206 protein-coding genes, 1 tRNA gene and 1 pseudogene (2 of these 208 only partly in view) are annotated in these 230,686 nt (G+C 38.5%); 136 read left to right on the forward strand and 72 right to left on the reverse strand.

The features are described from left to right. Nucleotides 1–247, forward strand: the end of a protein-coding gene (gene tyrA / locus AC27E9_RS03340; protein WP_487127237.1) for a bifunctional chorismate mutase/prephenate dehydrogenase. It extends 896 nt beyond the left edge of the window; only the last 247 of its 1,143 coding nucleotides appear in the window; the start codon falls outside the window, past its left edge; the stop codon is at nt 245–247. Nucleotides 248–273: 26 nt separating this feature from the next. Further along, nucleotides 274–750 (forward strand): thioredoxin family protein, encoded by a 477-nt coding sequence (locus AC27E9_RS03345; protein WP_487127239.1) that lies wholly within the window; start codon nt 274–276, stop codon nt 748–750. A gap of 88 nt (nt 751–838) precedes the next feature. Here AC27E9_RS03345 and AC27E9_RS03350 read toward each other — a convergent pair whose 3' ends face one another. From AC27E9_RS03350 to AC27E9_RS03370, 5 genes are all read right to left on the reverse strand, one after another. After that, nucleotides 839–1,513 (reverse strand): TSCPD domain-containing protein, encoded by a 675-nt coding sequence (locus AC27E9_RS03350; protein WP_487127241.1) that lies wholly within the window; start codon nt 1,511–1,513, stop codon nt 839–841. A gap of 54 nt (nt 1,514–1,567) precedes the next feature. After that, nucleotides 1,568–3,757, reverse strand: a complete 2,190-nt coding sequence (locus AC27E9_RS03355) for an adenosylcobalamin-dependent ribonucleoside-diphosphate reductase (RefSeq protein ID WP_487127243.1) — start codon at nt 3,755–3,757, stop codon at nt 1,568–1,570. Nucleotides 3,758–4,125: 368 nt separating this feature from the next. After that, nucleotides 4,126–5,646 carry a methyl-accepting chemotaxis protein gene (locus AC27E9_RS03360; RefSeq protein WP_487127245.1) on the reverse strand — a complete coding sequence of 507 codons (1,521 nt, stop codon included), beginning with the start codon at nt 5,644–5,646 and terminating at the stop codon, nt 4,126–4,128. A 90-nt stretch (nt 5,647–5,736) separates the two neighbouring features. After that, nucleotides 5,737–6,333 carry a hypothetical protein gene (locus AC27E9_RS03365; RefSeq protein ID WP_487127247.1) on the reverse strand — a complete coding sequence of 199 codons (597 nt, stop codon included), beginning with the start codon at nt 6,331–6,333 and terminating at the stop codon, nt 5,737–5,739. A gap of 88 nt (nt 6,334–6,421) precedes the next feature. Next, complete coding sequence (locus AC27E9_RS03370; RefSeq protein ID WP_487127249.1) at nt 6,422–7,171, reverse strand: AsmA family protein; 750 nt, start codon at nt 7,169–7,171, stop codon at nt 6,422–6,424. Between the two features lie 224 nt (nt 7,172–7,395). Here AC27E9_RS03370 and AC27E9_RS03375 point away from each other — a divergent pair, with 224 nt between their 5' ends. The 4 genes from AC27E9_RS03375 (at nt 7,396) to AC27E9_RS03390 (ending at nt 12,862) form a co-directional block, all read left to right on the forward strand. Beyond that, on the forward strand, nt 7,396–8,448 hold the full coding sequence (locus AC27E9_RS03375) for an efflux RND transporter periplasmic adaptor subunit (RefSeq protein ID WP_487127250.1): 1,053 nt from the start codon (nt 7,396–7,398) through the stop codon (nt 8,446–8,448). A 2-nt stretch (nt 8,449–8,450) separates the two neighbouring features. Next, the gene (locus AC27E9_RS03380; protein ID WP_487127252.1) at nt 8,451–11,549 is read left to right on the forward strand and encodes an efflux RND transporter permease subunit; all 3,099 of its coding nucleotides are present in this window, start codon (nt 8,451–8,453) and stop codon (nt 11,547–11,549) included. 324 nt (nt 11,550–11,873) lie between these two features. After that, nucleotides 11,874–12,275, forward strand: coding sequence for a hypothetical protein (locus AC27E9_RS03385; RefSeq protein WP_487127254.1), 402 nt, complete (start codon nt 11,874–11,876; stop codon nt 12,273–12,275). A gap of 131 nt (nt 12,276–12,406) precedes the next feature. After that, nucleotides 12,407–12,862 carry a hypothetical protein gene (locus tag AC27E9_RS03390; RefSeq protein WP_487127256.1) on the forward strand — a complete coding sequence of 152 codons (456 nt, stop codon included), beginning with the start codon at nt 12,407–12,409 and terminating at the stop codon, nt 12,860–12,862. Between the two features lie 86 nt (nt 12,863–12,948). Here AC27E9_RS03390 and pheA read toward each other — a convergent pair. The 3 genes and pseudogenes from pheA to AC27E9_RS03405 all read right to left on the reverse strand — a co-directional run. Continuing rightward, a pseudogene (gene pheA, locus AC27E9_RS03395) lies at nt 12,949–14,121 on the reverse strand (prephenate dehydratase); the annotation flags it as partial. 326 nt (nt 14,122–14,447) lie between these two features. Next, nucleotides 14,448–14,831, reverse strand: a complete 384-nt coding sequence (locus AC27E9_RS03400) for an MAPEG family protein (RefSeq protein ID WP_487127258.1) — start codon at nt 14,829–14,831, stop codon at nt 14,448–14,450. Between the two features lie 28 nt (nt 14,832–14,859). Beyond that, complete coding sequence (locus tag AC27E9_RS03405) at nt 14,860–17,295, reverse strand: penicillin acylase family protein (RefSeq protein ID WP_487127260.1); 2,436 nt, start codon at nt 17,293–17,295, stop codon at nt 14,860–14,862. A 187-nt stretch (nt 17,296–17,482) separates the two neighbouring features. Here AC27E9_RS03405 and AC27E9_RS03410 point away from each other — a divergent pair, with 187 nt between their 5' ends. The 8 genes from AC27E9_RS03410 to msrQ all read left to right on the forward strand — a co-directional run bounded on the left by AC27E9_RS03410 (nt 17,483) and on the right by msrQ (nt 25,057). Beyond that, on the forward strand, nt 17,483–18,772 hold the full coding sequence (locus AC27E9_RS03410; RefSeq protein WP_487127262.1) for an aminotransferase class V-fold PLP-dependent enzyme: 1,290 nt from the start codon (nt 17,483–17,485) through the stop codon (nt 18,770–18,772). Between the two features lie 22 nt (nt 18,773–18,794). Continuing rightward, a complete protein-coding gene (locus AC27E9_RS03415) occupies nt 18,795–19,394 on the forward strand; it encodes a nucleotidyltransferase family protein (RefSeq protein WP_487127264.1) in 600 nt (199 codons plus the stop codon). A 73-nt stretch (nt 19,395–19,467) separates the two neighbouring features. Next, the gene (locus tag AC27E9_RS03420) at nt 19,468–19,938 is read left to right on the forward strand and encodes a (2Fe-2S)-binding protein (RefSeq protein ID WP_487127266.1); all 471 of its coding nucleotides are present in this window, start codon (nt 19,468–19,470) and stop codon (nt 19,936–19,938) included. Between the two features lie 2 nt (nt 19,939–19,940). Then, on the forward strand, nt 19,941–22,196 hold the full coding sequence (locus tag AC27E9_RS03425; RefSeq protein WP_487127267.1) for a xanthine dehydrogenase family protein molybdopterin-binding subunit: 2,256 nt from the start codon (nt 19,941–19,943) through the stop codon (nt 22,194–22,196). Nucleotides 22,197–22,362: 166 nt separating this feature from the next. Continuing rightward, on the forward strand, nt 22,363–22,911 hold the full coding sequence (locus AC27E9_RS03430; protein ID WP_487127268.1) for a DUF2058 domain-containing protein: 549 nt from the start codon (nt 22,363–22,365) through the stop codon (nt 22,909–22,911). A gap of 43 nt (nt 22,912–22,954) precedes the next feature. Further along, a complete protein-coding gene (locus AC27E9_RS03435; protein ID WP_487127270.1) occupies nt 22,955–23,317 on the forward strand; it encodes a glutaredoxin family protein in 363 nt (120 codons plus the stop codon). 97 nt (nt 23,318–23,414) lie between these two features. Continuing rightward, entirely contained in the window at nt 23,415–24,419 is a 1,005-nt protein-coding gene (gene msrP, locus AC27E9_RS03440) for a protein-methionine-sulfoxide reductase catalytic subunit MsrP (protein ID WP_487127272.1), read from the forward strand. Next, a complete protein-coding gene (gene msrQ, locus AC27E9_RS03445) occupies nt 24,419–25,057 on the forward strand; it encodes a protein-methionine-sulfoxide reductase heme-binding subunit MsrQ (protein WP_487127274.1) in 639 nt (212 codons plus the stop codon). The genes msrP and msrQ overlap by 1 nt, the downstream gene beginning before the upstream one ends. A gap of 94 nt (nt 25,058–25,151) precedes the next feature. Here msrQ and AC27E9_RS03450 read toward each other — a convergent pair whose 3' ends face one another. After that, the gene (locus AC27E9_RS03450) at nt 25,152–25,433 is read right to left on the reverse strand and encodes a peptidylprolyl isomerase (protein ID WP_487127276.1); all 282 of its coding nucleotides are present in this window, start codon (nt 25,431–25,433) and stop codon (nt 25,152–25,154) included. A 257-nt stretch (nt 25,434–25,690) separates the two neighbouring features. Between AC27E9_RS03450 and AC27E9_RS03455 the strand changes: the two genes are divergently transcribed. From AC27E9_RS03455 to AC27E9_RS03465, 3 genes are read left to right on the forward strand one after another with little or no spacing between them, the layout of a single operon-like run. Further along, nucleotides 25,691–26,242 carry an RNA polymerase sigma factor gene (locus tag AC27E9_RS03455; RefSeq protein ID WP_487127277.1) on the forward strand — a complete coding sequence of 184 codons (552 nt, stop codon included), beginning with the start codon at nt 25,691–25,693 and terminating at the stop codon, nt 26,240–26,242. After that, nucleotides 26,232–26,930 carry a hypothetical protein gene (locus AC27E9_RS03460; RefSeq protein ID WP_487127279.1) on the forward strand — a complete coding sequence of 233 codons (699 nt, stop codon included), beginning with the start codon at nt 26,232–26,234 and terminating at the stop codon, nt 26,928–26,930. The genes AC27E9_RS03455 and AC27E9_RS03460 overlap by 11 nt, the downstream gene beginning before the upstream one ends. A gap of 3 nt (nt 26,931–26,933) precedes the next feature. Continuing rightward, complete coding sequence (locus AC27E9_RS03465) at nt 26,934–27,878, forward strand: hypothetical protein (RefSeq protein ID WP_487127281.1); 945 nt, start codon at nt 26,934–26,936, stop codon at nt 27,876–27,878. An 81-nt stretch (nt 27,879–27,959) separates the two neighbouring features. Here AC27E9_RS03465 and AC27E9_RS03470 read toward each other — a convergent pair whose 3' ends face one another. From AC27E9_RS03470 to AC27E9_RS03490, 5 genes are all read right to left on the reverse strand, one after another. After that, nucleotides 27,960–28,451 (reverse strand): hypothetical protein, encoded by a 492-nt coding sequence (locus tag AC27E9_RS03470; RefSeq protein WP_487127283.1) that lies wholly within the window; start codon nt 28,449–28,451, stop codon nt 27,960–27,962. A 374-nt stretch (nt 28,452–28,825) separates the two neighbouring features. Further along, complete coding sequence (locus AC27E9_RS03475) at nt 28,826–31,012, reverse strand: malate synthase G (RefSeq protein WP_487127285.1); 2,187 nt, start codon at nt 31,010–31,012, stop codon at nt 28,826–28,828. Nucleotides 31,013–31,391: 379 nt separating this feature from the next. Continuing rightward, entirely contained in the window at nt 31,392–32,102 is a 711-nt protein-coding gene (locus tag AC27E9_RS03480) for an LrgB family protein (protein ID WP_487127287.1), read from the reverse strand. A gap of 14 nt (nt 32,103–32,116) precedes the next feature. Then, complete coding sequence (locus tag AC27E9_RS03485) at nt 32,117–32,485, reverse strand: CidA/LrgA family protein (protein ID WP_487127289.1); 369 nt, start codon at nt 32,483–32,485, stop codon at nt 32,117–32,119. 19 nt (nt 32,486–32,504) lie between these two features. Beyond that, a complete protein-coding gene (locus AC27E9_RS03490; protein WP_487127291.1) occupies nt 32,505–33,443 on the reverse strand; it encodes a LysR family transcriptional regulator in 939 nt (312 codons plus the stop codon). Nucleotides 33,444–33,784: 341 nt separating this feature from the next. On the opposite strand from AC27E9_RS03490, the gene AC27E9_RS03495 reads away from it, so the two are divergent. Further along, nucleotides 33,785–35,380, forward strand: a complete 1,596-nt coding sequence (locus AC27E9_RS03495; RefSeq protein WP_487127293.1) for an isocitrate lyase — start codon at nt 33,785–33,787, stop codon at nt 35,378–35,380. Nucleotides 35,381–35,543: 163 nt separating this feature from the next. On the opposite strand, the gene AC27E9_RS03500 is transcribed toward AC27E9_RS03495, so the two are convergent. From AC27E9_RS03500 to AC27E9_RS03550, 11 genes are all read right to left on the reverse strand, one after another. Next, nucleotides 35,544–36,983, reverse strand: a complete 1,440-nt coding sequence (locus AC27E9_RS03500) for a PepSY-associated TM helix domain-containing protein (RefSeq protein ID WP_487127295.1) — start codon at nt 36,981–36,983, stop codon at nt 35,544–35,546. Between the two features lie 16 nt (nt 36,984–36,999). Further along, complete coding sequence (locus tag AC27E9_RS03505; RefSeq protein WP_487127297.1) at nt 37,000–37,569, reverse strand: hypothetical protein; 570 nt, start codon at nt 37,567–37,569, stop codon at nt 37,000–37,002. A gap of 7 nt (nt 37,570–37,576) precedes the next feature. Continuing rightward, nucleotides 37,577–39,712 carry a TonB-dependent siderophore receptor gene (locus tag AC27E9_RS03510; protein ID WP_487127299.1) on the reverse strand — a complete coding sequence of 712 codons (2,136 nt, stop codon included), beginning with the start codon at nt 39,710–39,712 and terminating at the stop codon, nt 37,577–37,579. A gap of 276 nt (nt 39,713–39,988) precedes the next feature. Next, a complete protein-coding gene (locus AC27E9_RS03515) occupies nt 39,989–40,747 on the reverse strand; it encodes a DUF481 domain-containing protein (RefSeq protein ID WP_487127301.1) in 759 nt (252 codons plus the stop codon). Further along, nucleotides 40,737–41,567, reverse strand: a complete 831-nt coding sequence (locus tag AC27E9_RS03520; RefSeq protein ID WP_487127303.1) for a mechanosensitive ion channel domain-containing protein — start codon at nt 41,565–41,567, stop codon at nt 40,737–40,739. Before AC27E9_RS03520 ends, AC27E9_RS03515 begins: the two co-directional genes overlap by 11 nt. Before the next feature lie 165 nt (nt 41,568–41,732). Then, a complete protein-coding gene (fba, locus tag AC27E9_RS03525) occupies nt 41,733–42,797 on the reverse strand; it encodes a class II fructose-bisphosphate aldolase (RefSeq protein ID WP_487127305.1) in 1,065 nt (354 codons plus the stop codon). 421 nt (nt 42,798–43,218) lie between these two features. After that, on the reverse strand, nt 43,219–44,397 hold the full coding sequence (locus AC27E9_RS03530; RefSeq protein ID WP_487127307.1) for a phosphoglycerate kinase: 1,179 nt from the start codon (nt 44,395–44,397) through the stop codon (nt 43,219–43,221). Nucleotides 44,398–44,476: 79 nt separating this feature from the next. Beyond that, nucleotides 44,477–45,490: an erythrose-4-phosphate dehydrogenase gene (gene epd, locus AC27E9_RS03535; protein WP_487127309.1), complete on the reverse strand. Its 1,014-nt coding sequence runs from the start codon at nt 45,488–45,490 to the stop codon at nt 44,477–44,479. Between the two features lie 132 nt (nt 45,491–45,622). Next, entirely contained in the window at nt 45,623–47,608 is a 1,986-nt protein-coding gene (gene tkt / locus AC27E9_RS03540) for a transketolase (RefSeq protein ID WP_487127311.1), read from the reverse strand. A 552-nt stretch (nt 47,609–48,160) separates the two neighbouring features. Then, a tRNA-Arg gene (locus AC27E9_RS03545) sits at nt 48,161–48,236 on the reverse strand. A gap of 95 nt (nt 48,237–48,331) precedes the next feature. Next, the gene (locus tag AC27E9_RS03550) at nt 48,332–49,474 is read right to left on the reverse strand and encodes a flagella assembly protein FlgT (RefSeq protein ID WP_487127313.1); all 1,143 of its coding nucleotides are present in this window, start codon (nt 49,472–49,474) and stop codon (nt 48,332–48,334) included. Nucleotides 49,475–49,688: 214 nt separating this feature from the next. On the opposite strand from AC27E9_RS03550, the gene AC27E9_RS03555 reads away from it, so the two are divergent. Then, nucleotides 49,689–50,336: a FlgO family outer membrane protein gene (locus tag AC27E9_RS03555; protein ID WP_487127315.1), complete on the forward strand. Its 648-nt coding sequence runs from the start codon at nt 49,689–49,691 to the stop codon at nt 50,334–50,336. A 27-nt stretch (nt 50,337–50,363) separates the two neighbouring features. Continuing rightward, nucleotides 50,364–50,828: an LPP20 family lipoprotein gene (locus AC27E9_RS03560; protein WP_487127317.1), complete on the forward strand. Its 465-nt coding sequence runs from the start codon at nt 50,364–50,366 to the stop codon at nt 50,826–50,828. A 112-nt stretch (nt 50,829–50,940) separates the two neighbouring features. Here the strand turns inward: AC27E9_RS03560 and AC27E9_RS03565 are convergent, their stop codons facing one another. The 3 genes from AC27E9_RS03565 to flgA form a co-directional block, all read right to left on the reverse strand. Continuing rightward, on the reverse strand, nt 50,941–51,372 hold the full coding sequence (locus AC27E9_RS03565) for a flagella synthesis protein FlgN (protein WP_487127319.1): 432 nt from the start codon (nt 51,370–51,372) through the stop codon (nt 50,941–50,943). 24 nt (nt 51,373–51,396) lie between these two features. Continuing rightward, on the reverse strand, nt 51,397–51,711 hold the full coding sequence (gene flgM, locus AC27E9_RS03570) for a flagellar biosynthesis anti-sigma factor FlgM (protein WP_487127321.1): 315 nt from the start codon (nt 51,709–51,711) through the stop codon (nt 51,397–51,399). Between the two features lie 73 nt (nt 51,712–51,784). Then, the gene (gene flgA / locus AC27E9_RS03575) at nt 51,785–52,477 is read right to left on the reverse strand and encodes a flagellar basal body P-ring formation chaperone FlgA (protein WP_487127323.1); all 693 of its coding nucleotides are present in this window, start codon (nt 52,475–52,477) and stop codon (nt 51,785–51,787) included. 177 nt (nt 52,478–52,654) lie between these two features. Between flgA and AC27E9_RS03580 the strand changes: the two genes are divergently transcribed. From AC27E9_RS03580 to AC27E9_RS03665, 18 genes are all read left to right on the forward strand, one after another. Next, on the forward strand, nt 52,655–53,593 hold the full coding sequence (locus tag AC27E9_RS03580) for a chemotaxis protein (protein WP_487127325.1): 939 nt from the start codon (nt 52,655–52,657) through the stop codon (nt 53,591–53,593). Nucleotides 53,594–53,630: 37 nt separating this feature from the next. Continuing rightward, nucleotides 53,631–54,461 carry a CheR family methyltransferase gene (locus AC27E9_RS03585; protein ID WP_487127327.1) on the forward strand — a complete coding sequence of 277 codons (831 nt, stop codon included), beginning with the start codon at nt 53,631–53,633 and terminating at the stop codon, nt 54,459–54,461. Nucleotides 54,462–54,521: 60 nt separating this feature from the next. Further along, complete coding sequence (flgB, locus tag AC27E9_RS03590; protein WP_487127329.1) at nt 54,522–54,920, forward strand: flagellar basal body rod protein FlgB; 399 nt, start codon at nt 54,522–54,524, stop codon at nt 54,918–54,920. Nucleotides 54,921–54,922: 2 nt separating this feature from the next. After that, nucleotides 54,923–55,342 (forward strand): flagellar basal body rod protein FlgC, encoded by a 420-nt coding sequence (gene flgC / locus AC27E9_RS03595; RefSeq protein WP_487079004.1) that lies wholly within the window; start codon nt 54,923–54,925, stop codon nt 55,340–55,342. A gap of 19 nt (nt 55,343–55,361) precedes the next feature. Then, a complete protein-coding gene (locus AC27E9_RS03600) occupies nt 55,362–56,051 on the forward strand; it encodes a flagellar hook assembly protein FlgD (protein ID WP_487127331.1) in 690 nt (229 codons plus the stop codon). Between the two features lie 29 nt (nt 56,052–56,080). After that, the gene (locus tag AC27E9_RS03605) at nt 56,081–57,598 is read left to right on the forward strand and encodes a flagellar hook protein FlgE (protein ID WP_487127333.1); all 1,518 of its coding nucleotides are present in this window, start codon (nt 56,081–56,083) and stop codon (nt 57,596–57,598) included. 161 nt (nt 57,599–57,759) lie between these two features. Continuing rightward, nucleotides 57,760–58,503, forward strand: a complete 744-nt coding sequence (flgF, locus tag AC27E9_RS03610) for a flagellar basal-body rod protein FlgF (protein WP_487127334.1) — start codon at nt 57,760–57,762, stop codon at nt 58,501–58,503. A 22-nt stretch (nt 58,504–58,525) separates the two neighbouring features. Further along, nucleotides 58,526–59,314, forward strand: coding sequence for a flagellar basal-body rod protein FlgG (gene flgG, locus AC27E9_RS03615; RefSeq protein ID WP_487079008.1), 789 nt, complete (start codon nt 58,526–58,528; stop codon nt 59,312–59,314). 17 nt (nt 59,315–59,331) lie between these two features. Then, nucleotides 59,332–60,039 carry a flagellar basal body L-ring protein FlgH gene (flgH, locus tag AC27E9_RS03620; RefSeq protein WP_487128277.1) on the forward strand — a complete coding sequence of 236 codons (708 nt, stop codon included), beginning with the start codon at nt 59,332–59,334 and terminating at the stop codon, nt 60,037–60,039. 11 nt (nt 60,040–60,050) lie between these two features. Next, a complete protein-coding gene (locus tag AC27E9_RS03625; RefSeq protein WP_487128279.1) occupies nt 60,051–61,145 on the forward strand; it encodes a flagellar basal body P-ring protein FlgI in 1,095 nt (364 codons plus the stop codon). Nucleotides 61,146–61,174: 29 nt separating this feature from the next. Further along, nucleotides 61,175–62,167, forward strand: a complete 993-nt coding sequence (gene flgJ, locus AC27E9_RS03630; protein WP_487127336.1) for a flagellar assembly peptidoglycan hydrolase FlgJ — start codon at nt 61,175–61,177, stop codon at nt 62,165–62,167. A gap of 53 nt (nt 62,168–62,220) precedes the next feature. Next, nucleotides 62,221–64,227, forward strand: coding sequence for a flagellar hook-associated protein FlgK (gene flgK, locus AC27E9_RS03635; RefSeq protein WP_487127338.1), 2,007 nt, complete (start codon nt 62,221–62,223; stop codon nt 64,225–64,227). Between the two features lie 8 nt (nt 64,228–64,235). After that, nucleotides 64,236–65,441 (forward strand): flagellar hook-associated protein FlgL, encoded by a 1,206-nt coding sequence (gene flgL / locus AC27E9_RS03640; RefSeq protein ID WP_487127340.1) that lies wholly within the window; start codon nt 64,236–64,238, stop codon nt 65,439–65,441. Nucleotides 65,442–65,727: 286 nt separating this feature from the next. Next, nucleotides 65,728–66,906: a flagellin gene (locus tag AC27E9_RS03645; protein ID WP_487127342.1), complete on the forward strand. Its 1,179-nt coding sequence runs from the start codon at nt 65,728–65,730 to the stop codon at nt 66,904–66,906. A 383-nt stretch (nt 66,907–67,289) separates the two neighbouring features. Next, a complete protein-coding gene (locus AC27E9_RS03650) occupies nt 67,290–68,465 on the forward strand; it encodes a flagellin (RefSeq protein WP_487127344.1) in 1,176 nt (391 codons plus the stop codon). 125 nt (nt 68,466–68,590) lie between these two features. Next, a complete protein-coding gene (locus AC27E9_RS03655; protein WP_487127346.1) occupies nt 68,591–69,019 on the forward strand; it encodes a flagellar protein FlaG in 429 nt (142 codons plus the stop codon). Nucleotides 69,020–69,080: 61 nt separating this feature from the next. Further along, entirely contained in the window at nt 69,081–70,493 is a 1,413-nt protein-coding gene (gene fliD, locus AC27E9_RS03660) for a flagellar filament capping protein FliD (RefSeq protein ID WP_487127348.1), read from the forward strand. Between the two features lie 157 nt (nt 70,494–70,650). Further along, a complete protein-coding gene (locus tag AC27E9_RS03665) occupies nt 70,651–72,675 on the forward strand; it encodes a motility associated factor glycosyltransferase family protein (RefSeq protein WP_487127350.1) in 2,025 nt (674 codons plus the stop codon). 119 nt (nt 72,676–72,794) lie between these two features. On the opposite strand, the gene AC27E9_RS03670 is transcribed toward AC27E9_RS03665, so the two are convergent. The 13 genes from AC27E9_RS03670 to AC27E9_RS03730 form a co-directional block, all read right to left on the reverse strand. Further along, nucleotides 72,795–73,358, reverse strand: coding sequence for a GNAT family N-acetyltransferase (locus AC27E9_RS03670; protein ID WP_487127352.1), 564 nt, complete (start codon nt 73,356–73,358; stop codon nt 72,795–72,797). A gap of 28 nt (nt 73,359–73,386) precedes the next feature. After that, nucleotides 73,387–74,061 carry a PIG-L deacetylase family protein gene (locus AC27E9_RS03675; RefSeq protein WP_487127354.1) on the reverse strand — a complete coding sequence of 225 codons (675 nt, stop codon included), beginning with the start codon at nt 74,059–74,061 and terminating at the stop codon, nt 73,387–73,389. After that, a complete protein-coding gene (gene pseI, locus AC27E9_RS03680) occupies nt 74,054–75,112 on the reverse strand; it encodes a pseudaminic acid synthase (RefSeq protein WP_487127356.1) in 1,059 nt (352 codons plus the stop codon). The genes AC27E9_RS03675 and pseI overlap by 8 nt, the downstream gene beginning before the upstream one ends. Beyond that, nucleotides 75,109–75,813 carry a formyl transferase gene (locus tag AC27E9_RS03685; protein ID WP_487127358.1) on the reverse strand — a complete coding sequence of 235 codons (705 nt, stop codon included), beginning with the start codon at nt 75,811–75,813 and terminating at the stop codon, nt 75,109–75,111. Before AC27E9_RS03685 ends, pseI begins: the two co-directional genes overlap by 4 nt. Next, a complete protein-coding gene (pseG, locus tag AC27E9_RS03690) occupies nt 75,813–77,411 on the reverse strand; it encodes a UDP-2,4-diacetamido-2,4,6-trideoxy-beta-L-altropyranose hydrolase (RefSeq protein WP_487127360.1) in 1,599 nt (532 codons plus the stop codon). Before pseG ends, AC27E9_RS03685 begins: the two co-directional genes overlap by 1 nt. After that, nucleotides 77,411–78,700, reverse strand: coding sequence for an aminotransferase class III-fold pyridoxal phosphate-dependent enzyme (locus tag AC27E9_RS03695; protein ID WP_487127362.1), 1,290 nt, complete (start codon nt 78,698–78,700; stop codon nt 77,411–77,413). Before AC27E9_RS03695 ends, pseG begins: the two co-directional genes overlap by 1 nt. Next, the gene (locus AC27E9_RS03700; protein ID WP_487127365.1) at nt 78,693–79,460 is read right to left on the reverse strand and encodes a cytidylyltransferase domain-containing protein; all 768 of its coding nucleotides are present in this window, start codon (nt 79,458–79,460) and stop codon (nt 78,693–78,695) included. The genes AC27E9_RS03695 and AC27E9_RS03700 overlap by 8 nt, the downstream gene beginning before the upstream one ends. A 44-nt stretch (nt 79,461–79,504) precedes the next feature. Then, a complete protein-coding gene (locus AC27E9_RS03705; RefSeq protein ID WP_487127367.1) occupies nt 79,505–80,383 on the reverse strand; it encodes an aldo/keto reductase in 879 nt (292 codons plus the stop codon). A 7-nt stretch (nt 80,384–80,390) separates the two neighbouring features. Continuing rightward, nucleotides 80,391–81,545: a UDP-4-amino-4,6-dideoxy-N-acetyl-beta-L-altrosamine transaminase gene (gene pseC, locus AC27E9_RS03710; RefSeq protein WP_487127369.1), complete on the reverse strand. Its 1,155-nt coding sequence runs from the start codon at nt 81,543–81,545 to the stop codon at nt 80,391–80,393. Beyond that, nucleotides 81,542–82,543, reverse strand: coding sequence for a UDP-N-acetylglucosamine 4,6-dehydratase (inverting) (gene pseB, locus AC27E9_RS03715; RefSeq protein ID WP_487127371.1), 1,002 nt, complete (start codon nt 82,541–82,543; stop codon nt 81,542–81,544). The genes pseC and pseB overlap by 4 nt, the downstream gene beginning before the upstream one ends. Nucleotides 82,544–82,591: 48 nt before the next feature. Further along, nucleotides 82,592–82,900: a flagellar protein FliT gene (locus AC27E9_RS03720; RefSeq protein WP_487127373.1), complete on the reverse strand. Its 309-nt coding sequence runs from the start codon at nt 82,898–82,900 to the stop codon at nt 82,592–82,594. A 9-nt stretch (nt 82,901–82,909) separates the two neighbouring features. After that, a complete protein-coding gene (gene fliS / locus AC27E9_RS03725) occupies nt 82,910–83,308 on the reverse strand; it encodes a flagellar export chaperone FliS (protein WP_487127375.1) in 399 nt (132 codons plus the stop codon). A 64-nt stretch (nt 83,309–83,372) separates the two neighbouring features. Next, nucleotides 83,373–83,657 carry a hypothetical protein gene (locus AC27E9_RS03730; protein WP_487127377.1) on the reverse strand — a complete coding sequence of 95 codons (285 nt, stop codon included), beginning with the start codon at nt 83,655–83,657 and terminating at the stop codon, nt 83,373–83,375. A 350-nt stretch (nt 83,658–84,007) separates the two neighbouring features. Between AC27E9_RS03730 and AC27E9_RS03735 the strand changes: the two genes are divergently transcribed. From AC27E9_RS03735 to AC27E9_RS03895, 33 genes are all read left to right on the forward strand, one after another. After that, nucleotides 84,008–85,480, forward strand: coding sequence for a sigma-54 interaction domain-containing protein (locus AC27E9_RS03735; RefSeq protein WP_487127379.1), 1,473 nt, complete (start codon nt 84,008–84,010; stop codon nt 85,478–85,480). Between the two features lie 213 nt (nt 85,481–85,693). Further along, the gene (locus AC27E9_RS03740) at nt 85,694–86,890 is read left to right on the forward strand and encodes a sensor histidine kinase (protein WP_487127381.1); all 1,197 of its coding nucleotides are present in this window, start codon (nt 85,694–85,696) and stop codon (nt 86,888–86,890) included. Then, entirely contained in the window at nt 86,890–88,230 is a 1,341-nt protein-coding gene (locus AC27E9_RS03745; protein ID WP_487127383.1) for a sigma-54-dependent transcriptional regulator, read from the forward strand. The genes AC27E9_RS03740 and AC27E9_RS03745 overlap by 1 nt, the downstream gene beginning before the upstream one ends. A 419-nt stretch (nt 88,231–88,649) precedes the next feature. Further along, nucleotides 88,650–88,991, forward strand: a complete 342-nt coding sequence (fliE, locus tag AC27E9_RS03750; protein WP_487127385.1) for a flagellar hook-basal body complex protein FliE — start codon at nt 88,650–88,652, stop codon at nt 88,989–88,991. 54 nt (nt 88,992–89,045) lie between these two features. Continuing rightward, nucleotides 89,046–90,776 carry a flagellar basal-body MS-ring/collar protein FliF gene (gene fliF / locus AC27E9_RS03755; RefSeq protein WP_487127387.1) on the forward strand — a complete coding sequence of 577 codons (1,731 nt, stop codon included), beginning with the start codon at nt 89,046–89,048 and terminating at the stop codon, nt 90,774–90,776. Next, nucleotides 90,769–91,824 (forward strand): flagellar motor switch protein FliG, encoded by a 1,056-nt coding sequence (fliG, locus tag AC27E9_RS03760; protein ID WP_487127389.1) that lies wholly within the window; start codon nt 90,769–90,771, stop codon nt 91,822–91,824. Before fliF ends, fliG begins: the two co-directional genes overlap by 8 nt. A gap of 38 nt (nt 91,825–91,862) precedes the next feature. After that, nucleotides 91,863–92,648, forward strand: a complete 786-nt coding sequence (gene fliH / locus AC27E9_RS03765; RefSeq protein ID WP_487127391.1) for a flagellar assembly protein FliH — start codon at nt 91,863–91,865, stop codon at nt 92,646–92,648. 29 nt (nt 92,649–92,677) lie between these two features. Beyond that, nucleotides 92,678–94,042: a flagellar protein export ATPase FliI gene (gene fliI, locus AC27E9_RS03770; RefSeq protein ID WP_487127393.1), complete on the forward strand. Its 1,365-nt coding sequence runs from the start codon at nt 92,678–92,680 to the stop codon at nt 94,040–94,042. A gap of 19 nt (nt 94,043–94,061) precedes the next feature. Beyond that, entirely contained in the window at nt 94,062–94,496 is a 435-nt protein-coding gene (fliJ, locus tag AC27E9_RS03775; RefSeq protein WP_487127395.1) for a flagellar export protein FliJ, read from the forward strand. Between the two features lie 141 nt (nt 94,497–94,637). Beyond that, entirely contained in the window at nt 94,638–96,788 is a 2,151-nt protein-coding gene (locus AC27E9_RS03780) for a flagellar hook-length control protein FliK (protein WP_487127397.1), read from the forward strand. Between the two features lie 79 nt (nt 96,789–96,867). Next, complete coding sequence (fliL, locus tag AC27E9_RS03785) at nt 96,868–97,410, forward strand: flagellar basal body-associated protein FliL (RefSeq protein WP_487127399.1); 543 nt, start codon at nt 96,868–96,870, stop codon at nt 97,408–97,410. 38 nt (nt 97,411–97,448) lie between these two features. Beyond that, nucleotides 97,449–98,510: a flagellar motor switch protein FliM gene (fliM, locus tag AC27E9_RS03790; RefSeq protein ID WP_487127401.1), complete on the forward strand. Its 1,062-nt coding sequence runs from the start codon at nt 97,449–97,451 to the stop codon at nt 98,508–98,510. 115 nt (nt 98,511–98,625) lie between these two features. After that, nucleotides 98,626–99,018 carry a flagellar motor switch protein FliN gene (fliN, locus tag AC27E9_RS03795; RefSeq protein WP_487127403.1) on the forward strand — a complete coding sequence of 131 codons (393 nt, stop codon included), beginning with the start codon at nt 98,626–98,628 and terminating at the stop codon, nt 99,016–99,018. 7 nt (nt 99,019–99,025) lie between these two features. Next, on the forward strand, nt 99,026–99,481 hold the full coding sequence (gene fliO, locus AC27E9_RS03800) for a flagellar biosynthetic protein FliO (protein WP_487127405.1): 456 nt from the start codon (nt 99,026–99,028) through the stop codon (nt 99,479–99,481). 85 nt (nt 99,482–99,566) lie between these two features. Next, a complete protein-coding gene (fliP, locus tag AC27E9_RS03805) occupies nt 99,567–100,268 on the forward strand; it encodes a flagellar type III secretion system pore protein FliP (protein WP_487128281.1) in 702 nt (233 codons plus the stop codon). Then, a complete protein-coding gene (fliQ, locus tag AC27E9_RS03810) occupies nt 100,268–100,537 on the forward strand; it encodes a flagellar biosynthesis protein FliQ (protein WP_487127407.1) in 270 nt (89 codons plus the stop codon). The genes fliP and fliQ overlap by 1 nt, the downstream gene beginning before the upstream one ends. Before the next feature lies 1 nt (nt 100,538). Further along, nucleotides 100,539–101,324: a flagellar biosynthetic protein FliR gene (gene fliR, locus AC27E9_RS03815; RefSeq protein ID WP_487127409.1), complete on the forward strand. Its 786-nt coding sequence runs from the start codon at nt 100,539–100,541 to the stop codon at nt 101,322–101,324. Next, complete coding sequence (gene flhB / locus AC27E9_RS03820; protein WP_487127411.1) at nt 101,324–102,454, forward strand: flagellar biosynthesis protein FlhB; 1,131 nt, start codon at nt 101,324–101,326, stop codon at nt 102,452–102,454. The genes fliR and flhB overlap by 1 nt, the downstream gene beginning before the upstream one ends. 115 nt (nt 102,455–102,569) lie before the next feature. After that, on the forward strand, nt 102,570–104,672 hold the full coding sequence (flhA, locus tag AC27E9_RS03825) for a flagellar biosynthesis protein FlhA (RefSeq protein ID WP_487127413.1): 2,103 nt from the start codon (nt 102,570–102,572) through the stop codon (nt 104,670–104,672). Nucleotides 104,673–104,716: 44 nt separating this feature from the next. Beyond that, the gene (gene flhF / locus AC27E9_RS03830; protein ID WP_487127415.1) at nt 104,717–106,291 is read left to right on the forward strand and encodes a flagellar biosynthesis GTPase FlhF; all 1,575 of its coding nucleotides are present in this window, start codon (nt 104,717–104,719) and stop codon (nt 106,289–106,291) included. A 44-nt stretch (nt 106,292–106,335) separates the two neighbouring features. Further along, nucleotides 106,336–107,178 carry a MinD/ParA family protein gene (locus AC27E9_RS03835; RefSeq protein WP_487127417.1) on the forward strand — a complete coding sequence of 281 codons (843 nt, stop codon included), beginning with the start codon at nt 106,336–106,338 and terminating at the stop codon, nt 107,176–107,178. Between the two features lie 22 nt (nt 107,179–107,200). Beyond that, nucleotides 107,201–107,914 (forward strand): RNA polymerase sigma factor FliA, encoded by a 714-nt coding sequence (locus AC27E9_RS03840; RefSeq protein ID WP_487127419.1) that lies wholly within the window; start codon nt 107,201–107,203, stop codon nt 107,912–107,914. A gap of 50 nt (nt 107,915–107,964) precedes the next feature. Beyond that, nucleotides 107,965–108,348, forward strand: a complete 384-nt coding sequence (cheY, locus tag AC27E9_RS03845) for a chemotaxis response regulator CheY (protein WP_487079895.1) — start codon at nt 107,965–107,967, stop codon at nt 108,346–108,348. Nucleotides 108,349–108,377: 29 nt separating this feature from the next. Further along, a complete protein-coding gene (locus AC27E9_RS03850; protein ID WP_487127421.1) occupies nt 108,378–109,121 on the forward strand; it encodes a protein phosphatase CheZ in 744 nt (247 codons plus the stop codon). A gap of 13 nt (nt 109,122–109,134) precedes the next feature. Beyond that, nucleotides 109,135–111,270 carry a chemotaxis protein CheA gene (locus AC27E9_RS03855; protein WP_487127423.1) on the forward strand — a complete coding sequence of 712 codons (2,136 nt, stop codon included), beginning with the start codon at nt 109,135–109,137 and terminating at the stop codon, nt 111,268–111,270. A 45-nt stretch (nt 111,271–111,315) separates the two neighbouring features. Continuing rightward, nucleotides 111,316–112,440: a protein-glutamate methylesterase/protein-glutamine glutaminase gene (locus tag AC27E9_RS03860; RefSeq protein WP_487127425.1), complete on the forward strand. Its 1,125-nt coding sequence runs from the start codon at nt 111,316–111,318 to the stop codon at nt 112,438–112,440. Then, nucleotides 112,433–113,179, forward strand: a complete 747-nt coding sequence (locus tag AC27E9_RS03865; RefSeq protein WP_487127427.1) for a flagellar motor protein — start codon at nt 112,433–112,435, stop codon at nt 113,177–113,179. Before AC27E9_RS03860 ends, AC27E9_RS03865 begins: the two co-directional genes overlap by 8 nt. Next, on the forward strand, nt 113,176–114,165 hold the full coding sequence (locus AC27E9_RS03870) for a flagellar motor protein MotB (protein ID WP_487127429.1): 990 nt from the start codon (nt 113,176–113,178) through the stop codon (nt 114,163–114,165). The genes AC27E9_RS03865 and AC27E9_RS03870 overlap by 4 nt, the downstream gene beginning before the upstream one ends. Before the next feature lie 12 nt (nt 114,166–114,177). Then, on the forward strand, nt 114,178–114,954 hold the full coding sequence (locus tag AC27E9_RS03875) for a ParA family protein (protein ID WP_487127431.1): 777 nt from the start codon (nt 114,178–114,180) through the stop codon (nt 114,952–114,954). Between the two features lie 4 nt (nt 114,955–114,958). Further along, a complete protein-coding gene (locus AC27E9_RS03880) occupies nt 114,959–115,792 on the forward strand; it encodes a chemotaxis protein CheW (protein WP_487127433.1) in 834 nt (277 codons plus the stop codon). A gap of 85 nt (nt 115,793–115,877) precedes the next feature. Continuing rightward, nucleotides 115,878–116,366, forward strand: a complete 489-nt coding sequence (locus AC27E9_RS03885; protein WP_487127435.1) for a chemotaxis protein CheW — start codon at nt 115,878–115,880, stop codon at nt 116,364–116,366. 60 nt (nt 116,367–116,426) lie between these two features. Then, the gene (locus AC27E9_RS03890; protein WP_487127437.1) at nt 116,427–116,897 is read left to right on the forward strand and encodes a DUF2802 domain-containing protein; all 471 of its coding nucleotides are present in this window, start codon (nt 116,427–116,429) and stop codon (nt 116,895–116,897) included. Between the two features lie 289 nt (nt 116,898–117,186). Beyond that, nucleotides 117,187–117,984 carry an MlaA family lipoprotein gene (locus AC27E9_RS03895; protein WP_487127439.1) on the forward strand — a complete coding sequence of 266 codons (798 nt, stop codon included), beginning with the start codon at nt 117,187–117,189 and terminating at the stop codon, nt 117,982–117,984. A gap of 47 nt (nt 117,985–118,031) precedes the next feature. Here the strand turns inward: AC27E9_RS03895 and AC27E9_RS03900 are convergent, their stop codons facing one another. Next, the gene (locus AC27E9_RS03900; RefSeq protein ID WP_487127441.1) at nt 118,032–118,340 is read right to left on the reverse strand and encodes a DUF6170 family protein; all 309 of its coding nucleotides are present in this window, start codon (nt 118,338–118,340) and stop codon (nt 118,032–118,034) included. Nucleotides 118,341–118,635: 295 nt separating this feature from the next. Between AC27E9_RS03900 and ribH the strand changes: the two genes are divergently transcribed. From ribH to AC27E9_RS03920, 4 genes are read left to right on the forward strand one after another with little or no spacing between them, the layout of a single operon-like run. Continuing rightward, nucleotides 118,636–119,100, forward strand: coding sequence for a 6,7-dimethyl-8-ribityllumazine synthase (ribH, locus tag AC27E9_RS03905; protein ID WP_487127443.1), 465 nt, complete (start codon nt 118,636–118,638; stop codon nt 119,098–119,100). Nucleotides 119,101–119,112: 12 nt separating this feature from the next. Then, nucleotides 119,113–119,529, forward strand: a complete 417-nt coding sequence (gene nusB, locus AC27E9_RS03910; protein ID WP_487127445.1) for a transcription antitermination factor NusB — start codon at nt 119,113–119,115, stop codon at nt 119,527–119,529. Nucleotides 119,530–119,548: 19 nt separating this feature from the next. Then, the gene (gene thiL, locus AC27E9_RS03915; protein WP_487127447.1) at nt 119,549–120,520 is read left to right on the forward strand and encodes a thiamine-phosphate kinase; all 972 of its coding nucleotides are present in this window, start codon (nt 119,549–119,551) and stop codon (nt 120,518–120,520) included. 3 nt (nt 120,521–120,523) lie between these two features. Then, nucleotides 120,524–120,994 (forward strand): phosphatidylglycerophosphatase A family protein, encoded by a 471-nt coding sequence (locus AC27E9_RS03920; RefSeq protein WP_487127449.1) that lies wholly within the window; start codon nt 120,524–120,526, stop codon nt 120,992–120,994. Nucleotides 120,995–121,139: 145 nt separating this feature from the next. Here AC27E9_RS03920 and serA read toward each other — a convergent pair whose 3' ends face one another. The 4 genes from serA to AC27E9_RS03940 form a co-directional block, all read right to left on the reverse strand. Beyond that, nucleotides 121,140–122,369: a phosphoglycerate dehydrogenase gene (serA, locus tag AC27E9_RS03925; protein WP_487127451.1), complete on the reverse strand. Its 1,230-nt coding sequence runs from the start codon at nt 122,367–122,369 to the stop codon at nt 121,140–121,142. Between the two features lie 93 nt (nt 122,370–122,462). After that, a complete protein-coding gene (rpiA, locus tag AC27E9_RS03930) occupies nt 122,463–123,119 on the reverse strand; it encodes a ribose-5-phosphate isomerase RpiA (protein ID WP_487127453.1) in 657 nt (218 codons plus the stop codon). Between the two features lie 174 nt (nt 123,120–123,293). Next, nucleotides 123,294–123,923 carry a 5-formyltetrahydrofolate cyclo-ligase gene (locus AC27E9_RS03935; protein WP_487127454.1) on the reverse strand — a complete coding sequence of 210 codons (630 nt, stop codon included), beginning with the start codon at nt 123,921–123,923 and terminating at the stop codon, nt 123,294–123,296. A 190-nt stretch (nt 123,924–124,113) separates the two neighbouring features. Continuing rightward, nucleotides 124,114–125,556, reverse strand: a complete 1,443-nt coding sequence (locus AC27E9_RS03940) for a peptide MFS transporter (RefSeq protein ID WP_487127456.1) — start codon at nt 125,554–125,556, stop codon at nt 124,114–124,116. 368 nt (nt 125,557–125,924) lie between these two features. Between AC27E9_RS03940 and AC27E9_RS03945 the strand changes: the two genes are divergently transcribed. The 39 genes from AC27E9_RS03945 (at nt 125,925) to galE (ending at nt 171,070) form a co-directional block, all read left to right on the forward strand. Next, entirely contained in the window at nt 125,925–128,639 is a 2,715-nt protein-coding gene (locus AC27E9_RS03945; RefSeq protein WP_487127458.1) for an SLBB domain-containing protein, read from the forward strand. 55 nt (nt 128,640–128,694) lie between these two features. Further along, nucleotides 128,695–129,975, forward strand: a complete 1,281-nt coding sequence (tviB, locus tag AC27E9_RS03950; protein WP_487127460.1) for a Vi polysaccharide biosynthesis UDP-N-acetylglucosamine C-6 dehydrogenase TviB — start codon at nt 128,695–128,697, stop codon at nt 129,973–129,975. 46 nt (nt 129,976–130,021) lie between these two features. After that, nucleotides 130,022–131,071 carry an NAD-dependent epimerase/dehydratase family protein gene (locus tag AC27E9_RS03955; RefSeq protein WP_487127462.1) on the forward strand — a complete coding sequence of 350 codons (1,050 nt, stop codon included), beginning with the start codon at nt 130,022–130,024 and terminating at the stop codon, nt 131,069–131,071. A gap of 119 nt (nt 131,072–131,190) precedes the next feature. Continuing rightward, nucleotides 131,191–132,282 carry a Wzz/FepE/Etk N-terminal domain-containing protein gene (locus tag AC27E9_RS03960; RefSeq protein WP_487127464.1) on the forward strand — a complete coding sequence of 364 codons (1,092 nt, stop codon included), beginning with the start codon at nt 131,191–131,193 and terminating at the stop codon, nt 132,280–132,282. A gap of 12 nt (nt 132,283–132,294) precedes the next feature. Continuing rightward, complete coding sequence (gene wecA / locus AC27E9_RS03965; RefSeq protein WP_487127466.1) at nt 132,295–133,350, forward strand: UDP-N-acetylglucosamine--undecaprenyl-phosphate N-acetylglucosaminephosphotransferase; 1,056 nt, start codon at nt 132,295–132,297, stop codon at nt 133,348–133,350. Nucleotides 133,351–133,560: 210 nt separating this feature from the next. Beyond that, a complete protein-coding gene (gene gspG / locus AC27E9_RS03970) occupies nt 133,561–133,965 on the forward strand; it encodes a type II secretion system major pseudopilin GspG (RefSeq protein WP_487127467.1) in 405 nt (134 codons plus the stop codon). Further along, the gene (locus tag AC27E9_RS03975) at nt 133,965–135,626 is read left to right on the forward strand and encodes a GspE/PulE family protein (RefSeq protein WP_487127469.1); all 1,662 of its coding nucleotides are present in this window, start codon (nt 133,965–133,967) and stop codon (nt 135,624–135,626) included. The genes gspG and AC27E9_RS03975 overlap by 1 nt, the downstream gene beginning before the upstream one ends. Continuing rightward, nucleotides 135,626–136,828 (forward strand): type II secretion system F family protein, encoded by a 1,203-nt coding sequence (locus AC27E9_RS03980; RefSeq protein WP_487127471.1) that lies wholly within the window; start codon nt 135,626–135,628, stop codon nt 136,826–136,828. The genes AC27E9_RS03975 and AC27E9_RS03980 overlap by 1 nt, the downstream gene beginning before the upstream one ends. 1 nt (nt 136,829) lies before the next feature. After that, the gene (locus tag AC27E9_RS03985; RefSeq protein WP_487127472.1) at nt 136,830–137,255 is read left to right on the forward strand and encodes a pilus assembly FimT family protein; all 426 of its coding nucleotides are present in this window, start codon (nt 136,830–136,832) and stop codon (nt 137,253–137,255) included. A gap of 1 nt (nt 137,256) precedes the next feature. Further along, on the forward strand, nt 137,257–137,697 hold the full coding sequence (locus tag AC27E9_RS03990) for a type IV pilus modification PilV family protein (protein ID WP_487127474.1): 441 nt from the start codon (nt 137,257–137,259) through the stop codon (nt 137,695–137,697). Then, nucleotides 137,694–138,383 (forward strand): prepilin-type N-terminal cleavage/methylation domain-containing protein, encoded by a 690-nt coding sequence (locus AC27E9_RS03995; protein ID WP_487127476.1) that lies wholly within the window; start codon nt 137,694–137,696, stop codon nt 138,381–138,383. The genes AC27E9_RS03990 and AC27E9_RS03995 overlap by 4 nt, the downstream gene beginning before the upstream one ends. A gap of 5 nt (nt 138,384–138,388) precedes the next feature. Next, on the forward strand, nt 138,389–139,300 hold the full coding sequence (locus AC27E9_RS04000) for a hypothetical protein (RefSeq protein ID WP_487127478.1): 912 nt from the start codon (nt 138,389–138,391) through the stop codon (nt 139,298–139,300). A gap of 94 nt (nt 139,301–139,394) precedes the next feature. Next, nucleotides 139,395–140,645, forward strand: a complete 1,251-nt coding sequence (locus AC27E9_RS04005) for a hypothetical protein (RefSeq protein WP_487127480.1) — start codon at nt 139,395–139,397, stop codon at nt 140,643–140,645. A 7-nt stretch (nt 140,646–140,652) separates the two neighbouring features. Continuing rightward, a complete protein-coding gene (locus tag AC27E9_RS04010) occupies nt 140,653–141,222 on the forward strand; it encodes a hypothetical protein (RefSeq protein WP_487127482.1) in 570 nt (189 codons plus the stop codon). Further along, entirely contained in the window at nt 141,223–141,783 is a 561-nt protein-coding gene (locus AC27E9_RS04015; protein ID WP_487127484.1) for a hypothetical protein, read from the forward strand. Nucleotides 141,784–141,791: 8 nt separating this feature from the next. Next, nucleotides 141,792–143,867, forward strand: coding sequence for a secretin N-terminal domain-containing protein (locus AC27E9_RS04020; protein WP_487127486.1), 2,076 nt, complete (start codon nt 141,792–141,794; stop codon nt 143,865–143,867). 386 nt (nt 143,868–144,253) lie between these two features. Beyond that, entirely contained in the window at nt 144,254–145,576 is a 1,323-nt protein-coding gene (locus AC27E9_RS04025) for a hypothetical protein (RefSeq protein WP_487127488.1), read from the forward strand. A 213-nt stretch (nt 145,577–145,789) separates the two neighbouring features. After that, nucleotides 145,790–147,085 carry a flippase gene (locus AC27E9_RS04030; protein ID WP_487127489.1) on the forward strand — a complete coding sequence of 432 codons (1,296 nt, stop codon included), beginning with the start codon at nt 145,790–145,792 and terminating at the stop codon, nt 147,083–147,085. 11 nt (nt 147,086–147,096) lie between these two features. After that, nucleotides 147,097–148,173 carry a nitroreductase family protein gene (locus AC27E9_RS04035; protein ID WP_487127491.1) on the forward strand — a complete coding sequence of 359 codons (1,077 nt, stop codon included), beginning with the start codon at nt 147,097–147,099 and terminating at the stop codon, nt 148,171–148,173. Next, nucleotides 148,170–149,333, forward strand: a complete 1,164-nt coding sequence (locus tag AC27E9_RS04040) for a polysaccharide pyruvyl transferase family protein (RefSeq protein WP_487127493.1) — start codon at nt 148,170–148,172, stop codon at nt 149,331–149,333. The genes AC27E9_RS04035 and AC27E9_RS04040 overlap by 4 nt, the downstream gene beginning before the upstream one ends. Before the next feature lie 9 nt (nt 149,334–149,342). Further along, entirely contained in the window at nt 149,343–150,530 is a 1,188-nt protein-coding gene (locus tag AC27E9_RS04045; protein ID WP_487127495.1) for a glycosyltransferase family 4 protein, read from the forward strand. Between the two features lie 4 nt (nt 150,531–150,534). Next, the gene (locus AC27E9_RS04050; protein ID WP_487127497.1) at nt 150,535–151,770 is read left to right on the forward strand and encodes an O-antigen ligase family protein; all 1,236 of its coding nucleotides are present in this window, start codon (nt 150,535–150,537) and stop codon (nt 151,768–151,770) included. Beyond that, nucleotides 151,763–152,440: an acyltransferase gene (locus AC27E9_RS04055; RefSeq protein WP_487127499.1), complete on the forward strand. Its 678-nt coding sequence runs from the start codon at nt 151,763–151,765 to the stop codon at nt 152,438–152,440. Before AC27E9_RS04050 ends, AC27E9_RS04055 begins: the two co-directional genes overlap by 8 nt. Before the next feature lies 1 nt (nt 152,441). Next, complete coding sequence (locus tag AC27E9_RS04060) at nt 152,442–153,554, forward strand: glycosyltransferase (RefSeq protein ID WP_487127501.1); 1,113 nt, start codon at nt 152,442–152,444, stop codon at nt 153,552–153,554. 40 nt (nt 153,555–153,594) lie between these two features. After that, complete coding sequence (locus tag AC27E9_RS04065) at nt 153,595–155,457, forward strand: acyltransferase family protein (RefSeq protein WP_487127503.1); 1,863 nt, start codon at nt 153,595–153,597, stop codon at nt 155,455–155,457. Between the two features lie 38 nt (nt 155,458–155,495). Next, a complete protein-coding gene (locus tag AC27E9_RS04070; RefSeq protein WP_487127505.1) occupies nt 155,496–156,533 on the forward strand; it encodes a DUF1972 domain-containing protein in 1,038 nt (345 codons plus the stop codon). Nucleotides 156,534–156,550: 17 nt separating this feature from the next. Next, nucleotides 156,551–157,429 carry a glucose-1-phosphate thymidylyltransferase RfbA gene (gene rfbA / locus AC27E9_RS04075; protein WP_487127507.1) on the forward strand — a complete coding sequence of 293 codons (879 nt, stop codon included), beginning with the start codon at nt 156,551–156,553 and terminating at the stop codon, nt 157,427–157,429. After that, nucleotides 157,429–157,977: a dTDP-4-dehydrorhamnose 3,5-epimerase gene (gene rfbC, locus AC27E9_RS04080; RefSeq protein ID WP_487127509.1), complete on the forward strand. Its 549-nt coding sequence runs from the start codon at nt 157,429–157,431 to the stop codon at nt 157,975–157,977. Before rfbA ends, rfbC begins: the two co-directional genes overlap by 1 nt. A 17-nt stretch (nt 157,978–157,994) precedes the next feature. Beyond that, complete coding sequence (rfbD, locus tag AC27E9_RS04085; protein ID WP_487127511.1) at nt 157,995–158,876, forward strand: dTDP-4-dehydrorhamnose reductase; 882 nt, start codon at nt 157,995–157,997, stop codon at nt 158,874–158,876. Nucleotides 158,877–158,899: 23 nt separating this feature from the next. Next, the gene (gene rfbB / locus AC27E9_RS04090) at nt 158,900–160,000 is read left to right on the forward strand and encodes a dTDP-glucose 4,6-dehydratase (RefSeq protein WP_487127513.1); all 1,101 of its coding nucleotides are present in this window, start codon (nt 158,900–158,902) and stop codon (nt 159,998–160,000) included. A gap of 171 nt (nt 160,001–160,171) precedes the next feature. Beyond that, nucleotides 160,172–161,338 carry a nucleotide sugar dehydrogenase gene (locus AC27E9_RS04095; RefSeq protein WP_487127515.1) on the forward strand — a complete coding sequence of 389 codons (1,167 nt, stop codon included), beginning with the start codon at nt 160,172–160,174 and terminating at the stop codon, nt 161,336–161,338. Nucleotides 161,339–161,373: 35 nt separating this feature from the next. Further along, on the forward strand, nt 161,374–162,279 hold the full coding sequence (gene galU / locus AC27E9_RS04100) for a UTP--glucose-1-phosphate uridylyltransferase GalU (protein WP_487127517.1): 906 nt from the start codon (nt 161,374–161,376) through the stop codon (nt 162,277–162,279). 45 nt (nt 162,280–162,324) lie between these two features. Beyond that, nucleotides 162,325–163,977 (forward strand): glucose-6-phosphate isomerase, encoded by a 1,653-nt coding sequence (gene pgi, locus AC27E9_RS04105; protein WP_487127519.1) that lies wholly within the window; start codon nt 162,325–162,327, stop codon nt 163,975–163,977. A gap of 129 nt (nt 163,978–164,106) precedes the next feature. Next, nucleotides 164,107–165,006 (forward strand): sulfate adenylyltransferase subunit CysD, encoded by a 900-nt coding sequence (cysD, locus tag AC27E9_RS04110; RefSeq protein ID WP_487127521.1) that lies wholly within the window; start codon nt 164,107–164,109, stop codon nt 165,004–165,006. 82 nt (nt 165,007–165,088) lie between these two features. Beyond that, complete coding sequence (cysN, locus tag AC27E9_RS04115; RefSeq protein WP_487127523.1) at nt 165,089–166,498, forward strand: sulfate adenylyltransferase subunit CysN; 1,410 nt, start codon at nt 165,089–165,091, stop codon at nt 166,496–166,498. A 46-nt stretch (nt 166,499–166,544) separates the two neighbouring features. Next, complete coding sequence (locus tag AC27E9_RS04120) at nt 166,545–168,272, forward strand: SLC13 family permease (RefSeq protein WP_487127525.1); 1,728 nt, start codon at nt 166,545–166,547, stop codon at nt 168,270–168,272. Between the two features lie 135 nt (nt 168,273–168,407). After that, a complete protein-coding gene (cysC, locus tag AC27E9_RS04125) occupies nt 168,408–169,007 on the forward strand; it encodes an adenylyl-sulfate kinase (protein ID WP_487127527.1) in 600 nt (199 codons plus the stop codon). 33 nt (nt 169,008–169,040) lie between these two features. Beyond that, nucleotides 169,041–169,997: a DHH family phosphoesterase gene (locus AC27E9_RS04130; protein ID WP_487127529.1), complete on the forward strand. Its 957-nt coding sequence runs from the start codon at nt 169,041–169,043 to the stop codon at nt 169,995–169,997. A 62-nt stretch (nt 169,998–170,059) separates the two neighbouring features. Then, a complete protein-coding gene (gene galE / locus AC27E9_RS04135; protein ID WP_487127531.1) occupies nt 170,060–171,070 on the forward strand; it encodes a UDP-glucose 4-epimerase GalE in 1,011 nt (336 codons plus the stop codon). Between the two features lie 86 nt (nt 171,071–171,156). Here galE and AC27E9_RS04140 read toward each other — a convergent pair whose 3' ends face one another. Continuing rightward, nucleotides 171,157–172,380: an EAL and HDOD domain-containing protein gene (locus AC27E9_RS04140; RefSeq protein ID WP_487127533.1), complete on the reverse strand. Its 1,224-nt coding sequence runs from the start codon at nt 172,378–172,380 to the stop codon at nt 171,157–171,159. A gap of 234 nt (nt 172,381–172,614) precedes the next feature. Between AC27E9_RS04140 and putP the strand changes: the two genes are divergently transcribed. Then, nucleotides 172,615–174,099: a sodium/proline symporter PutP gene (gene putP, locus AC27E9_RS04145; protein WP_487127535.1), complete on the forward strand. Its 1,485-nt coding sequence runs from the start codon at nt 172,615–172,617 to the stop codon at nt 174,097–174,099. Nucleotides 174,100–174,472: 373 nt separating this feature from the next. On the opposite strand, the gene AC27E9_RS04150 is transcribed toward putP, so the two are convergent. From AC27E9_RS04150 to AC27E9_RS04185, 8 genes are all read right to left on the reverse strand, one after another. Continuing rightward, a complete protein-coding gene (locus AC27E9_RS04150) occupies nt 174,473–175,186 on the reverse strand; it encodes a DUF3379 family protein (protein ID WP_487127537.1) in 714 nt (237 codons plus the stop codon). After that, nucleotides 175,179–175,745 carry a sigma-70 family RNA polymerase sigma factor gene (locus tag AC27E9_RS04155; RefSeq protein ID WP_487079899.1) on the reverse strand — a complete coding sequence of 189 codons (567 nt, stop codon included), beginning with the start codon at nt 175,743–175,745 and terminating at the stop codon, nt 175,179–175,181. Before AC27E9_RS04155 ends, AC27E9_RS04150 begins: the two co-directional genes overlap by 8 nt. Nucleotides 175,746–175,924: 179 nt before the next feature. Then, nucleotides 175,925–177,598, reverse strand: a complete 1,674-nt coding sequence (locus AC27E9_RS04160; protein WP_487127539.1) for a BatD family protein — start codon at nt 177,596–177,598, stop codon at nt 175,925–175,927. Further along, the gene (locus tag AC27E9_RS04165) at nt 177,592–179,475 is read right to left on the reverse strand and encodes a vWA domain-containing protein (protein WP_487127541.1); all 1,884 of its coding nucleotides are present in this window, start codon (nt 179,473–179,475) and stop codon (nt 177,592–177,594) included. Before AC27E9_RS04165 ends, AC27E9_RS04160 begins: the two co-directional genes overlap by 7 nt. A gap of 1 nt (nt 179,476) precedes the next feature. Continuing rightward, nucleotides 179,477–180,496, reverse strand: coding sequence for a vWA domain-containing protein (locus tag AC27E9_RS04170; protein ID WP_487127543.1), 1,020 nt, complete (start codon nt 180,494–180,496; stop codon nt 179,477–179,479). Beyond that, nucleotides 180,493–181,056: a DUF4381 domain-containing protein gene (locus AC27E9_RS04175; RefSeq protein ID WP_487127545.1), complete on the reverse strand. Its 564-nt coding sequence runs from the start codon at nt 181,054–181,056 to the stop codon at nt 180,493–180,495. Before AC27E9_RS04175 ends, AC27E9_RS04170 begins: the two co-directional genes overlap by 4 nt. Next, entirely contained in the window at nt 181,044–182,048 is a 1,005-nt protein-coding gene (locus AC27E9_RS04180; RefSeq protein ID WP_487127547.1) for a DUF58 domain-containing protein, read from the reverse strand. The genes AC27E9_RS04175 and AC27E9_RS04180 overlap by 13 nt, the downstream gene beginning before the upstream one ends. Nucleotides 182,049–182,060: 12 nt before the next feature. Next, nucleotides 182,061–183,017 (reverse strand): AAA family ATPase, encoded by a 957-nt coding sequence (locus tag AC27E9_RS04185; protein ID WP_487127549.1) that lies wholly within the window; start codon nt 183,015–183,017, stop codon nt 182,061–182,063. A gap of 251 nt (nt 183,018–183,268) precedes the next feature. Between AC27E9_RS04185 and fadI the strand changes: the two genes are divergently transcribed. The 3 genes from fadI (at nt 183,269) to AC27E9_RS04200 (ending at nt 187,179) form a co-directional block, all read left to right on the forward strand. Continuing rightward, nucleotides 183,269–184,576 (forward strand): acetyl-CoA C-acyltransferase FadI, encoded by a 1,308-nt coding sequence (gene fadI / locus AC27E9_RS04190; RefSeq protein WP_487127551.1) that lies wholly within the window; start codon nt 183,269–183,271, stop codon nt 184,574–184,576. Then, a complete protein-coding gene (gene fadJ, locus AC27E9_RS04195; protein ID WP_487127553.1) occupies nt 184,576–186,720 on the forward strand; it encodes a fatty acid oxidation complex subunit alpha FadJ in 2,145 nt (714 codons plus the stop codon). Before fadI ends, fadJ begins: the two co-directional genes overlap by 1 nt. Before the next feature lie 255 nt (nt 186,721–186,975). Further along, a complete protein-coding gene (locus AC27E9_RS04200) occupies nt 186,976–187,179 on the forward strand; it encodes a hypothetical protein (protein WP_487127555.1) in 204 nt (67 codons plus the stop codon). A gap of 231 nt (nt 187,180–187,410) precedes the next feature. Here the strand turns inward: AC27E9_RS04200 and AC27E9_RS04205 are convergent, their stop codons facing one another. The 3 genes from AC27E9_RS04205 to AC27E9_RS04215 all read right to left on the reverse strand — a co-directional run bounded on the left by AC27E9_RS04205 (nt 187,411) and on the right by AC27E9_RS04215 (nt 195,418). Beyond that, the gene (locus AC27E9_RS04205; RefSeq protein WP_487127557.1) at nt 187,411–187,719 is read right to left on the reverse strand and encodes a hypothetical protein; all 309 of its coding nucleotides are present in this window, start codon (nt 187,717–187,719) and stop codon (nt 187,411–187,413) included. Between the two features lie 142 nt (nt 187,720–187,861). Beyond that, nucleotides 187,862–192,430, reverse strand: a complete 4,569-nt coding sequence (locus tag AC27E9_RS04210; protein WP_487127559.1) for an EAL domain-containing protein — start codon at nt 192,428–192,430, stop codon at nt 187,862–187,864. Nucleotides 192,431–192,622: 192 nt separating this feature from the next. Further along, on the reverse strand, nt 192,623–195,418 hold the full coding sequence (locus AC27E9_RS04215) for an insulinase family protein (protein ID WP_487127561.1): 2,796 nt from the start codon (nt 195,416–195,418) through the stop codon (nt 192,623–192,625). Nucleotides 195,419–195,604: 186 nt separating this feature from the next. On the opposite strand from AC27E9_RS04215, the gene sixA reads away from it, so the two are divergent. After that, nucleotides 195,605–196,084: a phosphohistidine phosphatase SixA gene (gene sixA / locus AC27E9_RS04220; RefSeq protein WP_487127563.1), complete on the forward strand. Its 480-nt coding sequence runs from the start codon at nt 195,605–195,607 to the stop codon at nt 196,082–196,084. Between the two features lie 21 nt (nt 196,085–196,105). Here the strand turns inward: sixA and smrB are convergent, their stop codons facing one another. Beyond that, on the reverse strand, nt 196,106–196,648 hold the full coding sequence (gene smrB / locus AC27E9_RS04225) for an endonuclease SmrB (RefSeq protein WP_487127565.1): 543 nt from the start codon (nt 196,646–196,648) through the stop codon (nt 196,106–196,108). Nucleotides 196,649–196,742: 94 nt separating this feature from the next. Between smrB and prmB the strand changes: the two genes are divergently transcribed. The 3 genes from prmB to AC27E9_RS04240 are packed head-to-tail and all read left to right on the forward strand — an operon-like array spanning nt 196,743 to nt 200,021. Next, nucleotides 196,743–197,675, forward strand: coding sequence for a 50S ribosomal protein L3 N(5)-glutamine methyltransferase (gene prmB / locus AC27E9_RS04230; RefSeq protein WP_487127567.1), 933 nt, complete (start codon nt 196,743–196,745; stop codon nt 197,673–197,675). A 58-nt stretch (nt 197,676–197,733) separates the two neighbouring features. Continuing rightward, on the forward strand, nt 197,734–198,825 hold the full coding sequence (gene aroC / locus AC27E9_RS04235) for a chorismate synthase (RefSeq protein WP_487127569.1): 1,092 nt from the start codon (nt 197,734–197,736) through the stop codon (nt 198,823–198,825). A gap of 23 nt (nt 198,826–198,848) precedes the next feature. Then, a complete protein-coding gene (locus AC27E9_RS04240; protein ID WP_487127570.1) occupies nt 198,849–200,021 on the forward strand; it encodes an MFS transporter in 1,173 nt (390 codons plus the stop codon). 170 nt (nt 200,022–200,191) lie between these two features. Here the strand turns inward: AC27E9_RS04240 and lipA are convergent, their stop codons facing one another. From lipA to leuS, 13 genes are all read right to left on the reverse strand, one after another. Next, nucleotides 200,192–201,160 carry a lipoyl synthase gene (gene lipA, locus AC27E9_RS04245; protein WP_487127572.1) on the reverse strand — a complete coding sequence of 323 codons (969 nt, stop codon included), beginning with the start codon at nt 201,158–201,160 and terminating at the stop codon, nt 200,192–200,194. Continuing rightward, the gene (gene lipB, locus AC27E9_RS04250; protein ID WP_487128283.1) at nt 201,150–201,812 is read right to left on the reverse strand and encodes a lipoyl(octanoyl) transferase LipB; all 663 of its coding nucleotides are present in this window, start codon (nt 201,810–201,812) and stop codon (nt 201,150–201,152) included. The genes lipA and lipB overlap by 11 nt, the downstream gene beginning before the upstream one ends. A 72-nt stretch (nt 201,813–201,884) precedes the next feature. Beyond that, on the reverse strand, nt 201,885–202,148 hold the full coding sequence (ybeD, locus tag AC27E9_RS04255; RefSeq protein ID WP_487127573.1) for a DUF493 family protein YbeD: 264 nt from the start codon (nt 202,146–202,148) through the stop codon (nt 201,885–201,887). A gap of 347 nt (nt 202,149–202,495) precedes the next feature. Next, a complete protein-coding gene (locus tag AC27E9_RS04260) occupies nt 202,496–203,683 on the reverse strand; it encodes a serine hydrolase (protein WP_487127575.1) in 1,188 nt (395 codons plus the stop codon). A gap of 198 nt (nt 203,684–203,881) precedes the next feature. Further along, entirely contained in the window at nt 203,882–204,853 is a 972-nt protein-coding gene (locus tag AC27E9_RS04265; protein WP_487127577.1) for a septal ring lytic transglycosylase RlpA family protein, read from the reverse strand. 22 nt (nt 204,854–204,875) lie between these two features. Continuing rightward, nucleotides 204,876–205,991: a rod shape-determining protein RodA gene (gene rodA, locus AC27E9_RS04270; protein WP_487127578.1), complete on the reverse strand. Its 1,116-nt coding sequence runs from the start codon at nt 205,989–205,991 to the stop codon at nt 204,876–204,878. Further along, entirely contained in the window at nt 205,991–207,982 is a 1,992-nt protein-coding gene (gene mrdA, locus AC27E9_RS04275; RefSeq protein ID WP_487127579.1) for a penicillin-binding protein 2, read from the reverse strand. Before mrdA ends, rodA begins: the two co-directional genes overlap by 1 nt. Nucleotides 207,983–207,985: 3 nt before the next feature. Next, nucleotides 207,986–208,456 carry a 23S rRNA (pseudouridine(1915)-N(3))-methyltransferase RlmH gene (rlmH, locus tag AC27E9_RS04280; RefSeq protein ID WP_487127581.1) on the reverse strand — a complete coding sequence of 157 codons (471 nt, stop codon included), beginning with the start codon at nt 208,454–208,456 and terminating at the stop codon, nt 207,986–207,988. Nucleotides 208,457–208,467: 11 nt separating this feature from the next. Beyond that, complete coding sequence (rsfS, locus tag AC27E9_RS04285; RefSeq protein WP_487127583.1) at nt 208,468–208,785, reverse strand: ribosome silencing factor; 318 nt, start codon at nt 208,783–208,785, stop codon at nt 208,468–208,470. Between the two features lie 145 nt (nt 208,786–208,930). Continuing rightward, nucleotides 208,931–209,590, reverse strand: coding sequence for a nicotinate-nucleotide adenylyltransferase (nadD, locus tag AC27E9_RS04290; RefSeq protein WP_487127584.1), 660 nt, complete (start codon nt 209,588–209,590; stop codon nt 208,931–208,933). After that, entirely contained in the window at nt 209,577–210,620 is a 1,044-nt protein-coding gene (holA, locus tag AC27E9_RS04295; RefSeq protein WP_487127586.1) for a DNA polymerase III subunit delta, read from the reverse strand. The genes nadD and holA overlap by 14 nt, the downstream gene beginning before the upstream one ends. Nucleotides 210,621–210,654: 34 nt before the next feature. Next, a complete protein-coding gene (locus AC27E9_RS04300; protein ID WP_487127588.1) occupies nt 210,655–211,161 on the reverse strand; it encodes an LPS-assembly lipoprotein LptE in 507 nt (168 codons plus the stop codon). A 131-nt stretch (nt 211,162–211,292) separates the two neighbouring features. Continuing rightward, a complete protein-coding gene (gene leuS, locus AC27E9_RS04305; protein ID WP_487127590.1) occupies nt 211,293–213,884 on the reverse strand; it encodes a leucine--tRNA ligase in 2,592 nt (863 codons plus the stop codon). 288 nt (nt 213,885–214,172) lie between these two features. Between leuS and AC27E9_RS04310 the strand changes: the two genes are divergently transcribed. The 14 genes from AC27E9_RS04310 to AC27E9_RS04375 all read left to right on the forward strand — a co-directional run. Beyond that, nucleotides 214,173–214,658 (forward strand): zinc ribbon-containing protein, encoded by a 486-nt coding sequence (locus AC27E9_RS04310; protein WP_487127592.1) that lies wholly within the window; start codon nt 214,173–214,175, stop codon nt 214,656–214,658. 120 nt (nt 214,659–214,778) lie between these two features. Then, nucleotides 214,779–217,169, forward strand: a complete 2,391-nt coding sequence (locus AC27E9_RS04315; RefSeq protein ID WP_487127594.1) for an AAA family ATPase — start codon at nt 214,779–214,781, stop codon at nt 217,167–217,169. A gap of 607 nt (nt 217,170–217,776) precedes the next feature. Next, complete coding sequence (ndhC, locus tag AC27E9_RS04320) at nt 217,777–218,259, forward strand: NADH-quinone oxidoreductase subunit A (RefSeq protein ID WP_487127596.1); 483 nt, start codon at nt 217,777–217,779, stop codon at nt 218,257–218,259. A 38-nt stretch (nt 218,260–218,297) separates the two neighbouring features. Continuing rightward, on the forward strand, nt 218,298–218,897 hold the full coding sequence (locus tag AC27E9_RS04325; RefSeq protein WP_487128284.1) for a NuoB/complex I 20 kDa subunit family protein: 600 nt from the start codon (nt 218,298–218,300) through the stop codon (nt 218,895–218,897). A 108-nt stretch (nt 218,898–219,005) separates the two neighbouring features. Next, a complete protein-coding gene (gene nuoC, locus AC27E9_RS04330) occupies nt 219,006–220,763 on the forward strand; it encodes an NADH-quinone oxidoreductase subunit C/D (protein WP_487128286.1) in 1,758 nt (585 codons plus the stop codon). A 76-nt stretch (nt 220,764–220,839) separates the two neighbouring features. After that, on the forward strand, nt 220,840–221,361 hold the full coding sequence (gene nuoE / locus AC27E9_RS04335; RefSeq protein WP_487127598.1) for an NADH-quinone oxidoreductase subunit NuoE: 522 nt from the start codon (nt 220,840–220,842) through the stop codon (nt 221,359–221,361). Then, a complete protein-coding gene (gene nuoF / locus AC27E9_RS04340; RefSeq protein WP_487127600.1) occupies nt 221,358–222,743 on the forward strand; it encodes an NADH-quinone oxidoreductase subunit NuoF in 1,386 nt (461 codons plus the stop codon). The genes nuoE and nuoF overlap by 4 nt, the downstream gene beginning before the upstream one ends. Nucleotide 222,744: 1 nt before the next feature. Then, complete coding sequence (gene nuoG / locus AC27E9_RS04345) at nt 222,745–225,783, forward strand: NADH-quinone oxidoreductase subunit NuoG (RefSeq protein ID WP_487127602.1); 3,039 nt, start codon at nt 222,745–222,747, stop codon at nt 225,781–225,783. After that, nucleotides 225,776–226,747 carry an NADH-quinone oxidoreductase subunit NuoH gene (nuoH, locus tag AC27E9_RS04350; RefSeq protein WP_487127604.1) on the forward strand — a complete coding sequence of 324 codons (972 nt, stop codon included), beginning with the start codon at nt 225,776–225,778 and terminating at the stop codon, nt 226,745–226,747. Before nuoG ends, nuoH begins: the two co-directional genes overlap by 8 nt. A 50-nt stretch (nt 226,748–226,797) precedes the next feature. Further along, nucleotides 226,798–227,292, forward strand: a complete 495-nt coding sequence (gene nuoI / locus AC27E9_RS04355) for an NADH-quinone oxidoreductase subunit NuoI (protein WP_487128288.1) — start codon at nt 226,798–226,800, stop codon at nt 227,290–227,292. Then, the gene (gene nuoJ / locus AC27E9_RS04360) at nt 227,289–227,816 is read left to right on the forward strand and encodes an NADH-quinone oxidoreductase subunit J (RefSeq protein ID WP_487127606.1); all 528 of its coding nucleotides are present in this window, start codon (nt 227,289–227,291) and stop codon (nt 227,814–227,816) included. Before nuoI ends, nuoJ begins: the two co-directional genes overlap by 4 nt. Next, nucleotides 227,813–228,121, forward strand: coding sequence for an NADH-quinone oxidoreductase subunit NuoK (gene nuoK / locus AC27E9_RS04365; protein ID WP_487127607.1), 309 nt, complete (start codon nt 227,813–227,815; stop codon nt 228,119–228,121). The genes nuoJ and nuoK overlap by 4 nt, the downstream gene beginning before the upstream one ends. Before the next feature lie 5 nt (nt 228,122–228,126). After that, nucleotides 228,127–230,010 carry an NADH-quinone oxidoreductase subunit L gene (nuoL, locus tag AC27E9_RS04370; protein WP_487127608.1) on the forward strand — a complete coding sequence of 628 codons (1,884 nt, stop codon included), beginning with the start codon at nt 228,127–228,129 and terminating at the stop codon, nt 230,008–230,010. Beyond that, nucleotides 230,007–230,686, forward strand: the start of a protein-coding gene (locus tag AC27E9_RS04375; protein ID WP_487127609.1) for a complex I subunit 4 family protein. 751 nt of this gene lie beyond the right edge of the window; only the first 680 of its 1,431 coding nucleotides appear in the window; its start codon is at nt 230,007–230,009; its stop codon lies beyond the right edge, outside the window. The genes nuoL and AC27E9_RS04375 overlap by 4 nt, the downstream gene beginning before the upstream one ends.

The raw sequence follows: 230,686 nt of genomic DNA on the forward strand, positions 1-230,686 counted from the left end.
TCGCTTATTTGCACAAGATCCTGTGCTTTACACTGATATAATTTTTGCCAATCAAGACAATATTGCTATGATGAAACGCTTCGCATATCGATTTTTAGAATTATTAGAAGACGTACAGCTAAATGATAAAGATGCTTTTACTACTATGTTTTCGCAAGTTGCTGACTGGTTTGGCGATTACGCTGATATTTTCTTGCAAGAAAGTAAGGCAATGTTGATAAAAGCGGATCAACTTAAAAAGCATTAATAGCTAAAATAATAACAAGGAATGAAATGAGAACATTTGCGGTAATTTTATTGAGTATGATTATTCTTGCAACCGTGTCGGCTTGCGCTAATAGCCATGTTGAAAAAGCATCTATGCTGTCTGGTGAAGTGAACCAACAGCAAGTATTAACTAAGCATAAATCATTTAAAAATAGTTATCAGGCGTTTAACGTATCTGAAGGTGATATGGCTGCCGTCAATGCTTGGCCGGATGATTTACATATTGATGTTTATTTTGGCACTTGGTGCCACGATAGCCAGCGAGAAGTACCACGATTTTTGAAACTTATTGCTGAAAATACCCAACTTTCAACTCGATTAATTGCTCTTGATTATGAAAAGTCAGAGCCAAATGGCTCAGCAAAAAGTCATGCTATTAAATACACGCCAACATTTGTTGTTTACCTAAATAACAAGGAAATTGGTCGCATAGTAGAAAGGCCAAAAGTTTCAATCGCGGCTGACATTTCTGCAATGCTTTAACGTTTTAATACGGCAATAAATTAAAAAATCGCACATTGTTTCACTTTGTGCGATTTTTTGTTTTTATCAACTGTAATTTAGGTGGTTATTAACCACATTTAGAGTCACCGCAATTAAGGCACGTTGAACAACCATCTAATAGCACTACCGATTTTTGATGACACTTTTTACAACTACTTGCGATGGCGGGAAAGTTAAGATGATGATTTTCTTCTTCTGTTGCCGCTGCTTGTTGTTTCTGCTTTAGATAAGCTTGCTGATGGGTATCAATTTCACTTTTAGGTAGCATATCTAGTGTTTTTAAGTGTGTTTCTATCACGTGGCCTATATCGGCAACAACTGAAGGCATAAATATTCCGGTCCCACGTTGGTAATAACCACCTTTTGGGTCAAATACGGCTTTTAGTTCTTCAACCAGAAATGTACAGTCGCCACCTTTGCGAAATACTGCGGAAATAACACGAGTTAGCGCTACTATCCATGAGTAAAACTCCATATTCTTCGAATTTACGAAAACTTCAAAAGGGCGCCTAACTTCCTCTGCGGTACCTTGATTCAATAAAATGTCATTGACGGTAATATATAAGGCGTGATCTGATACTGGCGGTTTGATTTTATAAGTTGAGCCAACAAGCATTTCCGGACGTTGAGTTTTCTCGGTTAAATTGACTGTTGCCTTTACTTCATTGTCAGCATTATTTAAAACTTCAGGGCTCTCAATTTTTACTTTGGCTGCGGTAATATTTTGGTTAATTTCTTTCATGTTTTTTCCAATATTGTTATTGCTTTGCTATTTGCATTACTAGAATGTTCTCTACTAAAGTTTGCCGTAGTAGCCCTCTTTTAGTGCGTCATGTAAGTTGGCGGCGGTATGTACTTCACCGTCGTATTGAATTTCTTCATTTCCTTTGGCGGTGATGATTGTGCCATCCGCAAGCGTGAACTCGTATTCCACCTTTTCTAAATCGGTTTCTTTTACTAACACACCTTGGTGAACTTCAGGGTTAAAACGAAATGTTGTACAACCTTTTAAGCCTTTGTCGTAAGCATAAAGGTAAATGTTTTTGAAATTCTCATAGTCAAAGTCTGTTGGAATATTGATGGTTTTTGATATGGATGAATCTATCCAGTATTGAGCTGCTGCCTGAATATCAACATGCTCTTCAGGACTAATGGTATCGCTTACCGTAAAGTAGGTTGGAAGCTTATTTTCACCTTCAATTGCATAGGCCTCAGCTTCGGGGTTAATTGCTTGGCGAAACGCTAATAATTCATAGCTCGAAACCGCAACCGATTCTTTGGATTTTTTACCTTCTCGAATAATATTGCGATGATATTCATGGGCAAAACTTGGCTCAATACCATTAGAAACATTGTTGCCTAAACTTAAGGCTAGTGTGCCAGTTGGCGCAATTGAAGTGTGATGGGTAAACCTTGCACCTACTTTAGCTAATTGCTCAACTAATTCTGGTTGCTCTTGGGCAACTCTTTGCATATAGCGGCTATATTTAGCGTGTAATACTGAGCCTTTAATGCTGTCGCCAACCTTAATGCCATCATTTATCATTTCCGGACGTTTGTTTAGCATAGCTTGGTCAACAATAAAGCTTTGTTGTAAAATTGGCGCAGGGCCTTTTTCTTTCGCTAAATTTAACGCTTCTTGCCAACCAGTAATTGCCAGTACTTTTGATACTTCTTCAGTAAATGCGACAGCTTCAGGGCTATTGTAAGGCATTTTTAACATGGTAAGTGCAGAGCCTAGGCCTAGATAGCCCATGCCGTGTCGGCGTTTGTTTTGAATTTCTAATCGTTGTTCTTCAAGTGGTAGGCCGTTAATTTCAACCACGTTATCTAACATGCGTGTAAAGACTTTTGTGACTTCTCTAAATTTCTCCCAATCAAAGCTTGCTTGCTGAGAAAATGGTTGCTGCACGAATTTAACTAAGTTGATCGAGCCTAAAAGACAGGCGCCGTGAGGTGGTAATATTTGCTCGCCGCAAGGGTTACTAGCGCGTAGCTGCTCACAAAACCAGTTGTTATTCATGTCATTGGCATGATCAATCAATAAAAATCCAGGCTCGGCATAATCAAAAGTATTACTCATGATCATATCCCAGAGCCTTTGCGCCGGAATTGTGCTGTAAATTTTGCAGGCAATTTGACCTTGTTTATTTAAAATATAATCATGGCTTTTAATAAATTCATCCGAATAGTGATTACTTTTAAATAGCACTATATTGCTATCGTTTAGGTCTATGCTGTCTGACTTGACCTCTTTTTGCGTCAATGGGAAATTTAATGGCCATTCCTGATCATTTTTCACTGCGTTAATAAAGTCATCACTGATCAATAACGATAAGTTGAATTGACGTAATCGCCCGTCTTCACGCTTTGCTAAAATAAATTCTTTAACATCAGGGTGGGAAATATCAAACACCCCCATTTGTGCACCACGTCGACCACCAGCAGAGCTAACGGTAAAGCACATTTTGTCGTAGATATCCATAAACGACATAGGACCTGAAGTCGTTGCCCCTGCGCCAGCAACGTAAGCGCCACTGGGTCTTAGTGTTGAAAACTCATAACCGATACCACAGCCGGCTTTTAGTGTTAATCCCGCTTGATGGACACGGCTTAAAATACCTGTCATAGAGTCTTCAATTGTGCCTGATACGGTACAATTAATGGTTGATGTTGCAGGTTTGAACTTTTCAGCACCCGCATTTGAAATAATACGCCCTGCGGGATACGCACCAGATTCCATCGCCCAAATAAATTTCTTTTGCCACTGTTTTTGATCTTTGCTTTCTATCGCCGCTAAGGCTTTTGCAACGCGAGCAAAGGTGTCGGTAACATTCTTTTCTTGGTTGTTGCCATGCTTGTCTTTAAGGCGATATTTTTTATCCCAAATGTCGAAAGATGCAGCTTGCAGCGGAAGGTGGTCAGTAGTTGGATTCTGATTATTATATACGGTAGTGCTTTTTAATTTTATTGTTGACTCGGTCATGACAGTTTTTTAGTTATCGTTAGTAAAGAAGTGTAACGATGATATAAAAATTGCTGAACCTTACAATAGTGTAACGCCTATATTGTGACTCAGGTCAAAATTAAACACAATATGTTGTGTTTTTGTGTTTTCTCTATTGAAAGTGATATTAATCAATTATGTGCCAAATTCAATAGCTGGTTACGTATTTGGTAGCAGTACAAGGTTACTTTTATCGTTTTTTGGTTGGAACTAGTGCTTAAATATTGTTGTTATGATGTAGATTATTGCACTGGTTAGATTCTTTTTCGGGTGAAAAATTAATATTTAGCGGTGGAAAGAAAAGGCTGACTTTTATTGCTATGATGAAAAACCAGCCATTTTCGCTATTATTTTTTCGGTGGTACAAAAGTACTGGCAACATTACTAATGTCGTTGACACTAGCAGATAAATTGCTCATTTCTTCTGTGACTAAGTCAGTTTGTGCCCAGGTTTTTTCAATTGCTTGATGCACTTCTTCAACGTGTTCATTAATCGTAACCGACGTAACGCTTTGTTGCTCTGTAGCCGTTGCGATTTGATTGGCAACATCAGTGACTTTTTGCACTCGGTCAACAACATCGGCAATTTTACCATTGGAGCTTTCAGCTATATCAACGCAAAGCTGTGCTTCGTCTTTGTTTTTTAGCATCAGCGCAACCCATTGCTCTATGGTTTCTAGCATCACAGATAAGCGTTGATGAATTTTTTCTGCAGAATCTTGTGTTCGAGATGATAAATTACGAACTTCGTCAGCAACTACAGCAAAGCCTCGGCCATGCTCTCCGGCACGGGCGGCTTCAATCGCCGCGTTTAAAGCTAATAAGTTAGTTTGGTCGGCAATTGACTGTATTTCTTCCATTAGGCCACTGACGTTATTAGCAGACTGTGTCAGGCTATCGGCAGAAGACGATGCTTGATCAATATCATTTGCCAGTGCTTTAATTTTATCTGTGGTTGAAAATATTCCTTGTTGCGCTTGTTCACACTGAGAAAATGTTTCATCTAAGTCGCCAGCAGCAGTCACGACATTAGCAGAAATCTCAGTCGTAGTGGTTTGCATTTCGCGCATTGCATGACTGAGCTGCTCAACAGCGCTTTGCTGACTGGTTAGGTTTTCTCGTGTATTGCTGATTCCTTCATTAACGTTTGCCATTACGGCATTGATAGGTTTTGCGGTATCTAATGTCCGTTCGATAATGGCACGTAATTTTGCTTTTAACATGGCGAAATTAAAATCAAATATACTGGCTGTGCCGCCACCAAAGTATACTTTGCGGGACTGTGAATCAAACATAGATTGCATGCGTTGTGCACGCATGGCTGTAGGTATGATGTCTTGCCAAAATACTAGCACTGGCGTTGCAGCACATATGGCTGCAAAAATAGAATGATAGAGGCCAAAGCGAGTAAAAATAAAGTACTGGGCAATTGCACTTATTGTTAACAAAAAGGCAAATTTTTGGTTTTTTGAAATTTCTATATTTGCCCAAGTTTTGTTTTCGCGAATAGCGCCATAAATATTACTTGCTCGAGCAACAAGATCAGGTTTAGCTATGGTGGCAATTGATTGGAAGCCGATAATTTTTTCATTTTGGTACTGAGGAGTTATAAAGGCATCAAGCCATACCGCTTGGTTATTACTATTTTTAAATTGAATTAGCCCTTGCCATGAGAAGCCTTTTGCAAGCGTTTGATTAATTTCCTCAATAATATTTTTTGGCATATCTTGATGGAAGTAATGTTGCTGACGGCAATTATTGATATCAGTTTGCTCAATTCCTATAGCGTCGGCATAAGCGTCATTAATATAACTAAAATTTCCTTGGGTATCGGTAATACTAATAAGTTGTTGAATGGACGAAGCCATGTTTTTCCTCGACTTTACTAAAAGGGCTTAGAGAAACCTGCCAAGTTTGCCCGTAACTAACACTGGCAGGAAAGTTTTGTATAGTTTTACCTAGAACTTTACGGCAATTCCCACAGATATCGCACTGTCTATCCAGAGTGAGTCTTCAAATTTGGCACTACAAATTTCTTGCTGACAAAATATAGCATCATCTTCATCAATTAAACTGGCGTAAGCACGCAGTTCAGTTACTAGCGCTATATTATCGGAAAATTCATAACGAGTGCCAAAAGAAATACTCGCGGATGGATATAATTCTTCTCCACCATGCTCAGCATCAAAGTAGCCACCACCAAGTCCCAGGCTCATAGTGGTGACGTAATTTTCTTGACGAAACAGCGCAACACCGTTGAAGTGTGCATAAGTAATATCTAAAGATGACTTGAGCGCGTTCTCGCCGGTAAAATCATGACTAACTCGGTTGAGTAAAACTTGCCCTTGGCCATTAATATCGGCTTGCCATGCCAGCCCTATGGCAATATTGCTACCAGAGTCCACGCTAATATCAGTATTGTCAGAGGCAATAAGATCTGAGCCATACATTTGACCCGCCATAACACTAATTTCAAACTCACTTGCGGTGACAGCATTAGCAACAAACAAACCACAAACGAGCGTAACAGGTTTTAATAAAGTATTTGAATTCATTACAGGGGCCTTAAGTTTATTATTTTTTTATAGCCTCAGCTTAACCAAAAAAGGTCTCAGCTGAGGACAATAAAGCGAACCTTGGCTATTAACCGAATAATTCAGTTAATTTTTTCTTCGCTTTTTCTTTTAACTTGTCTTTTGCATCGTCAGTTAGCTTTTTCTTTTGAGTTGCTTTTGCTTGCTTCCAAATATTTGATAATGCTTGTTTTACTATTTCACTACCTAATTGACTAGCAGGTAAACCGGCTTCACCGCCAACATTACTCAAAGTAATGTCTGGTAGTGTCGCACTATGTTCTTTATTGCCAAAAGCGCTTAAGTCTAATGATAAAGACGTGCCAGCTAAAACAATTTTGCTCACTTTAATTTTTGGTTCTTCGGTACTTGATGCTGGCGCTGATTCTTTATCGACGGTTTGTGCTTCACCTTTAGGGGTATTGCGTTCTATCGCGTCTAATATCTCTTGAATATTTGAACCACCAGTTTGGGTCATCTGTACAAAAGCTTGTGGTGATTTAATGACAATCGCGTCAATTACAATTGGCGATGAGGTTAAGCTTTCAAGGTTGATATCTAAAGTCACTTCACCTAATGAAAAGGCGTTAGGTTGGCTGTATGTTTTTGGATTTGCTAGATTGATACCTAAAATACTACCAGCACCGCTAGTAAGTTTAATATCAACCGCTTTAACTGTAACAGCTTGTTCAGTTACTTGAGTACCAACTGTTTCAATTTGATTTTTAATAAAATCATTCAGTGAGCCGCCAGCTAGAAACCAAAGGGCACCACCACTTAGCAGCAATAAAACAACAATAATTGAGGCAATAATTTTCACGAGTTCCGTCCTTAAAATGTAAAAAATGATGCAATACCGAATTGAAGGTATTTGTCATTTGGTATGTGTATATCTAAATTATATCTTATTAATCACAAAGTTAATTATTTTTCTAATTTGCGACCAAAGCGGCAAATCCTAAGCTAAGCTGTATCGAGCTGTTTCACTATCTAAGATATAGTAATAGCATTGAAATTTTTCGCAAATTTAGAGAGTTTTTATTTATGTCTTCTGCTTTTAGTCGCCGTTTACCTTTATTGTTATTGGTTAGTGTTTTGCTTGCACTTGTTGTGTATTTGCAGTGGCCTGAATCGGTAACTGCTAAAGCAAAGCACCAACGCGTTGTGTCAGTAAAAACAGCGGTTATTGCCCAAGCAGCATTTAAAGATTCTGTTGAAGCGATTGGTACGGCACGAGCAAATGAGCAGGTATTAATCACGAGTAAATATTCTGACTTGGTTGATGATATTTCTTTCCAAGATGGCGATATTGTCAAAAAAGGCGATATTTTAGTGCGGTTAAACAGCCGAGAGGAAGCAGCGAAAGTTAAGGAGTTAGAAGCAAATTTGGCAGAATCAGTCGCGCAGCTAAATCGTTTTCAAGACCTTTTCACAAAAAAAGCGACGTCAAAATCAATTGTTGACCAGCAAGAAGCAAAAACAAAAGCTATTTCAGCACAGTTACTTAGCGCAAAAATTAAATTAAATGATTTAACCATTAAAGCGCCTTTCTCAGGCATGTTAGGTTTTCGTGAAATTAGCATAGGTGCGTTAATTGATGTTGGGGATGTTATTACCAGCTTAGATGATTTAAATACCATTAAAGTAGATTTTTCTATTCCTGAACGCTACTTAACAACTGTCTCGGTTGGCCAGCCAATCGAAGCAACTAATATCGCTTATAACGAGCAAGTATTTCTTGGCAAAGTAACCTCAATAGATTCTCGCATTGATAGTGTTACCCGTACGTTAAAAGTACGAGCAGAAATCCCAAATAGTGACCATAAATTACGTGCTGGTATGTTATTAAATATTCAAATAATTCGTAATGTTGAGCAAATATTGCAAGTGCCGGAAAGTGCTGTGATACCGATTGAAGATGATCACTTTGTTTTTGTTGTTGAAGCAGGAAAAGCTCTGAAAAAGCAACTTACTATTGGTCGCCGCCATCACGGTTTTGTTGAAGTGCTTGGCGGGCTTGGCTCAGGGACAGAAGTGGTTATTGAAGGTGCTTTGAAATTACGTGATGGTAGCTCTGTAAATGTGTTGGAGAAGTAAGCGTGATTCTATCTGATATTTCTGTCAAACGTCCGGTATTTGCTACCGTTATAAATTTACTGTTGATCACTTTCGGTATAGTTGCTTTTATGACTTTGCCACTGCGGGAATACCCTGATATTGACCCGCCTGTAGTTAGTATTAATACCTCTTATCCTGGCGCTTCCGCAGCTATTGTCGAAAGTAAAATTACTCAATTATTAGAAGATCGTATCAGTGGTATTGAAGGTGTTAAGTCAATCAATTCGAATAGCCGAGTGGGACGTTCTAATATTTCTATTGAGTTTGAGCTCGATCGTGATATTGACTCCGCAACTAATGATGTTCGTGACCGTATTTCACGGGCGTTAAATAATTTACCAGAACAAGCTGATCCGCCAGAAGTATTTAAAGCCAATGATGATGAAAGTGCCATTGTTTGGTTTGTTCTGCAAAGCGATACCATGTCAACTTTGCAGTTAACCGATTATGCCGAACGTTATATTGTTGATCGCTTTTCGGTAGTAGATGGGGTTGCTCGTGTTCGTGTTGGCGGTGGTAGAACATATGCCATGAAAGTTTTACTTAACCGTAAAGCGATGGCTGCTCGTGGAGTTACAGTAAGCGATATTGAACAAACCTTGCGCGCAGAAAATGTCGAATTACCTGCCGGTAAAGTTGAGTCAATAGATCGTGATTTTTCTATCCGTGTTGAGCGTAGTTATTTAACCGAAGATGACTTTGCCACTATGGTGATTGCGCGTAACGATGATAAATCACTCGTATATCTAGGTGATGTTGCTAAAGTCGCCATGACCGCAGAAGATGAAGAAAACATGTTCCGAGGTAATGGTAAGAATATGGTTGGCTTGGGGATTATTAAACAATCCAAAGCCAATACCCTTGAGGTGGTAAAAGCTGCGCGTAAGGAAATGATGTCAATACGTGGTGGTTTACCGCTTGGTACCACAATAACAAATAGTTATGACTCCTCCGTTTTCATTCAAGGTTCAATTGACGAAGTATATAACACGCTGGGTATTGCCATGATCATGGTGGTGTTGGTGATCTTTTTATTTTTAGGCAATGTCAGCGCGACATTAATTCCAGCTGTTACCGTGCCTGTAGCACTTGTCGGTTCTATGATGGTGTTATCATGGCTAGGTTTTTCAATTAATTTATTAACCTTGTTAGCTTTAGTGCTGGCAATTGGTTTAGTAGTCGATGACGCCATCGTGGTTTTAGAAAATATTTATCGACGGATAGAGAATGGCCAAACGCCACTTATGGCAGCGTATGAAGGTGGCCGAGAAGTGGCCTTTGCGGTTATTGCAACCACTTTAGTTTTAGTGGCGGTATTTGTACCATTAATTTTCTTATCGGGTAATGTTGGCCGATTGTTTACTGAGTTTGCTATCGCGATAGCTGCAGCAGTGGTTTTCTCAAGTATCACCGCATTGTCACTGACGCCAATGATGTGTTCAAAAATGTTAAAGCACCGTGAGCGGAGCTCTTCTTTTGGCCAAATGTTGGATAAAGGTTTTGCTAAACTAGAAGCGGCTTATGCACGGTCGCTGAAAACTAGTATTCATCAACCACTGATGATCTTTGCGGTGGTTATTTTATCTTTATTTGCTGTTTATAGTTTGTTTACGCAGTTGCCGTCTGAGTACACACCTAAAGAAGATCGTGGGAATTTCTTTGTGATGATGCGAGGTGCTGAAGGTGCAAGTTATGAAAATAATGTTAAAAACATGCAGCAAATTGAAGAGAAATTGCTAACACATCAACGCAGCGGTGAGCTTGATAGAGTAATCGTCAGGGTGCCCGGTTTTGGTGGTTCAGGTGGAATTGCCATTGTTGGCATGCCGGCGTGGGATGAACGCGTTACAAATACCTTTGATTTTATTAGAAAAATGAATGGGGAATTATCACAAGTTACTGATGTTCGTGCATTTGCCATGATGCGACGAGGTTTAAGTGGCGGCGGCTCTGTCTCGCCAGTTGCCTTTGTTTTACAGGGGAATACTTATGAAGAATTAGCGAAGTGGCGTGATATTATTATTGCTAAAGCGCAAGAAAACCCTAACTTACATAGTATTGATAGCGACTATAAAGAAACCTACCCACAGTTATTAGTAAAAATTGATCATGACCGAGCTTTTGATTTAGGTGTTACTGTCGGTGATATCGGTAGGACATTAGAAACAATGTTAGGCCAACGTCGGGTAACCAACTTTGTTGAACGCGGTGAAGAATATTATGTTGTTGTACGGGGTGAAAAAGCTGACTTTTCTAATCCGACCGACATTGATAATATTTTTGTGCGCTCAGATATTAGTGACGATTTAGTGCCGTTATCAAATTTGATCACTATTGAAGAGAATGCTACTTCTTCACAGCTTAACCGTTTTAATCGTCTACGAAGCGTTACTATTAGCGCTAATCTTGCGGCTGGTTACCCACTTGGTGATGCGCTTGATTACCTTAATAAAGCCGTTGCGGAACACTTACCGCAGGAAGCTCAAGTGGCGTATAAAGGGCAGTCTCAGTTGTTACAAGAGTCTGGTAATTCAATAGCCTTTATTTTTGCGCTAGCGTTAGTGATCACCTATCTTGTGTTGTCGGCGCAATTTGAAAGCTTTATTCACCCGTTTGTTATTATGTTAACAGTACCTTTAGCCCTGGTTGGTGCTTTGGCTGGGCTGCAGCTAATGGGTATGAGTTTAAATATTTACAGCCAAATTGGTATTGTTATGCTGATTGGCTTAGCGGCTAAAAATGGTATTTTAATTGTGGAGTTTGCTAATCAATTGCGTGATAAAGGAATCGCATTTGAGGAAGCATTAGTATCGGCAGCAACTCAGCGTTTAAGGCCGATTGTTATGACAACATTTACCACGGTCACTAGTGCTATACCGCTTGTTTTAGCTGTTGGCCCAGGTGCTGAAAGCCGTATGGTAATCGGTGTAGTAATTTTTGCAGGGGTTTCCCTCGCAAGTATATTCACCTTATTTGTTGTACCTGGTGCCTATTACTGGCTATGTCGTAATACCGGTTCGCCACAGGCAATCGCTCAAGAAATAGAGCAACAACAAGCAATTGTCAGTAAGGAAGAATAGCTGAGAGAGTACGATACATAATTCATAAAGTTATACTCTATTTGAAGATTAAACCCATACAAGCGTTAGTTTATATGGGTTTTTATCTATTTAAATATAATTAAATTGTTTTTTACTAAAACCACAAGGTGTTTACTTGTAAGTCATTGTTTATAAATTACAGTTTATTTTTAATTTACGTAAGCAATAATCCTATTTAACCCGTAATGACATCACTAGTATTATTATTAATTCACTTTTAGCTCAAAAAAAGAACGTATTGATTAAAAAGTGAGCTTGATATATAAAGGAGAAAAATAATAATAATAAAATTGGAGAATGGGTGTGTTTGAGGTTAACAAGAAGTTATGGTCTTTTAATTTTGGTTGCTTGATTGCGGGTTCCTTGGTTTGGTTAGTTCATTTAGGGAATATTGCTCCTGTTCCAAGTATGCTTCATCCTCATACAGATTTTATTCTTGATTACTATCCTGGTTCTATCACCGCAATTAGTGCTTTTTTAGTTAGCTTATTTTTACTGATATTCATGCATAAAGCCTTTAAGTTGTGCGCTAGTGATCATACTTTTTGGCTATTGTTGCCAACATTATGCTTTATTACGCTAACACTATTGATTGCTCAGTTTATGTTATCGTCAATTATGTTTGCAGCCATTCCAAGTTTATTTGTTTTGACGTTTAGTGCCGCTATTTTCCGTGCCAAACGTCGCAAGCAGTTAACTCTTTAATATCAGCCACTCAATTATTAAGAAAAATTAGAGAATAAATCAGAATAATGATCTGAAATAAGGTGCTTTGCGGTGTAATTTGTTCTACTTGTGACATAAAGCATTTTTATTTTAATCGGGCTTGAAATTATATGAATAAGTACGCAAAAATTTTATTACTAGCATTAGCATGCTTCTTTCTATTTGTTGGTGTTAAAAGCTCAATAGAAACTAAACCTTATGCTGAGTTAACTGACTTACAAGCTTTTAATGGTGTTATCCATCAACTGCATTGCCCTTATAAAGGTGCGGCGGCATTATCGTTAAAAGAATCAAAGTTAACCTTCAATCTGAGTGTTAGTTTTCGCGCAGACTATTGCACTGAAAGCACATCTCAGCCTTTACTAGGTAAAAACGTACAATTGATCGCACGTCAAGCTAACGGTGATTTTTATCAAGTGTATGAACTTAAAACCGCTAGCGAAGTCATTTTATCCCCAGAAGATATTGAGGCGGAACAAGGTAGCTCAACCTTAGGGATGTTTTTCCTAGCGTTACTAATAGTAGCCTTTGTTGTTTATAAAAGCCGTAAGAAGAAGGTAAGTTAATTGCTTTAGGTTTTGTCGATAATAGAGAAAAGGGCTGTTAATCAGCCCTTTTTATAGCCACTAACTATATTTGATTTATTCTAATCTAAGGCGCTACTAGGAACATTTGTTGGGCTAATATGCTCAATAGGGTAGCAGCCTAAAACTTTAATGAAGTTAGTTTGTTCTGTAATTTGGCTAATAGCTTCTTGTAATGCTAAATGCTTTAAATTTGCTTCAACATCAATATAAAACATTTCTTCCCACGGACGTCCTTGAATCGGTCGAGATTCAAGCTTACACATGTTAATACCTTTATTTTTCAATACCACCAAGCACTCAACCAATGCGCCAGGTTTTTGTCCTGTCGCAATAACTAAAGTTGTTTTAGCGGGAATTTGTTCAGCAACATCAACAGGTTTACGAGCAACTAGAATAAAACGACTGTGGTTCTCACTTTGATTGGCAATAGATTTTTCTAAAGCGTGCAATTGATATAAGTTGCCACCTTCTTCACTACCTATTACTGCAACGCTGTCGTCTTGTAATTCATATACTTTTGCCATGGCATCAGCAGTGCTTTCACAATATTCAATACGAATATCATTTTGTTTATCAAGGAAGTTACTGCATTGTGCAAAAGGTTGGCCGTGAGCATAAATGGTTTTAATTTTATTAAGTTGGGTATTAACCGCTGTTAATAAACAGTGCTCTATAGGCTGGGTAATTTCACCAACAATGGATAAGTTGGTGTGCTGTAATACGTCATACACTTCGTTGATACTACCAGAGCTGGTATTCTCAATAGGCAGCATTCCATAGTCAACACTGCCTGATTCCACTTGCTGCATAATTTCCGCAAAACTTTGACAGCCATTTTCGATGATTTTTTCCGCTCGGCGAGAAAAGTAACGATGGCTTGCTAAATAGCTATACGAACCTTTGTCACCAAGGAATGCAACGCTGACAGCTGGTTCTTGCATGTTAGGATTTGCTAATGTTTGTAAGTAGGCTTGCTGGTTTAATACTGAGTCTTCAATAATGGTTTGAAAAACACTAGTAACATAATGCGCATCTAAACCTAGCTCTTTTCCTTGGGTGATCAAGCGAATGAGTAGTTCTTGCTCGCGTTGCTGGTCACGTACAGGGCGTATTTGATGTGCTTTGCTTTTGGCAACATTTAAGGTTAGGGCACGGCGCTGCGCAAATAAGCTTAATAGTTGCTGATCGAGCTGGGTAATTTTTTCACGTATTTGATTTAAGTCTAATGCTTCGTTCACCGCGTTTTCCTACTATATTGTTATGAGTTGAATCATTGCAAAAATTGCATTTTCGTCTAGTGCTTATTTATTTTATTTATTGCTAGTACTAGAACTAAAAAAACCTCCCAAGGGAGGTTTTTATTAAATGCCAAAACCTAAAACGCACTCAGAGTACTGAGAGAAAAAATGCGAAAAAGAAAGAAGTAGGTTTTATATTTTGCATAGCTTTACTTTAGCCATCCTCAAGCAAGACTTCAACCGTTTCTTTATAGCTATTTTGTTAAAGGCATTAAAACTTGCTATTAGGGCTGCTAAGCGAATATTCACTCGTGGTTCAATGGTTTTTAGATACACTGGTAAATAATCGTAAATGAGCTGATAGTACCAACTGCCCAAATAAGTGAACGCACGGTACTAATATTCAGCAAATAAGTAATATTATAAAGAACACGTGCAACAACGTGAGTAATGGCTAACTGTTCAATGAAAGTACCTGTGTTGTGAGTTGCAATGGCCAACAAAATCGCGGGTGCAAATACGGCTAATGACTCAAAAGCATTTTGATGAGCAGCTAAAGCTCGAGCACCAAAACCTGTTAATTCAGCTTGTTGAGCACGAGGGTGATTGTTGTTATAACCATTCAATTTATGCATCGCGATAGCGACTGGTATTTTTGCTATGAAAGGTAAAAGTGCCGCAATAAATAGGCAAATAATCAAAGTTGTCATTGTTGTTCCTGTGTTTTAATTTACGCAGTTAATAACTGAGTAATGTTAGTTTGTATTTTACTGGACCAGGCAAAAAGCTTGAAGCTTCGCCTTTAACCCAGTTTTCGTGACCTGCACCATAATAAGGGCTCCAAGGATGGCCAGATTGACTCGTTGGCATATGAAATATGCCGCGCTCTTCATGCCCAGGTGATACCACCATACGTTCCGATGCGCCAAAAGACTTTCCTTGTACTCTTGGCATATAACTATCGCCAGCTAATTCTACTTCCGGCATATCCAACCAGTGACCAATAAAAGGCACTGCGCGGCTTAGCGGGTGTTGAATTTTACTGATATTTTGCTTACCCCAAGTTGCATCGGCAAGTGAGGTCGATTCGGTCATTTCATTAAGTGTTAATTCAAGTGTTTCTTCAAATAGTGCAGACCAAGAGTCATGGCCACGCCACAGAAAGTTTTCTGGTTGCTGGTTAACTAATTGCCACAACGGTGTTTCTATTTGGTGACGTATGGTGTGGAAGCTGTAGTTTTCATCTAAATTGGTCATGTTTTCATTAAAAATATCGAACAATTGATCTCGTAGATTTAATCGAAAATTGCGTACCAAGCGATAAGCAACAGAGTCAGTGCTTGCGTACAGGTGCTCTGTAGTTAATATATTTCTTGCCTCTTGCCAATCGTTGCGTTCGGCAATAACGTCTTGAGTTAAGACTTTAGTTAGCAAAAAGTCTTGCCAACGCAGCAAAAAATTTGCTTTGTCGTCTAATGCAATATCGAGCAAGGCTTGTTCATCAAATGAGCCTCTAGCGTTTAGGTTTGTTTTGATTTGTGAAGACCGAGCCCCTAGCGCATAACCACCATTGCCAACTTTTGCTAACATTTCACCGCCAATAACTCGTGAGTTTGCGGTCCATAAACGTGAATTTTCTGGGTTTATGACTTTAGGATATTCATTTGCAGGTAATAATCCTTGCCATTTGTGCTCACCATTTGCCCATGATGTTGGAATTTCCCCGAATGCTTTACTGCGCTTAGGTATTGGCCCCATGATGGTCCAACCAATATTGCCTTGCTTGTCACCAACCATTAAATTTTGCGCAGGCATTCCAGCACGTGCTGCAATAGTAAAAGCTTGTTGAACGCTGTCGGCTGTTTCGAGCTCAGTCATCGCCATATTAACGGCTTGCTTGTCGTGAGCGATCCATCGATAAACGAGTAATTGCCCTTGGGCATTTTCACCTATTACTGGGCCCCAAATTGTGTCTGTTACTGTGATATCGACTGAATCTTGTCCTTTTACCGCAATCACTTGTTTATGCTTGATAAAAGGCTGATATCCATTAGGGGTTAAATATTGGCTGTTATCCCCATTGGTTTCTAAGACGATAACGTCACTCCAGTCACCGTAGCTATTAGTGAACCCCCACGCAATATGGCCATTACTACCAACAATAATATTTGGCGTTCCTGGCAATGTTGCACCAGTAACTTTGACGGCTTTATTTTGTTTTGACAGATATTCAAAAGAAGCGCGAAACCACGTATTAGGTACACGAATGCCTAGATGCATATCGTTTGCGACAATAGCACTACCAGTGGCACTAATCGCACCGCCAACGGCCCAATTATTTGAACCTGGAAACTCTTCACTTTGTGCTGATTTTTCTCGGTGTAAAATATCAGGCAGTACATTGATACTATTTGTCATCAGCTGCTTGGTCTTTGCTAATGCAGCTAGTTTTTCACCGGCTGCGGCTGGCCAAGGTGCTTGAGGTAATGGTGATGCTGAATACTGGCTGCCGTCAATAGCGGCATCCCATTGGCTTCCTTTAGGGTTTAAAAAGTTAAATACTTCTGGGCTAAGTACAGAATGTAATAATCCTAATGTTCTTTCTCGCTTACCGTCTTGATACTGTAAATCGATATACATACTTAACACGGTTAAAATCGTATCTTCTTCTTTCCATTCAACAGGGGCTTGCTGAAGTAATAAATACTCAAATGGTGGTGCTTTTAAATATTTTAAACCTTGATTAACGCCACGAGTGTAGGCTTTAAGTAGGGCAAAATCCGATTTAGGTAATTGCTTAATAATAGCGGTGGCACGCTCACGAAAGCGATGGCGACGAATATCACTGTCGTAGTCTATAGCCGCTTCACCAAATAAACTTGCTAGTTCACCGGCAGAATTTCGACGTAGTAAATCCATTTGAAAAAAACGCTCTTGGGCATGTATAAAGCCCGTCGCAACTGCAGTATCTAAACGGTTTTTCGCTTTTATTGTGACGATACCGTTTTTATCACGTTCGACAATTGCACTAGCGGATAAGCCAAATATTGTTTGCTTACCCTCTAACTTAGGTAAGGCACTGTCGACTTGGCTATAGATCCATGTCGCTACGGTTGCAATAATAAAAATTAAAACAAAAATAAGGCCAACGATAATATTTTTAGAATGTTTCATTTGGAGTTAGTAAGCGACAATATGGATAAACTAGAGTACCTGAAAATTCTCTTACTTTGAATGGAGAATTTATATTAAGTGACTTACTTAGCTATTAATTTTTATTTACATTTCAATCGTTGCGGTTTTATTTTCTGCTTGCTAATTTTGCTTAATAGTCTGCTGAATTTGTTGCATATTGATGTCTATGATCAGTCCGTGGAAACATGATTTTCCAATATTTTCGATAAATGCCCATCCAAACTTATGCTACTTAGATAGCGCTGCGACATGTTTAACACCTAAACATGTCGCTGAAGCTATTTATTATTATCAATGTTTTTCCCATGCTAATAGTCATAAAAGCCTTTATCAGCTTAGTGCTAATGCAACTGAGCTTGTTGAGCAAGCAAGAGAAAAGGTTGCCAATTTTGTTGGTGCAGGTATTGATGAAAGTGTAGTTTTTACTGCCAGTAGCACCGAGTCGATAAACTTAGTCGCTGCAAGTTTTGTACAAGCTAGGTTAAACAAGCACAGTAATATTATTATTGGTGCGGCAGAGCACCATGCCAACTTATTGCCTTGGCAAGCTTTGTGTCAACGTGTTGGTGCAAATTTACGCGTTGCCCCTATTACCTCTCAAGGGCAGATAGATGTTACAGCTCTAGCAAAGCTGATTGATAGTGATACGGTTTTAATTGCAGTAAACCATGTTTCTAATGTGTTAGGTGTTGTGAATCCAATAAAAAGCATTAGCGCCATTGCTCATCAAAAAAATGTGCCAGTACTCGTTGATGGCGCACAGGGGGTTCGTTATGGGCCAGTGAATTTTACCGACTTAGATTGTGATTTTTATTTATTTTCTGCACACAAAATTTATGGTGCTACTGGCTGTGGAGTGTTGGTTGGCAAGAATAAATACCTTGAACAAATGTCACCATTTCAATTAGGGGCAGGAATTGTTAAGTCGGTTAATTACGCCGAAACCATATACACTAATGGTGCTTTAAAGTTTGAACCTGGTTCACATAATGTCGCCGGTATTGTTGGTTTAGTTGAAGCGATTGACTATTTAAATGACATTACTTGGTCGGAAGTAACCGCACATATTGATGCCTTAAGTGCTTATTTATTTGATCAGCTGCATGACTTGCCTTATATCAAACCATTGATATTTTTGCCGAGTAATGACTTTGTTAGTAATAATGTATCTGATGTTGTGCAATGCCCGTCAATATTTAGCTTTACCATGTCAGATATTTCTTGTCATGACATTGCCAGCTTTTTAGATGATAGTGAAATAGCCGTGCGTGCTGGTCGGCAGTGTGCAGAGCCGCTGCACCAAAAGTTAAATATTCCCGCCAGTTTAAGAGTATCATTAGGCTTGTATAATGGTTTTGAGGATATTGACCGTTTCATTGCGGGTATTAAAAGTTTGCAGCAATTATTTCGAGAACCACAAATATTTGATGGTGATAGCGAACAAAACATAGATTAATAATATGACCTTAGCTGATAATTTGGCAATTATAGTCCTAGCGGCAGGGCAGTCGTCACGCCTTGGGCAAATGAAACAATTATTGCCTATTAACAACAAAAGTTTGGTGGCTACCCAGCTAGAGAAGGCATTAGCCGTATCAAATAATGTGTATTGTGTTTTGGGGTATCAGGCTGAGCAGCTGCAACGATGTATTGACCATTTACCAATCACGACTATTATTAATAGCGATTGGGAAAGTGGTATGGCATCGTCAATCGCTGCAGGTGTAAAAGAACTAAATACTGATATTAACGCGGTAATGATCGTCTTAGTTGATCAGTGGCAAATAGCGTCAACGGACTTTACTAAGCTCAAAACTAATTGGTTAAATAACCCTGACGCGATTATTGTTTCACAAAACAATAGCGGCCAATTAAAAGCGAGTATTGGTCCACCAGTGATTTTTCCTGCTCGTTATTTTTCAGAATTATGTCAATTAACTGGGCAACAAGGGGCGAAACCGCTATTAAAGAAATATAAGGGGTATTTGTTACCGGTGACAATGGCCCATGCTTTTGCGGATATTGATACACCTGAGCAATTATCAGCAATGAACAAAGTTATTAATAATCAAAAATAAAATAATAAGATAAAGCGAGTAGGTCAAAATAATTAGTGAAGACCCATCAGCAAATTCAAAAGGAAACAACAGTATGATCACGTTAAACATAAACGGTAAAAGTCATCAGTTTAATGATGATGGTGATATGCCATTATTGTGGGCACTGCGAGATGTTTTAAAATATACCGGTACTAAGTATGGCTGCGGTAAAGGTTTATGTGGTGCATGTACTGTTCACGTTGATGGCCAGCCTATTCGTTCATGTGTCACACCTGTTTCCGCCATTGGCAAACAAAAGGTGACGACAATTGAAGGGTTATCAGAGCATGCAGACCACCCTGTTCAGCAGGCGTGGCAAAGTTTGAATGTTCCGCAATGTGGTTATTGTCAATCGGGTCAAATTATGTCGGCTGTGGCACTACTTGAGCGAAATTCAGCGCCTAACGATAAAGATATAGAGCTGGCGATGAGTGGTAATATTTGTCGTTGTGGAACCTACCAGCGTATTAAACAAGCAATACATCTAGCTGCTGATCTAGCAACAGAAGTGAAAGGGAGCTAAGCATGAAACATATTAAAAATGTTAGCCGTCGCAGCTTTTTAAAAAAGCTTGGCATTAGCTCAACGGCATTAGTTTTAGGTGTACAGCTACCGTCGATGTTAACTATTCCTAAAGCTTTGGCCGGTGTTACTGGCTCTGATAAATTCTCACCTAATGTTTATGTGCAAATAGGTGCCGACAATATTGTTAGTATTGTTGTTCATCGCTCGGAAATGGGCCAAGGAATTCGGACCAGTATTCCAATGATAGTTGCTGATGAACTAGGTGCAGATTGGCAGCAAATTGACATTGTTCAGGGCTTAGGGGATAAAAAGTACGGTAGTCAAAACACTGACGGCTCACGCTCGGTACGACGTTTTTACCAACCCTTACGAGAAGCGGGCGCCTCTGCACGCATGATGTTGCAACAAGCTGCGGCTGAAAAATGGCAAGTCGATGTAAGTGAAACCAGAGCCGATAATAATTTTATTATTCATGATAAGTCAGGGCAAAAATTGTCATTTGGCAGTTTGGTGAAAGCAGCTAGTGCTTTGACGGTTCCAGAAGCTTCAACGTTAATATTAAAGCCTAGTAAAGATTTCAAGTTTATCGGCAAGTCAGACGTTGCTTTAGTTGACGGTAAAAAAATAGCAACGGGCGCAACCACATTTGGCTTTGATGTTGAGCTTGATAATATGCGTTATGCCGTTATTGCTCGTCCGCCAGTTTTGGCTGCAAAGGTAAAATCATTTGATGAAAAGGCTGCCAAAGCTATCGGCGGTGTTATTGATGTGGTGCAAATGCCTGAATTAGAAGAGCCTGCTGTATTTAAACCATTAGGCGGTGTTGCCGTTATTGCCACTAATACTTGGGCGGCCATTAAAGGTCGTGAAGCATTGAATATTCAATGGCATGAAAGTGAGCATCAGAACTACACGAGTGAAACTTACAAACAAGCATTAGCAAAAAGTTGTGATAATCCGGCTAAAGTCCTTCGAAGTAAAGGTGATACCAGTCAAGCTTTAGCTGAGGCTAAAAAAGTGATTAAAGCCTCTTACTATGTGCCTGAGCTTATTCATGTACCGATGGAACCACCAGCTGCTACAGCTCATTATCACGATGGTATTTTTGACATATGGGCTTGTACACAAACACCTCAATCTTCTCAGGGTACGGTGGCACAAATTACCGGTGTTACCGCTGAAAACATAAATATAAATGTTACTTTATTAGGTGGCGGTTTTGGTCGTAAATCTAAGCCTGACTTTGTTGCCGAAGCGGCAATTTTGGCGAAACAGTTAAATATACCTGTTAAAGTTCTGTGGACTCGTGAAGATGAAATCCAAAATGGTTATTATCATGCAGTAAGTTATCAAAAGCTTACTGCGGGTATTGATAATAACGGGCGCATTAGTGCGTGGCAGCATCATGTCGCAGAGCCTCCTATTGGTGCTACCTTTAGTAAAGGTGCAGATTTGATAGGCTCTGAAGCAGATCTTGGTTTAATTGATATGCCGTTTGAAATTGCTAATGTAAGTTGTGCAGCCGGCAAAGCACCTGCGCATACTCGTATTGGCTGGATGCGTTCAGTAACGAATATTAACCATGCGTTTGCGACAGGGTCATTTGTTGATGAATTAGCGCGTGCCAAGGGTGTCGACAGTAAAGAGCATTTAATATCGTTAATTGGCGCGGATAGAAAAATAGATTTTGCGGAAGAAAATGCAAAATATGGTAACTATGGTGAAACTTTAGAGAAGTTTCCGGTTGATACCGCACGTATGAAAGCTGTCATTAATAAAGCCAGTAATATGGCTGATTGGGGCAGAAAATTACCGAAAGGTCATGGCTTAGGTATCGCTATGCATCGTAGTTTTGTTAGTTATGTTGCTTGTGTGGTTGAAGTTTCTGAAGACAGTGACGGTAAAATAAAAGTGCATGATGTTTGGATGGCGGTTGACTGTGGTTTAGCGGTTAACCCTGAAAGGATTCGTTCCCAAATGGAAGGAGCGGCAATTTTCGCCTTGTCGTTAACATTTTATAGTGAGCTAACAGCGAAAAATGGTGTTATTGAGCAAAATAATTTTGATGGCTATCAAGTTGCGCGCTTTGCCGATGCACCAATGACTCATGTCGAAATCATTAAGAGTGATGCCGCTCCAGGCGGCGTTGGCGAGCCAGGAGTGCCACCAATAGCGCCAGCTATTTGTAATGCAATATTTGATGCCACAGGTAAGCGATATAGAGAATTACCGTTGAAGCAATACAATATAGTATAAATACTTACGTAAATTTAATTTAAAAAGCAGCTATTTATACTGCTTTTTTATTGAAGATAAATAAGCAGTTATTGTCTTTTAAAGCCAAGATACGATGAAGGCTGTAATATTTTCATCGAACTGATAAAATACGCTCATTATCGATAGCATGACCATAGGAAAATAAATGGCCTCGTTACAAGATCAATTGTTAAAAGCGGGTTTAACAACTAAGCAAAAAACTCGACAAGCTAATAGTGATAAACGCAAAAAAAACAAACAAAAGCGCAGCGGCGTTGCCGTTGATGCAAGTATGCAAGAGCAAGTGAAAACTGAGCTTGAACTGGCTAAGCAAGAAAAGCTTGCCCGTGATACAGCGTTAAACAATGAGAAGAAAGCAGCCTTAGCAGCAAAAGAACAGCAATTGCGAATTAGTCAAATATTGCAACATCATCAAATTACGGGTGTTAATGGTGAAGCTGAATATAACTATACGTTTAATAATAAAATTAAAAAATTATTTGTTGATGATATTACTCATAAAGCGTTAGTAAATGGCCGTTTAGCTTTGTGTGGTATTGAAGATAAAAGTTATATCGTTACCGCGGAAACCGCTGAAAAAGTTGCTAGTTTAGATGCCGAGGTTATTTTAGTACAGAATACTAAAGTAGAGGAAGCAAGCGATGAAGATGACCCATATGCAGAGTTCCAAATTCCAGATGATCTAATGTGGTAATTGCACCGTATTTTAACCTATTGATAAGTGAGTAGACCGTTATATGTTTTTAATCCGTTGGCCAATAGGCCGTTTAATTTTATTGCTAAATTTCGTATTTTCACCGCGTTCACCTAAGCGTGATATACAGCTACAAAAAGAAGTTGATGCTAGTACCGCTCATTTAAGTTTGTATCAATTGCCTGCGTGCCCATTTTGCGTAAAAACACGCCGTGCGATGAAACGTTTTGGTTTGAATATTGAACTACGTAATATCAATCAAAATGAAACTTACCGTGATGAACTTATTCGCGAGGGCGGTAAAAGAACAGTACCATGCCTAAAAATTGTAAATGAAGATCAATCAGTTACTTGGATGTATGAATCTAGTGATATCATAAACTACTTAGAAAAATTCGCTCGCTGAACCTAACCCCTTTTAAATTTTTATATTTAATTAAGAATTTTTTTAGCGCTAATTAGGTCTATTTATCGGTAGGTATTTAGGCCAATTAGAGGTAAATATGTTAATTAAAACAATAAAAAGCTCCGATATATCAGAACAACAAGTTACAGACGAAAACCTTTATCACTCTCGTCGTAGTGTTCTAAAGCAACTTGGTTTCCTTGGTGCGGGTAGCTTATTGGTCCAATCTGCGAACGCAGCTCCATTAGATTTCTTTAGTAGTAAAAAAGATGTTGTATTTCAACAACGAGCATTAAACTTTCAAAAGGCCAGTGAATCTAGCGAAATTTTAACGCCAGAAGCTAAAGTCACTTCTCATAACAACTTTTACGAATTTGGCACAGCTAAAGGCGATCCAGTTGAGAATGCACAAGAATTCAAAGTTAACCCTTGGCAATTAAAGATTTCTGGTGAAGTAGATAAACCTTATACACTAGATTATGACGACTTATTTAGTAGTTTTCCGCTTGAAGAAAGAATTTATCGTTTACGTTGTGTAGAAGCTTGGTCGATGGTTATACCTTGGATTGGTTTTCCATTAGCAGAGTTAATTAAGAAAGCTGCGCCAAATTCTAGAGCAAAATATGTAGCCTTTGAAACCTTATATGATCCCGAGCAAATGCCAGGACAGAAAAGCCGCCGTATTGGAGGTGGTATCAAATATCCGTATGTTGAAGGCTTACGAATTGATGAAGCTATGAATCCGTTAACATTGATGAGCGTAGGTTTATACGGAAAAACACTACCAGCACAAAATGGTGCGCCGATTCGCTTAGTCGTTCCATGGAAATATGGTTTTAAAAGTATTAAATCTATTGTTGGTATTAAGTTAGTCGAGAAACAACCACCAACAACTTGGAACATACTTGCTGCACGTGAATATGGCTTTTATGCCAATGTAAATCCAGCTGTTGACCATCCGCGGTGGAGTCAAGCAAGTGAAAGGCGCTTAACCACAGGCGGGTTGTTAGCTCGTAATCGTATTGCTACTTTACCATTTAATGGCTATGGCGAAGAAGTTGCTGAAATGTATAAAGGTATGGACTTGAGGAAATACTATTAATGAGTGCAACCGTTGTGAACAATATCACGTTTAAACAGGTATTTTTAAGCAATAGGGTACTTTTGCTAAAAATAGTAATTCACTTGATGTCGTTTTTGCCGTTATTTGCACTCTATTTTTTGGCCTTTAGTGACCAACTTGGCGCAGATCCAGTAAAAGAAGTGATTCACTTTACCGGTATTGGTGCATTTAACTTGTTGTTAATTTCACTGCTCTTAACACCTATAGCAAAAAACTATCGACAAGGTTATTTGCTGCAAACTCGACGATTACTTGGTTTATATAGTTTTACTTATGCATTAATGCATTTATTGAGTTTTCTAGCTTTTGAAGTGCAATTTGATTTCGCTTTATTTTTAGGTGAAATTATTGAGCGACCTTATATCACCGTTGGTATGGCAGCGTTGATTATTTTATTGTCATTGGCTGTAACATCATTAAATACTATAAAACGTAAAATGGGTAAAAGCTGGCAGAAATTACATAATTGGGTGTATGTGGCAAGTTTATTAATAGCTTTACACTTTTTATGGTCAGTAAAGTCGGAAATTATTGAACCGGGAATTTATATTATTATAACTGTATTTTTATTGAATTTACGTCGCGATAAGATTAAACGTTGGTTTAAAAATAAATAGTTAGTTTGATAAAATGAAAAAGCGAAAGTAGATTACTTTCGCTTTTTTATATTTAATTTATCTGTAAGTTTATAGTTGCGTTTAATGTTGGTGATTATTCGCTGCGTGCAGTTACTTCAACTAAGTGAAAACCAAATTGGGTTTTTACAGGGCCTTGCACTTTATTTAATTCTGCACTAAAAACCACTTCATCAAACTCTTGCACCATTTGGCCACGACCAAATGAACCCAATGCGCCACCTTGCATTTTTGACGGGCAATTTGAGTGTTCTTTAGCAATCGAAGTAAACTCTTCTCCTGCCTCTATTTTTTGTTTTAATGTTAGACATTGCTCTTCAGTATCTACCAATATATGACGTGCTGACGCTCTTAACATTTTAATTCCTATTTTAATTATTGTTATTGGTGCACTCGGACTGTAACTTATTTGTTATGAAAAATAAAATAGTTAACATGTTAAAAGCTTTCTAATTGAATAATAAGGCTTTTAATGAATTTAAGGCGATATACTGTAGTGATTGTTATCTAAATAATTAGATGGAAAATAATTTAATTATTTTCAAACTATTTTAAAACTAATAGCTACCTTACTTATAAGAAAGCGAGTTAATTCAATAAAAACAGGGACAATACGTGTTTGAACGAAGCGATGAAACGCTAGTAAAGCAGGCGCTAAAAGGAAAAAAGTCAGCCTGGGTAACGCTAGTGAAGCGCTACGAAAAGAACTTGTATAACTATACCTTGCGCATGGTCAGTAACCCTGACGATGCTATGGACTTAATGCAGGATGTTTTTGTCGCGGTATTTCGTAACTTACCATCATTTAGAGGTGATAGCCCATTTAAGGGCTGGATGTTTAAAATTGCCCATTATCGCTGTATTGAGTTTTATCGTAGGAAAAAGCCAACACAGTCGTTAGATGACATACCTGAGCAAGAGGAGCAAGCGGATGATATATGCCCTGAAGCTAATATGTACAATGGGCAACAAGCCAATATGTTGCACGGCGCTATGCAATTATTGCCTGTTAACCAAAAGTTAGTTGTTGAATTAAAATTTTTCCAGCATTGCACTTTTGATGATATAGCTGAGCAATTAGGGATTTCGGTAAATACCGCAAAGTCACGCCTGTACAGCGCCTTAGATAAATTAAAAGGACACTTGGAGATAGAGTATGTCAAATAAAGAAGAGTTAGAGCAAGAATTTGCTAACTGGCTTGACGGCAAGCCAGGTGATCACAATGTCGATGAAAACACTTTATGGCAACAACGACAAAACACCGCACACTTTATAAATCATCAAGTAGAGGTGACGCCGGATGTAGAAGTGCCAAACTGGGATCGAACTAGCAGTTTTCATAGCAATAAAGTGTCTTTTTGGCAATGGCGAGGTTTACCAGCGCTGTCGATGGCATTTTCGGTAATGGCTATTGCCTTAGTGTTATTTAGAGTTGAGTTAGTTTTGCAGGATGGTGGTGTTTTACTGAGTTTTGCAGGTAATAATTCCCAACTAGAGCAGCGAAAAGTCGCAGCTCTAGTTGATGAGAAGTTGCAAGGTTTTGCACAAGAACAGCAAGTGGTATTAGCCAACTATGCTGCAGACATTAAGGTACAGCAGCAAGATAATAACTTACAACTTGCCAGTTATATTATGGGGGCATCGCGACAAGAGCGAAAAGAAGATATAAGTGATTTTATTCAATATATTAACGCTCAGCGCAAAGACGAATTACTGGATCAAAAAATTAAATATCAGCAACTTGAGCAAGCGATTAATTACAACAACGCGTCTCAACGTAAAAATATCAACGGTTTTGGTATGAATCAAAAAGATCACAATACCACACCAGCTAATTGGATTTCTGAGGAGTAAGGCATGAAAAATTTAAGTAAGTTATCGACAGCATTGGTTTTACCGTGTTTATTTATGAATGGCGTGTGCTTTGCAGCGGATAATGACGCTGATGAGTACCAACGTATGTATAAGCAACTTTCGATCATGAGTGACATTATCAAGTCATCAGTGTCGGATAAGTCATCACGTCAAGGCACAAAAATTAATAGTATTCAAAGTACATATTTACGGGGCCAAGGGGTTATTTTTACTATTAGTGCAGCAGCTAATAATCGCCAATGGGGCAACTATAATTTCAATTTTTCTATGCCTGAAATGCCGATTATGCCCGTTGCGCCGATTGCGCCATCAGTGAATGAAGACTTTGAAGAAAATTATGATATCAATATTAATGAAACAGTGACACAAGCTTTGGAAACTGCTGCCGTGGGGTATGAAAGAGTCGTAGAAGTGTTTGAAAGAAATCGAGAACAAACGCGAGAGTTGCGCGAAGAACAGCGTGATTTAGCGTACAAGCTACGTGATTTAGAGCGTGAAAAAAGAGACTTAAATTACCAGCTTGCTCGTGCCAATGAGCAACATACAAAAGAACTAAAGCAGGATTTAGCTAAGCTGGCACAAAAAGAAGAAAAGTTACGTGCTAGCAAACGTAAGCTAGCACAACGTAGTGATAAAGTGGCTGCAGAACAAAAGGCTCAGCAAGCAACAAGAGCAAAAGAGCGTGTTGATTACTATCAGCAATTAACTGCTAGCTTAACTGAAACTCTATGCTTATATGGTAATGGTTTAAGAGCACTGCCAAACAGTGAACATGTTAGCGTTATTTTAAAGTCAGCTGGAGATAAGTCTGGTCGTCGATATAAAGATAGTATTTTAGTGTTTAGCAAAAAGGATATTACAAGTTGCTCGGCAGATAAAATTAACGCAGCAAGTTTAATGAAGAAAGGACAAGCCTATCAGTTCTAATTTCGATAAGTTATGAAGACATAGATTTATTAACACAAAAAAAGCCGCAATAGCGGCTTTTTTTGTAAGCTAACTAATTAGCTACTTTTTACTGGCAATGCAGTTTCCGATATTACTGCTTAAGTTTATTTTTCTTTTTTGACTTTTCTGGCTCGAGTTTTCTTTGCTAGCCATAGCTTCAGTAGAGGAAAAATCAAAAATAGCGAGAATTTGCTGTAATTTATCGTTGAATTTAGCAGCGAATTCAAAAATTACATTCTTTTTTTCAAATCGATCAGGTGTTACATGAGCAAAGTCAGCTACTTGAATGCCTCGCATTGGCTTACGCGAATTTTTTGATAATGATGGTAATGCGAAACTATTACTTTCGGCAAAAACTTCACTAGTAATGCTTGGGTAAGTGTAGCTGTAGCTAATCGTATTCGCTATTGATTGCTGGCTAAGTGAATTTGTAGCGCTAGCATATTGCTGTGCGTTATTTTTCACTTCCGGCGCAGCTTGTGACAGTGAACCACATAGTCCTGTGATAACAAAAATAGAGCTAACTAAGCCGATTTTAGTTGGTCTGTTCATTTTGCATTCCTCATCAAATATCTATCCTAGATCTTTCCTTGATGTGATCATTGTACCATTGTGTTACAAATCAATATAGATTGGAATTTATCTTTACGCGACTGTAATAAGGTAAAACGTCTAATTTTTCCGATAAACAACAAGAATATAGTTTTTATCCTACGCTAATTGTTGAGATTACTCCTTGTTTATAAATCACTCTGGTTGTTTTATAATTGTACAGCTCTCATTAATATGAGTTCGATAATCGATAATAAATTTCATTTTTTAAATATATTTTTACAAACTAACTATTCTGAAAATGTTAATTTGTTCTTCAACAAGAAAAGATCAGCATGCTAACGGCTGATCTTTGTTGATAACACATTGCAAAGTTAAGGCTGTGAGGCTTTAAATAATAACCGATTTTTATGAAGTAAAGGTTCGGTATAGCCATTAGGCTGCTGATGACCTTGAAAAACTAACGATAGAGCGGTTTGAAAAGCAATGTTGTTTTCAAAATTATCTGCCATAGCGTGATAATTAGGATCTAATTGGTTTTGTTGATCAACTACTTTAGCCATTTTTTTCAAACTTGCTAGCACTTGTTCTTGAGTGCATATATTGTGTTGTAGCCAGTTAGCCATATGTTGACTAGAAATTCGCAACGTTGCTCTGTCTTCCATTAAGCCGACATTATTAATATCCGGTACTTTTGAACAGCCAACCCCCTGATCAATCCAACGTACAACATAACCTAGAATACCTTGAGCATTGTTATCTAGCTCTGCTGTTATTTCGCTTTCACTCCATTGGCTGTTCTCTGCAAGCGGAATAGTGAGAATATCATCAACATTGGCAGGAGTACGGTTTATTAACTCCTGCTGTAAAGTAAACACATCAACATTATGATAATGCAATGCATGTAAAGTTGCCGCTGTTGGTGATGGCACCCAAGCAGTATTTGCACCAGCTTCTACATGATTAATTTTAGTTGCTAACATATTAGCCATTTGATCTGGTACTGGCCACATGCCTTTGCCTATTTGTGCTTTGCCACTAAAACCACAAGCCAAACCTACATCAACATTGTTGTCTTCGTAGGCTGATATCCATTTGGTTAATTTAATATCGGCCTTTCTCGCCATTGCTCCGGCTGCCATCGATGTGTGAATTTCATCACCAGTTCTATCTAAAAAGCCTGTATTAATAAACACCACACGTTCTTTTGCCGCATGTACGCACGCTTTTAAGTTAATACTAGTGCGACGTTCTTCGTCCATTATTCCCATTTTTAATGTGTTTCTAGGTAATAACAATAAGTCTTCAACTGCATTGAACAGCTCATTGGCAAATGCAACCTCTTCAGGCCCATGCATTTTAGGCTTTACAATGTAAACTGAGCCAGTTTCACTATTTTTGAGCGGCGAATTTGACGAACCGTTTTGACGAATATCATGTAACGCGATTAACGAGGTAATAACTGCGTCCATGATCCCCTCTGGAATTTCTTGGCCGTTACTATCGAGAATAGCGTTGTTAGTCATTAAATGTCCGACGTTGCGAACAAACATTACACTTCGACTTTTTACCGTCATACTTTCGCCGTTAAGCGCTTTAAAATCTTTGTCTTGTTGCATCTTACGAGTGACCGTTTTACCAGACTTTTCAAATGTTTCTGACAAAGTTCCAGTGTTTAGTCCCAGCCAATTCTGATAAGCGAGTAATTTGTCATCAGCATCAACAGCAGCAATTGAATCTTCACAATCCATTATGGTAGTTAGTGCCGATTCCAGCTTAATGTCACTAATTCCGGCATTGTCTGTTTTGGCAATTGAGCTATCGCGGTTAAACTCAATAGTAAACAATAAGCCATGGTGCTTGAACAGCAGCTCAATTGGCGACTCTGCTGCACCGTTATAACCTTGCAGTAGAGCAGGAGTAGTTAATTGACTTTGCTGACCACCGTTTAAGGTAACAAGTAAAGTATTGTTAATAATTTGATAGTTTGTTGCATCGCGGTGCGAGCCATTAGCAAGTGGCAATGTTTGATCTAAAAATTCTCTGCCAAAGCTGACAACTTTTGCGCCTCGTGCGGGATTATAATGAGCGGATCTTTCTGCTCCACCATCTTCACTAATAACGTCTGAACCGTATAAGGCATCATACAAACTACCCCAGCGGGCATTTACAGCATTTAAGGCAAAGCGTGCGTTCATTACCGGTACTACAAGTTGAGGTCCAGCCATCGTAGCTAATTCACCATCTACTTGTGATGTTGAAATGGTAAAGTCAGCTACGTCAGGTACTAAATAACCAATATTTTTGAGAAAGCTCTTATAGTCTGCAAAGTTAAAGCTTTCGCCTTGATGTGTTTGATGATATTCACTAATTTTTTCTTGCAGGTTTTGACGCTTTACTAATAAAGCTTTGTTTTTCGGAGTTAAGTCAGTGACGAGTTTTGCAAAACCTTGCCAGAAGTTTTCAGAAACTATGTTAGTGCCTGGTAATACACGAGTTTCAATAAAGTCATATAAGTTTTTAGCAACCTGCATATTGGCAGTTGAGATTCTTGTCGTCATAAAGCACCTGTTTGAAAGTATTAAAGAAAGTTTTCTTGCCTTTAATCGAATTGAATACTAATAGCTGCAATGTAAAAAGATTGTCGTCTCGATGCAATAGCGAGGCAGGCGAGTTATGCGCGATTATTTTTTAAACTCAATGCATATAAATTATTGTTTATTTTAAGTTGTTGATAATTAATGTTTTATATTGCAGTGTTAACAGTGATTAATAGTTTTATTCATCATATTGTTTATTGTTATGCTTGGTATTCATAAGGTGAATTTTAAGAAGGGGTTACAAAGTGAAGTAAAAAGTGAAACATGACGAGTAGTACTATTAAATTAATAAAAAACTGTACTGCTTTTGAATGATAAAAGAGCTACTTAAGTAAATAATCTAAACTAATAGCGCCAAAAATGAAATGATGAATGGACTGATAATCGCGGTGATCACTGCTGAAACAATCAATGCCAATGAGCTAAATGCGGCGTGTTCATAACTTATATTGCTGATAGTTGTGGTGCCTATGGCGTGGCTTGCCGAACCAATGGCCAATCCTTGCGCTTTTGGTGAGGTTACTTTGATAAAAATTAACCATTTAGGGCCAATGATAGCGCCAAAAAAGCCGGCTAGAATAATCGCAAAAGCCGTAATAGCGACGTTGCCATTTAGTTGCTCAACAATTGCAATAGCAATAGGTGTCGTAACTGACTTTAGTGACAGTGCAACAGCAATGGAGTAGTCCGCAACAAGCAACATAGTGATTAAAAAGCTGCTAACAATGGCGAATAACGTACCAAGAAATAATACTAAAACGATACTTTTCCACTGCTTTTTTACTTTTTCTAAATGTTGATATAGCGGAAAACCAAGGGCAACAACAGCAGGTTCGAGTAGGGCATTGAGTCCCCATGTGCTGTTAAAATACTGATTAAAAGCAATGCCTTGCCAAATTAATATAGCAATGGTTGCTACAATGGTTACCAGCATAGGCTGTAACCAAATGGCGTCCAACTTATTTTGTAGCACAGCAGCTAATTGATAGACACTGATCGTTGCTGAAATTGCTAGTACGGAGTAAAGTAGTTGGCTAAGTGAAACGTCCATGAAAATACTAATTGCTACTCCTTAGAGTTTTCATATTGCTGGTATAAAAAGCCTACCGCACTAAGCAGTAGAAAAGTGGTTGAAAATGTGATGAGTATAATCGCAATGCCGTGTTGTTTTACTAAATCTAAATGGTTGATTATGCCAACTCCAGCAGGTACAAAACATATTCCCATATGTTTGATAGACCAAACAACACTACTTTTGATCCTTTCCGCATTAAACACCCTAAAATGCAGTGCAAGCGTAAAAATAATTAAGCCATAAAGGCTACTCGGTAGCAATGGGAGAAGATAAGCTGTAGCACGCCCGAGCAGAACACAAATAAGTAGTGCTAAAGCGCTATATAATGCATTAATAATATTGTTTTTTAGCAGTGTCATTGCCGATAATATCTAGTTGCTATTGACCAGCATTCGCTGCTTCAATTACTAACTGACGGAACCAAATATGACTAGCATCATGATGTAGCAATGGGCTCCAAATCATTTTAAGTTCAATGTCTGGAATATCAAATGGTGGTTTCAATATGGTGAAGTTACTATCTGTTTTATGAATTAGCGCGGCACGAGTTGGCAAAGTAGCAACAAGTTCATCTTCAAAAGCTAATTGCATTGCTACGTGGTAATTACGGGTAAATACTTTTATGTCACGTTTTTTCCCTAGCCTTGCGAGAGCTTCATCAACCCAGCCAAGCTTTTGAACATCTTTTGGGTCCATACCAACACCAACACCAAAGCCAGTTTTAGATACCCAAACATGCTTAGCTGATAAGTAAGTGTTGAGATTAAACTTTGATACCACAGGGTTGTCTGCACTTAATAAACAGGAAAATGAATCACGCCAAATGGTTTTTTGATGGAAGGATTGTGGCAGTTCATCAAAACGGTTGATCGCCATATCAATTTTACCCGCTTCAACATCATGGAAGGTAACATCACTAGGGGTCATGATATCAATAGTCACATTTGGTGCTATTTGATTAATGCGCTTTAGCAATTTAGGTAACAGTGTTGAGGCTGCGTAATCACTGGCCATAATACGAAAAACACGTTGGCTATGTTGCTCATTAAATTCTTCTTCACCTTGCAAGGCTTCTTCTAATTCTAAAAGAATTTTTCTAATGGCAGGCGCTAAGGCTCTGGCTCGTTCTGTTGGCACCATACCGTCAGAAGTACGCACTAATATTGGGTCGTTAAATAGTGTTCTTAATCGCTTTAAGCCATTACTCATTGCCGGCTGTGTGATGTTTAACTGGCTTGCTGCACGAGTAACATTTTTTTCTCGAAGTAAAACATCGAGGTAAATAAGTAAATTCAAATCGATTTTTGAGATATTCATATCATTAATAATTTAAAACAAAAACATAACCTAAATATATGTCATGACTTATCTTGATAAGCAAGTAAATTTCGCAAAACCAGCAAAAAAATCACTGGCTTGATTTCGTGAGATATAAAAGTAGGAGGCTTCTATCTGTTTGAGTTTATTGTATTAATTGGTTTATTGATATAGAGCTAATACACCAATATTTTTCGTGTGAATGATGGTGATAATTAATATATATTTCATAAATGTTTTTGCCTCGGAGTAGTATTTATGTAGTTCGATGTGACAGCTTACAGTGCTCGTTACATTACCAACTTAAAACAAGAGTCAGTGAAGACTACGGAGAAGGTGTTATGTCTAATTATCAAAGTGCAATTGAAGCAGTTAAAGCAATAAAAGAACAAGCTGGTAGCTCTTGGGATGCCATTAATCCTGAGTCAGTTGCTCGAATGAGAGCCCAAAATAAATTTAAAACGGGCTTAGATATCGCTCAATATACTGCTGATATTATGCGTTCAGATATGGAGGCTTATGATGCCGATAACACTAAATATACGCAGTCGTTGGGTTGCTGGCATGGTTTTGTTGGACAACAAAAACTGATCTCTATTAAGAAGCATTTTGGCAGCACAAAACGTAGGTATTTATATTTATCAGGGTGGATGGTAGCGGCACTTCGTAGTGAATTTGGACCATTACCTGATCAGTCGATGCATGAAAAAACTAGCGTTGCTTCATTAGTAGAAGAGTTGTATACCTTCCTTCGTCAAGCCGATGCTCGTGAATTAGGTGGTTTATTCAGAGCGTTAGATAAGGCCAATGAATTAGGAGATTCAGCAGCCGTTGCTGATATTCAATCGCAAATTGATAATTATGAAACACATGTCGTGCCAATCATTGCCGATATCGATGCCGGGTTTGGTAACGCAGAAGCAACATATTTAATGGCTAAGCAGATGATTGAAGCAGGTGCTTGTGCGTTGCAAATTGAAAACCAAGTTGCAGATGAAAAACAATGTGGACACCAAGACGGCAAGGTAACAGTACCTCATGCAGACTTTCATGCAAAAATTCGAGCATTACGCCATGCCTTTTTAGAATTAGGCATTGATAACGGTATTATTGTCGCGCGTACTGATTCAGAGGGAGCGGGTCTAACCAAAGAAATTGCAGTAGTAAAAGAACCAGGTGATCAAGGTGACCAATATAATTCTTTCTTAGATGTTGAAGAAATTGATGTTGCCGATATGGCTGAAGGTGATGTTTGTTTAAACCGTAATGGTAAACTTGTTCGTCCTAAGCGCTTACCTTCTGGCTTGTATCAATTCCGCACTGGTACAGGCGAAGAGCGTTGTGTTTTTGATAGTATTGAAGCGATTAAAGCGGGTGCAGATTTACTGTGGATTGAAACCGCGACACCAAATGTTGCTGATATTACAGCAATGATGAATGACGTACGAAAAGTAATACCAAATGCTAAGCTTGTTTATAACAACAGTCCTTCTTTTAACTGGACCCTTAATTTCCGTCAACAAGCCTATGACGCAATGGTTACAGCTGGTGAAGATGTTTCTGGTTATGTTCGTGAAGACCTAATGAATGTTGATTATGATGACTCTGAATTATCAGCTCGTGCAGATGATAAAATCCGTAGCTTCCAAGTTGACACATCACGCGAAGCGGGCATTTTCCACCATTTAATTACATTGCCAACTTACCATACAACGGCATTATCTGTTGATAATTTAGCGAAAGAATATTTTGGTGATGCTGCAATGTTAGGTTATGTAGAAGGTGTACAACGTAAAGAAATTCGTCAAGGTATTGCCTGTGTTAAGCATCAAAATATGTCGGGCTCAGATATTGGTGATGACCATAAGGAATATTTTGCCGGCGAAAATGCTTTAAAGGCCGGTGGAGCTAAAAATACTTCTAACCAATTTAGTTAATAACAAATGTTAGCGAGTACTTTAATCTATGTCAGTATTCACCATGAATGTTAAGTATATGGTTAGCAAGCACAATGAGCTAACGTAACGAGAAAACCCAACCGAAGCAAAAGCGCTGTTTTACACAGCGCTTTTTTATGACTATTAATACTGTGAATTAACTTTAGTTTATAATTTTTCTCTGTTCATTCTTCAATTGACGGCTGTGTAATATCATTAACGCAACGTAAAGTAATAGGCAGATATTGATGGTAGTAATTGCAGGAATTAATATTAGCTTACCGTAATTAATACCATAAACGACTAGCGTAATTAGCAATACTCCTACAGTGCAAATAACTAAACTGTAGCGAATTTTACTGACATTTTTTAGCAGCCCTGCAACCAACAGGCTAGCAACTAAAACGAACCAAAAACTTTGGTGTGCTGAAACATCAAATAATATACTAGTCATTAAAGATGCAGAAAGGGCGAACGGTGTTCCGTAAACAAAGCTGCTCCAAAGGTAATTAATATTATCAACTTTTCCTCGTTTATTTAGCCAAATATTAATACCAGAGACACTGATATAAGTTAACGCTAGACCCAGTACCAAATAAACAATTTTGACTGCTAAATTACCGAAATGGCCGAAGTGTAAACGATAAACAGAATAAACAGCTTGTCGACCGGTAGGGCCATTAGCCATACCTTGCTGGCCAATGTATTCACCATCAGCATGAAATTGATATATTTCTGAATAAATAAGTCGTTGTGGCAGTGTCGCCGCTATTTCAACAAATTGCTTGCTTGTTGTGATATTTTGCACAACGACATAAATAGGTGTTGCTTGGCTGTCAGCAATGGCTAAATTAGCAAAGCTGCGTTCAATATCTAGCGCTGGAGCATCAGTTATGACTGGCTCTGCTCCGTAAATATCGGCAATTAACGCATCTCTATCATTGTCATAAAAGGCACTCGCTGCAATCAGTATAAGAATTGATACTAAACCAAAAAACGCACCGGTAATTGCTATCATGGCATGAAAAGGTAAGCCCCAAACAGACAGTCTATTGTGTAGATCAATTTGCTGCTTTTGACCTGTGCCGCCCCAATTTAAGGTGAATGCGTCTTTAAATATTCTACTATGGGTAAGCACCCCGGAAATGACTAAATGGGCAAGTAAAATACCAAAGAAACTCACAACAATTAAACCAAAAGTTTCTGGTAAGTGCAGCTGTATATGTAGCTCTTGTAGCATTTCTGTCCATGGCTTTTTAATGACACTACCTAAGCTACCGTCTTGATTTAACCACCATTCTTGTTTACCGTCAGATAAGTGTGCACGTGGCACTTCTGTTGTAGGCAGAACAACATATACAGACTTTTCTGGTGTTATAACTTGTGTTAAGTATTCTTGGTAGGCCTGTGTGATGCTTGCGGGTGATAAATTATTATATTCGGCGGCATCAGGTTGTTCCCAGCGTTCAAATTCGGGATAAAACACAGCTAAGCTACCTGTTAAACAAATTAGGTACATTATGGCACCAACAGCTAAGCCCACAGCTGAGTGGGCATCGAACATTTTCTTAACAATAATTTTTTTTATATTTAATTTTTTCATGATCATCAATTCACTGCTAAAGCGTGAATATGCCTCCCGCCATTAGCACACATGCAATTGACATAAATATTGAAGTTCGCAGTAGTTTAGTCGTGGTAGATAACCAAATACTTGCTAGTGCCCAAAAAACAGGAAATGCTAATGCTGAAACTGCAAGCTGTGTGGCGAGCGAATCAATAAAAAATCGGGCTAAGGTCATGGTTGCCAGTACGCCGGTCAAACCACAGAGAAAAAATAACGCTAAGCTGTAGTAAAGTAGTTTTACTTTTTTCTTGCGGCTCCATGGCAAGCTAGGAGCATTGTTGCGAAGTGGTAGTAATTGCTTTGGTGTTGATTTTCTTGTTAGTAATATTAATAACCAAGCATGAAAACTTAACATACAAAGAAAGTATATACTGCCAAATTCAGCACCAGATAATTTAATGCAAAGTGTCCAAGAGCCCATAAGTATCAATAAAGAAGCACACAACTGCCACTTGTTTGACTTTGGTTGGCGCCAGTTTCGCCATAGCAAAAAAAAGCCGGCACTGCATAGAAGCAGTGCCGCAAATTCGCCAATAAAAGGAAGGAGCGATAAATCGGTCATTAACTTGTTAGAAGTTATAGCTTACGCGACCAACAATTGTACGCTCTTCACCTGGGAAACAATCACCACGGCCAAGACAAGTTGCATAGTATGTTTTGTCGGTTAAATTACGAATGTTAACAGCGAAGTCCCACTGGTTAATTTCGTAGCCAATCATTAAATCGGTTAATGTATAAGATGGTGTACGGTATGTATCTGTACCGTCGTAACTTTCACCTGAATAACGCAGGCCTACGCCTGACTTAAAGCCTTCGAAATTACCGCTTGGTTCATAGCTTAACCAAGCTGATGCCTGTTTTTCTGGCACACTATCAAGCTTGTAACCGTCGGCACTTTCGGTATCGAGTTTTGAGGCGTTTAATTCAAGTCTGAAATCTCCAAAAGCTGTTAAACTTTCAAATTCAATGCCGCTAATTTTGGCTTTACCACTTTGTTGTTGAAACTCTTGCGGATTACTATTGGGATCAGATAAGTTCGTTTGTTCGATATCAAACCAGGCTAAGGTGTAGAAGCCTTCAAATGCTGTTGGTACATACTTGATACCAAGCTCTATTTGTTCGCCGCGTTGCGGTTTAAGTAATTTACCTTGGCCATTATCACCAATCACGGGCTCAAACGACTCAGCATAGTTGATGTAAGGTGATACACCATTTTCAAATTTATAAATTACACCAGCACTTAAACTAACTTCAGAATCGGACTGGCTATCTCCTGAGGTTTCACTTTCACTGTCGTCGAAACGTGCTCCTAAGGTGATCGACCATAAGTCGATATCTATTTGGTCACTAATATAAAAACCAAGGTCCTTTGAATTAGTTTCAGGATTCTCTGTGTAATACGGTGCTAAAAGTGCGTCTACGTCAACATCAACATATTGAGGGTTGAAAACATTTACCCATAATGAATCACCAAACGTATTATCAGGTAAGCCTGTAGTAAAATCTAAACCAGGTGCATATGCATAATAACCAGCGCTATCAGTTGTTACATCTTGATATTGTGCGCCAAACAACACCTTGTGCTCTAAATCACCAGTATTAAACTCACCTAATAAGCGTATATCTATAACTTTTTGCTCAGACGTCGCGTCGTTTCGGTAAAATGTACGAGGCACAGTGCCGTCTTTATATAAACTTCCATCGGGGTTATAAATGTAGCGATTGCCGCCTGGTAAGAATGTACTCCAAGCTTGCTGATAATCAGCGCTTGCATCGGTATAGCGGGCATTAGCAGAAAGTTGCCAATAATCATTAATATCATGGCTCGCCATTAATGTAACAGCAAGCGTTTCGGCGTCATACTTGTTGAACCCCGGAAAACCTAAATAACTATCACTGGCTATTTTTTTGCCATTTGGAGCTGGTAATAAAGTACCTTGAAGTGGCAAAAATTGCGCGCCAGTGTCACTTTCCGTATCGGTGTAATTTACGAGCATTGTTACTTCTGTTTCATCACTTGCTAACCAAGTAATAGAAGGGGCAAGTACGCGACTTTTGTCTTCAACATGGTTTACTTGGGTATCACTATCTCGCACAACCGATACTAAACGATAGAGCCAGTTTTCATTACTCCCTATGGTGCCAGTAGAGTCAATTGCTAATTGCTTTCTGTTGAAGTTCCCTGCTTCTACCACAACTTGGTGAGCCGCTTCTGATTTTGGTGTTTTACTTACTACGTTAACTAAACCTCCTGGTGATCCTTTACCGTAAAGTACAGATGCTGGGCCCTTTAATATCTCGACTTGTTCCAAAGTAAAAATATCTGGTCGAGTATTGTTGTAGTTACCAAATAATGACTGCAAACTATCCTGATACTGAGGAACATTTAAACCACGTACTTTAATCCAATCGCCACGGGTTGCGAAACCGTATGTTTGTCCTGCTACGCCAGCAGAATAGGTAAAAGTGTCATCAAGTGTTAGCGCACCCTTATCAATAATTTGCGAAAGATCTTCAATACTAACCGAACGTGCAACATCCATTATCGGTGTATCAGACTTTGTCGCAGAGTAATGACTCAGCTTGCCATAAACTTCTATTCTTTCAATATTATCTTCACTCGTTGGTTCATTGGCAAAGGTCGATGCGGTACTAAGAGTAGATAAAATAGCTAGCGCAAGCGGAGTACGATAAAAGTTAAACACTGTGGGGTCCTTTAATGCTTTATTTTTTACAAATGATAATAGTTATCATTATTGATCGCATTATTGGTTCATGCAACCATTTTGTAACTTTTTGTATAGATAACAGCAACAAAGGTTTAGAAGTGAAGTAAACGAGCAAATTTATGGTGTGAGAACCTGTTTTAAGCACTGATGTTTAGAGGTGTTAAGATGAATTTGGGGAATTTAAAATAAGAAAAAGCCAGCACTAGAATAGTGCTGGCTTTTGGCAGAGTGTAAGCTGAATGACGATTATATTTAGAAGCTATAAACTAAAGTCATGGCTGTTTCTGTGTTGGTATTCTCTTTATCGTCTTCAACTTCAGTGTTGTAATCAACAACGAAGCTAAACTTAAGCTGTAACGTTTCAATTAACTTAGTGGTAATTGATGATTCTGCTTTATAAGTGCTGTTTTCACCGCTTTTAGGTGAATATTTTGCAACTAATGATTGCTTAAATTCCACATGCTCATTGATTTGACGCTTATACAAAGCTTGTGCTTGAATAATAAAAGCATTTTTAGTTTCGCCGCCTGGGCGTAATACATCACGCTTATAACCCGGACCAATATCTGCGTCTAATGTTGCATTTGCATCTTCAAACCATCGGCGACCCCAACCAGCAGAGATTGAACTTTGATTTTCAAAACCACCAAAACGATTATCTTCATATGAAGCGTTACCATAAATATAGTTAGGGCTCTTATCATCTAAGGTGTAATTCGTTTGACCAACAATAGTCCATTTCTGATCACTAGTTTCTAAGTTGTCAGTCTCTTCATCTTCAGTTTTCTTAACTAACATATCAAACTGAAGTGTCGACTTCCAAGCATCTAACTCATGGCCTAAATCAAAACCAGCTTTAATATCAGTACTTTTAGTGTCGCCAGTTTTAAAAAGCATGCCTAATTCAGCCGAAGCAGTATAAGGAGATTTTTCTTCCGCTGGTTTGGCATCTTCAGCAACTGTTGCGAATGAAACGCAACATAATACGGCTGATATTAACTTATGACTCATTGTTTTCCTCTTTATTCATATGAACAGATAATTGTGGGAATGGGATTTCGATTCCTTCGTTGTCCAATTCAGTTTTAATTTTTTCTAATAAATCGAAGTAGGTTGGCCAGTAATCTGCTGACTTCACCCAAGGTCTTACGACGAAATTAACGCTGCAGTCAGCAAGTTCTGACACGCCAACAGTCACGGCTTGATCTTTTAAAACGCGCTCATCAGCACTTACCAGGTCAAGTAAAATCGCTTTCGTTTTTGCAAGGTCGGCATCATAACCCACCCCAATAACCAAATCTATTCTTCTTGTTGGTTTCGTTGAATAATTTGTGATGGTACCACTAGTGATAGAGCCATTTGGAATAATAACGGTTTTATTATCGCCAGTTCTAAGTTGGGTTGAGAATATTAAAATTTCTTCAACAATACCCGCGACACCAGATACTTCAATAAAATCGCCTGATTTAAATGGTTTAAATACGATTAACAACACACCTGACGCAAAGTTAGATAATGAACCTTGCAGAGCTAAACCAATGGCTAAGCCGGCAGCACCAACAATGGCAACAAGAGATGATGTGTTAAAGCCTAAGTGAGATACGGCTGCAACAATAACAATAAAGAACAGCATGCCGTAAAGTAGGCTGCTAATAAACGAAATAATGGCGTCGTCCATACCTTTATGGCGCATTACTTTTACAACGCCGCCACGAATCAAGTTCGCAACAAACTTACCAATAAATATAATGGCTAAGGCCACTAGTAAGTTTACCGCAAAATCTAAAAGCATTGTTTGGTTATCTACAAACCAGTTTTGAATAGTTTCCATTGTTTTCCCTAGGCAATGATATAAAGGGCAAATTATAAAGAAGAGCTATGGAAATATCATTAAATTGTTAATTAATTAACCGAATTATTAACAAATGTGTCCAAAATTAATATTAGGGAAATAAAAAAGGCAGCCTTAGCTGCCTTTTTAGTGTCTATCTAATGCTTACTTGATAAGTGCGTCAAGTTTGCCAGTTGAGTACTGCATGAACATATTATCTAATGAAATAGGCTTAATATGAGATGCTTGTCCAACTGTACCAAATGCTTCATAGCGAGCTTTACAAATATCATACATTGCTTGCGTTGATGCCTTAAGGAATTTACGTGGGTCAAACTCACTTGGATTTTCCGCTAAGAAACGACGAACAGCACCTGTTGACGCTAAGCGTAAATCAGTGTCTATATTAACTTTACGAACACCATTTTTAATACCTTCTTGAATTTGTTCTACAGGTACACCGTAAGTTTCAGGAATTTTTCCGCCAAATTCATTAATTACTGCTAACCAATCTTGAGGTACAGAAGATGAGCCGTGCATAACTAAATGCGTGTTCGGAATACGGTTATGAATCGCTTTGATGCGATCTATCGCTAAAATATCGCCAGTAGGTGGGCGTGTAAACTTATATGCGCCATGTGAAGTACCACAAGCAATGGCTAAGGCATCTACTTGTGTTTTTTGAACAAAGTCAGCTGCTTCTTCTGGATCTGTTAGCATTTGCTCCATCGTAAGCTTGCCTTCAGCGCCAATACCGTCTTCTTCACCTGCTTCACCAGTTTCAAGTGAACCTAAACAACCTAGTTCACCTTCTACCGATACACCACATGCGTGCGCCATATCAACAGTGCGACGAGTAACATCAACATTGTATTCGTAACTTGAAGGTGTTTTGCCGTCATCCATTAATGAGCCGTCCATCATCACAGAAGAAAATCCAAGCTGAATCGACCGCTGACAAACACTCGGTGAAGTGCCGTGATCTTGGTGCATAACTACTGGAATGTGTGGAAATTCTTCAATTGCAGCTAAAATTAGGTGGCGTAAAAAAGGTGCGCCAGCGTATGCTCTAGCACCGGCAGAGCCTTGTAAAATTACTGGACTGTTAGTGTCGTTAGCGGCAAGCATGATAGCTCTAACTTGTTCTAAATTGTTAACGTTAAAGGCTGGAATACCGTAACCATTTTCCGCGGCATGATCTAACATTTGGCGCATAGAAACTAAAGCCATGAACTAACTCCTGTGATTGTAAATAGTAAGCAAATAGGGTTTTAATAAGTTTCATTGTGAAACTTAGCACTTTCGTATCGTAATTATATCAGATGGTTTTAACTATTTGCACTAGAAAAAGAACTTCAATCTTACTGAAAAATATAAAATTTTAGCTAGTTACTTTGTTTGTTTTTAAATTACGGAATTTTCAGTTCTTTTGTCGGTTTTTAATTGGCTTGAACTTGCTTTTTTTTGTAATTTTACTACGAAACTTTCCAATTGGTTGGGAATATTTTTCTCAAATGCTTGTTGAGTTTTTCGCGAGCCTTTCTATTTCACAATAAAAAAACGCCGACAATACTAAAAAGTTTTGTCAGCGTTAATATTAAGAGTTTGTTAGCAACTTAGCGGCAATACCTGTTGCTGTTAATTTTAAAAGCTAGGCTTTAGCGCGTGCTTCTAAAATTTCTACTGCCGGCAATTTTTTGCCTTCTAAAAATTCAAGGAATGCCCCACCACCAGTTGAAATATAAGAAACTTTATCGGCAATGTTATATTTATCAACAGCTGCCAATGTATCTCCGCCACCAGCTATAGAGAAAGCACTGCTGTTGGCAATAGCATTGGCAATGACTTCCGTACCTTTACCAAATTGGTCGAACTCAAATACGCCAACAGGGCCATTCCAAACAATGGTACCTGCATTGGCAATTATATCAGCAAGTGCTGCCGCGCTATCAGGACCAATATCGAAGATCATATCAGCGTCTGCTACGTCGTTAACATTTTTCAATGTTGCTACAGCAGTTTCTGAAAATTCTTGACCAACAATAACATCGCTCGGTACTGGGATTGAACCGTTGTTGTCAGCAGCTTGCTGTGTTAAGCGCTTTGCTTCTGCAACTAAGTCCGCTTCATATAATGATTTGCCAACATTGTGGTCATCAGCCGCAATAAACGTATTGGCAATGCCACCGCCAACAACAAGTTGGTCAACAATGCCTGCGAGTGAATCAAGTACGGTTAGCTTTGTTGATACTTTTGAACCGCCAACAATTGCAACTAATGGACGAGCTGGGTTATCAAGTGCTTTTGAAAGTGCCGCTAATTCGCCTGCTAACAACGGGCCTGCACAGGCTGTTGCAGCGTATTTTGCTACACCGTGAGTACTTGCTTGTGCACGGTGAGCTGTGCCAAATGCATCCATAACAAAAACATCACATAAGGCAGCTAGCTTTTGTGAAAGGGCGTCATCATTTTTCTTTTCGCCAACGTTAAAACGAATGTTTTCGAAAATAACCAGTTCACCAGCTTTAGCATCAACGCCATCAAGATAATCTTTTACTAATCGAACTGGAGCATTTAATGCGGCAGCTAAATAGTCGGCAACGGGTTGCAATGAAAACTCTTCATTATATTCACCTTCAGTCGGACGGCCTAAATGTGACATGACCATAACTTTAGCGCCAGCTTCTAGAGCAAGTTTTAGTGTAGGTAATGCTGCTCGTAAGCGAGCATCTGATGTGATTTTGCCATCTTTAACGGGGACATTTAAATCTTCACGAATTAATACACGTTGGTTTGCTAGTGTTAAATCGGTCATTTTAATTACAGACATGCTTAGTTCCTGTGGGTAAAAGTTTAACTGTTAGGTAAATTTTTCAATTTTATTGCTTAATAACTATAAATTAATTTCGTTAGTTTGCTTGAGACATGGCAAAAGCAGTATCTAGCATACGGTTTGCGAAGCCCCATTCGTTGTCACACCAAATCAGTAGTTTGACTAAACGTTTATGGCTAACACGAGTTTGGTTGCCGTCAACAATACAAGAGTGTGGATCATGATTAAAGTCAATCGAAACTAAAGGCTCGGTGGTGTAGCCTAGAATGCCTGCTAAACCATTATTCTGTGCGGCTAAAATAGCTTGATTTATATCACTGATATTGACATCACTAGATAATGTTAGACTCAAATCCATTGCTGTTACGTTGATAGTGGGCACTCGCACCGCTATAGCTTCAAAACGTCCAGCAAACTTTGGTAAAATGCGCTCAATACCCGCCGCGAGCTTTGTATCAACTGGAATTATTGATTGGCTTGCTGCCCGTGTACGGCGTAAATCAGGGTGGTAGGCATCAATAACTTGTTGATCATGCATGGAAGAATGTATGGTGGTAATCGCACCACTTTCTACACCAAATGCTTTATCTAATACTTGAATAACCGGCACTACACAGTTTGTTGTGCATGAGCCATTCGAGACCACTTTTTCAGCCGCTGTTAATTGCTGATGGTTAATACCGTAAATAATAGTCGCGTCTAAGTCGTGGCCACCTGGGTGAGAGAATAAGACTTTTTTTGCTCCTTGCTTAAGGTGCAATTGGCCATCGGCTTGGCTACCAAATTTGCCGGTACAATCAAGTACTAGGTCAATGTTTAATGCTTGCCAAGGTAGGTTATTAATATCAGTTTCATGACTAAGTGCTATTTCATCACCGGCAATAAATAATTTATTGCCGGTTTGTTCGACTGCAAACGAAAAGCGGCCATGGGTTGAGTCATATTTTAATAAATGGGCAATGCCTTCAGGCTCTGCAAGTTCATTAATAGCGACTAACGTAAAGTCTTGAGTTCTGGCGTTTTCGTATAGCGCCCTAACGACATTTCGTCCTATTCTGCCGAAGCCATTTATTGCTATCTTAATTGACATTATTATTTAATCTTATAGAAGGTATTTAGGCTATTTCATTGATAACAAATTTCATTTTGAAAATTGGTTGTCAATGAAATAGCCAGTTAAGTATTTCTTAACTGGCTATTAATAAGGCTTACATCAACGTTATTAACTTAAACTGTTAACAGTATTAACTACGTTTTCAACAGTAAAACCAAAATGTTCAAACAATGCATTGCCTGGTGCTGATTCACCAAATGTTGTCATACCAACGACTTTACCGCCAAAACCAACATACTTATACCAGAAGTCAGTATGAGCTGCTTCAATGGCAACACGTTTAGTTACAGCGCTTGGTAATACTGACTCTTTATATTGTGCATCTTGGCTATCAAAAATATTGGTAGATGGCATCGAAACCACACGAACATTATCACCTAGTGTTTCTGCAGCTTTTAATGCCAATGAAACTTCAGAGCCTGTAGCAATTAGAATAACCTCAGGTGTGCCTACGCTATCTTTAAGTACATAACCACCTTTAGCAATATCGGCAACTTGCTCAGCGTTACGCGCTAGTGCTGGTAATCCTTGGCGAGAGAAGATTAATGATGTTGGCGCATTTTGGCGTTCAACAGCATTTTTCCAAGCTACTGCTGATTCAGTGCCATCAGCCGGACGCCAAGTCACCATATTTGGTGTGGTACGCAAGTTTGTTAATTGCTCAATTGGTTGGTGAGTTGGCCCATCTTCACCCTGGCCAATAGAGTCATGGGTGTAAACAAAAATGTTTTGAATACCCATTAAAGCAGACATACGTACAGCATTACGTGCGTATTCCATAAACATCATAAATGTTGCACCGTAGTTAATAAAACCACCGTGTAATGAAATACCGTTCATAATGCCGCTCATACCAAATTCACGTACACCGTAGAAGATGTAGTTACCGGCTGCGTCGTCTTGAATACCTTTTGAACCTGACCAAAGTGTTAAGTTTGAACCTGCTAAGTCAGCTGAACCACCCATTAGCTCAGGTAATACTTTACCGAAAACTTCAATGGTGTTTTGTGATGCTTTACGAGAAGCAACATTTTCAGCTTTTTCTTGGCATTCTAAAATGTAAGCGTTTGCCTTTTCTTCGAATTCTGCTGGTAAGTCACCGTTAATTACACGACGTTCGTATTCTGCAGCTAGTGCTGGATGTGCTGCTTGGTATGCGGCAAATTTTTCATTCCAACTTACTTGCGCTGAGTTACCTTTATCTTTTTGATCCCAATCTGCATATACGTCAGCTGGAATATCAAATGCCGGGTGTGGCCAGTTTAAGAATTCACGTGCTGCTGCAATTTCTTCATCACCTAATGGTGCACCGTGACAATCATGGGTACCTGATTTGTTCGGAGAGCCAAAACCAATAACGGTTTTACAACAAATCATAGTTGGTTTATCAGTAACTGCTTTTGCCGCTTCAATAGCTGCGGCAACCGCTGCACTGTCGTGGCCATCAACATCGCTTATCACGTGCCAACCATAGGCCTCGAAGCGAGCAGGGGTGTTGTCAGTAAACCAACCTTCAACTTCACCATCAATTGAAATGCCATTGTCATCCCAAAAGGCGATTAATTTACCTAAACCTAAAGTACCAGCTAATGAACAAGCCTCATGTGAGATGCCTTCCATTAAACAACCGTCACCTAAAAATACATAAGTGTTGTGATCAACAATGTTGTGACCTTCGCGGTTGAATTGCGCAGCTAAGGTTTTTTCAGCAATAGCCATACCTACAGCATTAGAAACACCAGCACCTAATGGGCCTGTTGTTGTTTCTACACCTGGAGTATAACCATATTCTGGATGCCCTGGTGTTTTTGAATGTAACTGACGGAAGTTTTGTAATTCATTAATCGGTAAATCATAACCGGTTAAATGCAAAAGTGAGTATATTAGCATTGAACCATGACCGTTTGATAAAATAAAACGATCGCGATCTGCCCAGTTAGGATCTGTTGGGTTGTGCTTTAAGAAATCACGCCATAAAACTTCAGCGATATCTGCCATGCCCATTGGGGCTCCAGGGTGTCCTGATTTGGCTTTTTGCACGGCATCCATGCTTAAAACTCGAATTGCATTGGCCAATTGTTGACGCGACGGCATAATTACTCCAGTAAGTGTAAAATTTGAAAGGATGAAATTTGCGCTTATTTTCGCCTAGAGTGCCCCTTGACTGCAAATCTTATTAGCCTTTTTCTATGATTTTTTTTCTCTTAGTTATATTTGTTGGTAGCGGTAAACCTTGTGTTGATCGTATCTTAATGTCCGTTTTGAACATTACCTTTAGTTTATGACTAGTAATGCTTTGAAAATTATAAACTAAGTTGTTGATCTAAAGATTAAGATCCTATAGTGTAGCTTGGTTGTATGTACAAATAAGAATAAAAAGATATAACCTGAAACAGGATTGAAAAATGAACAGGTCGTCGTCAAGAGGAGTTAAGCTGACTACGGTAATATTTGCAGTAGTAATATTAGCTGTATCGGCTGTGTTGAGTAGTAGCTCAGCTGCAGATGACAAGGACGTTGTATTAGAACAAAAGAAAGGCGAGTTAGTAAACTAATTTGTCTGTTAAATATAAACCTCGCAATTGCGGGGTTTTTTTATGTCTTTGAAAGTTATAAATAGGCAAATGATCTTTGTTAACGATCTTATGGCGTCCCCACCAGGACTCGAACCTGGAGCAGCGGCTTAGGAGGCCGCAGTTTTATCCAGTTAAACTATGAGGACATAAGTTTGAGTAATCCCAATATATCAGCAACTTAATTCAAGTTATATAAATGGCTAATATATGTAATTACAATAATTTTACAGATTTTCTTTTACTAGTAGCGGACAGCTAAATCATTGATTTGTATATTGTCGATAATGTGCTGCTCAGTTGTTGTTGCGCGAGCACTATCGTTAGACACTTCATTTACGGTCACTTTATACGGGCTTACATTAAAGCCTGGGTATGATTTTTTATCATCGCTGATAAAGTTTTGAAAATGTAGCAGTGAAAACTCATCACCTACTTGCACACCATGCCTTTTCCCTAAGTTAAAGGTAATATTGTTGCCGACAACGTTTACTATCCTTCCTTGTGTCGGTTGGCACATCATATTTTCATCAATATCTGTCACCATATCTTCAAGAGTTTGGCTAATTCGCATGCCATATTCACTTTGCCAAAAGTTCTGACTGGAAACATCAATTTGCTGGCGCTTGTTAAATTGCCAAGGCGCTGAGCTTTGGTATTGCTTATCTAAAACTCGTTCGCCAGTGGTACCGTCATGAATATAAATCGCAATATTAAATTGGCGCTGATACACATCGTCTTGCCAAAATTGCCATGAATTATCTTCATCGTTTGCCATGGAAATATCTTGAATTTCAGAAAATAAAATATATTGGCTATTGGTCATACTGGCTAATGACATCGACAGATTTTTTAATTGTTCCATCGCTAAACTTTGATTAAGGCGGGAAAACTCTGTTTTTGTGTTTAACGCAAGTTTTGTATCGAGATAAATGCCATTTTTTTTAATTTTATTAGCAAGCTGGTTCACTATCGTTTTATCTAATTGATAAATATTGCCAATATTGGCTTGTTCTCTATGTAGTAAGTTACTGCGTGTTAGTAGCATAGATTTTTTATAGTCAGCAGCAAAACACTTCTTTTCTTGAGGGAAAATATCTGCGCGAATTTTTACCGTAACGAGATCATCCGTATAGTTTTCACTGATCAATTCAAAAGAGTTAACACTGCCACTGGCACGAATGCTAATTTCGTCTTGAGTAAGTAGACCATTTACTACCTGTTGAACACTAGAGACTGAAGCCCCAGCAACCAATAATGCTTTCTTTAGGGCGTTTTGCATCGCTCTATTTTTCGCCGACTTACTATCGTCATTTTTTATTGTGGCGACACCTTGTGATTCATACCACTGCGCAGCACTCGTATTACTATATAAAGTAAGGCTCATTACTATTACACTAAGTTTTAACAAGCTAAGTTTACATATTCTCTGGCAAATGGCATTTAACTGCATAGTTGTCTCATTTCAACAAGGGTCGGTAATTAGGCTTAAATATGCATGTTTTGTGCCTAATTAAAATGTTATAAAAATTGGCGCGATTTGTGCTTTAGTATTAATACGAATATTAATATGAATTTATGCATTAATTGAGGATAGCTCAATGAAGAATTGGCTGCTAGCAATACTAATACCCGCACTTGCGTCCTGCTCTATGGTGAGTGAAAAAGACGACTTTTATCGCTCTTCGTATCATGACAAACAAGAAATTGACAGTTTTGAACTGCCACGTCATGCCATAAATGATGTTGTTAAAGGTCTTGCTTATCAAATGCTTGAAAGCAGTTCTTTTGTTAATCCGAAAACGCCAATTGCTATTGCTTCGTTTGTTGATTTGAAAAACTTAGAGTCAACGAATTGGTTAGGTAATCAGCTTTCAGAAAGCTTTGTCCATGAAATGCAGCGCCATGGCTTAGTGGTTATCGATTTTAAAACAACAGGCCATATTCGAGTAACAGCTGATGGTGATTATGTATTTAGCCGCGATTGGAAAGAGTTGCCTGAACGCCAGATAATTGACTATGTTGTGACAGGCACCATGATGCAACAAGAAGAAGGTATTTTGGTGAATGCTCGAATGATAGGTATGCAATCACGCGTTGTGGTGGCTACCGCGCAATCGTTTATTCCTTCTTGGGTGGTAGGTGATGACTTTAATCGAAATGAAAATGTCAAAATGAAAGACGGTATGATCATTCGAGACAGTGCAATGTTAGTTGAAGATGCCCGCGCTGTGGCGATTCAGCAATAGTTTTAGCTAATAGAATCAAGGCATAATATGAATACTTTATTGAAACGCAGTGTTATTTTATTTGGCTTATTTGTACTAACTGCCTGTACATCTTTTTATGATAAACATGTTGAGTGGCAAACAGTAAAACCAGAAAGTTTCCCTGTATTAACGGCGATAGGGCAGGCACCAATTAGTCTACAAAAGTCAAAACATAAAACTCAGAAAATGCTAATGGCAATTAATGCTTCAAAAATTGCTGCTTATGCTGAGTTGGCTGAACAAGTTTATGGGCAAACAGTTGATGGTAAAACAACCATGTCGAACTTGATTGTTGATAATCAAAAATTAAGAACATCGGTACAAGGTATCATTCGCGGTGCAAAAGTTGTTAAAAGCTACCCAGTTGGTGATACGTATACCACAGAACTAAGCTTAGACTTTAAAGATGTTTATGAAATATATGCGGCATCGTCTAATAGAAAAGAAATTAAAGATATTTCATATTACTAAGGCTAAATTTAGTTTAGCAATAAAGGAAACCAGCAGTGGCTGGTTTTTTTGTGCTTAATAATAGGTGAAAGTTAAGCAGAAATGCTTGAAGCAGAAGGCGCCTTTAATTTATTTACGCTTTGATACCTAGACTGCTTAAACCGCCAGAGGTTTTGCCTTTGTTATCATAGGTCATAGATGACTTATTATGATTTTCTAGTAATGAGGTTCTCATGCGTTCAACCGATAATTGTGATTGATGAATGATCAAACCATTGACTTGGTTTTGTTTTTTACAACGCAGCAAAGTGTTTTCTATTTCAGCAAGTTCTTGACTAAAGTTACCGGCTAACTTCTCTTGTTTAAACTCAAAACTTTGACCAATGGCATTGTCAATTTCTTGAATGGCAACAAGTAAGTTATTTTTTTCTGAAGTAATTGCGATTAAAGCGTCTGGATTCTGTTGCTGTAAAATATCTTTTTCTGTCGTTAATAACGCCTCTAATTGCGTCAATTGCGATAATTGTTGAGAAACCAATTGTTGCGGCGTTATTTTATCAGACACTTTCTACTCCGGTGAGGTTAGCCGTTAGCCTAGATCGAACTCAAAGTTGGCAATACTTGCGGCAAGCTTTTCAGGATTAACTTTATAATCCCCTGACGCTATCGCACTTTTTAATTCGTCGATTTTCTTTTGATTTACAACAGGTGAGTCACCTGCTTTTTTCTGTAATTCACTCAACTGCTTTGCCTGCGGTGTAATGGATACTGAATCACGTGGCGCTAATTTAGCTTGTTGTGATGCATTTGCGCTTTCGGTGACTTGTTGTTTAGTCTGAACTTGCTGATCAAGTTTTTGCTTTACTTGATTAGCATTGTTCAAGTTATTGATATTTATCGCCATTATTAAATCCTACTTACAACAGTAATTGGTTTCTAACTTTTTATCGGCAAAGCAATGGAAAACTTAAGCATTATTATAAATTAATTACCACTTGGTTAATAGCGTTAACTTGCCCACGCACCGTGCGACCAGACTTAGTATTTTTTACTGAAATAATGTCGCCTAAACTGCCATCTCGTAAGGCGGTTCCTGAAGACTTTATTTCAAAGCCTGCTGATTTCGCAATAATATTCACCGGTTGCCCTTTACAAACAAAACAAGTGTTTTTACTGGTGATAGCGCTGCCTTTGGATAGGTTTCTTTTGGTGCGAGCGCCGATCACAACTTTAGTATCATCAAGTACTACACCTCTTATTTTTGCACTGTCTTTAAGAATAACTTCAATGTTTGAATTATCAAGTAAAGTGCCTTTAGTAACTCGTACTTTGGTTACTAAAACAGGGACTATAGTTTGAATTTTAACTGGAACGTATAAATGCCATGGCTTCTCATCAGCGCAAACAATTTTAACATTTACATTCCTACCATTATGTTTTTCAGGTATATTTGCCGTTAATGGCGATAGACAAGCTTGTAAATTAATTCTCGGATCTATTGGTGATACATCGATAAGCAGTTTTCCTTGGGCAGGAGCCTTTATTTGCTCTTGTACTTGCGATTTAATGAAGTTGTTTAAATAATCACGATCAAAGACCATGGCATTACTGCTAGTCAGTAACGTGAAGTAAATAACGGTAATTTTTACTAATATCTTTAATTTACTCATAATTTTTTTGATCTGGCTGCTAGGGAATTAACAATACTCGTCTATGCTTTACTAAATAGAACTTAGTTCGATTAGCGTCAATAAATTTACGCAATCGTTTAAAAGGTATTTAAACGTTAATACTATCAAGAATTATGCCTTTGTTATATTTTCAATGGCACTTCCTAAGAGGTTTTTATGGCAGGTATATTAGACTCGGTAAATCAGCGCACACAATTGGTAGGTCAAAACCGACTGGAGTTGTTGCTATTTAAGCTAATTGGTAGACAACGATTTGGTATTAACGTATTTAAAGTGCGAGAAGTTATGCCTTGTCCTAGGCTGACATTATTACCCAAGCAAGATAAGTTTATTAAGGGGGTTGCTCATATTCGTGGCCAGACGATTTCAGTTATCGATTTAAGTAAAGCAACCGGTGGTCCTGAAATTGTTCAAACTGATGATAGTTTTGTCATTATTGCTGAGTATAACCGCAGTGTGCAGGGCTTTTTGGTAAGCGGTGTTGAGCGAATTGTTACCTTAAGTTGGAAAGATATTATGCCACCGCCAGAAGGTACAGGTAAATCGAGTTATCTAACGGCAGTAACTGAAATTGATAAAGAGATGGTTTCAATTTTAGATGTTGAAAAAATCTTAAATGAAATAAGCCCGATTTCTACTGAGCTTAGCGAAGGTGTTGCTGATGAAACTGTCGGTGAAGAAGTGGGTGACAGAGTGATTATGATTGCTGATGACTCAACCGTTGCTCGTAACCAAGTAAAAAGAGCATTAGAGCCTTTGGGTTTGAATATGTTGTTAGCCAAAAACGGCCAAGATGCCTTAACACAGTTAGAAGCAATTGCCGAAGAATGTAATACCACAATTACTGAAAAGGTAGCTTTGTTAATCTCAGATATTGAAATGCCTGAAATGGATGGCTATACCTTGACGGCAGAAATTAAACAAAATGAACGTATGAGAGATGTACCTGTTATTCTTCATACTTCATTAAGTGGTGTTTTTAATAATGCCATGGTTGAGAAAGTCGGCGCGGAAGATTTTATTCCCAAGTTTCACCCAGATGAGTTAGCAACGGCTGTGAAAAAATGGTTAAAACATGACGAAATTTCTTCGTAATTTTTTTGTACTAAATAATATAAGTGGATAATAGCTAGTGCCAACTAAGCAACTCGATGATAAAAGTTATCAACAGTTTAGAACATTTCTAGAACAGCAATGCGGTATTGTCTTGGGCGCGAGTAAGCAATACCTTGTGAAAAGTCGGTTAGCCCCATTAATGGCAAAGTTTGAAGTTGAATCTTTGTCAGATCTGGTTGCGCAAACGTTGAATCCGGTTAAGCGGCAATTAAGGGCCGCAGTTATAGATGCAATGACCACCAATGAAACCTTGTGGTTTCGTGATGAATATCCGTTTGAATTACTAAAGAAAAAGTTATTGCCTGAATTTAAGGGACAGCGTACGCCACTAAAAATTTGGTCAGCAGCTAGTTCTTCAGGGCAAGAGCCATATTCGATTGCAATGGCTATATATGAATATCAACAGAGTAACCCGGGGGCATTCCCTGGTGGCGTTCAAATAATTGGCACTGATATTTCAAACACTATGTTAGAGCACTGTAAATATGCCCATTACGATGGTTTAGCGCTTTCAAGAGGTCTATCGCCTGAGCGCAAGCGTCAATTTTTTGAAAATGGCGACAATGGCATGCTTAAAGTGAAAAGTGTGATTAAAAATATGGTGAGTTTTCGTCAATTGAACTTACTAAATAGTTATAGCTTAATGGGGCGTTTTGACTTAGTTTTTTGCCGCAATGTCTTGATTTACTTCTCTCCTGAGTTGAAAACACAAATTATTTCTCAAATTCACGGCACGTTAAATAATAACGGTTACTTATTTTTAGGTGCTTCTGAGTCTTTATCTGGTATTAGCCAGAGCTTCAACATGAATCGATGCAATCCCGGCATTGTTTATCAGAAAAGATAATCTTATTTAACACTGGCATAAATATTGTATAGATACCTTCATTAATTTGGAGGTATTTTTATGGCTATTAGTTTTGAAAAAGCGTTCGGTATTCATCCGCAAGGTTTACAGGTTCGTGCGCAGCGCGCTGAACTTATTGCGAGTAATATTGCTAATGCTGACACACCTGGTTATAAAGCCAAAGGCATGGATTTCAAAGCCGCGTTAGCCCAAGCCTCCTCAAAACAACAAACCGGTATGACTCGTACCAACGAAAAACATTTTGATGTTCGCATGGAACTCAACAATGGCGTTGGTTACCGAGTACCTGACCAACCTGATACTGGAGATGGTAATACCGTTGATGTGCAAGTGGAACGAAACTTGTATCTAGAAAACTCTATGGAATATCAAGCAAGCCTGCAATTTCTTAATGGCAAGATAAAAGGCCTGAGAAAAGCAATCACTGGAGGGCAGTAATTATGAGCCTATTTAATGTATTTTCTATTTCTGGCACAGGTATGAGCGCACAGTCTGTGCGTTTAAATACCACTGCCAGTAATATTGCTAACGCCGACAGTGTTAGTAGTAGTGTCGATGAAACTTATCGTGCACGCCACCCAGTTTTTGCCGCTGAGATGCAAAAAGCTGCCGCCGGTCAAAATGAGTCGGTTGGTGTGCAGGTACTAGGTGTTGTTGAAAGTAATAAACCTTTGAATGTTGAATATGCACCAGATCATCCAATGGCAGATGGTGAAGGCTATATTTATAAGCCTAATGTTAATGTTATTGAAGAAATGACTAACATGATTTCAGCCTCTCGTTCATATCAAACCAATGTGCAATTAGCTGAATCAGCAAAAAACATGCTGAATAAAACACTAACACTTGGTCAACGCTAAGTTTATATAGGAATTTAAAATGGAAACTGTATCTGGTTCTAGCCCATTAGACAATATTCGTTGGCAACAAGAAAATTCTACGCCAGAGGCGGATGAAAATCGCGGCATGTTAACGCAAGAAGACTTTTTTGCATTATTAACACAAGAGCTATCTCATCAAGATCCGACAAAGCCAGTGGAGAATAACGAAATGATCTCGCAGATGACAGCATTCTCCACAACTGATGGTGTGTCTAATCTAAATGATCAATTTACTAACTTTGCTGCATCAATGTCGTCAAGCCAAGCATTGCAGGCTTCATCTTTAGTCGGTCGCAGTGTATTGGTTGACGATAATGTTTTTGGTATGGAAGAAGGTGAAGAAGTTAAAGGCAAATTAATTACCGATAAGCCAGCAACTAATGTCAATATTTATGTTGAAAATGTTGCTGGTGAAATTATTCAAACCGTGCCGGTTGGCAGTGTTAAAGCTGGAGAATCTAACTTTACTTGGGACGGTATGGGTTCTGATGGTGAACCTGCGCCGGAAGGTGCATATCGCTTCCGTGTTGCTGGTTTGGTTGACGGTGAAGCAAATGAATTACAAGCCATGACTTATCGAAAAGTCGATAGCGTTACTTTAGCAGGTGCAGGTGGCAATATATTACTAAATCTAAATGGTGGCAGTTCGATGAAGCTATCGGATGTTGTAGAAGTAACACAAGGTTAAATTAACAGAATTTTTTACGAGGTGAATTTATGTCATTCAATATCGCATTAAGCGGATTAAACGCTGCTCAGAAAGACTTGGATGTTACATCCAATAACATTGCAAACGTAAACACTACGGGCTTTAAGGAGTCTCGCGCTGAGTTTGTCGATGTTTACGCCGCTTCTCTTTTGTCATCGGGCAAAACTAAAGTAGGCGATGGTGTGTTAACCGCCGATGTCGCTCAACAGTTTTCACAAGGTAGTATTCAGTTTACTAACAACGCATTAGACTTAGCTATTACGGGTAACGGATTTTTTGCCACAGTACCAGAACTCGGCAGCTTAGAGACCTCATATACGCGTGCTGGTCAGTTTAAACTTAATGATAGTAACTTTGTGGTTAATTCTGCTGGTGAACACCTTTTAGGCTATGATGTAAATGCGGATGGTAGTTCTAGAGGGGTGACTCTCTCTACAGCGAGCCCGATTCGAATACCAACAGCTTCAGGCGCACCGCAGCAAACTTCAGAAGTTGATATGCGTATGAATTTACCTGCTGGTGCCACTTATATTTCTGACTCTCCAGGTAATTTTGATCCTGAAAATGATACAACTTATGAACAATCCACAGCAGTGACAATATTTGATTCACTCGGTGATAGCCATGTTATGACCTATTACTTTGTCAAAGATAACCCGGAAACAGCACCAAATCAGTGGATGATCTTTGCTTCTATCGACGGAAAGATGATTGATTTGGACGATGACCCCGTTGTTCAAGCTGCCGCTGATGCTCTAGTGGTTACCGAAACAGCAGCAGCAACAGCGGCTCAAGCAGCCTATGATGCTATAGCATCACCAACAGCTGCTGATTTAGCGACATTGAATGCGGCAAAAACAGCACTTTCAAATGCTATCGCAGCAACAACGCCTCAAGGGGGAACTGTATCAGGACCATTATCACCAGGAGGAGCCAAAGGAGCTCGACTAGTTTTTAATTCCTCTGGCGATTTTATTAGTCAATCACCTTCATTGGCCAATGGCGGTATACGTACTGTTGCATTTACAGATCATTTACCAAATGGTGCCGATCCGACGCAAAATGTTGCCATAGACTTTAACTTGGATTCATTAGCACCGAACCCAAATGAACCAACACAATTTGCGTCCAATTTCGAAACAACCTCATTACAGCAAAATGGTTTAGCTGTTGGTCGACTAACGGGCATCGATATTGGAGTGGATGGTTTAGTGCGAGCAACATACAGTAATGGTACATCAGAACCTCTTTCTCGTATCGTCATGGTCAACTTTGCTAATGAACAAGGGTTAACACAAGTCGGTAATACTGGCTGGAAAGAGAGTATAAGTTCAGGTGAAGCTTTGGCTGGTGAAGGCGGCTCTGGTACTTTTGGTACTATTAACTCATCTGCACTAGAGCAATCAAATGTTAACTTAACATCAGAGCTTATTGATTTGATTTCAGCGCAACGAAATTTCCAAGCAAACTCACGAGCATTGGAAGTTGATAATCAGCTAAACCAAACGATACTGCAAATTCGATAATCTATTATTCTCTAATCAAAATATTAAAAGCCAGGTTGTGTAATGTTACCTGGCTTTTCTTTTTTCGTCACAATCCTTTCGTTAACTACTTCCCTTTTCATAGCTTGGCATTTTAATTGCATTATCCTGAATAATTGAAATTAGTTTGAGTGGAATTCATTATGGATAAGATGCTGTACATTGCCATGAGTGGCGCGAAGCAAAACATGCATGCCTTATCGGTAACTGCCAATAATCTCGCTAACGCCAAAACAACTGGCTTCAAGGCTGATTTAGCCAATGCCCGAGCAATGCAAGCTTTTGGTGAAGGCATGCCGACTCGTGTGTTTTCTATGACTGAACGTTCAGGCCAAAACTTTGACAGTGGTGCCTTCCTTACAACTGGTCGTGATCTTGACCTTGCTATTCAAGGCCAAGGTTGGATGGCGGTGCAAACTAAAGATGGTAGTGAGGCGTATACTCGTAATGGTCAACTAAAACTAAATGAGAATGGTGCCTTAGAAACATCAGGTGGAGATTTAGTCATTGGTGAAAATGGCCCTATTTTCTTGCCGTTACCAGTAAATAACATAGATATTTCCAGTGACGGAACCATTATGGTTCAGCCAGAAGGTGCTCCTAGTTCGGTGCAAGAAGAAGTTGGCCGTATTAAGTTTGTTAATCCTGATAACCGTTTTATTGAAAAAGGTAATGACGGTTTGTTTCGTCGTAAAGATGGCAATAATGAGCCGGCTGATGTCACAGTAAAAGTCGCAAGTGGCGCTATCGAATCTAGTAACGTAAATCCTATTGGTGAAATGACCGATATGATCGCACTGCAACGTCAATTTGAAATGCAGTTAAAAATGATGAAAACCGCAGAGGAAGTCGATAACAGTGCTTCTTCATTATTACGGGCATTCTAATTAAATTTTCTCGAGGTGATGTATGAACCCAGCATTATGGATCAGTAAAACAGGCTTAGATGCTCAAACAAAAGAAATTGCGGTTATTTCAAATAACTTGGCTAATGCCAGTACCGTAGGCTTTAAAAAAAGTAGAGCTGTTTTTGAAGATTTACTTTACCAAAATATCAACCAACCAGGTGGTCGCTCAGCACAAGATACAGAAATGCCATCAGGCTTAATGTTAGGTGCCGGTACTAAGGTTGTTGCCACACAAAAAATTCATACCCAAGGGGATATGCTTAATACTGACAATGCCCTTGATTTGATGATTCAAGGCGAAGGCATGTTCGAGATTCTGATGCCAGATGGCTCTTCAGCTTATTCTCGTAACGGTCAATTCACTATGGATGAAGAAGGCAGCATAGTAACTCCGGGCGCGGGCTATTTATTACAACCACAAATTACCGTTCCAGAAGATGCCTTGAGCATTATTGTCTCGCAAGATGGTGAAGTATCCGTAACCTTGCAAGGTCAAGCTGAACCTGCTGTTGTGGGGCAAATCAATACTGTCAACTTTGTAAACCCAACGGGCTTAGAGCCAATTGGGCAAAACTTATATGTAGAAACTGCGGTAAGTGGCGCGCCACAAGAGGGAGTTCCGGGATTAGCGGGTTTTGGCATGATAGTACAAGGAGCCTTAGAAACATCCAATGTAAATACCACCGAGGAACTCGTTAACTTGATTGAGAGCCAACGTGTATATGAAATGAATTCAAAAGTAATTTCAGCTGTTGACCAAATGCTTAGCTACATTAATCAGCAGTTATAAGGTTTAGGGAGCGGATGATGAAAAAACAAAATGCTTCGTTAAAAACAAGATGCCTAAGTGCAGGTGTTATTGCTTTGTTGATGAGTGCTTGTGCCAGTGTTGAGCAAGCAAAAACATTACCTGATGATCCTAATTTTGCGCCAATTCTGCCGGAAATGAATGATGAACCATTAGTACCTACGGGGTCATTATTTAAAGTTAATTACGTTAATAATATTTATTCTGATTCAAAAGCGCATCGAGTTGGCGATATTATTTCCGTTATTTTAAGCGAAAGTACGCAAGCGCAAAAAAATGCCAAAACTGAACTTTCCAAAGAAAATAGTGCCACGTTAAATCCAATTACTGGCTTTGGTGGAACTCCGGTCAATATCAAAAATAAATCAATACAGTTTGGTTACGCTCAAGGATCTGATTTTACAGGCGATTCAAAAGCAGATCAGGGTAATAGTTTATCTGGTAATATTTCTGTTCATGTATTAAGAGTACTTCCTAACGGTAATTTAATGATCCGTGGTGAAAAATGGATGACCTTAAATAATGGTGATGAATATATTCGCCTAACTGGCATTATTCGCTCACAAGACATCAGTTCAAGCAATACCATTACCTCGAGCAAGGTCGCGAATGCGCGTATTCAATATGCTGGTACTGGCGCGTTTGCTGACGCTCAAGAACAGGGTTGGTTATCAAAATTTTTCAGTAGTTCATGGTGGCCTTTATAAAGGAAAGTATGATGAAAAAATTAATATTTAGCCTATGTTGTTTGACATTATTAGCAATAAGTCCTGAGTCAAACGCACAACGAATTAAAGATTTAGCTGATGTTGCGGGTGTTCGAAGTAACCAGCTAATTGGTTATGGTTTAGTGGTTGGTTTACCCGGTACAGGTGAGCAAAGCCCGTTTACGGAGCAGAGCTTTAAAACCATGCTGAGTAATTTTGGTATTACTATGCCAACTAACTTAAAGCCAAAAATTAAAAACGTTGCCGCAGTGGCTGTACATGCGGAATTACCCGCTTTTTCTAAACCTGGGCAAAAAATTGATATTACGGTTTCTTCTATGGGCAGTGCGCAAAGTTTACGTGGTGGTACATTGTTACAAACTATATTAATGGGCTTAGATGGCAATGCCTATGCCGTTGCACAAGGTAGCCTAGTGGTCAGCGGTTTAGGTGCTGAAGGTTTAGATGGCTCAAAAGTTATTGCAAATACACCTACAGTAGGCCGAATTGCCAACGGTGCTATGGTTGAACGGGAAGTAATATCGCCATTTACATCTGGCGACCATATTACTTTTAATTTACACCGAGCAGACTTCACTACTGCTAAACGTTTATCAGATACCATCAATAATTTAATTGCTGGCTCTGCACGTGCGGTTGATGCTACGTCGGTAAAAGTTACTGCGCCTAGAGATGCCGCTGACAGGGTTAGTTTTTTAGCGACTTTAGAAAACCTTGAGTTTGAACCAGGCTCGCCATCGGCAAAAATTATTGTTAACTCACGCACTGGTACTATTGTTATTGGCGCCGATGTACGTTTATTGCCGGCGGCAATTACTCATGGCGGCATAACAGTGACGATTAATGAAATTGAAAATGTTTCTCAACCGAATGCTTTTGCTGAAGGTGAAACTGTTGCAACCACACAGTCAATTATCGATGTAAACCAAGACGATTCTCGGATGTTTGTTTTTGATCCAGGTGTTACGCTTGATGCATTAGTTCGTGCTATTAACCAAGTGGGAGCAGGTCCAGGTGATGTTATGGCAATTTTAGAAGCTTTAGATCAAGCAGGTGCACTGCGAGGAGACTTAGTCATCATTTGATATTGATTGAATAATGACTGGTATTAAAAATGACAACACGTATTGCTGACGCACAAAACTTCTTAGACATTAATGGCCTAAACTCGATTCGACAAGATGCGAAAACTGGTGATAAGGCGAGTAAAGAAGCTGCACTAGAGCAGGCTGCTAAACAGTTCGAAGCGATTTTTATGCAAATGCTAATGAAAAGCATGCGTAAAGCGCAAGAAGTTCTGGAGTCAGACAGCCCATTTAACTCTGAGTCAACTAAGTTTTATCGTGATATGCACGATCAGCAAATGTCATTGGAAATGTCGAATAACGGTTCATTAGGGCTATCTGAACTTATTGTTCGTCAACTCGGTGGAGACAGTGAAAATTACAAGCCTCATACCATTTTACGTTCAGACGGAAACTTAGATAGTCGCGGCAGTGTCCGGGTAACCCAAGGTTCTTTATTAACTAATAGAAATACTGTCAACGATCCGGCAACGGCTCAAGATCAAAGAGAGGATCGTCAAACAAATGGCTCTGATCTGGTAAAAATGGTTAGTCAACTACAAAGTCCAACATTTGAAAAGCCACAAGACTTTGTTAGTGCATTAACGGCAGATGCAAAACGTGTACAAAATAAAATTAATGTACCTTTTGAAGTTGTTATTGCTCAAGCCGCATTAGAAACCGGATGGGGTCAGAAGATTATTAAAACTGAAACTGGTAAAAGTTCTAATAACTTATTCAACATTAAGGCTGATAGTCGTTGGGCTGGCGAGAAAACACATAAAGAAACTTTAGAGTTTGAAAATGGCGCTATGGTGAAAAAGCGTGAGCCATTTAGGGTGTATGAGTCGATTGGGCAAAGTGTTAATGATTACTTAAATTTACTTACTGGCAGTGAGCGCTATCAAGGAGCATTAGAAAAATCTGAAAATGTGGAACAATTTCTGCATAACCTACAAAGTGCTGGTTATGCTACCGACCCAAATTACGCGAAAAAGATAATGGGAACACTTCGGACAGTAACTGGCTTATTAAATAAATAAGTTTAACCCAAAGTTTCACTACTGAAACCAAGGTTACTGTAGGAGTTTAGGTCATGTCGATTAATCTGTATCAAACTGGTGTTAGTGGTTTACTGTCCGCGCAACAACAGTTAGCTACGACAGGGCACAATATTGCTAATGTAAATACAGAAGGATATACCCGCCAACGCGCTGAACAAAATGCCGCTATTGGCAACGTAAACGGTGGTAACTACATTGGCTCGGGTACTTATGTGCAAGACATTACCCGTATCTATGATCAATTCTCCTACAAAGAACAACTATTAAATAAAAGTAATTTAGGTAATGCCAGCTCGATTAGTTTAGATCTTAATCAACTTAACCAGATTATGTCATTTTCTGGTGAAGCAATCGGTGGCTCTATAGATAGGCTATATCAAGCGGTAAATGGTATTGCTGATAATCCTAATGATATTGGTTTACGTAACATTGCCTTGAGTCAGGCAAGCGTTTTGGCAAACGATTTTAATAGTGTTAACGACAATTTAGATCAGCTGGAAAAATCGACAAATGGTGAAATCGAACAAATTGCCAGTAAGATTTCACAAATTTCAGTTGAATTGGCAAAAATGAATGATCAAATTCTACACAATAAAGACTTAACTTTAAGTGGTCAGCCTAACGATCTACTTGATAAGCGTGATCAACTGATCACTGAATTAGGGCAGTATACTTCAGTTAATACACTTCAAGATAGTAACGGTGTTATGACTGTCATGATTGGTAGCGGCACGACTTTAGTAGCCGGTATAACACCACTCACGGTTGGTGTGGAGGCAGGTAACCCTGATCCAATGCAAACGCAATTAAAGTTGGTTGGTCCAAATAGCACCGTTACATTAAACGGGGAAAAATTAGGCGGGGAAATTGCGGCTAAGTTCGAATATCGTGACGAACATCTCACAAAAGCCCGCAGTGAAATAAATCGTTTAGCGATGGCAGTATCGGAAACTTTAAATCAAGCGCAGTCGCAAGGATTAGATTTAAACGGTAAACAAGGCGCTAACATGTTTACTGATATTAATAGCACGCAACTGCAAAACTCACGAGTACTACCTTCGTCAAAAAACGCTGGCACAGTGCAGGCAGGTGTTGCAATCACTGATGTTTCATTAGTGCCAAGTAATGAGTTTACTGTTAAATATGATGGCACAGATTATATCATGACCAATGAGCTTGATGGTAGTGAGACAACCTTGGTGGAGTCTCCTGTTGGCTCAGGTGTATTCCCAACTACATTTGGTTTTGACTTTACCGTTAATACAGGCACTCCAAGTGCTGACGATACATTCAAAATTCGCCCAACTGAAAACAGCGCAGCATTAATGAGCGTGACCCTCTCTGACCCTAAAGGTATAGCAGCAAGTTCGGCAATTGAAGTCGCTACCGATGACAATAATGTCAGTACTGGTACAGTAAATATTACTAATATATTAGATCCCGAACTTGCTAGATCATTTACCAACGGCACCAATGCAAATTTAACGGTTGATGTTTATGAAAGTGCGCCGGGTACTTTTGACTATCGTATTTATGATGCGGCTAATCCGCCACCGGCACCAACTTTAGCTACTGGCAGTTTTGCCGCTGGCGCAACAGCCCTTATTGATATGCCACCAGCATCGACGCCACCGGCTTTTCAAATTGAAATTGGTGGAACTCCTACCGGTCAAGGAGCACTTGCTCGTGAGAAGTTTGCCATTTCTGATGCTTTCGGTTCAGGTAACGGTAGTAATGCTGCATTTATGGCTTCAACACAAGAGCAAAAAATTCTTGGTGGGGGTAAACAAACCTTTAGCCAAGCACTGGCCAATACAACTGCTGAAGTTGGCTCAAATGCGAATTCAGCGGAAGTTGTCGCTGATACTGCGCAGTCATTGTTTACGCAGGCATTTAACCGTAATCAATCTAAATCAGGAGTTAACCTCGATGAAGAAGCGGCTAATATGCTGAAGTATCAACAAGCTTACCAAGCATCATCACAAATCATTTCAGTGGCAAATACCATATTTGATACGCTGTTATCAGTGGCTAGATAGGATTTATTATGCGCATTTCTACAGCACAGTTTTATATTCAGAATGGTTTGCAGATGTCTAATCAGCAGGCTGGTGTTAATGAACAAGTTAATTATATATCAAGTGGTAAGCGGGTAATAACGGCTAAAGATGATGCCGTAGCTTATGGCACATTAGCGGGTTATAAGAATGACCTCGCTAATATTGAAAAATACCAACGTAATATTACCCAAGCGGAAAACCACAACAGTTTAATTGATACCTCATTAGCTAATGCTGAAGGTATTATGAATGAATTGAAAGATTTAATGCTACAAGCTAATAATGGTGTTTATTCAGATGATGACTTGAAGTCTATTGCGCAGCAAGCCAGACACAGTTTAGAGCAAGTGTTAGATATTGCTAATGGTCAAAATGAAACAGGAGGTTATGTATTTTCCGGTTATCAGGTTGATGACGCACCGTTTGTTTTACAGGCGGATAACTCGGTAAATTATCGTGGAGATAATGGCGTACGAGAGCTGCAAATAGGTAAGAATGTTACAATTGCTACCAATCAAAGTGGTGAAGAAGTTTTTCAGAAAGTTCCAAATGCCATTGGTGACTTCTCGCCAACATATAATACCAACACTTCAGGTATTGCCGTTGAAAGCGCCGTAATAGCAGACCCGAGTGTATACAACAGTGCGGTAAACCCACCGGACTTTACTTTTAACTTTACTACTGCGACAGATCTTAGTATTACCGATGGTGCTGGAAATGTAACTAACATTACCGGTTATGTGCCAGGGCAAACCATTGCCTTCAATGGTATTGAGGTAAAATTGAGCGGCAACCCATTGCCGGGCGATAACTTTTCTTTGACGCCTGATCAGGAAGTCAGTGTGTTTGAAACCATGAAGTCGGCAATTGATTGGATTGAAAATAAATCCAGTGCAGGAGAAGATCCGCAAGTACAGGTTGATTTTAACCAAACACTTGAACAGTTAAGTGATGCCATGAATCACCTAACTTCACGTCGCGCGCAATCGGGCATTAATCTGCAAGTTATTGAGCGTCAAAAAAGTAACCATTTGGACTCTGAGTTGCATTTAGAGTCGTCTCGTTCGTCAATTGAAGATTTAGACTTTGCCAAAGCGATCTCAACCTATGAGCAATCAAAGGTCGCGTTACAGGCTGCCCAGCAAACATTTACCCAAGTTCAGGGGTTAAATTTATTTAATTATATTCGTTGATGTTTTTGGCGCACATTTTGCTTTGCTCTAGATGCGTTAAAAAAGTACCACCAGAGGAGACCCTTAAAATTTATGAGGGCTGGTGAAAATAAAGCTCCATTTTAATCGAGCTACTTTAAACAGAACAGAGGCTTCAGTTAGCTATCTTTAATGGAAAGAAAGTCACTTAAAGTAATTAACTAATAGCGAGCTTCTAATAACAAAGCGTTAACGTCCGGTTTATGGACAACGCTACAACAACACATAAACAGGCGTTAACACCAGTTAACACATTAGGAGTTTTATTATGGCTTTGTCAGTAAATACCAATATATCTTCGTTAAATGCTCAACGTAATTTAACTAAATCAGGCGATGGGCTTGCGACATCAATGCAACGTTTATCATCCGGTATGCGTATCAATAGTGCAAAAGATGATGCTGCGGGTTTGCAAATATCTAATCGATTAACTTCGCAAATATCGGGTTTAGGTGTTGCTCAACGTAATGCTAATGATGGTATTTCAATGGCGCAAACCGCTGAAGGTGCGATGCAAGAATCAACGAATATTTTACAACGTATGCGTGAATTGTCGTTGCAATCTGCTAATGGTTCAAACTCTTCAGAAGACCGCGCAGCACTGCAAAAAGAAGTTGCGGCATTGCAAACTGAATTAACTCGTATAGCTGAAACAACATCATTTGGTGGTCAAAACCTTCTTGACGGTACTTTTGGCACTAAGGCCTTCCAGGTAGGGGCTAATTCAGGTGAAACGATTTCGGTTGGCTTAAAGGACATTAGTGCCGATGAGCTAGGAACTACATCTCGAAATGCAATATCTGCAGGTGAGGTTACGGCGGCTCAACTTTCTACTGCTGAAATTGGCAATGGTGGCACCATGTCGATTTCATACGTTACCAGTACAGGAGCGAACCCGAAAACGATTGAAGTAGATATGAGTGCAGTTACTGCAACAGGTGCCACAACTGATATGGATTCAATGGACTCTGCATTAAATGCCGCGCTAAATGGTATCGGTGTTTCAGCTCACGGTGGTGTGCTTTCAGGCTCAATGGTAACTTCAACGGCAGCCCTGACAATAAACTTAACTGATACTTCAGGCACTGCAACAACGGGTACAGCGGGTGCTTCTGTTACAGCTGCAGCTATAACACATGTCGAAGACATAAATATTGCGGATCAAATTGGTTCTGGTGTTGCTGTCGAAATTATAGATAATGCATTAGCCGAAATTAGTGATAGCCGAGCAAACTTAGGTGCTATTCAAAATAGATTTAGCCACACAATAAATAACCTAGCAAATGTTGAAGAGAACGTATCTGCCTCGCGTAGCCGTATTCAAGATACCGACTTTGCTAATGAAACTGCAATGATGACGAAAAATCAGATATTGCAACAAGCAGGCACTTCAATCTTGTCTCAAGCTAACCAAGTCCCTCAAGCTGCATTAAGCTTGTTAGGTTAACGTTTAAAGAGAAGTTCATTAAAGGTTAATTACAAGTATCAAAAAGCTGAATAATTTATTATTCGGCTTTTTTGTTATCCTCACATTGCATTTATTCTAGGAAATGATTAAGTCGTTTAGATATTTCTATCACAGAGCGTTAGGTCTGCTTTCCTCGATGAAAAATGCCTGCCTGGCCATTGGTTAATGGTCTAAGTTTACTCTCCATTTTCAAAGCATAGTTCACCTTGTTTTATTTATTATTAATAAATATTCAAAAAAAGATTAAAGTTAATTTTTATGCTGCCGTTAATGTGTGTAGAACGGGGACTTGATGCATTACTGATAGTTCCAAATTTAATAACTAATTAGCGCTTCATATATTTGTAAGCAGGAGTTTTATTATGGCTTTATCAGTAAATACCAATATCTCATCATTAAATGCTCAACGTAACTTAACGAAATCAGGTGATGGACTTGCTACATCAATGCAACGTTTATCGTCTGGTATGCGTATCAATAGTGCAAAAGATGATGCGGCAGGCTTACAAATTTCAGACCGTTTAACTTCACAAATAAATGGTTTAGGTGTTGCTCAACGTAATGCTAATGATGGTATTTCAATGGCACAAACTGCTGAAGGTGCAATGCAAGAGTCTACTAATATTTTGCAGCGTATGCGTGAATTATCATTACAATCAGCTAACGGCTCAAACTCTTCAGAAGACCGTGAAGCACTGCAAAAAGAAGTATCTCAACTTCAAACTGAATTAACTCGAATTGCTGAAACAACGTCATTCGGTGGTCAGAACTTATTAGATGGTAGTTTCGGAACTAAAGCCTTCCAAGTAGGTTCAGATTCAGGTGAAACTATTTCTGTAGGTTTAAAAGATATCAGCGCTGACAAAATTGGTGATACTGATACACATGCAATTAGTGCTGGTGAAGTTACAGCTGCACAGCTTTCAACTGCAGAGATTGGTAATGGCGGAACAATGTCTATTTCTTATTTATCTAGTACCGGTGCTACAGCACAAGTCATTGAAGTTGATTTGAGTGCTGTGACTGCAACTGGTGCTACAACAGACATGGATACTATGGACTCTGCATTAAATGCAGCGCTTAATGGTTTAGGCGTTTCATCACACGGTGGCGTACTTTCGGGTTCTATGGTTAGCTCAACAGCGGCCTTGACAATTAACTTGACTGATACTGCTGGTGCAGCAACAACCGGTACAGCTGGTGCTTCAGTAACTGCTGCTGCAACTAACCAGGTTGATGATATTGATATTAGTTCTTCAATCGGCTCAAGCGCAGCGGTAAGAACAATTGATAACGCTTTAGCTGAAATTAACGAAAGTCGAGCTAACTTAGGTGCGATTCAAAATAGATTTGGTCATACAATTAATAACTTAGCGAACGTTGAAGAGAATGTATCAGCGTCACGAAGCCGAATTCAAGATACAGATTTTGCTGCTGAAACGGCCATGATGACTAAGAACCAAATCTTACAACAAGCAGGTACTTCAATTCTTGCTCAGTCTAATCAATTACCTCAAGCAGCTTTAAGCTTAATTTAGTCAAAATTAGGTAATCGATTAATATCGATAAGCAATAAAGGGAGGGGTGGTAGCACGCTTTCCTTTTTTGCGTTTAAATTAGACTTAAATTTTTATTTAATTTTAAATTAATTAAGGGGTCGATCATGAGTGTTGAATTAACAACAGTAGCAATAGATACCTTGCCTGCAAAACAGTTAAACAGTCAGGCGAATAATGATCAACAAACGATAAATAAGTCTGCGCAAGTCAATGCAGATAATAAGTTAGTTGAAGCTAAAGAAAGTGTAGATATTGAAGGTCTCAATAATCTAAGAAAAAATGAAACTCAAGACGAAAGTAGAGAAATGTCGAGGCCTCAGCTTGAAAAAGTGGCTGAACAATTGCATGAGTTTATCGGGCAAATGAATCGCGGATTAGAGTTTTCTGTTGATAAGGACTCTGGGCGTGATGTGATTAAGGTATTAGACAAAACTTCTGGAGAGCTGATTAAGCAATATCCTACAGAAGAAGTACTATCTTTAGTGGCAAAACTTTCTGAAGCGACAGGAAATTTTGTTGACTCTAAGGTCTAGTTGCACTTAAATCAAAGTTAGAGAAGCATCGATTCTTATTTCAAAGTAACTGAGTATTATTATGATAACATTTCAAGGGCTAGGCTCTGGTGTACAAGTGGGCGAAATTGTTGACGCGATAGTTAACGCGGAAAAAGTGCCATTTGAATCACGTATGAATCAGCAAGCTGCATTGATTAATGCCGATATCTCGGCAGTAGGCTCGCTCAAGTCTGCTCTAGAAAAAGTACAAGAATCTATTTCCGATTTAGCTGATATTGATAAATACCAGCAACGCTCGACGAGTGAAGACGATGAGTTTATATCCTTAGAATCAAGTAAAGATGCAAGTGTCGGCTCTTACTCCGTTAAAGTTGACGCTCTCGCTGCTTCGCACAAATTGCTTTCTACAGGCATAGACAGTGAAGAAGCTGTTGGCGAAGGTACTCTCAGCATAAGCTCAGGAACCAACAGTTTCGATGTAGCTGTTTCAGATTCCGCGACATTAAGTAATATTCGCGATGCTATAAATGATGCAGAAGATAATGACTCAGTAGTCGCAACTATTATTACTGACGACAATGGTCAACACTTAGTATTGAGTAGCAAAGAAACGGGTACAGACAACGAAATAAAAATAGTTGTAGATGATGCTGACACAAATGACTTAGACACTTCAGGATTATCTCGATTAGCTTATGATCCTGATATTGCCTCACCTACTTACGCCGTAAATTTGACTGAAGTTAACGCTGCGGCCGACGCGCAAATCACGATAGATGGCACTTTAGTGGTAACAAATAGTACAAATGAATTTAAAAATGTCATTGATGGGATAGATATCACTGCGAAGAAAGCGCAAGGTGTAGATGATGACCAGAGTCAAGTGAAAGTCAGTGAAGATAATAGCAGTATTAAAGAGATGCTTGATACATTTGTTACTGCTTACAACGAACTTGTCGACTTAAACGAGAACTATAGTAAGGTTGGTGACGGTAATAGTGGTATTTTATCAGGGGATTCTTTATTACGAGGTGTAATGTCCAAATTACGTAATGAATTGAGTTCAAACTTTACATATGGCACTGATGGTGAGGCTTCGTTAGCAACACTTGGGATAGAGACAGATCGTTACGGTAAATTGAGTCTTGATAGTGATAAATTAAATGATGAAATTACAGACAACGTTAATAATGTACAGCAATTTTTTGTTGGCACTGACAGTGACTCTGGCTTTGCTGGTCAGGTTGATGACTTGCTAAATTTTTACACAGAATCTGATGGTATAATTCAAGGACGCCTAGATAGTAAAGATACTCAGTTAAGCCGAATTGACGATGATAGAGCTAATTTTTCCAGAAAAATGGATGCACTTGAAGCTAGATTATCTGCTCAATACAATAGCATGGACTTGTTAGTTAACAATTTAAATGCAACAAGCAGTTATCTTAGCGCGCAATTAAACAATATGCCTGGAGTGGTTAGGCAGTCATAATTTTATCTCTGGCGCATTTATTGCTTTATACTTAGTGTATGTTTTATTATTTTGATAAAGGCGCCAAAAATATACCGTAACTAAGTCAATGTTATAGCCTCTAGAAAACTCTTCTAAACAGCGCTTTTCTTATTTTCTTTTATTCCTTGGAGCAATAATGTCTGATACCGCACCTTTTAGCCTAGAAAAAATGATTTTATCGGCGACCCTTCAAGCTAATCTAGATACCTTAAAGGTATATGTTCCAGCGCTTTATCAGCAATTTAAAAATTATATTCCCCAAAATACTTGGGTTGTTATCGATGATAATGGTAACCCCAATTTATTTAACAATGATAAATGTGTATATGAAAAAGGTGCGCGAGAATTTTGCCGTGAACAAGTAGCGCAGTTTATTCAAAAGCCAGAGGTTTATGGCGTTGATATACCTATTGAAGCGGAGCATGTTGGCCGTTGGGAACACACTCGGGTATTAAGTGCTATCAGTGAAAGAAGGAAAGCAGAGAACCCTATAAGATACCGACATTACATGAACGAAGAGCGACTAGATTTATTATTTATGTTAGGTGCTGGTTTAGGCTTTCAAATCGAGGAACTCTTTAATCAAAAAAAAATTCAAAACTTATTGTTATGTGAACCTTCTAACGATGTATTTTATGCGATGCTACATTGTTTAGAATTAAAGCCCATTATTGAAAGTTGTAAGGCTTTGGGGGGGACTGTTTCCTTTACTGTAGGCGGCGGAGCTCTAGATCCTGTTAGCGCAATAAGTCAGTTTTTTCAAAGTCATGGTCACTGCCATATAGCACGCTTTTATACTTTTAAACATTATAACAGTGTGACAAATGACGAAACAATAACGCACTTGAAACAGCTCGGTTATCGTTTGCTATTTGGTTGGGGGTTTATGGAGGATGAAGTAGTTGGGTTAAAGCACACTTTACTCAACCTTCAATCTGGCTACAAAGTATGTAAGGTCAAAACAGAGTTTATTAATAATAGCCCTAATAGACCTGTGTTTATTGCTGCCAATGGCCCCTCTCTCGATTATTCAATGGATTTTTTACGGGAAAATCAAGATAAAATAATTATTATCAGCTGTGGTACAACGTTAAAGGCATTGTTGAAAAACAACGTAACGCCAGATATTCATGTTGAAATGGAGCGCACAAAATATCTAATTGAATATGTGGAAGCTATTGAAAAGCAGCAGGAGCGCTCTTCAGTCAAGCTAAAAGATATTCAGTTAGTGGCTTTGAACACGGTCCATCCTGGAATATTGGCTAAGTTTAAATCACCATTGCTGCTTGTTAAAAATGCTGATGTTGGCGGTGTTTTTCTCCAGTCACTTGATAAGCAGGGTTTATATTCAATAACTCAGTACCCTAACCCGACTTGTGTTAACGCGGCGATGGAATTGGTTACATTGTTAGACTTTAAAGAAGTATTTTTAGTAGGCACAGACTTTGGCTATGTATCAAAAGATAAGCATCATTCTAAAGATAGTGTTTATTATGATAATGACTTTGATGCTAAAGAAAGCGTAGATGCGCAAATGACTGACGAATTATCGCGTAAAGGTAACTTTAGAGACTCTGTAAATACAAACGCTATATTTGATTCGACAAGAATTAACTTGGAGTTTTTATTATCAAAAAATCCAGGTGTGAATGTATACAATACCGCCGACGGTATTGAGATACAGTTGACGGAGCCTAGAAAAATTGAAGATATTAACCTCTCAGAAGAGCAGAATAGTAAGCAAGATTTTTTAAACGATTTACTTTCTAATGCATTTGATAACCAGCAGTTAGGGTCGGGTAATATTGTTCAGGCGATGAAAGAAAATTCTCATGTACTTAAAGTAACGTTAGAACAATTTATTTTAAAAATGGACAAAAAAGTAAATTCTAGAGAAGAACTTGCCGATATATTCTCAGAACAATATAAGTTATTAAGAGAACTTTATAAGCGCAATGAATATAAATTTAACTACTGGCTCATTCAAGGAACGTTTAGATATTATCAATCAATGATTATGAGTCATAGTTACCTTTATGGTGATTTAAATACCAGAAATGATTTTATGAATTATTGCTTAAAGGAGTTTAAAGATCATTTGAATTTTTTATATCAAAACTTTATAACAACCTATAATAGCGACTTAAAAAGTACAATTTGATCGTTACTATAAAGCTAGCGAGTTAGATTGGTTACGCTATAAGTAAGTTATTACGATTAGCGTAACTTCAACAGCCGTATAACCTCATTATTGATCGTGTTGAGAACGCTTTTCAGCTGTTAGGAGACAATAATTTTTGGCAGCATCTGTAATTGTTGCTCAAAAAAGCATACTTTAACAAGATCACAGGGCTTGTCATTTATTAAGTGATGATCAGTTAGTACGCAGTCTTCAACGTAACCTGAATTAATAAACGCAAAAGTACTGCCTTTGTTAGGCTTGTATGCGCCGGCAGATAACTTCCTTAACTTTAGTTTTTCAATGCTATAACGGGTAATTAACTGTATAGCTTGTTTTGCTATACCTTTGCCCCACGAGTTTTTATCACCAATAAATAAACTCACTTCACCAATATTATGTCTGTTGTTAATTGCTCCCACTTTAATATTACCAATATGCTGATTATTACCTGTTAATCGTATGGTGAATAAGTGTTCATTTGGGTTAGTGATTACATCACGAATAAAACTCGCTATTGTTGATAAGGTTTGCTGTTGAAATCGAGTTTCCAAATATTGATTAACAAGTGGGTCGTTAAGCCAACTTACATATTCTTCATTAGCATCTTGCTCACTAATACTCTGTAAATATATTGTTGATAGCTTTGGGCTAATTATTTTCATCTAATTCGTTTCTTATCTTATAGCTAGGCTAGCTTTCTAGCATTCGTTCAACATGAAAAGCTTCTGCTTTTTTAAAGCCATAATTAGCTCCTCGAAGAACGGCTTGTGCTTCAATACATGCAAGACTGCGACTATGAGGGAAAGGGCGAAGTTCTTCATGATAACATTGTAACGCTTGAAGTTTTTTATCCCAAAAATCATCTATGTTTACTATGTATTGTGGAACAAAAGCTGGTTGTGATGACGAATTCCATTCGGTACTGGAAAGTACTTCGAAAGCGAAAATATTTTTTACACTTGACCCTACTTGTGGCCTACATGCCGTTATAACGGCATTATGGGTAAGGCGATGATCTACGTTTAAATCATGAGCAAAATGAGTATAAATGGTCTTAGGTTTTACTTTTTCAACGATGGATTCAACGGCCTTAACAATATCTATTAACGGGACCGTATCCATGGCGTTATCTGGAAAATTAAAAGAATATATGTCTGTAATACCTAATATTTTCATTGCATGATTTGTGGAAGAGTTTCGTTGATCAATGTTATTACTTGATACTTGTTTTCTCGACGAAACTCCGTCAGTCATAAAAATAACACTCACCTGATCGCCGTTTGAAATATGCTTGGCTATGGTACCGCCACAGCCTAACGTTTCATCGTCTGCGTGTGCAGAAACCACTAGAATATCATTATTCATTAGTAAACAACTCCCAAGAAACTGCCGTTCCGCGCTTTACGGCTTGAGTAGCTTTTTGCCCTAAGACTTTTGATAAGTATTTTGGAGCTAAACCATAGCCAGGTCTAATACGTTTTATATGCTGCTCGGTGATAGTTTCACCTTGGTTGATATCTTGAACAAAATATAATGAACGTCTAAATTTTATATTTTCCTCTTCAACAGGTTTTCTATCGTAGCTGGCGTTGCCAATCGCTTGATATGCGATATTTGTTTCTTTGATTAAAGTGTCTAATTCATTAGGCTCAATAGAAAACTCACTATCGGGACCTTTTTTACTACGATCAAGCGTAAAGTGCTTCTCAATTAATGAAGCTCCCAGGGCTACAGACGTGACAGAAACTGCAGTACCTAGGGTATGATCAGATAAACCAGAAATTACATCAAACCGTTTAGCTAAATCATTTATGGTTGCTAAATTTGACTGCTCTGCTGGTGCTGGGTAAGCGCTGATACAATGTAAGACTACTAATTCCTTACAGCCGTTTTCTCTTGCTATTTTTATTGCTTCTTCTATTTCTTCTATATTGGCCATACCTGTCGACATTATCATAGGCTTACCCGTTTTAGCGATGTACTTTATTAAAGGCAAGTCAGTTAATTCGAATGAAGCGACTTTGTATGCTGGAGCACCCAACGACTCTAGAAGGTCAACGGCACTTTCATCGAATGGTGTCGAAAATAACGTTACACCAAGTTCTTTCGCTCTGGCGAATAAAGGCTTATGCCATTCAAAGGGAGTTTGCGCCCATTTATATAAGTCATATAAATTATAACCATGCCATAAACCGCCCGATATTTGAAAGTCTTCGTTGTTGCAATCAATAGTCATAGTGTCTGGGGTATAACTCTGCATTTTAATTGCGTCAACACCTAACTTAGCAGCTACCTCTAGGGTTTTAAGTGCAGTGTCTATATTGCCGTTATGGTTAGCCGATATTTCAGCAATGATATAGGGCTTAAAGTCGGCACCAATTTTTCGCCCCGCAATTTCTATATACTTGTTTTTCATTTTTGGTTTGCATCTCTGGTTATTATTTTGGCTTGAGTTATTAGCTCATTATCAGCTGTTAGTGTTGCATCACTAAATGTTATTGAAACATCACCATGATTAATAAATGCCTTTGGGTAGGTATCGGCATCTAACATGCGAATGAAATCATAGGTGTCTCGTATAGACAAATTATTTGGGAGTTTGCTTTGAGCGGGTAGTCTACGCTTGAATTCTATAATTGCCCCATTCTGAGGTATTGGGCATGGCTCTATATCGACGATCAAGCGAATCATGTCAAAAATTTTCTTTGAGCAATTAGCAAATATACTTTGAGCACTTCCACTTAGAGAAAGTGGAACCTTTAGATAAATAGGGCCTGTATCTAAGGTCTCCTCCATTCTAAGAGCTGAAATTTTTGTTTCGGTATTTCCTCTTAAAATTAAGTTTTGTAAAGGGCTCCCACCTCTGCCATAGGGCAAATCTGTCATATGAAAACATACACAATCAAACGCTGTCAGCACTGGTTCTGGAACCAACCATGACCAGTGAGGGAAAAATATATATCGTGGATTCAGGGCGGTTAAGGTGTCAATTGTGAGTGACTCTGGTGTCGTGAATAAATGCCAATTTCCAGGCAGATCTTTGATATAAAGATTAAAGTTCTCTATATTCCAATCTTTTATTGTTGCTACGACATAGTTGTTTTCATTGGTGCTCATTAACTCAATTTCCCAATTACTTTAGGCCGAAGGCAATATTCTTCTGAATTCACTTTAGTAAATTTAGCTTGCGTAAATAGTCGATGTGACGACTTGTTGTCAATATTAACAAACGCATTAAATACCTGTTGAGGGTACATTTCAATTATTTTTGCTAAAGCGGTTGCAGCAACTTTTTGTCCTTGAAATTCGGGATCAACTAATATTGATATTTCAAATTCGTTATTATTAACTTTATCTAACCGCACCATACCAACAGGGTGGTTACATTTATGTATGATAAAAATATGTCGGTTACTATCAGTGATTACCTTATTAAACCAGGAACAGTGCTCGTTATATTCAACAGGCTTTGGGCTTCTAAAGTATTGCCTTATTTTAGTATCTGATTGCCATTTAAATATAGTATCAACATCTTTCTTTGTTGCTTGTGCTAGGCTAATTTTATGTACAGAGAATAATTCTGAAAAAGCCTGCTGATACAACCGCTCAGGCCCTTTTCCATCGCAACAGTTAAAGCACTGTTGCACCATAGATTGATAAGTATTAATAATACCATTTGTTTCTTGCTCAATCGTTTTAGGTAAAAGGTTGATAAAGGCATCATGAATGACAGTTTCATTAACGCTACCGCTTTCACCTAAGTTAATAATAGCGCCTTGTTGTTGTAAAGACTGGCTAACCAGCTTTTGATTGTCAGCGGTTTCTATGGACAAAGTTGGCAGCCCTAAACAACAGCGTTCCCAAGCGGTACCGCCGCTAGCGCCAATGGCAATATCAGCTTTTAGCATTAGCTCAGACATATTTTGACTATCGAGCTCTAATGTTAACCAAGGGTGCTTGCAAATTAAGTTTGTAATGCTTTGAATGTGGCTTGATTGACTCGCAAGAACGATAGTCGCGGAAAATGAATTATTCGTTGAATATAGCGTGATGAGCGCTTTAATGGCTATTTCACTGATATTATTTGGATCAAAGCCACCAAGGCTGATAAGTACATGAAAATTAGTAGGTAGTGATATTAGTTGCAGGCGTTTATCTTTTGCACTTCCTCTTCGAGAAATAAACTCATCGCGTAATAAAGTATAATTTACCCCCGTTAGTATTTGGCAGCTTTTTGGAGTTAAATTTTGGTAATCAATATTCCCTCTTAATAATGTTTGATCTAAAAGAATATCACAATCATATTCTCTGTTTGCGAGATCGTCTATTACCATGAGTTTTTTGCATGCTGATCGCATTAATCGTTGCCAGTCTTTATCAATAGCGTAGTGATCAACAATTATCAGATCAAAATATGTAGGAATATTATCAATGCAAAGTTGAGCATCTTGCTCTTGAGTTCTTCCTAGCCACGAGTTTGTATCAGCAGGCTTTATTGGCAATGGACCGACGGGCAAAGTAATTACTTGATAGCCATGTTCTTTTATAAACGTATTCAAATTCCCGTTGTGGGAAACGGAAATGAAAGTTATCTCTGTTTCAATATTTTTTGATCTGTGAATAGAAGATACGTAATGGGCTAAGGTCAAACAACGCATTACATGTCCTTTACCCATGATAATGGATGCATCAGCTCTGAAAGCGATCTTAAACATTATCGTACCTTAAAAACGGGCGTTAATAATTCGCCTTTAAATTGGGTGGTAAAATCTTCTTTAATGACTGTTTCAGCCAATATAGCTAATACTTGCCGGTAAGCAGTAAGTAAGGCATCTATATCGCTATTTTTATGGGCATAATTTAAATTATGTCCACCGCCTAATAAAAAGCCACGTTGCGCCATTTCTTGTAAAAATAACGATTTCAACTCTATCGCACTATAGACGCCATATTCTCCGATATTTAAAAATGACCACACAGGATGACCTGTTACGTTAAGCCATTGTTGTGCTTGCATATCATTAATAATTTCATGTAAGCCAGATTGCAGCTTTTCTCCCATTAGTTCTATATGTTCAACTACATTGTTTTCTAACATGAAGTTTAATGTGGCGTTGGTTGCCGCAAGTGATAATGTTTCGCCTGCAAACGTGCCTGAGAAAAAAATATCCTCCATCAATGCCATAATAGCTTTCCGGCCAACGACGGCTGAAATAGGGTAACCATTTGCCATACCTTTACCGAAAGTAGCTAAATCAGGTGTTACGTTAAACAGTTGTTGTGCGCCGCCCATGCTATAACGAAAGCCTGTAATGGTTTCGTCAAAAATAAGAATGGCACCATGTTTCTCGCATAATACTTTTACTTTCTGAAGAAAGTCACTCTCAGGGAAGTGAGTATTCATTGGTTCTAAAATTACTGCGGCAATATGGTCAGTATTTTGTGAGAATATTTTCTCCAATGAGGAAATATCATTGTATTTAAAAGTGTGGGTGAGCTCTTTCGTCGCTTTTGGTACTCCTAAATCTCGACTAGTCGAGCCAATGTACCAGTCTTGCCAACCATGGTACCCACATACAGCTACATGTTCTTTTTGTGTATAGGCTCGTGCTAAACGAATTGCAGCCGACGTTGCGTCGCTGCCATTTTTGCCAAAGCGCACCATTTCTGCGCAAGGAATAAGCTCAACTAATTTTTCGGCGACAATCATTTCCAGCTGATGAGGCAAAGAAAACGTCACGCCTGATTTTATTTGTTCAATAACGGCATCATCGACCGCTTTATTACAATAACCAAGAGATACTGATAATAGTCCACTGACAAAGTCAGTATATTGGTTGTTGTCAGCATCCCACACTTGGCAGCCTTGCCCGCGTTTAATAAATAAAGGGGACACTTTGTTAGGATAGGCAATGCGACTTTTGCTAAAGGTTTGTGAACCTAACGGTATAGTTTTTTCTGCACGCTCAAGGCATGCATTAGAGAGAGAGAATTTTTTAGACATAACCTTGCTCTTTATCGATTCTTTGTGATTTTAATAGGCCTTCATTTCGACTAAATGCTTGATTAATTTTACGCAGTTCAGGGTGCATTGCTAAATACTCTATAATGTCGTTCAAATTAAATGATTCATTTGAGGGGTATAAACCTTGATATATTTTTTCTACAAAATCAAAGTCTTCTTGCTCATCAACCGTCCATCTCTGTGAGGAAAGATCACATGTATGTAAATAAGAACCACAGTTAAACTGCTTTGGGTTGTTTCTAATAAATGGTGTTACATGTTCAAGCTCTGACGGTTTAACTGCTTGTGACCATGCTGACGCTAATGCTTTGGATTTGATTACTTCAACATCTAAACCATCGGGGAAGGTAGCAGGCTCACAATTACTGGTATAATCAAAACCCTCAGCTTGGTGTAAAGCTATTACCTCATCGACAATATTGGCATCAATTAAAGGGCAGTCACCTGTAAGCCTTACAATACTTTCACATGGGTAGCGCTGACTTGCTTGGTAAAACCGCTCTAAAACGTTGTCTAAGTCACCTCTAAAGCATTCCACTTTCATGGTATTACATAATTTAGCTATAGCGTCATCAGTTGCATGGTTACTTGTGAGAACAATGATGAGATCGACATTAATTACCTGCTGCAAACGGGCTACTTGATGGGCTAGCATCGGGACACCCAAAATTGGTTTAAGCACTTTATTGGGTAAACGATTTGAGCTCATTCTTGCTTGTAGCATTATATTTGTTGTCATACTTGTTGCCATATTTATAGATCGCTTAAGCGTTTTTTAAGAGCCTATCTTTGTATCGGCCAATTGCTTGGGTTAATTAGTGCTTCATCGTTACAAGCAAGTTGAGCTAACAGCTCTTTATGTCCAACCGCTAGCTTTTTTGCTAAATGGTAATGTGTGATTATTTGTTCTAGTTGTTGGACAGAACAACATCCTACCACCGCTTTATTGATAAATGATGTAGCGTGGATTATCGATAACGCTAGGGTTAGCGGTTGGCAATTAAGTTGTTCACATAAAGTAGAAAAGTTAGTTAAAAAATGCTTAAAAGGTTGAAAGTACTCAGTTAACTTATCAATCGGCATTAATAGTAAACCTTGCAAAAATATCGACCGTACATGCACTTCAATATTCTTGCTTATTAATTGTTGTTGCAATTTTGGTTGGATAAAGCGTTGATCTAAACAGTTTAATGGCAGCTGCACTATATCGATTGAGTACGATGAAATTATATCGACAAGCTGTTGTGGTGAATAAACAGATACACCAATTTGGTTGATTTTTTTTTGTAGTTTTAATGCATTTACAGAACTATAATGCTGTTGACCTAATACTCCATATAAATCACTTGCGTCATGAAACATTAATGCCTGTAAATCTTTAGTTTTCAAGCGAGATAAACTATTTGCGAGAATACTTTTAATACTTAATGACTCGTTCGCTAAAGAAGGTATTTTGGTTACTAAAGCAAAGTTGTTTCCAGCTTTTAATTGCCCTAGCACATCTTCACTATCACCGTATGCTGCAGCTGTGTCTAGTGTTGTTATGCCGTGACGCATTGCAGTTTCTAAAATAGCATTAACTTCAGAAGCGGCAACTTTTCCTTGTTGATTACTTATGCCGTAATTCAACCCAAATTGCACAGTACCTAAGGCAAGCTTCATCTCACGCTCACTCAATTAAGCGTTTGAGAGTGCTTATTACTTTTTGTTGTTCTTTTGCTGTTAACCCTGGATGTAAGGGCAGAGATATTGCCCGCTGATAATAATTTTCCGCGACTGGAAAATCTCCAGCATTAAAGCCCAAAGCTTTGTAATAAGGCTGTATATGAATAGGAATGTAATGTAAATGACCGCAAATACCATTTTCTCTAAGTTGGCAAATGACAGTTTTATGATTTTGCATAGCATCAGCTGGCAATAGTACAATATATAAATGATACGAAGATGAGCTTTCCTTAGCTGGAATGAGTGGTGTTATTTGTGTATTTTCAAATGCATCATTATATACTTTGGCTAATGTATTTCTTTTTAGCACAAATTCATCAAGTCTATTTAATTGACTTAGGCCAAGCGCAGCTTGCAAGTCAGTCATGCGATAGTTAAATCCTAATGAAATTTGTTGGTAATACCAAGGGCCATGACTTTCCTCTGTCATCATGGCTGGATCTGAGGTGATACCGTGGCTGCGAAGTAACTTCATTTTTTCAGCCAAGTCATCGCGATTAGTCAAAGCTAACCCACCTTCAGCTGTTGTAATTATTTTTACAGGGTGAAAGCTAAATATTGTGATGTCAGAGTATTTACCACTGCCGACAGGCTGCTCTAGGTATTTTGCGCCAACAGCATGAGAAGCATCTTCAATTAGAGCGACACCATATATATCAGCAAGCTTTTTTATTTCAGCCATAGGGCAAGATTGCCCGGCAAGATGAACAACAATAATGACCTTAGGTAACGTATTTTCCCGTTTTGCATTCTCCAGTTTCGTTGATAATGCTTTTACAGAAATATTTGCACTATTGGTATCAATATCGACAAAATCGATATTAGCACCGCAATATAATGCGCAGTTGGCTGATGCAACAAAAGATATGGGAGATGTCCATACGCTATCGTCTTTAGTAACCCCTAATGCTAAACAAGCAATATGAAGTGCCGATGTTGCACTATTTGTCGCTATGGCGTGTGCGGAACCGCAGTAATTGGCCATTGCTTGTTCAAACTCAGGAACCTTTGCTCCTTGTGTAATAAAATCAGACCGAAGTACTTCTATTACGGCTGTTATATCTTCTTCAGAAATACTTTGTTTTCCATATGGGATCATTCCATAGCCTCAAAATTAAAGACTTTAATTTGTTCTATGGACATGTAGTTGGAATTACTGAACGAGTTATATTCATGGCCATCTTCAACTGCTTTACCTTGTTCGTTCAAAGCGTTTTGGGTGAAATCATTACTACGGCTACTAAACTGTATCGCAGGTGCAATGACAAAGTGATCAGAATACTCATAAGTACTATAACAAATTTCGCCAGGGCACATAACTTCGTGTAATTTCTCTCCAGGGCGAATACCAACAATCTTTTGTTCTAATTCGGGGGCCATTGCGCTGGCCAAATCGGTGATTTTGATGGATGGTATTTTAGGAACAAAAATTTCACCACCTAACATGCGTTGAAAATTCTTTAATACAAAGTCAACACCAGCTTGAAGTGATATCCAAAAGCGAGTCATTTCGCTGTGAGTGATAGGTAAGTGGTCAGCGCCATCATTTATTAGTTGTTGAAAAAATGGTACTACTGAACCACGAGAACCGACAACATTACCATAACGTACAACTGAAAATAACGTTTTATAACCGCCACTCATATTATTGGCAGCAACAAAAAGTTTATCAGAAACTAGTTTTGTTGCCCCGTACAGGTTTATTGGATTTGCTGCTTTATCTGTTGATAGTGCGATGACTTTCTCAACATTGTTAGCTAGCGCTGCATTAATAACATTTTCAGCACCATTGATATTAGTTTTTATGCATTCCATAGGGTTATATTCAGCTGCGGGAACTTGCTTTAAGGCAGCTGCATGAATAACAAAATCGACCCCATTCATAGCTTGAATTAATCGTTCTTTATCTCTTACATCACCTATAAAATAACGCATACAAGGTGCATTATAGACTTGTTGCATTTCAAATTGTTTTAGCTCATCTCGAGAATAAATAATAAGGCGTTTAGGTGAGTAACGTTCTAGCAATGTTTTTACATATAATTTTCCAAATGAACCTGTACCGCCAGTAATTAATATGCTTTTATTGTCAAACATAACCAATAAATTCCTTCAAGTATTTAATGCGATAAAGATAACAATAAATCATACGCTTTTATATGCTTTGGAGACTTTATTCTTATTTCTAAAGCCTAAAAGTTCTTTTTTTACCAGATTCTTTCGTTCTTCAACGTGGCTGGTTAATTGTTGATCTAATATTTTGATTTTATTTAGTAATTCGTCTTCATTGACTAGCTCAACTCTATCAACCGATTCAAAAAGTACTTTTATCTGCTCGTATCTATCAGCTTCAAGTTGATTTAACAGCTCTACGTCAAGATCATCAGCTTTTAATAAGGCTAATTCGCTATGAGACAATTGAATTATATTGTTTAATCTTTGCTTTACGGTCATAAGCTTTTGTTAAAAACTAACTTTTACTTGTTCTTCCAAAGGAATAGCATCCCAGCCGGATTTTATTGGAATTAAGATTTGAGCCACTTCATTGAGTTTTTCAATATCATTATTTGTACTAGCCTCAAGTAATTGCTCTGAGCAAAAAAGATAAAGAGATGCTAGGTTAGATGATATTTCACCGCCTTGTTCAAAATCAAGAGAGCCTTCTAAGACGTTAATTATAGCGATGGCATTTGATAACTCCGTTCCTTTCTTCGCATAGTCTTTTTGAGATATTGCGCCTTTAGCCGTGGCAATGTTGTCTAACAGCTTTTGAAATAGCATTGCTACTAGTTGATACGGTGAGGCTTCTTGTGCGGTACTTTTATTAACCTGTTGGTATTTCTTTAATGACGCATGTGTCATAAATATCTCCAAATTCAAGACAGTAATTTAATTATACTTAATTTATAAAAATGAGCGCAATAAATTACACTAATGGTTGATTATTGATCGTGACAGCAAAGCCTTCACTTTTTGCTTTTTCATAAGCTGACACCAATACCGCATGTTGAATATTACTTGGATCTTCAACAATACCATTATTAGTTACTTCAATATTATCCCAGCCTCGGGTTACTAAGTACTCTTCAATTTGAGAAAGTTGATCTTCCAGTGGCATATCACGTGAGAACATATTGAACTCGTGTCTGTCGCCTTTTTTAAAGCTAGCATTTTCTTTCATCAGTTCGGCACTGCCGTTAATAATTAACATCGAGGTTGTCCTATTTAAATCAATTTCGATAGATAATCCTGACAAGCTTAATTCATGCCAATTATTAAGTAAAAGTGGTATTTAAATTTATTTGATTTAAATACAGTAGGTTAAGTGGCTATTTTGATAGCATTAATTAAACGTACTATTAGTGGAATATGATCCTGCTACTTTTTTGACGTACGAAAATTCAGAGATAATTTTACTTATTTGTATAGGAAAATATCTGCCTTATCTTCTATTATTTATACTGACAAAAAAATGACAAAGGCGTCAATTTTTTGTTGATTAATCATCTCAGCAAGTTAATATGGCTGCACTTAAAGAAATTAATGATTTATTAGGGAATTATGCAAGGGCAAAAACATATTCTAGTGGTCGATAATGATGCCGCAAGACGTCATCAAATAGAGACGGTTTTAGCGTTTGTTGGTGAACATTTTTTCGTTTTCTCTGAAGATGAAGTTGATAAGCATTTAGCTGAAATTCCAAATATTCTTACGATTATTCTAAGTGGCAATGTTTCTGCTAAGCTGCAAGACATTATTCGAGCACATCCAGCTTGCCCTTTTATTTACCATGATCTTGTCGACAAAGGTGCTGTTAAAGGTTTTGCTAATATTATTGGTGAGTTATCGATCCCGCTAAATTATGCGCAATTGACAGAACTTGTTCATAACAGCCACCAATATCACAATAAACTACCTTCTAAGCATAAAGTTAGTGGCCCTAACCCATTATTTCGTTCTTTAGTTGGCACCAGTGAACCAATGCAACAAGTTCGATTTTTAATTGAACAGGTAGCCAGTACCGCTGCTAATGTTTTAATTTTAGGTGAGTCAGGCACAGGTAAAGAAGTAGTGGCTCGTAATATTCATAATTTATCCGATCGTAATAAATCCCCTTTTGTGCCGGTAAATTGTGGCGCTATTCCACCTGACTTACTGGAAAGTGAATTGTTTGGTCATGAGAAAGGTGCGTTTACTGGGGCTATTTCAACTCGTAAAGGTCGTTTTGAAATGGCTGAGGGCGGCACACTGTTTCTTGATGAAATTGGTGATATGCCACAACCTATGCAGGTTAAATTGTTACGTGTATTACAAGAGCGCACATTTGAGCGCGTCGGTGGTGCTAAAAGTATCAAAGCCAATGTGCGTATTGTGGCAGCAACACATCAACACTTAGAGGAAATGATCAAAACAAATCAATTCCGTGAAGATTTGTATTATCGATTAAATGTGTTTCCCATTGAAACGCCTGCTTTAAGAGAGCGTAAAGAAGATATTCCATTACTATTGCAGGAATTAATTTCGCGCTTTTCAGCAGAGCAAGGGCAGTCGGTTCGCTTTACCGATAAAGCGATTGAGTCACTACAAGAGCACCCTTGGGCTGGTAATGTGCGAGAGTTGTCTAACTTAATTGAACGTATGATCATCATGTATGGCGAACAAGTGGTTAATGTTGGTCAGCTTCCGCTCAAGTATCGCCATTTAGATGTTGATGAGTTTCAGCCTGAATACCCAGAAGAATTGCAAGAGCGGGAAGCAATTAATGAATTATTTGCTGGCTTCGATTATGAAGACGAAGATGATGAAATTAATGAAACAAGCGAGCAAGCAATCTCTTCAGGTAATACCGTTGATATTCTTCCTGCTGACGGGTTAAATTTAAAAGAATATTTGGCAGATCTTGAAGTTAATTTAATTAACCAAGCGTTAGATAAGAATGATTGGGTAGTTGCACGCTCGGCAGAGTTATTAGGTATGCGTCGTACTACCTTGGTTGAGAAAATGCGTAAGTATAGTTTACAAAGAGAAAGTTAACTCATTAGCACAACGTTAAAGCAACCGTTGTGCTAATCATTTATTTATCACAAAAAACACATAGTTTTATTCTCTTATTTTTGTTTTTAGCCATTTTATTGACGAGCTGTTTTTCGATAAAACTCTTAGTTTAATTACTGTATTTACAGGGTTTTATTGTTTGGCATAATTAATGCTTTATTTGAGTGTTACTCTTTACTCAGGTGAAATATTATGGCGCTAGGCTTTTCGACATCACATAACTCTTCTACAGCCAACTCTGTGCTGAATAGAGCCTTCACATCTTTGAATGATGTTGATGTGCATAAAGAAAAAAAGCAGCGTTTAGAACACGAGAGCTTCCCGGGTGAACTAGCCTATTTACGCCAGCAAAACCAACAAACACAACAAGTTATCGATGTTATGCCAACAGGGATGATAATTCTCGACGGTAACGGCGTAGTGGTCAAACTAAATAATATGGCGCAACAGCTGCTTGATGAACCTATATTAGGGCAAGCGTGGTTTGATGTGATTAAGCGCTCATTTAAACCACGAGCTGATGATTGGCATGAAGTTTCTCTAAATGATGGCCGCCGAGTTAAATTAGAAATTACTGCGCTGGGGGATCAACCCGGCCAATTAATCATGATAACCGATTTAACAGAAACGCGATTATTACAAGATAAATTAGGCCAGCTACAGCGCTTGTCATCATTGGGTCGTATGGTTTCTAAACTTGCCCATCAAATTCGAACACCACTGTCTGCGGCCATGCTTTATGGTGCGAACTTAAGTAATAAAAAGCTAACGGATACAGCTCGTGAAAACTTTCAAAACAAATTGGTATCGCGCTTACAAGATTTAGAACAACAGGTGAACGACATGCTTTTGTTCGCCAAAAGTGGTCAACAGGCCGTTGTTGAACCTGTGAATGTTAATCATTTAATTGAGCAAGCTTCGCAAGCTATTGAGCCTCAAACCCTAAAAGCTGGCGCAACAGTAAATTTATATCCGTGCAAACAAGGCTGTGAAGTACTCGGTAATGTCAGTGCGCTATCTGGGGCCATTCAAAATTTAATTCATAACAGTATTGAAGTTATTAAGTCGAATGCGGTTATCGATATTAGTGCATATTGCCAAGATGAATATGTCTATATTAGTGTTCGTGACAATGGCCAAGGTATTAGTGCTGAACTTGCCGATAAAATATTTGAACCTTTTTATACCTCAAGAAGTCAAGGCACAGGCCTAGGGTTAGCTGTTGTTAAATCAGTTGCTAATGCTCACCAGGGGGAAGTGCGATTACTGAGTCAGCCCGGAGAGGGAGCCCATTTTTGCCTGAAAATCCCTAAACTGACCAGTAGTCAATCTGAGCTGGATTCTGGTACAGCAGAACAATCATCAACTCGTGTCGAAGGAGTAAAGTAATGAGTTCAAGTAAAATTATGGTCGTTGAAGACGATGCTGGCTTACGTGAAGCACTTGTTGATACCTTGTTACTTGCCGGTTATCAATGTGTTCCGGTAGAGTCAGGCGAAGCCGCATTAATTACCCTTAAATCTCAAGCCGTAGACTTAGTGGTAAGTGATGTGCAAATGGGTGGTATGTCAGGCTTGTCGTTGTTAAAAAGTATCCGTAATAATTATCCAAAATTACCCGTTTTGATTATGACTGCTTATGGCACTATTGATGATGCAGTGCAGGCGATTAAAGACGGTGCCTGCAATTATATGGCAAAACCATTTGCACCTGAAGTACTGCTGAATATGGTCAATCAATATGTACCGCTGCAACTTCAAGATGAATGTGAGCCAGTCGCAGCTGATAAAGCCAGCGTCGAATTGCTGACATTAGCTAAAAAAGTCGCTAATACAGAAGCATCAGTGATGGTACTTGGTCCAAGTGGCTCAGGTAAAGAAGTGCTAGCGCAGCATATCCATAAGAATTCTCCACGAAGTCAGTCGCCATTTGTTGCTATTAATTGTGCGGCCATTCCTGAGAATATGTTGGAAGCAACATTATTTGGCTATGAAAAAGGTGCATTTACCGGCGCAATTCAGGCTTGTCCAGGTAAGTTTGAACAAGCTCAAGGCGGCACTATTTTGCTTGATGAAATAACCGAGATGGATTTAGGTCTACAAGCTAAAATTCTGCGGGTATTGCAAGAGCGTGAAGTAGAGCGTCTTGGTGGACGTAAAACCATCAATTTAGATGTACGCGTAATCGCGACGAGTAATAGAGATTTAAAAGAAGCGGTTAGCGAAGGCGTATTTCGAGAAGATTTATATTATCGCTTGAATGTGTTCCCGTTAACTTGGTTACCATTAAATCAACGACGGGACGATATTATCCCATTGGCGCAACATTTAATCGCCCGTATATGCCAAAAAGATGGCAATGTAATACCTGAATTAACCACTGCAGCCCGAAGTAAATTATTCGCTTATGACTGGCCAGGTAATGTTCGAGAGCTAGATAACGTAGTACAAAGGGCGCTTATTTTACAAAGCGACAAATGTATCGATGCTGGTGATCTACTTATTGATAATTTTGAGCCGCCAACTGCTCAAGATATATCAATGCCAAGTGCCAAAGATGACAAACTAGGCAGTGAGTTAAAATTACAAGAACACCAAATTATTCTTGATACCTTACATGCCTGCCAAGGTAGTCGAAAAGATGTTGCCGAGCGTTTAGGAATAAGCCCTCGTACATTACGCTATAAAATTGCGCGTATGCGAGATAGTGGTATTCAAATACCAGCGTAAGCTGCGTTTTTTATAAAAAGGGTTTTATTAAAGGGCTTTATTAAAGGGGTATTAAGTTAACGACTTTGCTGCTGTTATCTAATAAAACTGAAATATTGTAAAAACAACTGCTACTGCAGTTGTTTTATGATCTTTATTGAAAGTGAATTCAATTAGACTGCTTCTAAAGGTAAATGTTTTTCGAGCACTCTTACTATAAATATAGAGTTAAGCATCATTAAAAATCTACCTGCCAATTTCCTCCTATAACACCACGCTAAACTGGTTGATTAAATAACAAATTCATTTGTTTTTACATTGGTTTTTCATGTAACTTGCTGATATGTCAGGTGAATAAAATAACGGTTGTGCTTGGCATTATGCTTGCTTTATCTATAACTAACATTAAGTAACAAGAAATTGACGCAAGCGAGTTAATCATGGATATCAAAACCAATTCTTTATATGCGCAAATGCAAAGTATGTCGATGGAAGCTATGGGTAATCGCTTACCTATCGGCGAAAATGCCATGGGTACGCCACCGGTAAGTAAAGCCGGGAGTGATTTCGGTAGCATGTTAAAAGACGCAGTAAATACTGTTAATGATATACAAAAAGATGCAGGCGAAAAAAAGATGGCCTTTGAACTCGGTGATCGCAATGTTACACTTGCCGACACTATGATTGCCTCGTCTAAAGCAGGCATCGCCTTTGATGCAACAGTTCAAGTTCGTAATAAGTTTGTTGAAGCTTACAAAGAAATTATGAGTATGCCGGTATAGCAGCTCAGTTGTTAATTGAAAATATAAAAAACAGACGTAATGCGGAGAAAATAAGTGGCAGATTCAACAGACAACACAGGGTTAATGGTGTCAGATGGCGGCAGTGATTTAGTTGCAAATGACAGCGCCGACGGTGTCGTAGGTGAACAAAAGTCAGGACTAGCTGGCGCTATGGGGAATGTTGACTTCTTACGTCAAATTACTATAGTGATGGCATTAGCGATTTGTCTTGCCATTGCCATATTTGTCATTATGTGGGCGAACCAACCTGAATACCGAATTCTCGCAAAGCTTCCAACCGAACAATTAATTAAAACCATGGATACCCTTGATGCCAATGGTTATAAAGATGCCTATCGCCAAGAAAACAATACTATTTCTGTGCAAAGTGAAGACTACCAAGCAATTAAATTGATGCTAGCACGTGAAGGTTTAGGTGATGCTCCTTCTGAAGGCTCTGAAATCATTATGCAAGATATGGGCTTTGGTGTGAGCCAACGTCTTGAAACAGAAAGGTTAAAACATTCACGTGAGCAGCAATTAGCTCGTACCATTGAAGAGCTACAATCAATTTCTCGTGCTCGTGTTTTGCTAGCCATTCCACGTGAAAACGTTTTTGCGAAACGCGCGAAAAATCCTTCAGCAACTGCTGTACTTACCATGCGAAGAGGCCGACTATTATCGGAAGAAGAAGTTGATTCTGTAGTTGATATTATTGCCTCAGCAGTGCAAGGCTTAGATCCAAACCGAGTGACAGTAACTGACCAAAATGGCCGCTTATTAAATTCAGGCTCGCAAGATTCAGTATCATCTCGTTCACGTAAAGAGTTTGAAATTGAACAAAAACGCGAAAAAGAATATATGGATAAAATCGACTCGATTTTAATCCCTGTGGTAGGGCTAGGTAATTATACCGCGCAAGTTGATGTCGCGATGGACTTTACCAATACCGAAGAAACACAGCGTCGTTACAACCCTGATTTACCTGCACTGCGCAGTGAAATGAAAGTTGAAGATAATACCATTGGTGGTTTATTAGGGGGCATTCCAGGTGCACTAACCAATCAACCACCACTTGAAAGTAATATCCCTGAAAATGCAACAGGTGGCGCACAGCAACAAGCTATGCCTGGTCGTAAGCATACTGAATCAACACGTAATTATGAATTAGATGAAGCAATTAGCTATACCAAGCAGCAAACCGGTGTTATTCATCGTATAAGTGTCTCAGTTGCGCTTGATTATTTACCATCAACAACGGCTGAAGGTGAGCCAGCATCGACACCACGCACCGTGCAAGAAATGGCAAATATTCGTCGTTTATTACAAGGCAGTATTGGTTTTGATTTACAACGTGGCGATACGCTTGAAGTTGTAACCTTACCGTTTTCTCGCGCTGAAGTAGAGGCGGTTGAAGAAGTGCCATTATGGCGCGATCCTGTAATGTTCAAGTACGCGAAATTACTAGGGGCGTTAATCCTTATCGCTATCTTGTTATTCGCCGTTGTTCGCCCAATGCTGAAACGTTTAATTTACCCAGATCAAACACCAAATGACTATGGTGAAAAATCATTAGATAGCCATATTGATTTAGGTGATGAAACCATGGATATGCTAACGTCTGAGTTTGACGCAGGTGCCGTAGGTTTTGCCCCAGATGGTAGCCTACAATTACCTGATTTACATCGTGATGAAGATGTTCTAAAAGCGGTACGTGCCTTAGTGGCTAATGAGCCTGAATTATCCTCGCAAGCAGTTAAAAGTTGGTTAAACGAAGATGAGTGATGAAACACAAGAAATTGCAGAAATTCCATCAACTGGCGCGTTTGACGTCAATAAACTTGATGGTGGCGAAAAGGCGGCAATATTACTGTTAAGTCTTTCGGAAGAAGATGCTGCGCAAATATTAAAACACTTAGAGCCAAAACAGGTGCAAAAAGTGGGCACCATCATGGCGGGTATGGAAGATTTTACCCAGCAAAAAATTACTGCTGTTCATAAGCTTTTTATCGAAGAAATTCAAAACTTCTCGACAATTGGTTTCCAAAGTGAAGAATTCGTTCGTAAAGCATTAACTGCCGCACTAGGTGAAGATAAAGCCGGTAATTTAATTGATCAAATTGTCATGGGTGGTGGTGCGAAAGGTTTAGATTCATTGAAATGGATGGACTCTAAACAAGTAGCGAACATTATCCGTAATGAACATCCTCAAATCCAAACTATTGTTTTATCTTATTTAGAGCCCGAGCAGTCTGCTGAAATTATGACGCAATTTGCCGATAAAGTTCGTCTTGATTTAATGATGCGTATTGCCAACTTAGAAGAAGTACAACCGGCAGCATTGCAAGAATTAAACGAGATTATGGAGAAACAGTTTGCTGGTCAAGCAGGCGCGCAAGCTGCGAAAATGGGCGGTTTAAAAGCAGCTGCAGACATCATGAATTATTTAGATACCAATGTTGAAGGTATGCTAATGGACTCTATTCGTGAGCATGATGAAGAGATGAGCCAGCAAATTCAAGATCTGATGTTTGTTTTTGAAAACCTTGCCGATGTTGACGATAGAGGTATCCAAGCGATCTTGCGAGAAGTACAACAAGATGCATTAATGAAAGCCATTAAAGGTACCGATGAAGCGTTAAAAGAAAAAATTATGGCGAATATGTCAAAACGTGCGGCTGAAATGTTGGCGGACGACCTTGAAGCCATGGGACCTGTGCGTATTAGTGAAGTAGAAGCTGCACAAAAAGAAATTTTATCTGTTGCTCGTCGACTGTCTGATTCCGGCGAAATCATGCTTGGTGGCGCTGGAGGCGGCGATGAATTCTTATAAACTGCTATTAGCAAATAATCGCTTGTTAAGTTGATACGATGAAGCCAACTGACTCAAAAAACCAATCGGATGTTATCTCAGAAGAAGTGAATGCTTGGGCGATACCTGATGTTAAGCCAAGTGTTGATGAAGACGATAGCAAAACTAACGCTATGGGTAAGTCACGCCGCTGGCGTTATGAGCCACCTGAAGAAAGTGAAATCGCTGAGCCAGTACCACTAACGGCTGAGGAAATCGAAGAAATTCGTCAAGCAGCATTTGACGAAGGTTTCAATCAAGGTAAAGAAGACGGTTTTGCTAAAGGTTTCGATGAAGGTAAAGCTGCTGGACATCAAGAAGGTTTATTAACTGGCCATGAAGAGGGCCTTAATACTGGTTTAGCTGAAGGTAAAGAAACTAGCGATCAACAAATTGCTGCAATGCAGTCATTAATCGAGCAATTTCATCATCCACTTGCTAATGTTGAAAAAAATGTTGAAGCGCAATTACTGCAGCTTGTTGTACAGTTAACGCAAGCCGTTACCACACACGAAGCAAAAACAAACCCTGATATTTTATTATCCGCCATTAGCGCTGGTATTAAAGCTTTGCCGGGGCAAGATGCACAAACCCAAATCTTACTTAATCCGCAAGATATAAAGTTAGTGGAACAGCAATTTGGTGTTGGTTATATCGAGCAACAAGGTTGGCGATTATTAGCTGCACCACAATTACCTGTTGGCAGTTGTCAAATCGAAAACAGCACATCAAATATCGATCTTAATATTAAATCTCGCCTAAATGAGGTCTTGGAATCGTTTTTGCAAGAAGCCTTACATCAGTAAACTTTTACTAAAAGTGTCAAAAACTTTTTATGGTTGATATAACCCGCATTACCGAACGCTTAAAAAATTGTGAGCAACTTATTCATCCGCACCGTATTTCGGTGGCTGGTCGTTTAGTGCGTGTTGTGGGTTTAACACTAGAAGCGGTTGGTGTTAAAGCACATGTAGGTAGCCAATGTCTAGTAGAAACCGCACATGGTGACCTAATTGCAGAAGTGGTTGGCTTCTCTCAAGATATTACTTTCCTAATGCCAGAGCAAAGCTTGCAAGGCGTGTCACCTGGTGCCCGCGTGGTGCCATTATCAACGAAAGCACGCCTACCGTTATCAATGGATTTATTAGGTCGTGTTGTTGACGGTGTTGGTAAGCCTCTTGATGGTAAAGGGCCAATAAAAGCGTCAGAAAGTTATCAACGTGATAGCAAGCCTATTAATCCATTATCTCGCCGAGCGATTTCAGAGCCACTTGATGTTGGTGTTCGCTCAATTAATAGTTTCTTAACGGTTGGCATCGGTCAACGTATGGGACTTTTTGCCGGTTCGGGTGTCGGTAAAAGTGTTTTACTTGGCATGATGACCCGTGGTACCTCAGCTGATGTGATTGTTGTTGGTTTAATAGGTGAGCGTGGCCGAGAAGTAAAAGAGTTTATTGAAGAAATTTTAGGGGAAGAAGGGCGAAAACGCTCTGTAGTTGTTGCTGCTCCTGCCGATAACTCGCCATTAATGCGGTTAAAGGGCTGTGAAACAGCAGTACAAATTAGTGAGTACTTTCGCGATCAAGGTTTAAATGTATTACTGTTAATTGATTCCGTTACCCGATATGCCCAAGCGCAGCGTGAAATAGCTTTAGCGGTAGGTGAGCCACCTGCCACTAAAGGATATCCGCCGTCGGTATTTTCTAAATTACCACAGCTGGTTGAGCGCGCGGGTAATGGTGGCGACGGCCAAGGCTCTATTACCGCATTTTTTACCGTTTTAACTGAAGGAGACGACCTACAGGACCCAATAGCTGATGCTGCACGTGCTATTTTAGATGGCCATATTGTCCTGTCGCGAAGCTTAGCTGATTCTGGGCACTATCCTGCAGTTGATATTGAGGGCTCAATTAGTCGTGTTATGCCAATGGTAACCAGTGATGAACATCAACAACTGTCACGACAATTACGACAAGTGTATTCTTTATATCAAGAAAACAAAGATCTCATTTCTATTGGTGCTTATAGTCGTGGTACCGACCCACGTATTGACCAAGCAATTGATTTACAACCTGTTATACAGTTTTTCTTACAGCAAAAAACGCTAGAAGTTATCCCATATGATCAAAGTTTAGCGCAACTGCAAGAAATTCTAGCTGCCGCGCAAGCGCACGCACAAAATAATCAACAAGCTCAGTAACTAGCATATGCAAAAGCAAATGAAACAGTTAAATACCTTATATAAGTTTGAGCTTGATAAAGAGCAAAAAGCAGCACAAGCATTACAAAGTGCTGAGCTAGATTATCAACAAAACCAAGAGCGTTTAAAAAGTGTTAGCGATTATCGTTTAGAGTATATGCGCCGACTTAATCAACGTTCTTTAGAAGGTATCGATAGTGCGACTTATAGTCATTTTCATGCCTTTATCGCTAAGTTAGACAATGCAGCGCAACAAGTTAAAGTTGCTGCTCATCAAGCGAAAGCACTAGTAGAAACTCGAAAGAAACAGTGGTTTGAACAGCGAAAAAAAATACAGGCAGTGGAGTTATTACGGGATAAAAAGCTAGCGGCCTTAAAGCTTGTTGCTGATAAACAAGAGCAAAAAATGTTTGATGAAATAGCTACGCAGCAATTTGTTCGTCGTACGCGCTAATACTCCAGAGTATTGTTGTCAGCATTAACTTTATTATCGATTTTAATAGTGTGGAATAAATTTTGCTTATGTATTACGTAAGTTTTTAAAGTTGTTGCAAGTTAAGTTGCTTGTAAAAGATAAAGTTGCTAAAGGGTTATTATGTCTCAATTAAGTTTACTCTCTGTTGAAGTTACTAAAGCTACTGATATTCAAGGGAATAAAGGTAGTGAGCAGAGTAATAAATCAGTAAAAGATACTGAGTTTTCTGATGTTATTGAAAAACACTACAAGGCCCAACAAGATAAGCCGACAGAAAAAGGCAATGCGTCAAACGGCAATCAACCACCTCAAGCGGCAAGTGATGTAAAAGAACGTCGTGAATCTTTCAATGATGTTGATAAAAAAGGTGATAATAGTAAAAAAATACCAGGTGATGAACATACATTACCTGTCCCTATTTCGCCTGAAAGTGAAGCAAGTGTAACTCCATCTAAAGAGTATCCTAAAGACGCTCATATTTTACCTATCGTTGATAATCCTAATAATGATCCGAATATCATTGCAACTGAAAAAAGTAATAAATACGCGCATATATTACCTATTGAGGAATCACCTTTGTCGGCTGCGACTGTTACTGACAGTGCTAGAGATAATAAAACGCAAGGACAAGTTACTGATGCATCAATAAAAAATATTGTTAGTTCAGCCGCTGAAAACACCTCAAGAAATACAAATGCTGAAAGCTCGGCAACGAGTGATGATGAGGCAATCGACTTATTAAAAATGTTAAACGGTGCGCAAAAATTTATTGTTAAAACAGAGTCAGACAATGTAAAAGCGCCACATGCGGAAGTGCTACATAAAGTTAAAAGTAATTCAGGCGCTAATATTCCTGTTAAGCCAACACCTATAGTTTCTGGGCTGACCAGTGATAATGGTAAAGGCGAGCAAGCACAGAATGCAGCCGATGCTGAGCAGAGCCATAGTTCGGCTAAATTATCTGAGCTTGCTGGCGCTACCAGCAAGCCTAGTGATTCAGCGGAGGTAAAAAATAATCAAGCTATACAAGGCCAGCAAATCAGTAAAGATATAGTTGAAGCGAAGCAAGGTAGCGAAAAAGCAACATTTGAGCAAAACCAACAGCAGCCTATTTTGTCTACACAGCAAAAGCCAAATACCCAGGCCACAACGCCGTTAAATACGCAGCAATCAGTAGTAGAGCAAATCACCAAGCAAAGTGACGCGATACAGCAAGTCATAATGCAAACTAACAATGATGAACTTGCAGTAAGCAATGCGCGAGCAGCGGGTGATGAACAAGCTGTAAATGATGAGATGCTTGCTAAAGCAAGTACTGAAACGCCCCAGGTAGCAAACAAAAAATTAGTCAGTGAAAGCGAGGTTGGTTCAGGAGATAAAGAGCAAAAAAGTGTCACAACTAGTGAGCAAGTTTTAAGAGCCGCGCCGATAGGAATGAATGATGCAGCACCAGTTGTAAAAGCTGATGCTACTACCGAGACAACACAAAGCCGTACTATTAATCAAAGCACGGCAAGTGTTATGGCGGCGATAACAAAAGAGCAAGGTACATCAACAGCAGCAAATGCTAATCATAATCAAGCTGCTGATGACGAGGCAACGAAGAATCCCGAGAATGTTATAGAAGAAGTTGCACTCGCTAAAGCGGCAAATGATAAGAACGCTGTTGTTTCAGAAAGAAGCGCATCTATGGTTAACCAAACATTAGATGCTCAAGCTAGTCGGCCTACGCTGAGTGCTACTGAGTTGTCTATGCAACAAGAGCAAAGTTTTGAAAATACAATAAACAAATTGTCGGGTAATGCGGTGCAAAGCCAAAAATCAATTACAGTACTAAATACTGAAACTATCGCCATTTACCGCAAAGATTTTGCTAATGCGGTCAAAGACAAAGTGATGGTCATGATTAATCAGAAGATTCAACAGGTAGAAATACAGTTAGATCCACCTGAAATGGGTAATGTTCATATTCGTGTTAACCTGCAAAATGAACAAGCGGCGGTGCAGTTTATTGTTCAAAACCAGCAAGCTAAAGATGCTTTAGAACAAAATATGGGTAAATTGCGTGATATGTTGGCAGAAAGTGGTGTAGATGTTGATGATGCTAATATCGAACAGCGCCAACCGGGGGAGCAATCAGAAACGGCTTTTGAGGATGGCGAAAGCCGTGGAAAAAACGGTTTGTCGTCAGAACAAGCAGCAGATGAAAACCTAGCGCAAACTCAGAATGTGGTCAAAGCTTCGTCAACTGGCGTTGATTACTATGCATAAATGACAAAACTCGTTGGATTCAATGCTATTCAAGGATATAGTTTAGCTATAAATATTAAAATTTTTCAGGGTAGACCAGATGGCAGATGAAAATGAACTTGAATTAGATAATTCAGGTAAGAAAAAGAAGCTAATTATTATTATCGCAATTGTTGCGGTTTTAGCCATTGCTGGTGGTGCTGCAGCATTTTTTATGATGGGCGGAGAAGACCAAGAGGTTACGCAAGCAGAGCTAGATGCTGCGCTTGATACTGGCTCTACCGAAGCTGTCGAAGCGGAGTCAGGTGGTAGTGCTGAGATAGGCTCTGCCTTATATGTCCCTATGCCGAGACCGTTTCGCTTTAATGTTCCTGGTGCAGCCCGTGATCGTTTTGTAGAAATTCGTGTGCAATTATTAGTGCGCGGCGCTGACAATGAGGAAGCAGCGAAGAAACATGTGCCATTAATAGAAAGCACCTTGTTAGCAGTGTTTTCACAATCTAATGCCGATGACTTAGCAACGAGTGCAGGAAAAACCTCATTAAAACAAAAGTCGTTGTCTGAAGTGCACAAAATTATGAAAGAAGTGGAAGGCAATAAAATCGTTGAGAAAGTGTTATTTACCGGCTTTGTAATGCAGTAAATAAGTGCCTAGATTAACTAAGATAAAGAGACTATCGAGTGAGTGACTTATTATCTCAAGACGAAATTGATGCGCTATTACACGGTGTTGATGATGTTGAAGAAGAAGAAATAGTAGAAGACGTTTCCCATGCTGAGGGTACGTCTGATTATGATTTCTCTTCTCAAGATCGTATTGTTCGTGGGCGAATGCCAACGCTTGAAATGGTGAATGAACGCTTTGCTCGTCATATGCGAATTAGCCTTTTCAATATGATGCGACGTACTGCGGAAGTGTCAATTAATGGCATCCAAATGATTAAGTTTGGTGAGTACGTACATACCCTATTTGTACCGACCAGCTTAAATATGGTGCGTTTTCGTCCGTTAAAAGGTACAGCGTTAATCACAATGGAAGCGCGCTTAGTTTTCATTTTAGTAGATAACTTTTTTGGCGGTGATGGTCGTTATCATGCCAAAATTGAAGGTCGTGAATTTACGCCAACTGAACGCCGCATTGTGCAAATGTTGCTGAAAATAATTTTTGAAGATTATAAAGAAGCTTGGTCACCGGTTATGGATGTGTCATTTGAATATCTTGATTCAGAAGTTAACCCCTCTATGGCAAACATTGTTAGCCCAACTGAAGTTGTAGTGATTAGTTCTTTCCATATTGAACTTGACGGTGGCGGCGGTGATTTTCATGTTGCCTTACCTTATTCGATGTTAGAGCCAATTCGCGAATTGCTTGATGCTGGTGTGCAAAGTGATAAAGAAGACACCGACATGCGTTGGTCGAAAGCACTGCGTGATGAAATTATGGATGTTCCGGTTGAACTATCAACGAAATTTTTAGAAGTTGAATTGTCCCTACAAAAAATTATGGACTTTAAAGCTGGCGATATTATTCCAATTGAAATGCCAGACCATATTACGGTGTTAATTGAAAATTTACCGTCGTTTAGAGCTAAGCTTGGTCGTAGTCGCGATAATTTGGCCTTGAAAATAGAATCGAAAATTAAGCGTCCTGAATCGGTTAAGTCTGAACTTACTATTCTGACTAAAGGCGGTAAACGCCTAGATAGTGATGCGGAGCTTCATCTTTTAGAAGATGATTTATAGCAGAAAAAATATTTCAATGTGGTGTAGAAATCGCATAATAATAGAAGTTAGCGCAGAATAACTCTTGGTAATGTGGTTAATTTGACGTTACTGGTTGAACTTTGAGGCAGGAAAAATGAGTACAGAAAACGAAGATGATTTAGGCATGTGGGATGAGGCAATGGATGAACAAGCTGCCGCTGAAGCTGCTGAAACCGTTGAGTTAGAAGATTTACAAGAAGATGGCGAACCAATTACGGGTGAAGAAAAACGTAAATTAGACGCTATTTTAGATATTCCTGTGACCATTTCAATGGAAGTTGGTCGTAGTCATATTAGCATTCGTAATTTATTACAGTTGAATCAGGGTTCAGTTGTAGAGCTTGATCGCGTGGCTGGTGAAGCATTAGATGTTTTAGTTAATGGCACCTTGATTGCTCATGGTGAGGTAGTTGTGGTTAACGATAAGTTTGGTATTCGTTTGACTGATGTTATCAGCCAAGTGGAACGTATTAAGAAATTGAAATAAGCATTAAATGAAAAAAACGCTATTAGTTGCACTATTGCCCTGGTTCTTGTCTGTTTTTGTTAACGCAGCGGAAGTGGCTGACAAATCGGAATCTGTTGAAGTAGGCAAACATGTTGCAGCCAATATGGATGCCATGAGCATGATACTGTCATTATTGATGGTATTGGCTGTTATTGTTGTTAGTGCGATTATTCTGAAGCGTTTTCAAGGTGTTCAACAAAGCTTTAATGGCCTGAAAATTGTCACGAGTTTACATCTCGGTGCGAAAGAAAAATTGGTGGTCGTGCAAAGTGGTGATAAACAATTGCTGTTAGGTGTTACAGCGCAGCAAATAACCTTGTTAGAAACACTCGAGCAGCCGTTAGCTGCTGGGCAAGAAAAGTCTTTTGATTTTAGTCAATCAATAGCAAAATTTCTCAAACAAAAAACGTTGAAAGGCTATGAGCAACAGAATGATAAATAACAATAAAAAATCATTATTATCACCGCGCAAAATCGTAGTTGTAGTCACTACGATTTTGTCTTTTTTACTGTTCAGTAATTATAGTATGGCGGCTGATGATCTTTCTTTATCAGCCTTGAAATTAACAACCAACCCAGATGGTTCACAAGAATACTCAGTAACGCTACAAATCTTGATATTTATGACCGCGCTAAGCTTTATTCCTGCGGCGGTAATCATGATGACTTCCTTTACTCGTATTGTTGTGGTGATGGCAATACTACGACAAGCATTTGGCCTTCAACAAACGCCGTCAAATCAGGTTATTATTGGTATAACCTTATTTATGACATTATTCATTATGACGCCAGTTTATAATGAAATTAATGACCGAGCTATTCAACCATATCTTGCTGAACAGCTAACTTCAGTTGAAGCGATTGATAAAGCAAAAGTACCGTTACGTGCGTTTATGTTAGAGCAAACGCGAATTAAAGATTTAGATACCTTGGCCAGTATGGCGGGTATTGAACAAGTTGATCAACCCACTGACTTACCAATGACCGTCATTATTCCAGCATTTGTGATCAGTGAACTGAAAACGGCCTTTCAAATTGGTTTTATGTTATTTATTCCATTTTTAATTATCGATTTGGTTGTTGCCAGTATCTTAATGGCAATGGGGATGATGATGCTCTCGCCGATGATAGTATCATTACCCTTTAAATTAATGCTCTTTGTTTTAATTGATGGTTGGAATTTAGTGATAGGCACTATAGCAACTAGTTATGGTATGGGAGCCACGTAATGGGTCCTGAAGTATTTGTTGATATATTAAGAGATGCTTTATTTTTAGTTATCGTGTTGGTGAGTGCGGTTATTGTTCCTAGCCTTATCGTTGGCTTAATTGTTGCTGTGTTTCAGGCTGCAACATCTATTAACGAACAAACCTTAAGCTTTTTACCTCGTTTAATCGTAACCTTAATGGCACTCATACTTGGTGGTCATTGGTTAGTGCAAAAGCTAATGGATTACGCAATTCGTTTAATTGGCAGTATCCCAAGTGTGGTAAGTTAACATGGAGTTTACCGAGTCTGTTATTAATCAGACTATGGCTGACTTTTTACTGCCGCTAGCGCGCATTTCAGCCATGGTGATGGCGATGATAGGGCTTGGCGCAAAATCAATTCCTGGTCGGGTAAAATTATTCTTCTGTTTAGCGGTTACTGTCGCCGTTATGCCAGCATTGCCGCCAACAAAAGTAGGCGATATGTTCTCCTTAGCAACAGCATTGCTTATTGGTGAGCAAATTGTCATTGGCGTGATGTTAGGTTTTGTCACTGTGATGGTTGTTAATACTTTTACTTTGGCAGGGCAAATTATTGCAATGCAAACCGGTTTAGGTTTTGCTTCTTTAGTTGATCCCGCCAGTGGTACTAGTGTGCCAGCGGTAGGCCAATTCTTTTTGATTTTGTCTACGCTATTGTTTTGGGCAATGGACGGTCACCTTGCATATTTGCAATTTGTCGTTGCAAGTTTTGACACTATCCCTATTCCAGCTAGCGACTTTTCTAGCATAAAATTTAAAGAAATTGCTGAGTGGGGCAGTTGGATGTTTGCTACGGCTTTATCACTTGCAATTGCACCGTTAACAGCGATGTTGTTGATAAATTTTTCATTCGGAATCATGACCCGTGCCGCACCACAATTGAATATTTTTGCCATAGGTTTTCCAATTACTATGTGTGCGGGTTTATTGATCATGTGGCTGACGATGGGTAATTTTTATACACATTTTGTATTGCAGTGGCAGCGAGCGCTAGATTTTAGCTGTTACTTAATTGACTGCGGGGCTGCTCCCTAATGGCTGAGTCAGACAGTGGTGAAAAAACCGAAGAACCGACGGCGAAAAAACTCTCTGATGCGAGAAAGAAAGGGCAAATAGCACGCTCGAAAGATCTAGGTACTATGTTTGTGCTAGTCGGTAGTGCGGTGGCTATGCTAATCATGGGCAATTCTTTAGTCGCTGAGTTATCAAAAATGATGAAACGTCTATTTAGTTTGAATCGACGAGAAACTATGGATGTGCACGCTTTATTTCAAGTAGTGAGTGATAGTGTAAGTGCGATTATGGTGCCGTTTCTGTGGATTCATATAATTATTGTTTTCGCTGCATTTGTTGGTAATAGTTTACTTGGCGGTATGAGCTTTTCTTGGCAAGCAATGGCACCGAAGGCCAGTAAATTATCACCATTAGCAGGCTTTAAACGTATGTTTGGTGTGCAAGCATACGTTGAGTTAATTAAATCAATTTTAAAATTCTTTGTAGTATTTATTTCTGCTTATTTATTATTAAGTGGCTTATTTGATCAAATTATTAATTTAAGTACCGAGAATATTCCGCATAATTTTGAGCATGCAGTGTCATTGCTAATGTGGATGTTTCTAGCCTTGGCATTGTCACTCGCCATTATTGTTGTCATTGATGCGCCCTATCAGGTATGGAATCATAATCGTCAATTGAAAATGACCAAGCAAGAAATTAAAGACGAAATGAAAAATTCAGATGGTAGCCCAGAAACTAAAGGGCGCATTCGACGCGCACAATATGAAATGTCGCAGCGAAGAATGATGCAAGATATTCCTGACTCAGATGTGGTGATTACTAACCCTACACATTACTCTGTAGCGCTTAAATATGATCCTGATGGTGGAGGGGCGCCAATATTAGTGGCGAAAGGTATTGATGAAATGGCGCTTCATATCCGCACCATTGCCAAGGAGCACAACATTGAGGTTATTGCTTCGCCTGCACTTGCTCGTTCTTTGTATTATACCGCCGAGCCGAATGAAGAAATTCCAGAACAACTCTTTGCTGCCGTGGCACAAATACTAGCCTTTATTTTCCAGTTAAATGCTCATAAAAAAGGCAAGGCGAAACGCCCTAAACCTGTCGCTAAAAACTTACCTATTCCTGATGATTTTCGTTACTAATTGAGCGTGTTTGCTTAAATAATATCCATTTAAAACTTTATTGCCTAAACCTGATTTAAGCTGGTCTGATTATTGCTATTTCAAGTGATACGTCAAAATACTATCACAAGAGCTCATGCAGTTAGCGGCAACATTTAATAATTTAAAAAAGAAAAAATTTAATGTCCTCTCAGGTTTAGGTACACCATTTTTAGTGATGGCAGCCCTTGGCATGGTTATTTTACCTATGCCGGCATTCTTGCTTGATATCCTCTTTTCTTTCAATATTGCCCTATCGTTAGTGGTGTTATTAATTACGGTTTATACCTTAAAGCCTTTAGAGTTTGGCTCTTTCCCTGCAGTTTTGCTTATCGCAACCATTTTGCGATTAGCACTAAATGTTGCTAGTACTCGAGTGGTGTTACTTGAAGGTCATCAAGGGCCTGAAGCGGCAGGTAAAGTGATTGAAGCATTTGGCTCAGTTGTTATTGGCGGTAACTATGCGGTTGGTTTAGTCGTATTTGCAATTTTGATTATCATTAACTTTGTTGTGGTAACTAAAGGTGCTGGTCGTATATCAGAAGTTACAGCCCGTTTTACCCTTGATGCAATGCCAGGTAAACAAATGGCGATTGATGCGGACTTAAATGCCGGATTTATTACTGCAGATCAGGCACGCGAACGTCGTACTGAAGTCACTAGTGAAGCTGACTTTTATGGTTCGATGGATGGTGCCAGTAAGTTCGTAAAAGGTGATGCTATTGCAGGTATATTAATTCTGTTTATCAATATTGTTGGTGGCTTAGTAATTGGTATGGTGCAGCATGATTTGTCTTTTGACAGTGCTGTTGAAATTTATACGCTACTAACCATAGGTGACGGCCTAGTTGCGCAAATTCCTGGTTTGTTATTATCAGTTGGTACTGCGATTGTCGTTACTCGCCAAAATACTGCTCAAGATATGGGAGAGCAAGTAAGTAGCCAGCTAGGCCAAGAACGTTCGCTGTATATTGCGGCTGGTGTGATGTTTGTGATGGGCATTGTACCGGGTATGCCACATGTAGCGTTTCTTATTTTTGCGGTATTAATTGCTGGTATAGCTTTTTTCGGTGCTAAATATAAAGCGGCCAAAGCTATTCAAGAGGCTGAACAGTCGCAGGCGGCTGAAGTGGAAACACAGCAACAAGAAGCAGAAGTAAAAGATTTAGGTTGGGACGATGTTAATCATGTTGATATTATCGGCCTTGAAATTGGTTATCGCTTGATCCCACTAGTTGATAAAGCACAAGGTGGTGAGTTACTTAATCGTATTAAAGGAGTCCGTAAAAAGCTATCTCAAGAGTTTGGTTTTTTAGTCCCAGCAGTACATATTCGCGATAACCTCGATTTAGACCCTAATACCTACCAGATTTCATTGATGGGAGTAACCATAGGTGAAGCAGAAATTCGTCATGATCATGAATTGGCGATTAACCCAGGGCAAGTATTTGGCAAGCTTGACGGTATAGCAACTCAAGATCCTGCATTTGGCTTAGATGCCGTTTGGATAAAACAAGAACAACGCGAGCATGCTCAATCGCTTGGCTACACTGTGGTTGATGCCGCAACTGTGCTTGCTACCCATTTAAGTCAAATATTAACGAACAATGCCTCACAGTTACTTGGTCATGAAGAAGTACAAAACTTATTGGATATGCTTGCTAAGAGCTATCCTAAATTAATTGAAGGTTTAATTCCCGATGTACTGACATTGGGTACCATAGTTAAAGTGCTACAAAATTTGATGAACGAAGGCGTGCCAGTACGCGATATGCGCAGCATAATTCAAACCTTGGTTGAATATGGCCCTAAGAGCCAAGATCCTGAAGTTTTAACTGCCGCAGTGCGAATTACACTACGTAAATTTATTGTGCAAGAACTGGTTGGCCCAGCGGCAGAAGTCCCCGTCATAACTTTGTCACCAGAGTTGGAACAGATGTTGCACCAGTCTATGCAAATGGCTGGAGACGATGGCGCGGGTATAGAGCCAGGTTTAGCAGAAAGGTTACAGAAGTCTTTGACAGACGGGGCACAGCAGCAAGAAATGGCTGGTGATAGTCCAATATTATTAACGTCAGGAATTCTACGTTCAGTACTTGCTAAATTTGTAAAATATACCATTCCTGGCTTAAGAGTTATCTCTTATCAGGAAATTCCAGATGACAAACAGATAAAAATTGTTAGCGCTATCGGCCAGTAAAAAATACTTCAAAGTAAGCAGTAGTGAATTATAAGGGGTTGGCGGTGAAAATTAGACGTTATGTAGCAAGAGACATGAGAAGCGCACTAGCACAGATCAAAGAAGAGCTAGGAGCTGATGCAGTCATTATGTCAAATAAGAAAATTGCTGAGGGTGTCGAATTAATGGCAGCGGTTGATTACAACCAAAGTGTTAAGCCTTCTGAAACTCATTCACAACCTGAAACTCATTCACAACCTGAAACATCTTCACAGTCAGCGCATCGCGTTGATATTGCTGAGGATACTGTTGCATTTAATAGTGCGCCACAAACTGAAACTAAAAACGATGAAGTACCTGCAGATAGTTTAGCTGCATTGTTAAACCGCCAAGTGCAACAAAATGGCTATGATAAAGCGCCAGCAACCCGTGCCTTTGATAGCCAAATAGCAAACTCTGCTGTTACTAACAACCCACCAGTACAGAAAAGTAATAATGCTGAACCCGAAGATATCGAGCAGCAATTTAAAGACTTTACCAACCGTTTAGAGCAATCTAATGCTGGTGATATTAATCGCGAAGGTTCTGTTGCCCTGAGCCAAACTGCTACGCCAACATCTACTATGAAACAAGAATTTAGCACGCCAACCGCTGAAGATTTTTCAAGTAGTCCTGTTTCCAGCCGTCAAATTCAGACGCAAACACAGGTTAGCAGTGCTGAATTTGAAAATATGCAAAAGGAAATGTCGTCAATTCGCCAATTACTTGAACATCAAATGTCTGGTTTGATGTGGCAAGATATGGCACAAAAAGACCCTATGCGTGCAGTATTGGTTAATCGTCTAATGGCAATGGGCTTAACAGAGCAAATTGCTGATCAAGTAGCGGGTTACATTCCTGCTAATACTCATGAAGATGATGCGTGGCAGCAAGCAAAGCAAGTTATCTCACAGCAATTAAACACGACGAACAATGATATTATTCAACGTGGGGGCGTCGTATCTTTAGTGGGGCCTACCGGTGTAGGTAAAACAACCACTATCGCTAAACTGGCTGCCCGTTTTGCGCAAGTTCATGGCGCTGACCAAGTAGTGTTGATATCTACAGATAGTTATCGAATTGCTGGTTTTGAGCAGCTAGCAACTTATGGTCGTATTATTGGTTGTCAGGTTAAGCTAGCAAAAGATGGTAATGAACTAGATAGTTTATTACAGCAATTTTCCCAGAAGAAACTAATCTTAATTGATACCGCAGGTATGGGACAAAGAGATATGCGTTTGACTGAGCATTTAACTACCTTAATTGCTAATGCTCGTGTTAGAATTCGTAACTACTTAGTGCTATCTGCAAATACCCAACCGCGCGTAATGCAAGAAAATGTTGAACGTTTTAAGCGAATTCCATTAGCGGGTTGTATTTATACTAAACTCGACGAAAGCTTGAGTGCTGGTGAAATAATCAGCACATCGTTACAGAACGGTTTAGCAATTGGCTATCTTACTGACGGACAAAGGGTTCCTGAAGATATTAAGGTTGCAAATGCTGAGAAATTAGTTACGCTTGCAGATAGAATGGCGATTAAGTCTCAACAGTCGTCAGCAGTTTCATGGCGAACGCCCGCAGCAACGGTTGCAGTATAGCTGTTTTGATAACGGCAGCGATGTTTTAAAGAGAAGTTACATAGATGATAGATCAAGCGAGTGGCTTAAGAAAAATGCAAGATTCTCAACAAATTAAAGTCATAGCAGTTTCCGGTGGTAAAGGTGGTGTTGGTAAAACCAACGTTTCGTTAAATACCTCTATTTCTTTAGCTAAATTAGGCAAACGAGTGTTAGTGCTTGATGCTGATTTAGGTCTTGCTAACGTTGACGTGATGTTAGGCTTACGCGTACAACGTAATTTATCTCATGTATTATCTGGTGAATGTGAACTTGATGATATTATTATCCAAGGCCCAGGTGGCATAAATATAATTCCAGCGACATCAGGCACGCAATCTATGGTGGATTTAACACCTTCTGAACATGCTGGGCTGATTCGTGCATTTAGTGATATGCATACGAAGTTTGACGTTTTGATTGTTGATACCGCTGCAGGTATCTCTGATATGGTGTTGAGTTTTTGCCGAGCATCACAAGACGTATTATTGGTGGTATGTGATGAACCTACCTCAATTACCGATTGTTACGCACTCATGAAGTTACTGAGTCGTGATCATGGTGTATTTAAATTTAAAGTTGTTGCCAATATGGTACGAAGCCCGAAAGAAGGGCAGCAGCTATTTGCAAAACTTTCAAAAGTTACGGATCGATTTTTAGATGTAGCGTTAGAGCTTGTCGCGGTAATACCGTTTGATGAAAATATTCGTAAATCTGTTAGGAAACAACAAGCAATTGTTGAAGCCTTTCCTGAATCGCCAGCTTCAATGGGCTTTAAAGCACTAGCTAACAACTTAATGAGTTGGCCAGTACCGCAACAACCTTCGGGTCACCTAGAGTTCTTTATCGAGCAATTGTTAGAACACTAACCAACAAAGCGAGCGAGTTAGAGTGGTTAAATTACATGCTTACAGTGTTGATAAATCTGCTTTATTAGAACAGCATACTGTCTTAGTAAAACGTATTGCTTACCATTTACTTGCTCGTTTACCTGCCAGTGTTATCGTTGACGATCTTATTCAATCGGGAATGATCGGGCTTTTAGAAGCAGCAAATAATTTTGATAACAGCAAAGGGGCAAGTTTTGAAACCTTCGCTGGTATTCGAATTCGTGGCGCTATGCTAGACGAAATCCGCCGTGGCGACTGGGTGCCGCGCTCAGTTCACAAAAATAGCCGTATGATCAGTGAAGCTATAAAAAGCTTAGAAGCAGAATATGGTCGTGATGTTACGGATGCTGAAGTCTCTGAAAAACTTGAAATTTCATTAAATGACTACCATCATATGCTTAATGAAGTTAGTTCAGGTAAAATATTAGGCATAGAAGATCTTGGGGTTAGTGAAGATGCGCTTGATTTAGCTGAAAGCCATCATCAAGATGACCCATACGCTAGTATTGAACAAAGCGTCTTTAAAAAGTCTTTAGCTGAATGTATTTCTACTTTACCCGAGCGAGAAGCTTTAGTACTGTCTCTGTATTACGATGAAGAATTAAACCTTAGGGAAATAGGCCAAGTGCTTGATGTTAGTGAATCAAGGGTAAGCCAAATACATAGCCAGGCGATGCATCGTTTAAAAGCACGTATGCAATCATGGCAAAGTTAAGTAGAATAACGTTATTGTTAGAATTTTAAATGTTCTCACCGGAGGGTGCCTTGGATAAAAATATGAAAGTACTTGTTGTTGATGATTTCTCAACAATGAGACGTATAATCAAAAATTTGTTACGCGATATTGGCTTCACTAACATTTCAGAGGCTGATGATGGTAGTACCGCATTGCCTATGTTGAAAGAAGGTGATTACGATTTTGTTGTTACTGACTGGAACATGCCAGGTATGCAAGGGATTGATTTACTAAAAGCAATTAGAGCTGACGCGAAATTGTCTCATATTCCAGTGTTAATGGTGACAGCCGAAGCGAAAAAAGAGCAAATTGTCATGGCGGCACAAGCGGGTGTTAATGGTTACATTGTTAAGCCATTCACTGCAGCAACACTAAATACTAAGCTCGACAAAATTTTTGAGCGCCTTGGTTAATCAATAATTTTGCTACGCAAGGACTTCACATGACTACAAATGCAAATGTCGATGTTTCGTTGGAACAAGCTAAATTACTGGTTGAATACCTAGAGACGGACCAGCAAGACAAAGCAAACGAATTGATTGCGGAAATTCAAAATCCAATCAACTCAGAGTTGTTTGCAGAAATAGGTAAGCTAACCCGTCAACTTCATGACTCATTAAACAACTTTCAAGTCGACAGTCGGTTGAATGATCTCGCTACGGCTGATATACCTGATGCTAAAGAGCGACTGAATTTTGTTATAAGTCGTACAGAAGAAGCCGCTAATAAAACCATGGATGCGGTGGAGTCTATTTTTCCTGTCGTAGACAATATTCAGCAACAAATTAGTACAGTCAATCCAATGTGGCAGAAGCTAATGCATAACGATCTCGATGTTGGTGAATTTAAAGCATTATGTCGTGATATTGACACTTTGCTTAAAACCACAGAGAAAGAAACTGGCCATATGCATAGTTTGATGACTGACGTGTTAATGGCACAAGACTTCCAAGATTTGACTGGGCAAGTTATACGCAAAGTTATTGATTTAGTGCATGAAGTTGAAGAAAGCTTAATTAATATGCTAACGGCTTTTGGTATCTCATCGGAAGAAGCAAAAGCAGCTAGCAGACCAAGCGTAGGTGAAAACTTAGTTGAAGGCCCAATTGTAAATACTGAAAATCGCACTGATGTTGTCTCAGATCAGGATGACGTTGATGACTTATTATCAAGTTTAGGTTTCTAATAGGAGTTATTGAATGTCATTTGAACAAGATGAAGAAATTCTTCAGGATTTTTTAATCGAAGCTGGAGAAATACTTGAGAGCTTGTCGGAGCAATTAGTCGAACTTGAAAATGATCCTGATAATGCTGATTTATTAAATGCTATTTTTAGAGGTTTTCACACTGTTAAAGGCGGTGCTGGTTTTTTATCATTAACTAATTTAGTTGATGCTTGTCATGGTGCTGAAAATGTATTCGATACCTTAAGAAATAATCAGCGTGCAGTAACATCAGAGTTAATGGACGTTATTTTACAGGCGCTTGATACGATCAATGAAATGTTTGCACAAGTGCAAAATCAAGAGCCACTTTCAACAGCAGATCCACAACTCCTAGCAGAATTACATCGTTTATCTGAGCCCGAAGGTAATGAAGCTGCGGCTCAAGAAATTGTAGCGGAACCTGAAGTTGAGCCTGAGCCTGCAGTTGCCGAACCGGCGGCAGGTTCAAGCGATGAAATGACAGAAGATGAGTTTGAACGCCTGTTAGATGAATTACATGGCGGTGGTGCACCTAGCGCATCATCACCTGAGCCAGTTGCACAGCCTGCAACTGCAACGAATAATGTTAACAGTGATGATATTTCAGATGACGAGTTTGAGTCATTACTAGATGAATTGCATGGCCAGGGCGCATTTTCTCCAGCGGTAGCAACTAATACCAATACCCCTAGCCCGCAAAGCTCATCTGATGAAATTAATGATGATGAATTTGAATCATTATTAGATGAATTACATGGCAAAGGGCAAGCGCCAAAAGCACCAGCTGCTGCTCCAGAAATAAAGCCTGCTGCGAAGCCAACACCTAAACCAAATCCTGCTGTTAAAAAAGCACCGGTTAAAGCACCAGCGGCAAGTAAACCTGCTGAAAATAAACCTGCGCCAGCTAAAGATAAAAAGGCTACACCTGCCGCATCTCAAGGTGAAACAACTGTTCGTGTTGATACCAAACGCCTAGATCAAATTATGAATATGGTTGGTGAACTTGTCTTGGTACGAAATCGCCTTACTAGCTTAGGTATGACCAAAGAAGATGAAGAACTAACCAAGGCTGTATCTAATTTAGATGCGGTAACAACTGATTTACAGGGTGCGGTAATGAAAACCCGCATGCAACCTATTAAAAAGGTCTTTGGTCGTTTTCCTCGTGTTGTTCGTGACTTGGCGCGTAGTTTAAATAAAGAAATTAAGTTAGTTTTAGAAGGTGAAGATACCGATTTAGATAAAAACTTGGTTGAGGCCTTAGCTGATCCACTGGTGCATTTAGTTCGTAACTCTGTTGATCATGGTATTGAAGAGCCAGCTAAACGTGAAGCATCAGGCAAGCCACGTGAAGGTGTGGTTGTTTTATCAGCTTCACAAGAAGGTGATCATATCTTATTAACCATTCGTGATGATGGTGCCGGTATGAATGCAGAAAAACTGAAGGAAATCGCGATTGAACGTGGCGTGCTAGACGCAGATGCAGCCGCGCGCATGCCAGATAAAGAAGCGTTTAGCCTAATTTTCGCACCTGGATTTTCTACCAAAACTGAAATATCAGAAGTCTCTGGTCGAGGCGTTGGTATGGATGTGGTTAAAACTAAGATCACACAATTAAATGGTACTGTTAACATCGACTCTGAAATGGGTGTTGGTACTATACTTGAAATTAAAGTCCCATTAACGTTAGCCATTTTGCCGACCTTAATGGTTGTTGTCGGTAAGCAAACATTTGCCTTGCCACTTGCGGCAGTCAATGAAATTTTCCATTTGGATTTAACTTCTACCAATATTGTTGACGGTCAGCTAACGATTATTGTTCGTGAAAAAGCGATTCCATTGTTCTATTTGGATCAATGGTTAGTACGTGATTATGTTGATAAACCACGTGATCGAGGTCATGTGGTAATCGTGCAATTAGGCAATCAACAAGTAGGCTTTGTTGTTGACAGTCTAATTGGCCAAGAAGAAGTGGTAATTAAGCCACTAGATAGATTGTTACATGGTACGCCAGGTATGGCAGGAGCAACAATTACCAGTGATGGCGGTATTGCTTTAATTATTGATGTGCCAAATATGCTTAAATATTACGCTAAAAAATCGATAGTAAATAAAAAGTTACGCTCATAAATAGGTAATACTTCATAATACGTAAAAATAGGAAAGAGATTGTAAATGTCCTTTAAAGTTTTGGTGGTTGATGACTCCAGTTTTTTTCGACGCCGAGTTACGGATATTCTCAATAAAGATCCTGATCTTGAAGTTGTTGATGTCGCGGTAAATGGTATTGATGCAGTAGAAAAGGCTATTGCCTTAAAACCTGATGTCATTACTATGGATATTGAAATGCCATTATTAAATGGCATTGATGCAGTGAAACAAATAATGGCTAAAGCACCTACAGCCATTATTATGTTTTCTTCGTTAACGCATTCTGGCGCTAAAGCAACGTTAGAAGCATTAGATGCAGGCGCATTAGATTTCTTACCGAAAAAATTTAATGAAATAGCTAAGAATACAGAAGATGCGGGTAGTTTACTCCGTCAACGCGTGGTGCAACTTGCCCGTAAGAAAGCGGGTAGGTTACCGAGAATATCCACCTTTCGCTCTCGTGCTCGAAGTGAAAAACAACCAAAAACAACGAGTGCCGCTACCTCATCTCTGAGCTCTACACAACGTGTTGAACGTCCTGTTCAAACAATTAAAAAAAGCTCTGGAAAATCTTACAAATTATTGGCGATCGGTACATCAACTGGCGGCCCTGTAGCATTACAAAAGTTACTTAGCCAACTTCCTGAAAATTTTCCATTACCCATTGTTATGGTGCAACACATGCCTGCAGCATTTACGCTAGCGTTTGCTAACCGTTTGAATGCTTTATGTAAAATCAATGTGAAACAGGCTGATTCCGGTGATATTCTTAAACCAGGTTGTGCTTATTTAGCACCTGGCGGTAAGCAAATGGTTATTGATGGTACAGAAAATGCACCAAAATTGAGAATATTAGAAGACGATTCAGAACGAATTGCTTTTAAGCCAAGTGTGGATATTAGTTTTGGCTCTGCCGCGAAAGTTTTTGGTGGTAATGTTTTAGGTATTATTCTTACCGGTATGGGCGCAGATGGTCGAGATGGTTCTCGACTATTAAAAAATAAAGGCGCAACAATTTGGGCGCAAGACGAGGAGTCTTGTGTAGTTTATGGTATGCCGCAAGCGGTTACCGTTGCAGGAATATCTGAATTATCGCTGGCAATTGAAAGCATTCCATCTGCAATTCTCAAGGAAATACAGCATGGATAAATTGAGTATATCAGGGCTAGTTATTGCCGTTTTGGCAATTTACTTAGGTTTTATGATTGATGGTGGCGCTGTTGTTTCGCTGCTTGAATTACCTGCATTTATTATTGTTTTTGGTGGAACTATGGGGGCTGTGATGTTGCAGTCGTCACAAAGCCAATTCTTTCATGCCATGAGCTTATTGAAATGGATAGTGATAGCACCTAAATATGATGTTGAACAGGGGATAGAGTCGGTTGTTACTTGGGCTGAAAAAGCTCGGGAATCAGGTTTTTTATCATTAGAGCATATTGCCGAAGAAGAAAATGATTTCTTTATTAATAAAGGGTTAAACCTGCTTGTTGACGGTGTTGAAGTTGACAATTTGAGAGTTTCATTAGAGCTGGATTTAGATTTATACCGCGAACATAACCTGCGCTCGGCCCATGTTTTTGAATCTATGGGAGGTTATAGTCCAACTATTGGTATTCTTGGCGCCGTTTTAGGTTTAATTCATGCCATGTCAAATCTTGCTGACCCACAATTACTTGGACAAGGTATTGCAACAGCATTCGTTGCAACCATATATGGCGTCGGCTTTGCTAACCTAATTTACTTACCTATTGCAAATAAAATAAAAGCAATTGTGCACCAGCAAACTATGTATCGAGAGATGATGACCGAAGGATTAGTTGCTATTGCTATAGCTGAGAATCCTCATGCTATTGAAAATAAACTGTCGGCGTTTCGGTTAGAGCAATGAACCGGCTGCGGGCAAGGCGTCACTCGGTAGAAAACGACAACGTTGAACGTTGGTTAGTATCATACGCCGATTATATGACTTTACTGTTTGCTCTTTTTGTCGTGCTGTATGCTATGGCTATGGTCAACGAAGAGCCTTTTGAAACAGCAACAGAATCTATTGGCCGTGTTTTCCAAGCCAATGAAGAACTTCCTAAAAATCGTGGTCATGGTGATGATATTCTGCCAGTAAATAGTTCTAAAACAAATAAGCGACTATTTGGTAATGGTATCCTAGATGTTGCAGGTCCTGAATTAGTTGAAGGCGAGGTTACCTTATCGAATGTATCTGACGCACAGGTAGGCACAACGCTGACGTCGTTAGAAAAAGAACTGCATGAAGCTTTATATGAATTGGTTGAATCTGGCTACGCGCAATTGCAGGTTGATGGTGACTGGCTAGAGATAGAACTAAATAGTGGATTATTGTTCCCCAGTGGCTCATCTTCACCTACTAATGCGGCACGCGATATTTTGGCTGTTATTTATCAGGTGATTGCCAGTACGACTAATTATATTCGTGTAAGAGGGTATACTGACAATCAGCCTATATCGACAGAAATATTTACTTCAAATTGGGAACTATCGGTATTTAGAGCAACAGCAATATTACGAGTTTTGGAAGAGCTTACTTTAAACCCTGCTCGTATGGCTATCGAAGGTTATGGTCAGTATTATCCGAATGCTGATAATGCAACAGCAACGGGAAGAGCGAAAAATAGAAGAGTGGTTATTGCAATTTCAAAGTACGGCTTAGAAAAAGCCAACTTATTAGCAACACCAACAATTTCTGTGAAAGATGTTGAAGCAATTAAACAAGTTGATACTGACGCAGGTGCTGAAGAAGAAATTCGCATTATTCGACTTGAAAATGGTGGGATTCGTATTACCACCCGAGTTGATGAAGATAGTGAAAACACTAGTGGTAACGAAACCGACAATAACTAATAGGACACTCAATTGGTAGTTTGGACAGTAGCAAATCAAAAAGGTGGAGTTGGTAAAACCACATCTACTATTTCGCTTGCCGGTTTATTAGCGGAAAAAGGTTATCGCGTGCTGTTGGTTGATACCGATCCGCATGCATCTCTAAGCTACTATTTTGGTATTGAATCTGAAGATTTAGACTTAAGTGTTTACGATTTGTTCCTGCAAGTATCAACTAAAGAGCAAATTATGCAAAGCCTGTGTCCAACGCATTATGAGAATATCGATATTTTGCCGGCAACGATGGGCTTAGCAACATTAGACCGTTCGCTGGGCAACAAAGGTGGAATGGGATTAGTACTGAAAAAGGCCATGCAGCAAATATCAGACGAATATGATTATGTGTTAATTGATTGTCCGCCAATTCTTGGTGTGCTGATGGTTAATGCTTTAGCTGCCTGTGAACGTATCGTTGTGCCAGTTCAAACAGAGTTTTTAGCGTTGAAAGGTTTAGATCGAATGATGAAAACACTCGATATTATGCAAGGTGAGCAAACCCAATCATTTCAATATACTATAGTGCCTACCATGTTTGATAAACGCACTAAGGCATCGTTACTAACGTATCGAAAACTGCAAGAATTATATGGCGAGGCAGTCTGGCCAGGTGTAGTTCCTATTGATACAAATTTTCGCAACGCCAGCGTTGCACAAAAAGTACCATCTGATTATGCACCAAATTCTCGTGGTATCATAGCGTATAGCAACCTACTAAAATATTTAGTACATTTAAAATCAGTGAGTAAGTAAATCAATGTCGAAGTCTTTAGCTGCCAGTAAACAATTAATGCAGACCTATTTGTCTGAGCTGCTTACCGAAGAAGCTGATGAGTCTATAACTGTGCCTGTAAAGGAAAAGCAAGCCCAGCCAATAGAACAATTACTAAATAAAGTTAGCCTACCAAGTGTTGCAAAAGAGCAAATTCCGGCAGAAAGTAGTAAAGCAAAAGTTGAACGTAAAGGCCCTCAAACTAACGCAGTTAATGTCGAGCATCAGCCAAAAGCATCGGAAAAACCTACTAATAAAGTTGCTGCTGATAAAGCTATAGAATCAAATAAGATTCAAAAAGCTAAAGCTGATGAAATTTCGACACGAAAAAGTGCGGGGGGCTTTGAAAAAACGCAGCAAAAAAATTATCGACAAGGTGACTTCCAAGCAATGTTTTTTGACGTTGCAGGCTTGATGATAGCCGTACCATTAATCGAACTTGGTGGTATTCATAATAGTGATAAAACTACAGCCTTAATGGGGAAGCCCGAATGGTTTCAAGGGGTCATGTTACGCCGCGATGAAAAGATAAATGTCGTTGACACCGCACGTTGGGTGATGCCTGAGAAGTGCAACGATAAATTATTAGCAGCGTTGAAGTATCAATACGTTATTATGCTTAATAACTCTTCCTGGGGATTATCAGCAGAACACTTAGTTGATACCGTTACTTTAAAACAAGAAGATGTAAAATGGTTAGACTCACCCAGTAAACGTCCCTGGTTAGCGGGTTTAGTGAAAGATCGCATGTGCGCATTACTTGATGTTGATGCACTCATTAAGTTATTGGAAAAAGGCGTTAATATTACACAAGAATAATTGATGAATTTGAACTTGTCAGTATACTTAAGAGATAATAGTTAAGTCACCGTAAAGAAAACAAAAATTTAAAGAGGCCTGTGGTATGTCTGATGAAAGACGCAATGAAAATGTAGATACGAACGATGAAGTCGTGCAAAGGGTGACGTTTAAGCTTGATAACGAAACCTACGGCATAAATGTAATGCAGGTACAGGAAATTCTGCGTTATACCGAGATTGCTCCTGTGCCAGGAGCGCCGTCGTATGTGATGGGTATCATTAATCTTCGTGGTAATGTTGTTACCGTTATTGATACTCGCGCACGTTTTGGCATGGAAAGCGCTGAATTAACCGATAATACCCGAATCGTTATTATTGAAGCGGAAACACAAGTTATCGGCATTTTGGTTGATAGTGTTGCGGAAGTAGTTTATTTGAAAACATCAGAAATTGATGTTGCACCCAATGTTGGTAATGATGAAAGTGCCAAATATATTCAAGGCGTTTCTAATCGCGAAGGCGAGTTATTGATTCTTGTTGATTTGAATAAGCTACTATCTGATGCTGAATGGGATGAGTTAAAACAGTTCTAAATTGAACATAAAAAGCCTGTAATTTACAGGCTTTTTAAATGAATTGTGCTCAATATCGTTATGGAAAATATCTCTGCAAATGTGATCAGTTTAGTCGCCTTCTTTTTAGTCATGCTGGTGGCATTACTTTTATTGGCACTAAAAAACAGATTGTCGGCACAAGTGACAGAGTTGACTAAAGTGACTCAGAGTCAAGCTGTTATGCTGCTAGAATTACAAACCTTATTGGCACAAATGCAGACCCAAGCGAATGAAAATCAACAATACTGTCAAGAGTCGCAACGGGAAAATGAGCAAGTCTCTAAGCAACTAGAGCATCGCATTAAATCCAGCCAAGAACAATTCGCTGTGCAGCTACAAACTGTTGAACAATTATTACACCAGCAACCCGAAGACAAGTTGTATTCTCGTGCTCAAAAGTTAGTAGAGCTTGGCGCTGATATTGAAGAGATAATGCGGGAATGTGATATTCCTCGACCGGAAGCTGAAATGCTAATGGCTGTGCATCGACAACAAACCTCTAAAAGCTAATTATTGCACATTCATTTGTACTTCAATGCGATCTTATCGCTAAACGTGCCTTAACGTTGTGTTAGTAAAGCATCGACAAAAGAAATTACTAAATACTAATGTCTGCCTGATAAAGGGCGTTAAGCATTTTCATCCTTTTTACGTTTTTTAAACAAATCTCTTAATGCTATCGCTATATTGTCCATGTTAAGCTGGCAATCTGAATATTGACTATGACTAAACTTGAATTTTGGCTGTACAAGTGTAGTGATAAGCAAGAGTTTAATCTTTATCGTTCAAGGACTTTGTAGTGAGCACAATAAGAAAAATACCGTTAAGTGGCAAAAGCATTCAAATATTAATAACGCTGATATTTACCTTATTATTAGGGGCTTGTTCTTCAACTCCTTCGTCAGATGAGTCAGCTTCCGATCCAAAAGATCCATTAGAGTCAATAAACCGACCATTTTGGACTTTTACTTGGGACTATGCAGATAAGTATGTGTTAAAACCAGCGTCTGAAGGCTATGTTGAGTATATGCCAACAGAATTACGTTCCGGTGTGCATAATATGGCGTTAAACTTAAATGAGCCATCAACTATTATCAATAACTTACTACAAGCTAAATTTACTGATGCGGCAAAATCTACCGGTCGTTTTGTATTAAATTCAACAGTAGGGTTACTTGGTTTTTTTGACCCTGCCAGTGACTTCGGTTGGGATAGAAGCCAAGAAGAGTTTGGCGAAGTGCTTGGTAGCTATGGTGTTGGTGACGGACCATATTTAGTTATTCCTGCTTTGGGCCCATCATCGGTTCGTGAAGAAGTTGGTGATTTTGTTGACCGTTATTACTGGCCGTTAGCAGTTATTGATTTTTGGCCGAATTTAGTTCGTGCTGGTATATTAGGATTAGAGGCGAGGGCTTCATTAGCAGACCAAGAGGCAATTTTAAATGAGTCAATTGATCCTTATGAGTTTGTTAAGAATGCGTATTTTCAGAATATGCAGTTCAAGGTTTATGATGGCAATCCACCGATTGAAGTCAATGAAGACGAAGAAGAAGATATTGACGCTTACTTAGAAGAGTTAGATGAAATAGAGCCTTAATATTATTAGATTTATCATTGTCTAATCTATTAAAGAAAAAAGCGAACCTAGTGTTCGCTTTTTTTGTATTGAGTAATTGCTGAATTTAAATGCTTTTGAGCAAAATACAGCATAATTGGCCTAAGTACTATAAAGTAGGTAATAAGCACTATCGCTATGGAAATGACTATGGCAAGGCCTTGCAAATTCGCGATAAAGAGAAATGGTGGAATAAGCAATAACAGTTTTATTATATTTAGGATTAACTTTTCCGGTGCCGACAGCTTTGCTTGTGCTAATGATAATATCGTTTGTCGCTGCTGTATGTTGTACGGCAAAAGCTCTGGTATTTTGTTAGAGGAAAAGTAAATTGTCATAAATATAATCATTAGGTGTTATTTGGTGGATATAATACAAAATTGTGCTGCTGAGCGCTATCCTGCAGCTAATGCTAAATGATTATATTTTTATCAGTGAAAAATGGTTATTTTATTTTTACTTATACAAAAAAGTCCATGCTAATAATTACTTTAAAATCAAGCTTGTAAACTTTATCTCAGATTGCTAATGCCAAAACATCACGACTAATATTAGAAAATTGTTAAAACGAGTTCCGCAGCTGCCTGCAATTTGTTAGAATTGCGGCAATTTTTAACAGTAGGTGATTTTTAAATGAATGTCGTAGAAGCTAACTTTGATGCAACCGGTAAGAAATTTGCTATCGTTGTATCACGTTTTAACAGTTATGTTGTTGAAAGTTTACTTGAAGGTGCAGTAGATGCCCTTAAACGTCATGGTAATGTTGCCGACAGTGATATTACAGTAATTCGAGTACCTGGTGCGTATGAATTACCTGTAGCAGCTAAGAAAATAGCGGCGAAAGGTGGCTACGACGGCATCATTGCCATTGGTGCGGTTATCCGAGGTGGCACACCTCATTTTGATTTTGTTGCTGGTGAATGTAATAAAGGTTTAGCGCAAGTAGCGATGGAATACACTATGCCAGTTGCATTTGGTGTTATTACCACTGATACCATTGAACAAGCTATTGACCGTGCAGGTCTTAAAGTAGGAAATAAAGGCGCAGAAGCTGCGTTAAGTGCGTTAGAAATGGTTAACGTATTAGATAAGTTATAACAGGAAATTTTTGTGAAACCATCTCCTAGAAGAAAAGCTAGAGAGTTAGCAGTACAAGCTGTTTACTCTTGGCAGTTAAGTCAAAATGATATTGCTGAAGTTGAAACTAATTTTTTAACTGACAACAGCTCTCGTCGTTTTGATATTGTCTATTTTCAACAATTGTTCCGTGGTGTTTCGGCGCAAATTGGCACAATTGATGAAAAAATCACCCCACATGTTGACCGTCCGCTTGATGATGTTGACCATGTTGAAAAAGCGATTTTGCGAGTTGCAGTATTTGAATTAACAGATTGTAACGATGTGCCATATAGAGTCATTATCAATGAAGCAATTGAATTGGCAAAATCGTTCGCTGCTGACGACAGTCATAAATTCGTTAATGGTGTTTTAGACAAGGTTGTTAAACTCGTTCGTCCTAACGAGTAACAAGTAAATTGGTTGTACTATGAAAGAGTTTGAACTAATCAAACGTTTCTTTACTGAGCAAGCGGTTAAGCGTAAAGATGTTCTACTTGGTATTGGTGATGATTGTGCCCTTGTAACACCGGTTGAACGTCAAAATATCGCGGTAACAACCGATACGCTTGTTGCGGGTGTGCATTTTCCTCATGAAACAAGTGCAAGAGCAATTGGCCATAAGTCGATAGCGGTTAATTTGTCAGATCTAGCCGCAATGGGCGCAGAGCCAACTTGGATTTCGTTGGCAGTTACAATACCGGATGTAGACCTAGAATGGATTGAAGAGTTTTGCACTGGTGTTTTTGAATTGTGTGAATTCTACAATGTTCAGCTTATTGGTGGTGACACGACACAAGGGCCACTCAGCATTACGGTTACTGCTCAAGGTATTACTCCAATTGACAAGCATATTACGCGTTCAGGCGCCAAAGCAGGCGACTGGCTTTATGTGACCGGGGAAATAGGTGACGCTGCGTTAGCGCTGAAAGGGATATTTAACGAAGTTGAGATAGCGCCAGAATATCAAGATTCTGTACGTCATAGCTTAGACTTTCCGCCACCAAGAATATTGGCAGGGCAAGCACTTCGTGAGTATGCAAGCGCAGCGATAGACTTATCTGATGGTTTGATTTCAGATTTAGAACATATTTGTCATGCCTCAAAAGTTGGTGCAAATATTGTGCTGGAAGACTTACCTATTTCAAATGCTTTACGTGATACTGTAGGCATGGAAAAGGCCATTGATATTGCATTAGTTGGCGGTGATGACTATGAGTTATTGTTTACCGTTTCTGAAGATAATCGCGTTGGTATGGAAACCGCATTAGCAAATAGTGGCAATACTATTACTTGTATTGGTCAGCTTAATGGTAGCGAGAAAATTACTACGACACTAGATAGTAAACCTGTTGCAATAAATGCAAAAAGCTTTGAGCACTTTTCTCAGGAAGTAGAATAGCCTGTGGCAAATTCAACAGAGAATTTTCAGCTATCTAACCCCATTCACTTTTTAGCCTTAGGCTTTGGCAGTGGGCTAGCACCGAAAGCTCCCGGCACGTTTGGGACATTAGCGGCAATTCCAGTCTTTTTGTTGGCTGCTTATTTATCAAACGTTTACTACATTTCTCTTGTTGTTATTATGAGTGTTGCTGGTGTTTATATTTGTGAAAAAGCCGCGAAAGATGCTGGTGTTCACGATCACGGTGCTATCGTTTGGGATGAAATTGTTGGCTTTATGATCACCATGTTTTTAATGCCAATTAATTGGCTAACAATATTGGTAGGATTTGCACTATTTCGCTTCTTCGATATTTTAAAACCATGGCCAATTTCGTATTTAGATAAAAACTGTCATGGTGGTTTAGGTATTATGCTCGATGATATTGCCGCTGGTATTGCTGCTTGGCTTTGTATGTGGATTATCTTTATTTAAACAGTCAGTTACTTTTAGGCAAAAAAAATGAAAAAGTCAAAGAATATTCTTTGGCTTTTTTATGTTCAGGACGAACTGTATATCGTGTTGCCGTGAACAACAGTAATGACGATGTTCACTTGTCATTACTGCGCCAACTATAATGCTAGTGTAAAAGTCGTGCTCTTATTGTCGCATCAATTTGCTTTAACTCTTTTAATGCTAGTTCACGATTTTCCGCTTCAATATCAATAACCACATAACCAATTTCATCTGCTGTTTGTAGGTACTGCGCCGCGATATTGATATTGTGTTGTGCAAACGCTTGGTTAATTTGCGTTAATACTCCTGGTTGATTGCGATGAATATGTAATAACCGACTAGTTCCCGTATGCTCAGGTAAAGACACTTCAGGGAAGTTAACGGCCGATAAAGTAGAGCCATTATCTGAATATTTCGCTAGTTTACTTGCGACTTCCAGACCAATGTTTTCCTGAGCTTCTTTTGTACTACCACCAATATGCGGTGTTAAAATTACATTATCAAATTCACGTAATGGACTGATAAACTCTTCGTCATTGCCTTTTGGCTCGACAGGGAAAACATCTATCGCCGCACCTGCAACTTTTTTATGCGCTAAGGCTTCAGCTAATGCGTCGATATCAACGACAGTGCCGCGTGAGGCATTAATAAAGATTACACCATCTTTCATCACTTCAAATTCAGCTGCACCCATCATATTCTTTGTTTGTGGGGTTTCTGGTACGTGTAAGCTGATCACATCAGCTTCTTTTAGTAACGCCGTTAATGTTGAAGCCTGGCTCGCGTTACCTAATGGTAATTTAGTTTCAATGTCATAAAAGCGTACTTTCATACCTAAAGTTTCCGCTAAAATGCCCAATTGTGTGCCTATGTGGCCATAGCCAATGATACCCAATGTTTTACCACGAGCTTCAACTGAGCCTAATGCTGACTTATTCCAAATGCCACGATGAGCTAAAGCACTTTTTTCAGGAATTCCGCGTAATAGCAGTAGAGTTTCACCTAAAACAAGTTCTGCAACCGAGCGAGTGTTTGAAAACGGCGCGTTAAATACCGGAATACCAAATGACTGCGCTGCGGCTTTATTAACTTGATTTGTGCCGATACAAAAACAGCCAATGGCGACAAGTTTTTTGGCGTGGCTGAGAACTTTTTTGTTTAAGTCGGTGCGAGAGCGAATGCCGATAAAGTGCACATCGGCAATCTTTTTAATTAAATCTTCTTCAGAAAGTGAGGTTTTAAGATACTCAATATTTGAATAACCCTTGGCTTTCAGCTCTTCTAGGGCGCTTTGGTGTACACCCTCTAGAAGTAATATCTTTATTTTTTCTTTTGCTAGTGAATTATTGCTCATGATAGTTTAATTTCTCTCGCTCAAACATTTATCAAATGAATTTTTAGATGGCTAGATTTCTAAACTATCATATAGTGTATAAACTCTAAAGGGTTATTTTACTATTTTTGCACCTTCTTTAGTGCCTATAATTAATACGTTTGCTGCTCGGTTTGCGAACAAACCATTAGTTACCACACCTACAATGGCATTGATGTCGGTTTCAAGCGCTATTGGGTCGAATATTTCTAAGTTGTGTACATCAATAATCACGTTGCCATTGTCGGTAACTACGCCCGTTCTATATGCAGGATCGCCACCAAGTTTCACTAACTCTCTAGCAACATAACTACGCGCCATAGGGATCACCTCAACAGGCAGTGGAAAGCGCCCTAGAACTGGAACTTGCTTACTGCTATCTGCAATACAAACAAAGGTTTTCGCAACGGCGGCAACAATTTTTTCACGTGTAAGCGCAGCGCCACCACCTTTGATCATATGCATATGGCTATTCACTTCATCAGCTCCATCGACATAAACATCTATGCCGTCGACATTGTTCAGATCAAAAACTTCGATACCATATGACTTTAGACGCTCAGTTGATGCTTCAGAACTCGAAACAGCACCAACAATTTTATCTTTAATGGTGGCTAGTGCGTCAATAAAATGATTAACTGTTGAGCCTGTGCCTACACCTACTATGGTATCTGCCTCTACATATTCTAAGGCTTTAATTGCGGCGGCTTTTTTCATTTCATCTTGAGTCATAATAACATTCTCTTAAAAGTAGTTTTTAGTAGTCGTTGAGAGCAGTAAAAGTTTAGTACTGATAATTACAGAGCTAATATAGCCAATTCTGCGATTGGCTATGGCGTATTATAGCAACAGCGCTTAAATGATGTCATAGCAAATTGATGCATTGTGTCAGTTGCTTGTGTGCCGCTAAATATTTTCTCTAAAGAATTGATAGTGTTTTTGGGGGGTAATTACTTCTGGTAGAGGAACGTCCCAGTTTTCCGATGGTAAATTAGTTACATGTTGGCAATTGTGAGCAAGACCAATAGGGTAAGGTTTTGCGCTTTTATCCAAACGAAAATTCCTTTGCCATATACTCAAAGTTCGGTCGTAAAACCCTCCGCCCATTCCTAAACGGTTTCCTGTGCTGTCAAAGGCGACTAATGGTGTACAGATTAGGTCGAGTTGTTCAGGGATAATAACGGATGACAGATTTAATTTGGGCTCAGCAATCCCGTATTTATTGGCAACTAAAGGCGTTTGTTTGGTGTAATGGAGGAATAGCAAATGACCTTTGCTAAAAGGATGTAGCACTGGCAGGTAAATATTCTTACCTTGTTGCCAACACCAGTTGATTAATGTTTGAGTATCGAGCTCACCGTCATTAGTTAAATATAGGGCGATATTCTTAGCTTGCTGTATTTTGGGGGCGTTAATAAAATGAGTTAATAATTGAGTCGCTGCTTGACTTTGTTGCGCTGATGACAAGTCGAGTCGTTGTTGACGAATTTCTTTACGTATTTCGCCTCTATTTAAAGATGTGATATCAAATGACATTTATATATTTCCGGTTAGGAGCGAAGAATTAACATATTAAGCATTAAGTTGCTGATAGCAAGTTATGAGTAAATTAAGTTATAGGTAACAATTATGTAGTTTGTAAGATAAAAAAACGGGTAATAACATTCGTTATTACCCGTTAGGTAGGCTTAAAATAGCTGCTAAGTTGATATTAACCTAATCGCTATTATTGTTTTTCAGAAATTGCTTCGTGAGTACCAGTAACAGCCATTTCTTCTTCAATTTTACCTTCAAGGTCATGAGAGTCATCACCTTCAGCACCGTGCATCCACTCAACTAGCTTGTTTGATGCTAGGAAAATAATTACTGCGGTAATTAATGCACCTAAGCCAACACCTAAAAAGATATTACCAGCGTTAGCTACTTGCTCTTCACCTTCACCAACAAACTGACCAATGAATGCTGCTAACTTGTTTGATAAAGCAGTAAAGAAGAACCAAACACCCATTAGTAATGAGGTGAATTTAACTGGTGCTAATTTTGATACTAAAGATAAACCAATTGGTGATAAACATAATTCACCTAAAGTGTGGAAAAGGTAAGCAAATACTAGGAATAACATGCTTACTTTAATAGTAACATCGCCACCTTGAACTATAGTTGCCCATAGCATTACAAAGAAACCCAACGCTAAAAATACCATCGCTAAGGCAAATTTTACAGGTGATGTTGGCTCTTTAGAGCCCATTTTTACCCAAACCGAAGCGATAACCGGCGCAAGCATAATGATGAACATAGCATTTAATGATTGGAACCAAGTTGCCGGTACTTCAAAGCCCATAATGTTACGGTCAGTAAATTGTGATGCGTAAATGTTGAATAGACCGCCTGCTTGCTCGAAGCCTGCCCAGAAGATAACTGAGAATACACTCATGATTAAGATAACTTTTGTACGATCTTTTTCTTCTTTTGTTAGTGCGCGTGCTTTCAGTTCTTCTTTCGCTTCACTAACTTTTTTCGCCGATGGTGTAACACCAATATCGCCTAAGTAGCTTTTTGCTAGCGTTAATTGTAGTGCTAAGCCGATTAACATACCGCAACCTGCTGCAATGAAACCGTAGTGCCAGTTAACTTCTTCGCCTAAGTAGCCAACAATTAATGGTGATAAAAATGCACCTAAGTTGATACCCATGTAGAATATAGTGAATGCTGCATCACGACGGTGATCGCCATCTTCATATAATTCACCAACAAGGCTAGATACGTTAGCTTTAAATAAGCCATTACCACAACAAATTAAAAACAAGCCGATATAGAAAACAGTTTCTTCCATTCCGACGATCATTGATTTAGGAATACCTAAGGTGAAATAACCTGCCGAGAATAAAATACCACCATAAATAATGGCTTTTCGTTGGCCGATAAAGTTATCTGCTAACCAACCACCAATCATAGGCGTTAAATAAACAGCCATGGTAAATGTACCATAAAGACCTAGTGCTTCGCCTGTTGTCCAGCCAAAACCACCGTCTTCAACTGCTGCTACCAAATAAAGTACTAGTAGGGCGCGCATGCCGTAGTAGCCGAATCGTTCCCACATTTCTGTACCGAAAAGGAGGAAGAGCCCTTTCGGATGTCCGAGTAATGTGCCTGCTGCTGGTTTAGTCATTTAAAATTCCTTAAATAGATGCTCGAAGTCATAATTATTATTATTGATTGCATACATTCATCACTAAATGCATAAATTTGTCGAGCAATATTGTATAAAGTTGCTTAGTCAGCCCGTTTTATACCTTTGCTAGCCTCGAAAGGCAAGTCCGAGCAGGTAATCTCTATTGAATGTGCGAGCAATTGCTTACTTTTTGTTATTTTCGCTCATGATTTTACAAATTAGTAAAAATTAAAATTGTAAATTAAAAGTTGCTTTAATCGCCACCAAGTTACTGATAAACTCCTTGCTGTTTAAGCTTTGCCATAATTTTATTTTAGATTTAGGCAGCAAGTAAGTATCGTATATATAGGAAGAAATACGCGCAAATGATTAACTTTATTCGTTCTCTAGCGACTATCCTCATTTTTGGTGCCTGTTCATTTTCAGCACTGTCAGCTCAAATAAGTCAGCAACAAATTGAGCAATTTAAAAATCTTCCACAATCCCAACAACAGGCATTAGCAAAAAGTATGGGCGTTGATTTGAATGAAGTTATGGGGGAGATTTCGAAATCCGAAAAGCAAGATAGGCTATTTAGTACGCCGATTGTATCAAGAGCAGAAGGTTCTAATATCGATTTATCTCAAGAGGATGAGCCTCCTTTGTTTGAAGAGGATGAACAACTTTTTAAACCACTTGAGAGGTTTGGTATTGATGTCTTCTCTAATTCACCTACAACCTTTGCTCCAACTATGGATATTGCTATTCCTGAACATTATATTTTAGGTGTCGGTGATCAACTATCCATACAAATATATGGAAAAGAAAATTCTGATTATATACTCCCGATTACACGTGAAGGAACAGTGCTAATACCAAACGTAGGACCAGTAAAAATAGCAGGCTTAGCTTTTGGTGAAATGAAAAAATTCCTTGCAGAGCGTATCCAACAGCGCATTATTGGCGTTAATGCTGTTGTGAGTTTAGCTGAATTACGTTCAATGCGAATATTTGTACTCGGTGATGCGTATAAGCCAGGGCCATATACCTTAAGCTCATTATCTTCTGTAACTCACGCCATTTTTGCAGCTGGTGGTATTAGCGATATTGGTTCGTTACGTAACATTGAAGTAAAACGTGCAGGTAAATTAATCCAAAAAGTTGATTTATATGAGTTACTAATAAATGGTGATTCATCAAATGATATCCTTTTAAAGTCTGGTGATGTAGTTTTTATTCCAACACAAGGTGAAACCGTTTCGATACTCGGCGAAGTAAGAAGGCCAGCGATATATGAATTGGTAGACGGGGACGATTATAGTCGTGTATTAGATATGGCGGGAGGCTTGTTACCTTCTGCTTTTCCGCAGTCTACGTTAGTTGAGCGCTATAATTCTCGTAACCTACGTAATGTCCTAAATATAGATTTATCATTAAAATATAATCGCAAGAAATTAGTGAAAAACGGCGATTATATAAGAATCTTGAAGAGCTCTGAACGTTACGAAGATGCTCTTACTATTGTCGGTGCTGTTAGTCGCCCAGGAAAGTATCAATGGCATGAAAATATTCGAATTTCTGATGTATTACCTAATGTCGATACTCACCTTTTACCACACGCAGATTTAAGCTATGGCTTGATTGTTCGTGAGCGTGGTAGAGCAAAAAACATTGAAATACTGCAATTTAGTTTGGCGGAAATTATTGAAAATCCAATGGGAAGCAATGATTTATTATTAGCTGCAAATGATACGCTACTTATTTTCTCTAATGTATTGAGGGGTGCTGATGAAAAGCTGACATTAGATGAATTGGCCTATACCCAAGAGCAGCTTTTTGCGAAGGAGCGAGAAGAGGCTAAGAAGTCGTATAATCAAAAGTCGTTTTGGGATAAGTACAACGCTAGCTCATCAACGCAAAATATTGATGGTGATCTAGAAGAAGCTGACGAAATAGCTAGCAAATCAATTACATCAATAATAAATGAGAAATTAGATGAAGAGCTGGATTATAGAGATACAGCATTATTCTCTAGGCAGAGGTTGTTGGCTCCAGTTATTCGATTATTACGCCAACAGGGAACATCAGGGAAGCCTATTAGTTTAGTTGAATTGGATGGGCAAGTTAAATTTCCGGGAGTTTATCCTCTACCTGTCAACGCGAAATTAAGAGATTTAATCATTGCAGCTGGTGGCGTGAATGAGTCAGCATATTTAGCAAGAGCTGAAATTACTAGAAATATTATAAACGCTGATGGTGCGCTAAAGGAGTCGCTTGCTGTTAATTTGGAGCTAGCGTTAACTGGTGATAAAAGTGAAAATATATCTTTACGGAGTAAGGATCGAATAAATGTCCATAAAATCCCTGCGTGGAGTGAGAATTATACCGTTGAACTGAAAGGGGAATTTGTATTTCCCGGAAAGTATACTATTCGCCGTGGAGAGTCACTTAAAGATTTAATATCTAAAGCCGGAGGTTTAACAAAGTATGCATATCCTGCAGGCTCTATTTTTACTCGTGAAAAATTACGTAAACTTGAGCGAAATAATATAATAAAACTGGCAAGTGATTTGCGTATAGAGATGGCATCTAAAGCTCTGACTGAACAGGACTCATCTATCTCATACGATGATGCAAATAAGCTATTAGAAGATATAACAAAATTGGATCCCGTTGGGCGTTTGGTGATTGAGCTGGAATCTATAATCTCCAAAACAGGGCAAGATGTGGTTTTGGAAAGTGGTGATGTTCTTTATGTTCCAACACAGAATGATTCAATTAACGTAATAGGGCAAGTTCAAGTTAGTTCTTCTCATATGTATGATTCATCAATGACTACTAGTGAATATATAATGAGAAGTGGTGGTGTAAAAAAACGAGCTGATGTTGAACGCATCTATGTTATTTCTGCAAATGGTGCAATTAAGATGCTTGAAGATAATAATTGGTTTGCAAGCTCAATTGGCGATTCTCTCAAGCCTGGTGATACAATTGTGGTACCACTTGACTCTGAATATATGAATGATTTAACACTTTGGTCGACCGCTACACAAATTATTTACAATGCTGCTGTAGCTGTGGCGGCGATTAATGGCATTTAGAGCTCATTATAAAATTTAAAATAAAAATAACGCGAGTAAATTAAAGGGATAAAACATGATACGTGATTTGAATGATGCAAATATCGCCATTATAGGTCTGGGATATGTTGGTTTACCTCTTGCAGTAGAGTTTGGCAAGAAGTATCAGACGTTAGGTTTTGATATTAGCCAAATACGTATTAATGAATTAAAAGCTGGAAGTGATAGCACGTTAGAGGTAAGTGATGAAGAGTTGGCTGCAACGACCAATTTGACATATTCTTGTGATATTGAAGAACTATCGAATTCGAATGTCTATATTGTTACAGTTCCGACTCCAATTGATAAACATAAGCAACCAGATTTAACACCTTTAATTAAAGCTAGTGAGATGTTAGGTAAAGTCGTTAATAAAGGTGACATTATAGTTTACGAATCTACTGTCTACCCAGGTGCAACAGAGGAAGCATGCATTCCTGTTGTAGAACATGTATCAGGCTTAGTGTTTAATGAAGATTTTTTTGCGGGATATTCGCCTGAGAGGATTAATCCAGGTGATAAAGAACATCGTGTAACTAATATCTTAAAAGTTACGTCAGGTTCTACTCCAGAAATTGCCAGTATTATCGATGAACTATACCTTTCAATCATTGTTGCTGGTACTTATAAAGCAAGCTCCATTAAAGTTGCAGAGGCGGCGAAAGTCATCGAAAACACGCAACGCGATGTTAATATTGCTTTAATTAATGAATTATCTATTATATTTAATAAACTTAATATTGATACGTTAGAAGTTCTAGAAGCTGCTGGTACTAAATGGAACTTTTTGCCATTTCGACCTGGGCTGGTTGGTGGTCATTGTATTGGAGTTGATCCATATTATTTAACGCATAAAGCCCAATCTGTTGGTTATCATCCAGAAATGATATTAGCGGGTCGCCGTTTGAATGATGGAATGGGCGCTTATGTTGTCTCGCAACTTGTGAAAAATATGCTACATCAGCGTATCCAAGTTGAAGGTGCGAATGTTTTAGTAATGGGATTGACTTTTAAAGAAAATTGTCCGGACTTACGAAACACCAAAATTATCGATGTAGTAAGTGAATTAAAAGAATACAATATGAATGTTGATATTACTGATCCTTGGTGTTCTAGTGAAGAGGCTGAGCACGAATATGGTTTGAGTTTAATATCTAAGCCTCAATTAGATAGTTATGATGCAATTATTTTAGCTGTTTCACATAAAGAATTTAAAGCATTAGGCGTTGAACAAATCCGAGCGTTAGGCAAAGCAAATCATGTTCTTTATGATTTGAAATATGTGCTGCCGAAAGACGCTGTAGATATGCGTTTATAGTCAAAATATTGTTAGTTATTTTTAAATTTAATTTAATGGATGAAAGATGTCTCGTTACGATGAAGTAAAAGAAGAGTTAGTTAAGTCACCTAAAACTTGGCTTGTTACAGGTGTCGCAGGTTTTATTGGTTCTAATTTGCTAGAGACACTACTTCAGCTCAACCAGAAAGTAGTAGGCTTAGACAACTTTGCTACGGGTCATCAGAGAAACCTGGACGAGGTGAAATCAGAAGTATCGATAGAACAATGGCAAAATTTTAGTTTTATTAAGGGGGATATTCGAAATTTTGATGATTGTCAACAAGCACTAAGTAAGAAGTGTAGTGGAAATATAGATTATGTGCTGCATCAAGCAGCGTTAGGGTCAGTCCCCCGCTCTATTGCCGATCCAATATTAACTAATTCGGCCAACATTACCGGTTTTGTTAATATGCTTACTGCCGCTAAAGATGCTGAGGTTAAGTCGTTTGTGTACGCTGCATCTAGCTCAACTTACGGTGATCACCCTGCTTTACCTAAAGTAGAAGCCAATATTGGTAAACCATTGTCACCTTATGCTGTTACTAAATATGTTAATGAGCTTTATGCAGATGTATTTCAAAAAACTTACGGATTAAATTCAACAGGTTTACGCTACTTTAACGTTTTTGGTAAGCGCCAAGATCCAAGTGGTGCATACGCTGCAGTTATTCCTAAATGGGTAGCAGCAATGATTGAAAACCAAGATTTGTTTATTAATGGCGACGGAGAAACTAGCCGAGATTTTTGTTTTGTAGAAAATGCTGTGCAAGCGAATATTTTAGCTGCAGTTGCAAGCGATAAAGGCAAAAACCAAGTTTACAATATTGCCCTTGGTGATAGGACGTCGCTTAATGATCTTTTTTCAATTTTAGTTGCTGCATTATCAAATAATGATGTTTTTTATGCTAAAGAGCCAGTTTACAGAGAGTTTAGGGCTGGGGATGTAGTGCATTCTCAAGCTGATATTTCAAAAGCACAAGGTTTGTTAGGGTACCAACCTGAATATCGTATTCGTGATGGCGTTGATTTAGCAATGCCCTGGTATGCAAGTAACGTTTCAAGCCTTAAGGAATAAGCTTTACAGGGGGGTTGTTAGTCATTTATAATTACGTGCTGTTTTAAATTTATTTTTTAATGTAATAAATTGAGGCAGGGCGGAGTTGTTGATTAATTGATTAATATAGAAGTGTAAAAGTGAAAAATAACATAAAAGAAGATCCAGTATCTCCTTCAGTGCCTAAGGAAAGGCCGCAGGGTAGCGTTAAGGAGCTTGTTACTCCGGATAGCATATTCGCAAAAGATAGATATAATTCTGAAATCCATTTAGCTGAATTGTTAAATGTAATATGGGCTAGAAAACTGTCTATCCTCATAGTTGTTTTTGTTTTTACTCTAATGTCCTTTGTTTACGCAGTCTCTCTTCCTAATACATATAAAGCGTCTTCTGTTCTTGTACCTGCAACTAATGAGAGTGCTCCCGGAGGCTTGGCTAATTTAGCAGGACAATTTGGTGGTCTAGCTAGCATTGCTGGTATTAATATTGGTGGAAATGGAATTGACAAAACTACTATAGCTTTGGAAGTCATTAAATCACGTTTTTTTATTGAAAACTTTATTTCTAAATACGAATTACTTGTACCTCTTCTAGCTGTTAATGGCTGGGATATGAAAACCAATACTTTGATGTATAACGAAGATATTTATTTAATAGATAGCAATAAATGGGTTCGCGAAAGTAATGGAGAGTCTAAACCATCAGCTTGGGATGCATATAGGGCGTTTTCAAAGCTATTAACGGTTTCACAGGAAAAAAGTACGTCAATTGTAACTATTGAGCTAACTTATTACTCCCCAATTATTGCAAGAGAGTGGCTAACTTTGTTGATCACTGAAATTAATAACTACACTCGAATGCAAGATGAGGTTGAAGCTAAGAACTCAATTAAATATCTAGAATCACAGTTAGCGAATATTAAGTTATCTAATATGGAAGCTGTTTTTTATCAGCTAATTGAAGAGCAAACAAAAAATATTATGCTTACTAAAGTTAATGCGCAATATGTACTTAAAACAATCGAACCACCACAAGTTCCTGGCGAGAAAGAAAGTCCTAAGAGAGCCTTACTTGTACTATTAGGAAGTATTTTAGGTGGAATGCTGTCAGTTTTATGGTTGTTAACACGATACATGCTAAATAGAAATAATACTTCAAAGAATAATTTCCTAGTGCCCGAAAGTGAATTATCTGACATTAATGTCAAATCACCTAACCAGAATTCACTATAGAGGTAGTCAAAAATGATTCTTGCCGTAATCTCTTCATTTTGTTTTGCATTAATATCTATCAAGTTATTTAAGCCCTTAGCTGTTGATGTTGGCTTAGTTGATAAGCCTAATGCACGAAAGCACCATGACGGCCAAATTCCTCTTATTGGAGGTATCTCTATTTTTGCAGCCGTACTTGCTGCAAGTTTATTATGGTTGCCCAATACGCTGGAGCTAAGAATGTATTTAATAGCATCGGCTATGATGGTATTTATTGGCGCTCTCGACGATAAATATGATCTCCGCGTTCGAATTCGTATAGTTGGACAAATTATAATTGCTAGCTTAATGATATATGGCGTTGGTGGTTATATTGCGAACCTCGGTAATCTATTCGGCTTTGGTGATGTTAATCTAGGGCCATTTGGGATTATTTTTACATATGTTGCCATAATTGTAGTAATTAATGCTTATAACATGGTTGATGGCATCGATGGCTTAGTTGGTAGTTTAAGCCTAAATACTTTTACTTCAGTTGCATTACTGTTTCTCATGAGTGGTAATAGCAATTATTTAAGTTACCCTTTAATATTGGCAACCGCGACGTTACCTTATCTCATTTTTAATTTGGGGTTCTTTAAAAAACATACAAAAAAAATATTCATGGGTGATGCTGGTAGTATGTTTATTGGTTTAAGTGTTATCTGGCTTTTGACCATGGGAACACAAGGGGAAAGTGCTTCATTTCGTCCTGTTACAGCACTTTGGATATGTGCTGTACCTTTAATGGATATGCTTGCAATTGTAATACGACGCCATAGGAAGGGAAAATCGCCATTTAAACCCGATAGGGATCACCTTCACCACATATTAATGCGTATTGGATTTAATGATAAGCAAGCATTAATTATCATTAGTTTATTAGCTGCTATTATGTCTTTTGTTGGATTGTTAGGTGAAGTATATTTAGTCCCAGAATCTATAATGTTACTACTTTTTATTGCTTCTTTTCTTTTATATTCTTATATAATTAAGTACATAAATTCAATATCAACCTTTATTAAATATTTGTTTAAAAAAGTTAGATAAACGAATAAAGAAAATTGTTAATGAATGCGGATAGTACTTAGTAACGTTCGCTTACTAAGTTTATCTTTTCTTGAACGTTATAATTGCTATCCTACCGTTTGCTAAGTGAAATAAATACTTTAACGTCCATAAAACATAATGATATCTAGTGTTCATAAAGCTAACTTGATGCTATTGTGTTTGAAATTTTTAACTGAATTTAGAGGTACCATGAAGCTAAATCAAAAAGCAACTGGCTTTACGCTTATCGAATTACTTATTGTGATTGTTATTTTAGGACTATTAATGTCTTTAGTTGCGCCGAAAATGTTCTCAAAAGTGGGGTCATCAAAACAAAAAACTGCAATTGCTCAAATGCAAATGTTACAAACATCCCTTGATACATATCGTTTAGACATAGGAGATTATCCAACTTCCCTTATAGAATTACGACAGTCTACTCTTGATAATTGGGATGGCCCATATATTTCTAAAAATGTACCAAATGACCCATGGGGTAATCCATATTTGTATCAGTCACCAGGCCCGAATGGGGAAGCTTTTCTTTTAAAGAGCTTCGGTAAAGATGGGCAAGCTGGTGGTAAAGATGAAAGCGAAGATTTGGTATATCAATAATGTTGCAAATAGAAGAGGTCCTTGCAAGATTTGATGTTACTAATGAAGACATTGAAAAGGCAAAGGCATATCAAAGTAAATTTGGTGGTTCGCTAGAAAGATTACTTGTCAATATGGGAAGTGTCTCCGAGGATAATCTCCCGCAGATATATAGTCAATTACTTAACGTTCCTGTATTAGAAGAACATGATATTGAACAATGGACTAAGCCAACCGACCTGTTTGATTTAAACTTTGATTTTCTCATATCTAGAGGGTGGATACCTTTCTCCTTTGAATCAGGACAATGGTGTTTTGCAACGCTTTCCCCCTTAAATTGGGAGGTGCTTCAATATTTGCAAAATACTGGAGTCCTTTACTATTATCGAATTGTTAATGACGCTGGCTATGAGCGACTATTGCTTGACACGACGAGTCATAGCGAGAACATGTCACAAGATTTAAATTTATTATCTGATGTCGAAGAAGATAAATTACGTGAATTAGCTAGCGAAGCACCAACAGTAAACTTATTAAATTCTTTAATATCGAGAGCTTTAAAACAAGGTGCTTCTGATATGCATTTAGAGCCTCATAAAGATCGATATAGGGTGCGTTTTAGAGTTGATGGCGTTTTGCATGAAGTTGAACAGTTACCTTCACGCTTACAGTTACCTGTTATTTCTCGGTTAAAAATCCTAGCTGACATGGATATAGCAGAAAAAAGGCGGCCGCAAGACGGTAAAATTGAAATGAAAATATCTAATACCGCGTTAGATATCCGAGTTTCAGCTTTGCCTTTGAATACCGGTGAAAGCATGGTGCTACGCTTTTTACGCAAAGATGCTGTTAGTTATGATATGAGTGTTTTAGGTGTTTCGCTAGATATAGAAAAGAAAATAAAAGAAGATTTAAAAAACACTGCTGGTGTTGTTTTGTTGACTGGCCCAACTGGAAGCGGAAAAACAACTACATTATATACGTTCTTAAATGAATTGAACGATGATGATGTAAAAATTATCACATTAGAAGACCCCGTCGAATATCAATTAGCAGGTGTGAATCAGGTACAGGTAAAACCAGACATCGGGTTTGATTTTAGCTCTGGACTACGGAGTATTGTCAGACAAGATCCGGATATTATAATGATTGGTGAAATTCGAGATCAAGAGACTGCTCGGATAGCGATGCAATCTGCTTTAACAGGTCACCTCGTATTTAGTACTGTACATACAAATGACGCTCCAAGTGCCTACACTCGACTTTTAGATTTAGGGGTTGAAGAGTTTTTATTAAATGCTGCACTAGTTGCAATAATTGCACAAAGGTTAGCTAGAAAGATATGCGAACATTGCGCCACACCAGTAATCAATAGCCAAGAACTAATTGAAAAATATGATTTAGATCGTATAGCAAGTCTTGGTGGTATTACGGAAATAAATTTACTTGACGCAAAAGGCTGTGAAGAATGCTCAGGTGCAGGATACAAAGGGCGAATGGCAGTTATCGAATATTTACGTTCCGATAGTAATATACGTTCAATACCAAAAAATGAAGAGTTTATTGAAAAGGCAAAAGAATATAATCACAGTATTGGGAATAGAACTTTATTAGAAGACGGCTTGGTAAAAGCTATGCAAGGCTTAACAACGATAGATGAAATTATAAGAGTTTGTGGGTAATGACAACTTTTAACTATCAAGCATATGATAATAATGGTGGTCAGGTTGACGGAAAAGTCGATGCTGACACGCGTGAGCAAGCAACAGCGCATTTGCAAAGTCAAGAACTCATGATTATTTCACTGCAAGAAGTAAATTTAAAATCAACAGGAACATTGTTTGAAAATAAGAATATTAGTCTAGAAGATTTAGAGTTTATTACGTCTGAGCTATCTATTTTATTAAAAAATGGAGTGAAAATTGATAGAAGTTTAGAGATTTTAAAACGCAATAAATCTAAAGGGGCGACTGCAACTCTGTTACATGACTTACACACATCGATCAAACAAGGGTATGTTCTTTCAGAGGCTATGGCAGAACATCCAAGTGTTTTTGACAAACTTTATTTAAACTTAGTTAAGTTAGGGGAGGCTAGCGGAAATTTATCAAACGTATTTGATAAATTATCGGCAGACCTTAAGTTTAAAAGTGAATTAAAACGCAAGATAATTCAATCACTAACTTATCCTCTTGTTATATTAACTGTATGTATATTATGTATTTTATTCATATTTAATTACATAGTGCCTCAAATGAGTGGACTATTTGATGGCTTACCAGAATTGCCTATTTATACAGAAGTTTTGCTTACGGTTAGTCGCTGGATGCAAAACTATCAGTGGTTTTTATTTATTGGCATCGCCATGTCAATTGTTGGTTTGATTACTGCTTTGAAAAACCCTCGAAGTAAAAGAGCACTAGATGAATATATGTTGAAGCTACCGCTTTTAAAAAAAGCGTTACTTGTTATCGAGCGAATTCGCTTTAATTCAGCTTTAACAATGATGCTCGATGCCGGGATATCAATAGATAAAGCTTTAGAGCTTTCCGCGGGGAGTGTTAAAAATCGCCACATTCGTCAGGGGTTATTGGCTGCAAAAGAGCAAATTAAGAAAGGGGCAGGATTAACCGAGTCATTAAGTAGAAGCCCTATATATCCAGATTTTTTTCTTTCGCTACTTGAAGTGGGAGAAGAGAGTGGTCAGTTATCATCTATTTTCGAAGAGATTTCGGTTCGCTCACGTAGTGAATTCGAAAGCTGGGCTGATAAGATGACCTCTATACTAGAGCCATTACTAATACTAACAATGGGCGGTATTGTAGGTAGTGTCGTTGTTACGATGCTTTTAAGTATTATCTCTGTAAATGACCTCGGGTTCTAGCGTGAATAGAGCAAAGATAAATGGTGTTACATTGATTGAGCTATTAGTCGTGATCACAATCATGATGACCATGCTTTCGATTGGAGCACCATTAGCTTTAAACATGGTAAACAAAGCTGAAGCGCAAAATGAATATTTAGCATTTTGTTCAGTTCTACGGCGGACGGGTATTAAAGCATTCGTTGAAGGAAGTGAATTTACGGTTTCTCTAAAAAATGGGAATTTAAAAGTAACTAAAGTATCGAGATCGATTTTTCTCAGAGATGTTAAAAGTCAGGTACAGTTCGAAGAAAATTATAAGTACTTAACCTTCAGTGACAGCGTTGTTAATTTTAATAGAACCGGGATTGTCGACAGAAAAAGCATTGAACTAAAGCAGGCAGGTAGGCCGCGAAAAGTTGAACTTGCTAAATTATTAGAGTCCTAATATGAATTGGCAATTTAAAACACAATTTACCATAAAAACGAGCAAGGGGTTTACGCTAATAGAAGTATTAGTTGCCTCATTTATATTGTTTTTGGTTATTGCCTCGATGACTTTAATTTATCGTGGTGCAATATTATCTAGTGCAAAAGCAGAGAACGTACTAAAAGTTTCAGCATTAGTCGAGACTATTACAGAACGAGTTCGACTTGACATTCGCAAGTCTAATGAAGTCGAAGATAAAAGTGGGGATGGAATTTTAGGGGGCGTAAGTTATTCATGGAATGCAATAATTTTAGATCAATCAACAGGGCCCGAACAAATTAATATTGGAGATGATAGCACTGATTTTAAACGTAAAAAATTCTTTCTTTGGCATATTACTTTAAACTTAAAGTTAGGAAGTACCAATCGAGAGTATCAATATAGAGAACTTAGTTGGTGAGAAACTCCCAAGGGTTCACTTTAGTAGAAATGTTAGTTTCTATGGTTTTATTGACTATGGTATTACTTATTGCATCCTCTGCTTATTCAATGTTCAGCGAACGATGGCATGGAAGATTAGGTCACTTCAATGATACGGTTGCAAATGCGAGAAGTTTGATATTGGTACAAGAATCATTGAATAGCATTGTACCTTACGTTGTTCTTAATGAAAATGAACAGCCTAAAATGTACTTTGAAGGTAATCGTAATGGCTTTGTTGCGGTTACAGTACGCTCAATATTCTCGCCACGCTTACCAGCAGTGATGCGTTTACAAGTAGTGCAAAATGAAGATTTCACTTACAGGCTTATTTATCAAGAAGCGGTAATGGAAAATCAGTTATTAACACAAGTAAGGCAAGCATTAATATTTAGTGAACCTGTCGTTTTATACGATAAAATCCCTCAAATTGAATTCCAATATTTTGGCTGGGAATCTGCAAATGATAAAGCACAGTTTCTGAGTGGAACATTGTTAGCAGATAAACAAAAGTCATGGTTTTCGAATTATAACAGCCTTGATAGAACCCTTCAGCCAGAGCAAATCCGCGTGAGTTTTACTAGTCAGCGACGTGATATTGAGCTTAACGTTAAACTAAGTGATCCAGTTCCCAATATTTTAGCTAGTTACTCCGTTAAAGAGTAGTTACTATGATTCGATGCTTTAAATTAAGATCCCCTAGAAAAACACAACAAGGAATTGCTTTAATTCAGGTTTTACTTATTAGCGCAATAATAAGTATATTAGCAATACGTTTTAGCTTAACCGCTCGAGAGCAAATTGAAACGGCCGAGGCATTTGAGGATCGAGTTAATGCTAAATTACTGGTCGAAAGTACATTAAGCCAATTATTATACAACTTAATCACGCTAAATTTAACAGATGAGAATGCTGCACCGAGTGGTAGCAGTGAAGGATGGAATTTCTATGGTAAACCGTTTCTTATTTCGAATAATGATAATATTTCTGTGGTAGCTGCGATACAAGCACATAATGGATTATTATCCCAATATCATGTTAATACACCTTTTTGGAAGCAAGCGTTATCTAAGATGGGTGAAGCTAAACCTGAAAGCCTGATTGGAAAAATGCAAGATTGGCAAGATATAGACAAAGATTCATGGGTAATCGGAAACCCTGAGCCAACAGAGCTAACGAATTCTCAACCGTATAGAAATATGCCAATCCAATTACATCAAGAAATTGATTGGCTGATGATAGATAATCCTGAGTACTTAAGTGCGATTAAAGAAGTGAGTACATCGCATGCTGTTGTTGGCTTAAATTTATTGTATTCACCTGACTCATTGTTTAGGTTAATATTTGACAATGAATTGGCTGATAATTTAATTCAGATGCGTAAGGCTAAACAACTTACAAATACAGATATTATGGCTCAGTTGAAAGGAAATTATGATACTGAATACGTATCTTTGGTTATAGGCACTAAATTCCGGCTGAAAGTAGAAGTCATTATAGGAGAAGTGCAATTGTCTAAAACTCTTGAAGTACAAGTAGAGCCGCGGAAAATTGAACCATTGCTGATTTTTGCGCGCTATTAGCTTTAGAAATCGGTATTCCTTTTAAAGATAGTCAGTGTGTGTATAATTCTACGCTGATATAACTCCTTATAACCAGACTAAAAGAATAGCTATCTTGGAATCTACAGATATTATTGAAAAAAATACACCGGATGAACTCGACATGCATGGGAATACAAATAAATTAAGCTACTTTCTAGAAAGGGCTATTGCATCGAAAGGGGGGTATTTATCTGATAGCTTATATGAGATCTATGCTGGTAACGGGCGCAACTTTCAACTTCAGTCTGCTAAAGCTAATGATCCAACCAAATTGATGTGGTTGATTTTGGGGCGGGAACATTACTTTGAGGCATCGAAAGAGTATCCAATATCTAACAAGCGAGATTTGAAAAAAGCGCTGACTTTTGAAAGAAATCGTGCACCATACGATGGAGTTATGCTTCAGCACATTGAGCGGTTAAATGAAAATAGCCACAGAGTTACAATTTGGGTTATTGATCCTAAAGTTTTTAATTTACTAACATTTCAACCAACGCTCATTCTTCCTGAGTCATTTGTTTTGTCAAATGCGCTGAATACCAATATTAAACAGGCTACTATTAGTTTTAAAAGTAAAGAGTTATTTATTGTTCCTACCGCGCTTGGCTTATTCTCAGGAATTAAATCATCATTCATACCAACAATTGATATGTTTTCGTTATCTGCAGGAGTTTCTGTTGATGTAGATGAGTCTGAAAAGTATATAGGTGCCTCAGAGCAATTTTCTGAACTGCTTTATAAAGGAATGAAAGCGCTTAAATTGAGTCAGCTGCAAGATTTTTTTGTGCCAAGAAAGAAAATAGAATGGAAGTTTTATCCATGGAAGTCGGCTGGTTTAGTCGCTGCCTTAGTTTTTAGCTTATATTGTTTATTAACTAGCTTTTGGCTGATTTTCCGGGAACATACCCTTGAGCAACAAATAGAAACTCAAGCACAAGACGTAAATTATGCTTTGCAAGTACAGAAAAACTTTAATAAACAAGTTGAATTGCAAAATCAGCTCTCATTAGCACTTCAAGATCAGATAGCGTACTGGGATGTTTGGCCAATACTTTTAGCGTGTATAAATGAAGGAGCAGTTATTTCTTCTGTCCAATACAAAAACCAGCAAATTACGTTACAAGGCACGGTAAATAAATCGGTAAAAGCAACTGATATTTTAGCTATGTTAAGTAAGAATATAAAAGTAGATTCACCTTTCTTCTCTAAGCCAGTTAGGCAGTCACGCGGCAAAGAGTTATTTGCAATTAGCTTTACCTTTGCCAAGTTCGAAGTCGCAAGAGAAATTAACTCTAATGACAATGTAAACGTAGATGCTAGGTAGGGATAAAATGCAAGTTCAAAATAATTATAAAAGATTTTATCCGATACTCATTCTTTTGCTAATAGCGCGTTTTATTATTGTGCCGTTATTTGAATGGCAAGCAGATAAAATAGAGAAGATATCTAATGCAGAAAAGCGGTGGATTAAAGCAGAGCAAGTAATTGCAAGGCAGCAGAGTATTGAAGAAAACCTATTAATGCTAACGGCTCAGAACCAAACCTTGGAGTCTCTCTATTTTCGTAATGACTCGATAAATAATTTCAAGTTACAACGCCAACAACAGATCGAAGAGCTGTTTAAGCAACAAAATATAAAAATAAAAAACTTTAACTGGGTAGCTGAAATTCCAGGGTATATAACTCAAGAAAGGGCAAGCATATCTTTTGAAGGGAACCTAAAAGATTTGGTGCTACTACAGTTGGCCATAGCACAATTACCTCAGCTGTTAACGGTAGGGCAATGGGCTTTTAATATAAAAAATATGAACAAGAACTCATTAGGTTTTGTGACCGGGAATATTTTATTAACATCATATAATATTTTGCCGGAAGTATCGCTGAAGAATAAAGGCGTTTAAATGTTTAAAAGTATTCGTGAATTTAATTCGTTACCTGCTAAACAAAGTATACCGTTTTGGGCAATCGCTATATTGTTAGTGATCTTTGATGTTGTTACTCGATTAAATGTAACTAATGATAGTCATGAACAATCATGGCAGAATAAACATATTGATAAGAAGGTTGAGGTTAAATTAACGGAAGAGCGAGCAAGTGATATTATTGCTGAAATTACCCGCTATGATGAATTGAAAACTGAAGTTGTAAAACTGGCTGATAAACTTATGAGCGATGCCGAGCAGAGAGCTCAAAGGGGCAATCTTTCACAGTTATATTCAGGAGATTTTCGATTTAGATTATTGGGGGTTTTTAAGCAAAATGCTGCATTCGCCGTAATTGAAAAAGAAAACCTTCTAACGCAAACTAAAAATACAATTAGAATGAAAAACCTTGGCTTTTTAAATAATTATCAAGTCATTGATATTAGTGCTAATCGTGTATTACTCACTAATGAAGAGAATATGCAGGTTACGCTTAATTTATATAAGACCAATAAATTAGAAATGAAGAAAGGTAAGTAGAATTCAATATGAAAATAGTCGCTAATAAAATTACCCCCGTACTATTATCACTGACAATGTTAGGTTGTTCGTCAACAGCAGATAATGACAGTGAAACGGCAAGTAAAGATAGCTACAAAGTATCTTCTTCTTATTTATCTGAAAATTCTGCTGAAGTTATTTCAAAAAGTGATGCTGTAACTATCGCTAATAGCGAGCAGAATACTAAAGCTGAAATGCTAGATTTACAGCCGTTGCAACGAGAAAATATCAATGTTAGGCAAGCTGAACAGTTGTCTGTTGCGTTTTCAGATACGCCATCATTAACACTTTCTGTCGACAAAATGCCGCTTCAAAGTTTTCTACACTATGCCTTTGGAGAGTTACTTAAAATTAATTATATTCTTGATAAAGGTGTTGCGGAGAATGAAAAAGATATTACGTTAAATATTCAAGAAGAAATAAGTGAGCGCCGTTTAATGCAGCTTACTATGGGGTTGCTGCAATCACATGGGTTGTCGTTACAATTTAACGATGACTTATACTTTATTCATAAAGTAGCAAAAAATAAAAAAGGCCAAAATGTTGTAACGGCAGTAGGTAGAGAACTTAACTCTGTGCCTAATACTTCCCAAGAAATATTACAAATAGTTCCTTTAAAGTTTGGTGTTAAAATTAGTATTGAAAGAGCGTTAAAGACACTTGTTGGAGTGAAAATAACTACTGACGCTGATCAAAGTGCATTATTTTTACAAGGAAAACGAGAGAACATATTAAGATCGCTAGAGTTTATCCAGTTACTTGATGCACCTGCAAATAGAGGCAAGAATATCGGCTTAATTTCACTAACCTATATTGGGAGTGATGAATTCACTAAGCAGATAAAAGCATTATTAGAGAATGAAGGTGTTCCTGTCGCTGTTAATCAGGCCGCAGGTAAAAACTTAGTATTGGTTCCAATTGAACAAGTTGGTGCTATTGCCGTTTTTGCTGCAGATAAAACAATGCTTAATCGTGTACGATATTGGGCGAAAATTATAGATAAACCGCTGCAAAGTCTGTCAAAGCAGTATTTTATGTATCATCCTCAATATGCTCGAGCATCGGATTTAGGTGAAAGTTTATCTGCTTTATTCGGTGGAAGAAACTCATTAACAAGCGATAAAAGTAATTCAAGCACTAAAAATAATACCACAGGAGCTGCCCCTTCTAGCAAGAGAACAACCGGTGTAACTAATGAAAATTTAACACTGGTTGTGGATGAAAGAGCTAACGCCATTATTTTTTATACCTCCGGAAATGAATATCAAGCATTACTACCACTTATTCATAAGCTTGACGTTTTACCAAGACAGGTTTTATTAGACATCACCATCGCCGAGGTTACTTTAACGGATGAATTTAAGCATGGCGTTGAATGGGCGCTAAACAGCGGTGATGTTGCACTCAGTACTAAAGATGCTTTTAATGTAACAGGTATCGGTGGTTTTAGTCTTGCTTTGAAAGGAACCGATGGCGAGTTAAACGCAAATTTTTTGAATGAAAATAGCTTAGTTAAAGTACTGTCTAACCCGACGTTATTGGTGCGTGATGGAGTTGCCGCTAATATTAATGTTGGCTCTGACATTTCAGTTGTGGGGCAAACAACTACTAACCCTCTTGACCCAACAGCGGGAAATACTACGGCAAACGAGTATCGTAAAACGGGTGTAGATATTAGTGTAACTCCATCAATTAACGCTCGCGGCATCGTAATAATGGAAGTTAGCCAAAGCATCTCTAATACCGTTACTGACTCATCAGGTGCTAGTGGAAATCCAGATATTTTTGAACGTTCACTTAAAACAGAAGTAGTCGCGCAAAGTGGGCAAACAATTATTCTCGGTGGCCTTATCAGTGAAAATATCAATCAAAACGACAAAAAAACACCTTGGATAGCCGATGTGCCTGTACTTGGGGAGTTATTTAAGTCTACCGGTGATAGTAATATTAGAACAGAGTTAGTCATGCTGATAACACCTAAAGTAATAGATAGAACTGATCAATGGCAAGAGCTAACTGATTCATTTAAACAAAAAATGGAATATATCAGCCTAGAGGAATAGTAAAATAGTGATTAACCATTAGCTTATAAATATAGATGTATGAGCTAACTATAATCACTATCTGTGATATTTAAGGAAGATATATTATTAGGTTTGATGCATATACTTTTCTTTTTTTGCAAGTTTAGTATGATTTTTACTCAAAGTTGTTGAAATAACGCTTTTTAATCAAGTTTTTTGTAAAAATAGTTGTTGACAGTATTATTTTTGTTGATTAAATTAGCTTTTGATTCAGTGTGGTTATTGCTGTATTAGTACTACTAGTTTGTCTTGCTAATCGGTGTTAGAATGCTGCAGTCTTTTAACGTTAAATAAAAAAATATATGATTTATTGTTTAACACATGAAAAAACAATAAATCATTTTCATGAAAATTAAGGATTTAAAATGTTTAAAAAAACGCTTCTTGCAGCAAGTATTGCCGCTTTATCGACTGGTGCTTTTGCTGTTGATGTAACTTCTACAGCTTTAGAACATTCAAACGAAGGTGTTCAAACTGCTACTACTATTGCTGCAGCTGCGGCAACAGCAACTTTAAAAGCAGAATATAAAGTTGATGATTTAATTACATTTACTTTTAGTCAAGATTTTGATGACGCATTTGTTGCAACTACGACTATCAATGCTGTACTTGTTGGTGCTGGTGCTGGCGATGAAATGGTTCTAGGTAAGTTAAGTCAAACTTCGAACACAGCTACATACCGTGTAACTAACTTAGTTCTAGGTAATGGCGCAACTACAACTGTAGATGCTACAGTTGCAATTGAAGCTGTAGACTTTGACGGTGCTGCATTACGTGCTGCTGGCTCTGCAAGCGTAACTTGGGCTGCTACACTTTCTAATGGTACTACTCCATTAGACGAAGCAACAGGTGGCGACAGTGCAACTGCTACTATCGTTGAATTAGTTGACCAATACGCTACATCTGTGACTACAGATTTTGACGGTGTTATTGATGTTGAAGACAACCGTGAAACTTTTGAAGGTGCAGTAACTGCTGATGTTGTAACTGTTGCTTTAGTTGATACGGCTCCAGCTGATATTGGCGCATCATTAAATACTGTAACTTACACTGTTAACGGTAGCTTCTCTTTCTTAGATACTGATGCAGATACAGATGGTATTCAATTAGGTACTAACACTGTAGCGGCTTCTGTAGGTTCTGTTGATTCAGTTGAAGCTGATAAAATTGTTGTTAGCCACAATGCTGCAGTGCCAGTAACTCTTACTATTACTAATGTTGAAGCTGGTGAATTACCAACTCAATCATTCTCTGTTGATTCTGTTGTAAATTACGATGATAACGATGCTGAAACTCATGATTCTGCATCAGTAAACAGCGCAGCTGGTTCTTGGACTATCAACGGTTCAGAAGTAACATTCCCATATGCTCCAGTTGGCTACTCTCACATTGTAACTCAATTTGAAATTGCTAACTCAGGCGCTCAAAACGGCGATGTTTTACTAACAGCTTTTGATACTGCTGGTAACACTTATTCAGCTACTCTTCCTTTCCAAGCTGAAGCTGGTAAGTTAACTAAGATTGGTTTTGATGATGTTACAACTGCATTTGGTTTAACTGCAGGTACTAAGCTTAGCCTTACAATCACAACTACAGCTCCAGCTGGCGACATTAAGATTACTGGTTACAGTAACTTAAACAACGCTGGTCGTATGGCGCTATTAAGTGATGCATACGAAGGTATGTAATTTATAATTACTTAACTGTAATTGTATAATGAAAAAACGGCCTTAGGGCCGTTTTTTTTTATCTGGACTATAAGAGAGTATATCTATTAAATACAATAGGCCTACTTTTTATAGGCAATGATTAATATTAATTAATGACGATTTCTACCGAGTTTTTATTGCTTAGATAAGTCGTTTACGGTTTAATACGTCTTTTTAATAATATGGAATGTTGTGAAAGTATCGTCAGCCGTAGGAAGCTCAGTTTGGCTAATTAGTGAGAAAATTGTTTCAATGTCGTTAACTTTATTAACAACATTGATATTAGCACGACAACTTGGTCCCGATTTATTTGGCCAGCTTAATTACCTTATTGCTATTGTCACCCTTATTGCTCCACTTTCTGCCATGGGCTTAAACGCCATTGTTACTCGAGAGTTAGTTAGATTCCCTGATGATAGCAATAAAATTTTAGGTACAGCATTAGGTATTCGAATAATTGTAGCTGTTTTAGTTTCCTCCATAACCTGGCTTTTATCTCCTTATTTCATCTCTGATGAAATGCAATTTGCTTTCTCAATTTTAATTATTGCTAATATCTTTACTGCTTTGCTTATATTTGACTATTGGTTACAAGCGCATGTAGCAAACCGCTACGCAGTAAAGGCTCGGTTAGGTTCCTTACTGGTATTGACTATCGCTCGTTTAGTTGCCGTTTATTATGATGCTTCCTTGTCTATATTTGTTTACTTGGCTGCGATAGAAATAGCTGTGACAGGTTTAGCTTTTTTATTGGTATATATTGTTCGCGGACATGGAATAAAACAGCTTAACTTTTGTTCAAAAAAGGCGTTGTTGTTAGTAAAGCAATCATGGTGGTTAATGCTATCAGGTATTGCCGCTATTATTTATTTAAAGATTGATCAAGTTATGCTCGGGCAGTTAAGTACGAACGAAGAGGTTGGTGTTTATGCCGTAGCATCTCGCTTATCCGAGGTCTGGTATTTCTTCCCTTTAGCAATTGTTAGCTCTTTTTTTCCTAAGCTTTTAAATACCAAAAAAGTTGGAAAACAGGAATACGTAAATAGTTTGCAAAAGCTAAATGACTTCTTATTTAGTGTTGCTTTTGCGATTGCAATAATCGTCTTTTTTATAGGTAAGCCTATTATCAGCATATTATTTGGGGATAGTTACCAAGCATCTTCAACTGTGCTAATCATACACATATGGGCTGGCATATTTATTTTTATGCGTGCGTTGTTAAGTAAGTGGTTATTGGCTGAAAATCTATTACGCTTTTCATTGGTTACGCAGTTAGTCGGGGCGCTATTGAATATTATTATTAATTATACACTAATTCCTTCTTACGGTGCGGTTGGTGCTGCTATCGCAACTGTGTTAAGCTACGCCGCTGCCTCCTATGTTGCATTATTTTTACATCCTAAAACATGGCCGATGGCAAAAATAATGAGTATTTCTCTCTTGTTACCTTTACGTATAGCGATTAAAGGTCGATCTCTTTATAAATAATTGGAGTAATAATGCGAGCATTATTAAAACGCTTTATTTCAGCTGAACAAGTTGAAAAAGTGAAAATGTTAATCGAAAGGATAAATCGAACCATTTTACCTTTCTTCGTTAAAAGTCGTTTTTTGTCTTCTGTCTATTATTGTTTTTTTAGCCGTCGTTTTTCTCGTGAACATCAGTCGGTATTATTAGGCCGAATAACATATTTCAAAAATTCTGCATCGCCGGAAAACTCCAGTGTATTATTAAGGCGTAATATTCATCGTTTAGAAAAGGGTCTTATAATGCGACCCCAGCGAGAGGTTTTTGCTGAGGGGTATATTAGTGAAACAGTTGCACAGTTTGTAAAATGCTATTTAGCAAAGGTTCTTAATACAGAAGAAGAAAAGTGGGCAAAAGAAGTTTTACAAAAGTACTTTACGCTTGTTGGCGAGTCAAAGGTAATTGATGCGGCCAAAGAAAAATTTCTTAAATCACTGACTGAAATGGATGGAAAAAAAGTCGAGTTTAATTCTGTGCCTTATGCTCATAAGGATATAGTAAACTCTGATATTAATTTTCAGCAATTTAAACAATTATGTGTGCAACGTAGATCAGTTCGTTGGTTCCAAGACAAACCAGTTCCTCGAGAGCTAATTGAAAATGCGCTGTCTGCAGCAACGCTTGCGCCAAGCGCTTGTAATCGCCAGCCTTTTGAGTTTTATTTGTTTAACGACCCTGTTGAAGCGAGAAAAATAGGCGCTATTCCAATGGGAACGGCCGGTTTTTCACAAAACTTTCAATCTGTCATGGTTTTAGTTGGCGATTTAGCCGCTTATCCGTATGAACGTGATCGTCACGTGATTTATATTGACGGTTCACTAGCAGCGATGCAGTTTATGTTGGCACTAGAAACGCAGGGCTTAAGTTCATGCGTTATTAATTGGCCTGATATTGAAATACTTGAGAAAAAAATGTCGAAAGCACTAGGTTTAAGTGCGAACCAACGACCATTGATGGTTATTTCATTAGGCTATGCTGATCCTGATGGTAAAATACCCTTCTCTCAAAAGAAAAGTCCGGCGGAACTAATTAAAGAGGTAAAATTGTGATAATTGAATTAAAAGGTGTTGAGTTTGAAAATAAAGGCGCCGAACTTATGCTGCAGGGAATATTACAGCGAATAGAGCAGTATTGGCCTGAAGCTGAAATAGCGTTAACTCCAGGTTCAAAGGCACCATACAAATTAAGAGCTTCGATAGGCGCTTGGCAAAAGCTATCTCTACGTAAATCATATTTAGATTTGAATTTTTTAGCAAAATATATTCCGAATGTTATCCGAGGTAAGTTGAAAGGCTGGGGAGTTGTCACGGAAGCAGATATTGATGTAATTGTAGATGCATCTGGTTTTTCATACTCTGATCAATGGGGATCTGATTTACGTGTTCGTCACGCAGCATCTGAAGCTAAACGATTAAAAAGTAAGGGTGGTGCGTACGTATTTATGCCGCAAGCAATGGGGCCGTTTGAACAGGAAAGCACTCAAAATTTGATTAAAAATGGTTTCCCAAACGCCTCTTTAGTTTGTGCGAGAGATGATGACACTTATCAGCACTTGAAGAATGCAAGTGGTGGTTTTCCCTCGCTACGACAATATAAAGACTTTACTAACGCTATAACTGGCATAGTACCTGATTACTTTAATAATGGTGATAAAAAGCTCTGTTTAATTCCTAATAAAAATATGGTTAACCCGCGAAATAAAAACAGTAAATGGTTAAACTCATATGTTAATACATTTGTAACGTACGCACGCTTAGCAGAAGAACGCGGTCTGACTCCATTTTTGCTCAATCATGAAGGTGATGAAGACGGGCAAGTGATTGCTGAAATCATTTCAAAGCTTGGCAAACCACTTGAGGTATTAAAAGAAGAAAATCCGTTAATGGTTAAGGGCATTATTCAATCTTCGCGTGTTTCTGTATGCTCGCGTTACCATGGATGTATAAGTGCGTTATCTTCAGGGAAATCCTGTATTGGAACGTCTTGGAGTCATAAATATGAGCGATTATATGAAGAATATAATGCCGAACAATTGCTTATTGCACCTGAGGCGACCGACGATCAATTAGCAAGCGTACTAGATATTGCGCTTGACGATGATTCGGATGTTTCAAAAAAAATAAAAACTAATGCGAAAGAGTTTAAGAATGAAACAGAGCAACTTTGGTTGGATGTAAAATCAATTATTGATCCGATCGCTAAGAAGTAACTTATAAAAATGCAAAAAAATATAATTTTGATAAGCAATGCATACTGGCCATCTATTGGTGGTGTTGAAAACTCATTGCGACACTTATCGATTGAAGCTAAAGCTCTAGGACATAATTCACGAATAATTGTCAGTGATATTGGTGTCCCTGAAAGCACTAAAGAGCGCTTTTCTACCGTCATAGATGATGTGCCGGTTGAGCGTTATCCTATTGCACCATTAACAAGCATTTTATTAAAACCATTAAATATCATTGTAAGTAATTATAATCTTTATAAGATATTGAAAAGATTGAAAAAAAAACGAGCTGATTCTATTGTTATTGCGCGTTTTCATCTCGGTGCTCTGATGGCTATATCTGCGGGTTTTAAGAATGTTCGCTATTTAGTACCTTCTATAGTTTCGAATCAATCTGGTGGTGAAGGAGCAGATAGTGAGAGTTTTGTTAAAAAATTGAAAAGATTTCTATTTATAGCCTTTCACTCAAAAGCCCAAAGACTTTCTTTAATTAAATGTGAAAATTTTGTTTTTAGTGAAACTATGCGTAAACAATGTATAGAATTAGCTAATAACCAACCAAGTGATTATTTTTTAACTAAGCCGGGAGTGGATAAGAATAGGTTCTTTGTCGCAAATCATGATACTAGGGCGCAGTTAAAGCAAAAATTAAACCTTCCATTAGATAAAAAGCTAATTTTATTTGTTGGGCGTTTTGTAAAAGCAAAAGGGGTTGACCTTTTAATAGAAGCAATAAGTGAGCTTGAAAATAATTGCCATTTAATTTTAGTTGGGGGAGGAGATGAAAAGCCCAACTATATAAAAAGAATTCAGGATCTTGGTTTAACGGAGCGTGTGACTATAGTTGAACCATTAAGAACAGTGGAAGACTATTACCGCTGTTGTGATTTATTTGTGATGAGTTCACGGTATGAACCTCTTGGGCAAACATTATTAGAAGCATTCTCTGCTGGGTTACCTGTTGCAGCATTTAGTCGATGTGCGGGCGTAAATACAGCTACTCAAGAGCTTTCAATGGATGAGTTTGTTACATATGCTGATAAATTAACATCTAAGTCGCTAGCGAGTGCAATTAATACGAGAATAGAAAAGTTAAGTGAAGATGATAGAACCTGTATTTCAAATGCGGCAAATAGAAAGTTTAGCTGGAGTAAACTTTATTTAGATCTTATAGGCTGAAATAGTGTACGTATACGAGAAAAAGCCAGCAATAAGGGCAGTATCCCTGTTTGAAAAGAAGGTTGTTTTTACATTCCTTTTTTTAGTTTTACCTATATTTGATATGCTTAATGGGTTTCTTGTTGTTGGTGGTTACCTTTCTGAAGGGGGACTTGCTTCTCCATCTCAATTAGGGCGTCTAATCGCGACATTTATGCTTTTTATTGTTGTTTATCTTCATCGGGTAAACATATTTTGGACATTGATACTATTTTATCCGTTAATTATTGAGGTTTGTATTGCTTTTCTTCATCAAGATCAATATGGCTTTTTATATGGAGTGATGTCGAGTTATAAATTAGTGTATTTATCGTTGATGTGTATCGTATTTTCTTTTTATATTCGAACCTCTTTAGATATTGAATTATTCTCTGATTTTTTAAAGAAAAATTTATTCATTATTTCATTTAGTCTTATTTTTTCTTTAATTACAGGGCTTGGAAATGATACATATGGCTATGGCTTCGGCACTAAAGGGTTTTTCGCATCGGGAAATGGAATTGGGGTTTACATGGGGGTATGTAGCTTAATAATGTTTGGCTTAAAGAAGCATAATTTGTATTCTAATATTCGAACATCTAGTCTTGTGATTTTTGCCCTTTCTACTGCGATTATAGGATCTAAAACGGCATTAATTTTTTCTCTGCTCTTGATTACTCTGCTTATACTTAATTCGAAATACAGGCTTTTGGCTGTAGGTATTGTAATTATCGTTTTTCTCTCGCTACTACCTAAATTAATTGATATTTTTTCTGTTGTATTTGACATCGTAGTAAAACGATATGAACTTGCAGAAAACTTTATTGCATTTATAGGAAGTGGTCGAATTGGTTTTGTAGAAAATGCATTTCAAGTATTTTTTTCTCAGCAAGAAATTCTTACCAGATTAATTTTTGGCAGTGGAGCATTTTTATCTTTTCAATCTCTTTTGCATGTAAGTGTATTTGATACTTTAGAAACGGACTTATTTGATGTCCTATTTATGTATGGAATAATCGGTGCTATAGCGTATTTAACAGGTTTTTTCTTCTTGATTGTATCCTTGTTTAAATATTATGTATTTTTACTCGCTATATTACTTTTGTTTTTGCACTCGTTGGCGGCTGGACATGTGCTTTTTAATGGGTTAAGTACGTTTGTTATTGCGATTCTATTTGCTATTGCTAATTACTTAAAAAAGAAGAATTTAGAAAATGCTTAAAAAAATTATAAATTATACGGTTACAAAGTTGAAAAAAAGAGACTTTGCACTTGATGAGTCAATTAACAGTTTAGATTTATTATTTATATTATTTAGATATTCTATTGGAATAATTAAAGGATTGTTTCGCCTTAGAAAATTGGTCAGCTTAGGTCGTGGTGTTCGTCTTTCTGGAAAAAGTAATCTATTTGTAAGCTCTGGTGTTTCTATAGGTGACTTTGTCACCTTAGAGGGGATAGGTAGAAAAGGTTTGAGTATAGGGTCCTCGTCTTCGGTGGGTTCGTTTTCAATATTAAAGGTTAGTGGTAGTTTAGTCTCTACAGGAAAAGAGATTGCTATAGGAAAAAATGTAGGTATTGGTGAATTTGCTCATATTGGTGGTGCTGGTGGTGTTGAAATAGGCTCAGATACAATTATTGGATCTTATTTTAGTGCCCATCCTGAAAATCACCTATTTGAAGATACTGAAAAACTGATCAGACTTCAAGGTGTTAGTCACAATGGGATTAGTATTGGTTGCGGGTGTTGGATAGGAGCTAAAGTTACTTTACTAGACGGTGCTGTTATTGGAAATGGGTGTGTTGTTGCTGCAGGTGCTGTTGTTAAGGGGGAGTTTCCTGATAATGTTGTAATCGGTGGTATTCCAGCACGAATTCTAAAGGCTAGATGATATGAGAAGCGTTACTGAAACTGATTTGTACTTTGTACATTTATTTAATGATTATAGTGGTAGCCCTCGAGTACTAAAGGATGCGATTGATAGTGAAGCCCATATAGCAAAGAATACTTATGTTTTTACTAGCAAGCATTTAGGCTTCTTAAGCGACGTCAAGGCTAAGCGAGTTAATTGCTTTTATGCTCGCAGTAACTCTAAATATTTACAGTTACTCTATTTTTTTTTAGCGCAAATAATTATTTTTGTAAAGCTTACTGCTTATCTTCTCATTGGCGGCTTACAAGGCAGAAAATCAACAGTCATTATTAATACTATGCTTCCTTTTGGTGCTGCTTTGGCCAGTAAATTTTTTGCAAAAAATATAGTTTATTATGTCCATGAAACCTACATCACTCCTAATATTTTTAAGCGCTTTTTACGTTTTTTTATTGAGCATTGTGCAAGTCATGTCATTTTCGTTTCAAAATATCTAAGTGAATGCGAAGCATTTAATAAACCTAAGCAAGATGTACTTTATAATGGTTTACGCAGTGATTTTTGTATAGATAATGTGATTAACTACGAAGATAAGTTTAATGGCAAACAATTGTTTTTCGCAGGCTCATTAAAAATTTATAAAGGCATTGATAAGTTAGTACTCATTGCAAAGGGTCTTCCTGAATTTAACGTTATAGCAGCCGTTAATTGTCAAAAAGATGAGCTTGAAGCGTTTAAGCGTGAGCACCTCCCACCAAGTAATATGACCTTTTTAATAAGGCCCCAAAATATCCAGGAACATTTCTTAAAAAGCTTTGCCGTTTTGAATCTTTCTTCAGTTGATAGCTGTGTTGAAACTTTTGGCTTGTCATTGCTTGAAGGGATGTCTTGCGGTACTCCTGTTGTCGCGCCAAATGTAGGAGGACCCATTGAGTTTGTAACTGAAAATAATGGTTTGTTGGTAAATGCTGAGCATGTACAAGAGATTGTTGAGTTTCTCGGTTACTTAAGTAGTAGTGAAAAGTTATGGAAAAACTACGCCAAGAATGCACTGGAAATGTCGGAACAGTTTAGTGCTAAACAGTTTAACCAATCGTTTAAAAATTATATTGCGCAATATAATTTAATTTAATTCGCATCTTGAGGGATGTTTGTGGATGTAAAAAGGTAAAATGGGTGTGATTAAATATAGACCTGAAATTGATGGTTTGAGAGCTATAGCGGTTCTCTCAGTATTAATCTTTCACGTTAATGCTACTTGGATGCCAGGTGGATTTGTTGGAGTTGATATTTTTTTTGTAATATCTGGCTTTTTAATAACAAAGATTATTTTTAATGAGATGTTGGCTAAGAACTTTAGCTTCTCGTTATTTTATCAGCGTAGAATTAAGCGCATTATTCCTGTTTTCGTGGCTGTTACGGCAGTGACTTTGCTGGCAGGATATTTTATTCAGTTACCATTTGATTATAAAGGACTAGGGAACTCTACATTAGCTGCCACCGTGTTTTTGGCGAACGTACGCTATGCACTTGTTGGAAATTATTTTCAAGCTGATAATGTTAAACCATTATTACATACTTGGTCTTTATCAGTTGAAGAGCAATATTACTTTATTTGGCCAATTTTACTAATCTTTGCGTTGCGATTTTTTTCATCTGAAAATAGATTGCGAATATTTGTTTTGATCCTAATGGTTAGTTCATTTCTATTGGCCACTTGGATGGCGTCTGAGCAAAAGTGGGCGACATACTCATATTTTTTATTGCCTTCTAGAGCGGGTGAACTTCTTTTAGGAAGTTATTTAGCTATGCTCCCTGAGAGTCGAAAACTGTCAGGTAAAGTCAGTGAATATATGTCTTCCTTTGGTTTACTTTTAATTATTTTGAGTTTTATATATATAGATAAGTCTGTGATGTTTCCTGGAGTTACAGCATTTATTCCTTGTTTAGGGGCTGCGTTAATTATCTACTCAGGGCATAGCACAAAAATAGGGATTCTTTTGTCGGGAAGAGTAATTGTCTTTCTTGGCCTTATTTCTTATTCATTGTATATGTGGCACTGGCCTATTTTAACTTTTGCTCGTTATCTAACCGAAAATAAAAATTTCGATTTTTTATTAGGGGCAGTACTAATTTCATTTATACTTTTAGTCTCATGGCTGTCATGGAAGTATATTGAGAAGCCGTTTAGACGTCTTAAAATGACACCTAGAAAAACTTTTATTGTTGTTTATGCTCTACCATCTACGTTAGTGATTATTGTTAGTTTATTAATATCTAAAAATGGAGGATATCCTGAGCGATTCGATATGCCTTTATCCTATAGCAGAGTAGAAACAATTGGCTGTCACAATTCTCTAAGCTCTGATACATGTTTTATCAGTAAATCTGAGCAAGGAGAGGTATCATTGTTGATTGGCGATTCTCATGCAGGACATTTTTCTCATTTTTTTAAAGAGGCGTCATTATCACTTGGTTGGTCGATTAAAGATGCCTCTGCAGGTAGTTGTAAATTTTATTCTACGAGTTTTGTTTCTAGCCAGTGTGAGACAGTCAAAGATAAAATTACGCGTGAGCTATTAGAAACAGATAACGTTTTTATTGCTAATCGTTTCGATACTTTAGTAAGAGATCAAAGTTTTAACGAAGAATACCGAACCTATATAGAATCTCTTGTTAAACAAGGAAAAAAAGTTTATGTGCTTTTGCAAGTTCCTAAATTTATGGAAAAATCTCCGCTTAAGCAAGTTGCTTATGCGCGCAGGTACGACATAACAAGTGAAATGACAAGTACTGTTGATGTGAAGTATAAATTGGCAAATGACATTGTGATTGAGCTATTAACGGGGATGCAAGGAGTTACGCTCATCGACTTTGATAGCATATTGTGTCCTGAAAGTAGCTGCTCTCAATATATAGATGGAGAGCCAATTTATTTTGATGATGACCATTTAAATGCATATGGGAGTAAATGGCTTGCCCAACAAGTATTCTCAAAAGGTGGTTTGTCAGGATATGAAATTAACCAACATTAAATTATAATTGAAACGTTTTGTTTTATTAAGGTATATAGATGTTAGCAATTATTGGAACCGTTGGTGTTCCTGCATGTTATGGTGGCTTTGAGACGCTTGTTGAGAACCTATTGAGTGAAGATGATAGTGATAGAAATATTACGGTTTATTGTTCTTCAAAAAGTTATCGGGATAAACCAAAAGTCTATAAGAATGCAAAGTTAGTTTACCTTCCTGTGGGGGCGAATGGTGCTCAAAGTGTTATTTATGACATTTTGTCATTATGCCATGCATTATTTTCTCGACCTAAAGCTATTCTTATATTAGGTGTCTCTGGGTGTATTTTCCTTCCATTGTTTAGGTTTTTTTCAAAGGCTAAAATAGTTACTAATATAGATGGTTTGGAGTGGCGTCGAGGAAAATGGAGTAAGTGGCCTAAAAAATTTCTAAAGTATTCTGAAAAATTAGCTGTAAAATATTCAGATGTCGTAATATCGGACAATCAAGCCATTGCAGATTATGTCAGTAATGAATATTCAATTGAAAGTACAGTTATTGCATATGGTGGCGATCATGCAATTATCGATACGTTGTCGGCATGTGATAATGACTATGCTCTCGCTTTGTGTCGTATTGAACCTGAAAATAATGTTGAAATGATATTAGAAGCTTTTAGCCAGTCTAAAAAGAATTTAATGTTTATTGGGAACTGGAACAATAGTGATTTTGGTTTAGCAATGAAAGCTAAATATAGTAGTTTTACTAATATAGATATTGTAGATCCTATTTATGATCTAAATACTTTATTTAATATTCGTCAAGCATGTAGCTTCTATGTTCACGGTCACTCTGCTGGTGGAACTAATCCTTCATTGGTTGAAATGATGCACTTTTCTAAACCTATTTTAGCTTTTGATTGTAATTACAATCGTGCTTCCACAGAAAATAAAGCTCAGTTTTTTTCAACGAGTAAAAGTTTAGAAATATTAATAAATCAGATGGCATCTTATTCCAATGCGAATGAGATGAAAGAAATCGCAAGCCGACGCTACACTTGGAAAATTGTCAAACAACAATATTTTGATTTGTTTAATTAGAGATTTAGGTAATTTATATGCGTAAAGGAATTGTATTGGCTGGTGGCAGCGGTACTCGTTTATACCCATTAACAAAAGTGGTGAGCAAGCAATTGATGCCAGTTTATGATAAACCAATGGTTTATTATCCACTTGCAACATTAATGCAAGCAGGTATCAAAGATATACTCATTATCTCTACTCCTGAAGAAATTCATCGCTTCGAAAACCTGTTAGGCAATGGAGATAATTTTGGTATTTCAATAGCTTATAAAGAGCAGCCTAGCCCAGATGGCTTAGCACAAGCCTTTATTCTAGCAGAAGAATTCCTTGCGGGGTCTGCTGCTGCTTTAGTCTTGGGCGACAACATGTTCTACGGACATGATTTAGTTAAATCGTTAAAAAATGCTAATGTTCAACAAGCTGGCGGCACGGTTTTTGGTTATCATGTATCTAATCCTGGTGCATATGGTGTTGTTGAGTTTGATGACGGTGGTACCGCAATCTCAGTTGAAGAGAAACCTCAAAAGCCGAAGTCAAACTATGCCGTTCCAGGTTTGTATTTTTTTGATTCACGGGTCGTTGAGTATGCTAAACAAGTTAAACCATCAGCACGTGGTGAGTTAGAAATTACTGATGTTATAGATCAATACCTGCAAGCAGGTGAGTTGAAAGTAGAGATAATGGGCCGTGGCACCGCTTGGCTAGATACTGGCACTCATGATGATTTACTCGCAGCAGCACAATTTATTTCTACTATTGATAAGCGACAAGGGTTAAAAGTTAATTGCCCAGAAGAAGTTGCATTTCGTAATGGCTGGTTAAGTGAAGAAAAATTACGTGAAATTGCTGAACCATTACGCAAAAGCGGCTATGGCGAATACCTATTAAAGTTAATTGAAGAGCGTGTTTTTTAATGAAGTATATTGAAACTGCAATTCCTGATGTCAAGATTATCGAACCGCAAGTTTTCGGTGATGAACGCGGGTTTTTTATGGAAACGTTTCGTGTTGATAAGTTTAGTGAAAAATGTGCTAAAAGGGAATTTGTACAAGATAACCATAGTAAATCAAGCCATGGTATTTTGCGAGGCTTGCATTATCAACTTGAAAATACCCAAGGTAAGCTTGTTAGGGTTACATCAGGTAAAGTTTACGATGTTGCTGTAGATATGCGGAGAACATCACCAACTTTTGGTCAACATGTTGGCGTTGTACTCTCTGAAGAAAATAAGCACCAGTTATGGGTACCTGAAGGTTTTGCACATGGCTTTTATGTGATGAGTGAGTCAGCAGAATTTGTTTACAAGTGCACTGATTACTACGCACCAAAACATGAAGTCTCGTTACTTTGGAATGATCCCGAGCTAAATATTCAATGGCCGCTTGTTGATGGTGAAAAACCATCGTTATCTGCCAAAGATGATGTCGGTTTGTTATTTAAAGATGCCCCTGCGTTTAAATAGGTATAGATAGAAATTCAATGAAAGTATTGGTTATTGGAAAGTCTGGTCAGCTAGCGTGGGAGTTGAGTCAACTTTCAACAGTTGAAGATGAAATTGTTTGTTTAGGTCGAGATGATGTTGATATTAATAGTATCGCTTCAATATCAGAGGCTTTAGCGAAATATAGTGCTAATGCGGTGATTAATGCCTCTGCCTATACCGCGGTAGATAATGCTGAATCAGATGTTGAAAATGCTTATGCGCTTAATGCAATCGCGGTCGGCAATCTTGCCCACGCCTGCAAAAATGCAAATATCCCGTTTGTGCACATATCGACGGATTTTGTTTTTCACGGCGATAAAGGCGCTCCGTATCTACCTAACGATGACATTAAACCGCTGGGTGTTTATGGCGCTAGCAAAGCTGAAGGTGAAAAACTAATTGCTGAAATATATCCAGAAAAGAGTGCAATAATCCGTACCTCTTGGGTTTATTCAACCCATGGTAATAATTTCGTCAAAACCATGCTGAAATTGATGTCAGTTAAATCAGAGCTTGGCATTATAAGTGATCAAATAGGTACGCCAACCTATGCCAAAGGCTTAGCGCAAGCCTGTTTATTAAGCGTAGAGATCCAGCTAGTAGGTACCCATCATTATACTGACACCGGTGTCGCCAGTTGGTTTGATTTTGCCGTTGCCATTCAAAACATTGCTATTGATTTAGGTTTATTGAAGAAGAAAATTTCGATTAACCCCATTACCACGGAGCAGTTTCCAACGCCTGCACAGCGACCACATTATAGTGTACTGGATAAGTCGAGTATGGCAGACGCCTTGCCAGAACTTTCCTTACTGCACTGGCAAGCACAATTAAAAGAAATGATGACAACATTAAGCCTTGAGCAGCTTTCGAGTTAACGACAAGAATATTAGAGATTATTATGAAAAAGTTATTAGTCACCGGCGGTGCAGGTTTTATCGGCGCAAATTTTGTACATTATTGGCTGGGAAAATATCCGGATGATCAAGTTGTGGTGTTAGATGCCTTAACCTATGCGGGTAATATTGCTAATTTAGCACAAGTTAAAGATCAGGGTAACTTTACTTTTATCCACGGTGATATTTGTGATCAAGCGCTGGTTGAAACATTACTTGTCAAGCACGGTATTGATACTTTGGTGCATTTCGCGGCTGAGTCACATGTTGACCGTTCTATCACGGGCCCTGATGCTTTTATTGAAACCAATATCATTGGCACTTATAGCTTACTCAAAGCGGCCAAAAAAGTATGGCTAGATGGTGAAACTATTCTTGAAAATCACCGTTTTCATCATGTATCAACCGATGAGGTTTATGGTACTTTATCGGCAACCGATCCTGCTTTTACTGAAGATACCGCTTACGCGCCTAATTCTCCTTATTCTGCTAGTAAAGCGGCTAGTGATCACTTAGTGCGTGCTTATCATCACACTTTTGGTTTAAATGTTACCACCAGTAACTGTTCAAATAACTATGGCCCGTTCCATTTTCCAGAAAAACTTATCCCTTTAGTGATCACCAATATCTTGCATGATAAAGCGCTCCCTATTTATGGTGATGGTCAACAAATACGAGATTGGCTATATGTTGAAGATCATGCCTATGGCATTGACTTAGTATTGCAAAAAGGTCGTGTTGGCGAAAATTATAATATCGGTGGTAATAATGAGTGGGCCAATATAGATATAGTGAAAACTATTTCAAAATTAGTTGAGCAAGAATTTACTAAAAATGCCGACTTGGCCAAGCGCTTTCCAAATGCCAAGGCGGCGATAGCGCAAAATACGGAATCATTGATCACTTATGTTAAAGACCGACCTGGCCATGATCGTCGTTATGCTATTGATGCGACAAAAACCAATAATGAGTTGGGTTATACGCCTAAAGAAAGCTTTGATAGCGGTATTGCGAAAACTGTTGCCTGGTATTTGAATAATGAAGCCTGGTGGCAAAGTGTTATGGATGGCTCATATCAAAATTGGATTGCTGAACAATATAAGTAATATTCGATTGTGAGTTCTTCATAATAAAAAGAACGTATTCCTAGAGTGAACACAGCTATATGGAATAAGGTCTTAGATGATAATCTTTATTTATTAAAAATCACGGTGTTTTGGCATTGGCCCGGTTGATTTATCTTCAATGCTAATAGTAGTTAATTTAAAGAGGCTGAAATGAAAATTGCCATAGCTGGTACAGGGTATGTTGGTTTATCTAATGCAATGTTGTTAGCACAACATAATGATGTAGTTGCAGTGGATATTGTAGAAGATCGTGTTGACCTTTTAAATAACAAGAAATCTCCAATAGTAGATATGGAAATTGAATCATTTTTAGTTAATGAGTCTATCAACTTCAAGGCAACGCTTAATAAAAATGAAGCCTACCTCGATGCTGACTTTGTGGTTATAGCTACGCCAACTGATTATGATGTAGCAACAAATTATTTTAATACGTCATCAGTTGAAGCAGTAATAAAGGATGTAATGAAAATAAATCCTAATGCGGTAATGATAATTAAGTCGACGGTTCCTGTAGGTTATACTGAACGAATTAAAAAAGAGTTTTCATGTGACAATATAATTTTCTCTCCGGAATTTTTAAGAGAAGGCAAAGCACTTTATGATAATTTGTATCCATCAAGAATTATTGTTGGTGAAATTAGTGATCGTGCAGAAATATTCGCAACTCTTCTCGTAAAAGGAGCACTTAAGGAAAATATCGATACCTTATTTATTAACTCTACAGAAGCTGAAGCGGTAAAACTGTTTTCAAATACATATCTTGCAATGCGTGTTTCTTATTTTAATGAACTTGACTCTTATGCCGAGATACATGGGCTTGACTCTAAGCATATAATTGATGGTGTAGGCTTAGACCCTAGAATTGGTACTCATTATAATAACCCATCATTCGGGTATGGTGGTTATTGTTTACCTAAAGATACGAAACAACTATTGGCAAATTACGAAGATGTGCCAAATAACTTAATTAAAGCTATTGTAGATGCAAATGAAACTCGAAAGGAATTTATAGCAGATTCAATATTAAAGAAGAAACCTAAAAAAGTAGGCTTTTTCCGATTAATTATGAAATCGGGGTCTGATAATTTTAGAGCATCTGCTATTCAAGGGGTTATAAAGAAAATAAAAGCAGAAGGGATTGAAGTTATTATTTATGAACCTGCTTTAAATGCAAGCGAGTTCTTTCATTCTAGAGTTGTTAAAAATCTTGATGAGTTTAAAGCTGAATCTGATGTAATTGTCACTAATAGAATGTCGAATGAACTTTTAGATGTTACAAATAAAGTATACACTCGAGATCTTTTTGGATCGGATTAAGAAAAGTAAATTAAAATATAATTTAAGGAAATAGTGTGGGTAATAAAATTAAAAAAGCGGTAATTCCAGTAGCTGGTTTAGGCACGAGAATGCTACCAGCAACGAAAGCAATACCAAAAGAGATGTTACCTATTGTTGATAAACCGTTGATTCAGTATATCGTAAATGAGTGTATTGATGCAGGAATTAAAGAGATAGTTCTTGTTACACATTCTTCAAAAAATGCTATTGAAAATCATTTTGATAAATCCTTTGAACTTGAAACCACGCTAGAAAAACGTGTAAAACGTCAACTTTTAGATGAAATTCAGGCTATATGCCCAAAAGATGTAACCATCTTACACGTACGTCAGGGTGAAGCCAAAGGTCTAGGCCATGCAGTGTTAAAAGCGCGCCCAATTATTGGCAATGAGCCATTTGTTGTTGTTTTGCCAGATGTTATTTTAGACGAAGCTTCAGCGGACTTAAAAACTGAAAATTTATCAGCCATGTTAACTCGTTATAATGAAGTTGGTGGTTATAGCCAAATTATGGTTGAGCCTGTACCTATGGAGCAAGTAAGTAGCTATGGTGTTGTTGATTGTGGTGGCACTGAACTTGCGCCAGGCGAATCAAAGGCAATGACGGCAATTGTTGAAAAACCACCCGTCGAAGAAGCACCGTCAAACCTAGCAGTTGTTGGGCGTTATGTGTTATCTCAAAAAATTTGGGAGTTATTAAAAATAACTCCTCCAGGGGCGGGCGATGAAATTCAACTAACAGATGCTATTGCTATGTTAATGGAAAAAGAAACCGTTGAAGCATTTCATATGTCAGGTAAATCGCACGATTGTGGTTCAAAGCTGGGCTATATGAAAGCTAATGTTGAATACGGTTTACGCCACCCAGAATTAGCTGAAGAGTTTTCTGTTTATTTAAAGCAGTTAACTTCTAATCATTAATTCAATTGTTATTATTAGAAAATAGTAGGGCATCGCGGTAGATATATGGATATTGAATATTTTGCAAAGCAAAGCGTTTTTGCAGCTAAGCGAAAGATCTTTTCGTTATTTGACGATACTAATCGTATTAAAAAATATTCAGTATCTGCTGCAGGGTTATACTTAGATTATGCTAAACAGAATATAACAGACAGTGAGCTCTCAAGCCTTTTCTCATTCGCTAAAGGCTTAGCGTTAAAAGAAAATATATCGGCACAATTTTCAGGTGAATTGATAAATAATACTGAAAATCGTGCGGTTTTACATACTGTGTTGCGTTCATCCAATTCAGCTAAATTTAAGTTTTTAGGGCAGCAAGCCCAAGAAGTTATTGATACCGAAGCGAGAATGGCAAGCATCGTCGATGATGTGCAATCAGGCAAGGTGCGTTCAATCAGTGGTGAAAAGTTTACTGATATTTTAGCCATTGGTATTGGTGGATCTTATTATGGTGTTAAAGTTGCCTTATCAGCGTTAGTTCCTTTTCATCAGCCAGGATTAAAAGCGCATGTGCTTGCTAACGTTGATGGTGATGCAGCACAAGAAAAATTTAATAAACTCAATCCTAAAACAACACTTGTGGTTGTTATATCAAAAACCTTTACGACTCAAGAAACCTTATTAAATGCCACTATCGTGAAAAAGTGGATGTTAAATGCAAAAATTGGTAATGATGAGTTATCGAAAGACATTATTGCCCAGCATTGGTACGCGGTAAGTTCAAACATTGCTGCGGCTACGAAATTTGGTATTAATGAGAGAAATATACTGCCAATGTGGGATTGGGTTGGTGGTCGTTTTTCACTGTGGTCTGCTGTAGGTTTGCCATTAGCTTTAATTATTGGCAATAAACATTTTAATGCCCTGAAAGCTGGCGCATATGAAATGGATGAACATTTTAAAAGTGCGCCATTTGAGCAAAATATGCCAATAATTATGGCTATGCTGGGCATATGGAACCGTAATACTTTAGGTTATCCAAGTTTAGCTATATTACCTTACAATCACGCGCTACGAGCTTTACCTGGCTATTTACAGCAAACCGATATGGAAAGTAATGGTAAGTCAGTAAATAAAAATGGTGAGACACTAAGTTATCTGACAGCACCTGTTGTTTTTGGTCAAGAAGGTACCAACGGGCAACATGCTTTTATGCAATTAATGCATCAAAGTGCTGATATTATTCCTACCGATTTTATTTTATCCCTCGCTCCTACCAGCCAATTTTTAGCGAATCATGATGCTCTAGTGGCAAATTGTTTCGCCCAAAGTGAAGCGCTTATGCAAGGGAAAACATTGGCGCAGGCTCATGCTGAGTTATTGGCAAATGGCGCAACAGAGCAAGAGGCAGAGCGCTTAGCAAGTCATAAAACTATGAAAGGCAATACGCCAAGTAATACCATACTAATGGAACAACTTGATCCTAAATCACTTGGTGCATTATTAGCCCTATATGAGCATAAAATATTTGTTCAAGGCGTTATTTGGCAAGTGAACTCTTATGATCAATGGGGGGTTGAACTAGGTAAGCAGCTTGGAAAAGAGGTGCTCAATGTTATGACAAAACCTATGGCTGATATTGAAAGTGAAACATTGTCATCCTCGTCTTTATCGTTAATTCGTCGCTATAAAAATAACTTAGAAAACCCTCCTTATTAGTACATTGATGGTAACTACTCTTCTTTTTATACCTTTTTGATATAAACAAGCTTTTACTTATATGGATAATGTGTTGTTGCTGTGGCATGATATTTGACAATATTATGCCACCACCTTTAGTGAACAGCGATGCATTTAACACATTTACAAAAGCTTGAAGCCGAGTCTATCCATATTATCCGTGAAGTAGCTGCAGAGTTTGATAACCCTGTAATGCTCTACTCCGTTGGTAAAGACTCTGCAGTATTATTACACCTAGCTCGCAAGGCTTTTGCTCCTGGAAAGATACCGTTCCCACTGCTTCACGTTGATACCAATTGGAAATTCAAGGAAATGATTGAGTTTCGCGATCAAATGGCGAAAGAGCATGGCTTTGATTTATTAGTTCATAAAAATCCTGAAGGTATTGAAATGGATATAAGTCCATTTGTTCATGGCAGTGCTAAGCACACCGATGTGATGAAAACCCAAGGTTTAAAACAAGCACTTGATAAGTATGGCTTTGATGCTGCATTTGGTGGTGCACGTCGTGATGAAGAAAAGTCTCGCGCCAAGGAACGTGTTTATTCATTTCGAGATAAAAATCATCGTTGGGACCCTAAAAGCCAGCGACCTGAGCTTTGGAATGTATACAATGGCAAGGTAAATAAAGGCGAAAGCATTCGCGTATTTCCTCTATCAAACTGGACTGAGTTAGATATTTGGCAATATATCTACCTAGAGAATATCCAAATTGTTCCTTTATATTTAGCCGAGAAAAGGCCTGTCGTTGAGCGTGACGGCACTTTAATTATGGTTGACGACGACCGTATGCCAATTGAAGAAGGCGAAGAAGTGCAGATGAAAAATGTTCGTTTTAGAACCTTAGGTTGTTACCCGTTAACTGGCGCGGTTGAATCAACAGCATCGACATTGCCTGAAATTATTCAAGAAATGCTACTAACAAAAACCTCTGAGCGACAGGGCCGTGTGATTGATCATGACTCTGCGGGCTCTATGGAGAAAAAGAAAATGGAAGGGTACTTTTAATTTAGTCCTTTATTCATTTAACTTTTGATTTTAGCTATTTAATGAATCGGCCATTGCCGGTAATAAATTCCAAGGAATAAACATGAGTCAGCAACAAACAGACTTACTTGAAACAGATATTGAAGCTTATTTAAAGCAACATGAAAATAAAGAAATGGTGCGCTTTTTCACTTGTGGCAGCGTTGATGATGGTAAAAGTACCTTAATAGGGCGACTACTGCATGACTCGAAAATGATCTTTGAAGATCAATTAGCGGCAATTGAAAATGATAGTAAAAAGTCTGGCACCACCGGTGATTCAGTTGACTTAGCCTTACTGGTTGATGGTTTACAATCGGAACGAGAACAAGGTATTACCATTGATGTTGCATATCGCTACTTCGCAACAGACAAGCGTAAATTTATTATTGCTGACACGCCGGGCCATGAGCAATATACACGTAATATGGCAACGGGTGCTTCAACTTGTGATTTAGCCATTATTTTAATTGATGCTCGCCATGGCGTACAAGTACAAACTCGCCGTCATTCCTTTATTTGTTCATTATTGGGTGTGAAGCACGTACTAGTAGCGGTGAATAAAATGGATTTGGTGGACTATAGCCAAGAACGTTACCAAGACATTAAGAAAGAGTATCGTCAATTTGCTGATGAACTTGCCTTTGACGATGTACGTTTTGTGCCTATTTCGGCGCTAAATGGTGATAACGTTGTTGAAGAAAGTGTCAATATGCCTTGGTATCCGGGCGCAACAATGATGAAGCTATTAAATACCATTAAAGTAGATGATAAAAAAGACTTCACGCAATTTCGCTTACAAGTGCAATATGTTAATCGTCCAAATCTAAACTTTAGGGGCTTTGCTGGTACCGTTGCTTCAGGTCATATTCGTGTTGGTGATGAAGTTGTTGCTTTACCTTCCGGTAAAACAAGTACTGTTAAATCTATAGTGACCTTTGAAGGTGAATTAGAAAGGGCCGATCAAGGCTTGGCAATTACCTTAACGCTTGATGATGAAATTGACATTAGCCGTGGCGAAATGATTGTTAAGAAAGGTAATGTGCCAACATCAGCAAAAGAAATTAGTGCAACAGTTGTTTGGATGCATGAAGATGAACTTGAGCCAGGCCGTGAGTATTATATTAAACATGGTAGTAAGCTAACCACGGGGCATGCTTTAAGTATTGCCCATAGAATTGATGTTAATACCCTAGAAGAAAGCGCTGTAGATCAACTCGCTTTAAATGAAATTGGTGTCATTAATATTGAAGTGGCAGAAGCATTGCATTTCGATGCATATTCACAAAACAAGGCAACTGGCGCTTTTATTATTATTGACCGATTGAGCAATATCACTGTCGGTGCTGGTATGATTAACGGTGCATTAGAAGCTCAGCAGCAACATCAATATTCGGAGTTTGAAAAAGAGCTAAATATTCTTGTTCGTAAGCATTTTCCACATTGGGGTGCACGCGACTTACTGAAAAAATAATGCTCAATACGATATTTTCTCTTCCGCAGTTGACCAGGCCACTGACATGATATTATCTCAGTGGCTATTTGTTGTGATTTTTTTGATGACGCTGGTTGCGCTTATTCGCTTTCCTACTATTCCTGAACGTGTTTTTGGTAGTGTAACTTTAGTTTGCTTAGCAAGCTCATTTGTATCATCTAATGATATCTTAAATAATGCCGTTAACCCTGGTTTAGTAACTTTACTTTTATTAGTGTTATGTTCATTTGCCTATGAGCGTACAAGTATTTTACGGCGAATGTCAGCAGTAATGCTAAGTGGTAATGCTAAATCAGCAAGCGCTAAAACCTTAATTTTTACCGCGTTAAGTTCTGCATTGATCAGCAATACCGCGGTCGTTGCAACTTTGATTTCAACGGTTAAAAAGAACACCTTAGTTAACCCTGGTAAATTGCTTTTGCCTTTGTCATTTGCGGCGATAATCGGTGGCACTTTAACGCTGGTTGGTACTTCAACCAACTTAATTGTTAATTCTTTATGGATTGAACAGGGGCATTTAAGTTTAGGTTTTTTTGAGTTTAGTTTAATTGGCATTGTTGCATTAGTTCTATGTTTACTCGTTATTCTTGGCCGACAAAATACCTTAGCAGATATGAAAAATGACGCGTTAAAGGTAAAAGAGTATCTTGTAGAGGCGGAAGTAAAGGTACAGTCAAAGTTAATTGGTAAAAGTATTGAAGATAATGGTTTACGTAATTTGGATGCATTGTTTTTGGTGGAATTAGTACGAGAAGGCCGCTTAATTTCTCCAGTAGCTCCTGACGAAATTATACAATGTCAAGACCGACTTATTTTTAGTGGTGATATAAGCAAAGTACTTGTCTTGCAGCAATTTGATGGATTATCACTCTTTGCTGAGCAAAACGGCTTATTACGTGAAAACCTTACCGAGGTATTGATCAAACCTGACTCAGCTGTTATTGGTAAAACGCTTAAAACGGCAGGTTTTCGTGCTCGTTTTGATGCCGCTGTTGTTGCAATTCGTCGTGAGGGAACGTCATTATCCGGTAAACTTGGTGAGATTAAAATTCAAGCGGGTGACTTTCTCGTTCTTGCCGTTGGTAACGACTTTAGTGCCCGAACGAACCTAAGTAAAAACTTTTTTATTTTATCCGGTCATACACCTGACAGCATGCTAACCGGTTGGCGAGACTCACTCGCAATATTTGGTTTTATTATCGCAATAGGTGTGACGTTATTTACCAGCATAAGCTTGCTGTCGAGCTTAATGTTTTATATTGCAATCCTTATTCTTACTGGCTGTTTAACGGTAAATGAAATTAAACGTCGTTTTCCAATTGAAATTTGGTTAATCGTTTTAGGGGCGCTTACATTAGCGCAGGCATTTGAAAGTAGTGGCGTAGCGGGTATTTTTGCTGGACAAATTGAGCAATTACTCGCAGAACAAAGTGCCATTATTGCGCTCGTGGTTATTTTCTTTGTTACCTTATTTTTAACGGAAGTTATTACTAACAGTGCTGCGGCTGCGTTAATTTTTCCGGTTGCCTATAATGTTGCCATTGGCTTGGGCGTTAACCCATTACCATTAGTTATGGCAGTTGCCTTTGCTGCAAGTGGTAGTTTTATTAGTCCTTACGGCTATCAAACTAACATTATGGTGTTTAATGCTGGTAACTATAAGATATCTGACTTTATAAGGTATGGCTGGCCGGTAACAGCAGTGTATAGCATCGTTGTGTTAGTGATGTTACCGCAAGTTTATAAGTTTTAGAGTTAACTCATTGTTTGATGAATCAGTAGCGTGGCTATATCTTAGTTTATGTAATATGACGATGAGTACACTATCGAGTTAGCTAAGCTTAGTATCATGATATAAAAATGTATTTTGTGAATTAATTGGAATCGTATGAAAACTGAAAATACTGTTTGGCATCCTCAGCACATTGATAAAAAACAACGTGCTGAGCTTAAAAAGCAAAAACCGGCCCTACTTTGGTATACCGGCTTAAGTGGCTCAGGTAAATCGACAATAGCCAATGCGGTTGATGCACTGCTTTTTGAACGTCAATGTCATAGTTATTTGTTGGATGGTGATAATGTTCGCCATGGCCTAAATGGGGATTTAGGTTTTTCTGATCAAGACAGAGTCGAAAATATTCGTCGAATTAGTGAAGTGGCTAAGCTCTTTGTTGACGCTGGCTTAATTGTTTCTACGGCTTTTATATCGCCATTTCGAGCAGACAGAGCTCTTGCGGAAAGCAAATTAAATCAGGGAGAGTTTATTGAGGTTTTTATCGATACTCCCATTGAAGTTTGCGAGCAACGCGATCCAAAAGGGTTATATAAGCTAGCAAGAGCAGGTGAAATTAAAGACTTTACCGGTATCGGTTCGGCATATGAGGCTCCTGAGACCGCGCATATTCACATTGATACTGATAACAAAAGCGTACAGCAATGTGCGCAACAAGTTGTCAATTACCTTATTAAGCAACAAATCATTCAATAAAAAAGTTCTGATTATTTTAACAAGGAATATAGTGTGTATTATGATGTTTTTAACGGTGACGCAGATGGCATATTAGCGTTATTACAACTGCGTTTGACTGAGCCGAGGAAATCAACGCTAATTACTGGCGTAAAGCGAGATATCGAGTTATTGCAGCAAGTGCCAAGTACTATAGCAAGCTCTGTAACTGTGCTTGATATTTCAATGGAAAAGAACCTAGAGCCACTTAATACCTTGTTAACTAACAACATTGACGTATTTTATGTTGATCATCATCGCAGTGGTGATATACCAAATTCGGATAAATTAACTGCTATTATTAACACCGATGCTAATATTTGCACAAGCCTATTGGTTAACCAGTATTTAGGTGGAAAATTTGCGTTATGGGCTATTGTCGCGGCATTTGGTGATAATATGATGGCTGCTGCTGAAAAACTATCTACACAATGCGGGCTTTCGTTGAATCAACAAGAGCAATTAAAAGCGCTTGGAATTTATATAAACTATAATGGCTACGGTCGAACAGTTGTTGATTTACATATTCACCCACGACAGCTTTTTCAAACTTTACTCGCTTACCCAGATCCTTTTACTTTAATTGCTGAGCCAGGCTCGTTATATACCCAGCTTGAGCGAGCCTACCTTGCCGATATGAAGCTAGCTAATAATGCTAAAACACTTTTTGAGAGTAGTGAATTACAAGTCCTTGAGCTTGAAAATGCCGCTTGGTCAAGACGAGTGAGTGGTGTTTTCGGTAATGAACTCGCTAATAAGTCGCCGGAAAAAGCGCACGCAGTGTTAACGTTAAACTCAGATAATAGCTATTTAGTGAGTTTACGTGCGCCATTAAAAAATAAGCAAGGAGCTGGTGATATTTGCGCACAATTTGAAACTGGTGGCGGGCGCGCTGGGGCTGCGGGAATTAATCGACTACCGCAAGAAAAGCTTGGAAACTTTATCGACTTAGTGTCAAAATATTATCAATAGTCCATCAGTTCTTCTCTTTCGCTTATGAGCTGAGTTGGAAATAATTTTTAAAGGAAGGTTACATGAGCTTATTGATCACCGGCGGTACTGGGTATATTGGCAGTCATACCGTTGTCGAGTTATTAGCATTAGATAAAGATATTATTATAGTTGATAACCTTGCTAATTCGTCTACGCTAGTACTTGATCGGATTAAACAAATTACTAATAAATCTGTTACGTTCATAGAAGCAGATATCTGTGATCGTCAAGCAATGCAAGCGGTTTTTCAACAGCATAGCATCGAAGCTGTTGTTCACTTTGCTGGCTTGAAAGCTGTCGGCGAATCAAGCACGATACCTTTAAGCTATTATCATAATAATGTCTCGGGCTCTGTAACATTGTTGCAAGTTATGGCTGAATATGGTGTTAAAAACCTCGTCTTTAGTTCGTCAGCGACGGTTTATGGCGAAAATAACCCTTCACCATTAGATGAAAGTATGCCAACGTCAGCGACCAATCCGTATGGCCAAACTAAGTTGATGATTGAAAATATCCTTTTTGATCTTGCTGAAAGTGATGAAGAATGGTCTATTGCCTGTTTACGTTACTTTAATCCTATTGGCGCTCATGAATCTGGCTTAATTGGTGAAAACCCAAATGGAGTTCCAAATAATTTATTGCCTTACGTTTCACAAGTTGCAGTAGGGCGTTTAGCGCAATTACAAGTTTTTGGTGATGATTACGATACTGTTGATGGTACTGGAGTGCGTGACTATATTCATGTTGTTGATTTGGCACAAGGTCATGTTAAAGCATTAGAGAAATTAAGTGATATTAAAGGCTGTGTACCAATCAACTTAGGTACCGGCAACGGTACTTCAGTATTAGAAATTGTTAATACGTTTAAAGAGATTTCAGGGCAAGATATTCCTTATAAAGTCGCCCCTCGACGTGCAGGCGATATTGCTACTGTTTATGCCGATGCAAGAGTCGCAAATTCATTACTTGATTGGCAGGCAAAACGAGATTTGTCAGTAATGATCAAAGATACTTGGCGTTGGCAATCTGAAAACCCTAATGGTTTTGAATGATCGTAAGTACAGCGTTTTGATGTAATAGAGTTAAAAAACCTAATACGTAAGTATTAGGTTTTTCTTTTCATGCATAGTGCTATTTATTAGTAATTATTAGCGTTCGATTGTTCATCAGCCCAAGCAATAGCTTGGTTATAATTTCGCACTACTTTAGATTTTTCCACGCCAAGCTTTTCCATTACAATGCTGGTTTTATGCCAATCGGCTCGTTCAATTAACTCAACCAATTTAATCAGTGCGGCCATAGTGCCTTTGCGAGTTAATAGCGTATCTTTTATCTCTTGCGCTAACGGTAATTTAGCTAAAATACCCTCAAGCTCTTCATCAACAATGGCATCAATAAGCGATAATAAGCCAGTTAAAAAAGCAATAGAAGTGTCTAGCGATGTATTAACTTGCTCAGCAACTAACTCACAAAATTTAGCACGAGCCATTGCAGAGTTAATTAACTCTGAAGGTTTGTCGGGGTTAACATTTGCAGCAAACATTAAGCCAAGGAATCGCTTAAGTTCGCCTGAGCCCAGTATAACTAACGCTTGCTTGATTGTTGATATTTCATTTCTGCGCCTAAATATTGGCGAGTTAGCGTAGCGCAATAACTTATATGACAAGGTCACATCACGTTCAAACACAGATGTGATGCTGGTTAAGTCCAGATCTGGCTTAGAGGTTTCATATAAAAGCTCAGCCATTGCAATTTGCGAAGGTGATAAATTCTTGGTTTTCACCATTTCAGGTTTAGCAAAAAAGAAACCTTGAAACAGTTCAAAGCCTAATTCTAGAGCTTGATTATATTCTTCGTAGGTTTCTACTTTTTCTGCTAACAATTTTATGTGTGGGAAGTCGGCAATGGCCGTTTTTACTTCTTTAATGATATCAATTGAGGTGTCTTGCCAATCAATTTTTATGATTTTTATAAAAGGATAAAAATGGCGCCACACCGGTTGATGAATATAGTCATCTAATGCAATGGTGTAGCCTTTCTCGTTTAAGTCCTGACATATTTCTAGAAGTTTTTTGCCCGGCTTTACTGTTTCTAGAATTTCAATAACAACTTCGTCAGTGCTGAGCGTTTCTGGGTAGCCTTTAGATAAAGTTTCTAGGGTGAAATTGATAAATGCTGGTTTGCTACCTGTAAACTCACTCAAACCAACGTTGAAGTTACTGGCTTCAATCATTTTAGTTGTGGCTTCGTCAGCATCTATTTCCGGAAAAACATTATCTATGCTATCGCGAAATAATAGCTCATAGGCAAATAGCTTTTTATCTATATCTAATATCGGTTGCCTTGCAGCATAAAAATACATAAAAATTCCTGATAATCCGATTTTACGACTAATAATTTTATTATTTTAGTTAGTATTATTGTGCGATAAGCTCATTTAGCACATCTTTGTAAGGTATTTATAACACAATTAAATACTAATACTCACGAAAAAACATGGTAATCCTCTATTAACTCGGCATATTATCCGTTATCAGATGCAATTAAATCGCATATTGCCGATTAATTGCTCATTTATTATGGTTTGGAGGTTAAATTGGCTGTTGGAACAATGATTTCTTTGGCGCTATATTTTATTGTCATGTTGGGTATAGGTTTATATGCCTATCGAAAGTCTACAAGTGATGCTGCTGGTTTTATGTTGGGTGGTCGAAGCTTAAGCCCATCAGTAACTGCGTTATCTGCAGGTGCATCAGACATGAGTGGTTGGATGCTAATGGGTGTACCGGGTGCTATGTACTTAACGGGTGCAAGTAGCGCATGGATCTCTTTTGGTTTAGTCATAGGAGCCTATTTAAATTATCTTATTGTTGCGCCAAGACTGCGTACTTATACAGAGATTGCCAGCGACTCAATAACCTTACCTGATTTTTTTGAAAATCGTTTTGCTGATAACTCTCATACATTGCGTATTGCTTCCTCAATTGTCATTATTTTATTTTTTACCCTTTATACTTCTTCTGGCATTGTTGCTGGCGGTAAGTTATTTGAAAGTTCATTTGGCTTAACCTATGAAGCTGGTTTATACATAACTGCAGGTGTTGTGGTGCTATACACTTTGTTTGGCGGTTTTTTAGCGGTTAGCTTAACTGACTTTGTACAGGGCTGTATTATGTTTATTGCGCTAGTTTTAGTACCAATTGTGGTGATAAATGATGTTGGTGGCACAGAGGCGATGTTTACTAGCATAGAGCAAGTTAACCCTGAATTATTAAATTTATTTAGTGGTGTTAGCCTAGTGGCAATTATCTCAGCCATGGCATGGGGACTTGGGTACTTCGGTCAACCCCATATTATTGTACGTTTTATGGCGATTCGTTCAGTCTCTGACTTACCAACGGCGCGTAAAATTGGCATGAGTTGGATGATAGTCGCATTGTTTGGCGCTATGGCAACAGGTTTTGCTGGGGTAGCATACGTTGCTAAAACAGGTGTCGAGCTTAACGATGCTGAAACAATTTTTATTTTGTTATCACAAGTTTTATTCCACCCGCTAATTGCTGGATTCTTATTAGCTGCAATTCTTGCTGCAATTATGAGTACTATTTCTTCGCAATTATTAGTTACCTCTAGTTCGTTGACAGGAGATTTCTATCAGGCGTTTTTAAATAAAGATGCTTCAGATAAGCAGTTAGTATTTGTTGGTCGACTATCTGTTGCTGTTGTTGCACTTGTTGCTGTATTTTTAGCATATGACCGTAATAGCTCAATTTTAACTTTAGTTAGTAATGCTTGGGCTGGTTTTGGCGCAGCTTTTGGTCCGTTAGTTATCTTTAGCTTATATTGGAAGAAGATGACTCAGCAGGGCGCTCTTGCAGGTATGCTAACAGGAGCAGTTACTGTATTAGTATGGATATACGCACCGATTACGTTGAACGGACAATCATTAAGCTCAGTGATGTATGAAATAGTCCCTGGCTTTATTATGGCGAGTATCGCGATAGTTGTAGTGAGTCGTTTTACGGCAAAATCGCAGCCTGAGCTAGAAGCTATGTTTGATAAGGTTGCTGACCAGCATTAATAATCAATTTTTCAATAACTAGCAATTAGATTGCTAGTTATTAATTCCAAAAGCCGTTAATGAATCATTAGCGGCTTTTATGTATATGGATGTAAGGTATAAAGCGAGCTCATGGATAATAATAAGTATGTAATTACATGGAAGTAAGTGATGTTAAAGCTAATCTGGATGTATAGTGAATAGAATAATGTATCCCCAAAACCACCAGCAAAGTTAAATTATTGTTGAGTATTCTTGCTTTAGTATAAAAGGTAGCAAATAAAAATAAACGAAAACTTATTATTGTTTATTTGTCAGTGAATTACAGAATTGATAGTGAAGTATTAACAAGCATTAAAAGTGAACAATTAATGCTTGTTAATATGATTGGAAATTAAATTGACCAGGTAATATTGTTATTAATGCGCTCTTGCCATTGATTAAGAGGCTCAGATTTATCGCCGACAACTATCACATTTGAATGATTAAAGTTTAGCGAACGTCCCTCTAAAACGTCATTAGAAAATTTCGCATTAAATTCTATTTCTTCATCATTAGGTACAATAAAAACATTTACTGGGCTCGATTCACCTTGGAATACTAAATGTAAGCTTTTACTGCCATCAAAACGGCAATAGTCGGCAAAAATTAACGTACCAAACGTGCTATCGAAGCTGCCTTTAAAAGACGCCATTTTTTGGTTTAGCGATGCTAATGTAACATTTGCTTTATCGGTGTTAGAAAAATGTGATGCTTCATGGTCAACATGCGCAATCGCATAATCTCCCAAATTTTTGTAAGTGCTAGAAAACATCATAAAATTAACGGTTAACCCTAAAACAAAGGCAACTGATGCCGCCATCGCTAAACGAACACGCGTTTTGCTTTTTTGTTGCTGATGGCTTGCTAGTGTTTGACGAAGAATAAGTTTATTACACAAATCCTCAGGTACTGGCACATTCATCGCACTAAATATTTTTTCATCCAATGCGTCTATTTCATTTACGAACTTTTGTTTTGCTGGATCGCTTTTTATAGCTTCAGTCATTGCCTCATCACGGGCATTCGGATCTGCTAATATACTGCGTCTAATATGCAAATCATCCATTGTGTAGACCTCTTAATTTTGGCTCGTCGTCTACGGCCTCTTTCAATTGATTTCTCGCGCGAAATAGTCGTGTCATTACGGTATTTTTATTTAATGACAGCATTTTCGCAATTTCTTCGCCGCTAAAACCACCGATAACTTGTAAAACAAGTGGCTCTCGGTATTCTTCCGGCATTTGTGCTATTTTTTCTCGCAACCAGTGGTTTTCAATTTCTTGCTCGTTGCTGGTGGCTTTTACATCGGTAATTGTCGCTTCTTCGTATTCACTCATATCGAAGCGCTTTCGTTCGAATCGACGAGCATTTTCTCGACGTAAAATTGTAATTAACCATGACTTCGCGGCCTTTTCGTCTTTCAACGAATCGAGTGCGCGCCATGCACGTAAAAATGTTTCTTGCACTAAGTCTTCCGCTACATGCTTATCGTGGCATAACCAGTATGCATATCGATATAAATCAGCATGTAACGCCTTAACTAGCGCTTCGTATCTAACTTGTTTTGTCGCCATGTTGTAAGAGACCTGAGGCTTTGTCATTTTATTTCGAACTAATGCAAATATTTTAGATATGTTAACTATAGCGCGAATAACTTCCCGATAGTTAACAGAAACTTTACTTAATCATGAGAATAACTAGATTTAGTACAAAGAAGGGCTGGTTAGTGCTGTTGAGGTGGTTACGACAGACAATAGAAGTAGGGCAAGTTAACCTTGCCCTAGTATCACGGTTTTGTCTCAGCTCACGGGTTTAGCGATAAGCTCTGTGGCTCTGTCTTACTATTTTTATCTTTTTGGATAGCTTGAATAACCACAAGCAAGCTATCACCGCGCCACTGGCCAGGCATTTTGCCATAATAACTTTGCTGCAATTCAATAATAGCCTGTGAAAGTGCAGGACTATTGAAGTAATCATGCAAAGCGTCAAGGGTAGTTAACGAGCATGGTCGATTATTGTCTATGCTATACGACTTTGCCCAAGGTAATAATGAATTTAAGGCACGCTCGCCATTGTTTTGTTTACATGCCGCCATTAATGATAAATAGCCATTATTGATATCGGCATCATTTGCGTCTTGTTTTTTGTTTTGTAATGAAGAACGTTTTGCAGAAATATACCAAGCAAGTAAAGTCAATAACCAAAGTGGTAAAAATATCCAAGGCCACAATGAAGTTTTTTCTACAACAATGGTTTTAGTAGCTGCTGTTGGGGTTAAATCTTCTGCTTGCTTACTATCTACATTTGTTACTGGCACTTGTGCCAACTCAGGATTGGGAATAATAGTAACTTTTTGGCTAGGGATTTTTGCCATTTCTGCTTTATTTGTAACCGTATTCCACCATGGAATAGAAATTTCGGGTAATTGATATTCACCAGCTTGGCTAGCAACAATAGCAAAATTAATGACTTTTTGGCTTACTAAACGTTCGTTATTTAGGCCTGTGTGCAGCTCTGCTTGATCTGGATATACTTTTAAGCCTTGAGGCACTGTCATTTTTATTTCTGGTAATTGTTCTTCGGAAAGGCCAGCTGCAGTTAAGGTTATGGTGCGGGTAATTGGCTCACCAACCTTAAACTTGGCTGGCAGGGGTTGCCATTCTTGGTGTAAAGCTAGCAACTCACTAGGGAGCCAAGTACCAGTTACTTGATCGGGTATTGCTTTTATCGTCAAGGAAATGTCCTCACCAACGACACTAACAGGTTTAGTTTCAGCAAAACTTAAAAAGTTTGAACGTCGTGATGACGGCATGATAATTTCACCAGAAAATACTGGTGACTTCAAAAGCACATTGCCACTTTGTTGTGGACTAATAGCATATACACGCTCGATAATACGATAACGTTTGCCATTAATAATATTCTCAGACTCTTTGTCTTTACCTATTTGTAAAATATTGGCTGCCGCTAATGCTGGCTCAGTCAAGCTGCCACGTTTTAGCTCAGCAGAAAAGTGCAGTTTTACCGTTAGGGTAATCTGTTGTTGCACGTAAATATCAGTCGCTGATACCTTTGTCGTGATAAATAAATCTTGCTGACTATTGCCTGGCATATCACTAGCTTCAATTGCTTTAACTTTAATCGCTTGAGAGTTTTGGCCATCAATTGTTAGGGCTGGTATGAGCAATTCGCCTGCACGACGAGGAATTAATACCGTGGTCCATGTGGTGGCACGTGTGGTATTAAAGTTTACCATACTAGTTTGCGAGCTAACTGAAGTTCTACCAACAATAAAGTCTGCTAATAATGAGGAAGTATCAAGCGCGTTATTATCAATATTATCGTCTGCAACGACTGTTAATATTAATGACTCATTTACCACCACTGGGTTTTTATCAACGGAGGCTGTAACCTGCGTTAAGGCATAACTATTAAGTGATAATAAAATAAGCACTACTGAAAAAATAACCTTTACCACTTTTTCTTAACTCCTATATTTCTTCGATCTTGACGACGCTTTTGATACTCAAGCTGCATTTTATTTCTTAATAGCATGTATGGGTCGTCGGTAACTTTATTAAGTAGCTGCTGATGCTTTTGTTCAGTTTCTTTAGCTTGTTGTTCAGCTAAGCGTTGGGCCTGAGCATTTTGCTCAGGTTCGCCAGTTTCTTCTGTATCGCCTTGCTGCTGAGCTGACTCTTGCGTTTGTTTTTCGTTTTCATTCTCTGTTTCGTTATCAGAGCCATCTTGCTGGTTTTGTTCTTGCTGTTGTTGCTCATCATTCCTTTCTTCGTTGCTAGTTTGGTTTTGCTGATTTGATGGCTGCTGAGAAGAATCTTGCTCTGAATTTTGCTGATCTTGAGAATTTTGACCGTCTTGGTTTTCTTGGTTCTGACTGTCTTGGTTTTCACCTTGCTGCTCTTGACTGTCATCGTTTTGCTCGTCATTTTGCTGGCTATCATCACCAGATTGTTGATCTTGCTTTTGCTGTTCTTGCTGCTGCTTAAGTTGCTCAAGCAGATCTTTATTCACTTTCGCATCTGTAAGCTCTGGGTCTTTGGCTAACGCTTGTTCATAGCGCTTAATAGCTTCATCAAATTTTTGTAATTTAGCTAAAGCGTTACCCTGATTGAATAGGGCTTCAGCACTGTCAACTTGCTGAAACGCTGATAACGCTTGTTCGTAATCTCCAGCTTTGTAGTGTGAGCTACCTTGCCATAATGGATCTTTAAATTGCTCAGCCGCTTGTTGAAATTGCTCTTGTTTAAAATGTTCTTGCCCTTGCTGATCTTTGGTTTTCCAAAGGTCTTGCCAAATATCTGCATGTGCTTTTTGGTTTGGTATCAACATTAACGCAAATGGCAGAGTAACGAGTAAGGCGCCGCGTCTAAAGTAACTTAATACTAAGGGGAGAATTAGTAAGAGTAAGTACGGACCGAACTCTTGCCATTGATCTCCTGTGTTTTCACTTTTTGTTGTTTCGTCCGCATTAGTAACTATAGGTTTATAGGTGAGCTCGGTTATATCGCTGCTGTTGTGGGTTAGAGTGACATAATTTCCACCACCTCTTTTGGCAACGCCGCGCAAGGCATTTTCTGTTAATTTAGGGACTATAATCGCGCCATTGTCATCTTTCATTAACTCACCATTGCTGAGTTTAATTGGTGCGCCAGTAGTTGTACCTATACCTAAAATATTGAGTCGATAAGGATGTTCGCGCGACCACTGAGTAAGGTCTTGGATATCCTCATTGTCGATGCCGTCGGTAAACCAGTATATGTCGCCGTCGTTATGACCTGCGTTGACTAACATTTCATTTGCCAATGTGAGTGCTGCATATGGATTACTGCCGAGTTCTGGCATCAGTTCTGGGCTAAGCGATGGCAACAGCAGTTTGATATTGTTGATATCATCGGTCAACGGACTAATACTAAAAGCATCGCCAGCATAGGCTATTAAACCAATTTCCCCTTCATTAATACCATCGAGTAAATCTATAGCTTTATAACGTGCTCGAGTTAATCGATTTGGTGTAACATCGGTGGCATACATTGAGTATGACATATCCATTACCAGCACCGAGCCCTGAGCAACTTGGTAAACCGGTTGAGGGAGTTTTTTCCAGCTAGGGCCAGCCATCGCGATAATAGCAATTAAGCCGATAATAAATGGCAGCAGTAAAGATTTTGATTTAGCTTGCTGATCACCGTCAACGAGTACTTTAGCTAAATGTGCCGGTAGTAAATTTTGCCATCCTGACTGCTTTACTCTGTTTTTTCTTAACAGCCAAATGGCCAATAGCAAAATAGCAAGAGCTGCTAGCCATAATGGACGAATAAAATGAAAATCGGCCATTTTAGTTACGCTCCTGTTTGCTTAATGTTCTCGTTTGGAAAAGCTGGCTATTTGACAAGGTGCTAGCGAGCAGTGTGCCGAAACTTAACAGTAAAGCTAATCCCAATGGCCAATAAAAAAGTGCTGTTAATGGTCGCATTTGCTGTTGTTCTTGCTCTATGGGTTCTAAGTTATCAAGTAATTGATAAATTTGGCTCATATCTTCACTTGCGCGGGCGCGAAAGTATTGTCCGCCAGTTTTATCGGCAAGTTGTTGCAATGATTCTTCGTCTAGTTCGCTCGAAGGGTTAACCCTACGTGCACCGAATAGTGAGTTTTGTACCATGACGTCGGCGCCAATACCAATTGAATAAATTGTAATGTCTTTTGCTACAGCTAACTCTAAAGCTTGCTCGGGTGTAATTTTTCCTGCGGTGTTTTGACCATCGGTTAATAACAGCAACACTCTATTAGATTCTTTCTTTTCATCAAAGCGTTTTACTGCAAGAGCGATAGCATCACCAATAGCCGTTTGTTTACCCACTAGTCCGAGTACGGTTTCGTCTAACATTTGTTGCACTGTTTTTCGGTCAAAGGTCATAGGGGTTTGCATATAAGCGTCGTCGCCAAAAAGAATTAGCCCTAAACGGTCGCCACTGCGGCGTTCAATGAAATCTCCCAACAGTACCTTCAGCATATCGAGGCGATTAACACTTCTACCATTTAAATTCATATCTTCTACTTGCATACTACCCGACAAGTCAACCGCTATCATCATTTCACGGCCTTCTGTTGGCACGTTAACTGCCTCACCTAACCATTGTGGCTGGGTGCTGGCGGTAACAAGTAAAATCCACACTAGGCTTAATATCAGTAGTGGGGCTTTTTTCTTTTCCGGTGTAAATTCTGTCGCTTGAATTCCTTTATGTAAGGTTGGCATTTTAAGTGGTGCTGCTTCCACTTGTTTTTTACTTGGTAACCAATAAACCAACAAAGGTAAAGGAAGAGCTGCCAATGCCCAAATGAACTCAAAATGAATCATGATTGCGCCCCACCAATTTTGGTCGCTTCTGTTGTTAGCATTTCATTCGATGATTTTTCAATAAGCGGTTTCGGCACATTGATATCAGCGTTGTTGGTGATAATAGCGAGATCTTTTTTCGGTGGTAATGCTTGGTTTACCCACAATGTGGCTGCTTGTTTGAAGTTAGTGATATCTTGACTTACCTGCTTTTGATAAACATTACTAAAACTGTTTGCACTTAACTGCTCGAATATATCTCGTTGTTTTTCAGGTAAGGTTGAAACTAGAAATGCGCTTAAATTATCGCCGGATAATTGTGCTACATGTTGACGTGGGAAATATTGTAATAACGCCCACTTTAAGATGGTTACAACAGTACCACTATCATTTGCATTATTTAGTTGATTTAACGCTAGCTTTTTCGCTTTCCGCGTACGTAGAAATGACCTGAGTTTAATCACACTAAAAATAGTCAAAGCTAATAACAATAATGCGATTAACCACCAGCCAGGTGCAATAGGGTAATTGTGGACATCGCCAGGTAGATGAATATCTTTAAGTTGTGCTAACGGATCCATGAAGCGACTCCTCGATGCAACTGGGTTTCCAATGCTTCACTGGCACAAAAATGTAATAAGCGAGCGCCAGCTTTCGTTAACTTATGCTCTATAGCTTCACTTAACGCGATTGCTTGTTGGTGATAGTCTTTTGCCATTTTTCTATCGCCAAGTACCAATTGTTGTTTTTGTTGACCGTCGGTAATGGCAACACTTACTTTTTGTTTACTGTCGGGTAATTGCTGCTCTAGTGGATCACTGATTAAACAAACAACCAGTTCGCAGTGCCGAGAAACGTTGGCAAGATGCCGTACTGCTTCGTCCGTTAAGTGAAATGCATCGGTAATTAAATAAACTAAACTACCAGGTTTCGATACTTGGCGAATGCGAGCACAGTTTTGCTCAAAAGCTTGTTCTGCTTGCTCTTTTGAACTTATAGAATCTGTATGTATTAGAGTACTAGCGTGTGTTTTCACCAAAGCATGTAAGTAATGTAGTACACCTTGTTGGCGACTCCTAGGCTTTAGTTCACTGTGTTGCTGCTGGTTAAACACTATTCCGCCAATGCGATCACCTCGACCTTTAGCGTGCCATGCTACTAATGACGCTACGTGGGCCGCCTGAACTGATTTAAAAAGCAATTGGCTACCAAAATGCATATTGTCACTTAAATCAGTTGCAATAAGTACCGGACGTTCAATTTCTTCACGAAACAATTTAGTATGTGTTTTTCCCGTACGAGCGGTAACACGCCAATCGATTGCACGAATGTCGTCACCATTTTGATAATGACGAACTTCATCAAATTCCATGCCACGGCCTTTACTGCGGGCAAGGTAGTTGCCCGACATTTTACCATGCAGACTTTTGCCTGCGGCTAAATTGATGAGCGAACTTTTACTTTGGTAACGAATAAGCTCGTCGATTGTTAATTCGATGCCGTTACTGTGCAGCTCGTTGAGTGTTTCTTGTATGGAGCTATGCGAGGCTGTATTTTTCTGACTAAACCACATTTGATGAACGCTTTATGCTACAGCAACCAAGCTAAGTATATGATCGAGTAGTTGGTTACTACTGATCCCTTCAGCTTCTGCTTGATAGGTCATTAAAATTCGGTGGCGTAATACATTATGGAATACGGCTTGTACGTCTTCAGGGCTAACAAAGTCGCGGTTATTTAACCAAGCACGAGCACGTGCACATCGGTCAAGTGCAATGGTAGCACGTGGGCTGGCGCCATAAGCTAGCCATTGTTTTAATTTATCATCATATTTTTCTGGCGTACGAGTTGCCATAATTAAATCAACAATATAGCTTTCAACTGCTGGCGCCATATGAATTTTCATGACTTCATCGCGAGCAGCAAATATTTCGTTTTGGCTAATTTCCTGTACTGCCTTTTTTTCTACTTTTAATGCTTCACCGCGATTTAATTTTAAAATCTCTAACTCAGCTTGTGCGTCAGGGTAGTCGATTTCAAGGTGCATTAAAAAACGATCTAATTGAGCTTCAGGTAATGGATAAGTACCTTCCTGTTCAAGCGGGTTTTGTGTTGCCATCACTAAAAATAACTCAGGCAATGGGTAGGTTTTTCTACCAACAGTAATTTGCCCTTCAGCCATAGCTTCTAATAATGCTGATTGCACTTTTGCAGGTGCGCGGTTAATTTCGTCGGCGAGTACTAAGTTACGAAATAAAGGGCCAGACTGAAAAACAAAGCTGCCATCTTCCGGACGATAAATATCGGTGCCAGTTAAATCGGCTGGTAATAAGTCGGGGGTAAATTGAACACGATGAAAGTCAGCTTCTATACCTTCGGCTAATGCATTAACGGCACGAGTTTTTGCTAAACCTGGTGGCCCTTCAACAATTAAGTGTCCGTTTGCTAATAAGGCGATAAGTAAGTTTTCTACTAATGCTGGTTGTCCGATAATTTGAGAAGATAAATGTTCTTTCAAAGAGGAAAAGTGTTCAATAGCCATAATTCAATATTCTTATTGTTGGTAAGTTTAACGTCAGTAGGTCAGACCTTTTAATTGATATAAGGTTCATGCCAAAAAAAACAAGTTTAATTTTTTAATTCTAATTAATTTCCTTCAAGTTTTTAATGCCTTGGAAACAATTTGTTTAAATTTTGATAGCTAAACATTGTATTATTTTTATATCTGGTTAGAATTATTGTAAAACCAAAGAGGTCTGACCTCTTGTGTGTTGCAATAAAATGGAAACAAAAATGACAAAATCAAAACTAATTACAGGAAGTGGCGAACGTATTGCAGTTGTTGCAGGTTTACGTACACCTTTTGCAAAACAAGCTACAGCCTTTCATGGTGTCCCTGCCGTCGATTTAGGCAAAATTGTTGTTAATGAGCTACTTCAAAAGCACGATGTTGACCCGAAAATTATTGATCAGCTGGTTTTTGGTCAGGTGGTTCAAATGCCCGAAGCGCCAAATATTGCCCGTGAAATTGTTTTAGGCACTGGCATGAATGTACATACTGATGCCTACAGTGTTTCAAGAGCATGTGCTACTAGCTTCCAGTCGACAGTGAACGTTGCCGAGTCAATTATGTCAGGTTTTGTTGATGTAGGTATTGCCGGCGGCGCTGACTCATCTTCTGTTGCGCCTATTGGAGTTTCTAAGAAGTTTGCTCGTACCTTATTAGATTTAAGTAAAGCGCGTTCATTTGGCGCTAAAATGTCGTTAATCCGTCAGCTTAAATTTAAAGATATATTACCTGTTCCACCAGCCGTCGCTGAATATTCAACTGGCTTGTCAATGGGACAAACTGCAGAGCAAATGGCGAAAACCCATGGTATCACACGGGAAGAACAAGATGCATTAGCACATCGTTCACATACGCTGGCGACGAAAAACTGGCAAGCAGGTAATCTTGATGGCGAAGTGATGACGGCGCACAGTGAGCCTTACAAATCATTTATTGATAAAGATAACTGTATTCGCGAAAACTCTGAATTAGCCAGTTACGCAAAGTTACGCCCAGTTTTTGATCGTAAACACGGCACAGTAACTGCTGCAACGAGTACACCGCTAACCGATGGCGCGTCGGCAGTATTATTAATGCGAGAAGGGCGAGCGAAAGAGCTAGGTTATAAGCCGTTAGGCTATATTCGCAGTTATGGTTTTGCCGCTATTGATGTGTGGGAAGATATGCTAATGGGGCCAAGTTTTGCTTCACCAATTGCTTTGAAACGTGCTGGCATGAATTTAGCGGATTTAGATCTCATTGAAATGCATGAAGCGTTTGCGGCACAGGCTTTAGCGAATGTGAAAATGTTTGGCAGTAACAAGTTTGCACAGACTCATCTTGGTCAAGATAAGGCTATAGGTGAAATTGATATGGATAAATTTAATGTCATGGGTGGTTCACTAGCCTATGGGCATCCATTTGCGGCAACAGGTACACGTTTAATTGTGCAAACATTAAATGAGTTAAACCGCCGAGGTGGTGGTACCGGTTTAACCACGGCTTGTGCTGCTGGTGGTTTAGGTGCGGCTATGATAGTGGAGACAGACTAATGACGGATGTAACAATGCAAGATAATAATAGTACTTTTAGTTTGGCACGCCAAGAAAACGGCATCGCGCATTTGATTATGGATGTGAAAGGCGACTCCATGAACACTTTAAAAGCTGAGTTTGCGGAAGAAATCTCTGAAATATTAAAAGAGATTCGTGAAGATAAAGCGATAAAAGGCTTAGTGTTAGTCAGTGGTAAAGAAGATTCTTTTGTTGCTGGCGCTGATGTTCATATGTTGGCAAGTTGTACGTCAGCTGAAGAAGCTATGGCATTATCTCGCCAAGGGCAGATGATTTTTGATCAGCTAGAAAACTTGTCTATTCCTGTTGTTGCGGCAGTGAATGGGCCGTGTTTAGGTGGTGGCTTAGAATTAGCAATGGCGTGTCATGCTCGTGTTTGTAGTGACAGTGCTAAAACTGCGCTTGGTTTACCTGAAGTACAGCTTGGTCTATTACCAGGTGGTGGTGGTACACAAAGGCTTCCTAAGTTGGTTGGTATACAAAAGTCATTGGATATGATGCTTACTGGAAAGCAGTTGCGCGCAAAACAAGCTTTAAAAGCAGGTTTAATACATGATGTGGTGCCTAACAGTATTTTAGTTAAAACAGCAGAAAAATTGGCGCTTTCAGGTAACGTAAAACCGAAAGCACGTAAGTTGTCATTGATGGATAAGTTGCTTGAAGGCAACCGTATTGGCCGTGGTATTTTGTTTAATCAGGCAACCAAAATGGTGTTGGGAAAAACAAAAGGCAATTACCCGGCACCGCTGAAAATTATTGATTGTATTCGTACTGGTGCTGAGCAGGCGCCATCGAAAGGATATCAAGTTGAAGCAGAGCATTTTGGTCAACTGGTCATGACTGATGTTTCAGCGCAGCTTAGACAAATATTTTTTGCGACAACGGATATGAAAAAAGAGCAGGGTATTGAAGGTATTCAACCTGAAAATATAGAAAATGTTGCTGTATTAGGTGGTGGTTTGATGGGCGGTGGTATCGCTTTTGTAACCGCAACTAAGGCTAAATTACCGGTTCGTATTAAAGATATTTCACATCAAGGTATTAGCCATGCGCTTAAATATGGTTACGACTTGTTAAACAAAAAAGTGAAACGTCGCTTTATGCGTCATAGTGAGATGCAAAATCAACTTGCGAATATTACTGGCAGTACTGAGTTTACGGGATTTAATAATGTTGATATTGCTGTTGAAGCGGTTTTTGAAGATTTAACTTTGAAGCAAAATATGGTGGCAGATATAGAAAGTCACTGTAAAGAAAGCACTATTTTCGCCAGTAACACTTCTAGTTTACCGATTGGACAAATTGCGGCAAAAGCACAACGACCAGAAAATGTTATTGGATTACACTATTTTTCACCCGTAGATAAAATGCCTTTGGCAGAGATAATTGCCCATGAGAAAACTTCTGATCAAACTATTTCCACGACGGTAGCTTTCGCGAAGAAACAAGGTAAAACACCTATTGTTGTCAAAGATAAAGCCGGTTTTTACGTTAATCGAATTCTAGCGCCGTATATGAACGAAGCTGCAATGCTATTACTTGAAGGTTGTTCGATTGAAGCACTAGATAAAGCTATGGTTAAATTTGGCTTTCCGGTTGGCCCGATGCAGCTGCTTGATGAAGTTGGGATAGATGTTGGTTCGAAAATTGGCCCTATTTTACAAGCAGAGTTAGGTGAGCGTTTTGCGCCACCAGCAGCGTTTTCAAAACTTATTGATGATGGCCGTCTAGGTAAAAAAACGAAGAAAGGATTTTATCAATATAACACCAAAAGCAAAAAGAAACTGGTTGATGAAAGTGTTTATAGCTTACTTGGATTGCAAGCAAACAATAAGTCGGTTTCTCAAACGCAAGTTGAGCGTTGTGTGTATATGATGCTTAATGAGGCAGCACGCTGTCTAGATGAAGGTATAATACGAAATGCTCGTGATGGTGACATAGGTGCTATTTTTGGTATTGGCTTTCCACCATTTTTGGGTGGGCCGTTCCAGTACATAGATAAAATTGGTGCAGCGGCCTTAGTAAGTAAATTAAACCTATGGCAAGCTGAATTCGGTGAGCGTTTTACGCCATGTGACGCCTTAGTTAAAATGGCTGAGCAAGGCGAACGCTACTATGCGTAATTTGAGCTGTTAATTCATTAACATAGCGAAGTCATGAAATGGAATGATTTTGCCATACACTGGGCAAAAGTTGGCATATTAAAGAGGCAAGTTATTGCCTCTTTTTTTATGTCTATTTTAAGGTGATTGCCGATAGAGATGATAAAAGTTGTGATGTGTTTTTACACGATAATTGTTTTGAATATATACTCTAAAGTTGTTAATATGCGCTCGTTTTATTTAGTAAGCTTTTAAATCTTTTGAAGTGAGTTGAGCATGATGTTGTTAGTTTTAGTAGTATTAGCGATTGTTTTCTCTGTGTTTTTTTACTGTCAGGCAATTAGTAGTGGTTTAGGCGCTAAACGGTGGGCAACGGCTGGTTTAGTTTTTGGGCCGTTTGTATGGCCAATGTTTTGTATGAAGAAGCGAGTAAAAACCTATCAACGCTTTGGATTTGATTGTTTATTATTTTCTGCGTAGGCATTTGAGCTCTCCTTGCCATTATTCAAACTCAGAAGTTTGATAATATAAAAACGCTAACTTCCTTGTAGCGAAGTACCCTTTTCTTTGATTAAGCTCTTAAATTGCTTTAAGGGGCTTAATTCCACCATGTGCTCGCAGGCATCTCTTTAATTTCGATACTCGCTGCAATAGCGTTTTCTTTTGATTCATTAACAAATAAAGACTTAATTAATTTAATCATAACGGCTCCTAGATACGTACTTGATCGCGACGAGTACCAATACGTACTTGGTCTCTACGAGTACCTATTTCAGTTACGTCAAGCTTTTCTAAGTCGATTCTAACTTGATCGCGACGAGTACCGATACGAACTTGATCACGACGAGTTCCTACTTCGGTTACATCAGACTGTTCTAAGTCAATACGCACCTGATCACGTCGTGTGCCAATACGTACTTGATCTCGACGAGTGCCTGCTTGTTCTACATTCACTTCATTTACGTTTAGTTCAACAGGTGCTGCTGACATTGTTAAAGATAGAATTAATGAGCTAAGCATTTTTATTTCCTTATTAAGATTATTTTAAATTCAATAAGGTATAAGCGAGAAGTATGCCAGAAGTTTGAAGCCTTATTTTATATGGCTTCAAGCTCGTAATTTAACTTATAGGTAGTAGTGTCATAAAGTCGACACTTAATAACTAAATGGTATTTTTTCCAAATGAGGTTGATTTATTAGTGATCTGAAAGGAAAGCAGGTACTTTTGAAAGTCGTTTTCAGGTAAAGGCTTACTATATAGGTAGCCTTGTAATTGCTCACAGCGCAGCCCGGAAAGGAAGCTTAATTGTTGATTGGTCTCAACACCTTCAGCAACAACTTGCATACCTAAGTTATGGGCGATAGTTACTATTGTTGCTACCATATTTCGTCCTTGTTCTGAAGTCTCAATATCATCAACAAAGGCTTTATCTATTTTTAAGGTATTAAGTGGAAACTTCTTCAAGTAGGCTAATGATGAGTAGCCGGTACCAAAATCATCAAGTGAAAGGTGAATACCCATCGCACGAATTTGTAACATGGTATCAATTGCTTTTTGGGGTGAGTCCATTACGGTGCCTTCGGTAATTTCTAACTCTAAATATTTAGCAGGCAATTCGCTTTCTTTTAAAGCATTGGCGATCATCGATACTAAGTTTGGTTGGGTAAATTGCACAGCTGATAAGTTAACAGCAATACGGCCCTCAAAAAGTCCAGCGTCAACCCACTTCTTCGTGGCAAAACAAGCTTTACGCAATACTACTTCACCGATATCGATTATTTGCCCTGTTTCTTCCGATACTGGAATAAAGACGATAGGGCTAATAATACCTTTACTTGGCGTTTCAAAGCGAACTAGAGCCTCCATACCGGCGATTTTCCCTGTCGCAATTTCTATTTTCGGTTGATAAAAAACAGAGAAAAAGTCTTCTTTTAGGCCGTGTCGAATCAGGTTTTCAATTTGTAAACGTTTAACAGCTGTTTTATTCATTGAATCACTAAAGAATTGGTACTTATTACCGCCTGAGTTTTTAGCGTGATACATAGCTGTATCGGCATTTTTTAATAGCTCTTGTGGGCTAGCACCATCTTCAGGGTACAAAACAATGCCAATACTGCTATAAAGTACTATTTCTTGGCTTTTAAGTTTTAATGGCAATGCAATAGAGTCTAAAACCTGTTTTGCAATTGACGTTATGGTATGTATGTCGTTAGTGTTCTCAACAATTAAGCTAAATTCATCACCGCCTAATCGATAAACGCTATCTTGATTTCGGCCTAAGCCTCTAATGCGTTCTGCTACTTTGCAAAGTAAAATATCACCAACTTCATGGCCTAATGAATCATTAACTTTTTTAAAGTTATCTAAATCGAAAACGAGCAGTGCATGGGGAATTTTGTTTTTTACTAATCGTTGTTGATTTGCTTGAAAGTAAGAACGGTTAGGTAAGCCGGTCAATGTATCTGAATTTGCTAATTTTCGCAGTTCAGCTTCAGTTTGTTTGCGTTTAGTAATATCAGAAAAAACACCCACAAAATGCGAAATATTCCCAGTTTCATCTTTAATGATATCAACATTTAAGTCGGTTAAATAAAGCTCACCATTGTCACGAATACTTTCAATTTCACCATGCCAGCTGCCTTTAGTGATTAAATGTTTTTTAACATTTTGATTAAAGCTTTCAGGATATTGTTCAAACTTAAGTGATGTGCCTCGCATCTGAAGTTTTGTTCTACCAGTAATACGCTGAAATGCTTTGTTAACATCAACGACAGTAAATTGACGATCATAAATAACAATGGCGTCAGATATATTTTCAATACATTTGGCAAAAAGTTTTAAGCGTTCGTCTGCGCGCTTTATTTGACTTATATCTTTTAATGTCCCTGTCATTCGGGTCGGTTTTTTCTTTTCATCACGTTCAACAATTTTGCCGCGATCAAGTACCCAAATCCATTTATCATCTTTGTCTTTTACGCGATAGGTTGCTTCAAAATGCTGACTACTATCTTCAAAATGCTGGTTTAAAGCTTCTCTAACTCTTGGAATATCTTGTTGATGAATATTAGTTTGATCAGCTCCAACATTGCGTTTACCATCTTGCGGGAATTCTAAAATACCCCAGATATTAGAACGATAGATTTTCCCTTTCTTAATATTCCAATCCCACATTTCATCGCCACTGCCCCATAATGACAACTTAAGTCGTTCTTCACTGAGCTTGATTTGTAAGTGGTATAATCGTTTATGACGCATTTGCTGTAAAATATAACCAATGATCAATATAGTGACTAAGCTATAAAATAAAATAGCGGTTCTAGATAGCCACCAAGGTGGCATGATAGTGATATTGAGGTGTTTTATTTCACTTTCTTGCTGATTTTGAATGTCGTATGCCTGAATCTCAAATGAGTAGTCTCCAGGACTTAAATTTGTGTAGGTAGCTCTTTGGTTATTCTTACCAGCGTCAATCCATTTATCTTCCCAACCGAGTAATCGATAGCGATAACTTAGGCTGCTTGGCATTTTTACATTGGGGGAAGTAAACTCAATACTAAATTGTGATTGTTGGTGAGCTAAAGTTAATCTTTCTAATAGGTTCGGTGCTGTATTCAAATGAAATTGGTCATTACTCTGACCTAAAATAGGCACATTTTTATTCGCAACTAAAATATTAGAAAGGTAAGGTATTGGTAAACTCTGAGAAATATGCAGCATTTCTTGTGGTGAAAATGTATGAAATCCATTCAAACCACCAAAATATACAACTTGCTCGTTTGTTATTAGCGCACTATCACTTATAAATTCATTATCGTATAGCTGTAGATCTTGGTTGAAAGATCTAATTGTTTTAGAGTTTGGGTTTATTGTGTTTATACCTTTATTTGTTGAAATCCAAGCATTTTCTGAGTTGTCTATTTTTATGGCAGCAATAAAATTATTTGATAGACCACTTTTTTCACTAATATTAAATACTTTCAGGTTAGCTCTGTTAATTAACGATATCCCTTGACCTCCAGAACCTAACCAAATCCAGTTTTTTGATATTGCAATAGTTGTATATGCGTTTACATTTTCTGAAAGTGAGTTTAATGTGGATTCAGTGGTAAAAGATTTAGATACGGTATTAAACCTTACAATTTGATTTTGTGAGCTTATAAACCATAAGTTATCATTTTCATCTTTTGTGAATGCACTATAAGATTGTGTGGATGAGTCTTTATAAATATCAAATATTTGCTTATTAATATCGTAACTGGAAAGTTGCCCTATTTTATTTATAAACCATAAATGTTCGTTTAAATATACTAATTTACTGTTTTCGCGTTGCGTCGAATTATTTTTCCAACTTAAGTGCTCCGATAATTTTTCATTTTCTGTTTCAAAATAATACAGACTGCCAGGCGTTGAGGGGCCCTCAGGTTCGGTCTTTAACCATAAATTATTATTGTTGTCGGCAATCAGGTGGCTAATTGGCTTATTATCGGTAAAAGATTTTTGGATAATATTTCCATTTTCAGCTATTTCATTAAGTTGCCCATCATCGGTAGTAAACCATGTTGTATTGTTTGATGTCTCTGCGAAGGCGTAAACAGCTTTTTCAACTCCAGAATAATTAAATAACCCATGATTTATTTTCAATTGAATAGGGCTAAAGGTGCTGATACCACCACCGTTAGTTCCTAACCAAATCGTATTGGCGTGATCTTTGTAAATTTTCAATACTAGATCAAAAGAAAGGGCATTTTTGTGTGCTGCACTTTGATAAGCCCTCGTTTCGCCAGTTAAAACGTTAATACTGTTTAAGCCATTTAATGTTCCTAACCAAATTATTGAGTCGTTGAGTTGCTCAATTGAACGCACTTTATCTGATAATAGAATTAGGTTGGGATCTGTACTTTTTTCGGAATAATGTTTTACGATTTGGTAATCTTGCGAAATGATGAATAAGCCATTATTGGTACCTAACCAATATTGATTATCGATAAACTTTAAGTCATATAAAGCACTGGCATTAAGCTTAAGGTTCCATTTGTTTTGGTCGCTTAATGACACAACGAATGACATAGTGGCGTTGGTTAAATAAATGCCATTATCATATGTGCCCAACCAATAGTTGCCTTTTTTGTCCTGAAAGATAGTTTTGATTTCTTTTAATTCTTTTTCAAAACCGCGAAAACGTATACGGGTGAAATTGTTATTTTCTGAATCGAACTTCTGTAGACCTTCTTTCGTTGAAATAAATATATTACTTTCTTTATCTTGATATATATCCCAAATTTCGTTGTCTTTTAAAGAGTTACTGTCGTTTGTTTGGTGTAAGTAATTTTCAAAGTTATCGAGTGATTCGTTATAGCGACTTAAGCCCTCATTTGTACCAACCCAAAGCGTATCGTTACTGTCGATAAATAGCTTGCGAATAAAGTTATCGGCAATAGAGCTTTTGTTGGTGCTGTCGTGGCGATAGTAAACGAAGTTTTTACCATCGTATCGGTTTAACCCATCTTGTGTGGCGATCCAAATAAAGCCATTTTTATCTTGAATAATGTCATATACATAGCTTTGTGATAGGCCGTCTGCAATTGATATGCGTTCAAATTTTAAAGGCGTTTGATTTACATTATTGGCAATGGCAGAAGCGGGGATAGCAATAGATAATAATATTACAAAAAAGACACTATAAAAATAGTGCGTGAAAAATTTGCTATTGTTGAAAAAAGATAAAAGCACTAATACAACCTTATGGTAACGAAACCCACACCCGATAATATTTAACTATTGGATATGCCAGATATTATTATTATTTTTTTGGATTTAACATCCCATTAAAAATGATGCGGGTGTCTAAGTCAATCTTTGCCGATAGTTAAGTCGCAGTAGTGACGTGACGAATTTTCCAGCCTAATGTCTATATCGGCAGTATTAGTATTTTCTTTTGCATTTTTTTAGTAATAATTCAGTGTTGTCGTTTAATTTAATGTTCGCAGGCATTTTTGCAATTTGTTCACTATTTTCAAAGCTTAAAAGTGATAAACGATCATCAGTGCTTTTACCGTGAAAGTGTAGCTGAATAAATTCATTTAAATCTGAGATGGACAATGACTTTATGATGTCAATTAATTGTTGTTTTTGGTTGAAAGACGTTTCTTTATTACAAATGGCAGCCCAATAGCGCTGGCTTTTTATTCTTAGATTGGTATCTTTTTCTTGTAGTTGGCTAGCTAAACCAAATTGTAAATGTTGCCAATGTTCGTTAGGCAAAGTTAGCATGTATTCTTTTATTCGGCCGATAAAGTCGTTCATTGCTTTGGTTAATGTATTTGAATCAGTATGTGGAGATTGAATATAAAAAGCGACCCCAGGGTATCGGTTAATAGGAATAAAACCAACGCCCACTAAGTAACCGTATTGTTTTTCGGTGCGCATTTCTTGGAAAAAAATAGGAGATAGTAATTGATTGATAAGCATTGTTAAGGCGACTGTGCGTAAATCTTTATCTGGCATAGGATAATAAAGCACTGCAGCATGGTCATGATCAGGTAATTCCATTGGAATATTTGTTTGCTGCTGACCTTTAATATCTAAGCACGGTATTTCGACGATATTTTTATTTGAAAGCTTATCCCCAAATGTTTGTTCAATATGGCTAACCATATCTTGCGCCATATGTTTTGACCAGTTGCCATGGATTAAAACTTCTATAGCAACCTGATCAAAAATTTGTCGAGTAAATTGTTTAAAGTCTTGAAAGCTTATAGCTTCTAATGCTGAGATTAACACCTTACTGCTTGGGCTTTTCGGCTGCATTGTCGAGCTAAGTTTAGCGAAAAGCTGTGATATTGACTTACTATTTTCAGTATTTTGCCAATGATTGATAAGCTGTTGTTTAAATAGCTCAAACTTTTCTTGCTGATATTGACAACTTAATAGGCTCTCTAACAATAACGGTAATAACTGTGCTTGTTTACTGCTGATACCTGAGAGCTGAAGTGTCATGCCGCCTTGATGAGAATATAAATGATAGTGAATACCCGCTAACTCAGCATCGTAATGTTCTTCAACCACAGCGTCGCTATAAATATCAACAAACAAACGTGTCATTGCGATATTACTCGCACTTTCTATCACTTTAGGTGAGTCAATTGAAATGTATATATAGCCCTTTGGAGTATTAAAGCTAATATCATGCTTAAACCAAGCATTTAATCCATCTTGTTGGCAAATATGATCAGGTGGCGTTAATGGCTTGGTATTATCGTTTTGATAAGGCACAAGTTTTGGGTGAGCGACTATATATTGATTTACACTCGGTAGATACAGCTGTGCTACTTCATCTAACCGCTGCCACTCATCTATTGTTTTTTGACAAATACTTTTAACAGTATAAGGGACCTTATACCAACGACTTATCATCGGCTTTTCTTGTGGAACAAATTGTTTGCCGATAGAAACAATACGGACATTTGGCGCTACCATATATTCAATTAGGCTATTGAATGCTGAGGTATTTAACCCCTCCATAACATAATCACCGAAAATATAGTCGGCTTTCGGGTAGTGCTGCATATTAATAACAAGCTGGCTAACAGAATCTAATGGTGACAACTTTTCTTGATAAGCAAATGACAATTCAGCAAGTGCTTTTTTCTCTTGATAATACTTATCGATTAACGGAGCTTGTTTAAGTAAGTTAATATACGAAAATACAATACTAACAATCTCAGTAGTATTTTCTGCACCAAGCTCTGACAAGGTAATATTAATATTAAAGTCTTTAAAGTTAGAGCCATTGATACCTGAACCAGCGGTAAGTGCTAGTGCCCATTGCTTGCTTTTTAACAAAGATAAAATGCTGCCAGGCCCTTCATGTCCAATTAAGTAAGCGAGAATGGCTTCTGGTTTATGCCGGTAAAATTCGTCAATACTGGGCATAGCAAAGCTAATTATTAATTGTCGATCATTTTTAACTGGCTGTACTTGAATCCATTTTTGTTGGTGTTGTGGATGATATAATGGTTGTTCTATTTTAGCTTTTTCTAAACCATTAGATTTAATATTTGAAAAATGTTTTTGGGCTAGTTCTTCTAATTGTGAGAATGTTTGCGGACCTTCTAAAACCAAAGTCATATAATGGGCTTGATAATTTTTTTGAAAAAAATGACATACTTCTTCTCGTAAATTGTAGCCAGCTTTATCTGCTAGCGTTTCACTACTGCCAACAGAAAATTTCGCAAATGGGTGATCTTGGTTTATCGTTTCCTTATGAACATCGTAAAGTCGACGAATATCATCTTTAAGTTTAAGCTTAAATTCCGCGTCAATATTTTTACGCTCTTTGTTTACAAATTCTTCAGACAATAAAGGCGCGGTAAAAAATTCACCAAAGCGCTCTAATGCTGGTGCAAAGTGTTGTTGGCCAATATCGAAGAAAAAGCAGGTGTGCTCAGTGGCGGTCCAAGCATTATTACTACCACCATGCTCATTAATAAATTTTTGATATTCACTGCCGTCTGGATATTTTTCAGTACCAAGAAACAACATATGCTCTAAAAAATGCGCTAGCCCTTGGCGGTGGTCAGGGTCATCGAAATGGCCAACATTTACCGCTAAGGCTGCTGCTGATTTACTCGATTCAATATTATGAACCAACAATACCCTTAATCCATTAGTAAGCGTAATGGCATGGTATTGCTTTTTATCATTTGGACTTTGTATCACATTTGCTCCTGTAAAATTGAACTTAAAGCGCAATTTCACTGTGCTGATAGTGTTATTTTTATTATCTTTCTAAATTACCCTAAGGAATAAGACGAGTCCATTTTATTCTTAACGGATGTTATAAAAAGCACAATAATTCCTTTACTATAGCCGCAAATAATAAAGTTCGTTTAAATTAAGGTAGTTATGCAAATTTTTGTTATGCGTCATGGGCAAGCTCAAACTGTTGCTCCGTCTGATGCATTAAGGCCGTTAACTGAAAAAGGCATTAATGAAGCAAGGTTATCGGCTCAGTGGCTGGTAGAAAATCAGCACTCGTTTGATTGCGTTTTTGTTAGTCCTTATTTACGTGCTCAACAAACCGCCGATAATGTGATTAAAGTATTAGAAATTGTGGGTAAACGAAAAACCTTAAGTTTTATTACACCGGAAGATAACGCCAAAGACGTGCATGATTATTTAGATGCTGTTTGTAGCGTAGAGAAATATCAAAAAATATTGTTGGTTTCTCATATGCCATTAGTGAGTTACTTAGTAGCCGAATTAACACATGACAATACGATGCCGATCTTTCAAACTGCGTCAGTAGCACAAATTGATTACGATATTGATAAATTGCAAGGTGACTTCGTGACTTTAGTATCACCAAACGAAGCGCATGGGTAACTTTAATCGTATTAAAGTTTGTTAGTCACGAATGAATTTGTCTTTAAGTTCAACCAAAACCAATAAAGCGCCATTACCTCCCCATTCTAATGGTGCTTGGTGAAAGGCCATCACATCCGGGTGTTGAACTAGCCAATGTGGCACTTTATTTTTTAGAATACGACTGCCTAAGCCATGTACTATGCAAACACATTGCGCGTGTTCTTTCTCACATGCAGCAAGCAAGGCGGCAATTTCTCGTTTTGATTGTTGTTGATCAAGACCATGTAAATCTAATATAAGATCAGGTGTGTATTGTCCGCGTCGTAAGTTTTTAGCTTCAAAACTGTCGACATCTTCGCGCACATATTTTACTGGTCCTTGGCTATTTAAAGCGGGTTCAAATTCATCTGAAAAATGAAACTCTGCCAAAGATTTTAAATCTTTTTGTTTAACCAATGTGGTTTTCTGCTTGCTGGTTCTTTTGGCGGGGTGTACTCTGTCCTGCACCATAGGTTTTACTTTACCTACGGCGTTTTTAAACAACTTTTTTTCTTCCGCGTTTAAGGCGTCTTTAAATTTCATTAGCGAAGTCTAAAAACATCGACGAACAATAACAAGCGAAAGTATAATAAAGGCAATAAAATAAATTAATATGCATTTCATGCCAGAGGAAAATGTGGATACAGTCGATTTTTCAGATCTAAGCGAACAACTACACACCATAGGTGATTACGTACGTTTTGGTGCCAGCCAATTTAATCAAGCTGAGCTGTATTTTGGTCATGGTACAAATAACGCATGGGATGAAGCGGCTTTATTGACTATGTTTCAGTTATCACTACCGGGCGAGTTATCTGCAGATTTAATGCAATGTCGGTTAGTATTAGCTGAAAAGCAAGCTGTTCTGCAGCTATTTGAACGTCGAATTGTTGAAGGTGTGCCAGCGGCTTATTTAACTAATCAAGCAATGTTTTGTGGTTTACCATTTTATGTTGATGAACGTGTACTTGTACCTCGCTCGCCAATTGGCGAGTTGATTGAAAATCAATTTAGTGGCTTAATCGAAAATGAGCCTAACCGTATTTTAGATTTATGTACCGGCAGTGGCTGTATTGCAATTGCCTGTGCAATTTATTTCCCCAATTCGGAAGTTGACGCGGTTGATTTATCGGTTGATGCCTTGAATGTTGCGCAAATGAATATTGAAGGTCATGGGTTAACAGAACAAGTTATTCCAATTCAATCTGATGTTTTATCTGGGGTTGAAGGGCAAAGCTATGATTTAATAGTGACTAATCCCCCTTATGTTGACCAAGAGGATGTTGATTCGCTACCACAAGAATTTCTTCATGAACCAGAGATGGGGTTAGGTAGCGGTTTTGACGGTTTAGATATAACACGAAAGATTCTTGCTCAGGCGGCAGCTCATTTATCCGACAATGGTGTACTAATTTGTGAAGTTGGTAACTCACAAGTGCATTTAAGTGCTGCTTTTCCAAATGTTCCATTTCAATGGTTAACATTTGAACGTGGTGGGCATGGTGTTTTTCGGTTAACTAAGGCACAACTGGTACAACATCAGCAGGACTTTCTTGCAGCAACAATTTAATTTCTCAGTTATTTAATTGACGAGCTAACAACATCATTTTTACGGGTTATTATTCATTATGTCAGGCAATACATTTGGTAAATTATTCACAGTTACTTCATTTGGCGAGAGCCATGGCTTAGGCTTAGGCGCAATTATTGACGGTTGCCCGCCGGGCATCGAACTATCTGAAGCAGATTTGCAGCATGATTTAGATCGTCGTAGGCCCGGTACGTCTCGCTTTACTACTGCGCGTCGTGAAGCTGATGAAGTTAAAATTATGTCAGGTGTATTTGAAGGGAAAACAACCGGCACTCCCATTGGTCTTTTAATTGAAAATACTGATCAACGTTCACAAGATTATGGTGATATTGCGAAAACATTTCGCCCCGGGCATGCAGATTACACATATTGGCAAAAGTACGGTATTCGTGATTATCGTGGCGGCGGTCGTTCCTCAGCGCGTGAAACTGCCATGCGTGTTGCCGCTGGTGCCGTTGCTAAAAAGTATCTGCAACAAAAGTTTGGCATTACTATTCAAGCATGTGTAACTCAAATTGGTGAAGTGCGTGCAGAGAACGTTGATTGGAACATAGTTGAAGATAATCCATTCTTCTTTCCCGATGCCAATAAACTTGAACAATTAGATGAATTACTACGTTCGATTATGCGTGAAAAAGACTCTATCGGTGCTAAATTGATGGTTGTTGCCAATAATGTCCCTGTTGGTCTTGGTGAGCCCATTTTTGATCGTCTAGATGCGGATATTGCCCATGCATTAATGGGCATTAACGCCGTTAAAGCGGTTGAAGTTGGCGATGGTTTTGCGGTTGTTAATCAAAAAGGTTCTGAACATCGCGATGAGTTAACTCCTGAAGGATTCGCTTCAAATCATGCTGGTGGTGTTTTAGGCGGTATATCTTCAGGCCAGCCTATTGTTGCCTCAATTGCATTAAAGCCAACCTCAAGCATTGGCGTAAGTGGTAAAACTGTTGATTTGGCTGGCCAATCTGCTGATATTATTACTAAGGGGCGTCATGATCCATGTGTTGGTATTCGTGCAGTGCCAATTGCCGAAGCCATGTTGGCGTTAACCTTAATGGATCACTACTTAAGACATCGTGCGCAAAATGCCGATGTGCAATGTGAGACACCAGATATTGAACAGTAAGTTAGTGTTGGAAGTATAAAGGCGTGGCTTCAAAACAATTCGCTCGCTTATCATCAAACTATTTTTGGTACTTTGGCATAATGGGGCTAGTAGTCCCATTTTTATCTATGTTCTTAGACGCAAGAGGTTTCAATTCACTAGAAATAGGTGAAATTCTTGCCGTAATTACTGCCACTAAAATTGTCGCACCGACACTTTGGGCACAGCTTGCCGATAAGTCTGGTAAGCAGTTAACCATAGTTAAAATGGGTGCTTTTTTATCGTTATTGAGTTTTAGCTTTATTATTTGGACAGTTAACTACTGGCCGCTGATGTTTAGTTTGGCAATGTTTAGCTTGTTTTGGACGGCGATATTACCGCAATTAGAGGTTATGACATTAACCTCTATTCGCAAAAGCGCGAAAATATACGCACGTATTCGCTTATGGGGTAGCATTGGCTTTATTGTTGCGGCGATACTTGCAGGCGAATTAATCGAGCGCTATTCGCCTGAAGCATTCAGTTATATTGGCATTGTTATTTTAGCTGGCTTGTTTATTTCAACAATAAATAGTCAACAGCCACGCATTACAAATGCATCACTATGCAATAATATTTCTATCAAAAAGAAAGTTTTTAACGGTAATTTTTTGCTGTTCTTTTTTGCTGGCTTAATGCTACAAATGAGCTTCGGCCCTTATTATGTTTTTTTCGCATTATATCTACAGAATCTTGACTACAGTGGCTTTCTTATCGGTATTTTTATCGCCATTGGCGTGGTTGCAGAAGTGGGGATATTTATTTTTGCCGGACTATTTTTTAAGAGTTTCTCATTAAAAGCATTGATCAGTGCTAGCATTTTACTGACCGCGGTACGCTGGTATATGGTTGGTCACTTCCCTGACAGTGATATTGCTTTGGCAATGTCGCAACTCATTCATGCGTTGAGTTTTGGTTTGTATCATAGTGCGAGTATTGCCTTTATTCAGCAGCACTTTAACGCCAATCAGCAAAGTCGTGGTCAAGCCATTTATATTGGTGGTGTTTATGGTGTTGGTGGTGCTATAGGTGCTTATATTGCTGGTGTTTTATGGTTAAATGGCGAAGGTGCTATGACGACTTTTGATTTTGCCGCAATATCAGCCTTGATTGGTGGTGTTTTAGCATTAATGTTAAAAGGTCAGAATACTGATTCTGCAAAAAACTCTCACCTTTAAATTCATTGATAATTAGAGTGTTGAAATCTCTTTAGGTTAATGCATATGACTTTATATTCTAGTTAGTGATTAACTAAATAAGTCGAGTATGAATATTGGCTTTAGAGTGCAAAAAAAGCTAGAAGGTGATCTTCTAGCTTTTTATTTAGCTTGAGCAGTGTTGACAAGTATTACTTTACTTCTTCACCAGCGGCTTGCTTATCAGCATGGTAGCTTGAGCGCACCAATGGACCACATGCAGCATGATCAAAGCCCATTTTATCCGCTTCACGTTTAAACATGTCAAAATCGTCAGGGTGAACGTAACGTTCAACCGGTAAGTGATGCTTACTTGGTTGTAAGTACTGACCAATTGTTAACATAGTCACGCCATGGGCACGTAAGTCGCGCATCACTTGCAAAATTTCCTCGTTAGTTTCACCTAAACCTACCATAATGCCAGATTTCGTTGGCACGCCTGGGTTAGCTTCACCAAATTTCTTCAATAGATCTAAAGACCATTGGTAGTTAGCTCCAGGGCGAGCTTTGGTATATAAGCGAGGAGCAGTTTCAAGGTTGTGGTTAAAAACACCAGGAGGGTTTTTATTGAGAATCTCTAATGCTCGATCCATACGGCCGCGAAAATCTGGCACAAGGATTTCAACTTTGGTATGTGGTGAATGCTCAGCGATTTCTGTAATACAATCAGCAAACTGTTGAGCGCCGCCATCACGTAAATCGTCACGGTCTACCGAAGTAATAACTACATACTTAAGCTTCATGTCTTTTAGTGTTAATGCAAGCTTACGAGGCTCTTCTTGATCTGCCGCTAGTGGGCGACCATGACCAACATCACAGAATGGGCAACGACGAGTACATATGTCGCCTAAGATCATAAATGTTGCGGTACCGTGATTAAAACATTCTGATAAGTTAGGGCATGATGCTTCTTCACATACCGAGTGCAGATCATGCTTGCGTAATGCTGCCTTTATGCCATCAATACGTTCTGAGCTTTTTGGTAATTTAATGCGTAACCACTCTGGCTTTCTTAGCATTGTTTCTCGTTCAGAGGTGACAACCTTGATTGGAATATGCGCCATTTTTTCGGCGTCACGTAGTTTAGTACCTGGAGTAATGCGTGATGATTTAGTGGTCATGTATTGTTTCCAACCCCGTTTGATAAGATAAATTTTCGGTATGCAATAATTCACTTAAGTGCTTCACTAGTGAATTTCCTGCTTGTTCTACAGAATTTGGGCCCTGTAGATCGATAGTTTGTACCATTTCTAACCCTTGATATCCGCACGGGTTAATACGTTGAAATGGTGATAAATCCATATTGACATTCAATGCTAAGCCGTGAAACGAACAGCCTTTACGTACACGAAGCCCTAATGACGCTATTTTCTTGCCATCAACGTAAACGCCAGGTGCATCTGGTTTTGCATGGGCTTCAATGCCAAAATCAGCCATGGAAGCAACAATACTATTTTCAATGAGAGTAACTAATTCTCGTACGCCCATTTTTCGACGACGGAGGTTGATCATAAAATAAATCACCTGCTGACCTGGGCCGTGATAAGTTACTTGGCCGCCACGGTCAACTTTAACTACCGGAATATCGCCTGGCATTAATAAATGTTCGTCTTTACCTGCCTGTCCCTGGGTAAATACCGGAGGGTGTTCAACTAACCAAAGTTCGTCAGCGGTATTCTCGTCTCGATTATCGGTAAAGTTTTGCATAGCATGCCAAACATCTACATAGTCAGTATTGTTTAGTTGCCGAATAATCAATGTGTTTTTCAAAATATATCTCTATAAAATTTTGATTAAATCATTATATCCAAATAATAACTGGAATACACCCTGTTAAAAGTAGGGTTAAAGAACGTAGCGAACTTGTTCGATAGCATTTAAGGTTTTATATATTTTTTCGATGTGCTCTTTACTGGTTACGGTTACGGCAACTGATATAGAGTGGTAATTACCTTTTGAGCTTGGCTTAATTTTTGGTGCGTAATCACCAGGCGTATGTTTTTGCAACTCGCCAACAACTAGATCTGGCAATTCGTCACAGGCGATACCCATCACTTTAAAGTTTAATACGGTTGGAAATTCTAATAGTTCATCAAACTTAGTTTTCATTTGTTTTCTCTTACGCTGTACAACACCAGTGCGTTACCGGTTGTTTAATGGAATTAACAAGTTAAGTTAATATTCGTAACGACGGCTTGTTTAAGTTGGCGATATTTTAACACTATTTATCGTAAATGTGATCAATCGTCGTTAATTTGGAGCTTGCATGCGCTAATAAATGAGGGGTTATTATCTAAAATCAATGTTTAGTTGGCGTTTTATTTAGCTTTATTTTAACTAAATACTCATTTGAGAGAACTTGCCTTTAGCCATTAATATAAAAAACTCAGCCTAAGCTGAGTTTTTTATAACAATTAGCCGCTAATTTGAGGCTTTAATTTAAATTACTGAATTTGTTAATTAGCAAACTGCAACTTTACGTAATCTAGCAATTTGGTAAACATGCTACCTTCTTCAATCGCTTGTAGAGTAACAAGTGGGTATTGTGCAATATCTTCGCCGTCTAATTGTAGAAATAACTTACCGACAACGGCACCTTTTTGTAATGGTGCTGTTAGTTGTTGGTCTAACTCAAAATTAGCTTGTAAGTTTTTCCGTTGGCCGCGAGGAATGGTAATTGGGGTGTCTACCATAATACCTAAATCAACTTCTTTCTGGTTCCCCATCCATACTCGGTTGCTGACAAATTTTTCGCCCGCTTTGTACGGTGTGTAGGTTTCAAAAAAGCGGAAGCCATAGTTTAGTAGTTTTTTGCTTTCAACTTTACGAGCGCGTTCGCTGTCAGTCCCCATTACAACACTAACTAAGCGCATATCGCCTTTGGTTGCAGAAGTTACTAAGCTATAACCAGCTTGCGAAGTATGGCCTGTTTTTAAGCCATCAACTTTCATGCTTTTATCCCATAATAAACTATTACGGTTATATTGCTTAATGTTGTTGTAGGTAAATGATTTTTGGCTGTAAAGCTTATATTCATTTGGTACATCACGTATAAGAGCAATAGCTAGTGTTGCCATATCGCGTGCCGTTGTTTTGTGTTCTTGGCTGTCTAAACCATGGCTATTTTCGAAAAAGCTACTGTGCATGCCTAATTGTTCAGCGTGAGCATTCATTAATTGCGCAAAGGCATCTTCACTACCAGCAATATGCTCAGCCATTGCAACACAGGCGTCGTTACCTGAGGCAACAATAATACCTTGGTTTAGCAGGTCTACCGATACTTCAGTGCCAACTTCGATAAACATTTTTGATGAGTCAGGAAAGTTCTTAGCCCAAGCATTTTCACTAATTGTTACCGCATCATCGTTGCTAATATTACCGCTTTCAAGCTCTTTACCTATGATATAACTTGTCATCATTTTGGTTAAGCTTGCCGGAGCTAACAAAATGTCGGCATTACTTTCGGCAATCACTTTACCGGTATTGTAATCAATTAAAATATGACCTTTGGCATTAACTTCAGGTGCTGATGGGATAATGGTTTGTGCTTGAGTAAGGGAACAAACACTTAATAAAACTGAGCCTAAAAAAGTAAGTAATTTTGTTGGTTTTCTAGTGGCTCGATTAACCTGAATTTGGGGCATAATTGTCCTGCAGCGCGATTATTTAATGGAAATTATAAAATTTTAAGCAGTATAACAGTTTTCATTTTGATTTCTATTAGGCGAGAGCACCAATTTGTTACGGTTGATGAATTTCTCATACTGCGAACAATATCAATAATGTAAACATACCTGCAATGTCGTGTCAGTACTGACAGTCTACTCGTGAATAGCCTCAGGTTATTCACTTGTTCTACGAACAAATGCATTCGGATAACCATTGTCTTTAATGGCTAAGAGTAAACTTGCGAGTTCCTCACGCTGTTTAATCGGACCGACTAAAACGCGAAAAATTCCATTTATTTTCTCTAGTTGCGTTTCTTTTTGATGCAGTGTTGCAAGTGCGTTGGCTAAGTTCTGTGCTTGTGCTGCACTTTTACTCGCAAACACTTGAATATAATCAGCATTGTTCTTATTGGCTACTGCTATGTTTGAATTGGTAACTGCTTGCGGTGCAATTTGTGTCGGCTTGTTATTAGCGGTCGTTTCCGCTGAACTAATTTCACTGCTTGAGGTTGACATTGCAAGTGGAGGGGAGATTGCTTTTGGTACTGGAGTTACTTTTGCATTGGCAAAGTTTTCATTTTTAAGTGAACGTAAAGCACTCACTGAAAAGTCAGTAATAGCACTAATAGTCACGTTAGCCGTGCCCGTTTTTAACATGTCTAATTTATAGGCTGCACTGTAAGATAAATCGATAATGCGGCTTTGATGAAAAGGGCCCCGGTCATTTACTCGTACAATGACACTTAAGCCATTATCGTTATTAATGACTTTTAAATACGTTGGTAAAGGTAAGTTCTTGTGAGCGGCGCTCATCGCGTACATATCGTAAATTTCGCCATTAGAGGTGAGATGACCATGAAATTTCTTGCCATACCAAGAGGCAATGCCTGTTTCGGTGAAACCTTCAGCGGATTTTAATACCTGATAATGTTTTCCGCGGACTTGATAATGTTTATTACCGCCCCGGCTATGGGTCTCAGCGCGTGGCGTGGCGTCGTGTAGTTCACTACTACTTGGTAGCCTGCTCGGCGTACTATCATGTTTTTGCTGATATCGGCCGGTATTGCTACTACAAGCGGAAAGCAAAGCAAGAATTAATATATTGATGGCGCAGGTTTTTATTTTATTTTTCGCTATATCAAGCATGAATATTCACTACTGAATTGAGTTAGGCGTGAAATCGCCGATGCGTACTAATGGCCATTAGCATGCCAAATCCAGCCATTAATGTCACCATTGACGTTCCACCATAGCTTACTAGTGGTAGTGGTACACCAACAACGGGCAATAAACCTGAAACCATGCCGATATTTACAAAAACGTAAACAAAAAAAGTTAAGGTTAAACTGCCTGCAAGTAGTTTAGTAAAAGCATGCTGGGCGTTAACCGCAATCCATAAGCCACGCATGACAATTGCTAAATAAACAGTAAGTAATAAGCCAACACCGACTAAACCAAATTCTTCACTAAATACCGCAAAAATAAAGTCGGTATGACGCTCTGGTAAAAATTCTAATTGTGACTGTGTACCTTGTAGCCAGCCTTTACCTTGAATGCCGCCCGAGCCAATTGCGATTTTCGATTGAATAATATGGTAACCAGAGCCGAGCGGATCTTGCTCAGGGTTTAAAAAAGTTAATACCCGCTGTTTTTGATAAGGTTTCATCAAAAACATCCATAATATTGGCGCGAATGCAGATGCTAAAGCGGCACAAGTACCTATTAACTTCCAACTCGCACCAGCAAGAAATATAACAAATATACCAGAGCTTGCGATAAGTAACGACGTGCCCAAGTCAGGTTGTCTCGCTATTAATAGGGTAGGCAATAGCACTAAAATAAAGGCAATAATAATTTTTGAAATTTTGGTTGGTAAGTCATATTGACTAACATACCAAGCTATCATGATTGGCACGACAAGCTTCATAATTTCAGACGGTTGAAACTTGGTAAACCCTAAGTCTAACCACCGCTGTGCGCCTTTGCCAACATGGCCAAATAGTAATACCGCCGTTAGTAGTAGTAGCCCTAAGACAAATACTGGTACGGCCCATTTTCGATAAGAAAGAGGCGGGATTTGCGCAACAATAAACATGACAAAAAGTGCAACACCGACACGTTTAGCGTGACGAATTAACATTGCACTTTCTTGTCCACCGGCACTATAAACGACAAAAAGTCCCAAGGTCATTAACACTAAAATACCGGCTAATAGAGGCAGGTCAATGTGCAAACGCTGCCATAATGTGCGTTGCTTTTGTTGATCATGGCCTGTGCTGCGCATTATTGGTTCCCCGAGTTTTTATTGGCGCTTTGCGAAATATCTTGATGATAAACGTTATCGTGTAATGGGTGTTTATTCTTGTCTTGGCTGATAATCTCTCGGTCGCCAAAATATTGATCCATTATTTGACGAGCAACAGGGGCCGCGTTTGCACCACCACCGCCTTTTGCGACGTTTTCAATGGCGACAGCAACAACGATTTCTGGGCTCTCGTACGGTGCGAAAGCAATAAACATGGCATTATCACGTTTGTTTTCTTGTACTTTCGTTGCATCATACTTTTCGTCTTGCGCTAAATTTGCCGTTTGGGCTGAACCGGTTTTACCGGCTGCATCATATTTGCTGCCTTTAAAAGCACTGTAGCCAGTAGCACCAACTTTTTGTACAGTATTATGCAAACCGTCTAAAACTATGTCCCAGTTATTTTTATCTTTTAATACAATTGGCTGTTTTTCATCAACTTGATAGTCAGTCACTATGGTTGTTTGCTGATTATTATTAGCGGTGTCGGTAACGACTTCTGTGGTTGCTTTAAGTAAGTGTGGGACCTTAATTTCACCTTTATTCACTAAAATAGAAATCGCTTGCGAAAGCTGTAAAGGGGTTACTGTCCAAAAGCTTTGCCCAATGCCGACTGATAAAGTTTCTCCGGTATACCAGTTTTGGTTATAACGACCGCGCTTCCATTCTACGCTTGGCATTATGGCGCGACTTTCTTCATGAATATCTATGCCAGTGAGCTCTCCAAAACCAAACTTTTCCATCATTTTGCTAATACGAGTAATGCCAAGTTTATAGGCTAAATCATAATAATAAACATTACACGACTGCTCTAATGACTTAGTTAAATTAACTTTGCCATGGCCCCATTTTTTCCAATCTCGTCGCTTGGTTTCTATACCTGGTAGTTGGTAAAAACCTGGATCGTAGATTTCTGTTTCTGGGGTAATAATACCCTCATTTAACCCTGTTAGTGCTAACAAAGGTTTGATTGTTGAAGCGGGTGGATAACCCTGTACAGTACGATTGAGTAAAGGTTTATTACTTTTCGGATCTAATAGTTTTTTGTACTTTTTACTACTGATGCCATGAACAAAGAGGTTGCCGTCAAAACTTGGATTTGAATACATGGCTAAAACACCACCATCTCTTGGATCAATAGCAACCACAGCGCCACGCTTGCCTGAAAGCGCACGTTTAGCAATCATTTGTAATTCAATATCTAATGTTAAAGTTAAATCTTTACCTGGAACAGGTGGGGTAAAATCTAACGTACGTATCACTCGGCCTTGGCTATTAATTTCTACCTCTTGGTGACCAATAGTGCCGTGTAATATGTCTTGATAATAACGTTCTAAACCAAGCTTACCAATGTTACGTGTAGCAGCGTAGTTATCGGCAATACCTTGTTCTTCTAATTTAATCGAGTCTCGACGATTAATTCGTGCCACATAACCTAGTGAATGTGTAGTTAAATCGGCAAATGGGTAATAGCGTTTTAAGCGGGCATCAATAAAAAAACCAGGAAATTTATGCTGGTTGACTGAAAATAGTGATACCTGTTGGTCGCTCAAGCGCGAATGTAATTCAATCGGTTTAAAGCGTCGTTTACTTTTTAAGGCCTTAAGCAGCTTGTTTTGTTTTTCCTGACTAATGTCGAGTAGCTGGCTGAGTTCTTTTAAGCTAGCTTTGATATCGTCTACTTGTTCAGGGATCACTTCTAAACTATAAACTGGCTTATTATCAGCAAGTAGTACGCCGTTGCGATCGTAAATTAAGCCTCTATTTGGTGCGACTGGAAGTAACTTTATGCGATTTGAATTTGAGCGAGTTTGATACTTTTGATACGAGTTAACCTCTAAATCGTAAACATTACTAAAAAGTATTAACGACAGTACCAATACGCCAATAAAGGTAATAAATGTGCGACGTGCGAAAAGGTTGGCTTCTGCACTGTGATCTCTTATGGCAACACGTTTTTTAGCTGCCATGATTTACTCGCGATGATAGGGGTGATTATTATTAATTGACCAAGCTCGATATAGGCTTTCAGCGACAACAATACGCACCATAGGGTGTGGTAATGTTAAGGGTGACAATGACCATTTTTGCTCAGAAGCGCGAATACAAGCAGGCGCTAAACCTTCAGGGCCGCCAACTAGCAAGGCAACGTCTCGACTATCCACATGCCAGCGCTCTAGTTGTTTAGCCAAATCTGGCGTTGTCCACGGTTTTCCTTCTACTTCTAAAGTAACAATGCGATTACCTTTTGGTATTGCCGCTAGCATTTGCTCACCTTCTTTTTCAAGGATTCTTGCAATATCGGCATTTTTACCGCGTTTACCTGGCGTTATTTCAACAAGGTGAAAGCTCATGTCACGTGGAAAGCGTCGGCAGTATTCATTAAAACCTTGGCTAACCCAAGCCGGCATTTTATTGCCTACAGCATATAAGGTAATGCGCATTGTCGTTTATGCTATTCCCAAAGTTGTTCTAATTGGTAACGGTCGCGCACTTCATCGGTCATGATATGAACAATCACGTCGCCTAAATCTACTAATGACCACTCACCAACATCATTGCCTTCTACACCTAAGGCTTCAACACCTGCGGCACGACATTCGATCGTTAATGATTTAGCAATGGAAATTACATGGCGTTTTGAGTTACCAGAACATATGACCATACAGTCGGCGAAGCTCGACTTTTTAGATACGTCTAAATTGACAATATCACGGCCTTTCATATCTTCGATTTTTTCAGTAACAAACGGAATTAGATCTGAGCTTTGCAAGTGGGGTATCTCTATTAAGAACAATAATCGGCGATAATAGCATTAATTTGTTTATCAGTTAACCGTGTAATGTTGTCAAGGAGGAGTTTTTTAAGTAACAAAGCGTTTTTCGTACGAGGATAGGGCAATATTATTAATAAAAGTTTTAGCGGTAAAGTTGTTGTTGTTCTATATATTCAAATACTCGTGGGTGAACAAGCGCTTCATAATTAATATCTTGGTGAATGTAATGGCGAATTTGTGTTGATGAAATATCAACTGCGGTGCAGTCGTGCAAAATAATTTTGCCATGGGCATGCAGTTTTAATTGCGCAACATTATCAATAATATGAGGCAACAAGACCGGAGGAAGTTTGCTGGCAAGTTGCTGATGACAATATCCAGGTCGAATATTTACCACTAAGTTCGATAATTCCAAAATTTTTTGCCATTGGCGCCAACGTGTAAATGAAAGTAGCGAATCCATGCCCATGATAAAATGTAAATGTGCATTAGGCTTGGCTGCTTTTAATTCCATTAAGGTATCTATGGTATATGAATGGCTGTCTCGTTGTAATTCTCGCGTATCAAGCTGAAATAGCGGCTCCTCATAGCAGGCTAGCCGTGCCATTGCAACACGGTGACTGGCGGTTGCATGAGTACCATTTTTGTGTGGTGGAATATGCGCGGGTAGTAATGATACTTGTGTTGCTCCTAACCATAATGCGGTTTCTTTCGCGGGGTGGGTATGCCCATTATGTATTGGATCGAATGTACCACCGAGTAGTAAAATTAACTCGGGCTGAGGAGCGTTAATTGTATTCATAATCTAGGCTGAATTTTTCACTAAACTCGCCGTGATATAAGCAGATAAATATGTCACTAAGGAGAATGAACGGGTTAAAGTCACTGCTGGTTTTACTGAGTAAATCAACTTGCGCTAATCTCCCTAGTGCTTGCTCAGTATTTGCTAAACTAATATGGCTTAAAGCGTGCTGGTATAAAGGTTTCTTTTTATCCCAAATGCGGTACTGCTTAAAAATTTCATTTTGAGTAGCGCCTTGAGATAATTGAGAAAGCATCGCATATAGTTGATTAATTTCTTTGTGAACAAACCAGACTAATTGCCCAAATGCACTGCCGTCATGTTGTAGTTGATCTAACATAGTGAGGCATTTTTTTAGATCGCCAATCAGTAATGTATCAAGTAATTGAAATGGATTGAATTTCGCTTGTTTGATCAACAGTTGTTCAGCATCTTCTATGCTGACCATTTGCTGGCCAAATAATATTGATAGTTTTTCTAGCTCTTGAGCAAGAGCCGGTATATTACCTTCAAAAAGCTCTGCCATTAGTTCGAAAACGTCAGGTTGTAATGACAGTTGCAAAACACGGGCTTGGTTTGCTAACCACTGCTTAAGTTGTTTACCTTCAATATCATATAAAGGTAAAAAGCAGCCAGCAGCTTCTAGCGATTTAAACCACTTACGTTTTTGTGTTGCCGCATCAAGTTTCGGACCATGAAAAACAAGTTGCACATCTTGGTGTAAAACTGTGAGGAGCTGTGCAATTGCTTTTGCACCAACGTCGCCAATTTTGCCATTTACAAATTCAACTTCAATAATACGCAAAGAAGAAAACAAGCTCATTGATTGATATTCTTGAAACAAGTCATCCCAATTGAATTTGTCGTCAACACTAAAACGAATAAGTTCGTCAAACCCTTGCTGTTTTGCTGTGGTTTTGATGCTATTTAACGCATCATTTTTTTGCCATGGTTCATCACCAAAAATCAACCAAACAGGCTTGAAACCTTGTTTAAGTGTATTGCTGAGTTGGTTATGATAGATGCGCATATAAGGTGCTTAACGTACTCGACAAATTGCGAGTTTATAACTCGATACTGGCCATATCACGTAGAATTTTCGTTGCCGCTTCTTGACGCATTTCTCGTAACATGAGCGAAAGTTCACGGCTTTTTGCTAAAGCAATATCAGGATCGTCTTGATAGTCGCGGTTCAATTCAAAGTTAAAGTTTTGAACATCTTTACCTGGGATAAGTACTTGATAGCGTACCGTGTAAATCAATTCATACTCTGCAACTTGTCCATTAGGAAATACCGACAAGGTTCTGCGGTCTAAGTTATCTTGCAAAATACGCATTTGAGGGATAGCTTTATCGCTTGCTTTAACAAGTTTTACATCATTTATTGTTAAATGTTGTCTAACGAGTCGAGTTAACTCTCCAAATTTATCAACAGAGCTAAACTCTATGGTTTGTAATTCAGGCGCTAATAAATAATTACCACGTAGTTGAAAACCACAGCCGCTTAAAATGGCACTTAACAAGCTAATGGAAATAAATAAACTAATTTGGCGAATTATTAATTGAGTCATACATGCTTCACTATTTTCTTGTAAAAGTAGGCAAAATTTAATGATGGTTTAATGCCCAGTCCAATACCGTTAAAACTGGCGAGTAATAATGTTTATAAGGTATTACTCGCCTTATTTGCAACTAATATTGATTAATTAGCCACAATGTTCAACAGTTTACCTGGTACGTAAATAACTTTACGTACGGTTTTTCCGTCTGTGAATCGAGTCACGTTTTCATCGGCAAAACCAATAGCTTCAACCGTTTCTTTTGTTGCATCGGCGGCAACCGTTACCTTCGCACGAACTTTACCGTTGACTTGTAAAATGATCAGCTTTTCATCTTCGACTAAAGCGCTATCATCAACAACAGGCCATAGTGTGTCTTCAACAGACTGACCGTCACCAATCATGCTCCATAAATGGTGACTCATATGTGGCACAATTGGTGTTAACATTAAGACCACCGCGCGAATAGCTTCATGCATAACAACGCGATCTTCTGTTGTTTCCATGCTTGCTTTGCTTAAGTGGTTCATTAATTCCATGATGGCAGCAATTGCCGTGTTAAAAGTATTACGACGACCAATATCGTCACTTACTTTAGCAATTGTTTTATGTAATTCACGACGTAGCGATTTTTGCGCTGAGTTTAATGTTAAACCGCTAACATCTGGCGCAGCTGTTGATACTTCTGCGGCTTCGGTAAAGTCGAAAGCTAACTTCCATACACGTTTTAAGAAACGATGTGCACCTTCAACGCCTGAATCTGACCATTCTAACGTTTGCTCAGGTGGTGAAGTAAACATAATAAATAAACGTACAGTATCGGCGCCGTATTGTTCAATAACTTCTTGTGGATCAATGCCGTTATTTTTCGATTTAGACATTTTACTCATGCCCGCTGAAATAACCGCTTCACCATCAATTTTGCTTATAGCTGAAGTTACATGACCTTTTTCATTTCGCTCTACATCAACATCTGAAGGTGCAATCCACTCTTGTGCGCCGTTGTCGGCTTCACGGTAATAAGTATCGGCTAACACCATACCTTGACACAATAACTTCTTGAATGGCTCGTCTGATTCAACTAAACCTACGTCACGTAGAAGTTTATGGAAAAAGCGCGAGTAAAGTAAATGCAAAATAGCATGCTCAATACCACCTATGTACTGATCAACAGGTAACCAGTAGTTGGCTTTAGCTGGATCTAACATTTGTGTGTCATCGTTTGGTGAACAGTAACGCGCGTAATACCAAGATGATTCCATAAAGGTATCGAAAGTATCAGTTTCGCGGAAGGCTTCTTCGCCGTTATAGCTTGTTTTTGCCCACTCTGGGTTGTCTTTAATAGGAGAAGTAACACCATTCATTACGACATCTTCAGGTAACTCAACCGGTAGTTGGTCAGCAGGTACAGGTACAGATTCACCATTAGCTAAGTTGACCATTGGAATTGGTGTACCCCAGTAACGTTGACGAGAAACACCCCAATCACGTAAGCGGTAATTAACCGTTACTTTGCCTTTATTTTCGCTGGTTAATTTTTCTGAAATCGCTTTAAAAGCAGCATCGAATTCTAGACCGTCAAACTCACCTGAGTTTAATAATGCGCCTTTTTCAACAATGGCTGCTTTAGCAATATCGTCGTCTTCTTGCGCAACAATAACTTGCTTAATTTCTAAGCCATACTTTTGAGCAAATTCGAAATCACGTTGGTCGTGGCCAGGCACCGACATTACCGCACCTGAGCCGTAATCCATTAAGACAAAGTTTGCAGCCCATACAGGTACTAATTCACCACTAATTGGGTGAATTGCTTTAAGGCCAGTGTTGACACCTTTTTTCTCCATCGTTGCCATATCGGCTTCGGTGGCTTTGTTGGTTTTACACTCTTGAATAAACTCAGCAAGTGCTGGATTATTTTCTGCAGCAGCTAGCGCTAATGGGTGTTGTGCCGCTAATGCAACATACGTAACTCCCATTAATGTGTCTGGACGAGTGGTGTAAATATCGAAACTGTCTGATGAGCCAGCTACTTGGAAGGTCATCTCTACACCTTCAGAACGGCCAATCCAGTTACGTTGCATGGTTTTAACTTGTTCAGGCCACTCTTCAAGTTGGTCTAAGTCGTTAAGTAACTCTTCTGCATAATCAGTAATTTTGATAAACCATTGTGGAATTTCTTTACGTTCAACAATGGCACCAGAGCGCCAACCGCGACCATCAATAACTTGTTCGTTCGCTAATACGGTTTGATCAACCGGATCCCAGTTCACGGTAGCGTTCTTCTTGTACACTAAACCTTTTTCATAAAGTTGTGTGAAGAACCATTGCTCCCAACGGTAATAATCTTTTTTACAGGTTGCTAGTTCACGGCTCCAGTCATAACCAAAACCTAATGTCTTCAACTGATTACGCATATAATCAATATTTTGATAAGTCCATTTTGCTGGTGCTGAGTTGTTTTTAATTGCAGCATTTTCAGCAGGTAAGCCAAACGCATCCCAACCCATAGGTTGCATCACGTTTTTACCTTGCATACGCTGGTAACGCGAAATAACGTCACCTAAGCTGTAGTTACGAACATGACCCATATGGAGGCGACCACTTGGGTATGGAAACATTGCCAAACAATAAAATTTTTCTTTTCCAGGTTGCTCTTCAGCTTTGAAAGTGTTGTTGTCAGTCCAGAACTTTTGAACTTCGGCTTCAATTGATTGGGGGTTATAAATGGATTCCATTAAGATTTCTCAAACACGCTAAAAATAAGATATTCAACTCGCTTTTGTCAGTGAATTTTTATAAGAAAATTTTCTGTTTAGTCAGCTAAATTGAAGTGATAAAAATAATCTCGATAGGATACCTTATCTCAAGCGTTAGCGACAAGTTAAAGCGCGATAAAGCGTCAGTTTTTTATTAAATTACTAATAAATTCAGAAGAACGCTGAAAAGCACCGCTATGGTTAGCAAGTTACACTATAATTAACAGGTATATTATTAGCTATACTCGCATTAGTAAGGACGGTGATATGAAACAGCAACAATCTCGCTTTCAAGATGTTTATCGAAAATTACAAGTTTGGCTAGACGATACCAATCAACATGAAGTGCGCTCTATTGTTGACTTCATTACAAAGGCGAAAAGCATTTTAATTGCTGCCGAGCAAATTCCTGAGCAACAAGTGAAGCAGTTTATTGATAATTTAAGTTATGATTTGAATGAATTTTATCAGCAGTCTCAGTCTGACATTAAACATTCATTATATTTAGAGCTACTAAACGAAAGTCTTTGGTCAACTTTATCTAATATTACTGATAGATCACAGGTAGAGTGGAGTGAGCTAGTTGATGATTTTCAGCATCAAGGGCTATATCACTCGGGTGATTATGTTGGTTTTGGTCAGTTAGTTTGTCAGCAATGTCAACACAACATAACCTATAGTCATGCCAGTACAATTGTTGATTGTATAGAATGTGGTGGTAATAGTTTTCAACGTGTTAGCCTAACTCCGTAATTACTCAGCTTTTTTTGATATTGTTTTGCTCCAAGGGTTGAACTCACGGTACACTATATTCAATTATTCGGTATCAAAGCATCAGCTTGGTATTAACATCGCATTCCAAAGAGATCTTCTATGACGAAATTGTCGACAAATGTAAGCTTAACCCCACGCCAATTAACAGCAGAGTTAACGGTAGAACAGTTTGCAAGTGAGACGTCCTCCTCAGAAATAGAACAAGTATTTATTGGTCATGAACGTGCTAAAGAAGCACTGAATTTTGGCTTGTCAATGGATGCTCCCGGTTTTAATGTTTACGCTATGGGCGAGCATGGTACCGGCCGACAAACGCTGATCAAGCAAATGTTAGCTGCAACAGCTAGCCAAGAACCAACACCGCAAGAGTGGTGCTATATTAATAATTTTGACGACCCTAATACTCCTCATAAACTATACGTTAGTCCGGGCGATGGTAAGCAATTACTTACTCGCATGAACACTTTTATTGACGAGTTAATGGACTTATTTCCTGAAATATTTGATAACCCAGGTTATCAGCGACAAAAAGCCGCAATTGATCGAGAGTTTAACCAAACTTATGACGAAGCAATTGCTGATGTTGAGGAAACGGCATTAAAAAATGATGTTGTCTTATATGAAGATAATGGTGAAATTGGCTTTTCACCGTTAGTTGATGGTAAGCCGCTTAATGACAAAGAATTTGCTAATTTAAATGAACCTAAACGGGCTGAATTTTATATTTTATTAGCAAAATTAGAAGACGTATTGTCAGAGAAGTTAATTGAGTTGCCACAGTGGAAGCGAAAATCATCAGATAAATTGCGTAAGCTTAAGCACGAAACGGCGGAAAATAGTATTCGTCCGTTTTTAAAGGAACTTGAACATGAGTTTGCCAGTAATATTGGTGTCTTAAAGTACCTTTCAAAAGTTAAATCGCATGTGGTTGATGCGGTATTAGAAGTGTTAGTTGATGAAAGCAATGACGCTAATAATGATAAAGATAAGCGAAAGCTAATGGTTGAGCGTTTCTTGCCTAACTTATTAGTACCACGTAAAGCCGATGAAGGTGCACCGGTTATTTATGAACAAAACCCAACCTTTCAAAACTTATTTGGCCATGTTGATTTTGCCAGTTTTCAAGGCAGTAGCTATACCAGTTATCGTTTGATTCAAGCGGGGGCTTTACACAAAGCTAACGGTGGTTATTTATTACTAGAAGCCGATAAATTACTAACCCAACCTTTAGTGTGGGCACGCTTAAAGTTAGCGTTAAAATCTCAGAAAATTACTATTGAAAATCCGTATTCAGAATATAGCCAACCAGGTGCGTTTAGCTTGCAGCCAGAAAAAATACCACTAAAAGTAAAAGTGATTTTATTGGGCGATCCTGAAATTTATTATACTTTACAAGATTATGATCAGGAATTTACCGAGCTTTTTCGGGTGCTTGCTGACTTTGACCGTCATTTAGATAAAAGCCAAACCAACCTTAACGATTATGCCAACTTAATTCGTCAACGTGCCTACCGCAATGATTATCCAGAAGTAACCGATGAAGCTGTGTTAGAGCTGGTTAAATACGCGTTAAGACGTGCGGAACATCAACATAAAATTTCCGCTAATATAGTTCAGGTAAATGACTTATTGGATGAAGCGTATTACCTTTGGAAATTATCCGATAGCAGTAATGGTTTATGTGGTAAACATGTTGCCATGGCATTAGCGGCTAAGCAGCGACGCACGGGGCGCATGAGTGAGGCTTGGTTAGAAGAAATTAAAGAGCGACAACTGCTTATTGATACTGAAGGTGAAAAGGTCGGCAATATTAATGGCCTAACCGTGCTTGAAATAGGCGACAGTGTTTTTGGTACGCCAGCGAGAATAACGGCAACAGTCTATGCTGGTAGCCAAGGGGTTACCGATATTGAACGCGAGGTCGACTTAGGGAAATCTATCCATTCAAAAGGGGTTTTGATTTTAACAGGGTATTTAGGTCATAAATACGGGCAAAACTTTCCTGTAACTATTTCTGCCAATATTGCTATCGAGCAGTCTTATGGTCATATTGATGGGGACAGTGCATCAATGGCTGAGCTTTGTGCATTAATATCTGCCATTGCTAATTTACCTATTAATCAAGGTATTGCGATTACAGGTTCAATGAACCAACACGGTGAGGTGCAATCTATTGGCGGCGTTAACGAAAAAATAGAAGGCTTTTATCGTTTATGTAAAGACAAAGGCTTAACAGGCAAGCAAGGGGTTATCATCCCTAAAACTAATATGATTAACTTGATGTTAGCGCCTGACGTTATTGAAGCAGTAGAAAATAACATGTTTGCTATTTATGCCGTTGAAAATATTGACCAAGCAATTGAAGTCTTAATGGCGCAGCCTGCAGGAGAAATAAGCCGAACAGGACGTTACCCTCGAAAGTCTATTCATGGCTTAGTGTTAGATAAACTTTCTGCTTTTTCTGATTTGCTTAATGGTGCGGAAGAGTAGGGTTACATTATCTTTGTATAAAATATCTAATCATTAATAAATAAACACGGCAAGCGCCGTGTTTATTGCTTTCTTGTCCAGTAAAATTTAATTATTGTTAATGATCGCTTAAAAAATAAGCATTATTTAAATTCTTTTCTATACTCAAAATATCAGCAATATTTATCATCAAAACATTTTTGCAATACGTATTCGCAAAGGTTGTTGACAGTAGTATTGCTTTTATATCAGGTAAATTCATTTTTATGTGAGATATGAAAATAAAAATGAATACCTAATTATAGGTGCTATCTCAGTAAGGTTAATGAAGAGAGAAAGTTGGCGAAAGCGACATAACAATAATAAGTAAATGCAGTGAGCTGATATTACGCTAAGTAATGGTTGGCTCCCTATAAGGTAAGGTATTTAGCCTACCTAACATATATTTTACACTGTACTTCCCATGTACTTTTATTGCTATGTAGTGAGTAACTTCAGTAACCCTAAACATTTAGTACGCCATTAAATAACCCTCTTGCTAGTGGCTATGCCTGAGCTGGATGGTTTTAATATTCGATAAGTTCGCGGTCTGTCGGTTTGTAGTTATTTAACTATAAGTGGGGGCGTTGTGGAAACATCAGAGCAAATAGCGCAAGTTTGGCCAATAGCGGCATACTTTCTTATTTTGGCAGGTATGCTTATTGTAATGATGCTGTTGTCGTACTTTCTTGGTCCAAAAAGTAAACAACGCGCAAAAAATACGCCGTACGAGTCGGGTATTATTTCCGTTTCGAATAACAAAACTCGCTTTACCAATCACTTTTTTTTATACGCTATTTTCTTTGTCATTTTCGATTTAGAGACCATTTACCTATTTGCTTGGGTTATTGCTTTTGATGACGTTGGTTGGGCGGGGTTTATCGAGGCAAGTATATTTATTGTCATCTTATTGGCGGCGCTAATTTATTTAATACGTATTGGCGCCTTGGAGTTAAAAAAGCATCACCAGCCATTTCGTCAACGACAACTACAAAGACAACAATCAGAACACCTATCTGATCAGCAAGCACTTGGTGCTGATTTACTCGAACAAGATAAAGGACGTGTGTAATGGAGTGGTCACTTACTAAAGCCAAGCTTGATGATGCAATGAGCCAAGTAAAAGGTGTTTCTGAAGAAGAACTTAAACGCAATATCTTTATGGCTAAGCTTGATGACATGGTGAATTGGGGTCGTAAAAATTCAATTTGGCCGTTTAACTTTGGCTTAAGTTGTTGCTACGTAGAAATGGCGACCAGTTTCACTTCACGACATGATATTGCGCGTTTTGGTGCCGAAGTTATTCGTGCTACGCCAAGACAAGCAGACCTTATGGTGATTTCTGGTACATGCTTTCGAAAAATGGCACCGGTGATCCAGCACTTATATGAGCAGTTACTTGAACCACGTTGGATTATTTCTATGGGATCTTGTGCTAATTCTGGCGGTATGTATGACATTTACAGTGTTGTACAAGGGGTTGATAAATTCATTCCTGTTGATGTTTATGTGCCCGGTTGCCCACCTCGTCCTGAGGCTTTGTTGGAAGCTCTTTTATTATTACAAACTAATATTGAACATCAACCTAGACCCTTAAGTTGGGTTGTTGGCGAACAAAATACTAGCCAAATAGCCAAGCCGTCATTGCGAGATATAAAGCATGAAGAGCGTATTCAAGTACAAAATTTAGATTCCCCTGATCAGGTTTAAAGCATGTGCTTGTTAAACCGCTAAGTGGAAAAAAACTAAGCCAAATTTGTTGTGATTAAGGATGTGGAAGTGACAAAAGTCGATATTAAGGCGAGTAGAAATTGGCAAATGATTCAAGCAGTACCTTTGCATGATGAAATAATTGCTATCGCCCCTGAGCTTGATTTACAAGCTGTTACTGCTGCTGAAAATATTGTTGATGACATCCCATCATTTTGGCTCGAAAAAAAACAACTACTTAAACTAATGCAGCTATTAAGACATCAATTAGATAAGCCATTTGATATGTGTTTTGATATTACGGCAATTGATGAAACTGAAAAGCAACATAAAGCCAAACTCGCCCGTGCGATAACGATTAGTTATCACTTAAGATCATATCAGCGTAACCAAGATATACGTATTAAAGTTGCACTGAATGTAGGTGATACAACAATAGATAGTGTTTGTCACCTCTGGCCAAATGCCAATTGGTATGAGCGCGAAGTATGGGATATGTTTGGTGTTGTTTTTGATAGCCACCCGTATTTAACCCGTATTTTAATGCCTCATACTTGGCAGGGGCATCCGTTACTGAAAACACATCCTGCTCGTGCCACAGAAATGGATCCCTTCACCTTACCGCCTTACCAGCAATATATTGAACAAGCTGCACTGCAATTTGACCCTGAAGCTTGGGGCATGAAACGTCAAAGTAAGAATAGCGACTTTATGTTCTTAAATTTAGGACCTAACCATCCTAGTGTACATGGGGCATTTCGAATTGTTTTACAAATGGAAGGTGAGGAAATAGTCGATTGCGTCCCGGATATTGGTTACCACCATAGGGGGGCTGAGAAAATGGGGGAGCGACAGTCTTGGCATAGTTATATTCCATATACCGACCGTATTGACTATCTTGGTGGCGTAATGAATAACTTTCCTTACGTGATGGCAGTTGAAAAGCTTGCTGGCATTAACGTGCCAGATCGCGCAAAAGTAATTCGCATTATGACTGCTGAAATGTTTCGAATTCTCAGTCATTTATTATTTTATGGCACGTTTGCGCAAGATATAGGTGCTCTGTCGCCAATATTTTATATGTTTATCGACCGAGAAAAGCTGTTTGGCATTATTGAAGCATTCACTGGCGCTCGTATGCATCCAAGCTGGTTTCGCATTGGCGGGGTTGCACAAGACTTGCCCAAAGGCTGGGATACCCTAGTACGAGACTATGTTAACTACCTTCCTAAACGTCTAGATGAATACGAAAAAATGGTAATGCAAAACGCTATTTTAAAACAACGTACTGTTGGTATTGGCGCATATTCTAGTCAAGAAGCAATTGATTGGGGCATTACGGGCCCAGGCTTACGGGCTACTGGTTATGCTTGGGACCTGCGTAAACAACGGCCATATAGTGGATATGACCAGTTTGATTTTGATGTACCACTAGGTCACAACGGTGACTGCTATGACCGATGTCGTGTCCGTGTAGAGGAAATGCGACAAAGTATTCGTATTATCGAGCAATGTTTAAACAACATGCCAGAAGGGCCTTATAAAGCTGAACATCCTCAAACAACACCGCCAGTGAAAGATCGCACTATGCGTGACATAGATACCTTAATACCACATTTTCTGAATGTTTCTTGGGGTCCTGTTATCCCTGCTGGCGAAGTATCGATGAGTGTTGAAGCCACGAAGGGCATTATGGCATATCACTTGATCAGTGACGGTAGCACTATGAGTTATCGCACCCGAATTCGAACCCCAAGTTTCGCTCATTTACAAATGTTGCCTTTGATCAGCAAAGGGCAAATGGTGGCGGATCTTATCGCGACCTTAGGTAGCGTTGACTATGTCATGGCAGATGTTGACCGATAAATGTTGTTGGCGCTAATACTAAATAGGGTAAGAGTTTTAAATATGATGATTTTTATAAGTTATTAAAGAGAAGGTTATGGAAACAATCGACACCATCACTATTGATTATCAACACTATTTAACTGCCAGTGAAATTGCAGCGATAGAGCATGAAGCAAGCATTATGGAAACACGCGAAGCGGCAGGGATTGAAGCGTTGAAGGTTGTGCAAAATCATCGTGGCTGGGTAAGTGATGACAGTTTGTACGCTATTAGTGATTTATTGGCGATGCCTGTTGCACAACTAGAAGGTGTCGCCACATTTTATAACTTAATTTATCGACAGGCTGTTGGCGAGCATGTCATTCATCTTTGCGACAGTATTGCCTGCCACCTTACGGATATGAATGGTGTATTAGAGGCAATTAAGCAGCATTTACAAATTGATTATGGCCAAACCACCCAAGATGGCAAATTCACTTTACTTTCAAATGCCTGTTTAGGTGGCTGTGATAAAGCCCCCGTAATGATGATAGGAAGTATGCATTACGAACAATTGACCCCAGATCGAGCTGTTGAAATATTACAGCAACTTGCTAATCAGGAGCTACCATCATGAATGATGCTTTTGTCTCAAGTAGTATCTGCCCGTTAACTCAATGGGCAGACGTTCGTCAGCCCCTAGATTTTGACGGTTACTGCCAACATGGCGGTTATCAAGGTGCCAAAAGTGCTTTGTTAGAACATAGCCCTAATGACGTTTTAGAGTTAGTGAAAAATTCAGGCTTAAAAGGGCGGGGTGGCGCTGGTTTTCCTACTGGTATGAAATGGAGTTTTGTACCTATGTTTGACGCCAATGATGGCAATGCACCTGAAAACAAATATTTGGTTGCTAATGCCGATGAAATGGAACCAGGTACTTTCAAAGACCGATTATTGCTTGAAGGTATTCCACATCAGTTGGTTGAAGCTATGATTATTGCCGCATTTACCATTGGAGCGAATAAAGCATATATATTTCTTCGTGGCGAATACCATTTAGCAGCAAAGCGACTGCAACAAGCAATTAACGAAGCATACCAGCACAATTGGTTAGGAGATAAAATTCAGGGCAGTACATTTTCATTAGAATTATATGTCCATTCTAGTGCTGGCCGTTATATTTGCGGGGAAGAAACAGCGTTAATTAACGCGCTTGAAGGTAAGCGCGCCAACCCTAGAGCTAAACCGCCATTTCCGCAAGTTGCAGGCCTTTTTGGCAAACCGACCATAGTCAACAATGTCGAAACACTAAGTAATTTGCCTCATATTTTAAAAAATGGTGTTGATTGGTTTCAGGCTATTGCGCCAGAAAGTGATGCCGGTAGTAAAATTTATGGCGCATGTGGGCGAGTAAAAATTCCGGGTTTGTGGGAACTGCCAATGGGGGCGACATTACGTGAGGTTTTGTTCGATCACGCAGGTGGTATGCAAGATGGATTAACATTTCGTGGCTTATTGCCCGGCGGTGCCTCAACAGATTTTCTAGTGGCAGAGCACTTAGATACACCTATGGATTATGACTCGATAGCGAAGGTCGGTAGTCGATTAGGTACCGGGGGGTTAATTGTACTTGATAATAAAAACTGTCCAGTTGCTATGGTGCTTAATTTAATGCGTTTCTTTGCACAAGAGTCGTGTGGTTGGTGTACCCCTTGTCGAGATGGTACGCCGTGGGCTGTTGAAATACTAACTCGAATAGAAAATGGTCATGGAAAAGTTGAAGATTTAGATTCACTTAACAAACTGTGTGACTTTATGTGGATAGGAAAAACTCACTGTGCTTTAGCGCCAGGTGCCGTTGAGCCATTGCGAAGCGCGCTGAAATATTTTCATGATGATTTTCTAGAGCATATTGAACATGGTTGTTGTCATTATAATCCTACATCGGTGGCCAAGCGTACTCATGTCGCTACTGCTGCTTTAAAGAGCCAAAGCCGAGCAATGCAAGGAGGGCAATAATATGACTGAAAATACTGTTACTATTTTTATTGATGATGAGCCCTATCAGGTCAGTAATACCGATAATTTGTTAGCGGGTGTACTATCACAAAAATTGAACCTACCTTACTTTTGTTGGCATCCATCCATGGGCTCTGTGGGCGCTTGCCGTCAATGTGCCGTTACTCAATTTCAGGATGAAAATGATCAACGTGGGCGATTGGTGATGGCGTGTACTACACCCGTGACTGACGGGATGCGGATCAGTATTAAAAATGAAGATGCCAGTGAGTTTCGTGAACAAATTATTTCGGCAATGATGACAAATCACCCTCATGATTGTCCTGTTTGTGCCGAAGGTGGTGAATGTCACTTACAAGATATGACAGTAATGACGGGCCATAGCGCTAGAGAATATCAAGGGACAAAACGCACTTTCAGTAATCAATATTTAGGTGAACTGGTTGGTCATGAAATGAATCGATGTATAACCTGCTACCGTTGTACACGTTTCTATAATGATTACGCAGGCGGTAAAGATTTCGGTGTTTATGGCTCTAAAAATCAAGTGTATTTTGGTCGGCAAACTGACGGAGCCTTAGAAAGTGAATTCAGTGGTAATTTAGTAGAAGTTTGTCCTACAGGGGTTTTTACCAACAAAGTTTTTTCTGCACACTATACCCGTAAATGGGACTTACAATCCGCACCGTCGATATGTAGCCACTGTTCGGTGGGGTGTAATTTGAGCATTGGTGAACGTTACGGCTCAGTGCGACGGGTGATGAACCGATACAACAGTGAAATTAACGGTTATTTCCTTTGTGATCGTGGTCGTTTTGGCATTGGCTATGTGAATAGCGAACAACGTATAAAGCAAGTGAAGGGGATCGAGCAGCAATCGCCATTACAGCTTTCAGCGCTTGATGTTAGTAAAGCTTTTTCGCATTTCCGTAAGAAAAACTTTCTTGGTATAGGCTCTGCAAGAGCGTCATTGGAAAGTAATTTTTATTTAAAAAATATTGTTGGCAAAGAAAACTTTTCAGCGGGCTATCATAATGACGAAATGCAAGTTGCTGTGCAACACTCCAAGATTCTAAAGCATTGTAAGCCAGAAAATCTAGCTGATATTGAAACCAGTGACTTAGTTTTTATTGTTGGTGAAGATATTACACAAACCGCGCCACGCATGGCGTTATCGGTAAGGCAAGCTTTACGTAATGTGGCAATTAATAAAGCATCTGCAATGGGGATTCCATCTTGGCAAGATAGTGCAGTACGAACTATTGGCGGTACGAAACTTTCGCCGCTGTTTTCGCTACATAGCACCAGCACGAAATTAGATGACGTTGCTGAACAGGCATTACTTTCACCGGTAGCGCGTATTTCACTATGTGTTCAGTCTTTAACGAATCTTTTAACATCACTAAAAAATAGCCAGCTAAGTCATATCGAGGTAGAGCAAAAGCTTGCTGAGTATTGCCAACACCAAAACCACCAACGGCAGTTAAATACTGCAGAGCAAAATTTTGTAGCTTCTCTTTATCAAGGGATATGCAGAGCAAAGAAAACTACAATTATTACCGGTACTAGTTTAGTTAATGCTGAACTTCTGGCTGACTTAGCAGAGCTATTGCAATGCTTACAAGAGCGCAATGATATTAATACAGCTAACTTAATTGTAGTGCCAGCCAATTGTAATAGTGTTGGCGTTTTGTCTTTGCTGGATAAGCATTCGTTATCGGTTGAGCAAATGCTGGATAAATTGCCAGAAAAAAACAATCAACAACAGAATGTTTATCAAGGTGTAATTATTTTAGAGCAAGAGCTTGCACGCTGTTCTTACAATCAAATACAGCAATTAAGAGCAAGTGCAAAAACACTTATTGTGCTTGACCATACTAAGCAGCGGTTATCCGAAATTGCCGATATTGTATTACCAAGCACGCCGGTAAGTGAAGGTGATGGTCATTACATAAATTACCAAGGCCGTTTCCAAAAATTTCATCAAGTTCATCCGCCCGTTCTACCTGTACAAGAAAGTTGGCGTTGGCTTGATATGGTCGCTGATACATTAGGTATAAAGGTAGATAGTGAAGTTGCTGATAACGTTGATTTATCAACACCTACAAATCTAAACAAGCAAATAAAACATGTTAATAAGCAAGAGACTTGTCAGTCTTTAACGCAATTACATCATTTCTTTGCTGATAACTATGCGCTTTGGCCTCAGTTGATTGCAGCTAAAGCACAGCAAGAATCTAAGCCTGTTGCAAGAATGAGCCATAGAGCAAGTGGCAGAACCTCACAAATGGCGAACATTACGGTTCACGAAGCTAAAACCACGCAGAAATTTGATGATAGTTTTAGTTTTTCTATGGAAGGTGCCTCTATTAAGCAAACTTCAGACATGCCATTTACATGGGCGCCAGGCTGGAATTCAAATCAGTCAATAGGGCGATATCAGGAGCATATTAATGGCCCGTTGCAGCAACAACAAAAAGCGAGTTTTATAACATTTTCAACAAGCTTAGCAGAAAACGAAAACTGGCAAGAATCAAAAGATATCGCAGTTAACTCCAGTGCAAAACAAAATGAAAACTGTTTGAGTTATGTGCAACAAAAAAATATTTACTTAAGTGAGCAACAAGCGGCAATGACTCCTGAATTTCAGTTATTGAAACAAAGCAATTGTGTTTTTATCAATGCCAATACCGCATTAAAAGCCGGAGTAAAGAATCAGCAGTGGTGCAAGTTAGTATTTTCAGCAACAGGTGAAAATATGCAGTTGGTGAGCCAAAGTGTTATTAGCCAAATATCGATATTACCAAATTTGCCTGAAACTCTTGCTTTTGGAAATTTTAGTTTGTGTCAGTCGTTGAGCCAAGAAATTGAAATGAAAATTACTTTAGCGAATGATCAAGAAGTTACAGATTATTTAAGCTCATATAATGATGATATTTTAACCGCAAAAGCTAGCAAAGAGTCACTGTTAACAAGGCTAAAAGAAAACGATCAAACAATCCCGATTCGTTTAGTTTCAGGAGGGTTAACTGATGCCTGAAATGCTATGGAAGTTGCTTGAAATTACCATCATTATCGCGTTGTTAATTCCTATGGCAGCTATGCTGGTTTGGGTTGAGAGACGTTTGATTGGTATCTGGCAAGACCGTCATGGCCCGAATCGAGTTGGCCCTTTTGGTGTTTTGCAATCATTTGCTGATCTACTGAAAATTCTCGGCAAAGAAGACTGGGTACCGCCTTTTAGTGACCGACTTGTTTTTACTTTAGCTCCAATAATCGGCGCAATTTGCGTCTTAATGAGTTTTGCTGTCGTACCATTTTCTCCTGATATTGGTGTTTCAAATTTAAATATTGGTTTGTTATTTTTCCTAGCTATGGCATCGCTCGCGGTTTATAGCGTGGTACTGGCTGGCTGGGCATCAAATTCAAAATATGCATTGTTAGGTGGCATGCGAGCAGCAGCGCAAACAGTAAGTTATGAAGTTTTTATGGGTTTGTCGGTAATGGGGGTGGTACTACTTACCGGTACCTTTAATTTACGTGAAATCGTTTTAGCTCAAACAGATGGTTGGTTAATTCAATCCCAATTTGTTGGTTTTTTTATTTTTCTTATTGCCGGTATTGCTGAAAGTCATCGCTTACCTTTTGACTTACCTGAGGCTGAAACTGAACTTACTGCTGGCTTTCATACCGAATACTCCGGTTTAAAGTTTGCGTTATTTTTTCTCGGTGAATACTTAGGCGTAACGTTAATTTCAGCTATGTCAGTAGTGCTATTTTTTGGTGGTTGGTTAATGCCTGAGCCACTGGCGTCGTGGTTACCGCCGCTCCTTTGGTTTGTTATTAAAATAATGTGCTTTGTGATGTTTTTTATTTTGTTAAGAACATCATTACCAAGACCGAGATTTGACCAATTATTGAAGTTTGGCTGGATGGTTATGTTACCGCTTGCCTTATTAAATTTATTAGTAACTGCCTTGCTACGACTAACGGGAGTACTGTAATGAACAAAAATAGTTTTAAAAACTCGTTACTCATTAGTCAATTAAGAACCATGTGGTTAGTGATAAAACATACCTTCACAAAAGCAGATACAGTGCAATACCCTGAACAAAAGCCGTATTTAGCTCCTCGTTATCGTGGCCGAATAGTGCTAACCCGAGATCCTAGTGGTGAAGAGCGTTGTGTTGCTTGTAATTTGTGTGCGGTTGCTTGTCCTGTTGATTGTATTGCTCTCCAGCAAGTGGTTGATGATGATGGCAGAAAACGCGCAGACTTTTTCCGCATTAACTTTTCTCGCTGTATTTTATGTGGTTTTTGTGAAGAAGCCTGTCCTACATATGCTATTCAACTGACTCCTGATGTAGAGCTCGCTGAGTATGATCGGCAAAACCTTGTTTATGAGAAAGAGCATCTGCTGATTAATGGTCCAGGAAAATATCCCGATTATAGTTTTTATCAGCAATCAGGTATTGCCATTGCAGGTAAAGGTAAAGGTGAGGCTGAGCAAGAAAGGCCACCAATAGATGTGAAGGGGTTAATGCCATGAGTTATTTTGCATCCATTGAAAGCTTGTTTTACTTGGCGGCTACTGTTGCCGTTGTGGCGAGTTTAAAAGTGGTGACAGGTAATAATACAGTTCATGCATTGTTGTATTTAGTCGTATCTTTATTGGCCGTGGCCGTGTGTTTTTACTTAATGGGGGCGCCATTTGCCGCTGGTTTAGAAGTCATTGTTTATGCTGGTGCGATATTGGTGTTGTTTGTTTTTGCAGTATTAATGTTTGGTTTAGGGAAAGATGAAACGCAACATGCTCCGCAAAATCGTGGCGTTGCGAATATGTTTGGTGCCATGTTTCTCGCCTTTGCATTATTGATTGAGTTGGTAGTAATTATCAATAACGCCCAAATACAGCAATCCTTACAAGTTAAAGTTATTAGCTCTAAATCTGTCGGTATTATGCTATATGGCCCTTACTTGTTAGCCGTAGAAATTGCTTCATTTCTGCTCTTGGCGGGGTTGTTGGCGGGCTATCATTATGCGAAACCAGAAAGCCAAGGGAGCCAAAGATGACAGCTATCCCTTTGTTTCATGTACTCGTGCTATCGAGTTTATTATTTACTATTGGCTTTATCGGTGTTGTGGCTAGAAAAAACACTTTATTTATATTGATGAGCTTAGAAGTGATGTTGAATGCTGTTGGTGTCGCTTTCATTGGTGCCGGTAGTGCCTGGCAACAGGCTGATGGACAAGTGATGTTTATTCTTATTTTAACGCTTGCCGCTGCAGAGGTTGCGGTCGGTCTGGCATTATTAATTCGTATGCAAAAGAAATATCGTTCGTTAGATATTGATTTGCTCAATAAGATGAAGGGGTGAGCATTATGCTATTGGCCAGTTTACCTTTTTACCCTTTAATCAGTTTTATATTACTTATTGTTTTTGCCAAACGATTGTCGTGGCACGTGGCAAGTTTTATTAGTGTTGGTGCTATGGCTATTGCCGCATTAGTGAGTATGCTGCTGGTACTTGAGTTATCGGCAATGCCTGATTCTGTCATGACAGCAAATTTATGGCATTGGTTTAATTTAGTCACTAAACAGGGTAGTAGTGACGTTAATATGAGTTTCTACCTTGATGGTCTATCTGCCGTGATGATCTGTGTCGTAACAGGTATTGGTTTTCTTATTCATTTATTTGCTGCTGCCTATATGAAAGACGATGCTAACTTTACTCGTTTTATGGCTTATATGAATTTGTTTATTGTGGCCATGTTAGTTTTAGTACTAGCCGATAACTTAGTATTGCTTTATTTAGGCTGGGAAGGGGTTGGGTTATGTAGCTTCTTACTGATTGGTTTTTGGTATCACGAAAAAGCAAATGTATTGGCAGCACGAAAAGCTTTTATTGTTACTCGTATTGGTGATACTTCCATGGCTATAGGTCTACTGTTGTTATTTAATAGTTTTGGACAACTTAATATTGAAGCACTTAGTTCTTTATTACAGCAAATTGGCTCTTCTGGTACAGGCTTTAGCACTGAGCAACTTAATGATATTTATTGGATAGCGTTATTGCTACTAGGTGGTGCGGTTGGTAAATCTGCGCAGTTACCTCTGCAAACTTGGTTGCCTGATGCTATGGCTGGACCAACCCCTGTAAGTGCCTTAATTCACGCTGCAACTATGGTAACCGCTGGAGTATATTTAATTGCCCGCATGCATCATTTATTCATGTTTTCACCGGAAGTCATGACTTATGTCGCTTGGTTAGGAGCTATTACGTTATTGTTAGCGGGTTTTGCTGCTCTTGCACAAACCGACATTAAGCGAGTATTGGCATATTCAACCATGAGTCAAATTGGCTATATGATGCTAGCCTTAGGCGCTGGCGCATGGTCGGCGGGCGTCTTTCATTTAATGACGCACGCATTTTTTAAAGCATTGCTTTTTTTAACTGCAGGCGCGGTGATTTTAGCGTTACACCACCAGCAAGATCTTTTCAAAATGGGCGGCTTATTGAAGAAGTTGCCAGTTGAAAGCGCATTATTTGTTGTTGGTCTCATTTGTTTAATGGCTTTGCCGGGTACATCAGGCTTCTTTTCAAAAGAAGCAATAATTGCTCAATTATGGTCATCAAATACAGCTGGTCCAGCGTTATGGTGGTGCGCAATCATTGGTGCCTTCATAACTAGTATTTATAGTTGTCGTTTGTTCTTTTTAGCTTTCTTAGGTAACAAACGTTATCGCACAGGTTTAGTGGTTGAAAAAGCAAACTTGATGCGTTCAGCGCTTGTAGTATTGGCAATGTTGTCGTTATTTGGAGGGCTAATTTCACTCGATTTGAATCAGGTATTCCAGAGTGCTAGGGCGAGCATTTCATTCGAAAATGAACCTAGTTGGTTGCACTCTGTTGCTATTGCTACGCCGTTTGTTGGTATTTTATTCGCTTGGTATTACTTTAAAAATTACCGACTGACAAAAGGTCAAGATGATTATGTGCTATCGGCAAGTACACATAGTTTTGCGGTTTTTTGCCGCAATGGATTGGGGTTTGATAATTTATACAAACGGTTATTCATTTTACCTTATACGTGGTTAGCAAAATTAAATCGGAATGATATTGTTGATAAGACCTTAATGTCGAGTGCTTGGTATATAGGTCTATGGCATGACGTTATGACAATGATACAAAACGGTAGCTTGCGTTGGTATATAGCGGCGTTCGGGTTGTCGATTTTGGTACTGGTAGGAGTGACTATTCTATGACGTTAACTTTTATCATGGTCACTTTATTTATTGCTGGCATATTGTCATGGGGTTGTGAAAACCGATGGCGTGGTAGTGCTAAATGGTGTGCCTTGCTGGTACTTACTTTACTAGCAACAGTATTTTGTATTTTTGTTGTAACAGCAAATCATAACTTTGAAAGCTTAACCGTATTAAGCCGAGTAAGTTGGATTGACACCTTTAATATCGAGTACAGCATTGGGCTTGACCAACTCAGTATAGTATTAATCGCCCTTACTTGGTTGCTGGCGATTATTTGTGTACTAGTTTCTTGGCAGGAAATTAAGCACAAGGCCGGTTTCTATTATTTTAATTTATTGGCAACAATTGCAGGCATTATTGGTGTTTTTGTTGCCGTTGATATGTTTTTATTCTTCTTCTTTTGGGAAGTTATGCTGTTGCCAATGACTGCTATTATCGCTATCTGGGGTCATGAAAATCGACACTTTGCCGCTTTAAAGTTTTTTATCTTCACTCAGGTTAGTAGTTTATTAATGTTAGTGGCAATTATCGCCACCGGATATTTTCATTTACTACAAACTGGCGAGTTGAGTTTTTACTACCTCGATTGGTTAAGTTTAAATCTGCCGTTGTCATTAAGTCAGTATTTAATGATCGGTTTTTTTATTGCCTTTGCCGTTAAGTTACCCTCAGT

Source organism: Colwellia meonggei, assembly GCF_057537295.1.

Bases quoted from the DNA above. Each gene is read 5' to 3' on its own strand.
- AC27E9_RS04065 (WP_487127503.1), top strand. From the start codon at position 153,595: ATGGGTGTGATTAAATATAGACCTGAAATTGATGGTTTGAGAGCTATA.
- AC27E9_RS03855 (WP_487127423.1), top strand. From the start codon at position 109,135: ATGTCATTTGAACAAGATGAAGAAATTCTTCAGGATTTTTTAATCGAA.
- flgA (WP_487127323.1), bottom strand. From the start codon at position 52,477: ATGAGTAAATTAAAGATATTAGTAAAAATTACCGTTATTTACTTCACG.
- AC27E9_RS03560 (WP_487127317.1), top strand. From the start codon at position 50,364: ATGAATACTTTATTGAAACGCAGTGTTATTTTATTTGGCTTATTTGTA.
- thiL (WP_487127447.1), top strand. From the start codon at position 119,549: ATGAAAGAGTTTGAACTAATCAAACGTTTCTTTACTGAGCAAGCGGTT.
- AC27E9_RS04170 (WP_487127543.1), bottom strand. From the start codon at position 180,496: ATGATTCATTTTGAGTTCATTTGGGCATTGGCAGCTCTTCCTTTACCT.
- flgB (WP_487127329.1), top strand. From the start codon at position 54,522: ATGGCTATTAGTTTTGAAAAAGCGTTCGGTATTCATCCGCAAGGTTTA.
- AC27E9_RS03505 (WP_487127297.1), bottom strand. From the start codon at position 37,569: ATGACCGATTTATCGCTCCTTCCTTTTATTGGCGAATTTGCGGCACTG.
- pseI (WP_487127356.1), bottom strand. From the start codon at position 75,112: ATGAAAAACAAGTATATAGAAATTGCGGGGCGAAAAATTGGTGCCGAC.
- AC27E9_RS03605 (WP_487127333.1), top strand. From the start codon at position 56,081: ATGTCATTCAATATCGCATTAAGCGGATTAAACGCTGCTCAGAAAGAC.
- fliS (WP_487127375.1), bottom strand. From the start codon at position 83,308: ATGACACATGCGTCATTAAAGAAATACCAACAGGTTAATAAAAGTACC.
- AC27E9_RS03975 (WP_487127469.1), top strand. From the start codon at position 133,965: ATGTTGCAAATAGAAGAGGTCCTTGCAAGATTTGATGTTACTAATGAA.
- AC27E9_RS03745 (WP_487127383.1), top strand. From the start codon at position 86,890: ATGAGTTCAAGTAAAATTATGGTCGTTGAAGACGATGCTGGCTTACGT.
- AC27E9_RS03460 (WP_487127279.1), top strand. From the start codon at position 26,232: ATGTCAAATAAAGAAGAGTTAGAGCAAGAATTTGCTAACTGGCTTGAC.
- cysC (WP_487127527.1), top strand. From the start codon at position 168,408: ATGAAAACTGAAAATACTGTTTGGCATCCTCAGCACATTGATAAAAAA.
- aroC (WP_487127569.1), top strand. From the start codon at position 197,734: ATGTCAGGCAATACATTTGGTAAATTATTCACAGTTACTTCATTTGGC.
- AC27E9_RS03700 (WP_487127365.1), bottom strand. From the start codon at position 79,460: ATGACAACAAATATAATGCTACAAGCAAGAATGAGCTCAAATCGTTTA.
- AC27E9_RS03550 (WP_487127313.1), bottom strand. From the start codon at position 49,474: ATGAGCCTTACTTTATATAGTAATACGAGTGCTGCGCAGTGGTATGAA.
- fliO (WP_487127405.1), top strand. From the start codon at position 99,026: ATGAAAAAAACGCTATTAGTTGCACTATTGCCCTGGTTCTTGTCTGTT.
- fliE (WP_487127385.1), top strand. From the start codon at position 88,650: ATGGATATCAAAACCAATTCTTTATATGCGCAAATGCAAAGTATGTCG.
- AC27E9_RS04060 (WP_487127501.1), top strand. From the start codon at position 152,442: ATGAGAAGCGTTACTGAAACTGATTTGTACTTTGTACATTTATTTAAT.
- AC27E9_RS03345 (WP_487127239.1), top strand. From the start codon at position 274: ATGAGAACATTTGCGGTAATTTTATTGAGTATGATTATTCTTGCAACC.
- msrP (WP_487127272.1), top strand. From the start codon at position 23,415: ATGTTAATTAAAACAATAAAAAGCTCCGATATATCAGAACAACAAGTT.
- AC27E9_RS04310 (WP_487127592.1), top strand. From the start codon at position 214,173: ATGAAACAGCAACAATCTCGCTTTCAAGATGTTTATCGAAAATTACAA.
- AC27E9_RS04045 (WP_487127495.1), top strand. From the start codon at position 149,343: ATGCAAAAAAATATAATTTTGATAAGCAATGCATACTGGCCATCTATT.
- AC27E9_RS03885 (WP_487127435.1), top strand. From the start codon at position 115,878: ATGTCTGATGAAAGACGCAATGAAAATGTAGATACGAACGATGAAGTC.
- AC27E9_RS03580 (WP_487127325.1), top strand. From the start codon at position 52,655: ATGGCAGGTATATTAGACTCGGTAAATCAGCGCACACAATTGGTAGGT.
- AC27E9_RS03945 (WP_487127458.1), top strand. From the start codon at position 125,925: ATGATTAACTTTATTCGTTCTCTAGCGACTATCCTCATTTTTGGTGCC.
- gspG (WP_487127467.1), top strand. From the start codon at position 133,561: ATGAAGCTAAATCAAAAAGCAACTGGCTTTACGCTTATCGAATTACTT.
- AC27E9_RS04120 (WP_487127525.1), top strand. From the start codon at position 166,545: ATGATATTATCTCAGTGGCTATTTGTTGTGATTTTTTTGATGACGCTG.
- flgM (WP_487127321.1), bottom strand. From the start codon at position 51,711: ATGGCGATAAATATCAATAACTTGAACAATGCTAATCAAGTAAAGCAA.
- AC27E9_RS04020 (WP_487127486.1), top strand. From the start codon at position 141,792: ATGAAAATAGTCGCTAATAAAATTACCCCCGTACTATTATCACTGACA.
- AC27E9_RS04175 (WP_487127545.1), bottom strand. From the start codon at position 181,056: ATGGATCCGTTAGCACAACTTAAAGATATTCATCTACCTGGCGATGTC.
- fadJ (WP_487127553.1), top strand. From the start codon at position 184,576: ATGACGGATGTAACAATGCAAGATAATAATAGTACTTTTAGTTTGGCA.
- AC27E9_RS03420 (WP_487127266.1), top strand. From the start codon at position 19,468: ATGATCACGTTAAACATAAACGGTAAAAGTCATCAGTTTAATGATGAT.
- AC27E9_RS04140 (WP_487127533.1), bottom strand. From the start codon at position 172,380: ATGTATTTTTATGCTGCAAGGCAACCGATATTAGATATAGATAAAAAG.
- tkt (WP_487127311.1), bottom strand. From the start codon at position 47,608: ATGCCGTCGCGTCAACAATTGGCCAATGCAATTCGAGTTTTAAGCATG.
- AC27E9_RS03485 (WP_487127289.1), bottom strand. From the start codon at position 32,485: ATGACACTGCTAAAAAACAATATTATTAATGCATTATATAGCGCTTTA.
- fliJ (WP_487127395.1), top strand. From the start codon at position 94,062: ATGAAACAGTTAAATACCTTATATAAGTTTGAGCTTGATAAAGAGCAA.
- flgL (WP_487127340.1), top strand. From the start codon at position 64,236: ATGCGCATTTCTACAGCACAGTTTTATATTCAGAATGGTTTGCAGATG.
- nuoJ (WP_487127606.1), top strand. From the start codon at position 227,289: ATGAGTTATTTTGCATCCATTGAAAGCTTGTTTTACTTGGCGGCTACT.
- fliL (WP_487127399.1), top strand. From the start codon at position 96,868: ATGGCAGATGAAAATGAACTTGAATTAGATAATTCAGGTAAGAAAAAG.
- AC27E9_RS03450 (WP_487127276.1), bottom strand. From the start codon at position 25,433: ATGTTAAGAGCGTCAGCACGTCATATATTGGTAGATACTGAAGAGCAA.
- AC27E9_RS03670 (WP_487127352.1), bottom strand. From the start codon at position 73,358: ATGAAAATAATTAGCCCAAAGCTATCAACAATATATTTACAGAGTATT.
- AC27E9_RS03935 (WP_487127454.1), bottom strand. From the start codon at position 123,923: ATGTCATTTGATATCACATCTTTAAATAGAGGCGAAATACGTAAAGAA.
- nuoH (WP_487127604.1), top strand. From the start codon at position 225,776: ATGCCTGAAATGCTATGGAAGTTGCTTGAAATTACCATCATTATCGCG.
- AC27E9_RS03675 (WP_487127354.1), bottom strand. From the start codon at position 74,061: ATGAATAATGATATTCTAGTGGTTTCTGCACACGCAGACGATGAAACG.
- nuoE (WP_487127598.1), top strand. From the start codon at position 220,840: ATGGAAACAATCGACACCATCACTATTGATTATCAACACTATTTAACT.
- AC27E9_RS03365 (WP_487127247.1), bottom strand. From the start codon at position 6,333: ATGAATTCAAATACTTTATTAAAACCTGTTACGCTCGTTTGTGGTTTG.
- AC27E9_RS04095 (WP_487127515.1), top strand. From the start codon at position 160,172: ATGAAAATTGCCATAGCTGGTACAGGGTATGTTGGTTTATCTAATGCA.
- rfbC (WP_487127509.1), top strand. From the start codon at position 157,429: ATGAAGTATATTGAAACTGCAATTCCTGATGTCAAGATTATCGAACCG.
- fliG (WP_487127389.1), top strand. From the start codon at position 90,769: ATGAGTGATGAAACACAAGAAATTGCAGAAATTCCATCAACTGGCGCG.
- AC27E9_RS04070 (WP_487127505.1), top strand. From the start codon at position 155,496: ATGTTAGCAATTATTGGAACCGTTGGTGTTCCTGCATGTTATGGTGGC.
- AC27E9_RS03955 (WP_487127462.1), top strand. From the start codon at position 130,022: ATGTCTCGTTACGATGAAGTAAAAGAAGAGTTAGTTAAGTCACCTAAA.
- AC27E9_RS04000 (WP_487127478.1), top strand. From the start codon at position 138,389: ATGATTCGATGCTTTAAATTAAGATCCCCTAGAAAAACACAACAAGGA.
- pgi (WP_487127519.1), top strand. From the start codon at position 162,325: ATGGATATTGAATATTTTGCAAAGCAAAGCGTTTTTGCAGCTAAGCGA.
- AC27E9_RS03740 (WP_487127381.1), top strand. From the start codon at position 85,694: ATGGCGCTAGGCTTTTCGACATCACATAACTCTTCTACAGCCAACTCT.
- AC27E9_RS03695 (WP_487127362.1), bottom strand. From the start codon at position 78,700: ATGTCTAAAAAATTCTCTCTCTCTAATGCATGCCTTGAGCGTGCAGAA.
- fliH (WP_487127391.1), top strand. From the start codon at position 91,863: ATGAAGCCAACTGACTCAAAAAACCAATCGGATGTTATCTCAGAAGAA.
- AC27E9_RS03735 (WP_487127379.1), top strand. From the start codon at position 84,008: ATGCAAGGGCAAAAACATATTCTAGTGGTCGATAATGATGCCGCAAGA.
- AC27E9_RS03665 (WP_487127350.1), top strand. From the start codon at position 70,651: ATGTCTGATACCGCACCTTTTAGCCTAGAAAAAATGATTTTATCGGCG.
- AC27E9_RS03500 (WP_487127295.1), bottom strand. From the start codon at position 36,983: ATGAAAAAATTAAATATAAAAAAAATTATTGTTAAGAAAATGTTCGAT.
- mrdA (WP_487127579.1), bottom strand. From the start codon at position 207,982: ATGGCAGCTAAAAAACGTGTTGCCATAAGAGATCACAGTGCAGAAGCC.
- rlmH (WP_487127581.1), bottom strand. From the start codon at position 208,456: ATGCGCATTACCTTATATGCTGTAGGCAATAAAATGCCGGCTTGGGTT.
- AC27E9_RS03520 (WP_487127303.1), bottom strand. From the start codon at position 41,567: ATGGAAACTATTCAAAACTGGTTTGTAGATAACCAAACAATGCTTTTA.
- AC27E9_RS03555 (WP_487127315.1), top strand. From the start codon at position 49,689: ATGAAGAATTGGCTGCTAGCAATACTAATACCCGCACTTGCGTCCTGC.
- AC27E9_RS04150 (WP_487127537.1), bottom strand. From the start codon at position 175,186: ATGGATGATTTGCATATTAGACGCAGTATATTAGCAGATCCGAATGCC.
- AC27E9_RS03650 (WP_487127344.1), top strand. From the start codon at position 67,290: ATGGCTTTATCAGTAAATACCAATATCTCATCATTAAATGCTCAACGT.
- flgF (WP_487127334.1), top strand. From the start codon at position 57,760: ATGGATAAGATGCTGTACATTGCCATGAGTGGCGCGAAGCAAAACATG.
- AC27E9_RS03515 (WP_487127301.1), bottom strand. From the start codon at position 40,747: ATGAGTCATAAGTTAATATCAGCCGTATTATGTTGCGTTTCATTCGCA.
- AC27E9_RS04260 (WP_487127575.1), bottom strand. From the start codon at position 203,683: ATGCCCCAAATTCAGGTTAATCGAGCCACTAGAAAACCAACAAAATTA.
- AC27E9_RS03860 (WP_487127425.1), top strand. From the start codon at position 111,316: ATGTCCTTTAAAGTTTTGGTGGTTGATGACTCCAGTTTTTTTCGACGC.
- rfbA (WP_487127507.1), top strand. From the start codon at position 156,551: ATGCGTAAAGGAATTGTATTGGCTGGTGGCAGCGGTACTCGTTTATAC.
- fliN (WP_487127403.1), top strand. From the start codon at position 98,626: ATGAGTACAGAAAACGAAGATGATTTAGGCATGTGGGATGAGGCAATG.
- AC27E9_RS03685 (WP_487127358.1), bottom strand. From the start codon at position 75,813: ATGAGCACCAATGAAAACAACTATGTCGTAGCAACAATAAAAGATTGG.
- ybeD (WP_487127573.1), bottom strand. From the start codon at position 202,148: ATGAAAACTAAGTTTGATGAACTATTAGAATTTCCAACCGTATTAAAC.
- AC27E9_RS03355 (WP_487127243.1), bottom strand. From the start codon at position 3,757: ATGACCGAGTCAACAATAAAATTAAAAAGCACTACCGTATATAATAAT.
- AC27E9_RS03375 (WP_487127250.1), top strand. From the start codon at position 7,396: ATGTCTTCTGCTTTTAGTCGCCGTTTACCTTTATTGTTATTGGTTAGT.
- AC27E9_RS03720 (WP_487127373.1), bottom strand. From the start codon at position 82,900: ATGACCGTAAAGCAAAGATTAAACAATATAATTCAATTGTCTCATAGC.
- fliP (WP_487128281.1), top strand. From the start codon at position 99,567: ATGGCGGCTGATGATCTTTCTTTATCAGCCTTGAAATTAACAACCAAC.
- pseG (WP_487127360.1), bottom strand. From the start codon at position 77,411: ATGTTTAAGATCGCTTTCAGAGCTGATGCATCCATTATCATGGGTAAA.
- AC27E9_RS04300 (WP_487127588.1), bottom strand. From the start codon at position 211,161: ATGACTCAATTAATAATTCGCCAAATTAGTTTATTTATTTCCATTAGC.
- epd (WP_487127309.1), bottom strand. From the start codon at position 45,490: ATGTCAATTAAGATAGCAATAAATGGCTTCGGCAGAATAGGACGAAAT.
- AC27E9_RS03980 (WP_487127471.1), top strand. From the start codon at position 135,626: ATGACAACTTTTAACTATCAAGCATATGATAATAATGGTGGTCAGGTT.
- AC27E9_RS03600 (WP_487127331.1), top strand. From the start codon at position 55,362: ATGGAAACTGTATCTGGTTCTAGCCCATTAGACAATATTCGTTGGCAA.
- AC27E9_RS03645 (WP_487127342.1), top strand. From the start codon at position 65,728: ATGGCTTTGTCAGTAAATACCAATATATCTTCGTTAAATGCTCAACGT.
- AC27E9_RS03490 (WP_487127291.1), bottom strand. From the start codon at position 33,443: ATGAATATCTCAAAAATCGATTTGAATTTACTTATTTACCTCGATGTT.
- rpiA (WP_487127453.1), bottom strand. From the start codon at position 123,119: ATGACTCAAGATGAAATGAAAAAAGCCGCCGCAATTAAAGCCTTAGAA.
- fliI (WP_487127393.1), top strand. From the start codon at position 92,678: ATGGTTGATATAACCCGCATTACCGAACGCTTAAAAAATTGTGAGCAA.
- cysD (WP_487127521.1), top strand. From the start codon at position 164,107: ATGCATTTAACACATTTACAAAAGCTTGAAGCCGAGTCTATCCATATT.
- flgJ (WP_487127336.1), top strand. From the start codon at position 61,175: ATGACAACACGTATTGCTGACGCACAAAACTTCTTAGACATTAATGGC.
- AC27E9_RS03495 (WP_487127293.1), top strand. From the start codon at position 33,785: ATGTCTAATTATCAAAGTGCAATTGAAGCAGTTAAAGCAATAAAAGAA.
- rfbD (WP_487127511.1), top strand. From the start codon at position 157,995: ATGAAAGTATTGGTTATTGGAAAGTCTGGTCAGCTAGCGTGGGAGTTG.
- AC27E9_RS04325 (WP_487128284.1), top strand. From the start codon at position 218,298: ATGAGCCAAGTAAAAGGTGTTTCTGAAGAAGAACTTAAACGCAATATC.
- rfbB (WP_487127513.1), top strand. From the start codon at position 158,900: ATGAAAAAGTTATTAGTCACCGGCGGTGCAGGTTTTATCGGCGCAAAT.
- AC27E9_RS03890 (WP_487127437.1), top strand. From the start codon at position 116,427: ATGGAAAATATCTCTGCAAATGTGATCAGTTTAGTCGCCTTCTTTTTA.
- AC27E9_RS03625 (WP_487128279.1), top strand. From the start codon at position 60,051: ATGAAAAAATTAATATTTAGCCTATGTTGTTTGACATTATTAGCAATA.
- fliD (WP_487127348.1), top strand. From the start codon at position 69,081: ATGATAACATTTCAAGGGCTAGGCTCTGGTGTACAAGTGGGCGAAATT.
- AC27E9_RS04165 (WP_487127541.1), bottom strand. From the start codon at position 179,475: ATGGCCGATTTTCATTTTATTCGTCCATTATGGCTAGCAGCTCTTGCT.
- holA (WP_487127586.1), bottom strand. From the start codon at position 210,620: ATGCGCATCTATCATAACCAACTCAGCAATACACTTAAACAAGGTTTC.
- nuoF (WP_487127600.1), top strand. From the start codon at position 221,358: ATGAATGATGCTTTTGTCTCAAGTAGTATCTGCCCGTTAACTCAATGG.
- fliR (WP_487127409.1), top strand. From the start codon at position 100,539: ATGGAGTTTACCGAGTCTGTTATTAATCAGACTATGGCTGACTTTTTA.
- flgH (WP_487128277.1), top strand. From the start codon at position 59,332: ATGAAAAAACAAAATGCTTCGTTAAAAACAAGATGCCTAAGTGCAGGT.
- AC27E9_RS03655 (WP_487127346.1), top strand. From the start codon at position 68,591: ATGAGTGTTGAATTAACAACAGTAGCAATAGATACCTTGCCTGCAAAA.
- fadI (WP_487127551.1), top strand. From the start codon at position 183,269: ATGACAAAATCAAAACTAATTACAGGAAGTGGCGAACGTATTGCAGTT.
- tviB (WP_487127460.1), top strand. From the start codon at position 128,695: ATGATACGTGATTTGAATGATGCAAATATCGCCATTATAGGTCTGGGA.
- AC27E9_RS04205 (WP_487127557.1), bottom strand. From the start codon at position 187,719: ATGCTTAGCTCATTAATTCTATCTTTAACAATGTCAGCAGCACCTGTT.
- AC27E9_RS03470 (WP_487127283.1), bottom strand. From the start codon at position 28,451: ATGAACAGACCAACTAAAATCGGCTTAGTTAGCTCTATTTTTGTTATC.
- wecA (WP_487127466.1), top strand. From the start codon at position 132,295: ATGATTCTTGCCGTAATCTCTTCATTTTGTTTTGCATTAATATCTATC.
- cysN (WP_487127523.1), top strand. From the start codon at position 165,089: ATGAGTCAGCAACAAACAGACTTACTTGAAACAGATATTGAAGCTTAT.
- msrQ (WP_487127274.1), top strand. From the start codon at position 24,419: ATGAGTGCAACCGTTGTGAACAATATCACGTTTAAACAGGTATTTTTA.
- flgG (WP_487079008.1), top strand. From the start codon at position 58,526: ATGAACCCAGCATTATGGATCAGTAAAACAGGCTTAGATGCTCAAACA.
- AC27E9_RS04035 (WP_487127491.1), top strand. From the start codon at position 147,097: ATGCGAGCATTATTAAAACGCTTTATTTCAGCTGAACAAGTTGAAAAA.
- sixA (WP_487127563.1), top strand. From the start codon at position 195,605: ATGCAAATTTTTGTTATGCGTCATGGGCAAGCTCAAACTGTTGCTCCG.
- AC27E9_RS03835 (WP_487127417.1), top strand. From the start codon at position 106,336: ATGATAGATCAAGCGAGTGGCTTAAGAAAAATGCAAGATTCTCAACAA.
- AC27E9_RS03390 (WP_487127256.1), top strand. From the start codon at position 12,407: ATGAATAAGTACGCAAAAATTTTATTACTAGCATTAGCATGCTTCTTT.
- AC27E9_RS03400 (WP_487127258.1), bottom strand. From the start codon at position 14,831: ATGACAACTTTGATTATTTGCCTATTTATTGCGGCACTTTTACCTTTC.
- AC27E9_RS03465 (WP_487127281.1), top strand. From the start codon at position 26,934: ATGAAAAATTTAAGTAAGTTATCGACAGCATTGGTTTTACCGTGTTTA.
- fba (WP_487127305.1), bottom strand. From the start codon at position 42,797: ATGGCTTTAGTTTCTATGCGCCAAATGTTAGATCATGCCGCGGAAAAT.
- AC27E9_RS03480 (WP_487127287.1), bottom strand. From the start codon at position 32,102: ATGGACGTTTCACTTAGCCAACTACTTTACTCCGTACTAGCAATTTCA.
- AC27E9_RS03865 (WP_487127427.1), top strand. From the start codon at position 112,433: ATGGATAAATTGAGTATATCAGGGCTAGTTATTGCCGTTTTGGCAATT.
- serA (WP_487127451.1), bottom strand. From the start codon at position 122,369: ATGAGCAATAATTCACTAGCAAAAGAAAAAATAAAGATATTACTTCTA.
- lipA (WP_487127572.1), bottom strand. From the start codon at position 201,160: ATGACCACTAAATCATCACGCATTACTCCAGGTACTAAACTACGTGAC.
- flgC (WP_487079004.1), top strand. From the start codon at position 54,923: ATGAGCCTATTTAATGTATTTTCTATTTCTGGCACAGGTATGAGCGCA.
- flgK (WP_487127338.1), top strand. From the start codon at position 62,221: ATGTCGATTAATCTGTATCAAACTGGTGTTAGTGGTTTACTGTCCGCG.
- AC27E9_RS03405 (WP_487127260.1), bottom strand. From the start codon at position 17,295: ATGAAACATTCTAAAAATATTATCGTTGGCCTTATTTTTGTTTTAATT.
- AC27E9_RS03435 (WP_487127270.1), top strand. From the start codon at position 22,955: ATGTTTTTAATCCGTTGGCCAATAGGCCGTTTAATTTTATTGCTAAAT.
- AC27E9_RS03940 (WP_487127456.1), bottom strand. From the start codon at position 125,556: ATGACTAAACCAGCAGCAGGCACATTACTCGGACATCCGAAAGGGCTC.
- ribH (WP_487127443.1), top strand. From the start codon at position 118,636: ATGAATGTCGTAGAAGCTAACTTTGATGCAACCGGTAAGAAATTTGCT.
- AC27E9_RS03410 (WP_487127262.1), top strand. From the start codon at position 17,483: ATGATCAGTCCGTGGAAACATGATTTTCCAATATTTTCGATAAATGCC.
- AC27E9_RS03360 (WP_487127245.1), bottom strand. From the start codon at position 5,646: ATGGCTTCGTCCATTCAACAACTTATTAGTATTACCGATACCCAAGGA.
- pseC (WP_487127369.1), bottom strand. From the start codon at position 81,545: ATGATCCCATATGGAAAACAAAGTATTTCTGAAGAAGATATAACAGCC.
- AC27E9_RS04200 (WP_487127555.1), top strand. From the start codon at position 186,976: ATGATGTTGTTAGTTTTAGTAGTATTAGCGATTGTTTTCTCTGTGTTT.
- flhB (WP_487127411.1), top strand. From the start codon at position 101,324: ATGGCTGAGTCAGACAGTGGTGAAAAAACCGAAGAACCGACGGCGAAA.
- AC27E9_RS03870 (WP_487127429.1), top strand. From the start codon at position 113,176: ATGAACCGGCTGCGGGCAAGGCGTCACTCGGTAGAAAACGACAACGTT.
- AC27E9_RS03900 (WP_487127441.1), bottom strand. From the start codon at position 118,340: ATGACAATTTACTTTTCCTCTAACAAAATACCAGAGCTTTTGCCGTAC.
- AC27E9_RS03530 (WP_487127307.1), bottom strand. From the start codon at position 44,397: ATGTCTGTAATTAAAATGACCGATTTAACACTAGCAAACCAACGTGTA.
- AC27E9_RS04315 (WP_487127594.1), top strand. From the start codon at position 214,779: ATGACGAAATTGTCGACAAATGTAAGCTTAACCCCACGCCAATTAACA.
- AC27E9_RS03425 (WP_487127267.1), top strand. From the start codon at position 19,941: ATGAAACATATTAAAAATGTTAGCCGTCGCAGCTTTTTAAAAAAGCTT.
- AC27E9_RS03475 (WP_487127285.1), bottom strand. From the start codon at position 31,012: ATGACGACAAGAATCTCAACTGCCAATATGCAGGTTGCTAAAAACTTA.
- AC27E9_RS04015 (WP_487127484.1), top strand. From the start codon at position 141,223: ATGTTTAAAAGTATTCGTGAATTTAATTCGTTACCTGCTAAACAAAGT.
- AC27E9_RS03730 (WP_487127377.1), bottom strand. From the start codon at position 83,657: ATGTTAATTATTAACGGCAGTGCCGAACTGATGAAAGAAAATGCTAGC.
- rodA (WP_487127578.1), bottom strand. From the start codon at position 205,991: ATGCGCAGCACAGGCCATGATCAACAAAAGCAACGCACATTATGGCAG.
- AC27E9_RS04025 (WP_487127488.1), top strand. From the start codon at position 144,254: ATGTTTAAAAAAACGCTTCTTGCAGCAAGTATTGCCGCTTTATCGACT.
- AC27E9_RS04180 (WP_487127547.1), bottom strand. From the start codon at position 182,048: ATGTGGTTTAGTCAGAAAAATACAGCCTCGCATAGCTCCATACAAGAA.
- pseB (WP_487127371.1), bottom strand. From the start codon at position 82,543: ATGTTTGACAATAAAAGCATATTAATTACTGGCGGTACAGGTTCATTT.
- leuS (WP_487127590.1), bottom strand. From the start codon at position 213,884: ATGGAATCCATTTATAACCCCCAATCAATTGAAGCCGAAGTTCAAAAG.
- nuoG (WP_487127602.1), top strand. From the start codon at position 222,745: ATGACTGAAAATACTGTTACTATTTTTATTGATGATGAGCCCTATCAG.
- AC27E9_RS03780 (WP_487127397.1), top strand. From the start codon at position 94,638: ATGTCTCAATTAAGTTTACTCTCTGTTGAAGTTACTAAAGCTACTGAT.
- AC27E9_RS04055 (WP_487127499.1), top strand. From the start codon at position 151,763: ATGCTTAAAAAAATTATAAATTATACGGTTACAAAGTTGAAAAAAAGA.
- fliQ (WP_487127407.1), top strand. From the start codon at position 100,268: ATGGGTCCTGAAGTATTTGTTGATATATTAAGAGATGCTTTATTTTTA.
- nuoK (WP_487127607.1), top strand. From the start codon at position 227,813: ATGACAGCTATCCCTTTGTTTCATGTACTCGTGCTATCGAGTTTATTA.
- galE (WP_487127531.1), top strand. From the start codon at position 170,060: ATGAGCTTATTGATCACCGGCGGTACTGGGTATATTGGCAGTCATACC.
- flhA (WP_487127413.1), top strand. From the start codon at position 102,570: ATGCAGTTAGCGGCAACATTTAATAATTTAAAAAAGAAAAAATTTAAT.
- nuoL (WP_487127608.1), top strand. From the start codon at position 228,127: ATGCTATTGGCCAGTTTACCTTTTTACCCTTTAATCAGTTTTATATTA.
- nadD (WP_487127584.1), bottom strand. From the start codon at position 209,590: ATGAATACAATTAACGCTCCTCAGCCCGAGTTAATTTTACTACTCGGT.
- smrB (WP_487127565.1), bottom strand. From the start codon at position 196,648: ATGAAATTTAAAGACGCCTTAAACGCGGAAGAAAAAAAGTTGTTTAAA.
- AC27E9_RS04010 (WP_487127482.1), top strand. From the start codon at position 140,653: ATGCAAGTTCAAAATAATTATAAAAGATTTTATCCGATACTCATTCTT.
- AC27E9_RS04185 (WP_487127549.1), bottom strand. From the start codon at position 183,017: ATGGCTATTGAACACTTTTCCTCTTTGAAAGAACATTTATCTTCTCAA.
- AC27E9_RS03430 (WP_487127268.1), top strand. From the start codon at position 22,363: ATGGCCTCGTTACAAGATCAATTGTTAAAAGCGGGTTTAACAACTAAG.
- AC27E9_RS03880 (WP_487127433.1), top strand. From the start codon at position 114,959: ATGTCGAAGTCTTTAGCTGCCAGTAAACAATTAATGCAGACCTATTTG.
- AC27E9_RS03350 (WP_487127241.1), bottom strand. From the start codon at position 1,513: ATGAAAGAAATTAACCAAAATATTACCGCAGCCAAAGTAAAAATTGAG.
- nuoI (WP_487128288.1), top strand. From the start codon at position 226,798: ATGTGGTTAGTGATAAAACATACCTTCACAAAAGCAGATACAGTGCAA.
- AC27E9_RS03705 (WP_487127367.1), bottom strand. From the start codon at position 80,383: ATGAAGCTTGCCTTAGGTACTGTGCAATTTGGGTTGAATTACGGCATA.
- AC27E9_RS04265 (WP_487127577.1), bottom strand. From the start codon at position 204,853: ATGCTTGATATAGCGAAAAATAAAATAAAAACCTGCGCCATCAATATA.
- nuoC (WP_487128286.1), top strand. From the start codon at position 219,006: ATGATTCAAGCAGTACCTTTGCATGATGAAATAATTGCTATCGCCCCT.
- AC27E9_RS03850 (WP_487127421.1), top strand. From the start codon at position 108,378: ATGACTACAAATGCAAATGTCGATGTTTCGTTGGAACAAGCTAAATTA.
- AC27E9_RS03990 (WP_487127474.1), top strand. From the start codon at position 137,257: ATGAATTGGCAATTTAAAACACAATTTACCATAAAAACGAGCAAGGGG.